A 217,054-nucleotide genomic window follows, 5' to 3' on the forward strand; every position below is an offset into this window, starting at 1 on the left:
GCAAGGGCGGCGCCGACGACAAGATCGAGGCGATGAAATCCGCCGGCATCACCGTCGCCGAGTCCCCCGCAGGATTGGGCGAAGCCGTGCTCGAAGCTATCGGAAAATAAGACATCAAGCGTCGGGCCGGGAGCATTTCCCGGCCCACGCAGTCCGCGGCAGCCCCGCCATACGGACGCGTGTTCATACCAAGGTCTAGCCTTCAAGGGGGCTGGCGCCATAGGAGAACACAACGCATACTCACCTCATTGACACGACTGTTAGTCTTGGCATACCAAATACCAAGAGCCATCGCCGAGGGGAGGCCGCGCATGCTGCTTGCAGAATACCAGTCCAAGGAATTGCTGGCCCAGTACGGCGTGTCCGTGCCGCCGGGCAAGATGGCCCGCACGCCTGACGAAGCCGAGGCCGCCTGCGCCAACATTCCGGCCCGCAAGTTCGTGGTGAAGGCGCAGATCACCTCGGGCGCGCGCGGCCTTGCCGGCGGCATCAAGTTCGCCGCCACCGCCTCTGCGGTAAAGGACGAGGCTGCCAGGCTTCTGGGAAAGCAACTGATCACGAACCAGACCGGCGCCACCGGTGAAACGGTGCATGCCGTCTATGTCGAAGCCGACGTCAAGCATGACGCCCAGTATTACATTGCCTTCGCACTAGACCCCGACACTGGCGCACCGCTACTCGTCGCCTCCCCCGATGGTGGGGTGGAATTCGAGCAGAAGGCGCAGATGAACGCCAGCGAAGTCGCCAAGCACAGCCTGACCGGCAGCATTGATGCGGACCGCGCCGGTCTGACCGAGTTTCTGTCCGGCATCGGGATGGAGGACGAGAAGGCAGTCGAGCAACTTCTGTCGGCCTGCGAGGCGTTCATCGAGAACGACATGGCGCTGCTGGAGATCAACCCGTTCGTCCGCACGCCCGACGGCACCTGGATGGCCATCGACGCCAAGGTCGCGCTGGATGCCAGTGCCGCGTTCCGGCACCCGGAATGGGATTCGATGGTCTCGGGCGAGGGTCTGCCCGCCGTGGAAACCGCAGCGCAGAAAAGCAACATCAACTTCGTCAAGCTGACCGGCAACCTCGGGGTCGTGGTCAACGGCGCGGGGCTGGGCCTGGCCACGAACGACATGATCATCGATGCGGGCGGCAAGCCCGCGAACTTCATGGATATCCGCACGACCGCCACCAGCATGGACATCGCCCGCGGCGTCGAACTGCTGCTGCAGGAGCCTTCGGTCACTGCCATCCTGCTGAATGTGCATGGTGGCGGCATGACGGTCTGCGATACCATCGCCGAGGGCGTGAACTTCGCCTATTCGCGCAACAAGGGCACCAAGCCCGTTATCGCCCGTCTGGCCGGCCAGAACGCCGAATGGGGCCAGCGCATTCTCGTCGACCGAAAGGTGCCGGTCGAGATTTGCGGCACCATGTCCGAGGCCGTCAACCGCGCGGTCGAAATCGCATCCAAGGGGGCACGCTGATGGCAATTCTGGTCAACGAGAACACCCGACTCCTGGTTCAGGGCATGACCGGTCGCGCCGGCACGTTCTATACCGACCAGGCGATGCGTTACGGAACGAACTGCGTTGCGGGCGTACGTCCCGGGCGTGGCGGCACCTCGCATCTCGGCTTGCCGGTCTTTCACACCTGCGCCGAAGCGGTCAAGGAAACGAAGGCCAATGCCAGCCTTGTCACCGTGCCCGCCCCCAAAGCCGCCGACGCCATGATCGAGGCGATCGAAGCCGAGATAGAGGTGGTCGTCTGCATCACCGAACGGGTGCCGCAACACGACATGCGCAGGGTCAAGGAGGCGCTCGAAGGGTCGCAGACAATGCTGATCGGCCCGAACAGCCAGGGAATCCTGACGCCCGGACAATGCAAGATAGGGGTGATGCCGACCGTCGACGCGAAGCCGGGCCAGATCGGCATCGCGTCGCGCTCGGCCTCGCTCACGTCCGAGGTTCTGGCCAGTTGCAGCGCCGCCAATCTGGGCCAGTCCACAACCGTCGGTGTCGGAGGCGACGTGCTGCACGGGATCGGCTTTGTCGGCTGCCTGGAAAAGTTCCGTGACGACCCGGATACGAAGGCCGTGGTGCTGATCGGCGAAATGGGCGGACGCGAAGAGGAACTGGCCGCCGAGTATCTCTCTTCGGTCGATTACGGCAAGCCCGTGGTGGGTCTGGTGGTGGGGCGCCACGCGCCGGTCGGCCGCCGGATGGGCCACGCCGGCACATTGTCGGTCTTCGGCAACCTGTCGGCCGATGACAAGGTTTCGCTTCTGCGCGATGCGGGCGTCGTGATTGCCCGCGACGCAGGAACCGTGGTGGAAACCGTCCAATCCTGCCTGTCCTGATTTCGGGAAATTCTCGAACGACCTGTCGCGTCGTACCCGAAGGCAGGCCAGGACACTCAAGAAAACCGCCCAGGCACCGGATGAACTTACGGATTCGGTTTCCTGGGCCGACGACCGCGCGACGCAGGTCGAAACCCAGATCAAATTGACACGGCAAGACGTCAGCCGGTCCCGCGTTGGGATTTTCTCTTTCCTCACCCGGCGTCATGCACTAACACCCGAGTCGCTTCGGTTCCTGTCGGCTTTCCGGCGGGAGAATAGGGAATGCGGTGCGACGCGCCAGGCGTCAACTCCGCAACTGCCCCCGCAACTGTAGGCGGAGAGCGAGGCCGGACCATGTCACTGTCATGCGGCGCATGATGGGAAGACCCGGCCAAGCGTTGACCCGCAAGTCAGGAGACCTGCCGAGGTGATCACCCTGTCCGAACGCGGGGCGCGTTTCGACAACGGATCTTCCGTAGCGGTGACACTTGCACCGTCTGCGAAGAGTTTCCTTCCAGGCATGAACCAAAAAATCAGCGCATCAAGCGCGCCCCGGAGGGACAATCCATGTCACGCCCGTTCAAGTCCGTCCTTGCGGCAACCACCGCCCTTTTCATCCAGCCCGCCGTCGCGCAGGATGAACCCTACGACCTCGGCACGATCTTCGTCTCCGGCGGTCTGACGCCCATCGAAGGCAGCGCGTATGGCCGGGCCGGTAGCGTCATCACCGAGGAAGAAATCGAGGACCGCAACGCGGTCTACGTCGCGGACCTGCTGCGGTCGCTGCCGGGTGTTTCCGTATCCCGCACCGGCGCCTATGGCAGCGTCACCCAGGTGCGTCTGCGCGGTCACGAAGGCAACCACACGCTCGTTCTGATTGACGGGATCGAGGTCGCCGCCCCCAATACCGGCGAGTACGACTTTTCCGGCCTTCTGGCCGCCGATATCGAGCGCATCGAGGTCATTCGCGGACCGCAATCGGCGCTTTACGGCTCCAACGCCATCGGCGGGGTCATTTCGATCACCACCAAGACGGCGCAAGAGCCGGGTTTCTCTGGCAACGTCGGTTTTGAAGTGGGATCGGACGGCACCACCGAGGGCCGCCTCGGCCTGCGCCTGAATACCGAACGCGGTCAACTCAGCTTTTCCGCTGCGCGGCGCGAAACCGGCGGATTCGACATTTCCGGCACGCCCGGCGGCGAGGATGACGGCGATCTGAACCGCACCTACAACCTCAAGGGCCGCTACCGTGTGAACGAGGTTCTGACGATCGGCGGCAGTATCCGCCATGTCGACCGCACCGGCGACAGCGACAGCGGCGTGTTCGGCGCCCCGACCCGCGCAGGTCTTGTCGTCGATGACCTGTCGGGCACATCGCTTCAGGAAACCTATGGTGGCCTTTACGCAGAACTCGATACGCTTGGCGGGCGGCTCCTGAACCGGGTTGACCTGTCTTTCGGCACGATCGACCGCCAGGGTGTGAGCGGCGCCGGCGTGCGCAATTCAGACAATTCCGGCACCCGCGCAAAAGTCGCCTATCGCGGCACGGTCGCGCTGGACGCGCCCACCCTCAACAGCGCCAACCATACCCTTAGCTTCGCCGCCGAATGGGAGCGTCTGACCTACAAGGAAAACGATCCCACGATCGTCTTCGCGCCGGGACAGCTCGTCAAACGTTCGCGTGAACAGACGGCCATCGCGCTCGAATACCAGGGCGATTTCGGAAATGGCTTTGCGCTACAGGGCAGCGTGCGGCACGATTTCAATGACAAGTTCGAGGATTTCACGACCTACGCGATCGGTGCCTCCTACCAGTTGCCCAACCAGACGACGCGCCTGCATGCCTCTTATGGCACCGGCGTCCAGAACCCGACGCTGATCGAGCAATTCGGCTTCTTCGCCAACTTCGCCGGCAACCCGAACCTTGAACCCGAACAGAGCAAAGGCTGGGATTTCGGTGTCGAGCAGCAATTCCTGAACGGTCGTGGCCTGATCGACGTGACCTATTTCAACGAGGAACTGACGGACGAGATCACGTCGGTCTTCGACCCTGGCACGGGGATCTCGACACCAGTCAACCAGACCGGCACAAGCGACCGGCAAGGCATCGAGGTCGCCGCCAGCGCCGCCCTGACCGACCGGCTGGACATGTCGCTCAGCTATACCTGGCTCGACGCCGAAAACCCTGACGGCAGCGTCGAGGTCCGGCGCCCCGAGCACGAGGCGCTGTTGCGGCTGGGCTACCTGATGCCGAATGACCGCACCCGCCTGAACCTCGAGGTGCAGCATGTCGCCGGTCTCTTCGACAGCGACTTCACCGCGGCGTCGCTCGGTGCGAATGTGGTAGAGCTTCAGGACTATACGCTTGTGAATGTCGGGTTCAGCCACGAAGTTACCGATGACATCCAGGTCTACGGACGGATCCATAACGTGACGGACGAAAGCTACGAAGAACTGGACGGATACTCGACGCAAGGCCGCACCGCGTTCTTCGGCGTGACCGCGAACTTCTGACATGGCGGCGCGGCGCTTTCATATCGTCGCGACCCGGCTCGCCTTCGCAGTGATCCTGTGCTGGGCGGGCCTTGCCTCGGCCGAGGCGCCGCGCCGCGTCGTGTCGATGAATCTCTGCACCGATCAGCTTGCCATGCTGCTTGCCGGGCCGGGACAGTTGCATTCGGTTTCCGACATCTCGCTCGACCCGCGGATGTCGGCGATGACCGAAGAGGCGCGGGACTACGTGATAAACCAGGGCCTGGCCGAAGAAATCTACCTGATGAAGCCCGACCTGGTTCTGGCGGGCAATTTCACGACGCGCGCCAGTGTCGCCATGCTGCGCCGGCTGGGCGTCGAGGTGGTCGAGTTCGAGCAGGCTCGATCCCTGCCAGAGATCCGCAGTAACATTCTTCGCATGGGTGAGATTCTGCACCGGCAGTCCGCCGCACGCGAGATGGTCGCCCATTTCGATGCGCGCCTTGCCGCGCTGCAACAGGACAGCGGCGACCGGCCCGACGCGATGCTGTACTACGCCAGCGGGTATACGTCGCCGGCAGGCACGTTGTCGGATCAGATCCTTCAGGCCGCGGGCTTCGACAACGCGGCGGTCAAGGCCGGGCTCGGCACTCAGATGAAAATCCAGCTGGAAACGCTGGCGATGCTTGATCCCGACATCGTCATCACTTCGCAGCCATATCCCGGCGCCTCGCGCTCCGAGGCGATCATGCAGCATCCGGTGGTCGAGGCGCTGCGCGCCGAATTGCCCTTTGCCACGGTCACGGACAGCGACTGGGTCTGTGGCACGCCCCACGTGCTGCGCGCCATAGAATCGCTGGCCGAGACCCGTCATCGGCTGACGAAAAACACGCCATGACCCGTCTGGCGATCATCCTGTGCGTGCTGGTCGTCGGGCTGTTCTTCGGATCCCTGCTGATTGGCCCCGCCGAGATCGGCATCACCGACAGCCTTTCAGCGCTCTTCGTCGACGACGGCGGCGCGATGACGCTTGTCATGCGCGAGATCCGCCTGCCCCGAGCCTTGCTGGCCCTGATGATCGGCGCCAGCCTCGGTCTTGCCGGTGCCGCGATGCAGGGCTACCTGCGCAATCCGCTGGCGGAACCGGGGCTGATCGGCGTGTCCGGCTCCGCGGCGTTCGGCGCGGTGCTGGCCATCCACACCGGCGTGGCCGCGTCCTTCGCGCTGGCCCTGCCCTTCTCGGCCCTGGCCGGTGCGCTTTGCGGCGTGTTCCTGATCATGGCGCTGGCCGGGTCGCGCGGCACGTCGCTGACCCTGATACTGGCCGGGATCGCCGTTTCGGCGCTGGCGGCCGCGCTGACGTCGCTCGTGCTGAACCTGTCGCCCAACCCCTTCGCCGCAAGCGAGATCGTCTTCTGGATGATGGGCTCGCTCGCCGACCGATCCATGACCCACGTCTGGCTTGCCGCGCCGTTCATGGCGGTGGGCTTTGCCCTGCTGGGCGGCCTTGGCCGCGGGCTCGACGCGCTGACCCTGGGCGAGGATTCGGCGCAGGCCATGGGCATCGGCCTGACCCGTCTGCGCCTGATGCTGGTGCTGGGGACCGCCTGTGTCGTCGGCGCGGGCACGGCGGTGGCCGGCGCAATCGGATTTGTCGGTCTCGTGGTGCCGCACCTGTTGCGGCCCCTGGTCGGCGCGCATCCGTCGCGCTTGCTCTGGGCCTCGGCCCTGGGCGGTGCGGCGATGGTGCTCGCCGCCGACATCGCCGTGCGGGTGGTCCTTCCGTCGCGAGACCTCAAGCTGGGCGTGCTCACGGCCCTCGTCGGCGCACCGCTCTTCCTGCACCTGATCCTGAAACTGCGGCGGGAACGGATATGACGCTTCTCTCGGTCAAGGACCTGTCGGTGTCGCTCAAGGGGCGGGACGTTCTGCGCGACGTCACCTTCGATATCGGACCGGGCGAGTTCGTGGGGCTTATCGGCCCCAACGGCGCCGGCAAGACCACGCTGATGCGCGCGGCACTGGGTCTTCTGCCGTTCACCGGAACATGCAGTCTTGCGGCGCTGTCCGAGAACGCGCGGGCCCGGCAAGCGGCATGGATGCCGCAAGCGCGCGAGATCGCCTGGCCCGTCACCGTGGAAACCGTGGTCACGCTGGGCCGGACACCGCACCTGAAGTCGATCCAGAACCCCGCCGACCACGATCGCAAGGCTGTCGACACTGCGCTGGACCGGATGGAACTCGGCGGCATGCGCCACCGCGATGCCACCCAGCTTTCGGGCGGCGAACAGGCCCGGGTCCTGATCGCGCGCGCACTTGCGCAGGAGACGCCGCTGCTGCTGGCCGATGAGCCCATCGCGGGCCTTGACCCCGCACACCAGATCTCGACCATGCAGACCTTTGCGGCGCTGGCACGAAGTGGCAAATCCTCACTGGTTTCGCTGCATGACCTGGGGCTTGCAGCACGCCACTGCACCCGGCTCATCCTGCTCGGCGGGAAGGGCCTGGTTGCCGATGGTCCACCGCAGGATGTTCTGACCTCCCGGCGCCTGGCCGATGTGTTCGGCGTCACCGCCTGGTTCCAGGAGACGCCCAGCGGCATGGTGTTCCAGCCTTTGGACACGCTCAGCTGACGCGCCAGCTCTCGGGTTCCGGCCCCCCTCTGCCGGAACATCGCGCAAAATGCTATGATGCAGGTCTCATCCGAATGCGCTGCCGGTCTTGCCGACCGCGCGCCAACGGAACTTTTGCTCAAGCCCGCACGTTTTGTGCCGAAAGGAGTTCCCGCATGTCCAGCTTCCGCGCACGCGCGATCACCAAGCCCGTCTTCAAATGGGCCAAGGGCGTTTTGCCCGGGATGTCCAAGACCGAAAGCGAAGCCCTGAACGCCGGCGAAGTCTGGTGGGAGGCCGAGCTTTTCTCGGGCAACCCGGACTGGTCCAAGCTGCGCGCGGTCAAGACGCCGAAACTGTCGGACGAAGAACAGGCCTTTTTCGACGGTCCCGTGCAACAGCTGTGCGAGATGATCGACGATTGGAAGATCAACCACGAAACCGGCGACCTTGCCCCGGAGGTCTGGCAGTTTCTGCGCGACAACAAGTTCTTCGGGATGATCATTCCCAAGGCGCATGGTGGGCTGGAGTTTTCCGCCTTCGCGCATTCCGAGATCGTTCGCTATATCTCGACGCGCTCTGTCGCCGCCGCCGTGACCGTCATGGTGCCCAACTCGCTTGGCCCCGGCGAGCTGATCCACCAGTTCGGCACCGACGAACAGAAAGACTACTGGCTGCCCCGCCTTGCCGACGGGCGCGAACTGCCCGCCTTCGGCCTGACCAGCGCCGAGGCCGGGTCCGACGCAGGCGCGATGGTCGATGACGGTGTGGTCTGCAAGGGCCAGTGGAAAGGCGAGGAAGTGCTGGGCATCCGCCTGAACTGGGCCAAGCGGTACATCACGCTGTCGCCGGTCTGCACCGTGCTGGGTCTGGCCTTCAAGCTGCGGGACCCCGATGGCCTTTTGGGTGAAACGCCCGATATCGGCATCACTTGTGCGCTCGTTCCGACCGACCTCGAGGGTGTCGAAACCGGTCGCCGCCACATCCCGTCCTCTACGATGTTCATGAACGGCCCGACCACGGGCAAGGATGTGTTCATCCCGCTCGAAAACATCATCGGCGGGCAGGAGTATGCCGGCGAAGGCTGGATGATGCTGATGAGCGCGCTTGCCGCCGGGCGTGGCATCTCGTTGCCCTCCATGGGTTGCGCCGCCATTGCCCTGTCGGCCCACACGACCGGCGCCTACGCCCGTATACGCGAACAGTTCAACCTGCCCATCGGCAAGTTCGGCGGCGTGCAGGCGCGACTTGGACGCCTTGCCGCCGACGCCTATTCGATGGATGCCGCACGCCACCTGACCTGCGCCGGGCTGGACGAAGGGCGCGCGCTGTCGGTGATCTCGGCGATCATGAAGGCCCATGCGACCTTCCGCATGCGCGAGGCGCTGAATGATGCGATGGACGTGCATTCCGGCAAGGCGGTGATCGACGGGCCGTCGAATTACCTGCTGCCACTCTACCGCGCCGTGCCCATCGGCATCACGGTCGAGGGGGCGAACATCGTCACCCGCAGCCTCATCATTTTCGGGCAGGGCTCGATCCGCGCCCATCCCCATATGCTCGACAACATGCTGGCCTTGGAAGAGGACGACCCCGACAAGGCGCTTGAGATGTTCGACAAGTCCCTGTGGGCCCATGTCGGGCACAGCACCCGCACCCTGTTCCGCAGCTGGGGCCGGGCCTTGACCGGCGGCCGCTTCGCACCGGCCCCCGCGGCGGGCGATGCAACCGATATCTACAAGCAGCTGTCGCGCTGGTCCGCGGCCTATGCGCTGACCGCCGACATGCTCTTCCTGTCGCTGGGGGGAGAGCTCAAGCGCAAGGAAATGATCTCGGGCCGCATGGGCGACATCCTGTCCGAGATGTACATTCTCTCCGCCGCGCTCAAACGGTGGGAGGACGAAGGCCGCCAAAAGGCCGACCTGCCGGTTCTACGCTATGTGGCCGCCGACGCGTTCCACAACATCCAGACCGCCCTGGACGAGGTCATCGCCAACCTGCCGGCCCGCTGGGCGGCATGGCTGCTGCGTGTCTTCACCCTGCCGGGCATGGCCCAGCGCAAGCCCGGCGACAAGCTGACCGCACAGTGCAGCGACCTTCTGTACGATCAGTCCGAGGCCCGCGACCGCATCGTCGGCCGTATCGCCGGTGGATGTAACCGCGACGGTGTGCAGGTGCTGAACGAATGCTACGCCAAGGTCACCCAGATGGCGCCGGTCATGAAACGCCTGCGCGATGCGAAAAAGACCCCGCAGGAGGCTCTGGAGGCTGGCATTCTGAGCGATGCCGAGATGGCCGATATCGAGGAGATGTCGCGCCTGGTCGACGAGGTCGTCGCCGTGGAGGACTACGCGCCCGAAGATTTCGCCGCGCTTTTCCCCGCGCCGCAGCAACATGAGCGCACCCAGCGCGAGGCGGCGGAATGACGGCAACGAGTGGCAACCGCGTCTTTCTCGTAGACGGCGCCCGCACGCCTTTCCTGAAGGCGCAAGCCGGCCCCGGGCCGTTCACGCCCGTGGATCTTGCCGTGCAATGCGGCAGGCCGCTGCTGGCACGTCAGCCCTTCGACCGCGCCGCGCTCGACCTCGTGATCCTTGGATGCGTCAACGTCATCGCCGACGAGATGAACCCGGCGCGCGTCGCCGGATTGCGTCTTGGCCTGCCGGAGGCGACCGTGGCGTTCACGGTTCAGATCAACTGCGGCTCGGGGATGCAAAGCATCGACACTGCCTATCGTTACATCCGCGACGGCAGCCACCAGATGATCCTTGCCGGCGGGGCCGAGGCCCTCAGCCACGCGCCCCTGACCCTGCGCCAGTCCGCTGTCGAATGGTTCGGCCGGATGAGCACAGCCAAGGGACCGCTGGAGCAGGCCAAGAACATGGCCGGGATAAGACCTGAGTTCTTCAAGCCCGTTATCGGCCTGGAACGCGGCCTGACCGACCCCATCACCACGCTCAGCATGGGCCAGACCGCCGAGGTGCTTGCGCATCATTTCGGCATCGACCGCGAAACCGCCGATGCCTACGCCATGCAAAGCCACCACCGCCTTGCCGCCGCTCACGAGGAAGGCCGGCTGAAGGGCGAACTGATGCCCGCCTTCGCCAAGGACGGCACGGTTTATGACCACGACAACGGCGTGCGCCCCGACAGCGACATGGACGGCCTGGCAAAGCCCAAGCCGGTGTTCGAGCCGCCATACGGCAAGGTCACGGCGGGCAATTCCAGCCAGATCACCGACGGTGCAAGCTGGTGCATCCTGGCCTCCGAAAAGGCCGTCGACGCGCACGGCCTTGAACCGCTGGCCGAGATCACCGACAGCGAATGGGCCGGGCTCGATCCGTCGATCATGGGCCTCGGTCCGGTCATGTCCGCCACCCCGATTGTAAAGCGCCACGGCTTCGGCATCGGGGATATCGAGCTGTGGGAACTGAACGAGGCCTTCGCGGCCCAGGTGCTGTCCTGTCTCGCCGCCTGGAACGACGAAGACTTCTGCCGCGAGGTGCTGGGGCTCGACGGCGCCTTTGGCCGGATCGACCGCGATCAACTGAATGTCGATGGCGGTGCCATATCGCTGGGCCACCCTGTCGGCACCAGTGGCAACCGCATCGTGCTGCACCTTGCCAACGCCATGAAGACGCGCGGTGCGAAACGCGGCATCGCGACGGAATGCATCGGCGGCGGGCTTGGCGGCGCGATGCTGCTGGAGGCTGTGCAATGACCGGACATGTTCTGAATTTCCTCGGCGAGACAAAGCTGGAACTCGGCCCGGTCGGGGAAGCCGACGGCAACTGGCGCACGGCACGGGACGGCGACAACGTGCTTTGGCTCGTCCTCGACAAGGCCGGCAGCAGCGTCAACACGATCTCCGAAGACGTGATCCGCGAACTGGACGACCACATCGCCGCCGCCGAGGCGGACAAGCCCGCCGCCCTTGTCATTCGCTCGGCCAAGAAGGCCGGTTTTGCCGCCGGGGCCGACATCACCGGGTTCGAGTCCATGACCGATCAGGGCGCCGCGGACATGCTGAGACAGGCGCATGACGTGCTTGACCGAATCGAGGCTCTGCCCTGCCCCACCATCTGCATCGCCCACGGAGCAGCTTTGGGGGCCGGCTTCGAACTGGCGCTCGCCTGCGACTACCGCATCGCCACGCCGGGCGCATCCTTCGGCTTTCCCGAGGTACAGCTTGGCCTGCATCCCGGGCTTGGCGGCACGTTTCGCCTGCCCGCCCTGATCGACCCGACCGACGCCATGACCATGATGCTGACCGGCAAGACCTCTCATACCAAGCGGGCCAAGTCACAAGGCATCGCCGACAAGATCGTCGAGGAACGCCACGTTGCCGCCGCGATCACTGCGGCCAGGAACGGCAAGATCGAGCGTCAGTCGCCAGGCCTCAAGTCCCGCGCTTTTTCTTTCGACCAAGCGCGCGGCCTCGCCGCCCGCCAGATGCGCAGCAAGACGGAAGAGAAAGCCCCGAAAGAGCATTACCCGGCGCCCTACGCCCTGATCGACCTGTGGGAAGAGCATGGCGACGATCGCGATGCGATGCAGCAGGCCGAGATCGACAGCTTCGCGCGGCTTCTCGATACGGACACCTCGAAGAACCTGCGTCGTGTTTTCTTCCTCCAGCAATCGCTGAAGGACGCCGGGCGCGGCGACGACGGCATCGCGCATGTCCATGTGATCGGCGCCGGCGCCATGGGCGCAGAAATTGCCACCATCGCCGCGATCAAGGGCAAGAGCGTGACCTTGGGTGACATTCAAACCGATCCACTGGGCCAGGCGATCAAGACCGCCGCGAAGATCTGCGAAGACAAGCACCTTAGCGGAACCGAAACGCGCGATGCACTCGACCGCCTTATGCCGGACCCGCACGGCTACGGCCTTGCCCATGCAGATCTGGTGATCGAGGCGGCCAGCGAAGAACAGGACGTCAAGCAGAAGATCTTCAAAGGGCTGAAGGGTGCCTTGAAGAAGGACGCGATTCTTGCCACGAACACGTCCAGCTTGTCGGTCGATGACCTCGCCACCGCCGCGCCAGCCAAGTCTCGCTTCGCCGGGCTTCATTACTTCAACCCGGTCTCGAAAATCGACCTCGTCGAGGTCGTCAAGGGCACCGCCACGAATGACAAGACCGCCAGCAGCCTTGCCGCGTTCTGCGGTGCGACCGGCAAGCTGCCCGCATTGGTGACCGACTATCCCGGCTTTGTCGTCAATCGCGCGCTCGTGCCTTACATGCTCGAAGCTATGGTGCTTATGGACGAGGGCGTCTCCAAGGAGGTCATCGACACCGCCGCGATCCGGTTCGGCATGCCCATGGGGCCGGTCACGCTGGCGGATCAGGTGGGGCTGGATATCGGCCTGCACGTGGCCGAAAGCCTGGCTGACAGCCTCGACACCGCCATGCCGCCGATCAGCGACGACTTGCGTCTGCGCGTTGAAAATGGCGAGCTTGGCAAGAAGACCGGAAAAGGCTTCTATGACTGGTCCGAGGGCACGCCGCACCCCGATGCCGACATGGACAACGCCCCCGACGGCCTGACAGACCGCTTGATCCTTCCCATGCTCAACGCCTGCGTCGAAGTCCTGCGCAAGGGTGTGGCGAAAGATGCCGACCAACTGGATGCCGCAATGGTCTTCGCCACGGGATGGGCGCCCTTTCGCGGCGGCCCCATGCACTATGCCAAGACCCGCGGCATCGCCGACATAAAGAAACGACTGACGGACCTCGAGTCCGCCCACGGCCCGCGCTTCGCCCCTGATCCCGGCTGGTCAAACCTTGGCTGAAAGGCCTAAGGTCCATACCGACGCCGACGCGATGGCGCGGGCCACCTATGACGCGACGGGCGGCGAGATCCGCCTGGCGCTTCCGCTTGGGCTTGGCAAACCCGTCACCTTCGTCAACGCGCTGGTGCGTGCTGCCGTCGATGACCCGTCGCTGACGCTCAAGATCTTCACGGCGCTGACCCTGCAGCGCCCAGAGCCGTCCTCGGACATCGAGGCGCGCTTCCTCAATCCCGCGATGGATCGCTTTTTCGGCTCCGCGCCGTCGCTGGCCTATGCCGACCTGATCAAGCAAGGCGCCCTGCCCGACAACATCGAAGTCTCCGAGTTCTTCTTTCAGGCCGGAACATGGCTCGGCAACGATTACGCCCAGCGCAAGTATATCTCCGCCAACTACACCCATGCCCGCGATGTCCTGATCGCACAGAACCCCAACGTCCTGGCCCAGCTCATGCCGCGCGAGGGCGACCGCTTCAGCATGTCATGCAACACGGATATCTCTGCCGATCTCTTTGCGCGCCGCGCGGCGGGCCGGATGGATTTCATCGCGGTGGCCGAATTGAACGAAGCGCTGCCCTTCATGAGTGGTCCCGCGGCGCTTGATGCCGGCGAATTCGCCATGGTGCTGGAGCCGCCGGAACAGATCGACCTCTTTTCCGCCCTGCGCCGCCCCGTGGCCGATGCGCAGCATGCCATTGCCCTGCACGTGTCGCGCCTCGTTCCCGATGGCGGCACGCTTCAGATCGGCATCGGCGCCATCGGGGATGCCGTGGCCAACGCCCTGATAGCCCGCGACCGTGCATCCCTTCACGAGGTCTGGCGTCAATCACCGCTCCCGCTTCAGGGCGCCGAGGAAGGGCCGTTCCGCACAGGCCTCTACGCGGTCACCGAAATGCTGGTCGGTGGCCTGGTCGCCCTGTTCGAAGCCGATATCCTGAAACGCGAAGTGGACGGCGCGGTGATCCACGCGGGCTTTTTTGTCGATGCCCGCGACATGTACGAACGCCTGCGCGCGCTGCCGCCTGATCGTCGTGACAAAATTCAGATGATGCCGGTCAGTTTCACCAACGCGCTCTACGGTGACGAAGCGGCCAAGCGCACCGCGCGGCAAGACGCCCGTTTCGTCAATGGCGCCATGCAAGTCAGCCTCCTGGGCGACGCGATGTCCGACGCCGCCAAACCCGGCCAGGTGGTCAGCGGCGTCGGCGGCCAGTTCAATTTCTTCGAACAGGCGTTTGCCCTCGAAGACGCCCATGCCATTCTCACCTTGCCTGCGACGCGGCAAAGCGGTGGCTCGCTCACCTCGAACATCGTCTGGCAGCTGCCTGTCACGACGGTTCCCCGCCACATGCGCGATATCGTCGTCACCGAGTACGGCGCGGCCTTTCTGCGCGGTCTGCCCGACGAAGAAGTCATCAAGCGCCTTATCTGCATCGCAGACAGCCGGTTCCAGCCCGGCCTCCTGGAAAAGGCCCACAAGGCCGGCAAGCTTGATCCGGACTGGACGCTTCCCGACGCGCACACGCGAAACACACCCGAAACAATTGCCAGATGGCTTGCCCCCTACCGGGACACCCTGTTGCCCGATTATCCCTTGGGCACCGACTTCACCGAGACCGAGAAGATCCTTGTCCGTGCCCTCTCTCACCTGAAAGACGCGTCTGACAGCAAACTGGGTCTGCTGTCTCTGGTATGGTCAGGCCTAGCCCACGCACCACATCCGCACGAAGGCCCGGCGATGGAGCGCATGGGCTACGCCGCCAAACCCAGCTTGACGGAACCGCTTCAGGCGCGCGCCCTGCGCGGGGCGTTGCGCGACATCGCCTGAGTCCCGCGTCGACAACCTTCGGGTTCGCATTACCTCTCTGACCGACTGGCAGAACAGGCGTCCAATGACCGATGATATCTCCACTCCGGACTGGCCCACCCCGACACGCGAGGCCGCCGAGCAGCATCTCGCCGCCGTTCTGCCGCGCCTTGGGGTCCGCTACGCCCACCGGCGCAATGTCGACCATGGACCGGGAGAGCACCACCACGTCTCGCAACTCTCTCCCTTCCTGCGCCGGCGCCTGCTTTTGGAAACCGATGTCATGGCTGCGGCCCTCGCGCAGCACGGCGCTGAAGGTGCCGAGACATTCCTGCAGGAAATCCTGTGGCGCAGTTACTTCAAGGGTTGGCTCGAACGCCGCCCGCAGATCTGGCACAGCTACCGCGACGGGCTTCGCGCCGATCTGGACCGCCTCGACGACGATCCCGACCTGCGCGATGCCGTCGAGCGCGTCCAAGCGGCTGAAACCGATCTCGACTGCATGAACGCCTGGGCGCGGGAATTGACCGAGACCGGCTATCTGCACAATCACGCCCGCATGTGGTTTGCCTCGATCTGGGTGTTCACCTTGCGCCTTCCCTGGCGGCTGGGCGCGGATTTCTTCTATCGCCACCTGCTTGACGGGGACCCGGCCTCGAACACGCTCAGCTGGAGATGGGTCTGCGGGCTTCACACCCGGGGCAAGTTCTACGAGGCGCAGGCGTGGAACATTGCCAAGTTTACCGATCATCGCTTCACACCCGATGCGTCCGACCTCGCCGAGGTGACGGCCGGACTGGAAGATCACGAACCCGACGGCCTGCCGGACCTTCAGCCCTTGCGCAGCCCCAACGCGCCCGATCCCGACACGCCGACCGCCCTGCTTGTGACCGAAGAAGACTGCCGGCCCGACGACTTTGCATTGGACCGTTTCGATATCCGCGCCACGGCAACGCTCGCCGCAAGCGCCCTGCGCGCGCCCGGCCCGGTGGGCGAAAAGGTGGTGGAATTCGAAGCAGCGGCACTGGCCGACACGGCCCAACGCATCGCGCGCAAGGCCGACAACCTGCAGGCGGGCGATCCAGACATGCTGGCCCACTGGGCCACGGAGGCGGGCGCGTCCCAGATCGTCACACCCTACGTGCCAACGGGACCCTTGCGCGACTGGCTCGACGCCGCCGAACCCGCGCTTGAAAAGGCCGGCATCACGCTGTGCGAATGGCGCCGCGATTGGGATGCGCTTGTCTGGCCCCACGCGACGACAGGCTATTTCAAGGTCCGCAAGAAACTGCCGGACCTTTTGCACCAAGCCGGTCTGGCCTAGGCCGTCAGGCGGCCGTGAACAGGTCCTTGAACTCGTCCCGCAGCAGGTTCTTCTGCACTTTCCCCATGGAATTGCGCGGCAACTCGTCCCTGACGATCAGTTTCCGGGGATGTTTGAACCGCGCAAGCGCCTTGGACGTCGCCTCGCCGATCGCATCAAGGTCCGGCTGCGCCCCGGCCTCGGGCACGATGACGCCCACCACCGTCTCGCCGAAATCCGCATGCGGCACACCGATCACCGCGCTTTCCAGCACGCCGGGCTGCTCGTCCAGCACCAGTTCGATCTCTTTTGGATAGATGTTGTATCCGCCCGAGATGATCAGGTCCTTGTTGCGCCCCACGATCTGGACATAGCCGCGATCGTCGATAATGCCGAGGTCGCCGGTGATGAAAAACCCGTTCTCCCGCAGCTCCGCCGCGGTCTTCTCCGGCATCTGCCAATACCCCTGGAACACGTTCGGCCCGCGCACCTCGATCTGGCCGACCTCGCCCTGCGCCACCTCCACGCCCGTCTCGGGGTCGGTGATCTTCAGCTCCACCCCCGGCAGCGGAAAGCCCACGGTGCCGGCGCGCCGGTCCCCGTCATAGGGGTTCGACGTGTTCATGTTGGTTTCGGTCATGCCATAGCGTTCAAGGATGCGATGGCCCGTGCGTTTTTCGAACTGCGTATGCGTCTCGGCCAGAAGCGGGGCACTGCCCGACACGAACAGCCGCATATGCGCCACAAGATCCCTGTCGAACCGCGCATCGTCCAGAAGGCGCGTATAGAATGTCGGCACCCCCATCATCGCGGTGGCATCCGGCAAAAGGTCGATGACCGTGTCCAGATCGAATTTCGGCAGGAATATCATCGCGCCACCCGCCACCAGCGTGATGTTGGTGGCCACGAACAGACCATGCGTGTGAAAGATCGGCAGCGCGTGCAGCAGGACATCGTCGCTGGTGAACCGCCAGTGCTCCGCCAATGTCTCGGCGTTCGATAGCAGGTTCTCCTGGCTCAGCATTGCGCCTTTTGACCGCCCCGTGGTCCCCGAGGTGTAGAGCAGCGCAGCCAGGTCATCTTCCTTGCGGCTTACGGTCTCGAACGTCTCGGACGCGTCCGCCGCCTTCTCCGACAGACTGCCAGAGCCATCTTCGTCCAGTGTCTCCAGCGCCGCGCCGTGCTCCGACGTGATAGGCTGTAGCGCACTGCGCCTGTCTCCCTTGCAGATCATCATCGACGCGCCACTGTCTTCGATGAAATAGCTCAGTTCCTCCACCGTATAGCCGGTGTTCAGCGGCAGGAACACCAGCCCTGCCTGCACGCAGGCGGCATATGCGGCCAGCGCATAGTGCGACTTCTCGACCTGCGCGGCCACCCGGGCACCGGGCTGAAGCCCTGCCGCCGCGAATGCGTTGGCATATTGCGCGGTCAGCCGCAGAAACTGGTCGTGGGTCAGCGTGTCACCGTCCGGCAGATAAAGGAACGGCGTGTCTTTGCCCACGTGATCTCCGAACAGGGCATCGAAAAGGGGATTGGTCATGCGTGTCCCTCCTCCGGCATTGTTTTTGCGGCACTTGCGGCCAGCGATTTGATCTCGCTCGACGTCGCGACCCTCTGTTCGGCCGCGAAGCGTTCATGGTTCTGGGACACCTTGCTCAGGTCATAGAGGTAATTCACCATCACCCCCGCGGATTGCTTAATCCCGTTGGTCGACACGTCCGCCCCGGCATGAACCTTGTGAACCTGCGCCCCGTTGCCAAGGTGGAACCGCGCCACCGGGTCCAGCGGCAGGCCATCGTCGCGCTTGGCCTGCGTCAGGTAATAGGCGGCGTATTCGCAAAGCGCATCGGGTTGCTGCGCCCCGGGGTTGATGTCGAGGCTTTCCATCCAACGGGTCAGGCCGGGGATCGGCGACAAGGTGACGAAATTCCTCAGCGCCGGATTCTCCAGCGCAAGATCCGCCGCCACCTGCTTGATCAGCGAGTTTCCGAAAGAGATCTGCGCCAAGCCGGATTGGCAGTTCGAGATCGAGTAAAACACGGCGGTGTTGGCCCGTTCGACGTCGATCTGGTCGCGTTCTTCGGCCAGAACCTCCTGGATCGAGCCCGGGATGCCATCGGTCAGCGCCACTTCCACGAAAATCAAAGGCTCGTCCGGCATGGCCGGGTGAAAGAACGCGAAACAGCGCCGGTCCGCCGGCTCCAGCCGCCGGCGCAGGTCGTTCCAACTGTCGATCGCGTGCACGGCCTCGTAGGCGATGATCTTTTCCAGGATATGCGCCGGGCTTTCCCAGCTGATCGGGCGCAGAACAAGGAACCCGCGATTGAACCAGCTTGCGAACAAATGCCGGAAATCCAGGTCCAGAGCCTGCAACTCGTCATCGCCCCGGCCCAGCCGCAGCAGGTCCGTGCGCATCCCGACCAGCCGCTTGGTGGCGCCCGGCACCTGGTTCATCCGCCGGATCAACTCCTGCCGCGGCGATTCCGAGGCGTTCAGGAAGGCGCGGTAGGTGGCCTTGGACTGGCCGCGCTCGTACGCGTCCAGCGCGTCACGCACCTGCTCTGGGTTGATAACCATATCCCGCGCGAGGTGCCGGAAAAACTCCAGCTTCGCGGCATCGTCCCAGCCTTCGTACCGGCCCAGGATCTGCCGCGCCACGGCCTGTCCAGAGACCTCGCCGGTGGCCCCGATCAGGTCGGCGGTCAGTTCCTCGATGGGCCGATCGTCGCGCGGCACCCCCCGGGACGCGCCGTAGCGACGCTCGAAAACCGTGGACAATAGGTCGGCCAGCAAGGTCATAGCTCCGCTCCCATCACCATATCGGGCAGCCACGTGGCGATACCCGGAAACAGGCACAGCAGGATGATCGCGATCACCATGCAGGCCACGAAGGGCAGTGACCCGGTCAGGATCGTCTTCAGCGAGATATCCGGCGCAATGCCGTTGATCACGTAAAGGTTCAGGCCCACCGGCGGCGAAATCAGCCCGATTTCCATGTTGATCGTCAGCACGACGGCAAACCAGATCGGGTCGAACCCGGCGGTGGTGATGATCGGCAGCAGGATCGGCGCGGCCATCAGGATCACCGCCACCGGCGGCAGGAAGAAGCCCGCGATCAGCAGGAAGACGTTGATCGCGCCCATCAGCACCCAACGGTTCACGTCCAGCGTACCGATCCATTCGGCGATGGATTGCGTGATGAAGAGCGACGACAGCATGTAGGAGAACACGCCGGCCGCCGCGATGATGAACAGGATCATCACGCTTTCCCGCGTACTGTCGCGCAGCACCGTCCAGATCTGGCGTGGGTCCCACAGGCGATAGATCACCATGGCGATCAACATGCACATCAGCGCGCCGACGGCCGCCGTTTCCGATGGCGTGGCGATGCCGCCATACATGGCGTAAAGCACGCCAAGGATGATGAACAGGAACGGCAGGACACGCGGCAGGATCTCCACCCGTTCCTTCCAGGTGTAGCTGCCCGCCGACAGCACGCTCGCGTTGCCCGACTTCCAAGTGGAATAGAGCGACCACGCCATGAACAGGCCCACCAGCAGCAGCCCCGGAAAGACACCTGCCAGGAACAGCCGGCCAATCGAGGTCTCGGTGGCGATGCCGTAGACGATCATCGTGACCGACGGCGGGATCAGGATCCCCAGCGTCCCGCCCGCGGCGATGGACCCCGCGGCGACGCCATCGGGATAGCCCCGCTTGCGCATTTCGGGGATGCCCATCTTGCCGATGGCCGCACAGGTGGCCGGGCTCGACCCCGACATCGCGGCAAACAGCGCACAGGCCCCGAGGTTCGACACCACCAGCCCGCCCGGCACGCGGGTCAGCCAGCGTTCCAGCGCCTCGTACAGGTCCGCACCCGCGCGGGTCGAGGCGATGGACGCGCCCATGATGATGAACATCGGAATCGACAGCAGCGCGAAATTGTCCAGCTTGCCGAAAAAGATCTCCGGCATCAGCGACAGCGAGCTCATCCCGTCGAAGATGATCAGGAATCCGGCCGAGACGACCAGCAGACCCGCGGCCACGGAGATGCCCGAAAACAGGACAACGATGGTGATGATGGCAACCAGGCCACCCAGTGCAAGCGGATCCATCAGACGTCCTCCAGCCCGAAGGGCTTGTCGATGCCCGTGGTCATTGCAAAAAGGTCAGCCGCCAGTTGCAGCGCATAAAGGCCAAAGCCCAGCGGCAGCGCAAGATACGGCACCCAAAGCTTGGGGTTCCACGGCGTGTTCGACGTCTCGCCCCAGTCCCAGGCCTCGTGCCAGAAATGATACCCGTGCCAGAGCATCATGCCGACCACGGCCAGGGTCAGCGCCATGACGATCCCGGCCAGCACCCGCCGCGCCTTGTTGGGGATCATGATCGGCAGCAGGTCAACGTTCACGTGACCCCGCACGTATTGCACGTAGGGCAGGCCCAGCATGGTCGCGCCGATCATCAGGTACGTCACACCCTCGGTGTGCCAGATCGTGGACTGGTTCAGCACGAACCGGATGAAAATCATCTGACAGACGATCAACACGGACGCGACGATCATCAGCGCGGCGACGACGCCGCAAATCTGGCTGATCCAGCCGATGATCCGCAGAACGGGGTTGCCACCATGGCGGGCGGCCGCTGTGGCGTGGGCGGAACCGGACATCGCTCGGCCTCCGTTGAAAAAGTGGAAATGGTACGCGGCGTCGGGCCCGGCGCGGTGCCGGGCCCGATGATGGGTTCAGCGGATCACTCGACGGCCAGCGCCTTGTCCAGCAGTTCCTGACCTTCGGGCGAGCCTTCCAGGAACGCCTTGTAGGCCGTTTCCTGTGCGATTTCGCGCCAAGCGTCGAACTCTTCCTGGCTCATCTCGGCGATCTCGACACCGTTCTCGGCAAAGACGTCACGCGCATTGCCGTCCTGGCTCTTGGCCTCTTCGAGGTAGAACGCCTCGGCCTTCTCGGCGGCCTCCATCAGCGCGGTCTGCTGTTCCTCGCTCAGGCTTTCGAACTTGGATTTGTTCATCAGAAGCGGCTGGTACATGAACCACAGCGCATAGTCGCCCGCCGGGGTAAAGCACGACACCTGCTCGTAGATGCGGTAGCTGACAAAGGACGAGGACGAGGTGTTCGCCGCGTCCAGAACGCCGGTCTGCATCGCGTTATAGATCTCGGCCGAGCTCATCGACGCGATCGACGCACCGGCCCCCGCCAGCATCTGCTCGAACGCCTTGCCTGCGGCACGGGTCTGCAGGCCTTCCACGTCCTCGGGCGCGGTAATGCACTGCTCCTTGCCGGCAAAGCCACCGGCCAGGTAGCCGTGGACCAGCACCATGATGTCATCCTCGGCCATGATGGCCTCGATATCGCCCATGAACTCGGATTCGTTCAAACGCGCGGCGTGGTCGTGGTTCTTCACCAGCCCGGGCATCAGGGTCAGGTTGTAGGCGTTGCGCAGGCCGCCTGCATAGGACAGCGGAAAGACGATCATGTCGACCTGCCCACGGGCCAGCGGCTTGTATTGCTCGCGCGCCTTGAACAGCGATTGCGACGGGAAAATCTGGATATCCAGATCGACATCCGCCGCCGCGACCTCGTCGGCAACCATCTGCGCCACCTTGTGACGCACATCGCTCGTGGACCATTGGTGCGACAGGCGCAGATCTTCGGCACTTGCCGTCAGGCTGCCTGCGAATAGCGCTGCTGCCGCGACTGCGGCTGTGAAATTCAGTTTCATATGTTCCTCCCAAAACGTCCTGATTCGTACTCGGACTGCCCCGCACCCTAACGAGATTGTGTCACCAGTCAAATTCTTTGTATACAAGAACGGATTTCTTGCGCTCTAGACTGCGGTGTGCTAGCGGATTGAAATGGAACGCAAGCGCGCAGATCTCATCGCGGACGCCATCGAGGAGTTGATCCTCGACGGAACCTTCGACGATGGGGACAGGCTTGACGAGGTCCAGCTGGCCGAACGCTTCAACGTCTCCAGAACCCCGATAAGAGAGGCGCTTCAAAGGCTTATCCTGTCCGGCCTGGTGGAACAGCTGCCACGCCGCGGGGTCTTCGTGCGCCAGCCCGGCCCCGTCGAACTGATCGAGATGTTCGAGGTCATGGCCGAACTTGAAGCGGTTTGCGCCCGGCTGGCCGCGTCACGCATTTCCGACGCGGCCCTTGCCCAGTTGCGCGCCATAAACGAGCGATGCCGCACCGCGACCGAGGCGCAGGACGCCGATGGCAACTACGACCAGAACGATCTTTTCCACGCCACGCTCTACGCCCAGACCGGCAACGCGTTCCTCGAACAGGAGTGTCTGCGGCTGCAGCGCCGCCTGCGCCCGTTCCGCCGCCTGCAACTGCGCTGGCGCGGACGCATGGCGCAATCGGTGGCCGAACATGACGCCATTCTGGCCGCGATCGAGGCCGGAGACGGCGATCAGGCCGGCAACCTGCTGCGCCAGCACGTCGCTGTCCAGGGCGAGAAATTCCACCGCCTGATGTCCAGCCTGAAGCCTGCCGCCGAGTGACCCCGGCGCTCAGCCCAGCGCGGTCTCCACTGCCTGCCCCAGCTTGTCGACCAACTCGTCCATTTGGTCTTCGGTCAGGATGAAGGGCGGCGCCAACAGCACGTGATCGCCGCGCTGCCCGTCCACGGTGCCGCCCATCGGATAACAGATCAGCCCCGCCTCGAACGCCGCTGCCTTGACCCTCGCGTGCAGCTTCCGGCCCGGATCGAACGGCGCTTTGGTCTCGCGATCCTCGACCAGTTCGATCCCCTGGAACAACCCGCGCCCGCGAATGTCGCCCACATGCGGGTGCTGTCCGAACCTGTCGATCAACCGCTCCCGCAGCGCCTTGCCCAGCGGTGCCACCCGCGCCGCCACGCCATCGTCCAGCAAACGGTCCAGCACCGCCCCCGCCGCCGCGCAGGCGGTCGGATGGCCCAGATAGGTATGGCCGTGCTGGAAGAACCCCGAGCCTTCCGCGATCGTGTCGTGGATCAGGGCCGTGCACATCATCGCGCCAATCGGCTGATACCCGGCCCCCAGCCCCTTGGCGATGGCGCAAATATCCGGCGCGATCCCGTCCTGTTCGCAGGCGAACAGCGTGCCGGTGCGTCCCATCCCGCACATCACCTCGTCGAGGATCAGCAGGATGCCATGCCGGTCACAGACCTCCCGTACCGCACGGTAATACCCCTCGACCGGCGGGACCGCGCCCAGCGTCGCCCCCACCACGGGCTCGGCCACGAAGGCCATGATCGTCTCTGCACCGTGCTGCTGGATCTCGGCCTCCAGCTCTGCCACCAGCCGCGCGGCATAGCCCTGCGCGGTCTCGCCCTCCTGCATGCCCCGATAGGCATAGCAGGGCGAGACATGGCTCACCTCCATCAAGAGCGGCGCGAACGGCGCGCGCCGCCACGCGTTGCCGCCCGTCGCCAGCGCCCCCAGCGTATTGCCGTGATAGCTTTGCCGCCGCGCGATCACCCGGCTGCGCTGTGGCTGTCCCGCCTCGATGAAATACTGCCGCGCCAGTTTCAGCGCCGCTTCCATCGCCTCGGACCCGCCGGACACGAAGTAAACCCGCTCCAGACCCTTGGGCGCCACGGCCACCAACCGATCCGCCAGGGCCTCCGCCGGCTCGGACGACAGGAACCCGGTATGCGCAAAGGCAACCTTGTCCAACTGCGCCTTGATCGCCGCCGTCACATGCGGGTCGCCATGCCCCAGGCACGACACCGCCGCGCCGCCGGAACCATCGAGATACGCCTTGCCCGATGTGTCGTAGAGGTAGGCCCCTTCGCCCCGTGACACGGTCGGCGGCGCAGCGCGGCTGTTGCGGTGAAACACGCGGCTCATTCGGCTAACACCTTGAATTCAATAATTTGTCGCCCGATGGCCTTGCAAGCGAGGCAAGTTCTGGCTCTACTGTGCCCATCGACTCATCCCAGGATGATGTTCGCAACAGAGGGAGAACACCATGAAAAACTACCTTCTCGGCGCGTTTGCCGCCGCAGGAATCGCCATTTCCGCCCCCGCATCGGCGCAGGAGTTCATCTCCATTGGCACCGGTGGCGTGACGGGCGTCTATTATCCCACCGGCGGCGCGATCTGCCGTCTTGTCAACAAGTCCCGCAAGGATCACGGCATCCGCTGCGCCGTGGAATCCACCGGCGGCTCGGTCTACAACATCAACACGATCAAGGCCGGCGAGCTGGAATTCGGCGTCGCGCAGTCCGACTGGCAGTACCACGCCTATAACGGCACCTCGACCTTCTCGGACAACCCCTTTCCGGAAATCCGTTCGGTCTTCTCGGTCCACCCCGAACCCTTCACGTTGATCGCCCGGTCCGACGCCGGCATCGAAAGCTTCGAGGACCTCAAGGGCAAGCGCTTCAACGTGGGCAACGCCGGTTCCGGCCTGCGCGCCACGACCGAGGTGCTGATGGCCGAATACGGCATGACCATGGACGATTTCGCGCTGGCGACCGAGTACAAAGGTTCGGAAATGTCGCAACAGCTTTGCGACGGCAACATCGACGCCATGGTCTACGTCGTGGGTCACCCGGCCGCCGCCATCCAGGAAGCGGCGACCACCTGTGACGTCACGCTCGTGAACGTCACAGGCGACGTGATCGACAAGCTGATCGACGAAAACCCCTATTACCGCACCGCCACGGTGCCCGGCGGCATGTACGCCGGCAACGACGAGGACGTCACCACCTTCGGCGTGGGCGCAACCCTCGTGACCTCCGCCGACGTGTCGGAAGACACGGTCTACGTGCTTGCGAAGGGAGTGATGGAGAACATCGACGACTTCCGCCAGCTGCACCCGGCCTTCGCCAACCTCGAGCCTTCCGAGATGGTTCAGGACGCTCTGTCGGCCCCGCTGCACCCCGGCGCGGAAAAGGCCTACAAGGAACTGGACCTGATGGAATAAGCCTCTGACACCCAAAGGGCGCCCCGATGCGGGCGCCCTTTTCACGACGACGAGACTTGCTTGAGGGGGCATGACAGTGAGCGATCAAACCGAGAATACACGCAGTGCCGATGATATGGTGGCCGAGGCCGATACCGGCGCGCGCAACCCGTCCGCCGCATGGCAGACAAGGCTGATCATCGGCACGTGCATCGTCTGGTCCTTGTTTCAGCTCTACATCGCTTCCCGCGTGCCGGGCATCGTGGCGCAGGCCACCGGCATGTCGATCTTCGCCAATATCGTCGCACAGGCCCGCTACGTGCACCTGGCCTTTGCCATCATGCTGGCGACGCTCGCCTTTCCGCTGTTCAAGACCTCGCCGCGCGACCGCATCCCGCTCTATGACTGGGCGCTCATCATCCTTGGCGTGTCCGCCTGCCTCTACCTCGTGGTTTTCCGGTTCGAGATCGCCGACCGTCCGGGGCTGTGGAACACGACCGACGTCACCATGTCCGCCATCGGCATGACCGTGCTGATGATCTCGGTCTACCGCTCGCTCGGGCTTCCACTGGTGATCATCGCGTCCTGCTTCATCCTGTTCGCCTTTTTCGGCGGGTATTCGGAATGGGCCCGCAACATCACCAATTACGGGGGCGCGTCCCTGTCCAAGGCGCTCGGTCACTACTGGATGCAGACCGAGGGTGTCTTTGGCGTGGCCCTTGGCGTGTCGACCACGATGATCTTCCTCTTCGTGCTGTTCGGCGCCCTGCTGGACCGTGCCGGCGGCGGCAACTGGTTCATCAAGGTGGCCATCGCCCTTCTGGGCGCCCTGCGCGGCGGCCCGGCCAAGGCCTCGGTCCTGTCGTCCATGATGACCGGCATGATCTCCGGCTCGTCCATCGCCAATACCGTCACCACCGGGACCTTCACCATCCCTCTGATGAAGCGCATCGGTTTCCCCGCGGAAAAGGCCGGCGCGGTCGAGGTCGCCTCGTCCACCAACGGCCAGCTGACCCCGCCCGTCATGGGCGCTGCGGCCTTCCTGATGGTCGAATACGTCAACATCCCCTATATCGACGTGGTCAAGCACGCCTTTCTTCCAGCGGTCATCTCCTACATCGCGCTGCTCTACATCGTGCATCTTGAAAGCCTGAAGATGGGCCTGAAGGGGCTGGAGAAACCGGGCCGCCGCATCGGCGTGCTGATGATCTTGATCCTGTTCCTCTCCGGCTTCATCTTCCTCGGCATCTGCACCTTCCTGATGATCGGCCTGCGCACCGTTCTCGAGCCGATCATGGGCAATTCCATCTATGCGGCGGTCGCGCTCGTGGCCGTGCTCTACATCGTGCTCGTCGCCATCGCCGCGCGTTATCCCGACCTCAAGATGGACAAGGACGAAGATGGCCCGCCCGAGGCGCCGCGTCTGACACCGACGCTGATCGGCGGGCTTTATTTCGCCATTCCGATCTTCATCCTGGTGTGGAACCTGATGGTGCGCACCGACACGCTCGACCGCCTGTCGCCTGCACTCTCGGCCTTCTGGGCGACGATATTCATGATCATCATCGCGCTGACACACCGCCCTTTGAAGGCGATGTTCCGCGGCGAGGGCTTTGCCGGCGAAACATGGCAGGGCTGGCGCGATTTCATCGACGGGCTGATCCTGGGCGCGCGCAACATGATCGGCATCGGCGTCGCCACCGGCGCCGCCGGCATCATCGTCGGCACGATCTCCCTGACCGGTGCGCACCAGGTCATCGGCCAGGTGATCGAGGTCATCTCCGGCGGGAATATCTGGGCATTGCTGATCCTCGTCGCGATCCTGTCACTGATCCTCGGCATGGGCCTGCCCACCACCGCGAACTACATCGTGGTCTCGTCCCTGATGGCCCCGGTGATCATCTCGGTCGGCGCCACGGCCGGCTATCAGTTCGAGCTCATCGCCGTGCACCTGTTCGTCTTCTACTTCGGCATTCTGGCGGATGATACGCCACCCGTGGGCCTCGCGGCCTACGCGGCGGCGGCAATCTCACGCGGCGACCCGATCAAGACCGGTGTGCAGGGCTTTGGCTACGATATCCGCACGGCGCTCCTGCCGTTCCTGTTCATCTTCAACACCGACTTGCTTCTGATGGACGTGGGGCTGCTCAAGGGCATTATGGTGTTCTTCATATCACTGATCGCCATGCTGCTCTTCGCGGCTGCCACGCAGGGCTATTTCATCGCCAAATCGCGCAAGTGGGAAAGCGCGATGCTCCTCGTCATCGCCTTCATGCTGTTCCGGCCCGGCGTCTTCCTCGACCAGATATCAGAGCCGTACCAGACCGCCACAGGCAGCGAGGTGTTTGCGCTGATGGACACGGTCGACACCGGTCAGGACATTCGCCTGACCATCGAGGGGCCGGACTTCGACACCGCCGAGATCCGGCCAACCACCATCGTGGTCCCCGGTATCGCCGGCGACGGCACCGCGGCGCTCTCCGAACAGGGGCTCAATATCATCGAAGAAGACGGCATGCTCAAGCTCGAAGAACCCTTCCCCGGCACCCCGCATTTCGAAGCCATCGGCATCGAGTACGACTTTTACGGCGACAGCCCTGTTGTCCTGGACAAGGTCGAGGTCGAGAATGACCGCATGCCGAAGGAGCTGTTCTTCATCCCCGCCTTGATCCTGCTGGCAGGGATCGTCCTGATCCAGCGGCCCCGTGCCACCCAACCGGCCTTCTGAGGAGGACACGCCATGTTCCGGAAACTGCTTCTGGCCGTCGACATCAACGCGATGGAAGGCGCCGACCGCCTGGCGCAAGCGGCCAAGCTGCTGGCCGCAGGCGACGGTGCCGAAATCCACGTTATCAACGTGGTCCCGGGCAGCGGCATGAACATGGTCGGTGCCGCCTTCGAGGGCGACTACAACCGCGAAGCCAAAGCCGCCGCCGAGAAAGCGCTGAAAGACTGGTCTGATGGCGCCTTTGACGGCACGGCGCAGGTGCACGTGACCGAGGGGACGATCTATGACAGCGTCCTGCGCATGGCCGACAAGATCGGCGCGGACGTGATCGTCGTAGGGGCGCATCGCCCCGAGTTGCGCGATTACCTCGTCGGCCCGAACGCCGCGCGGATCACCCGCCACGCCAACCAGTCCGTGATCGTCATCCGCTAGGATTTGTTGGCGGCCACCCGCGCCAGCAAGGCTTTTGCGGCGGATTGCTCCGCCTGCCGCTTGGCCCCGGCGGTGGCCTCTTCGGCCTCGCCGTTTTCCAGCCGCGCCTCGATGGTGAATTGCGGCGCGTGATCCGGCCCGCTGCGCGCCGTCTCCGCGTAGACCGGCGGGGCCAGCCCCTGCGCCTGCGCCCATTCCTGCAACGCGGTCTTGGCATCCCGCGCGTCGGCCTTGACGGATGTCACCCGGTCCCCCCACAGCCGCAGGATCACCTCCTGCGCCGCGTCGAACCCGGCATCGCGGTAGACGGCGGCGATCACCGCCTCCATCGCATCGCCCAGAAGTGCCTGCTTGCGCCGCCCGCCCGACATCATCTCGGACCGGCCCAGCTTCAGCACCTGGCCAAGGTCGATCTGCCGCGCCACCTCGGCGCAGGTTTCCTTGCGGACCAGCGCATTGTAGCGCGGCGCAAGCTGCCCTTCGGCGGCCCCCTTGTCGCTTTCCAGCAGCGCCTCGGCAATGACCAGCCCCAGAACCCTGTCGCCCAGGAATTCCAGCCGCTGGTTATCGTCCCGGTTGGCCGTGGTCATCGACCCGTGGGTGACCGCCCTGACCAGCAATTCGGGCCGCCCGAATTCATGCCCCAGGCGGCTCTCGAACGCTTTGAGATCGCCCGACAGCTTCATTCCTGCCTCAGTCCAGCTTCTCGAAAAAGCGGTCGCCGCGCCATGTCCAGAAGAACAGCATCGACCGGCCCGCCGACGAAAAGATCACCCGGTCCGCCCGGCCGATCAGGTTCTCGAACGGAACGTATCCCACCCCGCCCGGCGCCGTCAGCGGCGCGCGGCTGTCGGTGGAATTGTCCCGGTTGTCGCCCATGAAGAAATAATGCCCCTCGGGCACCTCGTAGACGCCAGTGCTGTCGTACCTTTGCGAGCCCACATTCAGAATGCTGTGCGACACGCCGTTGGGCAGGGTTTCGATCTGCCGCTCTTTCTCGCAGATGCCTCCCACGCCCACGGCCCCGTTGGCACAGCGCGGCGTCTTGCCCAGCGGGCCCTGCGCTTCCAGCACTTCCTCGAAGTTTCCGGCATCTTCGAGTTCGACCGGCTCGCCGTTGATGTTCAGCACGCCGTCTTTCATCTGGATACGGTCGCCCGGCAGGCCCACGACCCGCTTGATGTAATCCGTGCCGTTACTGGGGTGACGGAACACGATGATATCGCCCCGCTCGGGTTCCGAGCCGAAAAGACGCGTGTTGTCGTTATCCAGAAAGCCGCAGATGTTCTTGGCGTCGATGTCGATCCCGAGCCGCTCCATCTTGATGTTCGGGCAGGACGCATAGGAATAGCCATAAGCGAACTTGTTGACGAACAGGAAATCCCCGATCAACAGGGTATCTTTCATCGACCCGGACGGAATCCAGAACGGCTGGAACAGGATCGTGCGGAAAATACCGGCGATCAGCAGCGCCCAGAAGACCGTCTTGACGGTTTCCCAGATCGTGCTCGATGTCTTGGATTCTTCGGCCATGCCTGCCTCCGCTTGCTCTTCTGCGCTACATGCGGGGCGGGGTGACGAGTGTCAAGCCACGCTCACGTGCGCAGCCGGCGTTGCAGCCAGCCACAAAGTCGCACCGCATAACAATTTCACGCCGCCTGTCGCGCCTCGATCACCACAAAGGCCTGCGCCCAGGGATGATCGTCGGTCAACGTCACGTGGATAATCGCCTCGTATCCCTCGGGCGTCATCTCCGCCAGACGCTCGGCGGCCCAGCCCGTGACCTTCATCACCGGCTGCCCGGTCTCCAGGTTGCTGACCGCCATGTCCTTCCACGCGATCCCCATGCGCAGGCCCGTGCCCAGCGCCTTGGAACAGGCCTCCTTGGCCGCCCAACGCTTGGCATAGGTGCCCGCCACATCGCGGCGGCGTTCGGCCTTGCGCTGCTCGATTGGCGTGAACACCCGGTTGCGGAACCGGTCACCGAACCGCTCCAGCGTGCCCGCGATCCGGTCTATGTTGGCCAGGTCCGTGCCGATCCCCAGGATCATGAATGCGCCCCTTATCCGGCTGAAAACAGGGGGAAACTTACACCCAAAGCCCAGGCAAGCGCCAGCCCCAGACCGACACCCGGGCCAACCGCGCCAAAGCGCGTCGCCGCCATCCGCCCGATCCAGCCGAAGCTGAGAAAGAACAGCACGATCACCGGCGCGATCAGAAGCAGAAAGAAAAGCCCCTCGAAATCCAGTGCCACGGCGAGGCCCAGCGATACCAGAAAGCCCAGCCTTGCCAGCACCCTGCGCCCCAGACCTGCGCCCTGAACCGCCCACGCGTCGGCCAGCATGAACGGCACGGCCCCCAGCGCCAGCGCCGCGATGATCCCGTACCGCTCGGGCACGGGCCAGAAGTTGGCGCCGTAGCGATCCAGCGCGAAGCCGAAGACGCCCACGGTCCAGACCAGCACCAGCACCCCGCCCAAGATGCTGATCGGCCCCGGCCGCGCCCCAGTGGCCCAAAGCGCGCCAAGCTGCACCAAACCGTATATCAGCAGGTGCAGGGCCAGGTAATCCGCCACCAGAACCGGCAGGACTTGCGTATCCACAGGCGCGGCCAGCGTTGGGGCCGCAAGGATCGGCGCCGCCACGATTGCAGCGAACCGTCGCCACGACAGCTCATCGGGCAATCCCCCGGCCGCCGGGAACAGCCGTGCGACGGGCGCAAACAGCATCGTGATCGCCGCCAGCAAGCCGACCAGCGCCCAACCGGTCGGGCGCACCTGCGCCTTTCCATCCCGTCCGTAATAAGCGTTCAGCCAGTCCAGTGCCGCGGTCCGGCCCGCCCGCGAATGCAGGATCGCCACATGGTCCACCGCCGGTACCACGATCGCCTCCCGCCGCACGCCTTCGGCCGCGTCAGCCACCGCGTCAGCGGCAAAGCCTTGCAAACGCGGCTCCCACGCGCCGGTGATCATCAGCATGTTATCCGGCGCCTGCGCCGTCACCGCGCCCGAAAACGTGGCCAACAGGACCAGCGGCCCAATGCCCTCGGTCTCCAGCGCCGCCCGGACCAGCACATCGGTCGCCATCGAATGCCCGACCAGCGCCACGTCTCCGGCATCGGCCCGCGCCGCCGCGATCACCTCCAGCGTCTGGTTCACCAACAACCGCGTTGTGCCGTCCACGGCCGTGACATCGCCCGACATCGGTACGGGATGCCGCCCGTGCCCTTCGAAATCATAGGCATGGACGCGGTACCCCGCCTGCGCCAACAGCAGGCCATACCCCTGCATCATCTGCCGCGACCCGGCAAAGCCATGCGCCATGACCACCGCCGGCCCGTCCTCGGACCCGGCCCAGACGGTCACAGGCGTCGGCCCCACACTCATCTCTTCGAACGTGACCCCTGAACGCGCGCTTTCCAGCGTCCAAAGCGCCCAACAGCCCAAAAGCAGCGCCGCCACGGCCAGCCACCGATGCCATCGCACCGTCACCGAAGGCTGGCCTCGATCGCACCGCTGGCCTGGTTCACGCTGAATCGCAGCATCCGATCCTCGGCCTCGATCGGCCCCATAACCCGCACCGCAAGCTCGAAGATCAGCCCGATTGAAGGATCATAGTCCGCCTCAAGAGAACCGAAATCGACGTCCGCGAACCCGCGCGTGCCCTCGACGCTCAGGATCCGGCACTGCCGTGCACCCAGCTCGTCATAGGGCGGTGACAGGATCAGGATATGCAAAGGCGACGCGCCCGGCTCGATCCGGTCCAGCAGTGCGATCCGCACCTTCCCGTCCGAGAACGTCCGCGTGTAATCCTCCCAGGGTTCGATCAGCCCTTCGGCACCGCTGCGCCAGTCGCAAGGACCGACGTCTTGCGCGTGCCCCTTGCCGCCCAACGCGACAAGGCCAACCGCCAGTGCAGCCAATGTCTTCCTCATGGCTCCGCCCCCGCATACCGCGTAGGGTGGGTGAAAACCCACCGCCGCCCCCGCACATCGCTCGCGCCCATCACTCGCCTCCCCGTTCCTCGCGGGCCTTGTCGCGGCTCATCGTGTTGCCCGCACCGATCCCGTAGAAGAACCGGTTGGCCAACAGGTAGCCGCCCGCATACATCAGCAGCAACGTCACGAATTGCTGAGATCCCGGCGCGGCAATGGCCAGCTTGGCAAATTCCGGCGCCACCTGCGGTCCGGCATAGGCCAGCGCCACGTTCAACACCGTTGCCACACCCATCCCGATGAAGCCAAAGCGCCAGGCCCGGCTCGACCCGGGCAGGCCGGCGTGACGGCGCACATATTGCTGACCTTCGATCAGCGCGGCGATCATCGCCGGCACCATGATCTGCGCGGCCGAGCCCAGCATCTCGTCCTTCGTGATCCCCAACAATCGCACCACCTGCGACACGCCGATGGCCACGGCCAGAAAAACGGCGCTGTAGCGCAGCCAGATCATCCCGCCGAACGCAGCGTGTCGCCCCGCGCCTCGTCCATCAGCCGCCGCATCTCCTCGATCGCGGGCCCAAGGCCGCGAAAGATCGACTCGCCGATCAGGAAATGCCCGATATTCAGTTCCATCACCTCGGGGAACGCAGCGACCGGCTTCACCGTGTCATAGGTCAGGCCATGCCCTGCATGGACTTCCAGCCCCAGCGACTGGGCGAAAGCCGACATTTCCCGCAGGCTGTCCAGTTCCCGGTCACGTTCTTCGAACCGGCCCTCTGCATGGGCATCGCAATAGGCCCCAGTATGCAGCTCGATCACCTCGGCGCCGATCCTGTGCGCGGCCTCGATCTGACGCTTGTCGGCGGCGATGAAAATCGACACCCGGCACCCCGCCTCGCGCAAGGGCGCGATGAAATGCGCCAGCCGGTTTTCCTCGCGCGCCACTTCCAGACCGCCTTCGGTTGTGCGTTCCTCGCGCTTCTCGGGCACGATGCAGACCGCGTGCGGCTTGTGGCGCAGGGCGATCTTCTGCATCTCGTCGGTCGCGGCCATCTCGAAGTTCAATGGCCCCTTCAGCGCCGCCATCAGCCCGTCGATATCCGCATCCGAGATATGCCGCCGGTCCTCGCGCAGATGCGCCGTGATCCCGTCCGCCCCGGCCGCCTCGGCCTGCTTGGCGGCCCGGACCGGGTCGGGATAGGCCCCGCCGCGCGCATTCCGCACCGTCGCGACGTGGTCGATATTCACGCCAAGGCGCAGTTTTCCGGCATCGCTCATGACATTCTCCAGCTTGTGATCGGCGACTCGGCCTTGACCCTAAAGCGTTTCGCGAAAAACCTGAATCACTGATTCTCGCGGAATGCGGTGCACCGTTCACTCGTTGCGCGCGTTCTGCCTTTCGCTGATGTCTCAGGTTAAAGGCAGAACGCTTTAGTGCTTCTCGGGCTCCGCGTCAGCCTTGTCCTTGTTCCCAGCCCTGGCCTCCTTGGCCGCGGCCTTTTCTGCGGCCTTCTCCGCCGCCTTCTCGCGAATCGCGGCCAGCTTGGCCTTGATCCGGCCCTTGCGACGGTTCTGATAAGCCTGGATCAATGGCAGGCTGATGTAATAGCAGGTCAGGCCCGCAATCGTGCCCGGGATCAACGCGCCGATCATGTAGGGAAAGAACACTTCGTCGTAAAAGACTGTCAGCCGGCTCCAATCCGCGCTCTGCTCGTTGAAGATCGCCCAAAGGTTATCCTTAAGGTCTCGCCCCGCATCGACGAACTTGCTGCCAAGGGTGCCATGCGCCTCCAGCTCGGGATTGTTGCGCAACCCCAGCATGAAATACCCGGTCTGAAGCGAAGACGCCCCGATAAATACGAAAGTGAGGGGATTGCCGAAAAACGTCGACAACAACGCCGCAACAATATTCGCACGCAAGATCCATGCGAGCGTGACCGCCAGCACAAAGTGCAGCCCGAAGAACGGCGTGAAGCTGACGAAGACTCCGGCAAAAATGCCGCGCGCGATCCGGTGCGGCGGATCCGGCAGGCGTCTGACCCGGTGCTTGACGTAGTGGAACGCCCGCGTCCAACCCGATCGTGGCCAAAGGAACCGTAACGTGGCCTTCCACCAAGGCAGTCTGTCACGGCGTTTGAAAACCACGGGGCGCGGCTCCTTCGGGTCAGCTCTGTTCCGTTCCGCTACTGGCCGCCAGCCGGCCGGGATCACGGAACCGTTCCACCGTGGCCACGTCGCTTTCTGCATCCAGAACCGAGATCACGCCGTGCAGATGTTCTGCATCACGCAACTCGACATCTATCAGCAGCCGGTAAAAATCCGGTTTGCGGTCCACGAATGTCAGGTCCGAGATATTGGCCTTCTGCTCTCCGATCAACGTGCAAATACGTCCCAGCACCCCGGCGTCATTGCCGATGGTCACATCCAGCGTCGCCTCGTAGACGGCCGCGTGCGTGCCGCCGTGCCATTGCAGGTCCATCCAGCGCTCTGGCTGTTCCTCGTAACGTTGCAGGTTCTCGCAGTCGATCGTGTGCACCACCACGCCCTTGCCGCGATAGGTGATGCCGACGATTCGCTCCCCCGGCAGCGGCTGACAGCATGGCGCACGGTCGAATCGCTGGTCCGGCTCCAGACCGATAACGGCACGGTCCAGCCCCACCTCGTTGCCGGTATCCGGCGCCAGGTCCGGGTAGACCGCGTTCAGAACCCGGCTGGTGGTCAGTTCGGCACTGCCCAGCCGCGCCAGGACCTCGTCACGGCCTTTCAGGCGCAGGGTCTTGGCCGCGCGTTCCAGCGCCTTGTCCGTGGGTTTCTTGCCCACATGCTCGAACGCCGCCCGCGCCAGCTCCCGGCCCAGCCGGATATAGCGGTCACGATCGACCTCGCGCAGCGCCCGGCGAATTGCCGCTCGCGCCTTGCCCGTGGTGGCGATATCCAGCCAAGTGGCCTGCGGCGTCTGCCCGTCGGCGGTGATCACCTCGACCGACTGGCCATTCTTGATCCGGGTCCACAAAGGCACCCGCATCCCGTCCACCTTGGCGCCCACGCAGCCATTGCCGATCCGCGTGTGAATCGCATAGCCGAAATCAATCGGCGTCGCCCCGCGCGGCAACTTCACCACGTCCCCCTTGGGCGTGAAGCAGAACACCTGGTCGGCATACATCTCCAGCTTCACCGCCTCGAGGAATTCGTCGTGGTCCTCCTCGCTGTCGAACTGCTCGGTCAGGCTGGAAATCCACTTGGCCGGGTCCACGGCAAAGGGGTTCTCGGCCGGCACGCCGTCACGATAGGACCAATGCGCCGCCACGCCGGTTTCGGCCACCTCGTGCATCTGGCGGGTGCGCAGCTGCACCTCGACCAGCTTGCCGTCACGTCCCGACACCGTTGTGTGGATCGACCGATACCCGTTCGATTTGGGCTGGCTGATGTAATCCTTGAAACGCCCCGGCACCGCGCGCCAGCGCCGGTGGATCACGCCCAGCGTGCGGTAACAATCATCCTCGGCGGCCGTGATGATGCGAAACCCGTAGATGTCGCTCAGCCGGGAAAAGCCCATCTCCTTTTCCTGCATCTTGCGCCAGATCGAATAGGGCTTCTTCGCCCGGCCCAGGATCTCGGCCTTGATCCCCGCCTCCTGCAGCTCCAGCCGCATGTCGCCGGTGATCCGCTCGATCACGTCACCCGCCTCGCGCTGCAAGGTGATGAACCGCCGCATGATCGACGCCCGCGCCTCGGGGTTGATGACGCGAAAGGCCAGGTCTTCCAGTTCCTCGCGCATCCACTGCATGCCCATCCGGCCCGCCAGCGGCGCGAAGATATCCATCGTCTCGCGCGCTTTCTTCAGCTGCTTTTCGGGCCGCATCGCGCGGATCGTGCGCATGTTGTGCAGCCGGTCCGCCAGCTTCACCAGGATCACGCGCATGTCCTTCGACATGGCCATGAACAGCTTGCGAAAGTTTTCCGCCTGCTGGGTCTCGGTGCTGGACAGTTGCAGGTTGGTCAGCTTGGTGACGCCATCCACCAGGTCGGCGATCTCGCCGCCAAACCGTTCGGCCACGGCGTTGTACGATGCGCGCGTGTCCTCGATCGTATCATGCAGCAGAGCCGTGATGATCGTCGCATCGTCCAGCCGCTGTTCCGTCAGAATGGCGGCGACCGCCACGGGATGGCTGAAATAGGGCTCCCCGGAATGCCGGGTCTGGCCCTCGTGCATTTCCATTCCGAACGCATAGGCGTCGCGGATCAGGTCGCTATGACTTCTCGGGTTATAGGCGCGAACAAGATCGACAAGCGTATCTGCACCAATCATCTGGTCCGCGTCCCATCACCTGCCCGGAGGCCAGGGTCTCAGCCCTGGCCCTGCGCCTCCATCAGCGCGCGCAGCAGTTTCTCTTCGGACATATCGTCCTCGGCAGGTTTCTCGGCTTCTTCGCCCATCAGCAGCGCCATGGAATCGTCTTCCGGCTCGTCGACCTCGATCTGGCTCTGGTTCGATTCGATCAGACGCTCGCGCAGATCGTCTGCGGCTTGCGTTTCCTCTGCGATCTCGCGCAGCGCCACGACCGGGTTCTTGTCGTTGTCGCGGTCCACGGTGACCGGCGAGCCCGACGAAATCTCGCGCGCACGGTGTGCCGCCAGCATCACCAGGTCAAAGCGGTTCGGGACTTTGTCAACGCAGTCTTCAGTGGTTACGCGCGCCATGGGGCCTCCGGATAGGGCAGATATCTAAAGAAGCCCTTCATTTAAAGCGTCTCCCTAGGCTTTACAAGCAGAGAATCAGTCCAGCGCCACAACCTCCGCAACCGCATCGGCCGGCAGATCCGACAGCATTTCGGCCACGGTCCTCTTCAGAACCGGATGCACCCAGTCTGACGCGACGTCATTCAATGGCACCAGCACGAAGGCCCGCTCGTGCAACCGCGGGTGCGGCAGGATAAGGCAGTCGGGCGCATCCCGCATCTGCCGCTCAAGCGGCAAGCCTTGCCATGCGGTGTATGTCTCTTCGTCCGGCACCACGCGCGCCCCCGCAGCCAAAAGATCAAGGTCCAGCGTCCGCTGCCCCCAGCGTTGGTCCCGCGCGCGCCCGAACGCGCCCTCCAATTCGTGCAAAAGTTGTAGCAATTCGGCAGGACTGGCCTCTACCGCAAGCACAGCAGCCGCATTGACGTAGTCCGGTCCTGCGCCTGCGGGAAAGCAAGGTGTGCGGTACATCCGGCTTGCCTGCACCACGCGCGCACCCATCTGCGGCAACCGGTCCAACGCGGCCCGCAAGGTCGCCTCCGGCGCCCCGGCCTCGGACGGCAAGTTCCCGCCCAAAGCGATCAGGTAGTTTTGCTCAGGCATCGCTCGGCCTTATCCTCGTATATAGGTGTAGCGGTCTTGCGGAGGTCAGACTAAACTTTTAGGTACAGCTTCTGTCCTGCCGAGTTTCAAATCCACTCACAGGTTTATCGTCTAGTACATCGTCGCGGCAGGGCAAACACATTCGGAAGGACATTTTATGTTTTACAAGGACGAACGGCTCGCGCTGTTCATCGACGGCTCAAACTTATACGCAGCGGCCAAGGCACTGGGCTTTGACATCGATTACAAGCTTCTGCGGACTGAGTTCATGCGCCGTGGCAAGCTGCTCCGTGCGTTTTACTACACGGCGCTGCTGGAGAACGAGGAATACTCACCGATCCGCCCGCTGGTCGACTGGCTCAATTACAACGGCTTCACCATGGTCACGAAACCGGCCAAGGAATATACCGACAGTCAGGGCCGTCGTAAGGTCAAAGGCAACATGGACATCGAACTGACCGTGGACGCCATGGAACTCGCGCCCCGGATCGACCATATCGTCCTGTTCTCCGGCGACGGCGATTTCCGCCCGCTCGTGGAAAGCCTTCAGCGCCAGGGCGTGCGTGTGTCGGTCGTCTCGACCATCCGCAGCCAGCCGCCAATGATCTCCGACGACCTGCGTCGCCAGGCCGATAATTTCATCGAGCTTGAAGACCTCAAGGAAGTCATCGGTCGCCCTCCGCGCGAGGACGCGCCCGAACGCCAGCAGGCCTCCGCCTGACGTAGCGCAGAGCTTGAGAACGGTGCGGGACGCGCATCATGCCGACGTCCCGCGCCGCCAAGCCAGTGCGACCGATATTCCCACCCCCTCTGGACGCAGCCTGTCACAGTCTTTACGTCTTAGGGTGAACAGGAGTGTCCATGACCAAGCCGCCCCTCACCCTCTATCTCGCAGCCCCGCGCGGCTTCTGCGCCGGCGTCGACCGCGCCATCAAGATCGTCGAGATGGCGCTCGAGAAATGGGGCGCCCCGGTCTATGTCCGCCACGAGATCGTGCATAACAAGTACGTGGTCGACGACCTGCGTTCCAAGGGCGCGGTGTTCGTCGAGGAACTCGACGAATGCCCGGATGACCGCCCCGTGATCTTTTCCGCCCACGGCGTCCCCAAATCGGTCCCGGCCGAGGCCGCCTCGCGCGAGATGGTCTATGTCGACGCCACCTGCCCGCTCGTGTCCAAGGTCCATATCGAGGCCGAGCGTCACGCCGTGAACGGCCTTCAGATCATCATGATCGGCCATGCCGGCCACCCCGAGACCGTCGGCACCATGGGCCAGCTGCCGGACGGTGACGTCCTGCTGGTCGAAACGCCCGAGGATGTGGCGCATGTCGAGGTCCGCGACCCCGGCAAGCTCGCCTTCGTCACGCAGACCACCCTTTCGGTGGACGACACCGCCGATATCGTCACCGCCCTTCAGGCCCGTTTCCCCGACATCACCGGCCCGCACAAGGAAGACATCTGCTACGCCACCACCAACCGGCAGGAGGCCGTCAAGGCCATGGCTGAAAAGGCCGACGCGATGCTTGTGGTCGGCGCCCCCAATTCGTCCAACTCCAGGCGGCTGGTCGAGGTCGGCGCCCGCGCCGGCTGTTCCTACTCCCAGCTTGTGCAACGCGCCGCCGACATCGACTGGCGCGCGCTCGAAGGCATCACCACCATGGGGATTACCGCCGGCGCCTCGGCCCCCGAGGTGCTGATCAACGAGGTGATGGATGCGTTCCGCGACCGCTATGACGTCACCGTCGAACAGGTGGAAACCGCGCAGGAAAACGTCGAATTCAAGGTGCCCCGGGTTCTGCGCGAACCAGCCTGATGCCATGGCCCGCGACGGTATTTCCTGGCGCACGTATTTTGACCCGTCCCGATGCTGCCAGCGCCACGCCACTCGAAACGAAGCAAAGGCACCACCCGCGCGACCCGTCCCGGGCCTGACCCGGAACCTCTCTCTGCGAGTCAGGTTTTCCTGTCTTTTCAAATTCCACCGTGACTGTAGGCTCTCCCGAAAGACGGGAACTCAACTTGACACGCGACATCCTTGCCCGGCTCACCGGCAGCGCCATCACCACCTTCGCGCGGCTCATCACCGCCGTTCGTGCCATCTGGGACGGCTCAGATCCCGAACCGGTCCAGCGGGTCTATTTCGCCAACCACACCTCCAACGGCGATTTCATCCTGATCTGGACGGTCCTGCCGCCCAACCTGCGGCGCCGGACGCGCCCGGTGGCCGGGGCCGATTACTGGCTCAAATCCCCGCTCAAGACATTCATCGGCCGCGATGTCTTCAACGCGGTCCTGATCGACCGCGACACCGAGCCCCGCACCCAGGACCCGATAAAGCTCATCCTCGACGGGCTTGATGCCGGCGCCTCGCTTATCCTCTTCCCCGAGGGCACCCGGAACACCACGGACAAGCCTCTTCTGCCGTTCAAAAGCGGGCTCTACAACATCTCCGATGCCCGCCCCGAGGTGGATCTGGTGCCGGTCTGGATCGACAATCTCAACGACGTCATGCCCAAGGGCAAGCTGGTGCCGATCCCGCTTCTGTGCACCGTCACCTTTGGCGCACCGATCCGCGTCGAACCCGGCGAGGACCGCAAGGATTTCCTCAATCGGGCCGAAACCGCCCTGCAGGCGCTTGCCCCAGCCGACGACAGTCCGGCAGAGAAGGCCACAGCATGACCGACACGCACGCGGATTTTCTCACCCTGCTGGCCGGTATCATCGGCGTCCTCATCGTCGCCAGCGGCATCGGCTACGTGCTCAAGCAGCGCGTCGCACCGGATGGCTCCAACGCGACGATCGAAAACCTCAATGCCCGCATCATCGCCTGGTGGGGCATGACGGCGTTTCTCGCCGTGGCGTTCCTCGCCGGGCGCGGCGGCGTCATCGCGCTTTTCGCCTTCACCTCCTTCGCGGCCCTGCGCGAATTCGTGACGCTGACAACCCGCCGCGCGTCCGATCACTGGGCCATCGCCTGCGCCTTCTTCGTGATCCTTCCCCTGCAATACTGGCTCATCTGGTACGAATGGTACGGCATGTGGTCGCTCTTGATCCCGGTCTATGCCTTCCTCATCCTGCCCATCATCGCGGTGCTGCAAGGCGACAGCCGCAACTTCCTCGTCCGCATCTCACAGATGCAATGGGCCCTGATGATCTGCGTTTTCTGCGCCAGCCACGTGCCCGCGCTCCTCTTCCTCGAAATCCCCGGCTTCGAGGCCCGCAACGTCCTGCTGATCGCCTTCCTCATCGTCGTGGTCCAGCTGTCGGACGTGCTGCAATACACGTGGGGCAAGCTTTTCGGACGCCACCCGGTCGCGCCCTCGCTCTCGCCGTCGAAGACATGGGAAGGACTGATCGGCGGCGTCGCCTCGGCCACGCTGATCGGCACGGCGCTGTTCTGGATCACGCCCTTCACCCCGCTTCAGGCCGCCGGCATGTCGCTCGTCATCACACTCGCGGGCTTTTTCGGCGGGCTGGTGATGTCCGCGATCAAGCGCGACCGGGGCGTCAAGGACTGGGGCCACATGATCGCAGGCCACGGCGGCTTCATCGACCGGCTCGATTCGGTGGTGTTCTCGGCCCCGCTCTTCTTCCACCTGACGCGGTATTACTGGTCGCTCACATGAGCCTCTTGCGCTCGAACCTCGTGCATATGGCCGGTGGCTTCGTCCTGATGGGCGGCTGGGCGGTCTTTGCCAACGCGGCCCACCCGATGCCGGCGCCTGTGATTGCAGGCCTCGTGCAGGGCGCACTGTCCGCCGGCATCACGCTGGTGCTGAAATCGGTGATCGAACGCCTGCTGCCGCGCATCTCCGGCACCCCCGGCCTGATCCTGCCGCCGCTCGCCTGTGCCGCGGTGTCGATCACGGTGCTGTTCCTCGTGCATCGCACCGTTGGCACGCCGGAAATCGCGGCGACCCTCGCCCTGCCCGTCACCGTCGCCACCTGTTACGCCGCACTCTACAATTACCGCCTGAGGCACACCCCATGACCGACACCCGCCGCCCCCTGAACAGCCGAGACACCGGCTGGGCCCGCCGCATCGCGCGCTGGCTCAGCCGCACGTCGCTCACACCCAACCGCATCAGCCAGGGCTCGATCCTCTTCTCGGCCCTCGCCTGCCTCGCGTTCTGGGCCTCCGCGCACACCGGCACGACCGCCGCCATCGTCCTGCTGCTGATTGCCGCGCTCGGCTGTCAGGTGCGCCTGCTCTGCAATCTTTTCGACGGCATGGTCGCCGTCGAAGGCGGCAAGTCCGAACCCGACGGCCCCTTCTGGAACGAGGCCCCCGACCGCGCCGCCGATCTGCTGATCCTGACCGGCGCGGGGCTGGCCACCGGACAACTCGCGCTCGGCCTGCTGGCCGGAGCATTGGCCATCGCCACCGCCTATATCCGCGAACTGGGCCGGGCCGAGGGGCTGGGCCCGGATTTCTCGGGCCCCTTCGCCAAACCGCAGCGCATGGCCGCGATCACCGCCGGCGCAGTCCTGACCGCGATCGAACTGGCGCTATTCGACACGCGCTACGCCTTGCTTGTCGCGCTGATCGTGACCGCTCTCGGCACGGGCACCACCGCCCTCGCCCGCTCCGCCCGCATGATCCACGCCCTGAAACACCGGGCGAACGACACGTCTGACACTTGATCCCGCCGGGGCGGCCTTCTAAACCAAGTCCGACGCTTGCAGCCAAGGACCGCCCCGCCCCGTGAACGAGATTCCCCGCACACCCCTGATCCTTGCACTGGCCGGCCTGCTGCCGTTCCTGTGGAGCGCCGCGACCGTGCTCTGGCCCGATCTGGCGATCTGGACCCAGCGCGTGGTCGGGCCGCGCTTCGTCGGGCCTTACGTGGGGCTGTTCTACGGCGCGGTGATCCTCAGCTTCATGTCCGGCGTGCTCTGGGGGTTCGCCACGCGCATGACCGGCCCCTCGGCCACCACCGGCTACGTGCTCTCGGTCATTCCCGCGCTCTGGGTGTTCTTCACCCAAGGCGGCGGCGCGTACAAGGCCGGGATCATGCTGATCGTCGGCTTCGCCGGTATCCTCGCGCTCGACTGGCTGTTCTGGCGCGACGGGGTGACGCCGAACTGGTGGATGCGCCTGCGCCTGATCATCACCGCCGTTGTCGTGCTCTGCCTCGTGATCGGCCTCACGCAATGAGCCATGACGACGAGACCATCCGGGTCTACGGGTCCGAGGCCGCGCGCTATGCCGACATGACGAAGAATGCGGGCAAGGACCCGGCGCTGCGTCTCTTTCTCGACCATCTCGCCCCCGGCAGCCGCATCCTCGATCTCGGCTGCGGCCCCGGCATCGCCTCGGGCATCATGGCGTCCGAGGGACACGCGGTCACCGCCACCGACGCCACGCCGGAAATGGTCGCCCTCGCCGAGGCGCGACCGGGCGTCACCGCCCGGCGCGCCACTTTCGACGAGATCGACGAGGTCGCGGCCTATGACGCGGTCTGGGCCAATTTCTCGCTCCTGCACGCGCCCCGCGCCGACCTGCCCCGGTATATTGCGGCACTGGCGACCGCGCTGAAACCCGGCGGGCTGCTGCATATCGGCATGAAAACCGGCACCGGCGAACATCGCGACACGCTCGGACGGCTCTATACCTATGTCACCGAGGCCGAGCTTTCCGACCTTCTGACCGCGGCGGGCCTGCACCCGTTCAAGACGCGCACCGGCGCCGACAAAGGCCTTGATGGCAGTCTGGCCGAGTGGGTGACCCTCCTTGCAAGAAAGCCCGCTGATGACTGAGCTTTTCGCCTATACCGATGGCGCCTGTTCCGGCAATCCCGGCCCCGGCGGCTGGGGGGCGCTGCTCCAGGCCAAGGACGGCGACGACATCGTCAAGGAACGCGAACTCAGCGGCGGCGAGGCCGAGACCACGAACAACCGGATGGAATTGCTGGCGGCCATCACCGCGCTCGAGACGCTGTCAAAGCCCACGCAGATCACCATCGTCACCGACAGCGCCTATGTGAAGAACGGCGTCACCGGCTGGATTCACGGCTGGAAGCGGAACGGCTGGAAAACCTCGAACAAGAAGCCGGTCAAGAATGTCGATCTGTGGCAAAGGCTCGACGCCGCGGCCAACCGCCATGACGTGACTTGGGAATGGGTCAAGGGCCATGCCGGCCACCCGGAAAACGAACGCGCCGACGAACTCGCCCGCGCCGGCATGGCCCCCTTCAAGCCCGGCAAAGCCAAGTCATGACGGCGCTTTTCCTGCTGGACCACACCTCGGTTCTGATCTTCGCGCTGACCGGGGCGCTGGTGGCGTCGCGGGCGCAGCTCGACGTGGTGGGCTTCGCCTTCATCGCCTGCCTGACGGCGGTGGGCGGCGGCACCGTTCGCGATGTGCTTCTTGATCGCAACCCGGTCTTCTGGATCGCCAACCCCAGCTTCATCGCCACCGCCTGCGCCGCCGCGATCCTGATCTTCTTCACTGCGCATCTGTTCGAGAGCCGGTACCGCCTCCTGCTCTGGCTCGACAGCCTTGCGCTGGCCGTGGCGGTTCCGGCCGGGGTCGCCACTGCGCTGGCCATGGCGCAACCGCTGCCCATCGTGGTGATCATGGGCATGGTCACAGGCTGCCTCGGCGGGTTGATGCGCGACGTTGTGTGCAACGAGCTGCCTCTGGTGTTGAAGCAAGGCGAACTCTACGTCACCGCCGCCTTCGCCGGGTCGCTGGCCGCCGTGGCGGTATCGCTGATCACGCGGCAGGAGATCTTTATCCTGATCGCCTGCGCCGGCGTCACCTGGGCCTTGCGCGCGGGGTCATTGGCTTTCGGCTGGCGCCTTCCGGTCTACCGCTCGCGCCCGCCGCGAGCGTAAGCTATTTCCGCGCCTTGTACGCCTGGTAGCCCCAGATCAGCACGAGCGCCCCCAGCACCGCGCCAATAATGCCGCCCAGCAGGCCAAGGAAGGCCAGGATACCTTGCAGGATCAGCCCACCCAGCAGCGCCCCGGCCACACCAATGCCGATCGTCACCAGCGGGTCGGCGTCGATGCGCATGATCCGTGTCGCAAGATAGCCCGCAACGGCCCCGATGACGATGAGATAGATCAGTCCCATGCTGCGCCTCCCTCTCAGCGGCCTCTACGCCAGTGCGTCGGAATTATGATCAGCGCCCCGATGGACGAGATGATCGCATCCACCCCCGGCGCACCGAAACGAAAGCCGAACATGATGCGGATGAAGTAGAACAAAAAGGCCCCACCGACGCAGATGATGATCGATTGCAGGATCCCGTTGCGGGTGAAGCCGGATTTCTCGCTGAGATAGCCGACGATCCCGGCGATCACCACGGTGCCGAACAGTTGCAGATACATGAGACCTCGTTGCTCTGGTTGGCGCGATGCTGGCCTGTTTCCGGACCGGACGCAAGCGCGGGTCACTGGGATATTCTTGGCCAGAGGAAAAGGAGGGTCAAAGGCGGGTTCCCTTGGGGAGCGCCATGCCGCGCAGGAAGTCCTCCGTCCCCTGTGGCCCACGTCCGGCCTTTTGCAAACGCAGGACTTTCACCGCGCCGCTGCCACACGCGATGGTCAGCGCGTCGTCGAGCACCTCGCCGGGCGTCCCGCTGCCCGCGCCAATTTGCGAGGCAAGGAACTTGATCCGCGTGCCCTCGTGGTCGATCCACGCGCCAGGAAAGGGTGAAAGGCCACGGATCTGGCGGTCGACAGCTTCAGCAGGACGGGTCCAGTCGATCCGCGCCTCCGCCTTGTCGATCTTGTCGGCATAGGTGACGCCGTCCTCCGGCTGCGGCTCGGGCGTCAGCGTATCGAGCTGTGCCAGAGCCTCGGTAATCGCCTCCGCACCCAAACGCGACAGGCGATCATGCAGCGCTCCGGTTGTCTCCTCCGCGCCGATCGGTGTCTCGCGACGCAACAGCACCGGCCCGGTGTCCAGACCCGCCTCCATCTGCATGATGCAGACGCCGGTCTTGTCATCCCCCGCCATGATCGCGCGGTGGATCGGCGCCGCCCCGCGCCAGCGCGGCAGCAGGCTGGCGTGGATATTCAGGCAGCCTCGCTTCGGCGCGTCCAGAATGGCTTGCGGCAGGATCAGCCCATAGGCGACCACCACCGCCGCGTCGGCGTTCAGTGCGGCAAAATCCGCCTGCTCGGCCTCGCCTTTCAGACTGACGGGATGGCGCACGGCCAGACCCAGCGTCTCGGCCCGCGCCTGGACCGGAGTGGGGCGGTCCTTCTTGCCGCGCCCTGCCGGGCGGGGCGGCTGGCAATAGACCGCCGCGATCTCGTGTCCGGCATCCACCAGCGCGTCCAGCACCGGCACCGAAAATTCGGGCGTTCCCATGAAGATCAGGCGCATGACACTCTCCTGCTGGCGCCTCAGCGCTGTTTGCGGGCGCGGCGCAGCAGCATGTCGCGCTTCACCTTGCTCAATCGGTCGAAATACATGCGCCCGTTCAGATGATCGACCTGGTGTTGCACACTGGTCGCCCAAAGCCCGACGAAATCCCGCTCCTCGACCTCACCTTCAGCGTTCAGGAACCGCACCGTCACGGCGCGCGGGCGACTGATCCTGGCATGCACGCCGGGCAGGTTCGGGCTGGCCTCGTCATGCTCGCGCATCTGGGCGCTGGCGTGCAGGATCTCGGGGTTCGCCAAGCGCACCGCCTGACCGCGCGCATCGCTGGCATCGACCACGGCCAGCCGCTTCATCACGCCGATCTGCACGGCGGCCAGCCCCACGCCCGGCATCGCGTCCATCGTCTCGATCATGTCGTCCCAGATCGCGCGCTCGGCATCGGTGACCGCAGCGACCGGCGCCGCGGGCGTGCGCAACCGCTTGTCCGGCCAGGGCACGAAGGGGCGCACGGCCACGCGGCTAGCCCCGCGCCTTTTCGCGCTTCAGCTTCTGCATTTTACGCGTGATCAGCTGGCGTTTTATCGGGCCCAGGTAGTCGATGAACAGCTTGCCGTTCAGGTGGTCGATCTCGTGCTGCACGCAAGTAGCCCACAGCCCGTCGAACGTGTCGGACTGTTCGTTCCCGTCCCGGTCGATCCACGTCACGTCCACCACCTTTGGCCGCGTCACCTCGGCGAACTGGTCGGGGATCGACAGGCAGCCTTCCTCGTAGACGTTCGTCTCGTCCGACGACGCCACCACCTCGGGGTTGAACATCACCAGCGGACGCGGCGGCTCGCCGGCCTCCTCGTCCTTGGCGCAATCCAGCACGATCAGCCGGTCCATCACGCCGATCTGCGGCGCGGCGAGGCCAATGCCAGGCGCGTCATACATCGTCTCCAGCATGTCGTCGGCCAGCGCGCGCAATTCGTCGCTCAGGTCGGATACCGGGTCGCACACCTTTTTCAGGCGCGGGTCGGGATGGATCAGGATCGGTCGCAGCATGGGCGTCCATTTAGGCGATAGATCAGCGCGGCGCAACGCCCTTGCACCTGCGGCACTTTCCGCTAGCTTCCCGCCCGAGGCACAACCGGAGGACACCATGACCATCCATCCCGATTTCGACCGTCTTATCGACCGGCGCGGTACCAACTGCGCGAAATGGGATGCGATGCAAAAAGCCTACGGAGTCGATCCCGTGGATGGCATTCCGATGTGGGTGGCCGACATGGATTTCTCCGCCGCCGACGTGCTGCAAGAGGCGGTGCAGCAGCTTCTTGAGAAGGCCAATTACGGCTATTTCACCGGCGAGGCCGAAATGAAGACGGCCGTGGCCTGGTGGATGGAGACGCGCCATGGCTGGTCCCCCGACCCGCGCCACATGTTTTCCACCGCCGGTCTCGGCAATGCGATCGCGCTCTGTTTGCAGACCTACAGCGATCCGGGCGACGAGATCATCATCTTCACGCCGGTTTATCACGAGTTTACCAACAAGATCGTGAACGCGGGCCGCACGGTCAAGGAAAGCCCGCTTCTTCGCGACGCGGACGGCATGTATCGCATGGATCTTGAAACGCTCGAAACGGCGATGACGGGACGCGAAAAGATCGTGCTGTTCTGCTCGCCGCACAACCCGGCGGGCCGTGTCTGGTCCGTCGAGGAGCAACAGGCGCTCGCGGCCTTCTGTATCAAGCACGACCTGATCCTGATGTCGGACGAAATCCACCATGACCTTGTGTTTCCCGGCGCCACGCATGTGCCGATGCCGATCGCCGCGCCAGAGATCATTGAGCGGCTGATCATGCTCACCTCGTCGTCCAAGACCTTCAACACTGCCGGGTCGCGGCTTGGCACCGTCACGATCCCGGGCGCCGATCTGCGCGCGCGCTTCGTCGATGCCCTCAAAGCGCTGAACCTGTCGCCCAATCTGCTGGGCTACGTCCTGACACGCGCCGCCTACACCCAGCGGGGCGCTGACTGGGTCGATGCCCTGGTGGGCTACCTCGACCGGAACCGCGTCACGTTTCTCGAGGCGATACGGCAAATTCCCGGCCTGCGCGCGATGCCGATGCAGGCGACGTACCTGGCATGGGTCGATTTCACCGATACCGGCATGGACATGAGCGAGGTGCTGCGCCGGGTCAAATCAGACGCGCGTATCGCGCCGTCCGTCGGCGCCGAGTTCGGCAGCGGGGGCGAAAGCTTCCTGCGTTTCAACATCGCCACGCCGCGTGCGCGTCTGTCGGAGGCGGCAGCACGGCTGCAGGACGCGTTCTCGGACTTGCAGTAGGGTCGCCCTCGGGGATTTCGCATTGCGCGCAGCTCAATGCGATTGATACGAGGGGCCAGCCCCTCGCGCTCCCCGGGATATTTTCGGCCAGAGGAAAAGGCCGGATCAGCCTTCCGCGATCAGCGCCACCGGCGCGTCATCGGGGCGTTCGAAATCCACCGGCTGCTCGCCCGTAGCCTCGTTGACGACCTTCAGCTCAAACCGGATCTCGCGTCCGTCCTCTTCGGACGCCACGATAAGGCACCGCTTGAGGTGCCGCGCCCCATCGTAAAGGTCCACCAGCCCGCGCAGATGCGGCGCCGCCCCGGCAGGCAGGGCAAAACCGTCATTCCAAGCCCGCAGAACGGCGTGCGATTGCGCCCCGGCCTCGACCCTCAAACGGTTGCTTTTCTGCCAGCCACGCATCCGCGCTTCTTCGAGGCCCGCAAGGATCTCCGGGGAAAGAAAAGTCGTCATGGCCAGCACCTGTGCAAAGAATCGTCCCGATAGAATGTAGGGCTAAACCATGACAGTCACGTGAAAATTTCGCCGCATTGCCGCAATGCAGGCGCGGCGCGTCACTCGCCCAGAAGTCCGGTCAGCTGATCGCCCAGATAATAGCAGACAGCCACCTGCCCGCCTGCGCCATGCGGCCCCATGAAAACCCCGTCTGCATCCGAGATGTAGGCGCAGATCGCCTGGAACTCCGCCAGCCGCGCCGCGTCCACCGGCCCGCCCCGGCTCAGCAGGTCCTCGATCTCCTGCCGCTCCCCGAATTGCTGTACCGCCCAGGCCGCCTGCTGCATCGGCAGGGGCACGTCCGGATGACCCCAGGCCCACATCCAACTGCCATCGTCGGAATAGGTGCCGATCACCTGCGCCTGCGCCGCGGTTTCCTGCCCGCCATCGGGGAAGAAAACGATCCGGCCTTTCTTCAGGTTCAGTCGAAACGCGCTCGATCCGTCCCGCGGCGGTGTGAAACGGCCACCGGCCATGCGGGTCTTCAGGAAAAAGCCCGCGTTGACCGCCAGTTGCCGATAGCTCTCCGGCAATTGCGTCGCTCCGGCATCGGCCTGTCGACCGGCGAATTCCAACAGGATCTCGTTCATTCTCTCGTTCCTTTCGGGATGGCGGGTGGGGCGGCGTTGCGCCGCAGCGCAACCAGCGTCACCTGCCATCGTGGTTAACGCTTCACCATGCTCCATTGCATGACCGTCTCCAGTGCGCGCCATCGGATCTCGCCCTCCACCGGCTCGGCCCGCTCGACCGACAGTCTGACAAGATCTCCGCCATGTGCACCATGGAGATCCGACAGCACAGCTTCGGTTTCCGGCGTGTCCGCATTCGCCACCAACCGCCCCAGCGGACGCAGCCGCGACCATGCCGCGTCGAACACCTCGCGGCTCATCCCTCCGCCGATGTACACGGCGTCCGGCGCGGGCAGTCCCTCGAACGCGGCCGGCGCGCTGCCATCGACAAGGTCGAGCTTCGGAACGCCAAGCGCCAGCGCGTTCGCCGCGGCCATCGCCCGCCGGTCGGCCCGTGGCTCGACCCCGATGGCCCGGGCATAGCGCGCGCCGCGCATCCATTCCACGGCGACCGAGCCGCATCCGGTCCCGATATCCCACAGGACCGCGCCGCGCATGGGCATCAGTCTGGCCAGCGTCACGGCACGTACCTCGCTCGGGGTCACTGTGCCGTCATGCTCGAACAACTCGTCCGACAACCCGGGCACGCGCGGCAATAGTGCTGCGTCCGGCGCGGCCACGCAGTCCACCGCCAAGGTGTTGAACGCGGGCACTACGTGATCCCACGTTTCCGCCATGCCATCAAAGCGCATTTCCTGCGCGCCGCCCATCGCGGCAAGCACCGTCATGCGGGACGCGCCGAACCCCCGCTCGGTCAGAAACCGAGCGATCCGGCCCGGTGTGCCAGCGCCTGTGGCCAGGATGATCAACCGCGCCTCCGGCTGGATAAAGGCAATCATCTGTTCCACCGGACGGCCATGCACGGTCAGCGTTTCCACGTCCGGCAAGCTCCAGCCCATCCGGGCGGCAGCCAGTTGAAATGCGCTCACCTGCGGATGATAGGTGATGTCTGCAGGATCGAGAACGCGCCCGATCCGGGCCCCTATTGAAAACCACAGGGGGTCCCCCGCCGCCAGCACCACCACACGCCGCCCGCGCAGGCTGCGCAACAGCGCGATCAGGTCGTCGAACGCCTCGGGCCACGCCAGGCGCTCGGCCTCGCCCGCGCCCTTCAATGCCGGATGACGGTCGCCGCCGATGATGAATTCGGCGGACTCGACCACGGCCCGAGTCGCGGGCAAGAGGCCTTCCATGCCGTCCTCGCCGATGCCTACGACATGCAACCAGGCTGTTTCCATCGCTCGTCCCTCCCTGGCGCGAGGGCCTCGCCGGGCGCTACTCCACCTGTCGCGAAGACACCTACAGCAGGCGTCACGAACGGGCAAACCAAAGCGGGCACATGGTGCCATTGCGTCGCCCTTGTGTGTGCCTGCACAGCCTCTGCGCGGCGATTGGTCCTGCCCGAAACCATCTGTGCCGCTATGTGTTGACCCAAGGACAAAGGAGGCTCCGATGGGCGAACTGATAGACGGCACCTGGCACACCGGCTGGTACGACACCAAGAAACACAGCGGCGCTTTCAAACGCGAAACGTCGAAATTCCGCAACTGGATCACCTCCGACGGCAGCCCCGGTCCGAGCGGCGAAGGCGGTTTCAAGGCCGAGCCAGGTCGCTATCACCTTTATGTTTCGCTGGCATGCCCCTGGGCGCACCGCGCGCTGATCTTCCGCCGCCTGAAGGCGCTGGCGGACCTGATCGACGTTTCCGTCGTGCATCCCGACATGCTGTCGGATGGCTGGACCTTCGACTCCGAGCACCCCGGCGCGACGGGTGACAAGCTGTTCGGACTCCCCTTTGCGCGCGACCTGTATATCCGCGCGGACCCGAACACGACCGGCCACGTCACTGTCCCGATCCTGTGGGACATGCAGCGCGAAACCATCGTGTCGAACGAAAGCGCCGAGATCATCCGCATGTTCAACACCGCCTTCAACGACATCACCGGCAATACCGACGACTACTATCCCGAGGACCTGCGCGGCGAGATCGACCCGATCAATGAGCGCGTCTACAACACCGTGAACAATGGCGTCTACAAGGCCGGGTTCGCAACCACCCAAGACGCCTATGACGATGCGGTCACACCGCTTTTCGAGTCGCTGGACTGGCTTGAAAACCTGCTGTCAAAGCGGCGCTATCTTGCCGGCGATCGGGTGACCGAAGCCGATTGGCGGCTGTTCACCACGCTCATCCGCTTCGACAAAGTCTATCACGGGCATTTCAAATGCAATCGGGCCCGGATCGTGGACTATCCCAACCTTTGGGGTTTCCTGCGGGAACTCTATCAATGGCCCGAGGTGTCGATGACCGTGAATTTCGACCACATCACCCGGCACTACCATTACAGTCATGACAGCGTGAACCCGCACCGCATCATCCCTATCGGCCCCGATCTCGACCTCACCGCGCCCCACGGGCGCGGCTGACAAGGCCGGTCAGGCGGCGCGCCAGTCACCGGCGTCTGGCTCCGTACCGGCGTTGGCACCTGCTGCGCCTTCGGATTTGCGCCCCTTCAGGCGGAACGCTGTCACCATTCCATGCAGGGTTTCGGCTTCCTTTTTGAGCGAATTCGAGGCTGCTGACGATTCCTCGACCATCGCGGCGTTCTGCTGCGTGACCTGGTCAAGCTGCGCGACGCTGGTGTTCAGTTCCGAAAGGCTGGTCGACTGTTCGTTCGCACCATTGGCAATATCGCCGATCAGGTCCGCGATGTTCCCGACGCGCGTGACGATGTCGGTCAGCGCGTCGCCCGCGCTGTTGACCAATGACACGCCATTCTCCACATGCGCGCCACCCGCCCCAATCAAGCTCTTGATTTCGCGTGCCGATTCCGCACTACGCTGCGCCAGTGCCCGGACCTCGGAGGCGACGACTGCGAAACCGCGTCCCGCATCGCCCGCACGCGCCGCCTCTACCCCGGCGTTCAACGCCAGAAGATTGGTCTGGAAAGCGATGTCGTCGATCACGCCGATGATCTGATTGATTTCGTCCGACGACTTCTTGATCTCGGACATTGCCCCTATCGCGTCACGCACGACGTCTCCACTGGTCTCGGCCTTGCCGCGGGTCTGTTGTACGACCTCCTTGACGCGCGTGGTGCCCTCGGCGGCCGATCGCACGCTGGATGTCATCTCTTCAAGCGCCGCGGCTGTTTCCTCCAGCGTGGCAGCCTGACCTTCCGTCCGTCGGGACAAGTCCAGCGACCCGACGCTCAGCTCTTCGGCGCGCAGATGAATCTCCGTCGCATTCTCGGCGACCGCGCCGATCAGGTCGCGCAGGCTCCTGACCGTGGTGTTGAAGTCCTCTCGCAGGCTTTCATACTCGGGCGGGAACGGATCTTCGATCGTCTCGCTCAGGTCGCCGGCCGCAAGCGTGTTAAGCCGGTCGCGCAGCACACCCACGAGGTCACGCGCCTCCTGGCCCGCCCGCTGCGCCGCCTTCCGCGCGGTGTCCGCCTCTTCCGTCAGCCGCAATGCCTCGCTGCGCTGCTCGATCATCGTCGCGCGACGCCGTTTCGCGTCCAGCATCGACAGGGACAGGATGCCGCCCTCGATAACGACGATCGTACCGTGGATGGCCGTGCGCATCACGTTGCTCAGAAGGTCCGCCGCAGGATAGACCATCGCCGGCAGCGCCAGCGTCAGGCCAAGGTGATGCACCGCCGTCAGCCCGCAGGCCATGATCAGCACCCGGATACTGCCCATGGTGGAAACCACCGCCAGCACAGCAAAGAACATCATATGGGTGTCGATCTGCCACGGGTGCCTTGACAGCGCCGCCGTCAGCAGGGCCGATTGCCCCACGAGTCCTGCTGCCAGTATTCCGCGCGTCAGTCTGCTGCGCCCCCGATGCGCCAGCAGGCCCGCTCCGGCGAAACCAAGCGACAGAAGCATGAGCGGCAGGGCGGCATTGCCGACGATCCATGCAGCCGCCGCAGGTAGCGGCATCATCAGCAGCAGCATAAGTGCCGCGAATTTCATGCGCTTCTCATCGTCGTCGCTACCGTACTCTGTCATGTCAGGCTCCCTAGAAACCACAAATTGACGCCAGCGCCGTCGCGTCGAGAACTGCCCACGCGCCGCCCGCGACCGCGTCCTCCGGCCTGTCCAGCACGGCAAGCCGCGCCACTGGCGCCACCACCAGCCCGATTTCCCGGCCTCCGGCCGCCGCGATGATCCGCTCCGGGTCTTCGCCCCATGGCGGCACCAGGACCAGCGCCGGCCGCCCCGCCTTTCCAGGGCCAGACATCATCAATGTCACGGGCAGCGTCGCAAGAAGCTGCACGGCGAGAAACCCTGCAAGGCAGGAATCGATGGCAAATGACCGTCGCATATCGCGGGTTTTAGAGGTAGAAACCCTAACAGCAGGTTTAGCCGGCCGGAAAAACCGGCCGCGCATCTGCATGGGGTAACGCAGGCCTGCAAAAAGCGCGCCCGAATCCCTTGACGGCCTGTCCCAATGGCCGTAGATACGCGCAACGGAATTCAGGGCGCTGCCTATGGCGGTGCCCCTTTGCATTGAGTGGGTCCGCCCGTGCGGCCCGACAAACACGAGGATGAACCCATGTCGCGCCGCTGCGAACTGACCGGAAAAGGCCCGATGGTTGGCAACAACTCCAGCCACGCCAACAACAAGACCAAGCGTCGCTACCTGCCCAACCTGAACGACGTGACCCTGCAATCCGAAACGCTGGGCCGCGGCATCAAGCTGCGCATCACCGCCGCTGCCCTGCGCAGCGTCGACCACCGCGGCGGGCTGGACCGCTTCCTGGCCAAGGCCAAGGACACCGAACTTTCGGACCGCGTGCTCAAGGTCAAGAAAGAGATCGCCAAGGCGCAGGCCGCTAGCGCCTGATCGCCACTCGGCATCCAACAAGACGAAGGCCCTGCCATTTGGCGGGGCTTTTCTTTTGCGGCCGTCTCTCCGCTTCATGAGCGAAGGCCGGCTTCGAGCCCAAACTCGCACCGAGGGCGGGGCGCATCGAATGGTGGCTTCTAAAAGTGCGCAGGACGACGCAGCGTGGTATACTTGCCGAATGATGATCTCGGATATCGAGGACTATTTTTTAAAAGGATGCGGCCGGTGCGAGCGATTCGGCTCATCCAACTGCTCGACGAAGGTTTGGGAGAAGGGACTGGCGAAGCTGCGGGACATCTGCCTATCTGCCGATCTGAAAGAGACGGTCAAATGGGGCCACCCCTGCTATATGCATGCGGATCGCAACATCGTCATCATCGGCGCGTTTCGGGAGAATTTTCGGCTCAGCTTCTTCAACGCCGCGCTGATGCAAGACAGCGAGGGCGTGCTTGAAAAGCAGGGACCGAACACTCGACACGCAGACATGATCCGCTTCACCTCGAACGACGGCCCTGCAAAGCAAGAGAATGTGATCCTCGCCTATCTGGACGAGGCGAAGGCCTATGCTGATGAAGGAAAGAAGCCTTCCAAGACCGAGCACGAACTCGACCTGCCAGAGGAGCTTGTCGAGGCCCTCGATGCGGACCCTGAACTTTCGGAAGCATTCCACGGGCTGACGCCGGGTCGGCAGCGCAGCTATGTCATCAATCTTAATGGCGCAAAGAAGTCACAAACTCGAGTGAACCGGATCGAGAAGTTCCGAGAGAAGATCATCGACGGGAAAGGGGCCAACGAGCGGTAACGCAGACGTTTGGCAAATGGCAGCTCAGTCCACAAAAAGGACATCGGCCGAAGATGCGATCCACACGGTCCAACCCTATCGGTTGACGGCGTGCGCTTCAGTCCGCCACCGCTGCCCGAATGGCCTGCATGTTCTGCCCGTAAACCTCGGGCTTCTCCACCGAGCCGCCCTTGAACACGGCGGACCCGGCCACCAGCACATCCGCGCCCGCCTCCACCACCAGCGGTGCGGTTTCCGGCGTCACGCCGCCGTCGATCTGGATATGCACCTCGCGGTCCCCGATCATCTGGCGCAGCCGGCGCGTCTTCTCGACCCCGGACGTGATGAACTTCTGCCCGCCAAAGCCGGGGTTCACCGTCATCAGCACCACCATGTCCACCATGTCGAGCACGTATTCGATGCTCTCCAGCGGCGTGCCGGGGTTCACGCAAACCCCCGCCTTGCACCCCGCCCCGCGAATGGCTTGCAAGGTCCGGTGAATATGCGGCCCGGCCTCGACATGGGCGCTGATCATGTCCGCGCCCGCCTCGGCATAGGCGTCGATATACTGATCCACCGGCGCAATCATCAGGTGCACGTCCATGAACGTTTTCACATGCGGACGGAACGCCTTGACCGCCGGGGGGCCGAAGGTGAGGTTCGGCACGAAATGCCCGTCCATCACGTCCACATGCACCCAGTCCGCACCCTGATCCTCGATCGCCCGGATCTCGGCCCCGAAATTGGCGAAATCGGCGGACAGGATGGACGGTGCGATCTTGACGGAACGGTCGAACGGCATGGCAGGCTCTCCTTGGGGTTTGCCCTGCTCTTGCGGGGTTTGGCGCACGCCGTCAAGTCTCGCGCCGCCGGATTGCACCGCACCGCCATTCGTGGCACCAATTGATCCCGCCATTCCGTCAAGGGGGACCCGCACCATGCTCGGCCAGATGCAACATCGCCCGCTCAGGATCATCGACATCCTGACCTACGCCGCCGAAGCCTTCCCCGAACAGGGGCTGGTCTCGGTCCGCGACGAAAGCGACATTCACCGCGCCACCTATCCTGAAACGCTGGCCCGTGTCTGCCAACTGGCCCATGCTCTCGACGCGCTCGGGCTCAAGACCGGCGACCGCATCGCTACGCTCGCCTGGAACGGCTACCGCCATTTCGAGCTTTACTATGCCATCGCCGGGATCGGCGGCGTCTGCCATACGATCAACCCCCGCCTGCCCCCCGACCAGATGCAGTATATCCTCGACCACGCGCAGGACAGCGCGATCTGCGTGGATATCAGCCTCGTGCCGCTGCTGGAAAACGTCACGCTACCAGAGGGTTGCCGCGTCATCATCATGACCGATGCCGCGCACATGCCCGACGCCCCCGACGGCGCCCTCGCCTACGAGACCCTCATGGCGGACCAGCCCACCAGCTATGACTGGCCCAGCTTCCCCGAGGACACCGCCGCCGGCCTCTGCTACACCTCCGGCACCACCGGCAACCCCAAGGGCGCGCTCTATTCGCACCGCTCCACCGTGCTGCACGCGCTTCTGGTCATCGCCGGTCACCCTCAAAGCCTGCGCCACGGGTCGCGCGTGCTGCCCGTGGTCCCGCTCTTTCACGTCAATGCGTGGGGGATGCCCTATACCGCGCCGCTGGCGGGCATGACCATGGTCATGCCGGGGCGCCACCTCGACGGGGCCAGCCTCTATGATCTGATGGACCGCGAAGAGGTCTTCTCCGCCTGGGGCGTGCCCACCGTCTGGGCCGGACTGCAACAGGAGATCGCCAAGCGCGGCACGCCACCAAATGGGTTCAAGGACCTCGTCGTCGGTGGCTCCGCCGCCCCCCGCTCGATGATCACCGCCTTCGAGGAGATGGGCGTCAACGTCAACCAGGCCTGGGGCATGACCGAGATGAGCCCCATCGGCACGCGCGGGATCCTGCCCAGCCACCTTGCCGATGCGCCTTTCGACGAGCGCGTCGATGCCAAGGTCGGCGCGGGCCGCCGCCTCTTCGGTGTCGAGTTCAAGCTCAAGGACGACGCGGGCAACCTCGTGCCGCACGACGGCGAAAGCCCGGGCGAGCTCTTCGTGCGCGGCAGCACCGTGATCTCGGGCTACTACAATAACGAAGACGCCACCGCGGCAGCCATGGACGAAGACGGCTGGTTCGGCACCGGCGACGTCGCCACCGTCGATGACAATGGCCGCCTCATCGTGCGCGACCGCGCCAAGGACCTGGTGAAATCGGGCGGCGAGTGGATCAGCTCCATCGACCTCGAAAACGCCGCCATCTCGCACCCGCTGATCGACACCTGCGCCGTCATCGCCATCCCGCATCCCAAATGGGACGAACGCCCGGTTCTGGTCGTGGTCTCCGCCGGTGCCGAAAAGCCCACGCTGGAAGACATCCACACCCATCTCGAACCGCATTTCGCCACATGGCAGATGCCCGACGACATCCTCTTCACCGATGCCCTGCCGCTCACCGCGACGGCCAAGGTCTCCAAGCTGACCCTGCGCGAACAGTTCTCCGATTACGTCCACCCCGACCTGCGCGAGGACGGCGCGTGAGCCTGTCGCTCGACACCGCTGCGCTCGAGGCCTGGGCCAAGACCCACCTGCCCGCCCTCGGCGGTCCGGTCACGGCCACCAAGTTCTCCGGCGGGCAATCCAACCCCACCTACATGCTCGACACGCCTTCGGGCCGCTTCGTGCTCCGCCGCAAACCCCCCGGCGTGCTGCTCAAATCCGCCCATGCCGTCGACCGCGAATACCGCGTGCAAAAGGCACTGGCGGACACCGACGTGCCGGTGCCGAAGATGCACGCCCTCTGCGAAGACGACAGCGTGATCGGCTCGGCCTTCTACATCATGGACCATGTCGAGGGCCGCAATTTCGATCAGCCGTCCCTGCCAGACGTCGCGCCCGAAGCCCGTGGCCCCCTCATCGACGCCATGAACCGCACCCTGGTGGCCATCCATTCCGTCGACCTCGACGCCAGCGGCCTCGCCGATTACGGCCCCCCCGGCCACTACTGCGAACGCCAGACCGAACGCTGGACCAAGCAATACCGCGCCACCGCGACCGAGGATATCGCCGAGATGGATGCCCTCATCGACTGGCTTTTCGCCAACATGCCTCCCGATGACGGCCAGCGCACGCTGGTCCATGGCGACTACCGCCTCGACAACCTGCTCTTCGCGCCCGACGCCCCCCGCGTCGCCGCCGTTCTGGATTGGGAGCTGTCGACCACCGGCCACCCCTATGCCGATCTGGCAGCGGTCATCATGCAATGGTCCATGCCCGCCACCACCGAAGGGCGCGGGCTGGAGGGGATCGACCGCGCCGCCCACGGCCTCTGGTCCGACAGGCAGTTCATCGATACCTATTGCGAAAGGCGCGGCATCCCCGGCATCGCGGATTTCCACTTCTACCTCGCCTTCACCTATTTCCGCATGGCCGCCATCCTCCAAGGCGTCAAGAAACGCGCCCTCGACGGCAACGCGTCGGACCCCGACCGCGCCCTGAAACTGGGCGCCTATGTTCCCTTCTTTGCCCGCTCGGGCCTGAAAGCAGCCACCCAATGACCGACACGTTCAATCCCAACCTGCGCGAGGCGCCCTCGCCGCTCTCCGCAACCCTCGGCTTCGACATGACCGACTGGTCCGAAGGCTATGCCCGGGTCGAAGCCCCCCTCGCGCCGCACCTGATGAACCGCCAGGGCCTGCCCCACGGGGGCGTCTACGCGGCAATCCTCGATACGGCGATGGGCTTTTGCGGCTGCTTTACCGGCGACCCGAAGGTCAAACAGAATGCCCTGACGCTCAGCATGACGGTCAACTACCTCGCCCGCGCCACCGGCACGCACCTTGTGGCAGAGGCCCGCGTGACGGGCGGCGGTCGCTCCACCTTCTTCGCCAAGGGCGAAGTCCGCGACGACACCGGCGCCCTCATCGCCGAGGCCACCGGCGTCTTCAAACTGCGCTCCCGGACATAACCGGCCGCGCCCGCGGGCGCGATCTCACGCACCTCACACATCCCCTGTGCGTAGGGTGGGTGAAAACCCACGCGGCACCCATGTATTTCCTGAAAACCCCCTTGACCTTCCAGTCACTGGAACCCTTATCTACGCCTCATGACAACGCTTCGCCTAGAGATTGACGGCATGTCCTGCGCCGGCTGCGCGGGCCGCGCCGAACGCGCGCTCACGTCCCTGCCGGGCGTGGACGCCGCAACCGTGAACTTCGCCACCGGCACCGCGCAGGTAGACACCGGCACCGCGTCGCTCGACGCCATCACCGGCGCGCTCTCCTCTGCGGGCTATCCTGCCCGCACGGCGCAAACGACCCTCTCGATTGACGGCATGCATTGCGCCTCCTGCGTGGGCCGGGTCGAAGACAGCCTGACGGCAACCCCAGGCGTGCTGACCGCCACCGTCAACCTCGCGACCCAGACGGCGCAGGTCACCTACCTGGCGGGCACCGCCACGCCCGCCGACCTCGCCCGCGTCGTCACGCAGTCCGGCTACCCGGCCCGCCCGTCCGAGGAAGACACGCCCGATCCCGCTGCTTCGCGCCGCGCCGCAGAGATCACCCATGCCCGCCGCATGACCCTGCTCGCCGGGGCGTTGACCCTGCCGGTCTTCGTCACCGAAATGGGCGGGCACCTCATCCCTGCATTCCACCACTGGCTGCACGGCCTGATCGGCCAGCCAACGCTCTGGACCCTGCAATTCATCCTCACCACGCTGGTCCTCGCCTTTCCCGGCCGGCAATTCTTCACGCTTGGCCTGCCCGCGCTCTTTCGCGGCGCGCCCGACATGAACAGCCTCGTCGCCCTCGGCACCCTTGCCGCCTGGGGCTACTCGACCCTCGCGCTCTTCGCGCCGACCGTCCTGCCCCCCGGCACCGTCGCCGTCTATTTCGAGGCCGCCGCCGTCATCGTCACCCTCATCCTTCTGGGCCGCTGGATGGAGGCCCGCGCCCGCGGCCGGACCGGCGCCGCCATCCGCCGCCTCATCGGGCTGCAACCCGACACCGCCCGCGTGATACGAAACGGTGAAAACACCGAAATCCCCGTCGCGCAGGTCGGCGTCGGCGACAGGATCCAACTGCGCCCCGGCGAACGCATCCCCGTCGACGGCTCCGTCACCGACGGCACGTCCTACGTGGACGAATCCATGATCTCGGGCGAGCCCCTGCCGGTCTCCAAATCCGACGGGGACGCCCTCATCGCCGGCACGATCAACGGCGACGGCGCGTTGACCATGACCGCCACCGGCGTCGGCCGCGACACCATGCTCGCCCGCATCGTCGCCATGGTCCAAGAGGCCCAGGGCGCCAAACTCCCGATTCAGGCGCTGGCCGACCGCGTGGTGCGCATCTTCGTGCCCGTGGTCATCGCCACCGCTGTCCTGACCGTCCTTACATGGCTCACCTTCGGTCCCAATCCCGCCCTCGGTCTCGCCCTCGTGGCAGGCGTCTCGGTCCTGATTATCGCCTGCCCCTGCGCCATGGGCCTCGCCACGCCCACCTCGATCATGGTCGGCACCGGTCGCGCCGCCGAACTCGGCGTGCTCTTCCGCAAGGGCGACGCGCTCCAGACCCTGGCCGAGGCAAAGGTCGTCGCCTTCGACAAGACCGGCACGCTCACGATGGGCCGCCCAACCCTCACCACGCTGCACCTCGCCCCCGGCTTCGACCGCGCCGAAACCCTCGCCGCCATCGCCGCGGCAGAGGCACAGTCCGAGCACCCCATCGCCCGCGCCATCGAGGCCGCCGCCCAAGCCGAAGGCCTCACTCTGCCCGCGGTCAAGGCGTTCAAGGCCAAGTCCGGTCACGGTCTCACCGCGACCGTGGACCACCAAGACATTCTGGTCGGCACCGCGCGCCTGATGCAGATGCACGACATCGACACCGCCCCCTTCAAGGCCGAGCTTGATGAGCTTGCCAACAAAGGCGAAACGCCTGTCTTCGCCGCCATCGACACCCGGATCGCCGCCTTGCTCGCGGTCTCCGATCCAATCAAGGATCAGGCAAGGGATACGATCCAAGCCCTCCATGGCATGGGCCTGCAAACCGCCCTCATCACCGGCGACACGGCAGCCACGGCTCACGCCGTCGCCGCGCGCCTGGGCATCGACCACGTCGAGGCCGAGGTCCTGCCCGGCGACAAGCGCGACACCATCGCCCGCCTGCAAGAGGCGCATGGCGCAACCGCCTTCGTCGGCGACGGCATCAACGACGCGCCCGCGCTGGCACAGGCCGATATCGGCATCGCCATGGGCACCGGCACGGACGTCGCCATCGAAAGCGCCGACGTGGTGCTCGTCTCCGGCAACCCCGCAAACGTGCTGACCGCGCTCCATGTCTCGCGCCGCACCCTGCGCAACATCCGCCAGAACCTGTTCTGGGCCTTCGCCTACAACGCCGCGCTCATCCCCGTCGCCGCCGGCGCGCTCTACCCTGTCACGGGCGCGCTACTGTCGCCCATGCTCGCCGCCGGCGCCATGGCGCTCTCTTCAGTCTTCGTGCTGACCAACGCCCTGCGCCTGCGCCGCCTGACCCCGGAGACCCCGCAATGAACATCTCGCAGATCGCAGACAAGACCGGCCTGCCGCCCAAAACCATCCGTTACTACGAGGAGATCGGCCTCATCACGCCCGACCGTGGCGCCAACGGCTATCGCGTCTTCACCGACAGCCACCTGCACAAGCTGGCCTTCCTGGGCCGCGCCCGGACCTTGGGCTTTTCCATCGAGGATTGCCGCACGCTGCTGGCACTTTACGAGGACGACACCCGCGCCAGCGCCGACGTCAAATCCATCGCCCGCCAGCACCTGGAACAGATCAACGAGAAAATCGCGCAACTGCAATCCATGGCCGACACGCTCGGCCACCTCATCGACTGCTGCGCCGGCGACAACCGCCCCGATTGCCCGATCCTGAATGACCTCGCCCGCCACTGAGCGTCAGAATTTTCGTACGAAAATTCTCGCCCAAGATTATTCGCACGAATAAACTTGGGCTACAGCTCCGCCCCCGCCTTCCATTCCCCCCACTTCATCGTGACATTTGCCCCGACATAGGTGAACGGCAACGGCGGCAGGCGCGACGGCTCCCCCTGCGCCATGACATGCTCCACGATATCGCTCTCGACGCCCGAGGCCAGCTCCGCCATCGCCATCCCATGGAGCGTGCCCCGCGCCGTGCCAAGCCCGTTCTGGCAACAGGCCGAGAACAGCCCCTCCTCCACCTCACCCAGCGCCGGCGCGCCGTTCCAGCTCAGGCACAGCCGCCCACCCCAGCGATACTCCATCTCGACACCCGCAAGCTGGGGAAACCGTGCCGCGAGGGCCCTGTCATGCGACCGGCTCATCCGTGCCACGCGCCCTTGGGAGACCTTCAGTGACGGATCATAAGTCACACGGTTGCGCATAATGATCCGCGTGCCGCCCGTGCCGCTGATCTTGCGCACCGTGCTGCCCATCGGGTCCGCCGGGGTCAGTCCCCAGCGTTCCGCGCCAAGCCGGGCATTCTCGCCGTTGGTCAGCGGCCGCGTCATCGAGGCATACAGGAACAGGTGCAACAGGCGTCCCTTGAACTGCCCGAAACTCTCGGCATGACCATTCACCGCCAGGATCACCTTCGGCGCCGTCACCCGGCCCTTCGGAGTCACGGCCACCCAATCGCCGTCGCGCCGCAATTCGGTCACCGGCGACCCCTCGCAAATGCGCACCCGGTTGCTGACCAGGCCCCGCGCCACGCCGCGCACGAACAGCGCCGGCTGGATCATCGCCGTGCCGGGCGTATAGAGCCCGCTGCGATAATACTCCGATCCGGTCATGTCCTGCATGGCGCCAGCATCCATCAACTCATGCGCCTCGCCCATCGCTTCAAGATGCGCGGCATAATCAAGATTGTGCCGATGCCCTTTCCCGCTCGCCGCCGCGTTGGTCTTTCCCGTCTGCTGCCATGCCTCCGCGCCCAACCCGAAGGCCTCCGCCATCTCTCCGGCGAAACCGATGGCCGTCCGGTTCATCCGCGTCTGCCTGACGTCCTTCTCCAGCGCCCCGCCATAATCCTTCGATGACAGGTCATGCGGCAAATCGATCATGAAGCCCGAGTTCCGCCCCGCAGGCCCCTCCCCGATCCGCTTGGCTTCCAAAAGGACGATCTTCGCCTCGGGGTGCAGCTGGCTCAACCGCCGCACGGCCGCCAGCCCCGCGAACCCGCCGCCGATCACCAGCCAATCCGCCGTCATCGCCCCTTCCAGCGGCTTCGCCGGCTCTGCTTCGGGCAGGATCGCGTTCCACCCGGTCACACCCGGATCACAGGGCAACTGGCGCACCTTCATGGCAGGCTCAACTGGGCCATCCGGCCGCCGTCAATGGTCCAGACCTGTCCCGTCACGAAACTCGCCTCGTCGCTTGCCAGCCAGCAGATCAATTGCGCCACTTCCTCGGGTTTGCCCGTCCGCCGCACCGGGTGTATCCCCGCGATCCCGGCGCGAAACGCCGCCGGGTCCGGCATGCTGTCGATGAAACCCTCGTTCAGCGGCGTGTCGATCCACCCCGGCGCCACCGCGTTGCAGCGCACGCCATCCTTGCCGTGGTCCACCGCCACGGACCGTGTCAGCCCGTGTAAACCCGCCTTCGATGCACAATAGGCCGGGTGCCGCGGGTTCGCTCCAAGCCCCTCGACCGAGCCGAGATTGACGATCGCGCCACCGCCCTCGCGCAGCATCGCCATTCCGTGACGGATCAGCAGAAACGGCACCGTCAGGTTCATATGCAACTGGATATCCCAGTCCGCCTTCGACGTTTCCTCGACCGTGCCCTCGCGCATCATCCCGGCATTGTTCACCAGGATGTCGAGCGTACCTGCCTTCTGGGCAACCGCCGCCATCACCCGCTCGGGCACGGAGTCATCGCTGAAATCCGCCGCGATATCCTCGTGCGCCGACCCGCCGCGCTGCGCACAGAACACCCGCGCGCCGCCCTCGGCCAGGATCGCCGCAGTGGCCGCGCCCATGCCGCTCGACCCGCCGGTTACCAGCGCGACCTTGCCTTCGAACCTGCTCATATCACGGCCTTTCCACCATTCACTTCGACCAGCGCCCCGCACATGTACCGCGCCGCGTCCGACGCCAGGAACAGCATCACGTCCACGATCTCTTCCGGGCTTGCGATATGCCCCACAGGCACGCTCGCGTTCAGGTCTTTGATCGCCTGCTCCGGGTCCAGCCCGCGTGCCGCAAAGCCCGTGCGCAGCATCGGTGTGTCCACCTCGTTGGGGCAGACCGCGTTCACGCGTATTCCCTGATGCGCATGATCCCGGCCCAGGCATTGCGTGAGGCTGGCAATCGCCGCCTTGCTCGTCACGTAGACCGGATGGTTCGGTCCCGGCCGCAAACCCCAACAGGAAGACGTGTTCACGATCGCCCCGCCGCCCCGCGCTGCCAGGATCGGGATCGCCGCCCGGCAAATCCGAAACGGCGCCTCCACGTTCACCCCAATGGTCAGGCGCCAGTCGTCATCGCGCGTCGTGGTGATATCGCCGCGCGTGATGACGCCGGCATTGTTGAACACCAAGTCCAGACCGCCCAAGGCATTCTCGACCCGCCCGGGCAATGCATCGCAGAAGGCACCATCCAAAAGGTCGCCATCCAGATGCGCCTCCGCCTCGACGGCAGAACTGTCGCGGTCACTCACCGCAAGTCGTGCGCCCTCCGCCCGGAGCGCCCGCACCAGCGCAGCCCCGATGCCGCCTGCGGCCCCCGTGACCAGCGCGACCTTGCCGTCGAATCGCATCACGCGACCTCGTAACGAACGGGCAACCTCAACGCTCCGGTATTGCCGCTATCCGGCAGCCATTCCGGCGCGCCGTCATAGTCCACCGTCCGAAAAGTCTGCCGCAACGCATCCAGTGCGCATCCCGTGTCCGTCCGCGCCACGAAATGCCCGATGCAGTGATGCGCCCCGCCGCCGAACCCGAAATGCCGCTTGCGCTTGACCGTGATGTCAAAGCCCGGGTCCTCGCAAATCTCCGGATCCCGCGCCGACGCATGGACCAGCAGGTTCAGCACCGTGCCCTTGGGGATCATCATCCCGTCCATCTCGACGTCCTCGACCGCCTCGCGCGTGGACCAGGTGGTCGTCGGCCGCGCGCGGATGAACTCTTCCACCGCGTTCGGGATCAGGCTCTCGTCCTCGCGCAGCATCTGCCACTGCCCGGGGTTCTCGATGAACAGTGACAGGCCAAGCCCCAGCAACGCCCGCGTCGTATCCACACCGCCGAAGATCGAAATCACGATGGTATTCAGCAATTCCTCATGCGTGCAGTCCCCGTTGCGGTCGAACTCCGCCACCATGCGCGCGACGTAACTCTCGCTATCCTCGCCGCGCCGCACCTTGACCACCAGTTGATCGGCCAGTTGAAACAGCGTCTCGCAGGCCGCGTTGAACCGCTCCTGGTATTTCGGGGCCTCGATCCCCATCGCCAGCCCCAGATCCGCGGCATTATGCGCCACCAGCGGCCACGCCTCGCGCTCCATCCCCAGCAGGGTCGTGATCGCCTGCCCCGCGAAGGGCTCGCAAAACGCCGATTGAAACTCGCAGGCGCTCTTCTCGCGCAGATCCGCGCACAAATCCCGCGCGATCTCGTCAAACGCGGGCACCAATGACAGCACATACTCCTCGCTCAGCGCCGGCACCGCCAGCGCGCGCAGCTTCTGATGCGCCTCCCCCTCGCGCCCGATCACCGAATCCCGCCAGAAATCCGCGAACCGCCCTTCGATCCCGACCGTATCCGGCCAGTTATGGCTGCCCTGTCGAAACCGCCGGTCGCGCAGGATCTTGCCCACCTGCCGATACCGCAGCACCGCCAGGCCAAAGGGCGTCTCGGCGCACCAATGGGCCTTGCGCGCCGCGACGACCTCCGCCCCCCGGGTCGAAAACTTCGGGTCTTTCAGGTCCAGATACGGCAGGTTGCCCATGTGCATCACTCCCCGCGCCGCGGCGCGTTCTCAATACTCCTGGTTCAGCGCATCCGCCGCCGGGATCTCGCCTTCCCGCTTTGCAATATACGCCAGCAGCGCCTCGTTCACTCCCTCGTCCAGCTTCGGCTCTTCGTACTCGTTCAGCATCTTGCGCGCATAGGCCTGCGCCCGTGCATTGGCCTCCACGGCGCCCTCGGCCTGCCACTGCTCGATCGAGTTGTTGTCGAACAGATCCGGCATGAAGAACGCCCGCTGGAAATTCGCCAGCGTATGGGGATGGCCAAGGTAATGCCCCCCCGGCCCGATATCGCCCACGGCTGCCACCGCCTCGTCGAAATCGTCCCAGCGGATGCCCTCGGCCATCCGGTAGGCCATCGCGCATTGCTCGGCGTCGATCACGAACTTCGCCATCGAACAATGCATCCCCGCCTCGTTCCAGCCCGCCGCGTGCCACATGTAATTCGTCCCCGCCATCTGCAACGCCATCAGGGTCGTGGCACTCTCGTACCCCGCCTGCGCGTCCAGCGTCTTGGCCCCACCCAAGTTGGTCGAGGACCGCCACGGCACGCCATAAAACCGCGCCATCTGCCCGATCATCATGTTCATAAGACTGATCTCCGGCGTCCCCGCCATCGGCGCGCCCGACTTCATGCTGACCGTCGACAGGTAATGCCCATAGATCGCCGGCGCCCCCTTGCGAATGACCTGTGTATAGGCCAGCGCGCTCAGCGCCTCGGCATTCAACTGCGCCACCGCCGGTGCCACGGACGCCGGCGTATTGGCCCCGCCCAGCACGAACGGGCTGCACAGCACCGGCTGGTTGCGACGGCAGAACGCCCGCATCGCGCCCAGCATCGTCTCGTCCCACACAAGCGGGCTGTTGCCGTTGCAGTTCCCCGTCGCCACCGGATGATCCTCAAGGAAGTCTTCTCCGAACAGGATCGCACACATCTCCATCACGTCCTCGGCGTTCTTGGGGCTGGTCGTCATCCCCATGAACGTCTTGTCCGAATGCTTCATCGACGAATAGGTGATCCGCAAATGCCGCTGGCTGATCGGGTGGTCATAAGGCTCCACGATATGATGCGCGCTGGAATGCAGCGCGGGCGACATCTGCGCCAGCTTGTGGAAGTTCGCCAGGTCGTCCAGCGTCGGGTTCCGCCGCACGTCGTCCAGATCCCGGAGGAACGGCGCGCCCGTCATCGGCACGAAAATCGCATGATCCTTGCCGAAGGGCAGGTTATGCGCCGGGTTCCGCGCGTGATAGGTGAACGTCTCGGGGATCGACTTGATCAACTCCCGCACCAGCCCCCGGTCCAGATGCACCCGGTCGCCGTCGCGCACCTCCGCGCCGACCCGCTTCCAGTCGGCAATCGCGATCTCATCGCGGAACACCACGCCCACGTTTTCGAGGATATCCATGCTCGCAGCGTCAATCCGCTCGATCTCTTCCGCACTCATCGGCTCGGTCAGCGGCAGCCCCCGCTTCAGGCTGGGCAACATCTTCACGTCCCGCATCGCGCGCTGCGCCGTGCGTGCCCCGCGCCCCCGCCTTGCGGACTTCTTTTCCATAACCTCATCCATCGCGTTATTCCTCGTAGGGTGGGTGCCAACCCACCGTTGCTGCGCTGGTGGGTTCACACCCACCCTACCCGACGTTGTCCCCATCCTTGGGATCGCTCAGGTCGACCCAGATCGTTTTCACCTCGGTGAACTGGTCATGCGCATGCACGCCATTGTCCCGCCCGCCAAAGCCTGACTGCTTGTACCCACCAAAGGGCGTGGCGATGTCCCCCTCGCCGTAGCAGTTCACCGTCACCGTCCCCGCCCGGATCTCCCGCGCCGCCCGGATCGCGCGGCGCACGTTCCCGGTAAAGACGGACGCCGCCAGCCCATACGCCGTGTCATTGGCCAATTCGATCGCCTCGGCCTCGCTCGCCACCTCGATCACCGACAGGACCGGGCCAAAGATCTCCTCCTTTGCCCGCTTGTCGTCCTTCTTCACCTCGTACACCGTCGGCTCGATGAAATTGCCCTTTGGCTTGCCGCCCCCGGCCACCGCCTTGCCTTTGAGATAGCCGGCCACCTTCTTGCAATGCTCGGCATCCACCAGCGCGCCCAGATGGTTCGCCGGGTCCAACGGATCGCCGGTCTTCCAGTCGCGCATCCGCGCCACGATCCGCTCCATCAGCGGTGCCTTGACGGCCTTGTGCACGATCACCCGGCTGGCCGCCGAACAGTTCTCACCCATGTTCCAGAACGCCGCGTTCACCACGTGCTCGGCCACGTGATCGAGGTTCTCGGCATCCTCCAGGACAACAGCGGGGTTCTTGCCCCCGCATTCCAGCGTGACCTTCTTCATGTTGCTGTCCGCCGCATAGCGCAGGAACCGCTTGCCGGTCTCGGTCGAGCCGGTAAAGCTCACCATGTCCACGCCCATATGCAGCCCCAAGGGCTCGCCCACGCTCGGCCCATCCCCCGGCAGCACCTGCAACACGCCGCGCGGCACGCCCGCCATATGCGCCACCTCCGCCAGCCGCAACGCGGTCAGCGAGGTCTGCTCGGCGGGCTTCACGATCACCGAGTTTCCGGCGGCCAGCGCCGGCCCGATCTTCCACGCCATCATCAGCAGAGGAAAGTTCCACGGCAACACGCAGGCCACCACGCCCAGCGGCTCCCGCACGATCAGGCTCAGCGCATCGTCGCCCGACGGCCCCACCTGGTCATAGATCTTGTCGATCAGCTCGGCATGCCACTTGATCGTGTGAATGACCTCGGGAATGTCCACGGCCTCACAATCGCGGATGGGCTTGCCGCTATCCAGGCTCTCCATCACCGCGAATTCATGCCGCCGCCGCGTGATCAGTTTGCACAACCGGATCAACACGTCCTTCCGCGCGCCCGGATGCGCCTTTGACCACTCGCCGCGCTCAAACGCCTCCCGCGCCTTTTCCACGGCGAAATCCACGTCCTTCGCATTGGCGGTCGAGATCTTCGCCAGGACCTTCCCCGTCGCGGGGTTCACCGTCTCCATCACCGGCCCCGATCCCTTGCGGAACTTGCCATCGACAAAGGGCGCCTTGGGCAGATCGATCTCGGCGGCAATCGCGCCATACTCGTCCCGTGTCAGAAGCTCGCTCATTTCTTGCCCCCTTCGATCGCGGCAATGGCCGTGTTCATCGTGCGGATCACCTCTTCGAGGCTACGCTTGTCATCCTTGTTCAGCGGCAACAGCGGCTTGCGCGGCGGCCCCGCCGGAATGCCCCGCATCGTCACGCCATGCTTGATGCACTGGATGAACTTGCCGCCCTGCTCCAGCACCCGCATCAGCGGCATCATCGCCGACATGATCGCCCGCCCCTTGGTGAAATCCCCCTCCACCACGCAGGCCCGGTACAGCGCCACATGCGCCTCGGGCGCGAAATTCGACCCGGCGCAAACCCAGCCCTTCGCGCCCCAGGCAAAGAACTCCAGCGCCTGGTCATCCATCCCGCAGAGAAGGCCCAGATGCGGATAGTCCCGCGCGATCAGGTGCAGCCGGTTGATGTCGCCGCTGCTCTCCTTGATGCCGCAGAAATTGGCCGAGCGGCCCAGGCGATCCAAGGTCTCCTCGTCCATGTTCACGCCCATCCGGCCCGGGTAATTGTACAGCATCACCGGCATATCCACCGCCCGGTCGATCGCCAGCGCGTGCAGCGCAATCTCGCGCCCCGTCGGCACCGAATAAGGCGGCGTCGCCACGAGGATCGCATCCGCGCCCACGTCCTTCGCCATTTTCGCGAATTCGATGCTGTCCTCGGTGCGCAACGCGCCCGTGCCCACGACCAGCGGCACACGGCCACGGATCAGCTCATGCGTCTTGGCCGCCAGCCACGCCCGCTCTTTAAAGCTCTGCGCGTAATATTCGCCCGTGGTCCCCGCACTGATGATCCCGGCCACACCACCCGCGATCAACTGCTCCACCACGTCGCCCAACGCGCCCTCGTCCACCGTGAAATCCTCACGATAGGGCGTCACGATGGGCGTCCAGATCCCCTCAAACTGCATCTTCACGATCCTTCATCGGCAAAACGTCAATCGGCAACGGATCCGGGCTCACGAACCGCTCCAGCCGGTCGCGCGACAGGTTCCAGTGCTCGATCGTCAGATCCACCATCAGGCCCGACTCCTGCCGCTCGATGGCCACGATCATCGCGTCATGGTGGTCGCAGGCCTTCACCACCCGCAGCGACTCGTCCGCCGATGCGGGGCGATAGAATGTCTGGCTCAGCCGCGTATGGTCGATCAGCATGCGCTTCAGGCTGGGCAGCAGGTAGGGATTGTGCGCCATCTCCCCCATCGCCAGGTGAAAGCGGTGGTTCTGCAACGCCGCCTTCGCCGCGTCGCCGCTTTGGGTGGCCCGGCGAAACGAGTCCTGGATCTCCTTCAACCCGTCGATCTCGCCTTCGCGTCGGTTCTCCGCCGCCAGCCGCGCGACATTGGCATAGATCATCGGCGCGGTCTGAAAGAACGTCCGCAATACCGGCAGGTCCATCGACGCCACCTTGGCTCCGCGATTCTGCGTGAGGTCCACATACCCCTCACCGCCCAGCCGCTGCAGGATCTCCCGCATCGGCGTGCGCGACATGGCATACCGCTCGCACAGCGTCGCCTCGTCCAGGTCGCTGCCCGGCGCGATATCCTGCGTCAGTATGCGCATCCGCAGGTCTTCCAGGCACTGGGTCTTCTTGTCGGCGGTCAAAACGAATCTCCTTGCTGAATACATAATGTATACATTTTGTATTCATACGTCGATTCAATTCGACATCGCCCGACCGATTGCCCCAAGCCTATCTTTTTCTTGCCAAAAATACTCGCGCGCAGGCCCCCGCCGGCCATACGCGTACCGTCAGGCACAGCGCGTCACGCCGCCCTCACGCCCCCGAGGCCACAAGGCCGAGACAAGCCTGCGCGCGTGAAACGCGCTCAACCTGACTGGATCAGCGCCGTGCGCCCACCGGCGGATCGGCCCGGCTCGCGTCCCAGTCGGGCTCGAACCCCAGAACCTCGGTCGCCGGCGGCAGGGCCGGGTTGAACAGGACGTTATGCGCCATCGTCGACTGGTGCAGCAGGTTGTGCGGCGCCAACCGCCAGACCTTGCAAGCCAGCTCGAACTCCTGCCCGTAAGCCGCGAAGCGCAGCGTCGCATGCCCCGCCTCATGCAGCGCCTTGGCGCCTTCGCTGCCCGGTGGGAACGTCGCGGTCAGGATATCAGAAAATTCCTTGGCCTTCTGGTAATATGTCGCCGACAGGAATTGCAGCGCGGTCTGCCGCCGCTGCGCCGGGTCGTTGGTCTTGGCCGCCATGTGCTGCAACTCGGGCGTCACCGAATACCCCGGCGCCTTGTTCAACAGCGTGATCACAACGCCCATCGGCTGATCATGCCCCTCTGGCGTGACTTCCGGCATGATCGCATCATCCGGCCGCCCGTCATTGTTGCGCATCGCCAGCTGCCGCACGTGGCACTGCCACTTCAGGAACCCCAGCCGCAGCGGGTTGTCGGAATAGCTTTGCCCCAGTTGGGCCGCCAAAGATGTCATGCCACGCTCCTCTCGGGGTCTGGCGTTTCCATGTCGAACTCCCGGTCGCTGGTCAGGCTCGGCACCCGGCCCGCGGCCTTTTCCACGTCATCCAGGTCGATCTCCGCCTGAACCACGCCCGGCTCCGTGCCGCCCTCGGCCAGCACCTCGCCCCAGGGTCCGACGATCAGCGAATGACCGAAACATTCGCCCCCACCCGGCACCGGACCGATGGCACACGGCGACACCACGAACCGCGTAGTCTCGATCGCCCGCGCCCGGTTTAGCACATGCCAATGCGCCTCGCCCGTCTTCCTGGTAAAGGCCGCGGGGCAAATCAGCATCTCCGCCCCTGCCTGCGCCAGGCCGCGCCACAGCATCGGAAACCGCAGATCGTAACAGATCGTGTGCCCGATCCGCCCGAACGGCGTGTCGTGAATGACCGCGCGACTGCCCGGCGCCACCCGCTCGCTCTCGCGGTACACTTCCGTCTCGCTCAGCTGGATGTCGAACATGTGGATCTTGTCATACCGTCCGCGGATCACGCCGGAATCGTCCAGCATGATCCCGCGATTGATGATCCGCCCATCCGGGCCATCGACGGCGATGGACCCGAGGTTCATCCACACCCCCGCCGCCCGCGCAAAGGCCTGCGCCTCGCGCAGGAACGGTTGCTCGTCCTCCGGGGCAGAGGGCGCCGCCACAGCCGCACCCTCCGTTTTCAACCCACCGCAATATTCCGGCAGGAAAAGAACCTGCGCCCCGTCGGCCACCGCCTGTTCGGCCAAAGGCCGCGCTTCCGCCCAGGCCGATGCGAAATCGGGCATGGGCCGCGTCTGCAGGCAGGCGATGTTGATCGGGCGCGTCATGTCTGGTCCTTTCAAAGTTCCTTCAGAACTTCATATAGGCCTTGCGCAGGTTCACCAAAGGGTGCCGATCCGACATCTGGAACTTGATCAGGAGTTCCCGCGCGATCATGTCCCGGTCCTGCTGGTTGTCGGGCAGCTCGATCGTGTCAGGCACCCGCACCCAGCCGTTGTTGTTGCGGTCGAACACCGCCGGCGAGCCTTCCTCGTAACCCATGTGCACGTCTTCCAGCCAGTTGAGGTCGTCCCAGCCCATGGTCTCGATGTACTTTTCCAGGAACGGCGTGATCCGGTCATAATCCGGCACGAGGTTCACGTCATAGCGATAGCCGATATGCTGGCCGATTTCCTTTTCCCGCTCCGAGCCGAGCCCGTCCTTGTCCTTCAGGAACTGGTCGACATCGGTAATCTCCGAGCCGCGATATTGTGTTCCAGCCATTGTTTTCCCTCCTTATCGGGAGGTGGGGTAAACCCCACCCTACGCCGTACACGTAGGGTGGGTTTCCAACCCACCGTTTAGAAATGGTGATAATCCTCGACGCCAACCGTATGGCCGGTGCCTGCCAGCGGAACCCCCGCCATGGCCGAGGCCTCCATCGTCAACGCGGCCAGGTCCTCCGGCTCCAGCGAGTGCAGGTAGGTCTTGCCGCACGCCCGTGCGAACAACTGCGCCTCGATGGTCAGCGTGTGCAGGAAGTTGTACACGCGCTCCGCCGCCTCGTCCGGGTCCAGCCGCTCGCGCAGCTTGGGATCCTGCGTCGCCACGCCCACCGGGCAGCGCCCCGTGTGACAGTGATAGCAATAGCCCGGCTCGGCCCCGATTTCCTCGGGATAATTGGCCTCGGGGATGTCCTTGTTGCAGTTCAGCGCCATCATGGCCGAGTGACCGATCGCGATGGCATCCGCGCCCAGCGCGATGGCCTTGGCCACGTCCGCGCCGTTCCGGATCCCGCCCGCGTAGACCAGGCTGATCTCGCCGCGCTTGCCAAGGCTGTCGATGGCTTTCCGCGCCTGACGGATCGCCGCCATGCCCGGCACACCGGTATCTTCCGTGGCCAGGTGCGGGCCCGCGCCCGTGCCACCTTCCATCCCGTCGATATAGATCGAATCCGGGTCGCACTTCACCGCCATCCGCACGTCGTCGAACACGCGGGAGGCCCCCAGCTTCAGCTGGATCGGGATCTGCCAGTCGGTCGCCTCGCGGATCTCCTGGATCTTCAGCGCCAGGTCGTCCGGGCCCAGCCAGTCGGGGTGCCGCGCCGGCGAGCGTTGGTCGATCCCCGCGGGCAGCGACCGCATCTCGGCCACCTGGTCGGTCACTTTCTGACCCATCAGGTGCCCGCCCAGACCCACCTTGCAGCCCTGCCCGATGAAGAATTCACAGCCATCGGCCAGAACAAGGTGGTTGGGGTTGAAGCCATAGCGCGACTGGATGCACTGGTAGAACCACTTCGAGCTATAGCGCCGCTCGTCGGGGATCATGCCCCCCTCGCCCGAACAGGTCGCCGTGCCCGCCATCGTGGCGCCCCGCGCCAGCGCGGTCTTCGCCTCGTAGGACAATGCGCCGAACGACATGCCCGTGATATAGACTGGGATATCCAGCTCCAGCGGCACCTTGGCGCGCGGACCGATCACTGTCTTGGTCTCGCATTTCTCGCGATACCCTTCGATCACGAACCGCGTCAGCGTGCCGGGCAAAAAGGTCAGGTCATCCCAGTGCGGGATTTTCTTGAACAGCGAGAACCCCCGCATCCGGTACCGGCCAAGCTCGGACTTGATGTGGATGTCATCCATCACACGCGGCGGGAAGATGAAGCTGTCACCGATGCGGTTTACATCGCGGTCCAGCTGTTTTTTCTGCGGCAGATCACCATCAGCCATGATTGTCTCCTTCGTGCATGGTGAGGTGGGTTGCAAACCCACCCTACACGTCCGGCGTAGGGTGGGGTTTCACCCCACCATTACAAAATCAGTTTCTTCTCGGACGGCTCGAGGTTGTCGTAGTTCCACAGCATCTTGCCGGCGACGACCTTGGTGAAGTGATCCACCCCCTTGTCGGGCATCAGGCCGTATTGCGTCAGCTTCCGTGTCAGCCACTTCTTGTCGAGCTCGGTCAACTCCGCCTCGACAGCATCCACGCCCAGGCTCTTGATGTCGCCGCCCACGTAGATCGTGCCGTCATACATCGAGTCGCCCAGGTTCTTGCCCGCGTTGCCGCAGACCACCATCCGGCCCCGCTGCATCATGAAGCCACTCAGCGCGCCGGTATCGCCACCGACGATGATCGTTCCGCCCTTCTGGTCGATCCCCGTGCGCGAGCCCACCGAGCCCCGGCACACAAGGTCGCCGCCCCGGATGGCCGCGCCAAAGGTCGAGCCTGCGTTCTTCTCGATCATGATCGTCCCGGACATCATGTTCTCGCCACAGGACCAGCCCACACGTCCGCTGATGCGCACGTTCGGCCCGTCGATCAGGCCGACGGAAAAGTACCCGGTCGAGCCTTCGATGATCAGGTTCAGCTTGCTCAGGATCCCCACGCCAAGGCTGTGCATGCCCCGCGGGTTCTGCAGCACGATCGTGCCGTAACCTTCCTTCATCAACTCGCGGATGTTCGAGTTCACTTCCGTCACGGTCTTGCCGTCACAGTCGATCTCGGTCCGCTTGTTGAAGTCCACGTCGGGCGCCCACGGATAGGTGAAACGCTCCTCGGCATCCGGGTCGAACTCGACGTAAAGCGACTTGCCCGTCAGCTGTTCGGTCCGCATGCCCAGCGCGGTCACCCGCTCTTCCTGGGTCATCTTCTTCAGTTCTGCGTCGCTTACGCTTGCCATACCCGGACCTCCTCATCGTAGGGATCTGTCGTGTCGATTTCCTGCGGAAGGATCGCGCGGATCGCCACCTCTTCGCTCGCCATGGCGATCAGGTCGTCGGATTCGTAAAGAACCAGCGGTTTCGCCGCCATCGTGTCCTTCGCCATGCCCAGCTGATCCTTGGTGGCCACAAGATAGGTGAACACCCCGTCGATCTCCTCGATCGACTTGCGCAGGGACTCTTCCAGCGTGATGCCGTTGGCCAGGTTGTGCGCGGTATAGACCGCCAGCAGTTCGCTGTCGCAGTTCGACATGAACCGGTGGCCTTTGCGCTCCATCTCGCGGCGCATGATCCAGTAGTTGGTGATCTGGCCGTTATGCACCACGCTCACGTCGTTATAGGGAAACGCCCAGTAGGGGTGTGCCGACTTGATGTCGACGTCCGATTCCGTGGCCATCCGCGTATGCCCGATGGCATGCGTGCCCTTGAAATCGTTGAGGCCGTACGCCTTCGACACCACCGACGCATCGCCCAGATCCTTGATCAGCTCCAGGCCGTTGCCCATCGACAGGATCTCGATCCCATCGGTTTCCTCGATATGCTCGGCCATCTCGCCGACATTGTCGGCCCCGCTGAACACGTAGCGCAGCGCGTATTCCAAGGGCGCTTCCTTGGACTTGATCTTGGCGCCATGCTCTTCCATCACCTGTTCGACATAGGCGATACGGTCCTCGATCACCTTGTGAACGCCACGGCCCTTTTCCATGTCCTCGGCCTCGGCCACCTTCAGGCGCATGATGTAATCGCCCTCGGTCGGTTCACCGTATACCGCGTAGCCGGTGCTGTCCGGCCCACGGTGCTTGAGCGCCAGCAGCATCGAGGTCATCTCCGACCCCACGTCGCTGCTCTTGCCCTTGTAGATTAGTCCAGCAATTCCACACATCTGGAAACGCCTCCTCTGGGTTGCATAGTCGTTAGATCGGCGGCGGGCTCCTCAACCCGCCGCCAGACGCATGGGATGCCTCAGGGCAGGCATTCCATGTACGTGTCCTTGTCCCAATCCGTCACGGTGGACATGAACCGGGCATATTCGTCGTGCTTGTACTCGTCGAACAGGCGGTACATCTCGCCGGGCATCCCGCGCTGCACCACTTCGTCCTTCTTGAGGAAGTCCAGCGCCTCGCCAAGCGACATCGGCAGCTTCTTCACCTGCTTGCCGGCCTCGATCGCGGCGTAGATGTTGCGCTCCTCCGGCTCGCCCGGATCCAACTTGTTGTCGATGCCGTCGTCCATCGCCGCCAGCAGGGTCGTGCCCATCAGGTACGGGTTCACCATGCTGTCGACCGAGCGGTACTCGAACCGTCCCGGCGCCGAAACGCGTAGGCCCGTCGTGCGGTTCTGGAACCCCCAGTCGGCAAAGACCGGCGCCCAGAAACCCGTGTCCCACAGACGACGGTAGGAGTTCACCGTCGAACAGCCCACGGCGGTCAGCGCCTGCAGGTGATGCACCACGCCGCCGATCGCCTCCAGGCCTTCCTTGCCGGGCATCTGCGGGTCGTCGTCATCGGGCATGAACGTGTTGTCGCCGCCCTTGACGTACATGTAGTTCTCTTTCATGCCCGGCAGATCCTTGGGATCGTTGCCGCACTTGACGAACTCGTCCTCGCCGCCGCGCCACAGGCTCATGTTGTGGTGACAGCCGCTCGCCGACACGCCCATGAACGGCTTCGTCATGAAGCAGGCGAAAATCCCGTTCTCGCGCGCCACCTGCGCACAGATCTGGCGATACGTGGTCAGACGGTCCGCATTGCGCAGCACGTCGTCGAACATCCAGTTCAGCTCCAGCTGGCCGGGTGCGTCCTCGTGGTCGCCCTGGATCATGTCCAAGCCCATCATGCGGGCATACTTGATCACCTGCATCGACACCGGGCGCAGGCTTTCGAACTGGTCGATGTGATAGCAATAGGGCTTGGAATAGCCGTCGCGCGGCTTGCCGTTCTCGTCGAACTTCAGCCACATCATCTCGGGTTCGGTCCCGATCCGCAGGCTCCGGCCATGCTTCTTTTTGAAGTCTTCGTGCATCCGGCGCAGGTTGCCCCGGCAATCGCTGGTCAGGAACCCACCCGGATTTTCCTTTTCCTCGCGGTTGCGGAACAGCGTGCAGTAGAAGCGGCCGATCGTCGGCGCCCAGGGCAACTGCATGAAGGTTTCAGGTTCCGGAATGCCCACCAGCTCGGCCGCTTCCGGGCCATAGCCCAGGTACTCGCCCGCGCGGTTGGTGAACAGGTTCACCGTGGCGCCATAGACCAGCTGAAAGCCCTTCTTCGCGACGGTTTCCCAGTGATCGGCAGGAATGCCCTTGCCCATGATCTTGCCGGTCACCGACACGAATTGCAGATAAAGGTACTCGATGCCTTTCGCATCGATCATCTTGCGGACTTCTTTGATTTTCTCGTCGCGCCCGGGGGCCTCGACAAATTTCTCAAGATCCATTTCAGCCACGGTTTAGCTCCCTGATGTTGCGCCGCCTTGCTTGTGTCTGGACCCAAGAAGCGGCTGGTATTTTAGGTGGCATGAGCAGGCATCGCGATGCCGCCCAGCACCTTCACGATTCCGAGGCTCAATCCAAAAGTCAACCGAATTTGATCCAAACATGCAGATTCTGCTGGAAATAGCCGCTATATGGTATATAATTGGTCCAGTTAACGGAGGAATCACAGTGAGCGACGCACAAAGAATGGGCGCGGCGGATATCGCCGGCCTCATCCGGCGCGAAATATCCAAGGGCACGCTGCAACAGCATGACCGCCTGCCACCCGAACGGGTGCTGTCCGAGACATACGGCGCCGCCCGCGGCACCGTGCGCAAGGCGCTCATGCAATTGGAATCCGAAGGTTTTGTCGAGATCCGGCCAGGCAGCGGCACCTATGTCATGCACAAGACCGAGACAGCCGCGGCCAGCGCCATCGACAACGCTACACCCCTGGAATTGATGGATGCCCGATTCGCGCTCGAGCCGCACAGCTGCCGCCTGTCGGTCCTGCACGGCCGCCACGCCGATTTCGACCGGATGGAAGAGCTCTGCGAGCAGATGGAGGCCAGCGTCGACGACCCCGCCGCGTTTTCCGAGGCCGATACGCAGTTTCACCGCGCCATCGCCGACAGCACCCGCAACGGTCTCCTAGTGTGGATCCTTACCCAGATCGGCAGCGTCCGCGGCCAGGACGACTGGACCCGCATGCGCCGCCTGACGCTGGATGAGCCGACCATCAACACCTACAACCGGCAACACCGCCAGATTCTCGAGGCCCTGCGCGCCCGCGAACCCGAACGCGCCGCGACCATCATGAAGGAACACCTGGAAACCGCCCGCCTGTCCCTCACCCGCGCCTCCGAGACGTGAAGCCGTCCCGGGCCTGACCCAGGACCTCTTGACGCGAAGGGACTGCCCACCGCTACCCGCGTAGGGTGGGTGAAACCCCACGCGCCGCGACGCCCGCTACTTCTTGTAAAGCCGCGCCATCTCGTCCCCGAAGAGCCGGTCGAACTCCTCCGGCGGCAACCACCCCACCGGCGCATCCTCCAGCTCCTGCCCCAGGAACAGCTTGACCGCCGCCACCGCGTGCCAGCTCTGGCTGCCCGCCGCGTGATAGGGCCGCATCGGCACGTAGGTCCCATCCTTCAAGAGCAAATGTGGCCGGTCGATCCCGCTATCCGTGCCCTGGGCGCCCACCGTGCCGATCACGGCGGTTTCGACGTCGCTCAACCGCCACTCCCATTCCTTGGCACCCTTGCGGTCCGTCACCGTCAGATGCACCCGGTCCGCCGCCCGGTCGAAGACCAGCACAGACCGCATCTTGCTGCGCTTCCAGTAGACCACCATCCCGACGATCAGCACCGCTCCCGGCAACAGCAACTCGGGAAACCCCTCCCACGCCATGAAGAGGCTCATGCCGGCCACGAACACGCCAGCCAGCGTCAGGCCCAGCTTCTTGTCCTTCTGGTCATCCACCAGGGTCAGGGTGGTGTCGGTCTTGTCCTCGATCCGCATCCATCGACGATGCCCCGCGTCCCGAGTTCCGTCAATCCTGCACGTAGGGTGGGTGACAACCCACGCTTACCACCGCACGCCGCATTAACGACCCGATCTGCCGACGCCCCCACCGCCGCGATACCACCCGGATACCGACGCGATACCGACGTCCCAAATCAGCCAAACAAGGCCGTTAACCTTTTTACTCGCGCCAGTCGAAAAATCCCGGCCCCGCGCGCTCCAGCAATCCGCGCGCCAGCGCGTCGCCCAGCTTGGCCCCGTCCTCGACCGGCGCCTCGCCCTCGTCGCTGAGGCTCTCGCTGCCATCGGGCCGCAGCACTTCGCCGCGCAGCCGGATCGTGTCGCCCTGCAACTCCGCCAGCCCGGCAATCGGCGTCTCGCACGACCCGTCCAGCGCCGCAAGAAACGCCCGTTCCGCCGCCAGCCGCTTGCCCGTCTCGACGTCATGGATCGCCGCCAGCATCTCGGCCGCGCGGCTGTCATCCGCACGCCGCTCGATCCCGATGGCCCCCTGCGCCACGGCGGGCAGCATGTCCTCGGTATCCACCGCACCGACCGCCACCTCGGGCTGCCCAAGACGGTTCAGCCCGGCCATGGCGAGAAACGTGCATTCCGCCACGCCGTCATCCAGTTTCTTCAATCTTGTCTGAACGTTACCGCGAAACTCCACCACCTCAAGATGCGGAAATTTCACCAGCACCTGCGCCTTGCGCCGCAGGCTCGACGTGCCCACCTTGGCGCCCTCGGGCAGCCCCGCCAGCCCCTCGTAGCGCGGCGACACGAACGCATCGCGCACATCCTCGCGCGGCAGGTAGGTGTCCAGCATCAGCCCCTCGGGCTGCAACACAGGCATGTCCTTCATCGAGTGAACGGCGAGGTCGATCTCGCCCGACAGCATCGCCTCCTCGATCTCGCGGGTGAACAGCCCCTTGCCGCCGATCTCTTTCAGCGGCCGGTCGATCACCCGGTCGCCGGTTGTCTTGATGACGACGATCTGGAACGCCTCGTGCGGCAGGTCAAAGGCGTCGGCCAGACGGTCGCGCGTCTCGTTCGCCTGCGCCAGCGCAAGCGGGGAACCTCGTGTACCGATCTTCAACGGCGCGGCGGGGGTGGGCATGGTCACAGTCATGCAGACGGTCTAGACGTGTAAATCTGGGCTGACAAGTTTTGGTTGACTTTCCAAGGCTCAAAGGGGACCAAACTCGCAAAAGGGAGACCGGACATGGCGTCACAAAAAACCATCCTCAAGGCCCTCGCCGGCGAGACGCAGGCAACGCCGCCGATCTGGATGATGCGCCAGGCCGGGCGGTATCTACCCGAGTATCGCGCGACGCGCGAACAGGCTGGGGATTTCCTGTCGCTCTGCTACAACCCCGACCTCGCAACCGAGGTCACGCTGCAACCGATCCGCCGCTACGGCTTTGACGGGGCGATCCTTTTTGCCGATATCCTCTTGGTCCCACAGGCCCTCGGCGCCGATCTGTGGTTCGTCACCGGCGAGGGCCCACGCCTGTCGACCATCACCCAGCAGGCCGATTTCGACAAGCTCGGCCCAGCGGACGAGGTGCACGAGACGCTCAACCCGATCTACCAGACCGTCCGCAATCTCTCCGGCGCCCTGCCGCCCGAGACCACGCTCATCGGCTTCGCCGGCGCGCCCTGGACCGTCGCCACCTACATGATCGCCGGCCGCGGCACGCCCGACCAGGGCCCCGCCCACGCGCTCAAATCCGAAAACCGCCCCCTGTTCGAGGCGCTGATGCAGCGCATCACAGAGGCCACGACCCATTACCTGTCGGCCCAGATCGACGCCGGCGCCGAGGTGGTCAAGGTCTTCGACAGCTGGGCCGGATCGCTCAAGGGCCAAGACTTCGAAGATTTCGCCGTGGCGCCGACCAAGCGCATCATCTCCGCGCTCAAGGAAAAGCACCCCGGCATCCCGGTCATCGCGTTCCCGCGCGAGGCCGGCGACGGCTATATCGGTTTCCATGAAAAGACCGGCGCCGATTGCGTGGCTATCGACAATTCGGTCAGCCCCGAATGGGCCGCGGAACACGTGCAAAAGGACGGCTGCGTGCAGGGCAACCTCGCCTCGTCGCACATGGTCACCGGCGGCGACGCCCTGGTGCGCGAGACGCGCCAAGTGGTCGAGGCGTTCCGCGGCGGCCCGCACATCTTCAACCTCGGGCACGGCATCACGCCCGACGCCGACCCCGACAACGTGCAACTGATGATCGATACGGTCCGCAGCACCTGACCGCGCCTTTCATCGTTCCAAAATACTCAAAGAAAACCCGCCCGACGCACACGCACCGGGCGGCTCTGGCGTGGCTCAGTCCAGCCCCATGCAATTCGCGTAATAGGTCACCGTCGCGGGCCAGTCGCTGAACACACCGACCACGCCGACCTTGTCATGCAGCGCCTGCAGCATGGTGAAATAATCCGCATCGGTGTCGATCGTGTCCGCCACCGACTGGAAGTACCAACCGCCACCGCCGGTCAGCGGGCCAGAGCGTTCCAGCGTCCAGGTGATGATGTTCAGCCCGGCCTCGCTGGCCGCCGTGGCATAGGGAGACGGCACGATCTCGTCGCCCTCCAGCGTCACCAGCATCCACATCGGCGGCGCGATGTAATTGACGCCCTGATCCGCCAGTTCCTGCATCGACGGCTCGAACGTCGCCGGGTCCATGTAGTCGAACCCCTCCATGTCATACCGGCCGTCCAGGTACACCGCCTGCGCACCGAACTCCGGCTCGTTCTCGATCCAGTAAAGCACATCGTCCAGGTTGAAACTTTGCGGCCAAACGTCCGAGGCCGGCACGCCCGCCGCCTTGTACTCGTCGATCATCTTCTGCGCATAATCCTCCTGGCTGAACCCGTCATGCGGCATCTCCACCGCCGGGCTCTTCAGCTCGGGCGTGAATTTCGCGCCCAGGTCTCGGAACAGCGCGATCGACTCGGCATGGGTCATCAGCGTTCCGCCCGCGACCGCGTAAAGATCGGTGCGCCAACTGGCGGTGCCGTCCATGTACCCCTCGACCGTCGTGGCCGACGTGTCCGCCGCATCCATCTTGCCGGTCAGCGTGCGAAACTCGGCCAGCGTGACTTCCGAGGCCCGGCATTCCGCCGTCGCGTCCGTCTCGCCATCGGCGGGGCTGAACGGGGTCACGCAAGTCCCCGCCAGGTCCGACGCCAGGATATCGGTCGTCGTGTGCAGATCGTTCTGCGCGTGGCGGCAGACCAGTTCATGATCCTTGGTGAAGGTCACGTCGCACTCCAGGATGCCCGCACCCATCCGCGCCGCTGCCTTGTTGGATTCAACCGTATGTTCCGGAAAGAGCAGCGGCGCCCCCCGGTGTCCGATAGAAAAATCCGACCGCGCCGGCGTCTGGCCCATGCACCCGGCCAGCTTCTCCTTCAACGGTCCTTCGGCCATCCGGTCGATCAGGTAGCCCGGGCGCGGCCCGTACCCGACCTCTTCGGCGGCCAGCGGCGTCGCCAACCCGGCAATGGCAATAGGCAACGCGGCGAATGTGAAACGGATCATTCTCGATCTCCCATGACGTGTTTTCATCGCCCGGGAGTATCCCTGCTCTTCCAAAAAGATCGTGACGGTTTCGCAAAACCTTTGTGACGCGCCGGCGCAGTTCCGACATTCCCGATGTCGCATTCCGTCGAGCAAATCGCGGCTCGGGCGCCCAATCTTGAACCAGACTCGAAGAGCCCGACGATGAACATCCATTTCCGCGACACACGCAAGATCGACCCCACCCGAGGGCCCGTTCTGGGCGACAACACCCCCAACGACGCCGACCGGATCGAGATCGGCCCGACCCAACTGGCCTTCCGCGAGTGGGAGGCGGCAGATCTTCAACTCCCCGATCTGCAAGCCATGCGCCGCTACCGCTGGGAACGCCTGACCCGCTTCGTCCAGGACCGCGATTATGCCGGGCTGCTGGTCTTCGATCCGCTGAACATCCGCTACGCCACCGACTCGACGAACATGCAGCTCTGGAACACACACAACCCGTTCCGCGCCCTGCTGGTCTGCGCTGACGGCTACATGGTGATGTGGGACTACAAGAACTCACCTTTCCTCAGCACGTTCAACCCGCTGGTGCGCGAACAACGCTCCGGCGCCGATCTGTTCTACTTCGACCGCGGCGACAAGGTGGACGTGGCCGCCGATACCTTCTCGAACGAAGTGCGCGCGCTCTTGGCCGAGCACGCCCCGGGGAACAAACGCCTCGCGGTGGACAAGATCATGCTCCACGGCCTCCGCGCGCTCGAGGCTCAGGGCTTCGAGATCATGGAAGGCGAGGAACTGACGGAAAAGTGCCGCGCCGTCAAAAGCCCCGACGAGATCCTCGCCATGCGCTGCGCCTCCCACGCCTGCGAGGTCGCGGTGACCGAAATGGAGCGCTTCGCGCGCCTCAACGTGCCCTTGGGCAGCACCAGCGAAGACGATATCTGGTCGGTCCTGCACGCCGAGAACATCCGCCGCGGCGGCGAATGGATCGAAACCCGCCTGCTCGCCTCAGGCCCCCGCTCCAACCCGTGGTTCCAGGAATGCGGCCCGCGCATCACCCAGATGAACGAGATCATCTCGTTCGACACCGATCTCGTCGGCAGCTACGGCATCTGCGTCGACATCTCGCGCAGCTGGTGGATCGGTGACGCCAAACCGCGCCCCGACATGATCTACGCCATGCAGCACGCGCATGAGCACATCATGACCAACATGGAAATGCTCAAACCCGGCGTCACGATCCCCGAACTCACCGCCGGCACCCACGTGCTTGACGACCGATACCAGGCGCAGAAATATGGCTGCCTCATGCACGGCGTCGGCCTTTGCGACGAATGGCCCCTCGTCGCCTATCCCGACCAGGCCGTGCCCGGCGCCTTCGACTACCCGCTGGAACCCGGCATGACCCTCTGCGTCGAGGCGCTGGTGGGCGAGGTTGGCGGCGATTTCTCGATCAAGCTCGAAGACCAGGTGTTGATCACCGAGACGGGCTTTGAAAACCTGACGAAGTACCCCTTCGACCCCGCTCTGATGGGTCTCTCCTGACCGCGCTCAACTGTCCGGCGGCATGTCGTAGAACCCAAGCGACTGCACTGTGTAGCTTTCCTTGTCATCGACATCGGGTGTCACCACGAGTTCCAGCGCCAAGGTGAATTTCGGGTCTTCAACATCCTTTTCACCCCGCATCTGAAAGTTGAGCTGCGCCGCTTTCCCGGGGGGCAGCACGGTCGCATATTTCGGATCGCTCGAATTGCAGTATTGCAGGGCGCTTTCGCTGTAGCACGTCCTCAGGCCAGACCAATTGCTTGAGGGTGTCAGGAAGCCGCCACGGCCATCCGCGACGGATATCGATTTCGGCATATAGGCAAGCGCGATCGTTTTCTCCGTCGTGTTTTTGAAGCGCATCGCGAATGTCGTATCGCCCGAGGATTTCGAATAGACGAGGGTCGATACCTCGGCGTCGTAGACATCCGACGCGTATCTGCGCGAGGGTTCCACAAGGCTCTGACCCTGCCCGCTCGGCTGTCCGCCGCCCTCGACCACGACAACCTGTGTTGTCGGCGCCGCTTCAGCGCCGTCCGCCGTCTCGGAGAACCCGCAGGCCGTGCGGCTGCGCTTCGCCATCATCTCGGCCACACTGCCCACGCTGGGAAACTCCGACCTCGCGGTGGCAAACAGCCGGCCGTCCTGTGTGCCGATCATGCGTGCCTGCACCTTCACCTGTTCGCCGAACTGTATCAGCGAGCCGGTCACCAGCGCGTCAACCCCCTCGATCTCGCCCAACCGCTTCGCGGCATCCGGTGCGATGGTCCCGTCGAACACCAACTCCATCTCCCGGAAAATCGCGCTCAGCTGCGACCGCTCGATGATGTCGATCTTGCCCTCGCCCGCATTGAACAGGCTGTCCACCACGAACTCGCTCACGTAATTCGACAGATCGGAACAGGTGCCGTCACTGTGCGTGAAGGTCGAAATGCCGATGGTCGCCGTTCCGTCCGTGCGCGTCCGCTCCACGATCTGGCCCGCGATCTCGTCCAGGCTTTCGTCCACGGACGAGGCCGCCTCCGCAGTCCCCGCTAGACCCGCCATCCCGGTCAGACCCGACAGAAGGCAGGCAGTCGCCACTTGTTTCAACCCCATTTTCACTTCCCCTTGCAATTCGCCTTGAAAATTCCGGTCTGCGTCACCTGCTCCTCAAAGCCGCGCAGGGCCATGTCGGTGGCGCCGATTGCCCCCGTCGGGCCCTTTCCCGACCCGACCAGACGCATTCGCTCCGGTCCATCGGACCCGGCCAGAACCACCGCAGCTTCCAGCGTATGGCCCTCGAAACCGTGGGTCGTCTCTTCGTCAGGCACCACAAGCGCCGTTGCCGTGACCTGCTCCACTGCGACACCGGCGCAGTCGTATCTCTGTAGCTGCTGTTCGATCCGCGTGGCCAACTCGCGCTCCAGAACGCTGCGCGTGGGCGCGTCGCGGGATTCAACGGATGCCGCTTGCCCCCCGCCGCTCTCGCCCCCCGTGGCGCCCGTCTGACTGTTGTCCAGAGCGCCCGTGATTGACTGGGTGGTGACCTCGCCATCCTCTTCGGTCGCGACCATGAGTCTGTCGCTGAGTTCAAACAAGCCGACGACCCCACCCACAAGGGCACTCACAAGGATGACCGACTTGGCCATGAAGGAATTTGTGGACATGCGACTGTTATTATTTGACGACAATGCGCCCACCATTGCACAGCGCTCCCAGCCCATCAACGATTCCGCGCAGAATGACGGGAAGGCTGTCACGGGACAAATCTGAAACTCGGCCGCCCCGGGATGCTGACCGTCCGCGCAGGCGCCTCACAATCCCGAGACGACCGTGAAACACTCCTTACGCATGCGATCCGAACTGCCATCTTGAAGGCAACCGAAAGGACCACCCATGCCAAGCGAACGCTTCACTTTCAAAGGCCATGACGGGCATGAGCTCGCCGCCCGGCTCGACCTGCCCGAAGGCCCGCACATGGCCACCGCGCTCTTTGCGCATTGCTTCACCTGCTCCAAGGACATTCCCGCCGCACGCCGGATCGCGGCTCGGCTGGTGGGGGCCGGGATCGCCGTGCTGCGCTTCGATTTCACTGGGTTGGGCCATTCCGAAGGCGAGTTCGAGAACACGTCTTTCACCTCGAATGTCGAGGATCTCGTGTTGGCCGCCAACGCGCTGGCGGCCCGCGACATGCCTCCCAGCCTGCTGATCGGCCACTCGCTCGGCGGCGCCGCCGTTCTGGCGGCCGCGTCGAGTATCGACAGCGCCCGCGCCGTGGCCACCATCGCCGCGCCCTTCGATCCCGGCCACGTCACCCACAATTTCGACGGCGCGCTCGAAAAAATCGCGGCCGACGGCGCCGTCGAAGTCGAACTGGGCGGCCGCCCCATCCGCATCGGCCAGAAATTCGTCGAGGATGTCCGCGCCGAAAACCTCGCTCCACGCATTGCCGGCCTCAAGCGCGCGCTTCTCGTGCTGCACGCCCCGCTTGACGAAACCGTCGGCATCGACAACGCCACCGAGATTTTCAAGGCCGCGAAGCATCCCAAGAGCTTCGTCACCCTCGACAGCGCCGACCACCTGATCACCGATCCCGGCGATGCCGAGTACGCCGCCGGGGTCATCGCCGCCTGGGCACAACGCTATCTCGACCTCAAGCGCCCCGCGCCGCCCCCCGGCGCGCCCGAAGGCGTCGTGCGTGTCTGCGAAGTGAACCCAGACGGCTTTCTGCAGGACATACATGCGGGACCACATCACCATGTCCGCGCCGACGAGCCAGAGGCCTATGGCGGCACCGACCGCGGCATGAGCCCCTACGGCTTTCTCGCCTCGGGTCTCGGCGCCTGCACGTCGATGACCATTCGCATGTATGCCCGTCGCAAAGGCTGGCCGCTGGATCATGTCTCGGTCGACGTCACCCATGACAAGGTCCATGCCCAAGATGCCGATGGCAGCAGCCCGGCCAAGATCGACAGCTTCATTCGCACCATCCGCCTCAAGGGGGATCTCAGCGACGACCAGCGCCAGCGCCTGCTCGAGATTGCGGACAAATGCCCCGTGCACCGGACGCTGGAAAACGCGTCGAAGATCGAAACCCGGCTGGCCGACCCGGACACCAGGCCTCAGCCCGAGCGGGCGTAGTGCTCCACCATCGCCGTCAGGTCTTCCGGCGGCGTCGCGGCATTCACGTAAGCCCGGGCATTGGCGCAATATCCAAAAACCGACCCGTCCGAAAAAAACGAGGTATTCGTGACGAACAGGATCGGGATACCGGGATGACGCGCCTCGGCCGCGTCCGCGATGGAAAAAGAACTGCTGCGCGTCAACAGCAGGTTCAGCACGATCAGGTCGAAGGGCCGCAAGTCCAGCGCCTCTATCGCCCCGGCCTGATCATGCTCCAGTCGCACGCGCAAGCCTTGCCGTTCCAGGTGACGCTGCCACAGCTGGCCGAGCGACACGTCGCTCTCCACGATCAGAACGTTCAGTTGGCTCTTTCTCACTCAAACGACTTCCGTACTTTAACCCAGCACGCACAGCACCTCGGTCTGCATGTCTAGATAAACGCTGAATATGATCAGTTAGTTCTGGAAAAAGAAAACGATATAAGGACTTAACACCTTACGTGACGTCAGTCCAGGCTCCGCCGGACACTCAGTGCACAAGAAACGGTACACCAGACTCCATCAAGTCGTCCAGTTCGACGTCGCCTAGCGCGAACCCGGCAGATGAAACCCCGACGCCCCGGGGGCGTTGCCCCTCCGATATTGAATAACACAATGCCCGAATACAGGTTTTCCGGACTGGCCAAGGCCAATCCGCTGCTGCACTCTCACCCGGAAAAGGAAGTACTGAATGATCCGCTGCCTCGCCCTCGCCCTGTCGCTCTGCACCGCCACCACCGCCTATGGTCAAAGTTGCGGCGGCTCGTTTTCCGGTTTCGTCGACGCGCTGCGGCAAGAGGCGATTGCCCGCGGCCACGCGCCCGACAGCGTGAACAGCTTTTTCGCCTCGGTGCGCCAGGACCAAAGCGTCCTGCAGGCCGACCGTCGCCAGGGTGTTTTCCAGAAACCCTTCACCGACTTTGCCCGCCGCCTGATCAGCGCGAACAGGCTCAACACCGGCCGCGCCAAGTCGCAGCAGTTCGATGCCGTCTTCGACCGGATCGAGGCCGAGTACGGTGTGCCGCGCGGCGTGCTACTGGCCTTCTGGGCGTTCGAGACCGACTACGGCGGCTTTCAAGGGGATTACAACACGCTCAACGCGCTGGTCACCCTGTCGCATGATTGCCGCCGGCCCGAGCTTTTCCGGCCTCAGGTCTTTGCCGCCCTGGGACTCTACGAGATGGGCAATTTCGACCCCATCGGAACCACCGGCGCCTGGGCCGGGGAAATCGGCATGGTCCAAATGCTGCCGCAGGATATCATCGACAACGGCGTCGACGCTGACGGCGACGGCGAGGTCAACCTCAAGACCTCCGCCCCCGACGCGCTGATGTCGGGCGGCAAGATGCTGCAACATCTCGGCTGGCGCGCGGGCGAGCCTTGGTTGCAGGAAATCGACGTGCCCGACAACTTCGACTGGTCCAAGACGGGCCTGCGCACGACGCTGCCCGCCTCCGAATGGGCCGCCATGGGGGTTACCCCCCGCCATGGCCAGATCCGCGGCGACCTGCCCGCGAACATTCTCCTGCCCGAGGGGCGCAAAGGTCCGGCCTTTCTCGCCTACCCCAATTTCAACGTCTATTTCGAATGGAACCAAAGCTACACCTACGTCCTGACCGCCGCCTATTTCGCCAACCGTCTGGAAGGCGCGCCGGTCTTCGACGCGGGCAACCCCGATCCGGGCCTTTCGGGCGATCAGATGAAGCGCTTGCAGGAAAAGCTCGCCGCACGCGGCTATGACGTGGGCGGGGTCGACGGCATCCTCGGCTCCGGTACCCGCGCCGCCGTGCAGGACGTGCAGCAGGAACTCGGCATGCCCGCCGACGCCTGGCCCACGCCCGCGCTTCTGAACGCCCTATGATGCCACGCCGCGCGTTCGAGATCTTTCTCACCGCCCCGCCCGGTCTCGAACTCACCCTCAAGGACGAGGCGCAGGCAGCCGGGTTCGCCAAGCCCAAGGCCACCCCCGGCGGTGTCCGCTTTCGCGGCCACTGGCCGGACGTCTGGCGCGCCAACCTCGCCCTGCGCGGTGCGGGCCGGGTCCTGGCCCGCGTCGCCCGCTTTCAGGCGATGCATCTCGACCAGCTCGAAACCCGCTCGCGCGAAGTCGGCTGGGCGGGTCTCCTCCGCCCCGACGTGCCGATCACGGTCGAGGCCACGACCCGCAAATCAAAGATCTACCACCAAGGCGCCGCCGCCGAACGCGTCGCCCGCGCCATCCACGAGGTCACCGGCGCGCCGCTCGAAGGCGACGACCCCGTGCGCGTCCAGCTGCGGATAGAGGATAACCAGTGCCTGCTCAGCCTCGACACCTCGGGCGAGCCACTCCACCGCCGCGGCCAGAAACCCTTCGTCGGCAAGGCCCCCATGCGCGAGACCCTTGCCGCGCTTTTCCTGCGCCAATGCGGCTACACCGGCACCGAGCCGGTGCTGGACCTGATGTGCGGTTCCGGCACCTTCCTGCTGGAGGCCGCGGGAATCGCCCTCGGCCACGCCCCGGGCCGTGACAGGGACTTCGCCTTCGAGCGTTTCGCCAATTTCGATGCAAGCGCATGGCAGGACTTGAAAAGCGGCCAAACTGACACCGAAACCACCCTCCGCTTCCACGGCAGCGACCGTGATGCGGGCGCCGTCACCGGCGCGCGGGCCAACGCCGACACCGCCGGCCTCGGCGACCGGGTCACGATCTCGCACCATGCCTTCAGTGATCTCCAACGCCCCGACGGTCCACCCGGCCTCGTCATGGTGAACCCGCCCTACGGCACCCGCATCGGCGAGCGCAAACAGCTCTTCGGCCTCTATGGCGCCCTCGGCAAGACCCTCGCGGAACGGCTCGCAGGCTGGCGCGTCGGCCTCGTGAGCACCGACGCCAGCCTTGCCAACGCCACCGGCCTGCCCTTCACCGACCCCGGCCCGCCCGTCGCCCATGGCGGCCTGCGCATCACGCTCTGGCAGACCGGACCGCTGCCGTAAGGCGCTAACCAAGGTCGCGCGCTCGGCTTTACTTTTTGGTAAGAAAAGCGCATCATATTACGCATACCTGAATGTCTTCCAGTCTATCACTGAAGACGTGACCCCGCGAAGTGGCTGCTTCGCGGGGTCTTTCTTTGTCAGGACGTCAAAGCCCTATCCAAAGTCGGACGATCGCAACGGTCAACGTTCCCGCCGCCAGAAGGACCATCCATTTTCTGAATGTCTTTTCATCCAGTCTTACCACCTCCTCTCACTGCAAAGGATTGCAGTGGAGTCCAGGGACACTTGGAACATTAAGAAAAGGCTAAAAATCAGTGAAAAAGAGAGCGGCTCACGCCACCATCTGCTCGGCCTTCTTCAGGTCGACCGACACAAGCTGACTGACACCCTGCTCGCCCATCGTCACCCCGAAAAGACGGTCCATCCGGCTCATCGTCACCGCGTGGTGTGTGATGATCAGGAACCGCGTCTCGGTCCGGCGACACATCTCGTCCAGCAGATCACAGAACCGCCCCACATTCGCGTCGTCCAAGGGTGCGTCCACCTCGTCCAGCACGCAGATCGGCGCCGGGTTGGCCAGGAACACGGCAAAGATCAGCGCCAGCGCGGTCAGCGTCTGCTCGCCCCCCGACAGCAGGCTCAGCGTTGCCAGTTTCTTGCCCGGCGGCTGGCACATGATCTCCAGCCCAGCCTCCAGCGGGTCGTCGCTCTCGACCATCACGAGGTTCGCCTCGCCGCCGCCGAACAGGTGCTTGAACAGCATCGAGAAGTTCGAATTCACCTGCTCGAACGCCGTCAGCAACCGCTCGCGCCCCTCGCGGTTCAGCGACGCGATACCATTGCGCAGGGTGCGGATCGCTTCCTCGAGATCGGACTTCTCATTGACCAGCGTGTCATGCTCTTCCTGCACCTCCCGCGCGTCTTCCTCGGCCCGCAGGTTCACCGCCCCCAGCGCATCGCGCTGACGTTTCAGGCGGTTCACGTCGGCCTCGATCGCCTCCGACGCGGGCATTGTCTCGGGATCGGCCTGCAACGTCTCCAGCAGGTCCTCGGGCGAGCACTCCAGCTCCTCCTCGATCCGCGCCGCCGCCTGTGCCTGGGTTTCCCGCGCTGCTTCCGCCCGCGCCTCGGACCGCGCCCGCGCCTCGCGCGCCTCGCCGGCCAGCCGCTCGGCATCACGCTCGTTCGCCACCGCCTCACGTGCCACGCCCTCGGCGTTCGACAGCGTGTCGGCCGCCTCGGCCCGCCGCGCCTCGGCCTTCGAAATGTCCGCGCTCAATTCCTCGCGCTTCGCGGCCAGTTCGCCCGGCTTCGCCCCGGCTTCTGCCAGTTCCGCCTCACTCGCCTCCTTGCGTTCGGCCAGCTCCGCGCTGCGCGTCTTCGCCGTTTCCAGCCGGTGCCGCCAGCCCGACAATTCCTTGGTCACTTCCTGGCTGCGCTTCAGCCGCGCTTCGCCCTCGCGACGCAGCTCATCATGGGCCGAACGCTTGGACATCATCGTCATCCGCGCCGCCTCGACGGTCATCTTGACGTCTTCCACCTCGGCGCGCGCGGTATCCAGATCACCCAGATCGCCCATCGCCTTTTCCGCCTCGGCCAGCGTCTTGCGGGCGGCCAGCGCCTCTTCCTCGTGGCGCTTCACCGCCAGCCCCAGGCTTTCCAGCTTGGAACCGGCCAGGCTCCGCTCCGCCTCGGCCCGGCTCAGCGCCCGGTTCGCCTCGGCGACCTTGCCATCGGCAGCACGCCGCGCCTCGCGCGCGGCCTTGTCCGCCTCGGTCAACTCGACCAGCCGCGCCTTAAGCGTCTCGTGCGCCCGCTGCGCACCCTCGGCCCGCGCGGTGGCATGCGACAATTGCTGCTTCAACTCTTCCAGCCGGTTCAACTGCTCCAGTCGCAGCGCAGCAGCCGACGGCGCATCCTCGGCCCAGGCGCGGTACCCGTCCCAGCGCCACAGGTCACCCTCGACGCTGACCAGCCGCTGCCCCGGTTTCAGAAGCGCCTGCAACCGCGGCCCGTCATCCGGATCCACCAGCCCGATCTGCGCCATCCGCCGCGCCAGCACGCCCGGCACGTTCACATGAGCGCCCAAAGCAACGACACCTTCAGGCAAAGTCTGCGCCTGGGCATACCCGTCCAGCGGAACCCAGCCCGACGGCCCGTCCGCATCGACCTCGGGCGCGCGCAAATCATCGGCCAGCGCCGCGCCCAGCGCCTTTTCATACCCCGGCGCCACCTGCACCGCGTCAAGGATCTGCCCGCCCTCTGCCGTGTCCCGTTCCAGCAGCCGCGCCAGCGCCGACACCTCCGCCGACAGGGCACTCACCTCGCCCCCGGCCTCGGAGCGTTCCGCCCGCGCATCCGCCTCGCGCCCCTGCGCATCGGCCCGCGCGTCGTCGGCCGCGGTCAACGCTGTTTCGGCTGCCTGCGCCGCCTCGGTCGCGTCCTTCTCGGCTGTCTCGGCGGCCTCGAACTCTTCGCTGGCCCGCGTCACGGTGTATTGCGCCGCCTCCACCGCGTCCTTGGCCCGCGCCGCCTCGGCATCCGCCCGGTCGCGGGTCTTGCGGCTGTCCTCGACCAGCCGCTGCGCCGACTGGTGCCGCGCGGCCAGCCGTGCAACATCCTCCGTCAGTTCCGACAGTTCGGTTTCCCGCGCCTGCAAGACCTGGCTGGCATCTGCCGCCTCGGCGCTCGCCGATTCCAGCTTGCCCTCGTGGCCTTCGGCGGCCTTGGCCAGTTCCTGCGCTTCCCATTCCAGCCGTTCGATCGTCTCGCCCGCGTCGCGGTTCAGGCTGTCCTCGCGCTCCATGTCGCGGGCCAGCTGCTCGATCCGGGATTGCAGCGTCTCGATCCGGTCCTTGGCCGCGGCTTCCTGCTCGGCCAGCGTGTCGCGGCTCACTTGCAACCGCTGCAACACCGCCGCCGCGATGGCCTCTTCCTCGCGCAGGGGCGGCAGTGCCTCGTCCGCCCGCGCCCGCAGCTTTGCCGCCTCGCGCGCCGCCGCTTCGGCCCGCGCCGCGTCGCTGGTCCGCTCGGTCAGCTCGCTCTGCGCATTGGCCCGCGCCAGGTCGGCTTCCTTCCAGCGGCGATACAGCAGCAATCCCTCGGCCTGCCGCAACTCCTCGCCGATCTGGCGATACCGCGCCGCCTGCTTGGCCTGCCGCGCCAGCTGCGCCAGCTGCGTCGCCAATTGCTCGATCACGTCATCGACGCGGGCCAGGTTGCTCTCGGCCCCCTTCAGCTTCAGCTCCGCCTCGTGTCGCCGCTGGTAGAGGCCGGAAATCCCCGCCGCCTCTTCCAGGATGCGCCGCCGCGCCGTGGGCTTGGCGTTGATCAGTTCCGAAATCTGCCCCTGCCGCACCAGCGCCGGCGAATGTGCACCGGTCGAGGCATCGGCAAACAGCATCTGAACGTCCCGCGCCCGCACGTCCTTGCCATTCACCTTGTAGGCGCTGCCCACATCCCGCGTGATCCTCCGGATGATCTCAAGGTGGTCGGCATCGTTGAACCCCGCCGGCGCCAGCCGGTCGGAATTGTCCAGATGGATGCTCACCTCGGCAAAGTTGCGGGCGGGCCGCGTGGCCGCCCCGGCAAAGATCACGTCCTCCATCCCCGAGCCACGCATCGAGGTCGGCCGGTTCTCCCCCATCACCCAGCGCAACGCTTCCAGCAGGTTCGACTTGCCACAGCCATTCGGCCCCACCACCCCGGTCAGACCGTCCTGGATGAAAAGGTCGGTCGGGTCGACGAAGCTCTTGAACCCGGTCAATCTCAGCTTGGTGAACTGCACGGCACGTGTCCCCCTGGTCGGGCCGGCTTGATTATCGGATGTGATTCCGGCCTTGGAAGGACATGCAAGCGCACGACCTTGGGCCCTGTCAACGCAAAACCCCTGCATATGGCGCGCACAGCGCACTTATCCACAAGATATTGCGTGCTCTTGCGCGGATTCTGAATTCTCCCGATGCAGTTATTGCGGCGCACGCGCGCCAAACATATGCTTCGGCGCAGATCACGCTCACGCCACGGAACGCTTCGTCATGTCAAACCCGATTGCCCTTCTTGTGGCCGGCCTCGCCGCCGGGGCTGGTCTCGGCGCGCTGGTCACGGCCACGGTGATCGACCGCCCGGCCATGTCCAATACGGCCACATCCGAGGGCATGTCCCATGACCACTCCGCCCATGATCACGGGCAGGACAACGCCATGCACGACCACAAGATGGTCGAGGCCGGCGATCCCGCCCCGACGCTGGCCATCGAGCTTCATCCCGACGGCCCGCAAAGCCGCAACCTGCATATCATGACAACCAACTTCACCTTCGACCCCGAAGGCGTGAACGGCGATCACCGCCCCGGCCACGGCCACGCGCATGTCTATATCAACGGCGTCAAGCAGCCCCGCGCCTACAGCCCGTGGGTGCAACTCGACGCGCTGCCCAAGGGCACGCACGACATCCGCGTCACGCTCAACGCCAACACCCACGGTCACCTCGCCACGAACGGCACGCCGATCGAGGCCATGACGACCCTGACAATCGAATAGCCCGCGCCCCATGCTCATCGTCGAAATCGCCAAACCCTCCAGTCCCGGCCCCCGTGCCCTGCTGGAACAAAGCCACGCCATGATGCGCGACCTGTTTCCGCCCGAGGACAACTATTTCCTGGACCTCGAAGAGCTGCGCGGCCCCGATATCCGCTTCTACGCCGCCCGCGACGGGGCCGAGACGCTGGGCACCGGGGCGCTGGCCCTCAAGCGCGGCTATGCCGAGGTGAAATCCATGTTCACCTCAGAGGCCGCCCGCGGCCGGGGCGTGGCCGCCGCGATCCTGCGCGCGCTGGAAGACGAGGCGCGGGGCGAAGACATCACCGTCCTGCGCCTGGAAACGGCCGAAGCGCTCGACGCCGCCATCCGCCTTTACGAACGCCATGGCTTTACCCGGCGCGGCATTTTCGGCGATTACCGCCCGAACACCACCAGCGTCTTCATGGAAAAGATCCTGTCCCCCGTGGCGGCTCAGAACGGGTAACAGATCAACGCGCCGCCATCCGCGTCCAGATCGAACGCGTCGCATTCAAGATACGGCTCGCGCTGTCGTGGCGCCGGGGCGCCCGCCCCGCAATCCAGCGTGGCCCGCATCATTGCCTGGTCCCCGCGCAGCCGGTCCACCCGGCACCCGCTGACCCTCTCGATGGCCAGCACGGCCGGCACGCCCACGCTGGCCAGCCGCATTGCGGGTCGCGGGTTCAGCCGGATCGCTTCGGCGCGCCGCCCCGCCACGCGGATGTCAAAGACCGACTTGCCCAACTTGACGCGCACCGGCGCGACCCCGGCGAACTCCGGGCCGGGCGTCCCGCAGGCCCCCAGCACCAGCAAAATCAAAAGCATCCTGAGCATGGTCCCAGCTTGCCCGCCACAAGGTTAAGAAATCATGAGCAGCGACGCCCGCGCCAAGCGCCCTAACGCACTCCCCCCGCCAAAGGTTTCACGCGCTAAGCCTCAATTTTTCAATAGTTTTTCGGAACGACACGCACCCCCCGCCGCGTTGATCCATCAGAACAGAAATGAACAGGAGACAGATAATGAAACTCTTTGGAACCACCGCCATCGCAATGGCACTCGTAGCCACCACCGCGTTTGCCCAGAGCGACTCGAACACCGAGATGGACACCGACACCCAGAACACCCAAGTCGAATCCAACTCCGAAATGGACACGGCCAATGACACCGCCACCGACAGCAGCAGTGACGCTCAGGACGATCAGTCGGCCATGAACGAAGACTCGTCCAACATGGAAACCGAGCAATCGGCCATGAGTGACGGTGACAGCGACATGGGCTGGGACAAGTCCAGTGAAGAAATGAGCCAGATGCAAGGCGAGCTGATCCGCAGCCGCGACATCACCGGCGGTGCCGTTTACACCACCAACGAAGCCAACGACGAAGGCGAAAGCTGGGACATGACCGAGTATGACGAAGTCAACTCCGAGTGGAACCAGATCGGCGAGATCGAAGACCTCGTGATGTCGCAAGACGGCAAGCTGACCGGCATCATCGTCGAAGTTGGCGGTTTCCTCGACATCGGCGACAAGCACGTCATGCTGTCAGTGAAAGATGCGAAACTCGTGCCCGTCGATGACATGAGCTACACCTTCGTGACCAAGTTCAACGAAGAAGATATCGAAGCCATGAACAGCGTTGACGAAGCCTTCTGGAACTAAGCCGAAAAGTATCTCGCTTTTGCCGCCGCCCTTGCCGGGCGGCGGTTTGCGTTTGCGCAACAGCCGGGCTTAAAAGCTCTTCCAAAGCTGGTGCGCCACGAAACCCGCCCGCATCGCGCCGGTCTTCATCGCCTTGAACGGCACACGCTTCAGATCGCTCATCGGCACCGGCAGGCCCGCCGGATCTCCGCCCGCGATCAGCTCCGCCATGCACTGACCAAACACCGTCCCGGTCGTGATCCCCCGCCCGTTATACCCGATCGGCGTCAGCACACCGGGCGCCAGCCGGATAATCCGCGGCAAATGATCTGGCGTCATCGCGATCTGCCCATGCCAGGCCTCCTCGAAAGCCACCGCCCCAAGCTCCGGGAACAGCCGCTCCAGCCGTTTCGCCGCCCAGCGCCGCGACAAGCCCCGCCCGGCCTTGCCCACAACCGGCCCCATAGACCCGAGAACGATCCGACCTCGCACGTCGCGCCGCAGGCTGGTCATGATCGCCCCGGTGTCCCAAACCCCTTGCCGCTCCGGCAGGACATGCGCCATCTCCGCCCCCAGCGGCGGCGTCGCCAGTTGAAAGAATTCGATCGTCGTGAAGATATCGCGCAAACCCGGCCACAGCGTGTCGGTATAGGCATTCGTCGCCAGAACCACATGCCGCGCCCGCACCGTGCCCCGGTCCGTTTCGACAAGCCATGCCTCCCCGTCGCGTCGCAGCGCCGTCGCCCTCACGCCGGTATGCACCTCCGCGCCGGCCCCCTGCGCCGCCCGCGCCAACCCACGTACGTATCCCATCGGATTCACCGTGCCGGCACGATGATCCAGCAACCCGCCGTGAAACGCCCGCGTGCCCGTCCGCTCGGCCACCGCGTCGCGCGACAGCAAGTCCACCGGCGCACCCAGCCGTTGCCACGCGTCGTACCGCTCCCGCAAGCCTCGCATCCCGCCGGGCGCATGGGCCGCATGAATGGTCCCCGTCCGCGTCACCTCGCACCGCATCTGGTGCTTCTCGATCAGGTCGAACACCTGCCCCGGCGCGTTCCCGAACCGCTCGATGAACCGCGGCCCGTAGGTGTCGCCCAACAGCTTGCGCACCTTGTCCGGCGGATACCACACACCGGCGTTCACCAGCCCCACATTGCGCCCCGACCCGCCAAAGCCGATCCGTTCGGACTCCAGCACATGCGCCTGCATCCCCTGTTCGGCACAGTAAAGCGCGGTCGCCAGCCCGGTATAGCCGCCCCCCACGATGGCCACGTCCGTCACCACGTCGCCGCGCATCGACGTGCCGCTCTCCGGCTCCTCCGCCGAATGGTCCCAAAGGGATATGCCGGGTATGTCCCCTGTCACGGTTGTCCTCTCATGGCCCGCCATGCCGCGGCACCGTGAAACGCGGATGCCCCGACGTCAATATCACACCGCCTCCGCGCAGCCTCGCCGCGCTCAACGCACGCGAGAAATAAAAATTGGCCGATTGCCGATTCTGTGAGACGATTTTCTTCTGATGCGCGCGAAACCGGAACAGCGTCCGCACCCAAGGGAGGAATTGCAGATGAACCTGAGACCAGACCCAACCTTCTACCCGACTCCGAAAATGGCGATGGAGGCCCCCGCCGAAAAGCTCGCCTTCACTCTCATGCTCAGCCCCGACGGCAGCCAGCCCGACGGCCTCGCCATCGTCGACGTCGACCCAAGCTCCAAGACCTATTCCCAGATCGTCCATCAGGTGATCATGCCCAACACCGGCGACGAGTTTCACCATTTCGGCTGGAACGCCTGTTCCTCGTCCCTCTCGCCGCTCTCCGGTCACACCTTCCTCGAACGGCGCTACCTGATCATCCCCGGCATCCGCTCGTCGCGGATCTACGTGATCGACGTCAAGGAACCGCTCAAGGCCAAGATCCACAAGATCATCGAGCCCGAGGAAGTCTTCGCCAAAACCGGCTATTCCCGGCCCCACACCATCCATTGCGGTCCCGAAGGCATCTATGTCTCCACCCTGGGTGGCGGCGGCACGGACGGCACCGACGGCCCTCCGGGCATCTTCATCATGGATTGCGAAACCTTCGAGATCCTCGGCCGCTACGAGATGGACCGCGGCAAGCAGGACAAGCACTACGATTTCTGGTGGAACCTGCCGCGCGACTACATGGTCAGTTCCGAATGGGGTCTGCCCCCGCAATTCGAGAACGGCATCGTCGCCGAGGATCTGCTGTCGAACAAGTACGGCCATTCGATCCACTTCTGGAACCTGCGCCAGCGCAAGAACGTCCAGACGATCGACCTCCGTGAAAACCACCAGATGGCGCTGGAAATCCGCCCGGCCCACGACCCTGGCAAGGATTACGGCTTCTGCGGCGTCGTGGTGGACACCACAAACCTCCAGGGTTCCATCTTCACGTGGTGGCAAAAGGACGACGGCACGTTCGAGGCCAAGAAGACACTCACCATCGACCCCCGCCCCGAGAAACCGGAAAACCTGCCGCCCCTGCTGCAGGGGTTCGAGGCCGTGCCGCCGCTGGTCACCGATATCGACCTCTCGCTCGACGACCGCTTCCTCTACGTCGCCTGCTGGGGTCTGGGCGAGATGCATCAATACGACGTCTCCGACCCGTTCGCGCCGAAGCTCGCCGGCAAGGTCGAACTCGGCGGCATCGCCCGGGGCACAAAGCACCCCAACGGCCAGCCTTTCGCCTATGGCCCGCAAATGGTCGAGATCAGCCGCGACGGCAAGCGCGTCTACTGGACCAACTCGCTCTATTCCACCTGGGACGATCAGTTCTACCCGGATGACGAAGGCGGCCAGATGGTCATGGCCAATGTCGGCGAAAACGGCGGGCTGGAACTGGACAAGGACTTCTACCTGTCCTTCCCCGAAGGCTATCGCAGCCACCAGATCCGGCTCGAGGGCGGCGACTGCTCCACCGACAGCTTCTGCTACCCCTCGGTCTGATCCATGCAAAACGGCGTCCCGGGCTTGACCCGGGACCTCCCCGGCGCTGACATCGCCCCATGACCGCTGACATTTCCACGACGGCGGCCCTGTGGTGGGCGGTGCTGGCCTCGGGGCTTTATCATGGCATCAATCCCGGCATGGGCTGGCCGCTTGCCGTGTCCTCGGCCCTGATGGAACGCCGCCAGTCCAGCCTCTTCAAGGCACTCGCGGCCCTCGCCCTCGGCCATCTTGCCGCCATGACCGCCATCCTCCTGCCCTTCTCGGCCCTCCTTTGGCTGGCCGAATGGCCGACCGTCCTCCAGACCGGCGCCGCCGTCTTGGTCATCGCCCTCGGGATCTACCTGCTGATCAACCGCCGCCACCCGCGCTTTCTCGCCCGCGTGCCGCCCTCGCGCCTCGCCCTCTGGTCCTGTCTCGTGGCGATGGCCCACGGCGCCGGGCTGATGCTGGTGCCGATCTATCTCGGCATCTGCGAAACAGCCGACGCCGGCCACACCGCCGCCGACACGCTCATGCGCGGCACGCTCTCCACCGCGCTGCTGGTGGCGCTCGCGCACACCGCCGCCATGATCGTCTCCGGCGGCGCACTCGCGCTCGGCACTTACCATTGGCTCGGCCTCAAGTTTCTTCAGAAATCGTGGTTCAACCTCGACATACTCTGGGCGCTCAGCCTCATCCTCGTCGGCGTTCTCGCGCTGCTGCTGACCCACTGACGCCTTGCATTTTCACTGTTCAAAAAATACTCAAATTCCAACGCCACCCATGGGAGCACAGACATGCCCAAAACGCGCCTCCTCACCGAATTCGGCATCGGCTCGTCCCTGCGCCACCGCGATTACACCGCCGCCGCCGGCCGCGCATTGCAGGACGCGCTCTGGCGCAACTCCATCAACCTCGCGGAGCTTTTCGGCCAGCCCAAAGAGGCGATGATGATCGACGTGGAAATCGCCGCGCAGGACCCCGACGCCGTCGACACCACGGCGCTCGTGGACGTCTTCCCCTACGGCCAGGTCACCGTCACCGCCCACAAGGGCGGCCTGGACGTCCCCCGCCCCGACGGTGAGCCCACCGTCATCGTCAACGCCGCCATCAATGTCAGCCTGAACCTGGAGCCCGCCCAATGACCGATCACCGCTTCATCATCGAAATGGGCATGGGCAACGACCAGTACGGGATGGATTACCAAAAGGCCGCCGCCCGCGCGATCGAAAGCGCGATCCGCCGCTCCGCCATCCCGATGTATTCGACCACCGCGCTCGACCCGTCGCAGATGCGCGTGCAGGTCACCATCGGCGTGCAGGACCCGGACAAGCTCGACACGGACGCGCTCGCCGCCTGCCTGCCGCGCGGAAACGCCACCGTGACTGCCACCTTCGGCGGGCACAACGTGGTAAACCCCGACACCGGCGACACAATCGTCATCGCCACCGCGGCGGTCGAGGCGTTCCTGCCCGACCAGTCCGGCAACTACACGGCCGGCTGACCCCGAACGGCTCGGCGCTTGCCCCGTATCGCCTCTGGTCATATGATTTGACCAATTCACTCCCGAGGCGCCCATGCCGTTCCAGAAAGTCACGCCCGAAAAACTCTCGCTCGCGGTCACCCGCCAGATCGAGAAACTGATCCTGCGCGGCATCCTGCGCCCCGGCGAACGCCTGCCCTCGGAACGCGAGCTTGCCGACCGCTTCGGAGTCTCCCGCCCCTCCCTGCGCGAGGCGGTGGCCGAGCTTCAGCAGAAGGGACTGCTGACCTCCCGCGCCGGCGCCGGCATCTTCGTAGCCGATGTCCTGGGCAGCGCCTTCTCCCCCGCCCTGATCGAGCTTTTCGCCAGCGACGACGAGGCCGTGTTCGATGTCATCGCCTTCCGCCGCGACATGGAAGGGCTCGCCGCCGAACGCGCCGCCCGGCTGGCCTCGGACACCGACCTGCAGGTCATCGCGTCCACCTTCGACCGCATGGAGCAGGCCAGGGGCCGCACCAACCCCGAACGCGAGGCCCGGCTCGATGCCGAGTTCCACATGGCCATCCTCGAGGCCAGCCACAACGTCGTGATGCTGCACATGATGCGCTCGATGTTCCAGTTGATGCAGGAAGGCGTGTTCTACAACCGCCAGATCATGTTCAACCAGTCCACCAAGCGGTCCAGCCTGCTGGACCAGCACCGCGCCATCCGCGACGCCATCCTCGCGCGCGACCCCGTCGCGGCCCGCGCGGCCGTCGAAACCCATCTCGATTTCGTCGAACGGGCACTGACCGACCAGCGCAAGGCCGAGGCGCATGAGCATATCGCCCGCCAGCGCCTGGAACACGAAAACCGCCGCTGAATTCATTGCCAACATCGTAGGGTGGGTGGTTCTGCGCGATGCGCAGGTTCACCCACCGTTACACCGCACACCCTGCAAATCACGGGCTTTAGCGCGCCGCGCCGCCGCTTTTCGCGCCGTTCACAAACCGCCTAAATTTTACCAATTGATAAAATTTTGATCTGTGCAATACTTTCTACAAAGCGCACAGCCACTGGAGCCCTCCATGAGCCATTCCGCCCTGACCCCCGGCATCACCTCCGGCCGCCTGTCAGAGGACGACCTCGCCCGGAACTTCTCCGACCTGCACCCACCCCTCGACCCGCACGAGGCGCTGGTGGCCGCCGACCGCTGCTACTTCTGCCACGATGCGCCCTGCATCACGGCCTGCCCCACCGATATCGACATCCCGCTCTTCATCCGCCAGATCGCCACCGGCACGCCCGAGGCCGCCGCCAGGACGATCCTCACCCAGAACATCCTCGGCGGCATGTGCGCCCGCGTCTGCCCGACCGAGACGCTTTGCGAACAGGCCTGTGTGCGCGAGACCGCCGAAGGCAAGCCCGTCCTGATCGGGCAACTACAACGTTACGCAACCGACACCCTCCAGGCCGCGGGCACGCATCCCTTCGCCCGTGCGCCCGAGACGGGCAAGTCGGTCGCCGTGGTGGGCGCGGGACCAGCCGGTCTGGCCTGCGCCCATCGTCTGGCGATGCACGGCCATTCCGTCACGCTCTATGACGCCCGCCCCAAACCAGGCGGCCTCAACGAATACGGCATCGCCGCCTACAAGACCGTCGACGGCTTCGCCGAACGCGAGGTCGACTGGCTGCTGAAGATCGGCGGCATCACCCTGGAAAACGGCAAGGCCCTTGGCCCCGACCTCAGCCTCGACACCCTGCGCGACCAGTTCGACGCAATCTTCCTCGGCATCGGCCTGGGTGGCGTCAACGCGCTCGGCCTCGACGGCGAGGACAAGACCGGCGTGCTCGACGCGGTCGATTTCATCTCCGACCTGCGCCAGGCCAGTGATCTGCGCGCGCTTCAGGTGGGCCGCGACGTCGTGGTGATCGGCGGCGGCATGACCGCCATCGACGCGGCCGTGCAGGCGAAACTGCTGGGCGCGCTCAACGTCACGCTGGTCTACCGCCGCGGCCGCGACCGCATGAACGCCAGTGTCTATGAACAGGACCTCGCCGCGTCCAAGGGCGTGCGCATCATCACGAATGCCACGCCCCGCGCCATCCACGGCAACGGCACCGTCCGCGAGATCGAGTTCGAATATACCGACGACGCCCTCACTCCGACGGGCGAGACCGTGCGCATCCCCGCCGACCAGGTGTTCAAGGCCATCGGCCAGGCACTCGCGGGCGACGCCCTGCCCGATCTCGATGGCCGCAAGATCGCCGTCACCGGCGCGGGCCGCACCTCGGTCACCGGCGTCTGGGCGGGGGGCGACTGCGCCGCGGGCGGCGACGACCTGACGGTGACAGCCGTGGCCGAGGGCCGCGACGCCGCCGAAGACATCCATAAAAGCCTCGTTTCGTGATACACTGCGCACCATCCCGGTTCCGCAGGAGAAGCGCCATGAGCGATGTCGAGTCCCGTGTGTCCACCCATTATTCCACCACCAACCTGATCGACGCGATCCGCGCGGCCCTCGAAAAGGCCGGCGCCAACCCCGACGCGCCCGGTCTTGATGACCTCAAGCCCGTGGACGAATTCCACACCGGCGGCGTCGAGGCCACCGATGCCCTGATCGACCAGCTCAGCATTACGCCCGAGACCCGCGTTCTCGATATCGGCTGCGGCATCGGCGGCGCATCCCGCCACGTCGCTGCCCGCACCGGCGCGCATGTGCGCGGTATCGACCTGACCCCTGATTTCATCGCCGTCGCCAAGGCGCTCAGCGCCGCCACCGACATGGCCGACCGCACCAGTTTCACAACCGGCAGCGCCCTCGACCTGCCCGAGGCGGATGCCAGCGCCGACCTCGCCCTCATGTTCCATGTCGGCATGAATATCGAAGACAAGACCCGCCTTTTCTCCGAGGCCGCCCGCGTCCTCGTCCCCGGCGGCACCTTCGCGCTCTTCGACGTGATGCGCGGCTCGGACCGTCCCCTGACCTTTCCGTTCCCCTGGGCGGAACAGGCCGATTTCTCCTTCGTGGCCCCGCCCGAGACCTACCGTCAGGCCGCCGCCGCAGCCGGCTTCTCGCAAGTGGGCGAGCGCGACCGCTCCGAATTCGCAAAGGCCTTCTTCGATCGCGTTTTCAAACGCATCGAAGAGGCCGGCGGCCCACCGCCCGTCGGCATCCACCTTCTGATGCACGACACCGGGCCCGAAAAGATCAAGAATTACGTGACACACCTGCAGGCGGGCGACATCGCACCGGTGGAAATGATCTTGCGCCGCAACGCGCCCCAGTCCCCGCGACACCAGACAAGGGAAACACGCTCATGGCTGACCTGACGACGAATTTCATCGGCATCACCTCGCCCAACCCGTTCTGGCTGGCCTCCGCCCCGCCCACCGACAAGGAATACAACGTCCGCCGCGCCTTCGAGGCCGGCTGGGGCGGCGTGGTCTGGAAAACCCTGGGCGAAGAGGGCCCACCTGTCGTCAACGTCAACGGGCCCCGCTACGGCGCGATCTGGGGCGCCGACCGCCGCCTGCTGGGGCTGAACAATATCGAGCTGATCACCGACCGCCCGCTGCAAACCAACCTCGACGAGATGACGCGGGTGAAAAAGGACTACCCCGACCGCGCCCTCATCGCCTCACTCATGGTCCCGGTGAACGAGGACAGCTGGAAGTCCATCCTAGACCGTGTGCTGGAAACCGGTTGCGACGGCGTGGAACTGAACTTCGGCTGTCCGCACGGCATGTCCGAACGCGGCATGGGCTCCGCCGTTGGCCAGGTGCCGGAATACGTGGGCCAGGTCACCGAATGGTGCAAGAAACACTCAAACCTGCCCGTCATCGTGAAACTCACGCCCAACATCACCGACGTGCGCAAACCCGCGCAGGCGGCCAAGGACGGCGGCGCCGACGCGGTGTCACTGATCAACACGATCAACTCGATCACGTCCGTCAACCTCGACAGTTTCGCGCCAGAACCCACCATCGACGGCAAAGGCGCGCATGGCGGTTATTGCGGCCCGGCAGTGAAACCCATAGCGCTCAACATGGTGGCCGAGATCGCTCGCACGCCCTCGCTCGCCGGCCTGCCCATCTCAGGGATAGGCGGCATCACCACATGGCGCGACGCCGCCGAGTTCATGTCGCTCGGCGCAGGCAACGTGCAGGTCTGCACGGCGGCCATGACATACGGCTTCAAGATCGTGCAGGAAATGATCTCGGGCCTGTCCCAGTTCATGGACGAAAAAGGTTTCACCTTCACCGACGACCTCGTTGGCCGCGCCGTCCCGAATCTCAGCGACTGGCAGCACCTCAATCTCAACTACGTGACGAAAGCCCGGATCGACCAGGACCTGTGCATCAAGTGCGGTCGCTGCTATGCCGCCTGCGAGGACACCTCGCACCAGGCGATTTCGATGTCTCCGGAGCGCACCTTCGAGGTGATCGACGAAGAATGCGTCGCCTGCAATCTCTGCGTCAATGTCTGCCCCGTCGATAATTGCATCACGATGGAGGAACTCAGCCCCGGCACGACAGATCCCCGCACTGGAAAGACGGTCCAGGACGACTACGCCAACTGGACGACCCACCCCAACAATCCGGGGACCTGCGCCGCGGAATGACCGCCCCAGATTCTTCGTACGAAAAATCTGTCCCCCAGAAAATTCGTACGAATTTTCTGGGGACGATCCGCACCGCATCAAAACACGATCCGAATGGGCCCCGCATGGCAGACCACGATCATCTGGTCGCCGGTTTCGATCAGGTGAAAGCCGCGCCGGCGCACTTCGCGCTCAAATTCCTCACGCCCGACTTCGCGCTCCACCCACCGGCGGGACCGCCGCACGACAGAGCCTTTGCGTGCCGATTGGCTCGAAAACAGTTGCGATACCCAAGGGGCGGCCGGAACAGGGCGAATGACATGGGTCATGCTCCAAAGCTGACGCCACCGTGGTAAAGATCAGGTTAAGGCGTCAGGGGGCCTTCCGGTGCCCTGCGCATCGCCACCCACGGTTTCGCGCGCGGTCCTCAGGACCCGTCTTCAACGGCAGGACTGGCTGACGGGCTTGGCGATTGGTCCCCGCCCACCTCGATCTTCAGAACCTCGATCATCTCGCGAAGGTCGGTGATGTCGCGCGCGGCCTGCGACTGTTCCAGTCGCGTGCTGGCCCGCAGAAGGTCCTGCTGGCGCCCGACCAACTCGTACTGCGCCGCGACCAGTTGATCGCGCGGAGTCTCCTGGCTCTTGATCCGCGCGTCGAGCATGCTTTCGCCTGACGCCTTGGCCGGCAGCCGCGAGACATCGTCGGCAGCCGGATCACGGGCCGGATGCGCCGTCGCATCCATGCGCGGCCCGTCGCCGCCCGTGGCATTGTCGGAATTGTTGCCGCTCGCACTGCTTTCCGCCGACCCCGCGGCGCTCTTGACGGCGAGTTTCTGAAGGTTCTGCCCGGCGCTGGCTGGCACCGAGGGCAGGAAGGTCACAGGGGCTGGTCCTGTGATGTTCATGTATCCACTCCAAACACGGGGGATCGCTAGATCCGGCGCCCGCACCCAACTGCCTTCATACCACGCAGCGGGCAGGTGCCGCGACCGTATTCTAAGCAGTATTTTATGCGTTTTTGTCCCGCGCGCGCCTCAGATTGCCAGCATCCTGCGATAGAGCGCATCAAGAAACACCACAGCCTCGTCATGCGTATCGCGCCCATCCATCAACGCCTGAACCTGCGCGTCGAAATCAGCGTAATGCTGCGTCGTGGCCCAGATCGAAAAGATCAGGTGCCGCCCGTCCACCGGCTTCAGACGCCCCTCCGCCGCCCAGGTCTCGATCAGCGCCGCGGTCTCATCCACCAGCGGCTTCAAATCCGTCACCAGTCCCGCCCCGATCCTTGGCGCGCCTTGCAGGATCTCGTTCGCGAACAGCCGGCTCTCGCGCGGCAACGTCCGGCTCATCTCCAGCTTGCGATGCACGTAGCGCAGGATTTCCTCCAGCGGCTCGCCGTCGGGGTCGATCTCGCGCATCGGGTCCAGCCACGTGTCCATCAAACCGCTCAGCAGCGTGACGTGGATCTCTTCCTTGCCCGCGAAGTAATACAGGATGTTGGGCTTCGACAGCCCCGACGCCTCGGCGATCTGGTCCAGCGTTGCGCCGCGGAACCCGTGCATCGAAAACACGTCCAGCGCGGCGTCCAATATGCGCTTGCGGTTGCGCAACTGTATCCGGCTCGGCTTGGCGCCGCCCGCCGCCTGCGTCCCGTCTTCCATCGCGCCTCTCATGTTTCACTGCCCGAAGATTTAGCATCACCCGGCCCGAATTGGCCAGCAACAGGTGCAATGCTTGACAGACCCGCCCCGCTTCGCAATCGTGGTTTTACCATTTGGTAAAAAAGTGGCAACCGGGATGGCAGCCAATATCGCGCCCTTCCGTGCTATGATACGTCAGACAAGGGGACAGCGATGACCGCACCGGGCCAAAATCTCAAGATCGACGGCGACCGGCTCTGGGACAGCCTGATGGAAATGGCCAAGATCGGCCCGGGCGTCGCGGGCGGCAACAACCGCCAGACCCTGACCGACGAGGATGCCGAGGGCCGCGCGCTCTTTCAATCCTGGTGCGAGGCGGCGGGCATGACCATGGGAGTCGACACGATGGGCAACATGTTCGCCCGGCGCGAGGGCACAGACCCCGACGCGCTCCCCGTTTATGTCGGCTCCCACCTCGACACGCAGCCCACGGGCGGCAAGTATGATGGCGTGCTCGGGGTGTTGGGGGGCCTGGAAATCATCCGCACTCTCAACGACCTCGGCATCAAGACGAAACACCCCATCGTCGTCACCAACTGGACCAACGAGGAAGGCACGCGCTACGCCCCCGCCATGCTCGCCTCGGGCGTCTTCGCCGGCGTACACGACCAGCAATGGGCCTACGACCGCGTCGATGCCGACGGCAAGAAATTCGGCGACGAGCTTGACCGCATCGGCTGGAAGGGCGACGAGCCGGTGGGAAGCCGCAAGATGCACGCCTTCTTCGAGCTGCATATCGAACAAGGCCCTATCCTCGAGGCCGAAGGCAAGGATATCGGCGTCGTCACTCACGGCCAGGGCCTGCGCTGGATCGAATGCACCGTCACGGGCAAGGAAAGCCACACCGGCTCGACCCCGATGCACATGCGCAAGAACGCCGGTCGCGGCCTCGCCCGGATCACAGAACTGGTCCACGAGATCGCCATGAAGAACCAGCCCAATGCCGTGGGCGCCATCGGCCAGGCCAACGTCTATCCCAACAGCCGCAACATCATCCCCGGCAAGGCCGTCTTCACCATCGACTTCCGCTCGCCCGACCTGGACAAACTCGAAGGCATGGTTGCCGAACTTCTGGAAAAGGCCCCGAAGCTCTGCGAGGAGATCGACGTTGGCTTTTCCTCCGAGATCGTCGGCCAGTTCAACCCGCCCGCCTTTGACGAAGGCTGCGTCAAGGCCGTCCGCGACGCCGCCGAACGGCTGGGCTATTCCCACATGGACATCGTCTCGGGCGCGGGCCACGACGCCTGCTGGATCAACGACGTCGCGCCGACGGCGATGGTCATGTGCCCCTGCGTCGACGGCCTCAGCCACAACGAGGCCGAGGAAATCTCCAAGGACTGGGCCACGGCGGGCGCGGACGTCCTGATGCACGCGGTGGTCGAGACGGCGGAGATCGTCGAATGATCGTCACACGATCATTCGACGTCCCGGACTTGATCCGGGACCTCCCAGCCACCCGCGTCCCGCCACAAACATCAAAGCCGCGTTTACATCAAATTAACCATGTTCCCACACCACCGGACCATGGCGTTCTACACCTACATCATGGCCTGCGGTTCAAACACGGCGATCTACGTTGGAACCACAGGCAACCTGCGCGACCGCGCGGCCCAGCACCGGCTGGGGGCCGGGTCCGTGCACACCTCGAAATACAACATAACCAAGCTCGTCTATTTCGAGACCCACGAGACACTGGATGCCGCCGTCGCCCGCGAACGAAAGCTGAAACGCTGGCGGCGCGAGTGGAAAAACAAGCTGATCGAACACGCAAACCCAAGCTGGTCCGACTTGAGCATGGAGGCCTCGTTTCTCTGAGGTCCCGGATCAAGTCCGGGACTGCATAGCACCAGGGAGACACTCCATGACCACCAAAGTCATCAAGAACGGCACCGTCTGCACCGCCGACCGCACGTGGAAGGCCGATGTCCTGATCGAGGACGAGAAGATCAAGCAGATCGGCGAGGACCTGAAGGGCGACGAAACCATCGACGCGGAAGGCGCCTACGTCATCCCAGGCGGTATCGACCCGCACACGCATCTGGAAATGCCCTTCATGGGCACCACCGCCGCCGAAACCTTCGAGACCGGCACCTGGGCCGCAGCCTGTGGCGGCACCACGATGCTGGTCGATTTCTGCCTGCCCGGTGCGGACGGCTCCATCAAGAACGCCATCGAGGAATGGCACCGCAAATCCGCCCCCCAGATCTGCTCCGATATCGGCTATCACATGGCGGTGACGGGCTGGAACGAAACCATCTTCAACGAGATGAAGGACGCCGTCGACATGGGCGTCAACTCCTTCAAGCACTTCATGGCCTACAAGGGCGCGCTGATGATCGAGGATGACGAGATGTTCGCCTCCTTCAAGCGCTGCCGCGAGCTGGGCGCGCTGCCCATGGTCCATGCCGAGAACGGCGATCTGGTCGCCGACATGCAGCAGGAGATGCTGTCCAAGGGCATCACCGGCCCCGAGGGCCACGCCTATTCTCGCCCGCCCGAGTTCGAGGGCGAGGCCGCCAACCGTGCCATCACCATTGCCGATGCCGCCGGCGTGCCGCTCTATATCGTGCACGTCTCCTGCGAACAGGCGCACGAGGCCATCCGCCGCGCCCGCCAGAAAGGGATGCGCGTCTATGGCGAGCCTTTGGCGCAGTTTCTGACCCTCGATGAGGGCGAATACTTCAACAAGGATTGGGACCATGCCGCCCGCCGCGTCATGTCGCCCCCCTTCCGCAACAAGGAACACCAGGACAGTCTCTGGGCAGGCCTCCAGGCCGGCTCGCTTCAGGTCGTCGCCACCGATCACGCGGCCTTCTCGACCGAGCAAAAGCGTATGGGCGTCGACGATTTCACCAAGATCCCCAACGGCTCCAACGGGCTGGAAGAGCGCATGCCGGTGCTCTGGACCCGTGGTGTGGAAACCGGTCGCCTCACGCCAAACGAGTTCGTCGCCGTCACCTCCACCAACGTCGCCAAGATCCTCAACATCTACCCCAAGAAGGGTGCCATCGTCGAAGGCGCGGATGCCGACATCGTGGTCTGGGACCCCAAGATCACCAAGACGATCTTGGCCTCCAACCACCATTCTATCCTCGACTACAACGTGTTCGAGGGCTTCGAGGTCACCGCCAACGCCCGCTACACCATCTCACGCGGCGAGGTCATTTGGGCCTGGGGCCAGAACTCCCAGCCGCAACCCGGCCGCGGCCGTTTCGTCCCCCGCCCGGCGTTCCCGTCGGCGCACGAGGCGCTGTCGAAATGGAAGGCTCTGACGGCCCCCAAGATGATCGAGCGCGATCCGCTGAATATTCCGGCGGGGATTTGATGGTCCGGCCTCTTTGCTGGCAGGAAACCAGAAAACGCAACCGCGTCACTCGTTGGAGGAGGGTCGTATGGTAAGGTTGTTGTTTTCCTTGCATTCGTCGCAGCAGTCGCCCTCGCCGCAGCAAAAGCAGCAGGGAAAACAGCCTGCTGAAACCGCTTGGTTGACATACCCGAAGATCGCCCTTTGGATGTTTTCTTCGACATGCCTGTTGTCAAAGGCAATCGCCCCCGGCGCCGGACAATTCGCCGGAGCCGTCTGTGTAGGCGTCATGGCATCGTTGGTGTTGGCGGTTTGCGCCAGCACGGACGAGACTGGGGAAAGCATCAGGCACACGGCGATCAGAAATTGAAATACATACTTCATGGTAATCTCCTTGTTTGGCATGAAACAAAGCTGGCAACCCAAATGGAAACAGAAATACCATCAAAAAGTATACCTGATTTTATCAACCTATCCGGGATATGTCAATTTGCATCACATCCAATGGGCGTATCCTGTATGGTGCGGCAGGAATCGATGTTTCCGAACCCGCAGGGTCGCTGAAATGCAGCCAGCTCAGCATCCTTTCACCCATGCCAGAAGCCGCGCCCGTACCTGCCCGGCCGATGCCGGCAGCCACCAGATCCTAACAGCCTTGCCCCACGCGCCATCACCATTCCGGCGGGCATCCAACCCCATGCGTCTCGCCCTCGCCCTCCTCCTGCTGGCCAGTCCGGCCAACGCCCAACTGGCCGCACCCCTCGGCAACACCGACGGATGCGCCCGCATACAAGGAGAGGAGGCCACCAAGGAGAATGAGGTCGCCATCGTCGCGGGCCACCTCAACCTGCGCGGCGCGATATGCCAGATCACCGCCGTGCAGACCGGCACGCTCATGGCCACCTGCCCCGGCGACGCCGAGACCCGCAAAAAGGTCCTTGGCATCACCCGCAGCGCCGATGGTACCGGCGTGACCCTGACCCTACCCGACGGCACGGTCGAAGACCTGGCGCCCTGCGAATGAGCCACGCCCACATCCGCCCGCGCCACTGCCCGCAAATTCATCATGTGCCTGCACCACAGGCAGATGACGCCGGGACCCGCCTTGACACCGCGTTGCGGCGTGGGATTGTTCCGTCCACCCGGCCCGGAGACACGACACCGTAATGCAAGACGCCCAAGCCAACTCGACAGCCAGCCCCGTGATCGCCGCCCGCGACCTGTCACTGACCTTCCAGACCAATGACGGCCCGGTCCACGCGCTCAAGGACGTGACGCTGGACGTGCAGAAGGGCGATTTCGTCTCCTTCATCGGCCCCTCTGGCTGTGGCAAGACCACCTTCCTGCGCTGCATGGCCGATCTCGAACACCCCACCGGCGGCAGCATTTTCGTCAACGGCATGACCCCCGCCGAGGCCCGACAGCGCCGCGCCTATGGCTATGTCTTCCAGGCCGCGGGCCTCTATCCGTGGCGTACCATAGGCGGAAACATCCGCCTGCCGCTCGAGATCATGGACTATTCCAAGTCCGATCAGAACGCCCGCATCGCCCGCGTGCTGGAGCTCGTCGACCTCGCGGGGTTCGAAAAGAAGTTTCCCTGGCAGCTTTCGGGCGGTATGCAGCAACGCGCCTCCATCGCCCGGGCGCTGGCCTTCGATGCCGATATCCTCTTGATGGACGAACCCTTCGGCGCGCTGGACGAGATCGTCCGCGACCACCTCAACGAACAACTCCTTCAGCTCTGGGACCGGACGAACAAGACCATATGCTTCGTCACCCACTCGATCCCCGAGGCGGTGTACCTGAGCACGAAAATCGTCGTCATGTCCCCGCGCCCCGGCCGCATCGCCGACGTGATCGAAAGCACCCTGCCGCGCGAACGCCCGCTCGATATCCGAGACACGCCGGAATTCCTCGAAATCGCCCATCGCGTCCGCGACGGGCTCCGCTCGGGGCACAGTAATGACGAGTGAGCTTGCACCGCCCGCCCCGGACCTGATCCGGGGCCTCCTGCTCACCGCGGGCCCAGAGGCCCCGGCTCGGTGGCCGGGGCGGGAGGCGCCCTGATGCGCAACGTCGTTCCCGTCCTGACGGTCGTCGCGACCCTCATCGCGCTCTGGTATACCGGCGCGGTCGCGCTCAACGCGCCCTGGGCCTATGACAAGGCCGCGCGGGCCGAGGTCACGCTGACCTTCCCCGCACTGGTGGCCGACACCTGGTCCCAGGAAAAGCCCAAGCTGCCCGCGCCGCACCAGGTGGCGACCGAGATGTGGAACACCACCGGCGCGATGATCGCCAGCGGGCGGCCCTTTTCCAAGCGGTCGCTCATTTACCACAGCTGGATCACCTTCAGCTCCACCGCGCTCGGTTTCCTCCTCGGCACCGCGCTCGGCACGCTTCTGGCCATCGGCATCGTCTACAACCGCACCATGGACATGAGCGTCATGCCCTGGGTCATCGCGTCCCAGACCATCCCGATCCTCGCCATCGCGCCTATGATCATCGTCGTGCTGAACGCGGTCGGCATCTCCGGCCTGTTGCCCAAGGCCATGATCTCGATGTACCTGTCGTTTTTCCCGGTCGTCGTCGGCATGGTCAAGGGCCTGCGCAGCCCTAGCCAAATGCAACTCGACCAGATGCGCACCTGGAACGCCAGCCGGTCACAGACCTTCTGGAAACTGCGCCTGCCGTCCTCCATGCCCTATTTCTTCACCTCGCTGAAAATCGCCATGGCCGCCAGCCTCGTGGGCGCCATCGTGGGTGAGCTGCCCACCGGCGCCGTCGCGGGCCTTGGCGCGCGGCTCCTGGCCGGCAGCTATTACGGCCAGACCATCCAGATCTGGAGCGCGCTGATCATGGCCGCCACCCTCGCCGCCGTTCTGGTGGGCCTGATCGGCCTCATCCAGCGCATCACGCTCAAACGAATGGGGATGGCAGCATGAGCTGGCTGATCGCAGGGGCGCTCATCTGGGCCGTGGGCTGGTGGATCAATACCCGCCTCGCGCGCCACCCGCAGAACACCGCCGCGCAGCTGGCCGCGCCCATCGTGTTCGGGGCCACGCTCATCGCGGTCTGGGAGTGCCTCGTCTGGGGCCTCGGGATCAAGCTCGCCCTCCTGCCCGCCCCCAGCGTCATCGCCGTGACCTTCGCGAACTCGCTCAACATCCTCTGGGGCGATTTCCTACAGACCGCCATCAAGGGCGCGCTCACCGGCTACATCCTCGGCTGCGGCGCCGCGTTCCTGACGGCCATCGCCGTCGACCGCTCCGATTTCCTGAAACGCGGCCTGCTGCCCGTGGGCAACTTCGCCGCCGCGCTTCCCATCATCGGCCTCGCCCCCATCCTCGTCATGTGGTTCGGCTTCGACTGGCAGTCGAAGGCCGCCGTCGTCGTCGTCATGGTGTTCTTCCCCATGCTGGTGAACACCGTCCAGGGCCTCTCCGAAGCCGACGCCATGCAGCGTGACCTGATGCGCACCTACGCCGCAGGCTACTGGACCACGCTCCTGAAACTCCGCCTGCCCGCCGCCATGCCCTTCGTCTTCAACGGGCTCAAGATCGGCACCACGCTCGCCCTCATCGGCGCCATCGTGGCGGAGTTCTTCGGCTCGCCCATCCAGGGCATGGGCTTTCGCATTTCCACCTCGGTGGGGCGCCTCGCGATGGATCTCGTCTGGGCCGAGATCGTCGTCGCCGCCCTCGCCGGCTCGGGGTTTTACGGCGCGGTCGCCCTCATCGAGCGCGCCGTCACCTTCTGGCACCCGTCCCAACGGGGCCGGACATAACCAAAGCAAACCAGAACAGGGAGAAGACAATGAAACATCTCACCACTACGCTTGGCCTCGCCGCCGCCACCCTCTGGGGTGGCATGGCCCAGGCCGCCGATGACGTCACGCTGCAACTCAAATGGGTGACGCAATCGCAATTCGCCGGCTACTACGTGGCGCAAGACCAGGGCTTCTACGAAGAGGAAGACCTGAACGTCACCATCAAGCCCGGCGGGCCCGACATCGCCCCGGCGCAGGTCATCGCCGGCGGCGGCGCGGACGTCATCATCGACTGGATGCCGTCCGCCCTGGCCAGCCGCGAAAAGGGCCTGCCCCTCGTCAACATCGCCCAGCCCTTCAAAAGCTCCGGCATGATGCTGACCTGCCGCAAGGACACCGGCATCGAAGGCCCCGAGGATTTCCGCGGCAAGACGCTCGGCGTCTGGTTCTTCGGCAACGAATACCCCTTCCTGTCATGGATGAGCCAGCTCGGCATCCCGACCGAGGGCGGCGAGGATGGCGTCACCGTCCTGAAACAGGGCTTCAACGTCGATCCCCTGCTGCAAAACCAGGCCGCCTGCGTCTCGACCATGACCTACAATGAATACTGGCAGGTCATCGACGCCGGACTGACCCCCGACGACCTCGTCGTGTTCAAGTACGAGGACCAGGGCGTCGCCACGCTCGAGGACGGCATGTACGTGCTGGAAGAGAACCTCGAAGATCCCGAGTTCGCCGACAAGATGACCCGCTTCGTGCGCGCCTCGATGAAAGGCTGGAAATGGGCCGAGGAAAACCCCGACGAGGCCGCGATGATCGTGCTCGACAACGACGCCACCGGCGCCCAGACCGAGAAGCACCAGAAGCGCATGATGGGTGAGGTCGCCAAGCTGACGGCCGGCTCCAACGGCGCGCTCGACCCGGAAGACTTCCAACGCACGGTCGACTCGCTGCTCTCGGGCGGCTCCGACCCGGTGATCACCGAGGACCCGGGCGAGGCCGCCTGGACCCACCAGATCACGGACGAAGCCCTGAACTGAGGGCTTTGAAAGCCTGACATCGGAACGCCCTCGCAGGGACCTGCGGGGGCGTTTTGCATTGGGACTCAACCCCGTCCCGGACTTGATCCGGAACCTCCTTCTCCAAGCCGCGCGTGGCTCTGCGGCCTCGTAGGGTGGGTTTCCAACCCACCACGCGCTACCCCAGGAACACCTTGTCGCTCGGATACCGCACCCGGGGCCGGCTCTTCGCTGCCAGGAAGAAGCCCAGCGTCAGCGGTCCCACCCGGCCCAGGAACATCACCGCGATGATCACCGTCCGCCCCAGCCAGTTCAACTCGCCCGTCGCCCCGTGCGACAGCCCCACCGTGCCAAAGGCCGAGGCCACCTCGAACGCGAGGTCCCGGAAGGCGATGTTCTGCGTCGCGGTCAGCACGAACAGGCTTGCGAACATCAACAACCCGCTGATCGTCGCCAGCGCCATCACCTTCAGCACCTGGTCCAGTTCCAAGCTCCGCCCGAAGACATGCAAGGCCGGCCGCCGCTGGAAAAACGCCGCTGTCGCCAGGAGCATCACGATCAGTGACGTCACCTTGATCCCCCCGGCGGTGGAGGTCGACCCGCCCCCGACGATCATCAGCATGATGGTCAGCAGGGTCGTCCCGTCCCCCATCGCCGCGGTGTCGATCGTGTTGAACCCCGCCGTGCGCGGCGTCACCCCCTGGAACCAGCTGGCCCACAGCTTGTCGCCCGTACTCTCCAGCGCGCCCAGGGTGCGCGGGTTGTCCCATTCCAGCAATGCGAAACAGACCACGCCGATCACGATCAGCCACAGCGTCCCCGCGATCATCAGCTTGGAATGCAGCGACAGCTTGCGCCACTTGCGATGCTGATAGACGTCGCCCACGACGATGAAGCCGAGCCCGCCGAGGATGAACATCACCGTGACCGTCAGGTTGACCACCGGGTTCCCGACCCAGTCCGACAGGCTGTCGGGCTGCAGCGCAAAGCCCGCGTTGTTGAAGGCCGAGATGCTGTGAAAAATTGCGTGCCACAGCCCCGTGCCCCAGCCCATCTCGGGCACGAAGACAAAAGCCAGCAGCACCGCGCCCACCGCCTCGCAGCCCAGCGCCACGTACAGGATGATCTTCACCAGCCGGCCCAGGTTGCTGATCGTCGCCTGGTTCAGGTCCTCGCGCAGCATCACCTTGTGCGGCATGCCGATGGGAATGCCGAACGCCGTCAGTATCAGGACCGCGAACACCATCAGGCCCAGGCCCCCGAACTGCATCAGGCCGGCGATGATGATCTGCCCCAACAGGGTGAAATCCGCGCCGGTATCGACCACCACCAAACCCGTCACCGTCACCGCCGAGGTCGCGGTAAAGATCGCCTCGCCCAGGCCCACCTTGCCGTGATGCGACACCGGCAACCATAACAGCAGCGCGCCCAGCGCAACGATAAGCAGATACATCACCGCCAGCACCGCCGGCGGCGACAGGCTCAGCCGGGTCGACCCCAGCTTGATCGACGATCTGCGCGCCACCTCAGAGGCTCGCGGAGAAGTCGCGCAGGTTGTTGCGTTCTCCCAGCATCAGCAGCAGGTCGTCGGTCTTCAGCGTGCAATCGTCCCCGTCGCGGCCGATGAACTTCGTCCCGCGCATCACCCCAAGGCAGCGCAGGTCGAACTTGTCCGCGTGGCCCAGCTCGGACAGTTTCTTGTCCTCCATCTCCTCGGGTACCTTCAGGTTCACCACGAAGAACCCGTTGCCCAGGCCCACGTAGTCGCGCACCAGCGGGTTGTGCATCACCTGCGCGATCCGCTGGCCGATCTCGACCTCGGGGTGAATCACCCGGTCCACGCCGATCCGCGACAGGATGCGGTGATGCGTGCGGCTGGTGGCCTTGGCCCAGACCGCGCCCGCGCCCACCTGCCGCAGGTTCACCGCCGCCAGGATGCTCGACTCCAGGTTGTCGCCGACCGCCACCAGCGCCATGTCGACCTCGCCCAGGCCCGCTTCCTTCAGCGCCTCGTCGTCGCGTGCGTCCAGGATGATCGCCTCGCCCAGCTTGTCGGCGTGGCGGCTGACGCGGGTCTCGTCGATGTCCACGCCGATCACGTGATTCCCGAACCGCTCCAACTCGGTCGCGACCGTGCTGCCGAAATTCCCAAGGCCGATCACGGCGAAACTGCGATGTGACATGAGGTCCCCTTCCTCTTCGCACGCAAACGCGCGGTACCATGCACCAGTTCCGAAGCCGGCATGGAACCCGGTCCCGGTCCCGCTATCAGGGCTGCGATCAGGGCCGCCACAATCCCGCCACAATTGCCGGTTTAGCGGTCACGGTAAATTTAACCACAACATGTGCCGTCAATTCTCGAAGAGTGCCCTCAAAATATTTGAAAATAAACACTTTATTCAAATGACCCCCTGTGCTATCTTTTTCTGCAATAAATAAGGCCAGCCGAACAATCGGCGGTTGAACGAGGCAGAGAAAGAGCAGTTCCATGAGAACGCGGAGCAGGCAGCCCATCCGTTGGGGTCTGGTGGCTATGGCCACTATCTGGATGATGGTTATCGTACCGCTAAGCGCGGTCGCGGCCCCCTACGCAGCTTTGGTGATGGACGCACGATCCGGCGAGGTGCTTCATTCGCGCAACGCCGACACCCGCCTTCACCCGGCATCGCTGACCAAGATGATGACCCTCTACGTGGTCTTCGAGGCGGTCGAGAACGGCGAGATCACCCTCGACACGCCCGTGCGCATCTCCAAGCACGCCGCCAGCGAACCGCCCTCGAAACTCGGCCTGCGCTCGGGCTCGACGATCAAGCTGCGCTACCTCATCCGTGCCGCCGCGGTGAAATCGGCCAACGACGCCGCCACCGCTTTGGGCGAGGCGATCGAAGGCTCCGAGGCCGCCTTCGCCCGGCGCATGAACCGTACCGCCAAGGCGCTCGGCATGACGCGCACGACCTTCAAGAACGCCCACGGCCTGACCGAGAACGGCCACCTGTCGACGGCCCGCGACATGACCCTCCTGGGCCGGCACCTGTTCTACGACTACCCCGAATACTACAACCTCTTCTCCCGCGTGACCGCCGATGCGGGCATCAAGAAGGTCTACCACACCAACCGCCGCCTTTTGGGCGACTACCGCGGCGCCGACGGCATCAAGACCGGCTACACCCGGGCCGCGGGCTTCAACCTCACGGCCAGCGCGGAACGTGGCGGCGAGCGCATCATCGCCACCGTCTTCGGCGGCCGCTCCACCGCGTCGCGCAACGCCAAGGTGGCCGAACTGCTGGACCTCGGCTTCCGCCAGGCCCCCAGCCGCGTTGCGGTGAACCGCCCCTCGAAACCCGCCTACATGGGCAAGATCGGCCCCGCCGACAATCACTCCGTTCCCGGCGGCAAGGGCCGCACCGTGCGCCTCGCCTCCGCCGCCGCGGTCAAGAAATCCCTCCGCCCACAGCGCCGCCCCGGCGAAGCCGTCGTGGCACAGGCCGCGCCCACTGTCGGCAAGGAAGATATCGAAAAGGCCCTGCTGGCCGCCGCCGAGACCATCACCGAGGACGCAACCCCACCCGCAGCGCAGGGCAGCGCCCTGGCCACGGCGACGCCCAAGGCACGGCCCAAGGACCTCGTCCTGGCGAGCGTCGATGCGAAGGCACAGACCACGCCCAAGGCCAAAGAGCCGGCCAGCGACCCTGTGCAAAAGGTCGTCACCCGGATCTCCACCTCCGGCGGCCGCCACTGGGGCATCAATGTCGGCCGCTACCCGTCGGAATACAAGGCGCGCAAGGTCCTGTTGAAAACCGCCCTGAACGAGATGGAGACGCTCGACGGCTCCCTGCGCAAGGTGGTCAAGCGCTCCACCGGGTTCGAGGCGAATTTCATGGGTATGACCCGCGAAAGCGCCGACCTCGCCTGCCGCCGGCTTCAGGCCAAGCAGATCACCTGTTTCATGATCGACCCCGGCGCGTAACGCCGCGCCCGATCCAGAGAACGCCTGCGCCTCCCTCCGCGCAGGCGTTTGCCGTTCCGGGCCCCACCCCCGGCTTTTTCTTGCTGAAAATACTCAAATCCGACAGGCGCGACCGGGTGCTACCGCTTCGGCTTATCGTCGTAAGTGTCGCTCAGGATGCGCTGCGCGTTGCCCTCGGGGTCGTCATACTGGTTGCTGCGCACCGTCCACACGAAAAACCCCAGCCCCAGCCCGCCCAGGATCAGCGAGATCGGGATAAGATAGGCCAGAATGGTCATGCACGCCTCCCCGACAGCCTTAGCGCGTTCAGCGACACGGTAATCGAACTCGCCGACATCGCCAAGGCCGCGATCAGCGGCGTCGCCAGCCCGGCCACGGCCAGCGGCACGGCAATGATGTTGTAAAGCGTCGCCAACCGGAAATTCTCGGTGATCCGACGCCGCGCTTTCCGCGCCACGACCAGCGCGTCGGCCAGCGGGCTCAGGTCCGTGCCCAAGAGCACCACGTCGCTGGCCACCCGCGCGGCATCCAGCGCCGAGGCGGGCGAGATCGACACATGCGCCGCCGCCAGCGCCGCGGTGTCATTCAGCCCGTCGCCCACCATCAGCACATGGGCGCCTTTGTCCGACAACGCTGCCACGATCCGCGCCTTGTCCTCGGGCAGCACGCCCGCGTGCCAGGCTTCGATCCCCAACCGCGCCGCCAGCGCCTTCACCGCCGGTTCGGTATCCCCCGACACCAGCCAGACGGCCTTGCCCGCGCGCAAGAGCGCCGTCACGGCCTCTTCCGCACCAGGCCGCAACGCATCCTCGAAAGTCAGCGCCACAGGCGCCGCCTCCCCGATCTTCAGATAGGTCGCCGTCTCGGCACGCGGCTCCGCCCCGACCCAGGCCGCCCGGCCCAGCCGCACCTCCAGGTCGCCCACGCGCCCCGACACGCCATAGCCCGGCACCTCGGCAATCTGCGTCACCTCCGCCGGTTTCGCCTCCGCCTCACCCAGCGCCTTGGCAATCGCCCGCGCCAGCGGATGGGCCGACCCGCGCGCCAGCGCCAGCGCCACGCCCCGTGCGGCATCGTCCAGACCCGCCGCATTGGTCAGCACCGGCACGCCCGCCGTCAACGTGCCCGTCTTGTCGAACACCACCGTGTCGACCTCCGCCAGCCGCTCCAGCGCGGTCTCGTGCTTGATCAGCATCCCCTTGCGGAAAAGCCGCCCCGACGCCGCCGTGGTCACCGCCGGCACCGCCAGCCCCAGCGCACAAGGGCAGGTGATGATCAGCACCGCCGCCGCGATGTTTAAAGCGGTGCGCAAGTCGAACGTGTAGAGAAACCACCCGGCAAAGGCCAAGGCAGACAGGATATGCACGCCGGGCGCATAGAGCTTCGCCGCCCGGTCCGCCAGCGACGTGTACCGCGACCGTCCCGATTCCGCGATCGCCACCAGATCCGCCATCTGGTGCAGCGACGTCTCCGACCCCACCGCGCTGGCGCGGATACGCAGCGGCCCGGTCAGGTTCACTTCGCCCGCCGACACAGCCTGCCCCGGCCCGGCAAAGACCGGCACGGTCTCGCCGGTCAACAGCGACCGGTCCAACTCTGACGTGCCCTCGACGATCTCGCCATCCACCGGCACGCGCCCCCCGGCCCGCACCAGCAGCACGTCGCCCACCGCCAGTTCCGCGATGGGGCGTTCGACCTCCGTACCGTCCTCGATCCGCCACGCGCGCGGCACTTCCAGCGCCGTCAACTCCTCGGCCGCCGACCGCGCCACGGCCCGTGTCCGGTGATCCAGGTAACGCCCCGCCAACAGGAAAAACACCAGCGCAATGGCGGCGTCGAAATACGCATGATGCCCCGACAGCGCCGTCTCCCAAAGCGACGTCACCACCGCCAACGCCACGGCCAGCGTGATCGGCACGTCCATGTTCAGCCGCCCCTGCCGCAGCGCACTCCACGCGTTGCGATAGAACGGCACGCCGCAGAACGCGACGGCGGGCAAGGCAATCGCGGCGGAAATCCAGTGGAACATGTCCCGCGTCGCGTCATCCGCGCCGGACCAGACCGACACCGACAGCAGCATCACGTTCATCATCGCGAACCCGGCCACCGCCAGCCGCATAAGCAACTCGCGCCCGGCCTTGTCCGTCGCCGTGGCATTCAGCGTGCCGGGATCCAGCTCATGCGCCTCGTATCCCAGCCCTTCGACCAGCCCCACCATCTCGGCGGGCGTCACGTCGGCCTCGGCGTCGATGCTCGCCCGTTTCAGCGTCAGGTTCACCCGCGCCGAGCGCACACCGGGATGCGCGTTCAGCCCGTCCTCGATCCTGGAAATACACGCGGCACAATGGATCGTCGGCAGTGACAGCGCGATCTGCCCTCCCTCCGGCGCGACCTCCACGTCGTCGGCACCGGGGGCCGCCGCACAGGCCGGGCAGCCCATCGCCGCCTGATGCCGCATCGCCACGGTCACGCACCGCTCTCCTTGATCAGCACCACGCGCTGCTGAAACACCGTGCCGTCCTCGGCCCGTGCCTCCATGCGGATGTTCCAGTTGCCCGCGCCCAGCGGCACCGTGGCGAAATAGGCCTCGCCGTCGAACCGGAACGCGGGCGTCACGTCATCCTGCACATGGGTCGCCCGCCCCACCGTTGCGTCCAGCGCCGCCACTTCCACCGGCTGGCCGTCCGCATCGGTGATCTTCAACTCCAGCAGGCCCGCCCTGTGTGTCGCCTCCACGCTCCAGCCCAGGGCCTCCTGCGCGTCGCGCCGGTCGTCAAAGCTTTGGCTGGCGATATAGGAATTCTTCGTCTCCAGCCCCGGAAAGGTCTTCACCGCCGAGAACGCCAACACCAGGTTGACCGCGATGATGATCGAAAACGCCCCGGCAAACCCGGCAAAGACGTGCCATCCCTTGATCGTGAAGTCGCGCTTCATTCGCCCCTCCCGTTGAACACCGTGTCCTTGTGGGCGCGGTCTCCGTTCGAGATATCCTCGATCCACAGGCGCACGTCCGTCGCATCGCTCCGCGCCGCGTCCGATCCCGGCGGCGCTATCAGGTAGACGCGCTGCAAATAGGTCTCGTTGGCCGGCACATCTACCGTTTCATAGGGGGTCCCTTCAAGCTGCACGCGAATGGCCGGGTCGCCCTTGGCCGAAATCCGCATCGGGCGCGCCTCGCCATGCTTGTTGCGCAGCCGCACCTCGTAGGTGTTGCGGATCGACCCGTCCGACAGCGTGACGAAGGTCGGGTTGCGCACCGGCGCCACCGTCAGGTCGATATCCGCCCGGATGAACAGCGCAAACAACAGCCCCGCCCCCACCAGCGACCACAGCGACGTATACATGATCGTGCGCGGCCGCAGGATATGCTTCATCACCGGCTTCGGTGGCTTGCCTTCGCGCTCGCGCTCCTCGTCGGTCAGCGCCATGTAGTCGATCAGGCCGCGCGGCTTGCCGATCTTGGCCATGATGTCGTCGCAGGCGTCGATGCACAGGCCACACGTGATGCACTCCATCTGCTGCCCGTCGCGGATGTCGATCCCCATGGGGCAAACGTTCACGCAGGCCATGCAGTCGATGCAGTCCCCCGGCCCCTTCGCCGCCGCCGCGGCATCCGGCACCATGTCGCTCTCGTTGTTGGGCACCGGCGTCCGGGCATAGCTGGCCCCCGCGGTTTCCCCCGCCGCATGCGACGCCGCCTCGGCCTTGACCGCGTCCTCGGTCTGCCGCCGCCGCACGTTGCCTTTGCCCCGCGGCTCGCCCCGCCAGTACCGATAGCCGATGGTCAGCGTGTCCTCGTCCATCATCGCCGCCTGGATACGCGGCCACGGACAGGCATAAATGCAGATCTGCTCGCGTGCGAACCCGCCGAAAAAGAACGTCGTCCCGGTCAGGATGGCGATGGTCGTATAGGCGATGGGATGCGCGTTCAGGGTGAAAAGATCCACCAGCAGCGTCGGCGCATCGGTGAAATAGAACACCCACGCGCCCCCCGTGGCCACCGCGATCAGCAGCCACAGCGCCCACTTTGTCAGCCGCAGGCGCACCTTCCGCGCGTCCCATTTCTTCTGCCGGTGCAGGCGCAGCCGCGCATTGCGGTCCCCCTCGACCCAGCGTTCCACCAGGATGAACAGGTCCGTCCACACCGTCTGCGGGCAGGCATAGCCGCACCACACCCGCCCCAGCGCCGAGGTGAACAGGAACAATCCCAGCCCCGCCATCACCAGCAAACCGGCCACGAAATAGAACTCGTGCGGCCAGATCTCGATCCAGAAGAAAAAGAACCGCCGGTTCGCCATGTCCACCAGCACCGCCTGGTCGGGCAGCGACGGCCCCCGGTCCCAGCGGATCCAGGGCGTGACGTAGTAGATCCCCAGCGTCACGATCATGATGATCCACTTGAACCGGCGGAACCAGCCACTCACGCGCTTGGGAAAGACAGGCTCCCGCGCGGCATAGAGGCTCGGCGGGGTCTCGGGAGAATCAGATGTAGAGGACACGGATAGCTCTCGCTCCGATAAAGGTCTGTTGCGCCGGCCCGTTCTGACACGGCGGGTTTTCCAAAACCTTGACTCAGATCAACCCTTTTCGTCGCAGGGCGCTTCCTTCTGGCGGCGCAGCCACGTCACGAAGGCCTTGGCCTTTGGGCGCAAAACACCGGGCCGCGTGACGATATGATACCCCGTCTCGCCCGCATCCCGAAACAGCAGCTTCAGCCGCCCCGCATCCACTTCCGCCTGGACCGAGGACATCGCCGTGCTGATGATCCCCTGCCCCGCGCGGGCGCCTTCCAGCATCAGGTTGCCCGGCACCTGCGTCACGCTCTTGGCGCGGCCCTCGGTGACGCCATGCTTGCGCAGCCAGTCGGTGGATTCTGACGTGCCAAGCTCTTCCAGCCACGGATAGTCCAGCAGATGCTCGGGCCGGGTGATCTCGCACGTCCCAACCAGCTTGGGCGCGGCGGTGATCACGATATCCGAGGGCACCAGCATCTCCACCTCCAGCCCCGGCCAGTTGCCGTCGCCAAAGCGCAGCGCAAGGTCATAGCCCCCCGGCGTCAACTCGTGCAACTCCGCCGACGGGTTGATCATCAGATCGATGCCGGGATGCCGCGTCTGGAAGTCCATCAGCCGCGGCATCAGCCAAGTGGTCGCGAAAAGCTGCGTGGTCGAGACCTGCACCGCCCGGTCCGCATCCGCCCCGGTCAGCGCGTCGACACTGCGCGCGATGGTGTCGAACCCGGTCTTCAGCGCATCGGCCAGCTCACGCCCCTCGGTGGTCAGCTGCAACTTGCGCCCGCTGCGATCCACCAGCGGCACGCCCATCCGGGCCTCCAGCGCCTTGACCTGCTGGCTGATCGCCGCGTGGCTGACGTTCAGCGCCGCGCCCGCCGCCTGCGCCGAGCCGGTCTCGGCAAGGGCCGCGAACGCGCGCAAGGCCGTCAGGGGCGGGAGGGTCAGCCAATCCGTCATGTAATCTAATCTTACATATCCGAATTTTTCCTGAGTCGCAATTACACGCTATGGCTGCCAGATTGAGGCCATCACACGAACCTCAAAGGAACACGACATGCTTGGAATTCTTTCAGATAGCTTCCGCACCGCTACCCGCCTGAACGACGCCGATGCCCGGCAGGGCCGCGGCCACTGGGCGCCGAACACGCGCTTCGACAACCGCCGCGACGCCGAGCTTGAGGCGCACCGCATCGGCCGCCTGCCACGCTAGGCCGGGACGATGCTCGAACGCCGCATCTTTCACCCCAAGCCGGCCTTGCGACCACGGCCCTGGCCCTGGCGCACACGCCGCTGGCCCTACCAGACTCCTGATGTCGGCCCGAGCACAGGTTAGGTGCGCGGGGCGTCTCCCCCGACTGGCCCGTGGTCCCGGCCTTCTGGCCGCGCCACGGGTCTTTTTTCACCGACAGGCTTGCCCTCATGACCTGGAACCTGGATCACACCACAGACACCCCCGCCGGCACCGTCGCCTGGGGCAGCGCCGGATCGGGTCCGCCGCTCGTCCTCGCCCACGGCTGGCCTTGGTCGTCAGTGTCGTGGCACCAGATCATCCCCACGCTGGCGAAAACGCACACTGTCTACTGGCACGACATGCCCGGCTATGGCCGCTCCGAAAAACGCGCCGATCAGCCCACCGGACTCGACGTGCAGGGGCAGGTCTTTGCCCAAATTCTGCGCCATTGGGGCCTCGACCGGCCCCGCGTCGTGGCGCACGACTTCGGCGGCGCGACCAGCTTGCGCGCGCATCTGCTGCACGGGGCCGAATTCGACCGGCTTGTGCTGATGAACGTGGTGGCGATGCGGCCCTGGGGGTCGGAGTTCTTCGACCATGTCGGCCGCCATATCGACGCCTTCATCGGCCTGCCCCCGCACATCCACGAAGCCATCGTGCGGGCCTATATCGACGGCGCGCTGGTCACTGACCTTGCAGCCGACGATACCGAGGCGCTCGTCGCCCCCTGGCTGGATGAGGCGGGCCGCGCCAGTTTCTACCGCCAGTTCGCCCAGGCCGACGAACGCTTCACCGCCGAGATCGAGCCGCATTACTGCGAGGTCCGCTGCCCGGTCAAAATCATCTGGGGAGAGGCCGATCCGTGGATCCCACTGGACCATGGCCGCGCCTTACACGCGCTGATGCCAGGGGCGGACTTTGAAACGCTGCCCGGCGTCGGCCATCTGCCCCAGCTCGAAGCACCAAAGGCCGTTCTAAGCGCCCTGGCCGATGTGCTCGAAAACTGACCCCTTCCAACGAAAAACACCGGCCCCTCCTGAAATGCGCGAACAGAGGGAGGGGCCGGTGCCTTCCCGGGGGCATTGCAATAGCACCCCCGGGAATCTCTTGTCGGAACGTCAGCTCATTCGCCGCCACCCAACTGATGGACGTAAGCAGACACCGCCCGGATCTCCGCTTCGCTCAGACGCTCCTGCCAAGACGGCATGACGCCAAAGCGCGAATTCCACACCGTCTCGTACAGCGCGTTGTAATCCCCGCCATAAAGCCAGATCGCGTCGGTCAGGTTCGGCGCACCCTGCTCCTCCATTCCCATGGCGTTCTCGCCATGGCAGGCGGCACAGTTGTATTCGAACACTTCCGCACCTACCTCGGCGGCCTGCGCATCCTGCGGCTCGCCCGACAGGGACATGACGTAGTTCACCACCTGCACGACCTCTTCCTCGGTCAGAAGCTCGTCGCGGCCAAAGGCCGGCATCTGCGAATAGCGCGCGTCGGGGTCCTCGTCGTTGCGGATCCCGTGGGTGACGGTCGTGTGGATCGCCTCCATCGAGCCGCCCCACAGCCAGGCGTCATCCGATAGCGTCGGATAGCCGGTGGCCCCGCCGCCCTCGCGCCCGTGGCACTGCACGCACCAGGTGTTGAACACCGCCTCGCCCGCGGACCGGGCAAAGCCCGCCAACTCGTCGTCGCCCGGAATCGCCGCCAGCTCGACACTGGCCAGCCGCTCGTTGATCTGCGCGTTGGCCGCCTCGGCCGCCTCGATCTCGGTCTGCACGTTGGCCCGGGTCGAATACCCCAGGTAACCTTGCGTCGCGCCCGAGATCATCGGCCAGGCCGGATAGGCGATCGTGTACCAGACGCCCCAGGCGATCGTGGCGTAGAACACCCACAGCCACCAGCGCGGCAACGGGTTGTTGTATTCCTCGATCCCGTCCCATTCGTGGCCGGTCGTTTCGACCTCATGGTTGTCTTGCGGTTTCTTAACCATTTTATTGCTCCTCGTCCGAGGCACGGCGCGCAGCCGGGGCCGGCGCGTCTTCATTGCGGAAGGGAATGTCGGCGACATCCTGGTAGGCGCCCCGTGACCCGGGCCGCATGACCCAGATCACGACGCCGATGAAGAAGGCGAAGAGCGCCAGCAGCATCCAGCTGTCCGCGAACTCCCGCAGCAGGGAATAGGTGTCCATCGTCGTCCCTCCTTACCGGCTGGCCACGGGCGTGAAGGTCGAGAAATCGACCAGCGTGCCCAGCATCTGCAGATAGGCGATCAGGGCGTCGGCTTCGCTGATGCCCGGACGGCCGTCGAAATTGGCTACCTGTGCGCTCTCGCCATACCGCTCGATCAACCCGTCATAGTCGCTGTCGGGATCGGCCTGCGCCCGGAAATCCGCCTGCGCGTTCTCCACATGCGCGTCCTCGTAAGGCACACCCACCAGCTTGTGCGTCGCCAGAAGGTCCCCCACGTACTGCCCGTCGATCAGCCGCTCCTCGAGATAGCCGTACTTGGGCATCACCGATTCCGGCACCACCGATTGCGGGTCGCGCAGATGGTCCACATGCCAGGCGTTGGAGTACCGACCGCCCACGCGCGCCAGGTCCGGCCCGGTCCGCTTGGACCCCCATTGGAACGGGTGGTCGTACTGGCTCTCTGCCGCAAGGCTGTAATGCCCGTACCGCTCCACCTCGTCGCGCATCGGGCGGATCATCTGGCTGTGGCAGACATAGCATCCCTCGCGGATGTAGATGTCACGCCCGGTCAGCTCCAGCGGGGTGTAGGGACGCATCCCCTCCACTTCCTCGATGGTGTTCTCCAGCCAGAACAGCGGTGCGATCTGCACGATGCCGCCGATGGTCACCACCAGGAAGGCAAAGATCGCCAGCAGGGTCACGTTGCGTTCCAGGATCTGGTGCCGGTCCAGGAAAGTCTTCTTCTTGGGCCGGTCCCCCACGCCCGAGGCCGAAGCCGGCATCGGGGGTTTCTGCATTTTATCGTCAGCCATTTTTCCGGCCCTCCTTATTCAGCCGGGACAGCGGAGTTGTCGGTCTGCACCGCCGGGCTCCGTCTGACTGTCATGTAAAGGTTGAAGCACATGACGATCGCACCGGAGAGGAACATGACCCCGCCCAGACCGCGCACCACGTACATCGGCAGCTTCGCACTCACCGTGTCGGCAAAGGAGTTCACCAGGAACCCGTTGGCATCCACTTCGCGCCACATCAGGCCTTCCATGATGCCGGTCACCCACATCGACGCCGCGTAGAGAATGATCCCGATCGTCGCCAGCCAGAAGTGCCAGCTCACCAGGCTCAGGCTATACAGCCGCTCGCGGTTCCACAGCTTGGGCACCAGGAAGTACAGGCACCCGAACGTGATCATCCCGTTCCAGCCCAGCGCGCCGGAATGCACGTGCCCGATGGTCCAGTCGGTGTAATGCGACAGGCTGTTCACCGCGCGGATCGACATCATCGGCCCTTCAAAGGTGGACATCCCGTAAAAGCCAAGGCTGATCACCATCATCCGGATCACCGGATCGGTCCGCAGTTTGTCCCACGCGCCCGAAAGCGTCATCAGACCGTTGATCATCCCGCCCCACGAGGGCATCCAGAGGATGATCGAGAACACCATGCCCAGCGTCGAGGCCCAGTCGGGCAGCGCGGTATAGTGCAGGTGGTGCGGACCCGCCCAGATATAAAGAAAGATCAGCGCCCAGAAGTGGATGATCGAAAGTTTATAGCTGAACACCGGCCGCCCGGCCTGTTTCGGCACGAAGTAGTACATCATCGCCAGGAACCCCGCCGTCAGGAAGAAGCCCACGGCGTTATGGCCGTACCACCATTGCGTCATCGCATCCTGCACGCCCGAAAAGATCTGCACGGATTTCGAGCCGAAGATGCTCACCGGAATGCTCAGGTTGTTCACCACGTGCAGCATCGCGACCGTGATGATGAACGACAGGTAAAACCAGTTCGCCACGTAGATATGCGGCTCTTTCCGCTTCACCAGCGTGCCGACGAACACGGCCAGGTAGGACACCCAGACGATGGTCAGCCACCAGTCCACGTACCATTCCGGTTCCGCGTATTCCTTGGATTGCGTCGCGCCCAGCAGGTAGCCGGTGGCGGCCAGCACGATCACCAGTTGGAACCCCCAGAACACGAACCACGCCAGGTTCCCGCCCCACAGCCGCGCCGCGCAGGTGCGCTGCACCACGTAGAACGACGTCGCGATCAGCGCGTTGCCGCCAAAGGCGAAGATCACCGCGCTGGTGTGCAAGGGCCGCAGCCGGCCAAAATTCATGTAGCCTTGCGCCCATTCGAAATTGAGCGTCGGAAAGGCCAGCTGGAACGCGATGAACGTCCCCACCAGGAAGCCCACGACCCCCCAAAGCGCCGTGGCGATCACCCCGGCGCGCACGACCCCGTCCATGTATTCCCCGGACAGGTCGACCACGGGGCGGTCCTCGTCCGTGTTGCGCAGCACCCAGATGAACATGCCCGCCGCCACAAGGGCGATGGTCAGCGCATTCACAAGGTACGCGATATCCCGTGCCTGGTTGGCGGCGAACAGCGCGAAAAACGCGATCAGCCCCAACAGGATCAGTTTTACGTAGTTACCCATTTTGCGTCCCTTTGCCGTATGTCCGCGCAGGCCCTGCCGGGGCGCACGGAGTCATTTGACTGGGGCCGCTTATTTCCGATGCCGAGTCACCCCGCTTTGATCTGCATCAAAGGATTGGCGGGAATGGGTTGACCGGCATCAAGGCAGCGTCTCGCCCCGGGGGCCAGATTGCGTTCGAAATGGTTAATGAAAGGCGAATCGCAATGTCCTGGAAAACGATCTTCTGCGCCCTGTCCGATGCCTCACGCGTCGAGCATACCTTGACCCACGCCGCCGAACTGGCTCGCCTGCACGGGGCGCATCTCGACGTGCTCAGCCTCGGCGTCGCCCGCGATCCGGCAACGCATTATTTCTCCGGCGCCGGTGTCAGCGCCGTGATGGTGCAGAACATATTCGAAGGTTGCCACGAGGAAGCCGCCGAGATCGACAGCGCCGCGCGCGCGGTCCTGGGCCGGCAGGACGGCTTCTTCTGGTCCTGCGACAAAGGCGTCGCGCAGCTTGCCGACCTCGGACACCATGTCGCCGACCGCGCCCGCTTTGCCGATCTCGCCGTGCTGCCCATGCCCTATGGCGAGGGGCTGGGCCCCGAGCTTGCCCCCCTGACCGAGGCGATCCTGTTCGACGGGCGCATTCCCGCGATGGTTCTGCCCAACACGCCGGACATCACCCTTGACCCCAAGCGGGTCGTGATCGCCTGGAACGACGGTCAGGAGGCGCTGCGCGCCGCCCGCGACGCGCTGCCGATGCTGCAACGGGCCGAGCGCGTACACGTCGTGGTCGTCGACCCGCCGGTACACGGCCCGAACCGCTCCGATCCCGGCGGTCTGCTATCACAATTCCTGGTGCGTCACGGCGTGGCGGTCGAAATCGACGTGGTCTCCAAGACCCTGCCCCGCATCGCCGACGTGCTCTTGCGCCGCGCGCAGGATATCGACGCCGATGCCGTTGTCATGGGCGCCTACGGCCATTCCCGCGTCCGCGAGGCGGTCTTCGGCGGCGCCACCCGCTACATGCTGGAGCACGCGCCCCTGCCGCTCTTCATGGCGCATTAAAGCGTTTCCGGGTCAGTCTGAAACATGCATCGCTTTTTGCGTCTCAAGAGGCAGCGAAAAGCGATTCAGTGTTTCCCGGAAACGCTCTGAGGTCGGGGCTGGGGTCGCGCAACGGACCAGACACATGGGTTCCTGCGCGCGGCCTCAGATCGTCCCGAGGTAATACCCGATGGCCTCTTCTAGCTCCGTTTCCTCGTACCCGAAATGAGAGCGCACGACCTCTTCCAGCTTCCGGTACGTGGCGGCGGCCCGGGCAAAGTTTTCCTCGCTGGGGTCTTCCGCCAACGTGTCTGCCGCGCGCCCAAGACGAACGATCAACTCGTGGACGACCTCGTGCTCTGACACCAGTTTCGCCACGACCTCCCGGAACATTCCCCCGCCCGCTGCCTCGATGCGGGGAAACATGTCGGTGCTCTCGATATCGTGGTGCAGCTTCAACACCTGGCACTCGCGCCCGCACAGGGTCCCGAACACCCGGAAATTCTCGGCCATGTCCAGCGACAGCACGATCTGCCTCAGGTTCTCGGGTGGGGCATCCCGCGCTTCGATCCGCGCCAGCACCGCGCCGATCCGCGCCATCTCCATCAGGTAGTGCCGGTGGATCGCCGCCAACTGTCGGCCCTGGCGCCGATGCCTGTCCGTGGCGTCCGGCACCTTCGGCGCCCGTGGCCGCGCGGCCTCGTCGATGGTGAGGTCATCCAGCGAATAAGTCGAGAGGTCAGCCATGCCCGGTAACAAAGCCCCTCCCGGACCGAAGTCAAGACCATCGGTCACCCCGTAGGGTGGGTAAAAAACCACGCGCCGCGCCTTAACCGCACATTACCCCCGAACGCCCCGTTAACCCCGCCAATTCGGAAAAATCGCACCGTCGCGATACCACTTGAATACCGACGCAATACCGACGTCGAATTTTTCCTGAATTCAAAGGATTAACCTTATTCCCGGGCTCAGGCCAGCATCCCGCCGTCGCTGTCATCCCCCGCCTCTTCCAGCAGGCGGTCGAAATCCGGCACCGTCACATGCCGCTTGCCTTCCAGGTGGATCACCTGGTCACGCTTCAACGCACTGATCTGGCGGCTCACCGTCTCCAGCGTCAGGCCCAGGTAATCGGCCATCGCCTCGCGCGTCAGCGGCAGGTCGAACACCACCTGCCCCGCGGCCTTGGACATGTTCAAGACCGCGTTACGCCGCCCCAGGATCGCCAGGAACGACGCGATCTTCTCCCGCGCCGTCTTGCGCCCCAACAGCAGCATCCATTCGCGCGCCGCATCCAGCTCGTCCAGCGTCATCTCCAACAGGCGCTGGCCGATATGCGGCGTCTTTTCCATCATGTTCTCAAAGGGTTGCTTGCGGAAACAACACATCACCACGTCGCTCACCGCGACCACGTTATAGGCCGCCTTCTCGCGCCCTGGACGGCCCACGAAATCGCTCGGCAACAGCAGGCCCACCATCTGTGTGCGCCCGTCTTCCAGCGTCTGCGTCAGCATCGCGATGCCCGACACGACCGAGCCCACGAAATCCATCCGGTCCCCGGCCCAGATCAGCGTCCGGCCCGCCTCGAAGCTGCGGTAGTACTTGATCTGGTCCAGCTGCTCCAGTTCCTGCGCATCACATCGCGCGCACACGGCCCGGTGCCGAATGGGACACGCATCGCATTCACGGGGGATCAGGTCATGTGCGTCTTTGAGCATCGACAATGCTTTCGGTCGAGTTGATCTGCATCAAGGCTTCGCTCTTCCTTGTGAGTATTTTAACGGCATGATTGACCGAGAACAACTCCGCAGACTGGGCCTGTTCGACGCGAATGTACCGCGTTACACAAGCTATCCCACCGCACCGCATTTCTCCGATTCCGTCGGGTCCTCGACCATGCGGGACTGGATTTCCAACATCGAACCGGGCAGCGCAATCTCGCTCTACCTGCATGTGCCCTTCTGCCGCAGGCTATGCTGGTTCTGCGCCTGCCGCACGCAGGGCACCAAATCCCTTTCGCCCGTCGCCGCCTATGTCGAGACGCTCAAGGCGGAATTGGCCCTGCTGAAAGCCACCCTGCCACAGGGCATCACGCTGTCGCGCCTGCATTGGGGCGGCGGCACGCCGACTCTTCTGTCTGCCGACCTTATCACCGATCTGGCCGAATCAGTGCGCGACGCGGTCCCCTTCGGCGACGACACCGAGTTCTCGGTCGAGATCGACCCGAACGAGATCGACGCCCCCCGGATCGAGGCGCTCTCCGCCGCCGGGATGAACCGCGCTTCCGTGGGCGTGCAGGACTTCGACGACACCATTCAGCAGGCCATCGGCCGCATCCAGACCTTCGACATCACCCGCGACACCATAGACGCGCTGCGCGCCGCCGGCGTGCGCAGTCTGAATGCGGATATCCTTTACGGCCTGCCGCACCAGACCAAGGGGCGCATGGTGGAAAGCGTGCAGAAACTCCTGTCGCTCAACCCCGACCGCGTGGCGCTTTATGGCTATGCCCATGTGCCGTGGATGGCCAAGCGTCAGCAGCTTATCCCGTCCGATGCGCTGCCCACGCCCGAGGAACGGCTGGAGCTCTTTGATGCCGCCCGCCGCCTGTTCGTCTGGGACGGCTACCGGGAAATAGGGATCGACCATTTCGCGACACCCGAAGACGGCTTGAGCCTCGCCAAGAAACTTGGCCGCCTGCGCCGCAACTTCCAAGGCTACACCGACGACACGTCCGAGGTGCTCATCGGGCTGGGGGCCTCGTCGATTTCGCGCTTCCCGCAAGGCTATGCCCAGAACGCCCCCGCGACCGGAGCCCATACCGGGGCAATCCGCGAGGGCCGCTTCTCGACCAGCCGGGGGCATGTCTTCAGGGGACAGGATCTTCTGCGGGCCCGCCTTATCGAGGCCGTCATGTGCGACTTCCGCATCGACGCCGGGGAAATCTGCGAAACTTTCTGCATGTCGCGCAAGGCTGTACGTGAAATGCTTGAACCTGCCACACGCGCCTTTGACGGGCTTCTGGACCTAAGCAACGAGGGTCTCTTCATCCCGCACGAGGCACGCCCGCTAACCCGGATGATCGCCCGCAGCCTCGACGCCTACGACCTCAGCCACGCCGGACACAGTTCGGCGATCTGAGCCGGGATCAGGTCAGGCGCTTCTCCAGTACCAGCGCATCGACCGTCCCGCCATCGGGCCGCTTGTAATACTTCGCGCGCCGCGCAAGCTCGGTGAAGCCGAACGAGCGGTAAAGCCTCAGTGCCGCCGCGTTGTCTGCCGCGACTTCCAGGAACAGGCGCTCGGAGCCGCGCGCACGGGCCTCGGCCTCGAACGCTTGCAACGCCGCCCGCCCGTGTCCTTGCCGCCGCGCGTCGGGATCGGCGGCAAGCGTCAGAAGCTCCGCATCGCCCGCAACCGCCTGTCCGACAGCAAACCCCTTGGTGTCACCGACCACGAAGATATGCGAATGCTCCAGGAGGTCACGGAACTCGCCTGCGTCCCAGGCCCGCCCCTGCCCGTCGAATGCCCGCGCATGCAGCGCGGCCAAGTCGTCAGGCGTCATCAAGGATCACCGGGGGAGCATCGCGCGAGGGCGCCGCGTCGGCGGGCTTGAGGTACAGCGGCGCCGGGGGGGGCGTGTCTTCGCGCCAGCGGGTCGCGGCAATCCGCGCGATGGCAGAGGCCGGCGCAAAGGTCGCCGGAACCGCGGGCGCGCCGATCTGTGCCGCCACCGCCTTGGCCGCCGTGCCGACACAGACAAGCCCCGGCTCCATCAGGCCTGTGTCGATCTCGTCGATCGCCATCAGGTCCGGCCCAAGCGGTGTGTCCATGTCAAAACCTTGCACATAAGCCTGTCCACGGGGTGCGTCCCGCGTCGCCAGCACCGGGCTGTCCTGCCCGTATGCTGCGGCCTCGAGGATGCTGACGCCAATAGCGGGGATTTCCAGCGACAAAGCCAGCCCCCGCGCCGCGGCGACCGAAATCCGGATGCCGGTGAAATTTCCCGGCCCGATGCCGACCCCAATGGCGTCAAGGTCGCTCCAGCCGGCGCCGCCCTTGGCCAGAGCGTCTTCCAGCGCCGGAAACAACGCCTCGGCCTGTCCTTTTGGCATATCGACATGGTGATCGCTCAGAACGTCCTGCCCCGAAAGCAACAACACCCACAGCCACGGGCCGGAGGTGTCGAATCCCAATACGAGCGGCGCGTTGGTCACGAGGTCAAACGCCGACGGGGCGGACCTCGGTCACTTCGGGGATGTAGTGCCGCAGCAAGTTCTCGATCCCCATCTTCAGGGTAATGGTCGAGGACGGACAGCCGGCGCACGCACCTTGCATGTGAAGGTAAACCACGCCGCGCTCGAAACCATGGAAGGTGATGTCACCGCCATCCTGCGCCACGGCAGGGCGGACTCGGGTATCCAGCAATTGCTTGATCTGGTCGATGACCTCGGAATCCTCGCCTTCACTGGCGGCGTGGCCCGACTCCGGACCGTCGCCGGTCATGACCGGCTGACCGGACTGGAAATGCTCCATGATCGCGCCCAGAATCGCGGGTTTCACATGGTCCCACTCCACCGCGTCCTGCTTGGTCACGGTCACGAAATCATTGCCCAGAAACACGCCAGTCACACCCTCGACGCCAAAGACGCGCGCAGCAAGCGGCGACTTGTCGGCCGTCTCGGAAGACGGGAAATCTGCGGTCCCGGCGTCCAATACGGTCTGGCCGGGCAGGAACTTCAGCGTTGCGGGATTCGGTGTCGATTCCGTCTGGATGAACATTGTGCGCGCCCTTTTTGTCAGTTGTGCAAGATATGCGCAGCGAGACTGGCCCTGTCAAGGTTTGGAACGATTCTAAAACTGGGTTCAGGTGATCGCTTCCAGTCGCTCCTTGCTCAGGTCGCCGGGCACGATGGTGATCGGGATGGGCAAGCCACCGGAATTCTTCGACAATTGCGACACGAGCGGCCCGGGCCCCTTTTTGTCGGCGCTGGCGCCCAGCACCAACACGCCGATCTCGGTGTCCTCCTGAACCTGCGCCATGATCTCCGCCACCGGCTCGCCTTCGCGGATCACCAGCTCGGGGTCGATGCCCTGCTTGTCGCGCATCCACTTCGCGAAGACCTCGAAATGCGCGTGAATGCGCTCGCGGGCTTCCTCGCGCATGATGTCGCCCACGCCGATCCAGTGGTTGAATTCGTCGGGCGGAATGACCGCGAGAATCTCAACCCCGGCTTGCGTGTTCTTGGCGCGCATTGCGGCGAACCGCATGGCGTTGAGGCATTCCCGGCTGTCGTCCAGCACCACGAGAAACTTGCGCATGATGTTCCCTTCGTCTTCCGGCGTTCATATTGACGCGTTCCGGGGCGTCCGGCAACAGCCGCTTTCTTGCACGGTTCACACCACGGCAGTATCAGTCAAACGTCCCCGCCACGCGCCCGACCAGCATGAAGGCGCGCGCCGTGCGCGTGTCCGACATCTCGGACATCTCGGCATCCGTCGCCACCTCGGCGAACTGGCTGATCGTGCGGTCGAACAGCCGCAGGAAATGGTGGGCGGCATCGCGAAAGATCATGTCCTGCTTCATGCGAGCGGCCGTCAGCGCCAGCGACGAGCGGTCCCGCACACCGCCCAGCGCGGCTACGGCGCGTCCACGTTCCCCGGCAGCGAACCGGCGCCAAACTTCGGGACGGGCCATGTCTGGGCGCAGGTCGTCCATGTAGATGCCGTCCTGAGACAACAGTGTCAGCACGTCCTGGCTGGCCTGAATCAGTTGCGCGCTATGGCGGACCTTCAGCGCCCGGCGCAGTGCGGCAAAGCCTGCTTTGTCCTCGGCGTTCTCCGGGAAATTCAGCGCCCTTATGAAGTCTTCGGTCGCCAACGGCGGCGCCATCTCTTCGGGCGGGGTGCCCAACGGCAACGCAACCTGGTCCGTGCCCACCTCCTCGTTCTTTGACACTGGCGCGGGCCGCACCTCCACCGGGCTGCGCGACGTCGAGAACGTCGCCAGCGCCGTCTCGGTCTTGCGTTGCGCCGCCGCGATCTCCTCCAGCTTTTTGGCGACCGAGGGCTGTGCGACCTCGTGCGCGGCCTGGCTTTGCGCCACATAGGCCTGCCGGATCGCGTCGATGGCGGTTTGCAGGCGCCGGCTCTCCTCGCGCATCACCTTGCTCGAACGTGCCGCCGTAGCCGCGACCCAGATCATCGCCACCGGCATGAAGATGGCCAGCAGGACCACCACGAATTGCAGCGCCCCGCCGGATTCCGAGAACATGCCCATCGGCTCCAGCACCAGAAAGAACACCGCCGTGCCGACAAGCCACAGAATCGTAAGCGCCAGCGCGATTATCTCGACACCCGTGACCCCGTCCTTTCGGGGCCGGTCATAGACACCAAGCGGTGTCTGCGGTGACTGGTTCGGCTCGGTCATGGGCAAACCTGATTGAAAAGGACCGGGTCAGATATATTCGACCTTCAGCACCTCGTAGGCCTTGTCGCCGCCGGGCGTACGCACTTCTACGCTATCGCCCTCCTCCTTGCCAATCAAAGCCCGCGCAATCGGCGATTTTACGTTCAGCAGGCCCTTCTCGATACTGGCCTCATATTCGCCCACGATCTGATAGGACTTCTCCTCGTCCGTATCCTCGTCCACCAGCGTCACCGTGGCGCCGAACTTGATCGGGCCGGACAGCTTCTTGGGGTCGATCACGTCGGCGAGGCTGATCGCGCCTTCCAGCTCCTTAATGCGGCCCTCGATGAACGACTGTTTTTCCTTGGCGGAATGATACTCGGCATTCTCCGACAGGTCGCCATGCTCGCGCGCCTCGGAAATCGCCTTGATGATGGCCGGGCGCTCGACGGATTTCAGCTGTTTCAGCTCCGCGTTAAGCGCGTCGAAACCGTCCTGCGTCATCGGGATCTTTTCCATGACCTGTCCTTCTTTCTTGTCCCTAGTATCACCAAGGGGCCGCCGTTACGCGACCCCGTTCGTTTTCCAAACCATGCGCGACAGATTGACCCGACCTGCCCCGCCAATGCAAGTAGGTCCAGACCGCCGACCGCACAATCGTGCCGAAACTTGCGCCTTTTTGACGCTTTTGACCGTCTGTTACGTCGTGTTCGAATTGACCTTGCGCAACCCCGCACGATAACCAGTTGCGAAGTTTCTTACGCGGGCCGGCATGCGACCGGACGACCAGGAGAGGACCAAGATGACCCAAGTCGAACGCGAAGCCATGGAATACGACGTCGTGATCGTCGGCGCAGGGCCCGCAGGCCTGAGCGCCGCGATCCGCCTGAAACAGCTCGACCCCGAGCGCGAGGTCGTGGTGCTGGAAAAAGGCTCCGAAGTGGGCGCGCATATCCTGTCGGGCGCGGTGCTCGATCCCTGCGGTCTCGACGCCCTCATACCCAACTGGAAGGAAAAGGGCGCGCCGCTCAACGTCCCGGTGAAAGAGGACAACTTCTTCATGCTGGGCGAGGCGGGCAAGGTCCGCATCCCCAACTTTCCGATGCCGCCGCTGATGAACAACCACGGCAACTATATCGTCAGCATGGGCAATGTCTGTCGCTGGATGGCCGAACAGGCCGAGGCTTTGGGTGTCGAAATCTTCCCCGGCATGGCCTGCTCGGAAATCGTCTATGGTGAAAACGGCGAGGTGAAGGGCGTCGTGGCCGGCGAATTCGGCAAGAACGCCGACGGCACCCCCGGCCCCGGCTACGAGCCCGGCATGGAACTGCACGGCAAATACGTGTTCCTGGGCGAAGGCGTGCGCGGTTCGCTGTCCAAGGAGGTCATCGCGAAATACGACCTTTCCAAGGGCAAGGAGCCGCAGAAATACGGCCTCGGGATGAAGGAAATCTGGGAAATCGACCCGGAAAAGCACCGCGAAGGCACCGTCACCCACACGATGGGCTGGCCCCTGGGCAAAAAAGCGGGCGGTGGCTCGTTCATCTACCACCTCGACAACAACCAGGTTTACGTCGGCTTCGTGGTGCACCTGAATTACCGTAACCCGCACCTCTACCCCTACATGGAATTCCAGCGGTTCAAGCATCACCCGGTGGTGGCCGACCTGCTCAAGGGCGGCAAGCGCGTCGCCTACGGCGCCCGCGCCATTTCCGAGGGCGGATACCAGTCGATGCCCAAGATGGTCGCGCCCGGCGTCGCCCTTCTGGGCTGCTCGGTCGGCATGGTCAACGTGCCCCGCATCAAGGGCAACCACAACGCCATGCTGTCGGGTAAGGCCGCGGCAGAAGCCGCGCACGAAGCCATCGAAGCCGGTCGGGCCAGCGACGAGCTATCCAACTATGAGAGCGAAGTGCGTAACGGCGCCATCGGCGCGGATCTGAAAAAGGTCCGCAACGTCAAGCCGTTGTGGTCCAAGTACGGCCTCACCGCCTCGCTCACGCTGGGGGGCCTCGACATGTGGACCAACACGCTCGGCTTTTCCTTTTTCGGCACGCTGGGCCACGGCAAGACCGACGCCGAGGCGACCGAAGAAGCCAGCAAGCACGCCGAAATCGACTACCCCAAGCCCGACGGCAAGCTGAGCTTTGACCGCCTGACCAATGTCAGCTTTTCGATGACCAACCACGAGGAAAGCCAGCCCGCGCACCTCAAGCTGAAGGACCCGAATGTTCCGGTCGAGGTGAACCTGCCCAAGTATGCCGGCCCCTCGGCCCGCTACTGCCCCGCAGGGGTCTACGAGTTCGTGGAAAAGGACGGCGAGCAGCAGTTCGTCATCAACTTCCAGAACTGCGTCCACTGCAAGACCTGCGATATCAAGGACCCCGCCCAGAACATCAACTGGACCACGCCGCAGGGAGGCGACGGGCCGAACTATCCCAATATGTGAGCGACAGGCGAAATCACGCGGACACCGAGGGCGGCAAATTGGCCGCCCTCATTGCGTTAACGGGCCGCTCATACTACTTTCTCGCAAATCATCGACCATACAGGCAGGGAGCCCAGACCCGTGAAAATCCTGACCGCAGGCGCAATCGCCGCGATTCTGCAGGGCATCGCGTTGCCCGCACTGGCTGATATCAATGTCGGTGCCTACCTTGCAGCACGGCAAGCACGCTACCTCAACGATTTCGACGCCGCCGCGCAGTATTACACTCAGGCGCTGACCCGCGACGCCAGCAACCCCGTCATCCTCGAAAGCACCGCGATTGCTTTCATGGCACTTGGCGAGATCGACCGCGCCGTGCCGGTCGCCCGCCAGATCGAGCAACAGGAGCTGCAAAGCCAGGTCGCCTTCATGGCCCTCATCGCCGAAGATGTGGCAGCCGGCAACCATGACGCCGTGATCGAACGGATCGAGGCCGGCAAGGGCGTGGGCCAACTGGCCGATGGCCTCGTAATGGCCTGGACCGAACTCGCCCGCGGCGATGTCGACGCGGCCCTCGCGCGCTTCGACGAGGTCTCCGAGGAACGCGGCCTTAAGAATTTCGCCCTCTATCACAAGGCGCTGGCTCTCGCCTCCGTTGGCGATTTCGAGGCAGCCGAGGCTATCTTTTCCGGTGGCGACGATGACGCACCCCTGCAACGCACCCGCCGTGGCACCCGCGCCTGGGCCGCCGTGCTAAGCCAGCTGGAACGCAACGACGAGGCCATCGCGCTTCTGGATGACGCCTTCGGCGCCAATGCGGATCCCCAGATCCTCGCCCTCCGGGCCGAGCTTGAAACCGGCCTGCCCGTGGCCTTCGACATGATCTCCGGCCCCAAGGACGGCGTGGCAGAGGTGTTCTTTTCCATCGGTCAAGCCTTGTTGGGCGACATGGGCGATGACTATACCCTGCTTTACGCTCGAGTGGCGCAGTACCTTAACCCAGACCACGTCGATGCTATCCTGATGTCGGCGGAACTGCTGGAATCGCTCGAACGCTACGAGTTGGCCACCGAAACCTACAAGAGCGTCCCGCGCGATCATCCGTCTTTCACCGCCGCCGAGATGGGCCGCGCCGAGGCCCTGCGCCGGGCGGACAAGATGGACGCCGCCATCGAGGTGTTGGAACAGCTGCGCGACTCGCACCCCGAACTGCCCATGGTGCATGTCGCCGCCGCAGACCTTTATCGCCAGAGCGAACAATACGGCAAGGCAGTCACCGCCTATGACAACGCCATCGACCTTCTGGGCGAGGCACAGCCCGGCCATTGGTTCGTCTACTATGCCCGCGCTATCAGCCATGAACGGCAGGATGAATGGCCCGAGGCCGAGGCCGATTTCCGCAAGGCGCTGGAACTGAACCCCGAACATCCGCAGGTGCTGAACTACCTCGGCTATTCGCTGGTCGAGAAACAACAGAAGCTGGACGAGGCGCTCGACATGATCGAACGCGCCGTCGAGGCGCAGCCCGAGTCTGGCTACATCGTCGACAGCCTCGGCTGGGTCCTTTACCGGCTGGGCCGCTACGAGGAATCCATTGGTCACATGGAACGCGCCGCCGAGCTGATGCCGGTGGACCCGGTGGTCAACGACCACCTCGGCGACGTGCTTTGGGCCGTGGGCCGCGAGGTCGAGGCTCGGTTTCAATGGAGTCGTGCGCTGTCCTTCGTCGACAAGGAAAACCCCTCGCCCGATGTGGATCCCGACCGGATGCGCCGCAAGCTCGAGGTCGGCCTCGACGTTGTCTTGCAAGAAGAAGGCTCGCCCCCGCTGGAGGTCGCGGATGACGGCGGCTGAGGGCTTCGCCCCGGCCAAGGTAAACCTGACGCTGCACATCACCGGGCAGCGCGACGATGGCATGCACCTTCTCGACTCGCTGGTGATGTTCGCCGATGTGGGCGATCACCTGACGGTCTCGCTCTCCGACACGCCGCACCTTTCGCTCAGCGGCCCGATGTCCAAGGGCGTGCCGGACGGGCCAGACAACCTCGTTCTGAAAGCCGCCGACCTGATGGGGGTCAGTGCCGATATCACGCTAAACAAGCTTCTGCCCCATGCCGCGGGCCTTGGTGGCGGCTCGTCGGACGCAGCCGCAACCCTGCGCGTGCTGTCGCGCCTGACCGACACGCCCATGCCCGCCGATGTCACGCCGCTGGGTGCCGACGTGCCCGTCTGCCTCGGCAACAGCGCTGCGCGGATGCAGGGGATCGGCGAAAAGATCACGACGGCGCACGACCTGCCCTGCCTGAACGCGGTCCTGATCAACCCCAGCGTGCCCATGCGCACGCCCGACGTCTTTGCCGCCGTCGGTCAGAAGAACAACACGCCCATGCCCCCGGACCTTCCGGCCAATCTCAGCGGGATCGAATTCATCGACTGGCTTCGTGGCATGCGCAATGATCTGGAATATGCGGCCATCGGGCAGACGCCTGTCATCTCGCAAGTGCTGGGTGCGCTCAGCGTGACGGCGGGCTGCCGCATGGCCCGCATGACAGGCTCGGGTAGCAGCTGCTTTGGCCTCTACACCGGCGAGGAAACCGCCCGCGCCGCCGAGGGCCGCCTGAAAGAGGAAAATCCGGGCTGGTGGATCACCGCCACCCGCCTCAACGCGCATCCCTGAGAATGCGTCCTAGCGGATGCGCGCCACCACGTAATCCGACAGCGCCAGCAGCATCTCCCGCACCGGATGTTCAGGCAGTTGCGCCATCGCCGCATTCGCCTTTGCCGTCCATTCCAGCGCGTCGGCCCGCGTGGCCTCCAACGTGCCGTGCTTGTTGAGCAACCTAAGCGCCTCGTCCAGGTCGCCGTCGCGCTGGTCGCCCTTCTCGATGGTCCGCGCCCAGAACGCCCGCTCGCTCTCGTCGGCCAGCGCCACCGCCTTGATCACCGGCAGGGTCAGCTTGCGCTCCCGGAAATCGTCGCCCACGTTCTTGCCCGTGGCCTTGGCATCACCCTGGTAGTCCAGCAGGTCATCGACGATTTGGAACGCAATGCCCAGCGCGTCACCATAATCGAAAAGCGCCTGCCCCTGGTCGTCCGCTACCCCTGCGATCACGCCGCCCACCTCGGTCGCCGCCGAAAACAGCGCCGCGGTCTTGCCGCGAACGATCTGCAGGTAGATATCCTCATCCGTCTTCAGGCTGCGCGACGCGGTCAGCTGCAGCACCTCGCCTTCGGCAATCGTTGCCGCCGCGTTCGACAGGATGTCCAGCACCGTCAGCGACCCGGTCTCCACCATCAGCTGGAACGCGCGTGCGAACAGGTAATCCCCGGTCAGCACGCTGGACTTGTTGTCGAACAGCAGGTTCGCCGTGGGCCGTCCGCGCCGCTGGGCGCTTTCGTCCACCACGTCGTCGTGCAACAGCGTCGCGGTATGGATGAACTCCACCGTTGCTGCCAGCTTCACGTCGTCCTCGCCGACATAACCGCACAGATCCGCCGCCGCCAGCGTCAGCATCGGGCGCAGGCGTTTGCCCCCCGCCTCGACCAAATGCGCTGTCACCTCGGGGATGCGCGGCGCGTGACGCGACGCCATGCGCGCACGGATCAGGCTGTTCACCGCGTCAAGTTTGTCCTCGAAATGCGAGGCCATTGCTTCGTGCGGTTTGGTAGCGGCGTGGTCCAGTCCCATCAAACTCCCGTCACTCAGGCTCGACAATGCGCGTCCGGTGTCCTTAAGTCATCCCCATGAAGCATCTTCTCAGCACCACCGACCCGACCGTGATGGCTTTCGCCAAGGCTTTGCTTCAGGGCGAGGATATAGACTGCTTTGAATTGGACGTAAACATGAGCATCCTCGAAGGCGGCATCGGGATTTTCCCCCGCCGCTTGATGGTCAGCGAGGAAGATTACTTTCCCGCGCGCCAGACCCTTGAGGACAACGGTATAGAGGTCGAGGCACGCTCGTGACGCTTGAGACCACCTGCGACGATTTTCTCGGTGGCGGGCTGAAAATCCTGCAGCCCCAGGCCGGCTATCGCGCCGGCATCGATCCCGTGCTGCTGGCCGCCAGCATCCCTGCCAAGCCGGGCGAGACCGTGCTCGATCTCGGCTGCGGCGTCGGCGTCGCGGGGCTTTGTCTGGCCCGGCGCGTGCCCGGCGTTCACCTGGTGGGCCTGGAGCGCCAGCCTGCCTATGCCGAACTCGCCCGGCAAAACGGTGCAGCGAACGCCCTGCCGTTCGAGGTGGTCGAAGGCGACCTGTCCGCCATGCCCGACACTCTGAAAGAGCGCCAGTTTCACCACGTTCTAGCCAACCCGCCCTATTTCGACCGCGCTGCCAGCACGGCGGCCACCGATCCGGGCCGCGAAGGGGCCATGGGCGAGGATACTCCCCTCGCCGCCTGGGTCGCCGCCGCCGCCAAACGCACCCGGCCCAAGGGCACCACAACCTTCATCCAGCGCGCCGACCGGCTGCCAGAGCTTCTGTCCCACGCCGCGCGCCACCTCGGCAGCCTCCAGCTTCTGCCACTGATTCCCCGACCCGGCCGCCTTGCGCGGCTGGTCCTTTTGCGCGGCCGACGCGGCGGACGCGCCGCATTTCGGCTGCATGACGGCTGGTGCCTTCATAATGGGCAAAGGCACGTTAACGATTGCGAAAACTACACATCGGCAACGGCTTGCATACTGCGCGACGGCAAGGAAATGCCTTTCCCGGACTAATTTAAGCAAGTTGCAGCTAATTCCCGCCGTCGGATTTTGCGTTCGCAGCGTGACAGACCATATCTTTTATGCTGCACTATCCCGTGCACACAAAAAGAGGAGACGCATTCATGGCTTTGAGTTCACATGTCGAGGAACTGAAAAAGAAACACCAAGCTCTCTCGGAACAGGTCGAAGCGGCACAGCGTGCCCCGGGAATGCCCGACCTAGAAATCTCAAGCATGAAAAAGCAGAAACTCCGACTGAAAGAAGAGATTGAACGACTGACCCATTAGCATGTCACGCAATGACTGATCGGGATGCGCCCTCGCGGCGCATCTCGTCATCAATCGGGCACCAGCGGTACCATTTCCAGCTTCGCCGTCGTCTCGAACCCCTTGGCGGTTTCGGCCAACATCCATTCTCGGAATACCTTGATCTGAGGTTTGTCCTCGGCGCCCCTGCGACAGACAAAGCGAAACTGGGCGCCCGCGCTTACCGCTTTACCGTAGGGCGCAACCAGCCTGCCTTCCATCAGGTCCTTGATCACCAGGGCCCGGCGCCCCAGCACCACGCCGACGCCCGCAAGGGCCGCATCCACCGCGTGGTCACCTTGCGAAAACCTCGGACCGTGCGGCGCGACCGGCGTCATGCCCATCGCACGGAACCATGCCGCCCAATCGGTCGCCGGATCCAGAAAATCGATCGACTGGTCGACGATCAGCACCGCGTCGCGCAGGCTTTCGATCGTCGGATACCGTTCGGCCAGCGCGGGTGTCATCATCGGCGTTACCCACTCCTCGGCCAGCGGCAGCGAATACAACCCTTTGTCCGCCCCGTGACCGAACCGGATCGCCACGTCCACCTCGTCGCGGGCAAAATCCATCAGCCGCAACGACGCCGTGAACCGCAGCTCGATCTCGGGATGCGCTTGGGCAAACTCGTATAACCGTGGCGCCAGCCATTTCGCGGTAAAGGCCGGCCCGGCGGTGACTGTCAACGTGCTGTTGTCCAGCCCCCGCCGGGTCGCCATCCAGGCCGCCGACAGCGCCGAGAACCCGTCTCGGCACCCCGGCGCCAGTGCCGCGCCCGCCTCGGTCAGTTCCACTGCCCGGTTCAGCCGCCGGAACAGCGCCGCGCCCAGATGCTCCTCCAGCGACTTGATCTGGAACGACAGCGCGGCCGGCGTCACGTTCAATTCCGCCGCCGCCTTCTGAAAGGACATGTGCCGCGCCGCACATTCGAACGCGCGCAAGGCAGTCAACGGGGGTAGACGATCGCTCATTTCACTAAAGTATTACTTAACTGAAGCCGTAAAAAGTCTCGATTGTGGTCTTTTCTGCAAAGACGCATATTCAATCCAGTCAAGTTTCCCTGAAAGGATCAGCCATGATCGAAACAGCCACCGATGCCAAGACCCGCGATGCCTATCGCGCCGCGCACTACGAACGAAGCCGTGCTTTTGGCGAGCTACTCAACTGGCTGGGCCGCAAGACACCTTCCAGATGATCGTTGCAGGTCTCTGGAAACAGAAAGGGCCGGTTCCCCTGACCGGCCCTTTCGCTTTTCGTGGATGCATAACCCTCAGACGAAGAATTGCGCCCCGTTGGCCGAGATGGTCGAACCGTTGATGAACCCGGCATCGTCCGACGCCAGGAATGCCACGCAGCGAGCGATCTCTTCCGGCTCACCCAGTCGACCCGCCGGGATCTGACCAATGATCGATTCGCGCACGTTTTCGGGCACCGCCATCACCATTTCCGTCGCGATATAGCCCGGACAGACCGCGTTCGCGGTGATCCCGGCGCGCGCGCCTTCCTGCGCCAGCGACTTGATGATGCCAAGATCACCCGCCTTGGTCGCGGCATAGTTCACCTGCGCGAACTGCCCCTTCTGACCGTTGATCGAGCTGATGACGATCACACGGCCGAACTTGCGCTCGCGCATGCCGGGCCAGACCGGGTGCACGGTGTTGAACACGCCCGTCAGGTTGGTGTCGATCACGTCCTTCCACTGGTCCGGCGTCATCTTGTGGAACGGCGCATCGCGCGTGATGCCCGCATTGGCCACCACCACGTCGATCGGCCCCAACTCAGCCTCGACGGTTTCGATCCCGGCCTTCGAGGCGTCGTAATCGGCCACATTCCACTTGTAGGTCTTGATGCCGGTCTCTTCGGTGAACTTCGCCGCGGCTTCGTCGTTGCCCGCATAGGTGGCAGCAACCTCGTAGCCCTCTTCCTTCAGTTTTTTCGAAATGGCCTCGCCGATACCGCGGCTACCGCCGGTCACAAGGGCAACTCTCGCCATGGGAATCCTCCAGTCTTTCTGTCCAGTGTTGGTTTTCTTGGAAACTTTGCTACTCATCATGCGCGCAAAGCGCAACATTGTTGCGCGATTCTTTTTGCCGCGCGGCACTCATCCGCCGTTCAGGTACGCTTCCGCGTCTTGCTCCCCCAGAGCCCACGTATCGCGCAGCTTTTGCGGGTCGGTAAAGTCGATCTTGTCCGCGGGCGTTTCCTCGGACGGCCAGACATAAACGCGGCCCGGCACATCCGGCAGTTTCTTGTAGGGCCGGGTCAACAGCACCAGCGTCTCGCCTTCGTCGGGGTCGGGCAGCGGGGCCTGGTCTGCCATGCCGCCATCGACCACGCGCTGGTCGCCCCAAAGTGGCGGCTCGAACACCGGCGGGATCACCGCAGCGGCATTGATCAGTTCCACCAGCCGCCCGTCGCGAGCCGCCTGGTTGGCATCGACCAGTTGCGAGGTCAGGCCCATTTTCTCGGCCCAGTCGAAATGCGGGCTGCCCACGATATGCAGTTCCGCCTCATAGGCCGCGGCCAGCGCAGTGCCCGTCATTGTCGGATGGTCGGTCGAGGGCGGATGCGCAATCTGGATCTGGAAGGCCGGACCATTCGCGACCCGCTCCTTGGCCGCCTCGTCAAGAACTGTCTCGACCACATCGCAATAAATGCGCTGGTGTGGCGTGATGCCTTCCTCGTCTGCGGCAAACAGATCGAGGTTGTGGTCGCGCTTCTCGAACGCGTCGCACATCACCTCCAGCAGCCGATCTTCGATCCCGGCAATCCACGCCGCGCCGGCCATCGCGCCGCCGCTCACCCCAGTCACCCGCTCGGGCGTAAACTTGCGCACCTGCTCCAGCCGCGTCAGGAAACCGCCCTGCCAGAAACACCGCAACCCACCGCCGGAAAACACGATCTGCGGGGGATTGTCGGGCAGCTTCATGCAAATGGCCTTTCGGGAAATCACATGGAAAAACAGGCCCCGCAGGGCCTGTTTTCTATTTCGGTATCAGGTACTTACGGACGCTCGATGCACATCGCGACACCCATGCCACCACCGATGCACAGCGTGGCGAGGCCCTTCTTGGCGTCGCGGCGCTTCATCTCGAACAGCAGGGTGTTCAGAACGCGGCAGCCCGAGGCCCCGATGGGGTGGCCGATGGCGATGGCGCCGCCGTTCACGTTCACGATCGACGGGTCCCACCCCATGTCCTTGTTCACGGCACAGGCCTGCGCGGCGAACGCCTCGTTGGCTTCTACCAGCTCCAGGTCGTCGACGCTCCAACCCGCCTTTTCCAACGCCTTGCGGCTGGCATGGATCGGGCCCACGCCCATGATCGACGGGTCCAGTCCGGCCGTTGCGTAGGAGGCGATCCGCGCCAGCGGCTCGATCCCGCGCTTCTCGGCATTCTCGGCACTCATCAGCAACACGGCCGCCGCACCGTCATTGAGGCCCGACGCGTTGGCCGCGGTGACCGACCCATCCTGCGTGAAGGCCGGGCGCAGCTTCTGCATGCCCTCTATCGTGGCGCCGTGGCGGATGTATTCGTCCTTGTCGACGACCGTCTCGCCCTTCCGGGTCTTGACGGTGAACGGGATCACCTCGTCATCGAACTTGCCCGCCTTCTGTGCCGCCTCTGCTTTGTTCTGGCTGGCGACGGCGAACTCGTCCTGCTGGTCGCGCGTGATCTGCCACTTGTCGGCGACGTTCTCGGCGGTCTGGCCCATGTGATAGCCGTTGAACGCGTCCCACAGCCCGTCGCGGATCATCGTGTCAATGTATTTCATGTCGCCCATCTTGTGCCCGGCCCGCAGATGCGCGGCGTGGGGGCTGAGGGTCATGTTTTCCTGTCCGCCGGCGGCCACGACATCGGCATCGCCCAACTGGATGTGCTGCGCGCCCAGCGCCACGGCCCGCAGGCCCGAACCGCACACCTGGTTGATGCCCCAGGCCGCGCTTTCGATCGGCAGGCCGGCGTTCACATGCGCCTGGCGTGCGGGGTTCTGGCCCTGCGCCGCGGTCAGGACCTGGCCAAGGATCGTTTCCGAAACCTCGGCCTTGTCGATGCCCGCGCGCTCGACGATGGCTTCCAGAACGGCTGCGCCAAGGTCATGGGCCGGGGTGTTGGCGAACGCCCCGGAGAAAGAGCCGACAGCGGTGCGTGCTGCCGAAGCGATAACTACATTGGTCATAGTGTCCTCCACCAATTCTTTCTGGCCGAGGAAAAAAGGGCAGCATGCCTGATGCGGCCCCCGGATTCCCCGCATTACGCAGGGTGTACCGCAGTCGCCGCAACGCGGCAACTGTAGCCGTTGTCACAGGTCAGGCCGTCGCCGCCGCCTGAGCCGTTGCCAGCCATGGCGGCTGTACCGTGGGCGCACCGAAGTAATAGCCCTGAAGGCAATGCACCCCGATATTCTGCAGGAATACGGCGTCGTTGGGCCGCTCCACGCTTTCGGCCACGGTGACCATGTCGAACTGTTCGGCGATGGCGATCAAGGCCCGCGTCAGAACCTGGTTGTCCGGGTTGTCCGCGATTCCGCGTATAAAATGCCCGTCGATCTTGAGTATGTCGAAATAGAAATCCTTGAGGTACCGGAACGAGGTGAACCCGGCCCCGAAATCGTCCAGCGCGAAACTGATGCCCTTCTTCTGCAGATCCGCCATGAAATTCACCACCAGCTCGGGCACCAGCATCGCCGAGCTTTCGGTGATCTCGAGGATCAGTCGCTCACCCAGCGTCGGGTCTTGCCCCAACCCGCGTTTCAGCGTCCGCATCCAGCGCGGGTAGCCGATGGACCGCGCCGACATGTTGATCGACAGGCGGATATCAGGATACTCGCGCAAGGTGCGGATTCCCTTTTCAAGCGACAGGCAGTCGACGATGCGGCCCGTCTCGGTCGCTTCGATCGCGTCGATGAATTCGCGCGCCGGGATGATCCGGCCCGTTTCGTCCAGCACCCGTGCCAATCCTTCGTAAAACGCCGGCCTGTCCTGCCGCCCGGACGGCACCACGGCCTGATAGGCCAGCATCATTTGGCCGTGTCGCACCGCCTCCTCGACCATCTGGATCACCGACTGGTCCCGCGCCGACACGGCGTAGGACAAGGGGTTGTGATGCCCCGTTGGCACGGTCGCCCACTTCAATCTCTTTTCACCCATGAATCTCTCCGTACTCCACCGCTGCCCAATAAGCGCCACGCAGCCTAAGGAATTGTTAAACCGGGCATTTGAGTCATACTGTCCGCAACAGGCGAAACCGGGGGGCTTGAAGGATGGAAAGATGCGGCTGGGTCGGCACCGATCCGATTTACGAGGCCTACCACGACACCGAGTGGGGCGTACCCGAATGGGACAGCCGCGCGCTGTGGGAAAAACTCATTCTCGACGGCTTCCAGGCCGGTCTCAGCTGGATCACCATCCTGAAGAAGCGCGACAACTTTCGCGCGGCTTTTCAAGGCTTTGATCCGAACCTCATCGCGACCTGGGGCGAGGATGACGTGCAGCGCCTTTTGGACGATGCCGGCATCATCCGCCACCGCGGCAAAATCGAGGCCACGATCACCAACGCCCGCGCCTGGCAGGCAATCGAGGCCGAACAGGGTTTTGATTCCTACCTGTGGTCCTACATGGGCGGGGCCCCGCTTCAGAACCGCTGGGCCAGCCTGGCCGAGGTGCCCACCGAAACCGAAATATCCCGCGCAATTTCGAAAGATTTGAAGAAACGCGGCTTCAAATTCTGCGGCCCCACCATCGTCTATGCCTTCATGCAGGCCGTGGGCATGGTCAACGACCACGTCCTCACCTGCCATCGCCACGTCCCTGTTGCAAAAATGGCCACGTCGCCGCGCTGAACTTTGACCGCGCGAAAGCTTGCCCCCGCCGCCCCTGTGGCCTAGACCGGATCCGAAGATTTCAGGGGAGGCCCAAATGACCAAGTTCGACAAAAGCAAACTGCCCAGCCGCCACGTGACCGAAGGGCCCGCCCGCGCGCCACACCGCTCGTATTACTACGCGATGGGCATGACCGAGGAGGAGATCCACCAGCCCCTCGTCGGCGTCGCCACCTGCTGGAACGAGGCCGCGCCCTGCAACATCGCGCTGAACCGCCAGGCCCAGGCCGTCAAGGGCGGCGTGAAAGAGGCGAAGGGCTCCCCCCGCGAATTCACCACGATCACCGTCACCGACGGCATCGCCATGGGCCACGAGGGGATGCGCTCGTCGCTCGCCTCCCGCGAGGCCATCGCGGATACCGTCGAGCTGACCATGCGTGGCCACTGCTATGACGCCATCGTCGGCCTTGCGGGCTGTGACAAGTCGCTGCCCGGCATGATGATGGCGATGGTCCGCCTCAACGTGCCATCGGTCTTCATCTACGGCGGCTCGATCCTGCCGGGCAAAGCCCCCCAGATCGACGAGATCCCCGAGGAATTCCGCACCCGCGACCTGACCGTGCAGGACATGTTCGAGGCCGTGGGCTGGAACCAGAACGGCACCATGTCCGACAAGGCGCTCGACGCGCTGGAACGCGTCGCCTGCCCCTCCGCCGGCGCCTGCGGCGGTCAGTTCACCGCCAACACCATGGCCTGCGTGTCCGAGGCGATCGGCCTTGCCCTGATGAACTCTTCCGGCATGCCCGCGCCGTACGAGTCGCGCGACCAGTATGCCGAAGCCTCCGGTCGCGCCGTCATGGACTTGCTGGAGAAAAACATCCGCGCCCGCGACGTGGTCACCCGCAAGTCGATGGAAAACGCCGCGCGCGTCGTCGCCTGCACCGGCGGCTCCACCAATGCCGGTCTTCACCTGCCCGCCATCGCGCATGAGGCCGGGCTCGAGTTCTACCTCGACGACGTCTGCGAGATCTTCCGCGACACGCCCTATTTCGTCGACCTGAAACCGGGCGGCCAATACGTGGCCAAGGACCTTTACGATGCCGGCGGTATCCCCGTGGTGATGAAGGAGCTGCGCAAGGCGGGCCTCATCCACGAGGACTGCATGACCGCCACCGGGCGCAGCATCGGCGAAGAACTCGACCGCATCGAGCGCGAGGCCGACGGCAAAGTGATTTATTCCATCGATGCGCCCCTCACCAAGACCGGCGGCGTCGTCGGTCTCAAGGGCAACATCGCCCCGCAAGGCGCCATCGTGAAGGTCGCGGGCATCGCCCCCGAGCACCAGGTCTTCACCGGCCCGGCCCGCGTTTTCGAGTGCGAGGAAGACGCGTTTGCCGCCGTGCAAAAGCGCGAATACGAGGAAGGCGAGGTTATCGTCATCCGCAACGAAGGCCCCGCCGGCGGCCCCGGCATGCGCGAGATGCTGGCCACCACCGCCGCGCTCTCGGGGCAAGGCATGGGCAAGAAGGTCGCGCTCATCACCGATGGCCGCTTCTCCGGCGCGACGCGCGGTTTCTGCGTGGGGCACGTGGGCCCCGAAGCGGCCCACGGCGGCCCAATCGCGATGCTGAAAAATGGTGACATGATCACCATCGACGCCATCAAGGGCGAGCTTTCTGTCGATCTCGGCGATGACGAACTTGAGGCACGCAAGAAAGACTGGCCCGGCCCGCGCGAGACGATCTACGCCTCCGGCGCGCTCTGGAAATACGCCCAACTCGTGGGCGAGACCTACAAGGGCGCAGTAACGCACCCCGGCGCCGAAGCCGAGCGTCACGTCTACGCGGACCTCTGACCCTGTCCGTGCGCGCACTTCGACCGATCTGGCTGGCGGCCCTGCTCTGGCCGCTAGCCGCCTGTGACGACGTGGGGCTCGGCACTGCCGACGAGCCCAACGTGGTCGAGGCGCTGGCACTCTATTACGGCGCGGTCGTGGTGCGCGGCCCCCGCGGCTATTGCGTCGACGCAGGCAACGTCCGCCGCCAGCCTTCCAGCCGTCTCGTCTTCCTCGGCAGTTGTGAATCGCTCAGCGGCGAGCCGGGCGTTACCGTGCCGCTGGCTCTGATCGCGGTCAACGTGGCGGGCAAGCAGCCGGGCCGCGCCCAGCCCACCGCCGCCACCATCGCCGCCAGCGCCGCCCCGAAAAAGCCGTTGGCCGCGGTAGATATCGACGGACTTGCGCTGGTGCACCTCGATGCGGGCGGCGAACTGGCCCTTCCCGGCGGTGACCCGCGCTACTGGCGCGGCGGCATGGTCATCAACGACCATTTCGTCAGCCTCGCGGTCTACTCCCCCGCCGGCAGCAGCCTTGCCGGCGCGTCGGGCCGCCGCTTCATCACCGATCTCGCCCGCACCCTGCGGAGCGCCAGCGCGCAGTAACCCAAGGCAATCAATGGATTGTTTCCAAACGCGGGTTAATGATATGACAATGTCTCAGGGGCAAACTGTGGCAGAACCAACCGGAATCGATCCACGCATATGGGGCTGAAACGTTCAGGACTGGATTGGCTGGCCCATCGGCGCGACCTGCGGCGGTGGCGGCAAACCGTGCGGGACGCCACGTCGATGACGCTGGGACAGCTTCGCGCCGAACGCTCCGAGGCGCGGAAACTGCGCTATCATCTCAACGAGTTGATCAGCCTTGCCGACAACCGCCTTGCGTTGCCGATGATCGGCTCCCACGCGTTTCCCAAGCCGCATGGCACCGACTGGTCCTGGCGCCCCGCGATCTGGCGCGAACCCTTGGCAGTGCCCGGGCGCTCCTCGGTTCTCAGCAAGACGCAATTGGGGCGCGAGCTGACACTGTTTCACGACTGCCAACAGTCCGAACTGTCCCTGCGCCAACTGCGCAACACCCGCGAGGCCGACCTCGCACCCTTCGGCCTGCGCATGGACGTCTTCAGCTTTGACGGCTCCTTCCTGTCGCTCGTGCTGGATCTGCCTGAGGCTGCGGTATCGGGGCTGCAATCGCGCCATCTCATCCGCATGGACACCATCGTCGAGATGGAAAAGCCCCTGGAGATCTTCGCCCGGCTGAACATCAAGCACGGCCCGAACACCGAACAGATCGTGCGTGAATTGCCGCTGCACGAAGAGGAAATCATGGTCGAATTCGACCTCGCCTATTCCAAGCTGAACGAAAAGCGCATCGAACGGGCCTGGGTCGACCTGATTTTCGAGAACCCGCAGATGAGCCAGGTCATCCTGCGCGACCTTACCTTCAGCCGCCGGCCACGCGCGGAATTCTAGGGGGATACGGATGCAAGAGCTGACATTGACCAAGACGCGCCTCTTCGAAGGGGTCTGGGAAGGAGTCATCACCGGCGCCGGCGATCGCCGCCCGGACGTGTCGGTCACGCATCTGCAAGAGACCATCGCCGGGGTCGAGGTCGTCGAGAAACCCGGGGAACAGGCCTGGGTCCTACGGGTGCCCATCCCGGCCGACCGTATCGCCGACGGGGTGCAGACCTTCCTGATCTCCGACACCGAAACCGGCGCCGCCCTGGGCAGCTTCTCAATCGTCTCGGGCGATGCGCTGGCATACGACATCCGCGCCGAGGTGACGCTCCTGCGCGAAGAGCTCGACATGCTCAAACGCGCCTTCCGCCGGCACTGTCTGGAAACGATGTAGGTCCGCTTTGCGGACCTAAAAGACGTTTGATCTAAGGCCCCAGCGCGGAATCAGGCCGCAGGCCCCGCGCCATTGACGGGCCGCCCCCACGGCCCGGCGATTGGGTGAAGTTCGGTCCATCGCTCAATTCTTTTTCGGATTTGGCCTGGATAAAACGCTGCCGAACGACCGTCGGATCGCCGCGCCGCGGCCCGTCAATGGCGCTCGAGGCTATAGATCACACTTGTCTCGCAATGGGCTCGTTTCGAACTTTCGCAGCCATCCCAGACCGCCGGCTAGCCGTCCTTGCCCAGCTTCACTACGTTCACCGGATCCTCCGGCGCCAGTTCCTCGAAGTCGAAATTGTCCAGCTTCGCCGCCCGCTTGCCCGCGCGCTCGGCGGCGGTGGAAATCCCTTCCACGTCCCGCCGCGCCTGGTCGAAATGCGTCTCCAGCTTGCTCGCGCGTTCCAGCACCAGTTCCACGTCGCGGTGCAGCTGCCCCAGCATCTTGCGGATGGCCCCGGCCTGTTCGCGCATCCGGGCATCCTTCAGGATTGCGCGCATCGTGTTCAGCGTGGCCATGCAGGTGGTGGGCGAAACGATCCAGACCTTCTGGGAGAACCCCTCGCGCACCAGTTCCGGGAAATTGGCGTGCAGCTCGGCATAGACCGCCTCGGACGGCAGGAACATCAGCGCGCCGTCCGCCGTCTCGCCATCGATGATATACTTCTCGGAAATGTCCTTGATGTGCTTCTTCACCGAGGTCCGCAGGAACTTCGCGGCCTCGTTCAGCTCGTAATCGCTCTTGGCGTTGCGCAGCGCCTCGTAGGCTTCCAGCGGGAACTTGCTGTCGATCGCGATCGGCCCCGGTGGGTTCGGCAGGTGGATCAGGCAATCCGCCCGCCGCCCGTTCGACAGCGTCGCCTGCAACGAATAGCTGTCCGACGGCATCGCCTTGCTGACGATATCGGTCAACTGGATCTCGCCAAACGCCCCGCGCGTCTGCTTGTTCGACAGGATATCCTGAAGCGACAGCACATCCCCCGACAGCTTGGTGATATTGTCCTGCGCCTTGTCGATGGCGCTCAGCCGTTCCTGTAGCGCGGTCAGGCTGTTGGTGGTCTGCTTGGACGAGCCATGCAGCGTCTCGCGCATCCGCTCCTGCATCTCGGTCAGCGCGCGCTGGCTGCGCATCGCATTGTCCGCCAGCCGGTCCTGCATCTGCTGTTGCACGCCCGCCAGCCGCTGTTCCACCATCTGCGCCAGTTGTGTCTGCCCGCTGGTCGCCGTGTCGCTCACCACCTGGATCGAACTGCGCAAGCCCTCCTGCCCATTGGCAAGGCTCTGCACGTTCTGCCCCAGATGCCCCAACTGCTGCGCCAAAGGTTCCGTCGCGCGCGCCGTCCGCGCCGCGGCCCGCAGCGCAAGGATGACCAACAGGAGGATCAGCAGCACCACGGCACCGGCCGCCATCGCGGCCATCACCAGCGGGTCGTCCAACGTGTAAGTTGTCTCGCCAATGGTAATCATGTCCGCCCGAACAGCCGCTCGATATCGCTCAGTTTCAGTTCCACGTAAGTAGGCCGTCCGTGGTTGCACTGCCCCGAATGCGGCGTTGCCTCCATCTCGCGCAACAGCGCGTTCATCTCTTCACCGCTTATGCGCCGCCCCGACCGGATCGAGCCATGACAGGCCACCCGGCTCAGGATCGCCTCAATCTTCGCCTGAACATTCAGGCTCTCACCCATGTCGGCTAGCTCGTCCAGCACGTCGCGCAGCATCTTGTCCGCGTCGCACGGCCCCAGGATCGCCGGCGTCTCGCGCACCGCGATGCTGCCCGGCCCGAACGCCTCGATCACCAGCCCCAGCCGCGCCAGGTCCTCGGCCATGTCCAGCAGAATGCCCGCCTCGCCGCTGCTCAACTCCACGATCTCGGGGATCAATAGCGCCTGGCTGGCCACGCCGTTCTCGGCCATCTGCCGCTTCAACTTCTCGTAAACCAGCCGCTCATGCGCCGCGTGCTGATCGACGATCACCATCCCGGTCTCGGTCTGCGCCACGATGTAATTCTCGTGCACCTGCGCCCGCGCCGCCCCCAGCGGCAGCGATTGCGGCGCCACGGCGTCTTCGTGCGTCTCCACCACCTCGGGCTCGACCCGGCCGGAATACGCGCTCTGCATCTCGGCAAAGCCCGCCTCAGGTGCCTGCATCTGGTAACTCGCCGCCCGCGCCGATGCCCCGGGCCGATCCATCTGGTACACCCGTGCGCCGCCCGCCTGCGGCACCGGCTCGGGCCGCATCGCGCCCAGAGTCGCACCCGCCACCGTGGTCGACGCCCGATGTCCCGCCTCCGCCAGCGCGTGACGCAGCCCCGAGACCAGCAGCCCCCGCGCCACGCCCGGATCGCGGAACCGCACCTCGGACTTTGCCGGGTGCACGTTCACATCCACCAGTTTCGGGGCGCATTCCAGAAACAGCGCCGCCGCCGGATGCCGGTCCCGGCTAAGGAAATCGTGATAGGCCGCCCGCAGCGCGCCATACAGCATCTTGTCGCGCACCGGCCGCCCGTTAACGAACAAGTACTGCGCCACCGAGGACCCCCGCGAATAGGTCGGCAACGCGGCATAACCCGTCATCGCGATCCCCTCGCGCTCGGCCTCGATCCGTAGGGAGTTCTCGGCGAACTCCCGCCCCAGCACCTGGCTCAGCCGCCCATGCAGCGCATCGAACAGGTCGCCACTCTCGGCATCGGCGCGAAAGACCGTGCGCGGCTCGCGCCCTTCGCTCACGTCCCGCAGGGTAAAGCTGACGAACGGCTCGGCCATCGCCAGCCGCTTGATCACGTCGCCCACCGCCTGCGCCTCGGCCCGGTCGGTGCGCATGAATTTCAGCCGCGCGGGCGTGGCATAAAAGAGGTCCCTCAGCTCCACCACCGTGCCCCGGTTCAGCGCCGCGGGCTTCACCGCGCCGATGCCACCGCCCGACACCGTGATCTCGACCCCGTCAAACCCCTGCGCCCGGCTGGTGATCGTCAGCCGTCCCACCGACCCCAGGCTGGGCAACGCCTCGCCCCGAAACCCGAAGGAATGAATGTTAAGCAGGTCCGAGCCGTCGATCTTCGACGTCGCGTGCCGGCTCAGTGCCAGCGGCAGCTCGTCGGCGGTCATTCCGCAGCCGTCGTCCCGCACCCGGATCAGGGTCTTGCCGCCATCGGCGATATCCACATCGATCCGCCGTGCGCCGGCATCCAGCGCGTTCTCCACCAGTTCCTTGACCGCCGAGGCCGGGCGTTCCACCACCTCACCGGCGGCGATCCGGTTGATCGCCGTCTCCTCCAGCTGGCGGATGACAGGCCGTTCCTGGCCTATATTGGGGCTGATTTCATTCATACCCCAATACCTAGCATGGCCGCGTCCGATTCTGCTAGGTCCGACTGCGCCATTAAATGCGTCCGGCACCGCTTCTCTCGCGATCCCGATCGCCACGGAACCCAAGGCACTGGACCGCTTCGGGAACTCGCAGCGCAACGCCCTAGTTTTCCACCAAACGCCAAGCGCAGGAAAGGCCATCCCATGAAATCCGAAACCATCGGTGCCGCCACTTTCGAGACCTGGACCATCGACGAGGTCGCAGACGCCTTCGCCGCGGATGAGATCGTCCTGATCGACGTCCGCACCATCCCCGAATACGCCTTCCAGCATATCGAGGGCGCCATGCTCTTTCCGATGCCCTTCTTCGACGCGCACAAACTCCCCGGCCAGACCGACAAGCGCATCGTCCTGCATTGCGGGTCCGGCGTCCGGTCCGAAAAGATGGCCCGTGCCGCAATCGAGGCTGGCGTAGACCGCATCGCCCATATGGAAGGCGGCTTCGGCGCCTGGAAAGAGGCCGACAAACCCTACATCGGCACCTCCATGAGCACCGGCGGCCCCGAGCGCGTCAACGCCTGATCCGGGCGGGTCTCCGCCGCGCAGGCGGGCTTTGCGCTTGATGCGGCGCCGCGCCTCGCCTATTCCCGCGCCAAATCCATCGCGAGAGGCACGCGTCCCATGACCCTTTCCACGATCCGGACCATCGACAGGATCCTTCTCGGCATTGTCGTCGCCGTACTGGTCCTCACGGTCGGCATATACTTCTACAGCACGGATTTCTTCTCGCTGACCTACGCCCGCGAGGACGGGTACGTCGAATACGGCACCGCGATCTTCCTTTTCGTGGCCAGCCTCGTCCTGTTGATGAACGCGCGGTCGCTCAAGGCCCGCGGGGCCGGTCTCGCCCTCGCCTGCACCATGTTCTATGCCCTGCTCTTCTTCTTCGCCGCGGGCGAAGAGGTGTCCTGGGGCCAGCGCATCTTCGGCTGGGAAACCGGCGAAACCTTCCAGCAGATCAACAAGCAGCAGGAAACCAACCTGCACAACCTGATCGTGCCTACGCCGTGGGGCGATTTCCATCTGGCCAAGACCCTCTTCGGCCCGATCCTGACGCTAATCCTGTTGCTCTACCTCGCGGTGCTGCCCTTGCTCTACCCGCGCGTGGGCTGGCTCAAGCGCACGCTCGACCGTATCGCCGCGCCAGTCCCCGGCACCCGCCACGCGGTGCTGGCCGTCTCCGCCAGTCTGGTGATCGCCGCTATCGACGTCTCGCGCAAATGGGAAGTCTACGAACTGGTCTTCAGCCTGCTGGCCACGTCCATCTTCCTGCTGCCCCAGAACCGCGACCACACGACCTGAGACCCCGGCTCAGATGATCTCGTCCTCATCGTAAAGCGGGGCCGCTTCCATGTGCGCGGCCACCCCCTCGGCAGCATGTTCCGCCCGCGGCGTCTCGGCGATGTGAAACAGCGCCTCGCCCTCGTAGACCGCCGGCATGTTCGATCGCCCGATCACGATCCCCGCCTCTTCGCACACCACCTCGCAATCGGTCTGGCCCATCGGGTCGCTGACCGCACCCAGCACCGTGCCCGGCGCCACCGCGTCGCCGACCGCCTTGTAGCCGCGAAAGACACCGCCCACCGGGGCCCGGTACCAACTCGAAGAATTCGCCACCACCGGCACGCTGCGCCGCTTCGGCACGCCCTTGGCCCCGATCATGCCCAACCGCCGCATCACCCGCAGACAGCCGCTCACCCCGGCCCGCACCGCCAGCTCGTCGAACCGCAGCGCCTCGCCGCCTTCATATAAAAGGACATCCACGCCCTCCTCCTCGGCGGCCAGCCGCAAGCTGCCCTCGCGCAGCTTCGAGGCCATCATCACCGGCGCGCCGAACGCCTCGCCCAGTGCTCTCAGTTGTTCGTTGTCCGGCGTCAGCCGGATCTGCGGCAGGTTCGTACGATGAATCGCCGCCGAATGCAGGTCGACCCCCACATCCGACCGCCGCACCACTTCTTCCATGAAGATATGCGCCAGCCGTGACGCCATGCTGCCTTCCGCGCCTCCGGGGAAACACCGGTTCAGGTCGCGCCGGTCCGGCAGATAGCGGGAATGATTGTGAAACCCGAACCCGTTGACGATCGGCACCGCCAGCAGCGTACCCGCCATGCCCTTCAGGGGCGCAGCCCGCAACAGCCGCCGCACGATCTCGACCCCGATCACCTCGTCGCCATGAATCGCGGCCGACACGAACAGCACCGGCCCGGGCCGCCGCCCGTGGATCACGTGCACCGCAAGGTTCACCGGCGTGTGGTCCGACAGCGTGCTCACCGGCACATCCACCGTCTCACGCGAGCCGGCCTTCACCACCTGCCCCCCAATCTCGAATGCGTCCCGTTTGGCCATGCCCGGCTATGTCGCGCAAAAAAAGGGCCCTGTCCACATCCGAACAGGGCCCTCTTCCTCTGGCTATAAATATCCCGGGGAGTTTGAGGGGCAACGCCCCTCATCCCACAGATAGAGCGCGGCGCAGCCGCCCCGCTGGATCAACCCGGCAGCTTCGCCATCCGCAGATAGGGCAGCACCGTGTTGAACTCGCCGAACTTCGCCTTGGCGTCCTCGTCGCTGACCGAGGTGGGGATCACCACGTCCTGCCCCACGGTCCAGTCGGCGGGCGTCGCCACGCCCTGCCCGGCGCTGGTCTGCAACGCATCCAGCGCGCGCAGCACCTCGCCAAAGTTGCGGCCCACCGTCATCGGATAGGTCATGGTCAGCTTCAGCTGCTTGTCCGGCCCGATGATGAAGACCGACCGCACCGTGGCGCTGTCGGCGGGCGTGCGACCGTCAGGCAGATAGGCCTCAGCGGGCAGCATGTCGAAGGCCTTGGACACTTCCAGGCCGTCATCCGCGATGATCGGAAAGCCCGGCTTCGCGCCGCCGGCGGTCTCGATGTCGCCCTTCCATTTCTTGTGATCCTCCACGCCGTCGACGCTCACGCCGATCACCTTGGTGCCGCGTTTCTCCCACTCGTCGGCCAGCCGCGCGACGGCGCCGAACTCGGTGGTGCAGACGGGCGTGAAGTCCTTGGGATGCGAGAACAGGATCGCCCAGCTGTCGCCGATCCAGTCATGCAGGCTGAATTCGCCCTGGTCGGTGGTCACGGTCAGGTCGGGAATGGTATCGTTGATCCGCAGTGCCATGGGGCATCTCCTTCTTTTGCAAATCGGGTTCTTTCGCTCAACATAAGAAGGCTGCGCGAAATTAACAGCCGCCCACTTGCGGCAATCCGCCCCCTATGGTCAGGTGCGCGCGAAATGCCCACATATGCGGCTCAGACGGAAGGAATGCGACATGATCGAGAAGAAACAATTCTACATCGATGGCGCCTGGGTCGACCCGGTCGCGGGCACCGATCATCACGTCATCGACCCCTCGACCGAAGACCCCTGCGCCGTGATCTCGCTGGCCGGCGAGGCTGACTGCGATGCCGCCGTCGCCGCCGCCAAATCCGCTTTTCCCGGCTGGATGACCACCCCGGTGTCCGAGCGTATGGCCCTGGTCGAGAAACTGCGCGAAATCTACAAAGCCCGCGCCGAGGACATGGCCCGGGCCATCAGCCTGGAAATGGGCGCCCCCATCGACCTTGCCCGCGCACAGCAGGTCGGCGCCGGGTCGTCGCACATGAAGGCTATCCTCAAGGCCGCATCGGAATTCGACTGGATCGAACCCCTGGGCGATCACGCCCCCAATGACCGCATCATTCACGAGGCCGTGGGCGTCGTGACCATGATCACGCCCTGGAACTGGCCGATGAACCAGATCTCGCTCAAGGTCATCGCCGGGTTGCTGGCGGGCTGCACCATGATCCTCAAACCGTCCGAGGAATCGCCTCTCTCGGCCCTGCTCTTCGCCGAGATGATCGACGAGGCGGGCTTTCCCAAGGGCGTCTTCAACCTCGTGAACGGCGACGGCGCGGGCGCAGGCACGGCGCTCACCGGGCATCCGGATGTCGACATGGTCTCCTTCACCGGTTCCTCGCGTGCCGGCAAACTGATCTCCAAGAACGCCGCGGACACGCTCAAGCGCGTTTCGCTGGAGCTGGGCGGCAAGGGCGCCAACCTCATCTTCGCCGACGCCGACGAAAAGGCCGTCAAGCGCGGCGTCCTGCATTGCATGAACAACACCGGCCAGTCCTGCAACGCGCCCACGCGGATGCTGGTCCAGCGCGACATCTACGACCAGGCCGTCGAGACCGCTGCCGAGACGGCAAACAAGGTCGCCGTCGGCCCCGCGTCCGAGGAAGGCCGCCACATGGGACCGGTTGTGAACGAGACCCAGTTCAACAAGATCCAGGACCTGATCCAGAAAGGCATCGACGAAGGTGCCCGCCTCGTCACCGGCGGCACCGGCCGCCCCGACGGGCTCAACCGCGGTTTCTTCGTCAAGCCGACGATCTTTGCCGACGTGACCAACGACATGACCATCGCGCGCGAGGAAATCTTCGGCCCGGTCCTGTCGATCATCCCCTTCGAGACCGAAGAGGACGGCATCCGGATCGCCAACGACACGCCCTACGGCCTGACAAACTATGTCCAGACGCAGGACCCGGCCCGCGCCAACCGCTGCGCCCGCGCCCTGCGCTCGGGCATGGTGGAAATGAACGGCCAAAGCCGCGGCCTCGGCGCGCCCTTCGGCGGCATGAAACAGTCCGGCAACGGGCGCGAAGGCGGCAAATGGGGGCTTGAGGACTTTCTCGAGGTCAAGGCCGTCTCCGGCTGGACCGAAGGCGCCTGACACGGATGGAAGTCCACGCCTTCGTGTTGCATCTCATCCGGGCTTCGGCCCGGCGAGAGAACGCGCAGGCGCTGCTGGCCGACGCCCGCGAAATCGGCGGCATGAAAGGCGAGATATGGCCCGCCGTCGACGGCGGCGCGATGTCCTCCACCGACTTGTCGGCCAGTGTCGGCGCCGCGCTGTTCGATCCGGCATACCGGCCTGCGCCCGGCGATGATCTACCCATCGGGCCTTGTTGATATCGGGGAAGAGCTTGACGGGCCTGACACCCGACCCGACGACCAAGCCTGGACCGAGAAGATCACGCGCGAATATCACCGCGCGAGGTACGCAGCGAGCGTGTCACGAATCTCACGCCTCAGCACGGCCCCCACTAGCGGCGGTTTCGCAAGGGACGCACAGCACGACTGATCCAACCGGATCGACCGCCAACGCCCCACAACCGCGCGTATCATTCACCGTTCAGGGGGCGGCGCAGATACCTTTTCCCCTCCGTCAAAACCCACTACACAGCTCGAATGAACAGCACCCCCGATATCACGCAGGCCGCCTTCGTGCCCGAGACCGTGCACAAGCGCGATATCTTTTCCGAGACCATCTCCGGCCACCTCGAAGGCCACCCCGACATCGCCGTCGTCCTGCGCAAGCTCGACACGGTGCCGCTCTACGCCCGCCCCCTATCGCGTTGGCTCGCCGGCCGCGAAACCCGCGGGTTGCGTGCAGTGCAGGGAATCGAAGGCTGCCCTACCCTGATCCGCGCTGACCGCGTGGGCCTTTTGCGCAGCTGGACGCAAGGCACGCCCCTGCAACTGGCCAAACCCACCGATCCGGAATGGTACCGCGACGCCAAGCGCCTGCTGCGAGAGATGCGGCGCGCCGGCGTGACCCATAACGACATCGCCAAGCCGCAGAACTGGCTGATGACGCCCGAGGGCCGCGCCGCCGTAATCGACTTCCAGCTTGCCTCGGTCCACCCGCGCCGCGGCAAACTCTTCCGCCTCAAGGCCCGTGAGGACCTGCGCCACCTGCTGAAACAGAAACGCGCCTACGCGCCAGACCTGCTCACGCCTTCAGAGCATCGGATGCTGACGCAGAAATCCCTGCCCTCTCGTTTGTGGATGGCCACCGGCAAGCGGCTCTACAATTTCATCACGCGCCGCCTGATGAACTGGTCCGACGGCGAAGGGACCGAGGACCGGCTGGACCGCGACGGTCCCGCCCTGCGCAAGGCTCTCCTTGCCGATCCGCAGATCACCGACGTCGCCCTTTGCACCTTCGCCCTGCCCGCCAAGGGCGTCGGCCTCTACGCCTTCGTCGAAACGCCGCTTTCGGCGGCCGAGGTCACGAAACTGGCCCCCGCACCAAAGCCCGAGCACATCCAGACCGTGCCGGCCCTGCCCCGCCACGCCGACGGCACCCCCCGTCTCGATGCCCTCACGCTGGTGGCCACCAACCGGCTCGACGAACTGGAACAGCTTCAGACGGGCGACCCGGATCTCGCCACCACGCTCCACCCCATCGTCGCGCAGCGCCTCAACCTGACCGACCGCGTCCTGCGCGCCTGACAATGTGCCGCCCGCCCGATGAGCCGTTATTCTGGCTGACACGTGTGGCGACGTTCCTGTTCGCGATGTGGCTGGCCCGGCGTTGACCGCGTTGCCCTTAGCCCGGTTTCACTGTTCCAAAAATACTCAGGACCAACGGCCCGGTCCGGGCGCACCGCCCGCCTCAGAACGCTGCTTTCTGGCGAAACACCATCCCAGCCCCTCCATCCGGGTGCCGTAGCCGCAGTTCCTCGGAATGCAGCATCAGCCGCTCATGGTCCAGCGCCGCACCCTCGGCATAAAACGGATCCCCCAGGATCGGATTCCCCAAGCTCAGCATATGCACGCGCAGCTGGTGGCTCCGCCCGGTCTTCGGCATCAGCCGCATCCGGGTCTCGCCCTCGCCATATCGCTGCACCCGCCAGTCCGTCACCGCCGCCTTGCCGGTCTCATGGCACACTTTTTGCCGGGGCCGGTTCGGCCAATCCACGATCAACGGCAGGTCAACCGTCCCGGTCCGCTCCTCGACCCGGCCCCAGACCCGCGCGGTGTAGATCTTCTTCACCTGACGTTTTTCGAATTGCAGGCCAAGATGCCGCTGCGCATGGGGCGTCAGGGCAAACACCATCACGCCCGATGTGTCCCGGTCCAGCCGATGCACCAGCAGCGCCATCGGAAACACATCCTGCACCCGGGCCAACAGGCAATCGGCCAGGTGTTCGCCCTTGCCGGGTACGCTCAAAAGGCCGGGCGGCTTCGCCACGACAAGGATCTCGTGATCCTCGTGCAGCACGTCCAGCGGCGTCATCGGCGGGTTGTAATCGGACATGGCCCGCCGCATACACCAGCTCCGCCAGCCATGCCAGCCCAGCCCGCTCTTCGAACCTTCCGACCGCTTTCGCGGTTCTCGAAATACTTCCGCCGGAAGAGATTGCCGAAGCTTGCATCGGTCACGTCAGAACGGGCGATGAAGCTGTCGATGCCTACAAATGTTCAACTTACTTGCCCAAGCGCACACCCTTGATGAAAGAGTGGGCAAACATTCTTACCGGCAATTCCTGAACAAAACGTAAACGTGGCTTAAATCATTCGCTGTTAAGGTGATTGCATCCAACGAAATAGAGGACATGCATGACCGATAAAATATTAAGGCAGAAAGATATTCAGGAACTGACCGGGCTCAGCCGCTCGACGATGTACAGACATATCAACGCTGGCACATTTCCAGCACCCGTAAAGTTGACCGAGCGCCTTATCGGATGGCGCCACAGCGCGATTTCTGAGTGGGTCGCGGATCGCCAGGCGTTTGCCTTCGTATGTCCCACGAACGTCCGGCATTAAGTGCCGGGCGGCTCTTTACGGCCCATTGCGGCGGTTGGTCAGCCAGTCTGGTGCCGCGGCGCAGCTTCACCGAAGCAGCCATTCGCTGCACGTGCATCATCCCGCTTCAGGTTGACGCTCATATTGCGGCCGAACCCCGCAGTGCGATGCCTTGCTTGCCGTTGCGCGAAACGTCGGGATCCCAGGAACAACTCGTGCGTTGCTCCGGTGATGGCAATCACGAGGAACGGAATGACAAACGACATCGGAAGCCTGACCGCCACGCAACTCGCGCAGGCCTTTCGGGAAGATCGCGCCACTCCGAGCGACGCCGTTCGGGCCGCTCTGGATCTGATAACGCGCTACAACCCGGCGGTGAACGCCTATGTCCACGTCGATTATGCCGGCGCCGAGGAGGCCGCCCATGCCTCGGACCAACGCTGGGCGGACGGCGCTCCGCTGAGCGCAATCGACGGGCTGCCGGTCTCGATGAAGGATCTCACCGAGGTCGCCGGCATGCCCGCCCGGGACGGCTCGCTCCTGACGGGTGACGGGCCCTGCGACACCGACGCCCCGCCGGCACGCATGCTGCGCGAGGCCGGAGCGGTGATCCTCGGCAAGACCAACACGCCGGAATTCGGCTGGAAAGGCGTGACCGACAACCGGGTCTTCGGCGCGACCCGAAACCCGTGGGACACCAAACTGACGCCCGGAGGATCGTCCGGCGGAGCCGCCGCCGCGGCAGCGCTCAACATGGGTGTCCTGCACCAGGGCGGGGACAGCGGCGGGTCGATCCGCATCCCGGCCTCCTTCACCGGCACGTTCGGGTTCAAGCCGACCTTCGGTTGGGCGGCGCAATGGCCGCCGTCCCGGGCACCGACCCTGTCCCAGATCGGCCCCATCACGCGGACTGTCGAGGACGCGGTCTTGATGCTGAACGTGATCGGCCGATACAATCAGGCTGACCCCTATGCGCACCGCGGCCAGCCGACCGACTGGGGCGAAGACTTGGGCCGGGGCCTCGACGGGCTGCGGATCGCCTGGTCGCTCGACCTCGGCTATGCGTCGGTCGATCCCGCGGTGGCGGGCCGCGTTCGCGAGGCCGCCGAGCGCATGGCCGCGCTCGGTGCGGACATGGTCGAGATCGATCCCGGATTCGAGAGCCCGATCGAGATCTTTCAAATGATCTGGTTCACCGCCTCGCTCGATCTCTACCGCCAATGCAACGAGGAAGAGCGTGACATGCTCGACCCTGGCCTCGTGGACAACGCCCTTCGGGCGGAGGCTTGGGACGCGGTCGACTATTTTCGCGCACAGACCAGAGGTGCCGAGTTCACCCGCCATCTCGAGCGGTTCAACCAGGACTATCACCTGTTGATGACGCCGACCGTGGCGATCCCGACCTTCGAGGCCGGCCACGATGTTCCTCCCGGCAGCGCCATGACCGACTGGACCGAATGGTCGCCTTTCACATATCCGTTCAACCTCAGCCAGCAGCCGGCGGCCTCGGTGCCCTGCGGGTTCACGCAAGCGGGCCTCCCGGTGGGTTTCCAGCTGGCGGGCGGCAAGCACGACGACACCCGCGTGCTGCGCGCCGCGCATGCCTACATGGACGCCCACCCGCCGATCCTTCCGGATGCCGCTGACAGCCGCGGCGGGCCGAAAACAGCGAGCTGAAGCCGGCGCTGATCAGGTCAGGGTGACGGATAAGAGACCTCACATTCTGGTTGCTCGGCAAATAGGTGAATGACGGCCCAAATGTATGTACCGGCTGCTGTTCGCAAATGATTTCTGGCATGTTCTCGGAAGTCGCTCATATGTATCCGGCCTGTTGGTCGACACGCGGGTCGTGGCCTTGTTGGGGTTACGCACGCGCCGTGATCTCATTAGCGGACAGGTCGTAGATGACCATTTGGGCCGTCAGATTCTGGGGGCGTAGTATTTCCGTTCCATGCTTTTGATCTATCGCGAACTCCTCTGGGGCGTCCCGGCTTAGACGCCGATAGCGACCTCGTCTCGTGGCGCATCTAACGCCGTTTTGTGTCTCAGAATGCTCCATGCCATACGCGCCAACTTGTTGGCGAGCGCGACGGCGGCCTTATTACGATGCATGCGTTCTGATGCGCGCGCCAACCATTCGCCAAAACTGAAGTCTGGCCAACGGTGCGGCCGCATCATGATGATCTTTGCTGCCTGCACAAACAGCATTCTCAGATACCTGCTGCCGCGTTTGGACATTCGTCCAAGAACCGTTCGGCCCCCGGTGCTGTATTGCCTGGATACGAGGCCCACCCAGGCCGCAAAATCGCGCCCGCGATCAAACGCCTCACCTTCACCGATTGCTGCTACCATCGCTGTTGAGATCATTGGACCTATGCCCGGCACCGTCATGACATTCACGCAGTTCTCTTCGGTTCGACTGATCTCTTCGATCTCCTGCGTCACCTTCTCGATCCGGTCGTCTATCCACATCCAGTCACCGTAGAGACCGATCAGAATAGCCCGCATACGCGGCGATATCTCGTCTTTGCGTTCTTCCAGGATCGTCTCGAACGAGTTCTTCAAGGCGCGCAGCCCCTTTCGAACAGTAATGCCTTGCTCAATCAGGAACGCGCGGATCTGATTGGTCGTCGCTGTTCGACGAGACACCAGCCGTGATCTGACGCGGTGCAGTGCTTGCAGGTCGAGCTGGTCCTGGCTCTTCTCGGAAACCGTCTGCAGGTTGGGCCGAAGCGCGGCTTCGGCGATTGCGTCAGCGTCGTTGTCGTCGTTCTTCTGCCCTTTGTTGAAAGGCTTCACATAGATCGCAGGGATGATCCTTGGCTCAAAGCCCATCTCGCGCAATGTCCGGCTCACAAAGTGTGCGCTCAGGCAATGCCTCCATGCCCACAATACAGTGCGGTAGCCTCTCGAATGTCGCGACCAAAGCCAGTCGCTTTATCTGCTTTCGCAGAAGCCGCTGCCCCGAATGATCGAAACCCACCAAATGGAATGTGTCCTTGCCGATATCGACACCAATCAACATCAGTCCATCAAAGCCTGTCTTCGCCATGCTACTTCTCCTATCTGCAGAAATAGGCAGAGCCTAACCTGCTGGGTGAAGCAGCCGGTACATCCCATTAGCGGTCCTTCATGGTATATGTTGCGAAGGTCCGGTCCGGTCAGCTCCAATCCAGTGCAGGCATCACGACCGGACCGCCAATTCCACGGCGTTCGGTTGTACCGCTCCGGGCAACAAGTCGCGTCAGGGAATTATTTCCAACTCAGCTATTTTGTCTCCTTCCAGACGGAACAGATACCGCAGATCGACCGGACTCCCCGGAAAATTGCCAACGAGATGGCTGGTTACGATAATGCGATCTCCTTCCTCGGTCAGCGAGAATGGTTCCACGGTGTAGGTATATTGCGTCGAGGCGTTGGCCATCCACTGCCGTATCGCCTCCCGACCCTTGTACGTATTGCCTTCATCGACAACGATCGCGTTATCGGTAAAGCATTCCGCTAGCGCGTGCGCGTTGCCCTTTTTGTCGGCCGAGAAATATTGGGCGATCACTGCCGGTAGTTCGAGCTTCATCATCATTCTCCTGTTGCGGTCCAAGGCGCGACAACCCTCTGACCGCCGCGCCAACAGGTAATCTAAGTGAAGATGAAAATTCGATAATAGGGATAAAACTACACGCCGAATTCCAGAATTCAGGATAATCAGTCTGCCGTAACCTCCCGGACATTATCCCGGTTTTCAAGACAGCGCATGCCATTTAATCCATATTTTCCAAACACACGACGTCCCTTAAATTTTCCAGAAAGAAACATTCAGCAATAAATCTGGAGCTCAGATCATGACAGATTTTTTCAACCTTACTGGTAAGCGCGCACTCGTGACCGGGGGCACCCAAGGTGCCGGAGCCGCGACTGTTGAACTGCTGCAAACGCTCGGCGCAAAAGTCCTGACGACCGCGCGCTCGCGCCCTGAGCTGATGAATGCAGACGCATTCGTCGCCGCAGACCTGACGACACCGAAAGGCTGCAAGACGGTTGCCGATGCGGTCCGGGAAGAACTGGGCGGCATCGACATCGTCGTCCACATGGTCGGCGGGTCATCCGCGCCGGGCGGCGGCCACGCGGCGCTCGATGACGATCAGTGGCAAACAGAGCTCGACCTGAACCTCTTTCCTTCGGTTCGGCTTGACCGAGTGTTGGTGCCCGAGATGGTGGCCCAAGGCCATGGTGTCGTCATCCACGTCACCTCGATCCAACGCGTCCTGCCTCTGCCGGAGGCGACGACAGCCTATGCCGCGGCCAAAGCCGCTCTTTCCGCCTACAGCAAAAGTCTGTCCAAGGAGGTCTCTCCGAAAGGCGTCCGGGTCCTGCGCGTTTCTCCCGGCTGGATCGAAACCGAGGCATCGGTGCGTCTCGCCCAGCGCCTCGCCGAAGAGCAAGGAACCGACTTCGAAGGCGGCAAGCAGATCATCATGCAGTCGCTCGGTGGCATTCCCATCGGCCGCCCGACCAAACCGCAAGAGGTCGCCAGCCTGATCGCCTTCCTGGCGTCGGACCGCGCGGCCACGATCACGGGCGCCGAGTACACCATCGACGGCGGGACCGTTCCGACCGTTTGAGCGCCTGCCCGTTGGCGCGTCGGACACCATAACTCTGGCGCCGGGCCGCATGGCCAACTTGCGGCGTTGCATCGTCCATTCCGGTGAACGGTGAAACCACCGATGGTGGTCTGTTCGCTGTGTGCCGCAACAACCACGTCATCTCGACCAAGACCGTTTTCGACATCAACACAGCCATCCCACGGAGAACCCTGCATGGACACCAATCCGACCCTGACGCGGCACGACCTCGCCGTCTTGGACAACCAGAAAGCCCTGCGCCGAGCGCTTCGCCCCGAATATGACTTCATCGTCTGTGGCGCCGGGTCCAGCGGCTCGGTCGTCGCGGCCCGGCTGGCCGAACAGCCGGAAGTCAGCGTTCTCCTGCTCGAGGCCGGCGGCGACGACACGGCAGACACGGTCACCAACCCGGCCCTTTGGCCTCTGAACCTCGGCAGCGAGCGCGACTGGGGGTTCTCGGGCGAACCCAGCCCGACCCTCGGCGGTCGCAGGCTTCCGCTCAGCATGGGCAAAGGCCTGGGTGGTGGATCGAGCATCAACGTCATGGTCTGGGCCCGGGGCCACAAAGAAGACTGGAATCACTTCGCTGCAGAATCCGGCGATTCCGCTTGGGGGTACCAGTCCATCCTCGGCTATTACCGCCGCATTGAGGATTGGCAAGGCACACCCGACGCCGAACGGCGCGGCAGGGGCGGCCCTGTCCACGTCGAACAACCCGCCTCGCCCCAGCCCGTCGCCCGCGCGATGCTCGAGGCTGCCAGGCACATGGGCATCCCGGTTTTCGACAGTCCGAACGGGGCGATGATGGAAGGCCACAGCGGGGCCGCTATCGCGGATCTCCGCATCCGCGACGGCCGGCGCCAGTCAGTGTTCCGCTCATACACCCACCGCGTCATGCACCAGCCCAACCTAACCGTTCTGACCGGCGCCCTCGTCTCCCGCGTCCTGCTGGATGGCACGTCGGCCATAGGCGTCGAAGTCCTGCTCGACGGCAAGCCCCGGCAGATCCGCGCACGCTGCGAGACCATCCTGTCGCTCGGCGCCATCCAGACGCCGAAGGTGCTGATGCAGTCCGGCATCGGCCCCAAGGAAGAGCTTGCCGCACATGGCATCCCGATCGTGCGCGACCTTCCCGGCATCGGCCGCAACCATCAGGACCACCTCGCCTTCGGCTGCACCTGGGCCTATCACAAGCCAGAGGGCGTCGGCGGCGGCGGGTGCGAGGCCACGCTCTACTGGCAAAGCTATGCGCGCCTCAAACAGCCCGATATCCTGCAATGCCAGCTCGAATTCCCGGTGCCCGCCCCAGAGGAAGCGGGCATCGACACGCCGCCCCATGGCTGGACCATGTTCGCGGGTCTGGCCCAGCCGAAAAGTCGGGGCCGCCTGCGGCTGTCGGGGCCAGATGCCGACGATCCGCTCCTGATCGAGCCGAATGCGCTCAGCGAACCCGAGGACCTCGAAACCGCATTTGCCGCCGTCGAGATGTGCCGCGAGATTGGCAACCACGCTGCCTTTAGTCCGCTCGTTCGGCAGGAGGTCGCGCCCGGCGGCCGAAATCGAAAGGCGATGGCCGATTTCATCCGCAAATCGGCAGTCACATACTGGCACCAGTCCTGCACCGCCAAGATGGGACGGGACGAGATGTCGGTCGTCGACCATCAGCTCAAGGTCTATGGCATCGACAACCTGCGCATCGCTGATGCCTCGATCATGCCCCGCATCACCACCGGCAACACGATGGCCCCCTGCGTGGTGATCGGAGAGCGTGCCGCCGACATGATCCGCCAGCAACACGGTCTGGCGCGCGCCGAACTACCCCTGGCAGCCGGGGCATGAACAATCCCCGCCGCGGATCGGGGGCACGACATCCTCCGGTCCGCATGATCCGGCGCATCCAAATCAAACGTACAATGACACCGCCTGAGTCCGGACTGCGCCAGCCGACATCGCCCTCCATGCCGCAAGGCCACGCACCGACAACCCGCTTTCTTCGAATCCGGAATTGTGCCTTAGATGATGTAGCAAGGCGCATCAGAACGCCCGAGACCTGCGGAAACCCGAACAATGCCGGAAGATCCTTTCAGCCCGGACCTCGATCGGATCGATCGTAATATTCTGCGTGCGCTTCAGAAAGATGCCCGGATGGCCAATTCAGATCTGGCTCAGCTGGTGAACGTCAGCGCCGCGACATGCCACCGCCGCACCCAGCGTCTGATCGAACAGAAATACATCACGTCCGTCCGAGCTCAGATTGCGCCGGCCAGCGTGGGGCTGGGGACGCTCGTGATGGTCGGCGTTGTGCTGGACCGGTCCACACCCGAAAGCTTTTCCGAGTTCGAAGAGACCGTCGCAGGTATGAAAGAGGTCCTCGACTGCAACCTCGTCGCCGGGGATTTCGACTATCTGCTGAAGATCAGGACACGGGACATGGAAGGTTTCAACCTGTTGCACGGCCGCAAACTCATCACCCTGCCGGGCGTTCGCCAGATCCGCACTTTTTTCGTGCTGAAAGAAGTCAAGGACAACGCGCCCTTGGCATTCTGAAAGAGCCCCCCGTGGCCGGCGTCCCGCAACGCTGGCGGCCCGCCAGCCACCGGATCGCACGCGAACCGTCACGCCGCCCTGACCCGTCGCACCGCCTGCGCCCATGTGGCCATCCGGGCACCCTGGTGCCGAGCCGCACGCAACGTCGCCTCGGAAAGGGGCGCACCTTGTCCGTCCGTAAAGCTGGTGCCGTACGGGTTACCCCCGGCGGCATGAATCGCAGGATTCGTATACCCCGGAGGCACCATGATTGCGCCCCAGTGATAGAACACGTTGTGCAGCGCCAACAGGGTGGATTCCTGCCCACCATGCACGTTCCCGGCCCCTGTGAAGGCACTGACGACCTTGTCGGTCAGCTTCCCGTTCATCCACAGACCGCCGCAGGTGTCCAGGAACTGCTTCAACTGCGCCGCCGGCAGGCCGAAACGCGTCGGCGTGCCGAAAACGAAGCCATCCGCCCATTCCAGATCCGAGTGGGTGGCAACGGGAACTTCACGCGTTGCCTCAAGGTGTTTCCGCCATGCCGGGGTGGCATCTATTGCCGCGTCGGGTGCCAGTTCCGCCACCCGCCGTATCCTAACCGCGGCGCCGAGCTTTTCGGCGCCGGCGGCGATTTCCTGTGCTATCGTGAATGTGTTGCTGGTACTGCTGTAATAGACGATTGCCAGCCGGACGGGATCTTGATCTGTCATGTCGCTTTCCTTTGTTTGACGCGTGGAAAGCTATGTGCGCGCACCAGTCTGCGCTACGGCGTCAAATTTCATTTCACTGTCTGCCCGGATGGACAATCACATGTCTAAGACGCCCAGCCTCGATGACCTCGCCCGCTTCAGGAAAGTCGTCGACAAAGGCTCGTTTGCTGCCGCCGCCCGGGATCTCGGCATTCCCAAAAGCACCCTCAGCAAGGCCATCGCACGGCTGGAGCAGGATCTGGGCGTACGCCTGCTTGAGCGGACGACGCGCAACATGCGCCCAACCGAAACCGGACGGATCGTGGCGGAACACGGCAAGACGATGATCGACGCCTTCGACGCCGCCCAACGCGCGGCAAGCGACAGCGACGGGCCGTCTGGCCGCATCCGTGTCGGGTGTCCGCCGGGCCTGTTGGATGATCTGCTGGATGATGTCATCGCCGATTTCCTCACCGACTTTCCCAAGGTCCGGATCGAACTGGTCGCGATGGCGGGCCCGCTCGACCTCGTCAGGGACGATGTGGATATCACGATCCGCGCGCGGTCGCAGGTCGAGGCCGGCGCCTCGCACGTCGTGCGGCGGCTCGGGGTATCGCGTGGCATCCTTGTCGCGGCGCCGTCCCTTGCCGGTACAAGCCAGCTGCTGACGCCTCGGGACTTGCAGGCTGTCCCGACCCTGTGCCTGCCTGGCGACAACCGCGTGTGGGAGCTTTTCGACCGGGATGACACAGCCCATACCATCGACGTCTCTCCGCGGCTGGTCACGAGCGACATCGCCACCCTGCGGCACGCTGCAATCAGGGGGCTGGGCGTCGCCCTGCTGCCCGAACATGCCTGTATGGCGGATATTGCAAGCGGCGAGCTGATGCGAGTGTTGCCCGACATCTCGACCGTCGAGGGCACGATCTACGCCGTGTTCTCGCGCGACACCGCAAGGGCCTCGGCGCTTCGCGCCTTCATAGACCACCTTGCCCGCGCCTTCGCCATCGCCCCATTCCGGCGATAGCCGGGCCGACCTTCACACCGCCCGCGCCGAGCGCGCCAACTCGCGCGCAAGATCGACGAAGACCTTGAACGCGGCCGGCGGGTTGCGCCGGCTGGGGTAATACAGGCACAGCGGCGCAACCGGCGGGGTCCAATCGTCGAGAATCCGCACCAGCCGGCCCGCCGCGATATCCGCGCGCACGTTCGATTCCATGAAATAGCCGATGCCCACTCCATCGAGGACCGCGGTGCGCGCCAGGCTGGCCTCGTCCAGAGTCAGTGGCCCGTCCACGTCCACATGCACCGGCTGGCCCTCGGATTCGAACTGCCAGCGATACAGCGCGCCGTTCGGCAGGCGGACGCGAATACAGGTATGCGCCTTCAGGTCGGCCGGAACGCGCGGCACATCCCGGTTCGCAAAATAGGACGGTGCGGCGACGACGGCATGCCGCCGTGCTGGCCCCAGTGGAATCGCGATCATGTCCGACGGTACGAGGGTTTTGCTGCGCACCCCGAAATCGAACCCGTCCGCCACGATGTCCACAAGACTCCCTTCGGTCACGAGATCGACCTGAACTTGGGGAAACCGCTTCAGGAACTCCAGGATCAGTGGTTCAAGAATCTCCTGCGCAGCGGTGACGAAGGTGTTGATACGCACGGTGCCGGAAGGTGTTTCCTGTTGCGATCGGACCGTGTCCAGAGCCTGGTGGATATCCCGCACCGCCGGGCTGACCTGATCGACAAACCTGTGCCCCGCCTCGGTCAGTGAGACACTGCGCGTCGTGCGATTGAACAGGCGCACGCCCAGTTGTCCTTCCAGCTTGGAAATCGCATTGCTGAGCGCGCTCGTTGACATTCCCATGTCGAGTGCCGCAGCCCGGAACGATCCTCTGCGGCTGATCGCGAGCACGGCATCGAAGTCGGTCAGCTTGTAGTTTTTCATTGTCCTGAATTCCGTAATTCAACATCTCACTTTATCCTAATTATCAAAACGCCGTCAAAAGCATAATTTACGGTCACGCATCAACTGACCGAAAGGAGCAGACAGCACAAAAGCTTACCCGAACCGGCGCTGATTCGAGCGAGCCGGACATGAAATATTCTTTCAAATATTGGGTAAGCCTTGGCCGAAAAAACGCCAATCTTCAATCATGTTGCAGCGTATCCAGCAAACTATACGCCAAAGTTGCAAGCACCCGTCAGCGTCAAAACGCTACGATGCCGACGCCTGCGACAGGGATGCCATCCAGTAAAACAGACCGGAGAGCCGCCCTCCCACGGCCTTTATGGACCTCTGCCAATATCAACCAAAGGAACATTCAAATGTCCAAGAAACTCAGAACTGCCGTCGCCGCCGCTGCCGCCGCCGCGACCATCACGACCAGCGCAAACGCGCAAGAGACGATCCTGTCTGAACAGCCGGTCAAATCCGTCGTCCTCGTTCACGGCGCCTTTGCAGACGGGTCGGGCTGGCGCGGCGTGTACGACATCCTCACCGCGCGCGGCTACCGTGTCAGCATCGTTCAGAACCCGCTGACCTCTCTCGCAGATGACGTGGCTGCCACCGACCGCATCCTTGACCGTCAGGACGGTCCGGCGATACTCGTCGGGCATTCCTACGGCGGAACGGTCATCACCGAGGCGGGCATCAACCCCAAGGTTGCAGGCCTCGTCTATGTCTCCGCGCTGGCCCCAGACGTGGGCGAGACCACGGGCGACCAATTCTCTGACATCCCCGCCCCGCCAGAATTCATCATCGAGACCGGCGATGACGGGTTCGGCTTCGTCAACCTCGAAGAGTTCAAGATTGGCTTTGCCGGCGACACCGCCGATGCGGACGCTGCCTTCCTGCGGGACAGCCAGGTGCCCATCAACATGGAAATCTTCGGAACGCCGGTGAAACACGCTGCGTGGAAGGAAAAGCCGAGCTGGGCCGTAATCGCAACCGAGGACAAGGCCATCGACCCGAAACTGCTGCGCCACACGGCCGACCGGATTGGCGCTGTATCAGTCGACGTACCCGGCAGCCACGTTGTGTTTTTGACCAAGCCCGACGAAGTCGCCGACGTGATCGATGAGGCTGCCCGCGCCTCCGGCGGAAGCTGAATTAGCAATCTCCTGCGGCAGAACCCGCCTCGCCGCAGGAACCCGAAACCTGTTCACAGAAAATCTCACCTGGGGAAATCACCCCGGCAATGGAGCCACACCATGTCCCATATGAAAGTGAAATCCATACTTTCTTGGAGCGCGATCCTGTTCCTCATCTCGGTCGCGGCCGTCGCCGTCGCCTCCTGGATCGTCAACGTAGACAGTTTCACCGGCAGTCACGTCCAGGCCAACCGTACCTGCAAGATGCCCAAATCCGACCCGTGTCAGTTGATCATATCGGGAAAACGCCATGTCCGGACCTGAACCATTCCGCCTCACCCGTCGCTGCGCGATTGCCGGCGGCACGGGCCTGTTGATTGCAGCGTCCACACCGCTGCTGACGGCTTCCGGCCTGCGGGCCGAAACATCACCTTCCAACCGAGGACCTCAGACCATGACCTACATTTCCGCCGACGACGGCACGCAGATCTTCTACCGCGACTGGGGCTCGCGCGACGCGCAACCCATCGTGTTCCACCACGGCTGGCCTCTGACGGCCGACGAATGGGACGCCCAGATGCTCTATTTCCTCGGCAAGGGCTTTCGCGTGATCGCCTTCGACCGGCGCGGACACGGGCGCTCGGACCAGACGGAAACCGGCAACGAGATGGACACCTATGCCGCCGATGTCATCGCCCTGACCGACGCGCTGGACCTCAAGGCGGCCGTGCATGTGGGCCATTCCACCGGCGGTGGAGAGGTCGTGCACTACGCCGCCCGTGCCAAGCCCGGACGCGTCTCGAAGCTGGTGCTGATCGGTGCCGTGCCGCCGGTCATGGTGAAGAAGGACAGCAACCCCGACGGCACGCCGCTGGACGTGTTCGACGGCTTCCGCGAGGCGCTTGCCGCGAACCGGCCGCAATTCTACCTCGACGTGGCATCGGGCCCGTTCTATGGCTTCAACCGCCCGGACGCGGAGGTCAGCGAAGGCTTGATCCGCAACTGGTGGCGGCAGGGGATGCAGGGCAGCGCCAAGGCGCACTTCGACTGCATCAAGGCCTTCTCCGAAACCGACTTCACCGAGGACCTCAAGGCGATCCAACTGCCGACGCTGGTGATGCATGGCAGCGACGATCAGGTCGTGCCCATAAAGTCCTCTGCCGCGAGGACGGTCGAGATCATGCCGAACGCGACGCTCAAGGTCTATGACGGCGCCTCTCATGGCATGGCGGCGACGATCGCTGAAGCGATCAACGCGGACATCTTGGGCTATTTGCAGTCCAGTTAACGAACCGCACCGATCTGGCGCAAAACGCGCCAGTTCGAGCCTCGCTTGTCAAGCTTTCCCCGACTCTCCCCGGGGGAAGCTATTGCAAGTTCAACCCGTATTGAGCCCATTTCATTGAAACGCTGTGCCTCTGAGCCACAGATCGGTACTGGAAGAGCAGTAGAAACTCCCACTCCAACTGACCGATGGCATCCAGACAGGCTGTACCTACCGTTCTACATTTGATCGACAGCACTTTTACATGCATGTCGGACGTTGGAGCTAAGTGCAGACAACGACGGCTTCCCGCCCTTTTCGACCAAGTCGGTTCCAGGCCCTTGCCGGCCATTCAAGAGTCTGGCGACCAACGGCGGCTGAGGGCCGATGCTACCCTGAGCATGCAATCATGACACTCACGCCTTCCGGGGCGGCGTCGCACGGTATACATGATTGCGGCACTTAGGGGCAGACGAACGCATGACCTGTAATTGAGCGAAGCCTATTCAGCTTTTTCAGTTTCATCGGAATCTCCAGCCGGTCGCAATGTCGCATGCGTTCGTTCCGCTTGGCGTTCCAAATTATGCCCGCGTCTCACTTCAGGACCACGCCTCAGGGTCGAGTCGCATCTTTCAGAACATCTCTGAGCCCCTCTTCGGCCAAAAGACCCTCCGCTATAGCGATCTGAGCCAGTGATTTTTTCTCTTTCAGAGAGCGTTTGGCAAGTTGCGCGACCTTTTCGTACCCAAGACGGTGCAGGAATACGGTAGAAACACCGAATGACGAGGCGAGGTTTTCGTAGGATCGGTCCTGGTCAATACTAAGCCCGGACACACACGTGCGCGCAAAAACAGTGCTGGCGCGGGTCAGCAGCCCGAACTGGTCGAACAGCGATTGCGCAATGACCGTTTCGAAATGGTTGATTTCCATCTGTCCCGCCTGGCAGGCCATCGTGATGGTGCCGTTCAACCCGTGAACCTGGAACGAGACCTGCTGAACCTGCATCGGGATGACCGGGTTGACCTTTCCGGCCATGATGGACGACCCCGGCTGGACCGGCGGAAGGTGAATCTCGCCGATCCCGGACGCCGCATCGCTGCTGAGGATGACCAGGTCGGCGGCGATGCGGCCGAGATTGGTGGCAAGCCCTGCCAGTTCACCTGACAGGCGCTGGAACCCGTCTGTGCCCTGCATTGCAGCGAACATATCGCTTGGTCCTCGAACATCGAAGCCGAAGCTTTCCTTTAGCGCGGGTAAGATTTCCGCTTCATAGCCATCAACACGGCCAAGCCCCGTGCCGATGGCAGTGCCGCCCATCGGCACCGTCTGGAGATCGTCGACCGCACGCTCCAGCGTCCTCAGGGCGCCTTCCAAAAGCGCCGCATAGCCGTCGAACAACTGGCCATATGTCATCGGTTGCGCGGCCTGCATACAGGTCCGGCCCGTTCTCAGCACGTCCCGTGACACCTCCGCCTGTGCGCGAAACACCGAGACGAGTTCCTCCACCGAGGATTTCAGCCCCGGCAACAGAAGGACGCAGGCCAGTTTGATCGCGGTAGGGATCACGTCATTGGTCGACTGGCTGCGGTTGACGTGATCGTTGGACCGGATCGGTCCAGTCCGCTCGTCGCCCAGTATCTGGTTCGCGCGGCTCGCTATCACCTCGTTGAAGTTCATGTTCAGCGACGTGCCGCCAGAGCCTTCCGCCATCGGAACAACGCATTGCGACCAGTGTTCTCCGGCCGCAATTTCATCGCATGCCGCTATAATGGCGTCTGCCTCGCGCACGGGCAAACCGGACGCCCGGCGATTGGCCAGTGCGGCGGCCCGCTTGACCTTGGCCATGGCGCATATGAATTCCGGGTAGGCCGACAGGGCCGGACCGAACCCGCGGAAATTCTCCGCTCCACGCGCAGCGTTCGCTCCGTAGAGCGCATCTGCGGGCACTTCGAGCCGACCGAGACTGTCGGCGACCTCTTTCATGATCACATCACGTTCCAGCATTTGATCGTCCGTCAGAGAATTTGGCTGAGGAACTCGCGGGTGCGCGGGTCTTTTGCCTGGTCAAAGAAAGTGGCCGGCGGACCGGACTCGACGATCACGCCCTTGTCCGTGAAATAGACACAGTCCGCGATCTCGCGGGCGAAGCCCATTTCGTGCGTGACGAGGATGCAGGTCATACCTTCCGATGCGAGTGTCTTGATGGTCTGGAGGACTTCCTTGACCGTCTCGGGATCCAATGCCGCGGTGACCTCGTCGAACAGCATCACGTCCGGGTTCATGGCAAGTGAGCGTGCGATCGCCACCCGCTGCTGCTGCCCCCCTGAAAGCTCTCCTGGAAAACTGTCTTCCTTGCCTTCAAGACGCACCTTCTTGAGCAGGGCTCGCGCACGTTCCTCGAATGCCTTGCGATCCTGTTTGAGCACCTTGATCGGCGCCATCATGACATTCTGAAGCGCCGTCTTGTGTGGAAACAGGTTGTATTGCTGGAACACCATGCCGACCTTCTTGCGAAGCTCGAGCTTGTCCAGCTTCGGGTCACTGACCTCCTGGCCCTCGACGGAGATGGATCCCGACTGAATGTCGTTGAGCGCGTTGATGCACCGGATGAGGGTCGACTTGCCCGAGCCGGATGGCCCGATGATGCAGACGACTTCGCCCTTTCGAACGTCCATCGTGATTCCACGAAGGACTTCGGTGTTCCCGAAAGATTTGTGAACGTCCTTCAGGGAAATGATCGGTTGATCACTTGTCCAGGCCATGAGTTCCTCGCTTCAGAGTTGCACGGAAAATTTGCGTTCCAGCCGCCGGGTGAACGCGCTGATTGGATAGCAATAGATAAAGAACCAGCAGAGGATGTAGAGGTACATCGGTATCAGCAGGTCCACGCGGCCTTCGGCACTGAGCGCAGCGCGCGTCAGCGCCATCACGTCATTCACGCCGACGATCGAAACCAGCGGTGTCGCCATGGTCAGAACGGCATAAAGGTTCATCCAGGAGGGCAAGATTCGCTTGACGGTTTGCGGAAGGATGATCTCCCGCATCGTCTGTGCCCGGTTGAACCCCAGAGATTCCGCCGACTCCCACTGACCCTCCGGGATCGACATGATGGCACCCCGGACATATTCCGACATGTAGGCCATGACCGGAAGGGAAAGCCCCAGCACAGCCTTGATCCAGCCCGGAAACGGCACTTCGGTACCGAATATCTCTATCTGGAACGGGATCAACAGAATGCAGTAGAACAACAGGACCAGCCAGGGCGAATTCCGAAAGAACTGCGTGATGGCCCAGGAGACCTGGCGCACGAACCGCAACGGAGAGACCTGCAGGATACCCAGCCCGACGCCAAGCACCGTTCCGACGGCCATCGAGCAGATCGAGATCAGCACGTTGAAGGCGAAGCCGGATCCAATCGTCGGCGTCCATTCCAGAAGAATTTCAATAATGCTGCGTTGGCTTTCACCGTCCTGCTGCGCGAGCGCCGGAGTCACAAGCGCGGCTGCACATGCCACGAACAGAAGAGCGGCCGTCCAGCGATTGAATACCCTGTCGGTCAGCGGCAGCGGCTCTCCGGTACTGCGCATCGGGAGAAGTACGGGCAGATGCCCTTTGACGGGTACGGTGGGTCTTGTCGGATACAGCATGATTACCTCCCGTAGCCCGGAATGCGCAGCTTCTTCTCCCAATGGTGCAGCACCCAGACGAGTACGGCGACAATTCCCACGTAGGAGAGCAGCAGAACGTTCATCATTTCCTGGACGTTCAGGTCTTCCGACCAGATCTGGGCAGCCACGTAAAGGAGTTCGGGGACCGCGATGGCATAGGCAAGCGTGGTCGTCTTGACCAGGTTCACGAGGTTCGTCCCAAGCGCGGGCAGCGAGATGCGCACCGCCAGAGGCAGCACGATGTCCTTGTAGATCTGCAGCCTCTTGTATCCCAGTGCCTCTGCGGCCTCGATTGTGGACTTCGGAACAGCCTCGATGCCGGCCCGGAAAATCTCGACGTTCAAAGCGCCGGCAAAGAGCGACAGAGAAATGATCGCCCAACCGAAATTGCTGACCAGTGGTTCAGGCCGCCCATCGTCGCCCGTGATCTGAAGGACCGTGCCGATGGCGAAATAGAAAAAGTAGAGCTGGACCAGCGGCGGCGTGTTCCGAAAGAAGGCCACGAAGAAACCTACAAGCACCCGCACGGTACGGGACTGCGCGCCTTGCGCTGCCGCCCCCACAGCGCCGACGACCAGCGACAGGACAATTGAGATGACCGAAAGTTGAACGGTCATCCACAAACCTGCCAGGTACCGCCCGCGGTTGTATTCATCGCTGACAACCGTGAGGTTGAAAAACCAGTCCGGTCGCAACCACTCTATGACACTTGTAGAATCCATTGCTCGTCGTCGTCCTGAAATGGAACCGGCGGCGAAGCGCTCGCCGCCGGAAAGTCAAATGGCGAAAAGGGTTATTTGAACTTTTCGTGCATTTCCTGAAGGAACGGGCTCGGTGCGATACCATTCGCCTCGTTCCGCTCGATGAGGAAACCGGTCTTGTGCCAGTCCGTGACGATCTCGCTCATTTTCTCGCCATAGGCTCCGTCCAGTTCTTCAAGCGGAACGGCGATGGACCAGGCCTGCGGATCCTCGGTCTCGAATGGCATCTCGTAATCTGCCCATTGTTCGTCCGACGCCAGCTGCGACTCGATCCACGTGTTGTCGTAAAGGAACGCCACGCAGTTGCCGTTCTGCAAGGCCGAGGTAACCTCGGGAATACCGGCGAACGCCACGAGGTTCGGGCCGTAAAGCTGCGTCACGCGCTTGTTGTAATAGGAGCCCTGAAGCGCGCAGACGTCACGCCCCTCCAGGTCCGACCACTCTTCGAGCCCGACGGACTTCGGTGCCAGAACATTGGTGCCCCCGGCGTAGTAGTTCGGCTGGATCATACCGACGACCTCGCGGCGATCCTCGTTGTCACCCATCGTTGCAATGATCAGGTCGATGCGGCCCTGGCTGAGAAACTGCATCCTGTTCGATGCAACCACGGGGACGAGTTCCAGTTCGACCCCGAGACGCTCGGCCACGTCGCGGGCCAGGTCAATCTCCAGCCCGGCCAGTTCACCGTCGGACGTCAGGTAGCCCCAGGGCTTGTAGTCCTGCTTTACGCCGACAACGATTTCGCCGTCTTCCTTGATGTCTTCCAGCTGATCGGCCTGCACCTGACCACAGACCAGCGCCAGCGCCGCACTGGCCAACGTCGTTGTGATGTAACGAATCATTGTACGTCCTCCTGTTGTGTTTGAGCACGGTCGATGCCGTGATATTTGAAGCACTGAAGGTGATTTCGAATGTTTTGTCTACCCATCTCGTGAAACAAATGTAATAATTTTGGTGGAAAAAATTACTTTGTATTTTTTCGCATCAAGAGAGGCCGAAGTTGGACAACCCGAAGGATACCATTCGCGACCGTCTACCCGATTTGTCGAAGAAGCTGACGCATGTCGCCCGCTTCGCGCTCGACAACCCTGACAGAATTGCATTCGATTCGATGCGCGCAATTGCGTCAGATTGCGATGTTTCTCCGGCAACGCTGCAAAGACTGGCCAAGGCACTGGATTACGAGAGCTACGCCGCATTGAGAGCCGCGTTTCAGGCCAGCGTTTCCAACGGCAGGGGGTTTGGTGCCCGGGTGGGCAGGCTCCGGAACTCTTTCGGCGACACCTCAAGCAGCGAACTGATCCGAGACCTGACAGAGTCGGTGCACGGCAACCTCGCGACAACGGCCGACCTTCTCGATGCGGAAGCGATCGACGCTTTCGCCAAATCGGTACACCAAAGCAGGTGCACCTATCTTCTTGCGTCCGGATCGCTGTATTGGCTTTCGGGACTGATGGAAGTCACCGGCAGCATGGCGCTTCCGAATTTCGTGGCATTGCACGGGGGCCTTGTCGATTTGACCGAGCGCTTGGCCGTCATTGACGAGGCGGACAGCATGTTGGTGTTTTCAGTTTCCCCCTACGCCGTTCAGACGACGCGCGCCGTTCAATATGCACACTCGAAAGGTGCAAAGATATTTGCCGTGACCGATCGGCCCAGTTCACCGCTCGTGCCATATGCCGATACGACATTCTACGCACCGACAACGAGCCCGCACTATTACCCGTCTCTGGTTTCCGTTCTGTTCATGATCGAAACTTTGCTTGCGGCAGCAGCGTCCGTTGCCGACGTAAGTTCAGATGCTCGGCTAAGAGAGATTGAAAAAATACGCGATGAAAGCGGTCTCTACCTCGATTGAAGAACGAAAGCACTTCCTGCCGATTGCAGGCAATCAACCATGCCACAGTGTCTGCAAGGACGTGGAGCTCTTGCCGTGACAGGAACCACAAGGCGGAACCTTGTAAGTGGTTTTCTTAAATACGTGCTCGAGAACCGCGTCCGTCCTGAATGCGTGGCGGTCGCAGTCTCCTCTTGCGCAAACCTGATGCAGCCGGCATGCCCGATCCGCTTGCCTGGCCTGCGCGGAGACCGGGATCGTTCAGACCCCGGCCCCCTTGCTCGAATGCCTCCTGCCCGCATTGGCTACCTTGTCCCGTCTGACCTTCCGCCATAGCAGAGCGCATCGTGACCAGCGAAGCGCGGACATATTCGTGACTGGGTTGCCTATTCTTGCTCTCGACTTTTTTAGTGGAGCTTCGTTGGATCGGGGTGGTCGATCGGTGTCGGCAACGTGGCCGGATGGTAACCTGACATGCCCATCATGCGCCGCAGTGTCAGGCCGAACTCCTGCGCAAGCGCCACAATGACAGCGGCCATATCGGGCCGGACAAGGTTCGCAGCCATCAAAAACGCATCCTCGCGCTCGCCATCCGCAGCGTGGGCCACGATGTTGGCGAACGTCGCCTCGTCGCCGCCCAGGCACCTGCACTGCGCGTGGTGCCGCACCAATGGGCGGCGGCCATGCTTGGCACACATGCCGCAAAGCTGTTCAAAATTCTGCAATTCCCTGCGTCCCGCCCTGGGGCCGAGAGCCGTTGCGAAATCATTCCAGACAAGGCTTTGCGCTTCCGGCCCGTCGCACCACATGCGCAAATAGATTACGGCGCTCGCCTCGACCGGATCGAGATCTTGAAGGATACCGACGGGTGCGCCGCCACGGCGTTCAGATGGATTCATCATTTCGTAAGGATCAATTTGCCGGCGCGCGTGATGCGCAGCGTGTAAACCTGATCATAGAGCTGGATATGCGCCAGCCCGCCGCCATTGGTCAGCTTGCTCGCATAGTGCAGCGGGATCGTATCGACCTCGGTCGCGCCGATGAGCAATTTGTTGTCTAAGGCACCCATTCCGCCCTCCTGTTTTCCGTGGTTTCCGCGCCCTGTAAATGCTGCCGGGCACGACGTCGGAGGATCGGGATGCTTCGACCTGGTTGCCAAAGCGGTTCCGGTGCCCCTCCTGAAACTCGAATGTATCGGGCGGTCCCTCGGAAAAGCCCTCGGGATTGGCTGGATTTGTCTAATCTGACTTTTTTAGTCGGAATTGTCAATCGGCTGGAATCGTAGCCCTCACAAGTACTTAAATATTTCCCCGATGTTCTCCGGGATTCTCGCCGTACTTACCCTGGAGGTGCTGGTTCCGATGATTCGACATGCAGGTCTCGAAAGGTCCGGTCTATTCCGGCGACCCGGATACGGCAGGCACCCGGCGATGCAAGTGCGGAGCGGACCCGTTACAGGACCGCCGGTCAAGGACAGTTGATAATCTTTCCGGATGAGAATAGTTTACGGGTAGCGAGGCAGTGCCCAGCCAATACGTATCAATGGCGGAGCGATGTCCTTTCATCCCAGAATGTATGCTGCTGTCCGCGGGTTCGACCCGCTGGACGAAATGCGCTGCCTACGGTTCGACGACATGGTCGTCGACTATTGGCATGTGCAAGGACAGTCCCGCGCCACCGGACGGTATGTCTCGATGTACCCACGCCTTGTTCTTGTCCTCGATGACCGTGCACTGTCCCTCTCACGCGGGAAAGACGCCGCATCCAGCGCCGCCGCCGCATGCTACATTCCGGCAGGCGTGCAGGTCTGGGCCAGCCTCGACGAACCTGGCGATCTCAGACACATCGACATTCATCTTTCGATGCCGCGCCTCAAGTCGCTTGCAGGGGCCGGCGCGCCCCTCGACAGGATGCTCGTTTTCCCATCGCTCGGGCCGCTGGCCCCGCTCGTGCGCGTCCTGCAGGACGAATGCGTGTCGATCCGCCCGTCCATGCACCGCGTCGACAGGCTGGTCAGCGCCATCGTACAAGAGGTATGCCTGATCGACCGGGCCGGCCTTGGCGATGGCGACAAGGGGGACGCCTGGCTCCACGCCATGCGCGCGCATGTCTTCGAACGAATGGAAAATCGGATCGCTGTGGATGATCTGGCCGCGTTGTCCGGCCTGTCCCGGACGCATTTCAACCGGGTCTTCCGCAAACGCACAGCCATGTCGCCACATGCTTGGGTCACAGGGATCAAGATCGATTACGCCAAGCGCCTCCTGTGCCGCGGACTGCCGCTTGCCGAGGTGACAAACGTAACCGGGTTCGCCGACCAGGCCCACTTTTCCCGCAGTTTCAAGCTGGGAACCGGCCAATCACCGGGAGCATGGGCAAAGGCGAATCCGCCCGGGCAGGATGGTCCGATTATTCAAGACAATTCTTCCTGATAATTTTAATCGGGTATCCTGAAGCACTTTGCGCGCTCCCTCTTCCCCGCCCGGGAGGATGGATGACCCGACGTGACATCTGAAAGAGAAGGATGCCGATATGGCCAAAACTATAAACCGCCGCCTTGGCATGGCCAGGCTCAGCAGCGCAGCGCTGATGCTGCTGGGAACCGCTGCGGTTTCAAACGCCCAGCCCGCTGATGAAACGCTGGATCTCGGGACGATCACCCTGCGCAACCAGGAAGACGCCACCGGTCCCGTGAGCGAGGACAAGAACCCGCCAACCGTCACGGGCAGCAAGGTACCGCTCACCGTGAACGAGATACCGCAGTCGGTCTCTGTTCTCGGGCGCGAGAAGATCGAGCGTTTCGGCGCCAACCGCGTCAGCGAGGCCCTGCGCTATTCCGCGGGTGTGACAGCGGACGTGTTCGGCGACGACAATGACTATGACTGGCTGCGCATTCGAGGCTTCCAGGCCGACCAGACCGGGATCTATCTCGACAACGCGCAGAACCTCTCATTCGCCTTCGGCTCCTTCTTCATCGACCCCTACACGCTGGAACGCGTCGAGGTCCTGCGTGGCGCATCCTCGGCTCTCTACGGTGGCTCGAACCCGGGCGGCATCGTCAATTACGTGTCCAAGCGCCCGGGCGGCCGGATCCGGAAACTGACATTCGGCGTCAACGACGCGACCGCCGGCTGGGTCGAGTTCGACTACGGCGACGACATCGGCGACTCGAGCTCTTATCGCCTGACCGGGCGCCTCGAAGGCGGCGACAAGTACGATGCGTTCAATGATGGCGTGCGCGGCACCTTCGCGCCGGCCTATCGGTTCAGGACCGATGGCGGCACCGAGGTCACCCTGCTGGCCAACATCCACATCGCCGACGAACACCACAACGGAAGCACGTTCCTGCCCTATCAGGGCACGGTCGTGCCCACCCCGCAATTCGGCTATATCGATCCCGATGCGAACTTCTCGGACCCGGACTGGGACAAGTACGAGCGGCGGCAAGCCTCGTTTTCTGCCATCGTGGAACGCGAACTCGACAACGGCTTTACCTTCACCGGCATCGGGCGCCTGGGCTATGCCGATGTCCACGAGCGCTACTACTATCCCTTCGGGTACAATGGGTTTGCCACCGCGCCCAGTGACCCGCAGGGCACGCTCAGCCTCATAGCTTTCGAGCACGACACGCAGGTCTACACCGCCCAGACCGATCTGCGCTACTACGGAACGGTCTCGACCGGGTCGGTCGATCATGACCTCCTCTTCGGCCTTGACGCTCGTTACTACGAGATCGACGAAATCCAGGCCTCGGGCCTTGGCAGCAATACCGTGGTCAATCCGACGCCCCCCGGTACGCCGGTCATCGGCGCGCCCTACCAGGACGCCACGACCACCCAGCGTCAGATCGGTTTCTACGTGCAGGATCAGATGCGCTGGGGCAGTGGATGGATCGGCACACTCAACCTGCGGCATGACTTCGTTGAAACCAAGCAGCGTGGCTCGACCAACTTCAGCCGCAGCGACAGCGAAACGTCCGGGCGCGTGGCCATCGCCTATGAAGCCGCGTCGGGCTTCACGCCTTATCTCTCCTACTCGACGTTCTTCAATCCGCTGATCGCATCGCCCGCCGCCGGCGTGACCCGCCCGGAAACCGGCGACCAGGTCGAGCTCGGGTTCAAATGGGCGCCTCTGGGCGGAAATTTCTCGTTCACCGGCGCGGCGTTCCAGATCGATCGCGAAGGGGTCGTCGTCGGTGTCGCGCCCAACCAGACACAGCTGGGCGAGGTGCGCTCGCGCGGCCTCGAGTTCGAGGCGGAATACGATTTCGGCAACGGGCTTTACCTCCAGGCCGCCGCAAGCTTCATCGACGCGGAAATCCGCGAGGACGCGAACCCGGCCCTTGTCGGCACGACACCGACGCTCATTCCCGAGACCGAGCTGTCGCTCTTTGCCAGCTACGATTTCGCGGGCCCGCTTGACGGCCTGAAAATCGGGGCCGGCGTGCGTCACCAGGGCGAAAGCTTTGCCGACCCGACCAACACGTTCAAGGTGTCCAGCGCAACCCTCTACGACGCTTTCGCAACCTACCAGGTACGCGACGGACTCGAAGCCAATCTTGCCGTCACCAATATCGGCGACAAGCGCTACGTCACCGGCTGCCAGGATCTCTATACCTGCTCCTACGGCTCCGGGCGCGAGATCAGCCTGTCGGTCACCTCCAGCTTCTGAAAACCGGAACCGAACCCGAAGGATGAAGATGCGGCAGCGATGCCGCATCTTTTTTCATTCCGCGCTCGCGCGGAGGTCACACTCCAGCGGAGAGGACAGGCTCTGCCGGCTCCAGCGGCACAACCATCGGCGTCCCCGTCACCGGATCCGGAATGACCCGTGCCTCCAGATCGAAAGCCGACAACAGGTTATCCGGCGTCAAGACCTGCTCGGGCGCGCCCGAAGCGACCACCTGACCGTTCGCCAACAGCACAAGGTTGTCCGAATAGCGGGCTGCAAGGTTCAGATCGTGAAGCACGCTGACGATCGTTTGCCCGGACTGCCGGTTCTGCCGCCGCAGCAGGGCCAGAACGTCCATCTGGTGCGTCAGGTCCAGATAGGTCGTCGGCTCGTCCAACAGCAGGCAAGGCGTCTGCTGCGCGAGCACAAGGCTCAGCCACGCCCGCTGCCGCTGCCCGCCCGACAGCTCCGACAGTTCCCGGTCGGCAAACCCGGTCATTCCGACCGCCTCCAGCGCGGCCTCGCAGGCCGTCTTGTCGGCCTCGTTCCACGGGCTCAGGAACGTGCGCCACGGGATTCGACCCCGCATGACAAGATCCGACACCCTGATCCCGTCCGGCGCCCGCAATGTTTGCGGCAGGATGGCCATCTGGCGGGCCAGTTGCTTGGGCGGAATGCGGTTGATGTCCTCGCCGTTCAGCGTCACCCGGCCGGAAGCCGGCGGCATCAGCCGGGCCAGCGCACGCAGCAACGTGGATTTCCCGCAGCCGTTCGGACCGATGATCGCGGTGACACGCCCGCAGGGCAGCTCCAGGTCCAGGTCGCTGATGACGGGCACATCGTCATAAGACAGGCTCAGCGCCTCCGTTCTCAGCATCACAAGTCTCCTCGTTCCATTTCCCGCGACAGCCGCCACAGCAGGTAGGGCGCGCCCAGAAGGCCGGTCGCGACCCCGGCGGGCAATTGCAGGCCGGGCACGGCCACGCGCGCCAGAAGGTCCGACAACACCAACAACAGTGCGCCGGCCCCTGCACCCGAGACCATGCGCCCCGCCGACGTACGGGCACCGGTCAAACGCATCCCCAGGGGCCCGGACATCAGCGCCACGAAGGGCACCGGCCCCGCCACGGCCACGCCCGTGGCGGCCAGCAACACGCCCGTTGCCGAAAGCCACCACCGGGCCGCCTCGGGCCTTTGCCCCAGCCCGGCCGCCAGCCCATCGCCCAGTTCCAGCGCCGACAGGATCCGTGCCTGCCCGAGGGCCAGGCTTGCCAGCATCGCCCCGATGCCCAGAACTTGCGCGGCATGGCTCCAATCGCGCGCCGCGAGCGAGCCCGTCAACCAGCGCTGCGCCTCGGACGCGGTCGTTCCCGGCAAGATCGTCATCAGGAAGGTCGACACCGACGTCGCCGTGAAACCCGCGCCAATTCCGATCAGGATGATCGTCAACACCGGCGTCCCACCGCCTCCGCGAAAGGCCAGCCCACCGATCACCAGCGCCATCGCCACGCCGCCAAGCGCCGCCATCACCGCTGTCGGCACCGCGATACCGAAAGCAATGCCGGCGATGATCGCCAATCCCGCACCGGCGTTGAATCCAAGGATATCCGGTGACGCCAGCGGGTTCCGAAAGAGCATCTGGAAAAGCGCCCCCGACATCCCCAGCACCGCGCCCGCCCCCAGCGCGGTCGCCACCCGTGGCCCCCGGATCGTGTCCAGCATCAGCGCCCCGGGCCCTTCACCTGTCACCAGGCCGGACCACAACACACCGGGGCTCGCATCCACCTGGCCGGTCAAGAGCGCCGCGCTCGTGGCGAGAAAGATCAGAAGAGACAACGGCACGTACCCCTTCATGCCATCGCACCCGGTCTCAGCCTGCGCGCGACCCAGATGAAGACCGGCCCCCCGATCATCGCCACGACGATCCCGGCGCGCACTTCTCCACTGCTCAGAACCAGCCGTCCCACCGTATCCGCCAACGTCAGTGTCAGGGCGCCATAGGCCGCCGACACCGCCAGCCGCGGCCGCAGCGCATATCCTGTCGACATCCGAGCCAGGTGCGGCGCCATCAGCCCCAGGAAAGCGATCGGTCCGGCAATGGCCACCGCCGCCCCGGTCGCCAAGGTGACCACCGTCAGCGCGCCGGCCTGCGCTCTCAACGGCCGGGTTCCAAGCCCCCGCGCAAGGTCGGAACCAAGCGACAGCGCCTCGATCAGCGGAGCGATGGCAAACGCGAGCACAGCGGCCAACCCGATGACCAGCGTCATTTCCACAACCGGCCTGAAGGCCGCGTCGGTCAGCGAGCCGGCCACCCAGAACCGCAGGACATCCAGCGACTCCTGCCGGACCAGGACAACCGCCGTGACCAGGGATAACAGCAGCGCGTTCAGGGCGGCCCCCGCCAGCGTCAGGCGCACCGGTCCGGAATCGCCCCGGAACCCGCCACCCAAGGCAAACACCGCCAGCGCCGCCAGCGCGGCCCCGGGAAAGGCGAACAAAGCCACCGCCGCCTGGTCGGATCGTCCGAACAGCGTAACCCCGAGGATAAGCGCAAAGGCAGCACCCGCGTTGATCCCCAGAATGCCCGGATCGGCCAGCGGGTTGCGGGTCAGCGACTGCATCACCGTCCCCGCGATGCCCAGCGCCGCACCCGCCGCCAGGCCCGCCACAGTGCGCGGCAACCGGATCGCCGCGATCGTCACATGGGCCGGGTCGCGCGGATCGTATCCCAGCAACGCCTCCAGGAACACGCCGGGCGCAACCGGTCTGACGCCAACGCCCAGCGACATGGCCACGGCTCCGATCAGAAGGCAGGCGAGGAACAGCCCCCGCATCAGCGCACCAGCCCCGCCTTCAGCGCCGAGGGCACGACCGTCTCCGGTCTCCCGTCGAGCGCCAGCTCGAACTCCCCGACCAGGCGTTCAAGCGCATAGGGCAGCGACAGCGCGCTGCCGAAGGACAACGCTCCGGAGATCAGGGTGTCGGCATAGACCTCCCGCCCTTCCTGCTCGGCACGCAAGGTCCGCCGCATCGGTAGCCGGGCGATTTCCCGCGCCCCGCCGATAGACGAGATCCACAGCAGGAGATCCGCATCTATCGGCGAAATATCCTCGGGTGAAAACGTGGTGTAGAATCTGTCTGCAGCCGCCGTGTCGCGCAGCTTTTCCGGCATCTGGAACCCGAGGTTATGCAGAAACCGCGCCCGGTTGTCCTGGGCCATGAAGGCGCCGGTCTCGCTGCCGTTCTGCCAGGCCGCCGCCGCCGTCTTGCCCTGCCAATCCGGATGCGCGGCCCTTACGCTCTCGAATTGCCCTTCGACGTCCCCGATCAACGCCTCGGCCCGCTGCGGCGTGCCCAATGCGCGCGCGATGCGCCTGGTATCGGTCTGCCAAGGCGTGCCAAAGACGGGGTCGTCGGCCCCCTGCATCAGCACCGGCGCGATCTCACTCAGCAACGCGTATTCGGCCCGTGAGATACCCGACCCGATGGCAACGATCAGATCGGGCGACAACCCCGCGACGAGTTCCATCGACACTTCGCCGGTCAGAACGGTCGGCTCCGCGTGGCCCAGTCGCTCCCGCGCCCATGGCCAGACTGCATGCGGCTGGTCTCCGAACCAGTAACGGACTGCCAGCGGCACCACCCCGAGTGCCAGCAACGGGTCCTGAGTGGTGTATCCCAAGGACACGACCCGCTCGGCCGGACGCTCTAGAACCGTTTCGCCCCAGACATGGGGAATCCTGATTGCCTGACGTGCTCTGGCGACGCGCGGCGCCACCAGCGTCGCAAAGCTTCCGAGAATAAAGCTGCGACGCGTGGCGCCGAAAGAACTCTTGGTGAACGGAATCATGACAGGAGATCGCAGCCCCATAGGATTAGTCTTTCAAGCGCGAGAAACGGCTTAGGGTTCGGTGCTGCGGGTTTCAGGGGCCAGCCTGATGCCTAGTATTCCACCAGTGCGCCGAGCTTATCCAACGATCTGTCGTCCTACAAGCGTCGTCGCCCGAAAGGCGTTGTCTCAATGCAGAGCGCCTGTGCAAGGTCATCGTGGTCGAGGCTGTCAGGCCTGGTGATCTCCCGCATCAAAACGGTTCAGTCCATCATTGAGAAGTAATTCGCCTGTCGATCCACCAGTTCTTCATGCGTGCCCGCCTCCACAATCCGGCCTTCGTCCAGAACGACGATGCGGTCGGCGTGACGGATGGTCTGTAGGCGGTGCGCGATGACGAGTGTCGTGCGCCCCTTCGATAACGTATCCAGCGCCGCCTGCACCTTGCGCTCGGTGCCCCGGTCCAACGCCGAGGTCGCCTCGTCCAGAAGCAGAATCGGTGGGTCGCGCAGGAAGACACGCGCGATGGCCACGCGCTGTTTCTGTCCTCCCGAGAGCATGACGCCACGTTCGCCCACCATCGTGTCGAGACCATCGGGCAGCTCCGACACCATCTCGGACAACTGTGCCTGCTGAACGGCGTGCAGTATCTCCTCGTCTGATGCGTCAAGCCGCCCGTAGGCGATGTTGTCGCGCAGGGTGCCGCCGAACAGGAAGACATCCTGCGATACCAATCCCACCTGCCGCCGCAGGCTGTCCAGGGTCATGTCCGCGACGGCCTGGCCGTCGATCCGGACTTCGCCCGACGTCGGTGCATAAAAGCGTGGAAGCAAGGCCATCAGCGTACTTTTGCCCGCGCCGGACGGCCCCACAAGCGCGACCGTCTGGCCCGGCTCGACGGAGAGGGACACGCCATGCAGTACGCCGCGCGCGCCGTCGTAGGTAAAGGTCACGTCGTCGAACTCGATCCGTCCGGTCAGGTCCGGCGCTGGCCTGGCGTCCGGCGCGTCGGCAATCTCGGCCCGCTCTGCCAGCAGCGCCTGGAACCTCTGGAACCCGGCGATGCCGCGCGGATAGGTCTCGACCACCGCCGCGATCTTTTCCAGCGGGCGGAAGAACACGCCCACCAGCAGCAGGAAGGCCACGAAGCTGCCCGTCGACAGCGAGCCGGAAAAGACATAGCCCGCGCCCGCCACCATCACGATCACCTGAACCGAGCGCAGGCCCATGTAATGCAGCGTCGTCAGCGCCGCCATGATGCGGTAGGCCTCCAGCTTGGTCTTGCGATACCCGCGGTTGGCATCCGCGAAAAGTTCGCGTTCATGCGCCTCGTTGGTAAAGGCCTGCACCACGCGAATACCGCCCAGCGTTTCTTCCAGCCGCACGTTGAACTGGCCCACCCGGCCATAGATCGCCTGCCATGCCCGGGTCATACGCCCACCATAGACGGCCAGTAGCACGACCATCACCGGCACGATCACGGCTGTCATCAACGCCAGCGGCACATGCAGCCACAGCATCAGGGCGAAGGCCCCGATGAAGGTCATGATCGCGATGAACAGATCCTCGGGGCCGTGATGCGCCACCTCGCCGATCTCTTCGAGGTCGCGGGTGACGCGCGCCACCAGCTTGCCGGTCTCTGCCTTGTCAAACCAGCCCCAGTTCAGGCGTGTCAGGTGGTCGAAGGCCTTCGCCCGCATCTCGGTCTCGATGTTAATGCCCAACTTGTGACCCCAGTAGATCACCACGGCCATGAGGCCCGCGTTAATCAGGTACACCACCACCAGCCCTACTGCGGCCCACATGGTCAGCGCCCACTCACCGCGCGGCAGCAGATGGTCGATGAATCCCGCCACGGCCAGCGGAAAGGCCAGTTCCAGCAAGCCCGAGATCACCGCGCAGCCGAAGTCCAGCCAAAAGAGGCCCATATGCGGGCGGTAATACTCGAAAAACTGACGCAGCATGGGAATTTCCTTCAGAGCGTTTTTGCCGGTGAGCCGCCCGGCAGATTGCCTCGGCAAATACCGTTTAGGAGAGGTGCTCGCCGCCGTCCAGCAAGGCGGAGCATAAGGACCTTGTGGAGCCGTGGCTTGTGATCGCGCAGTTTGCACCTCATAATGCGATCTCAAGCCATTCTGGCATGCGTGACGGCCCGGCCCTTTCGCACCGGATAGCCACATCCTGACATCTCGCACGCGGAGCCTGATACGCATGGGCTATAGTCACGACTTTTCCGGGCACACAGAAAAGCTGCATTGCATCCGCCCGGTCCAGTGGCGCCAGTTCGACAACGCCCTGGTCGCGCATTGGGAAGCCAGCGGCGACCAGGGCGCCACTGGGCGCTATGTCTCGGCCAATCCACGACTGAGCATCTTCTTTGATGATATGAGCTCGATCTCGACCACGACGGGGAAAGGCACTGGCAGCTTGGCCCGCGCCATCTTCGTGCCGGCGGGAATGGAACTTCGCACCCGTTTCTCCAAACCTCTCAGGTTTACCCATGTCGATATTCACATGGATTACGCCTGGGCGATCCAGTTCCTGTCCAGTGCGATCCCCCGGTCCACCGCGATCGAGGTGTTGGAAAATCCGGTCGAGCGCGACGATGTCACGGATATCGAGCCGCTGGCGCGACTGCTGGTCACGGAAATATCCAGTCCCACCCGGCATGCACTGTTTGTCGAAAGCGTGGTCAATTGTCTGATTACAGCTCTGCTGGACATGGACCGGTGCAGCACGCAAACCGGGAACGCCCGACTGACCGCCGCGCAGATGCGCCGGGTCGCGCTGCGCCTCGAGGAAGCGCGCGGTCACAGGCTCAGCATTGCGCAGATGGCCGAGTCGGTGAACCTGTCGGAAAGCTGGTTCTCGCTGGTGTTCAAGAATACGACCGGCATGTCGCCGCACCAGTGGCAGCTGAACAAGCGGCTTGAACAGGCGCGGACCCTTCTGGCCGACACCGATCTCAGCGTGGCGGACATCGCGGATCGGCTGGGCTTTTCCGACCAGGCTCATCTGACCCGCGCGTTCCGCCAGCTTGTCGGCAGAACACCCGGAAGCTGGCGGCGGGATCAGAAGAGGCGCTGACGGCCGAAGCCAACTGCGGCAGGGAGCCGGGCCCTGCCGCCGATGTGCTTGACCGATTACCAACTGCGGCGCAGCGCAGCCGTGATTGTCCGGCCCTGGTTGTAGAAATCCGCCGTCCCTCGTCCCACGACATACTGCTCGTCAAAGATGTTGCTGAGATTGACCTGCAGTTCCGTGTTCTCCGCCAACTCGTATGAGTAGGACGCATCGAACAGGAACTGGTCGGGGCTTTTGCCATTGTTGTTGTAGGCATTGTAATAGTAGCTGCCCACGTAGCGCGCCCCTAGGCCAACAGACATGTCCCCCAGCGATCCGCCGGTCGGAATGTCATAGGTCAGCCACAGCGAGGCCATGTGCTCGGGCACAGAAGCGAACTGGTTCCCGTCCACCGTCACGCCACGGACATTGCCGCGCACGAACTCGGAATCCTGATAGCTGTATCCGCCGGAAAGGGTCAGGCCCTGCGTCAGCTCGGCGCGCGCTTCCAGTTCCAGACCGCGAACGCGGGATTCGCCGATGGTCTGTCGCTCGATCACGCCGCTGGGCAGGACAACCGGCACCACGACGTTCTTCTTGGTCAAATCATAAAGCGATGCGGTGAACAGCGCGTTGATGCTCTGCGGCTGGTACTTGACCCCGATCTCGTATTGCTCGCCACGTTCGGGCTCGGTGCCGATGGCGGGCGGTGCGACCGACTGGACATAGCTCGCATAGGTCGAAATCTGGTCCGTAATCTTGTAGGTCAGCGCCCCCCGCCATGAGGTTTCCGAGAAATCGGCACTGGTGGTCGTCGCTGTCAGGCGGTCGGTGTTGGTGATGTCCAGCCAGTCATGACGCACGCCCGCGGTCACGATGAACCGGTCCGCGAACGACAGGTTCTGCTGCAGAAACACCGATTGGGTGGCAAAATCGTTGGCCTCGGCGCTGTAGGGTACAAACCCGGTCGGCGCACCGGAATAGACCGGGTTGCTGACGTCGATCGGCGTGTAGGCCCCGAAGATCGACGCGCTGGTGGTCGACGCGTCACGAAACTCCAGCCCTGCCAGCGTGCTGCTGTCGACACTGCCGAAGCTGGTGTCGTATTGCAGGATCACGTTGCCGATCACCTCTTCCGCGGTGCTGTCAGTGCCGAAATAGAAGCGATCGACCATGGTACCGACGCGCGCCGCGTTGTCGGAGATGTAGACATAACCGAAGTCGTCGGTGAGGTCGCTGTAGCGCAGGTTTGCGTTCAGCCGCAGACCGTTGCGGAAATCGTGCTGGAACCCCGCCGACACCGTCAGTCGCTCTACATCGTGATAATTGAAACCCGGCTCACCGAAGAACTGGCTGCGGTCGTATTCCCGGTCTATCGGGTAACCGCCGCTGTTCGGTGTGGAGTCGCGGTCGAGATAATCCACCGTGAAGGTCAGCTTGGTATCCTCGCTTGGCGACCACGCGAAAGATCCGAGCAAGAACGTCTCGTCGTCCCGAGAGAAATCATAATCCAGCTCTGAGTCTTGCACCTTCCCGACGAAACGGTAGGCCAGCGTCCGGTCCTCGTTCAGGACATCGCCGAAGTCGAAGCCCAACTCGGTGTGATTGTTGGTGCCGTAAGAGCCGTAGACCTCGCCGAACCGTTCGAATTTCGGTGTCTTGGTCACGAAATTGATTGTGCCGCCGGGATCGGACGTGCCGAACAAGGTGGAGTTGCCGCCCTTCATCACCTCGGCCCGCTCGAACGCGTATGGTTCCTCGCGGACGCCGCGCATCGATCCGAGGGTCAGGCCGTCGCGATAGGTGGAGGCTTGGAAACCGCGCACGAGGTAGTAGTCATTGCGATCGTCGGTCCCGAAATAATCGGTGACGATGCCGGGGGTATATTCCAGCAGGTCTTCCACCTTGTCGACGTTGCGTTCTTCGAATTCCTTCTGCGTGATGACCGACACCGACGCGGGCGTGTCAAGAACGCTGGTCGCGACCTTGCCGCCAGTCCAAAGCTCCTTGGCGATGGTTGAATTGGCGTCGTCATCCGCCTCGGCGCCGGCATCGACGAAGATCGTTCCAAGCCGGTAGGGTTCGCCGCCAGTGCCGTCCTGCGCCGTGGCTGCCAACGGGAACGCCACCAGCGCCGTGCAGCCAAGGAGTGCCGCGGTCACACGTGCCGGGCGTGGAAAAGATGATCGATGTGTTCTCAAAAGTGCCCCCATAACGTGCTTCCATTCTTCTGACGTTTCTTGCGTGCTGGCGTGCTGTGCACCGCGACGTTGCGATGGTGCTGCAGGCACCCAAGGACGTGCCCGGAGTCCCGCTGGCTGTTCTTTGCCAAACCCCAGCCCGGATGCATCCGGCCGGGTCAGGCGTCGATGGCACATAGAGCAGGATAGTGCGGAGGTGTATTGTATTTTCCGATTGTTTTTGTCAGATTCTCTGCAAAATTGACAGAATTTGTCGGATTTGCGGCTTCAGACCACGTGCTCTGCTTGACGGCACGAAGCGGAAACGACTAGCCGAAGGCAGTTCTCGTCCCCTGACTGCAGCGACCGGAGGCTTAGCAATCCAATGCTCAGACGTATGAAAATCGGTGTCGCCGTGCTTGCCCTATGGCTTGCCGCAGCCCTGGTGCCGCCCGCGGCCGCGCAGGAGTTTCCTGTCACGATCGACCATGCCTTCGGCACGACTACCGTGCCGTCGCGGCCCGAGCGTGTTGCAACTGTCGCCTGGGCCAATCACGAAGTGCCCCTGGCATTGGGCATCGTTCCGGTCGGGTTCGCCCGGGCGAATTTCGGGGATGACGACGGAGACGGGATCCTGCCTTGGGTCGCCAAGCGGTTGGAGGCGTTGGGCGCCGATACGCCAAAGTTGTTCGACGAAGGCGACGGCATCGACTTCGAGGCGGTGGCGGCCACTCGCCCCGACATCATCCTGGCAGCCTATTCCGGCCTGTCGCAATCCGAGTATGACATCCTGAGCAGGATCGCCCCGACCGTCGCCTATACGGACGGACCCTGGTCGACCGGCTGGCGCGAAATGATCCGCCTGAATGCCGCCGGACTTGGCATGGCGACCGAAGGGGACGCGCTCGTCGCCGATCTCGAGGCGCGCATCGCCGAGGTGTCCGCACGCCACCCCGAAATCGCAGGGAAGAGCGCGATGTTCGTCACGCATCTAGATGTCCGGGACCTGAGCGTGATCCGCTTCTATTCCGCGAACGATCCGCGTGTCCGCTTCCTCGAAGACCTCGGCCTGACCTCGCCGCAGGCGGTCGCGGATGCCACCGAACCCGGGCGCTATGCGGGAGAGGTGAGCGCCGAGAAGATCGACATGTTTGATGACGTCGATATCCTTGTCACCTACGGCGGCGAGACCCTGATGGCGCGCGTCGCGGAAAACACGCTGACCTCGCGCATGAAGACCATCAAGACCGGAGCGGCCGTGCTTCTGGGGAACGATCCGGTGGGGACGGCCGCCAACCCCACGCCCCTGTCGATTCCCTTCGTGCTGGAGGACTACGTTGCACGGCTGGCAGACGCAGCGCGCAAGGCGGAATGACCGACGCAGTCCCCAAAGAGACGACCCTTGACGCCTTGCGGCGCCCCCGGAGCACCCGGCTTGCCTGGCTGATCGTCGTTCTGGCGGTGCTTGGAATGGCCTGCCTCGTATCGATCAGCCTCGGCACGCGCGCGGTTGGATGGGCCGACATCCTGGCGGGCGTGACCGGCTCGACCGAAACGATTGCGCAGGCGGTAGTCGCCGTGCGCGTGCCCCGCACGGTGCTTGCGGTCCTCGCCGGGGCGGCGCTTGGGCTGGCCGGTGCCGTCATGCAGGGCGTCACTCGCAATCCGCTGGCCGATCCCGGCATACTGGGCGTCAACGCGGGTGCCGCAATGGCCGTGGTGATCGGCATCGCGTGGTTCGGGATGCAGACGCTCGACGCGTTTCTCTGGACCGCGATCCTCGGGGCCGGACTGGCGGCCTGTTTCGTCTACACCATCGGGTCGCTCGGGCGGGGCGGCGCGACACCGCTGAAACTGGCGTTGGCCGGGGCGGCGACGGCCATCGCAACATCCTCGTTCACGATCGCGATCATCCTGCCACGCAACGATATTGCCGGAGGCGTGCGGTCCTGGCAGGTCGGCGGCATCGGCGGGGCCAGCTTCGACGCCATCCTGCCGTGCCTGCCCGTTCTGCTGGCCGGCCTGATCCTGTGCCTCTTGTCGGCTCGCAGCCTGAACCTGCTGGCCCTGGGCGACGACGCGGCGGCCGGCCTGGGCGCGAATGTTGTTGTAGCGCGGGCCAGCGCGGCACTTGGGGCTGTGCTGCTTTGCGGGGCGACCACAGCGATCTGCGGGCCGATCGGTTTCGTCGGGCTGGTCGTGCCGCACGTCTGCCGGTTGCTTGTGGGCGTGGACCACCGCTGGCTCCTGCCCTTCGCGGCCCTGACCGGTGCGATTCTTCTGATCGGTGCGGACGTCATCGGACGCATCGTGGCGCGTCCGTCCGAGATGGATGTGGGCATTGTCACCGCCTTTATCGGCGCGCCGGTCTTCATCTGGATCGTGCGCAATCGGCGGATTCGGGACTTATGAGCAACCTCGCGCATACCGACGCCGCCGCGTGGGTCGGGGCGTTGCGCGCGTCGCGGCGCAAAGCCCGTCTGCGGCTTGTTGCGATCATGCTGGGGATCGTCGTTGCGGGCGTCGGGCTGACACTGGTCACCGGGCCGACCATCACCCCGCCCTCGGACCTTTTGCGCGTGCTGACCGGGCACGATGTGCCGGGCGCAAGCTTCAGCATCCTCGAACTACGCCTGCCCCGGGCGGTGCTGTCGATCCTTGCCGGAATGAGCTTCGGACTTGGCGGTGTGATTTTCCAGACGTTGCTGCGCAACCCACTGGCGAGCCCCGACATCATCGGAATCAGCGCCGGCGCCAGCGCGGCGGCCGTGTTTACCATCGTCGTTCTCGGTTGGAGCGGGCTGGCCGTCTCGGTCGCCGCAGTCGTTGCCGGGATGATCGTAGCGCTGCTGATTTATCTGCTGGCCTGGCGTGACGGGGTGTCGGGCGCACGATTGATACTGATCGGCATCGGGATCTCTGCCATGGTCGACAGCATGATCGCCTATGTCCTGTCGCGCGCGCCGGCGTGGTCGCTGCAGGATGCCTTGCGTTGGCTGACCGGGAGCGTCAACGGCGCGACCTTGTCCGAAGCGATGCCTGTTCTGCTGTCGCTGGTCCTGCTGGGCGGACCGCTTTTGGTCCGGCGCGACAATCTCGAGGCGATGCGACTTGGAGATGACACCGCCGCGGCGCTTGGCGTGCCTCTGCGTTTCGAAAAGCTCGTGTTCGTCATGGCCGCTGTCGGGCTGATCGCGGTGGCGACGGCCGTGTCCGGTCCGATCGCCTTCGTCGCGTTCCTGTCGGGCCCGATTGCCGCGAGAATTGCAGGCACCGGCCGGACACCCTTACTGGCTTCCGCCATTGTGGGCTCTTTGCTAGTCCTGCTGGGCGATTACGCAGGCCAGCACCTTCTGTCGGGGCGCTATCCCGTGGGCGTAGTCACCGGGGCCCTGGGCGCGCCATACCTCGTATATCTGATCATCCGATCCCATCGCAGCGGAGGCGGTTCATGAGCACTTTAAACGTGGCAGGACTGGAGGCCGGATACGGCACGCGAAAGATTCTGACCGGTCTCGATGTCGCGGTGCCCCCGGGGGGCATTTCTGCGATTGTCGGGGCCAATGCGTGCGGTAAATCCACGCTGCTGCGATGCCTTTCGCGGCTGCTGCGACCGAGCGCCGGGCGGGTCATGCTTGATGGCCGCTCGGTGCGCGACATCCCGACACGCGAATTGGCCCGCCGCATGGGCCTTTTGCCGCAATCGCCCATCGCCCCGGACGGGATCACCGTGGCGGATCTCGTCAGTCATGGCCGCCATCCCCATCAGGGCCTCCTGTCGCGCTGGACACATGCCGATGACAGGGCAATCGCCGCCGCGTTGGATGCGACCCGGACCACCGATATTGCCGAGCGGGAGGTCGACCAACTGTCCGGCGGACAGCGCCAGCGGGTCTGGATCGCCATGGCGCTGGCACAGGAAACGGATATCCTGCTGCTCGACGAACCAACGACGTTTCTGGATGTCGCGCACCAGATCGAAGTCCTCGATCTGCTGGTCGATCTGAACCAGGCCCGCGGCACGACCATTATCATGGTCCTGCATGACCTCAATCTCGCCGCCCGCTATGCCGACCACCTGATCGCAATGCGCGGCGGCAATGTATACGCCGCGGGCGCACCGGACACCGTTCTGACGGAACGCATGGTACAGGAGGTTTTCGGCGTGGCCTGCCGGGTCATGCCCGACCCCACCTCGGGCAAGCCGATGATGCTGCCAGTGGGCCGCCACCGGGCCAGCCCCGCACCGGAACGTCAAGAGGTCGCATCATGAGTAAAATCCTGCACGCCAACGCGCTGTTCCGGGGCACCTTGCCGGACGATGCCATTCCGCACATCTCGGCCCATGCCCGCGAGGTCGAACTTCCCGTGGAAGAGACCGAGGCCGGCCTGCTGGTGAGACCACCTCTCGCATCCGTATCGCTCGAGGTTAACCGCGCGGGCCTGCAGGTACATGTCGAGGCCGCGGACGCGGCGGCATTGCAAAACATTCGCGATTACCTGCATCACATTCTGGATCACGTCGCGCCCGGCCTGACCCAATCCGCAAAGTGGGAAGGCGATATCCAGCGCAACCGCGCACCGCTCAACTTCTGCACGGCCACGGTTCAAGATGTCCGGCGCGTCGGACCGCATTTCCTGCGGGTCACGCTCGACTGCGCCGACACCTTGCGCCTGTCGGAGGAAAGAGGAATGCATTTCTCCCTTCTTCTGCCTCCGGAGGGCCGCACGCCCATCTGGCCGCACCTCGACGCCAATGGACGTACAAGGATGCCCGTCGGCGACGATCAGTTGCATCGCGCGGCCTATACCTTCGTCGATCTCGATCCGGGCAAGGGGCAGTTCACGTTCGACGTGTTCGAGCACGACGGCGGACGTGCGACACGTTGGGCCCGAACGGCGCGGCCCGGCCACATTGTAGGCATCAGTGGCCCCGGCAGCGGCGGGTTTCCGAACGGGCGGAACATCTTGATCGCCGGGGACGAGACGGCTCTTCCGGCGATCCGCCGTATCCTGAAGACATCGGCACCCGACCGGCGGGGTCACGCCATCCTCGAAGTCGGCACGGACGACGACATCTGCGACCTGGCCCGGCCCGACGGGATCGACCTGACCTGGTGCGTCCGACAGCGAAGCGAGAGGCTGTGGGATCATCTGTCGCAAGCGCCCTTGCCCCCGGGACCCGACCGGTATGTCTGGGTCGCCGCCGAAAAATCCCTTGTCCGAGATGCGAAAGCAAGGTTTCGACACAAGCTCGGGCTTGATGCGGACCAGGGATATTTCGCGTACTACTGGGAGGTCTGATTCAGTGTTGCAAAGATGGAGTGGCAAGTACCCGTTACTTTACAAAGATCCTCCAACAACTTTGACTCGCCAGTGAATTAGTGTCGTTGACCCTGTGACTGACGGCCTGCGCAAATGGCTAAATCAATGACATTCGAAACGTGCGTACGGGCAAACGGCGCTACATGAGATGAGCCCGGCAACGTGCGCATCGGATCGCTCTCCCACGCGCGACTGCGTATCTTTTTTTGGGATTGCTGCCTGATCACCGGAATTTCCCCCACTGCGATTTTTGGCCGAACCTATTCATTTTTACAGTCGTCCGCAGCCTTCGGAAGACGAGAGCATGCCGACTGGAAAGAGACGATGCAGACTTGGAGCGACAAGCGAGTCTCATCCTTTGACCACTCACTTACCGTCCCACTGATTCAAGCCTGCTGATCTCTCTGTTTCTGGAGCATTCGGAGTCCACTCGGGAATAGGTGGCGCGAAGGCCGGCCACCTTTGGAAACTTTCCTGGCTTTCTGCATCCGGACGCCCTCGCTGGGCCAAGGAGCCAAGCGCCAGAGAACGAAAGCAGCAAAGACGGCTTACATCGAGCCAGGCAGCCTCTGGGAGAACGGATATTGCGAACGCTTCAATGCCCGGGTCCGCGATGAGTTCTTGAACGGTGAGGTCTTCTACAGCCTGCGAGAAGCCCAAATCCTGATCGAAGAGGGAGGAAACATTACAAAAAAACGCCCTCACAATGCTCCGGGCTGCCGACCACCGGCCCCTGAAACCATCGTCCAGATGGATCCAAGTCCAGTCATGCACTAACAATCAAATCAGCCCACTCAGGTGGGCTGATCAGGTGCATGCTCTTTCTCAAGACTTCGTATGGCTTGAAGAATTTGCCGGGAGCTACAGCCGCGTTTTTCGAGTCACCTGTAAACGAACCCTTGCATTCCATCGGATGTCCGCTGATCCAAGATCTGGGCATATGTCACCGAACCACCGGCGTAGGGCATGAATACCTGCGCTTTCCCGTCAACATTGGCCCCCATGTACCAAGACGCGGCCTCGCGCATCAGGGACTTGCGCGAGACGGCGTCGACCTCCGCCATCCAATCCTGTTGCGCAGCGCGCACCGGTTCAAGTTCGCTCTCGTTCCGGTCGTGAAGGTCTCCTATGGTATCAGTAATCCACTCGACATGTTCTTCGATCGACGGAACCATGTTGGACAGAACCGAGGGGCTGCCCGGCCCCGTCACCAGGAACATGTTGGGGAACCCGGCCACCATGAGACCCAGATAGGTCTGCGGCCCGGCATCCCACTCCTGCGACAACGTCCGCCCCTCGCGGCCACTGATGTCAATACGATTGAGCGCTCCGGTCATCGCGTCGTACCCGGTTGCCAGGATCATCGTATCAAGCTCGATCTCCTGTCCGCTTTTCAGTTTCAGACCATTCGCTGTGGCGGTCTCGACCGGATCGGCGCGAATATCGACCAGGTCGACATTGTCCCGGTTGAATATCTCGTAATAGCCGGTGTCCACGCAGATGCGCTTGGCTCCGATCGGGTAGTCTCCGGGGGACAGCACCTTGGCCGTTTGCGGATCCTCGACGGTCTCCCGGATCTTGCGCCGTACAAAGTCGGCCACCGCCGTGTTGACCTCACGGTCCTTCGTCGTGTCATTGAACGTATAGATGAAACCGATGCCCCCGATCTGCCATTCGGCCTCCAGAAGCGCTTTCTGCTGACGCTCTGTCAGCTCCTGCCCGGACCGCATGCCGGGGTTGTTGTACAGCGTGTAATTCCGACTCTGGCGCAGCGCGGCACGGCGTTCGGGATAGTTGGATTTCCATGACTCCACGTAATGCGCGCTCATTGGGCGGTTGTTGGCCGGGACGGAGTAATTCGGCGTACGCTGAAAAACCGTCAGGTTGCCGCAACCGGGCGCGATCGTGGTCGATGTCTGAATGCCCGATGACCCGGTACCGATTAACCCTACACGCTCATCCAGAAAATCGGGCTCTTCCGCAGGCCAGTCGGAGGTCTTCAGAAGACGCCCCTTGTAGTCCTCCAAACCGGAAATGTCGGGCTCTTTCGCCACGGACAGGCAACCGGTCGCCATGATGCAATAGCGTGCGCGCACTTTGCGCCCGTCACTGAACGTCGCGGTCCACAGCGACGCATCGTCATCCCAGTTCAGCGCATCAACCCTTGTATTGAAGGTAATGTGCTGACGTAATTCCAGGCGGTCGGCGACAAACTTTATGTAGGAAAGTATCTCGGGCTGCGCCGCGTAGAGTTCCGTCCATTCCCATTCCTGCTGAATCTCTTCAGAGAACGAATAGGAATATTGCATGCTCTCGGTGTCACACCGCGCACCCGGATATCGGTTCCAGTACCATGTGCCGCCAACATCGGCCCCCGCTTCAACCGTACACACCTCCAGGCCCATTTTGCGAAGCCTGTGCAGCGCGTAGATACCGGCAAATCCGGCGCCCACGATCAGGGCGTCAAATTGGGCTACATCGTCAGTCATTAAGTTACTCCCGTTTGATTATTGATGAATCGCAGAACCCCGGTCAGCGCATCGGCTGCGGCAGGGCTGTCCGGCGTCACGGTCATGAACCCATGCAACTCGCCGGGATAATGTAGATGGACGCAGTTGGCGGTCTCCATGCCCCGCTCGCGGCGCAGGCGGACATATGATGCCCCCTCATCCCGCAGGGGATCGTAGCCCGCGGTGATCACCAATGCCGGCGGCCCTTCCAGCCCTCCTCGAAGAGGCGAGACCGCCGGATCGGCCCGATCTGTGTCGGCATGGAAATAGTGGTCCCGGAACCATTCCATCGTGCGCCCGGTGAGCGCCATGCCGGGCTCTTCTATCCGGTGCGACGGATAGGCGCCCGCCTGATCAAGGGCGGGATAGATCAGGATCTGGCCAAGCGGCGCGGGACACCCTGCCCCCGCGCCCGACTTCTCCGCGGCCATCGCGGCTGCCAACCCCGCTCCGGCACTGTCACCGGCCAGGAACATGCGCGACGGGTCCAGCCCCATCGCAGGGCCGTTCTTCACGACCCAGGAAATGGCGCGCTGGCAATCCTCCAGTTGCGCGGGACATCGGTTCTCCGGCGCAAGCCGGTAATCGACCGACAGCACCGCGCAATTGGCCCCCGCCGCCATGCGGGCACATAGCAGCCTGTGCGACGCAAGCTCGCCGAACACCCAGCCGCCACCGTGGACATAGACAACCACGGGCAAGACCCCACCGTCGGCGTCTCCGGCGTACGGACGAAAAAGAAATCCGGCAACGTCCCCGTCCGGTCCGAGGCGCTGGACCATGCCATCGGCCCAGCACTCCGCCGGATCGGTCAGGCCGGGCATCTTGCGCTCGACCATCGCCCTTGCCTCGGCCACGGAATACGCCTCGAACGGGCCAAGCCCTTCGGCAATGCGATAGTCGAGTACGGCGCTACTTGCTTCACTCAGCATCGCGATCCCCTCAGACCGTAAGCCCGCCATCAACCGTCAGTTCGGCGCCCGTCATGTACCGGCTGCCGTCGGACAGCAGAAAGATCACCACATCGACGACGTCTTCCGGCTGGCCACGGCGCCCCATGGGAATCGTGGCAGTACGCTCTTCCAGGCGATCGGCCGGAATTGCCTCCATCATGTTCGTGTCGATCAGACCTGGATGAACAGAGTTCACGCGCACGCCTTTCGGTCCGAGCTCCTTGGCGGCCATCTTGGTCATTCCGCGCACGGCCCACTTGGCCCCGACATAGGCGATGCCGCCATTGCCCCGAAGCCCCGATACCGAGGACATGTTCACCACCGAAAGCTGCCTTGCACCGGCGCGCTCCGCCGCAAATCGAATACCAAGGAACGTCCCGAGCTGGTTCACGGCGACTGTCTTGTTGAAAAATTCGACATCCGTTTCGTCTATGATGCGCGGATCAAATATCCCGGCGTTGTTCACGATCCCGTCGAAACGCCCAAGCGCATCCACAGCCTCGCCAATCCCGTTCCACCCTTCCGGATCGGTCACGTCATGCGTCACGTAAGTGCAGGCGCTTCCGATCTCCTCGGCAAGGCGGGCGCCTTCATCCGCGCGCAGGTCGCCTACGACGACACGGGCACCGCGCGCAACCAGCCGTCTTGCCATCTCGGCACCCATGCCGCGCGCCCCGCCGGTGATGACAAACACGCGTCCGTCGATAGAATTTTGATCAGACACTGGCTTTCTCCCGGTTCCAATGAGCAGCAAGGACATCGACATCATCGCAGCGTCCATCGCTGCGCGTCGCAGCGGCCAGTTCGTATTCGATGGTCCTGTTGCGGTTGGCCACGACACCGGCATACTCACCATGCGTCAAAAGATAGAAATGGTCGGCTTCCACCCCGTCGAGCGCGATCCGCGCTATATCTTCGGGGGCCATACCGTTTTCCAGCGACGCATGGTTGGTCGACGAGGCGTCGCCCGCGCTGCCCGCCAACCCGGTACGAACGAAGCCTGGGCAAAGCACCGATACGCCGACGTCGCTGTCTTCCAGGTCGAACCTCAGCGCTTCGCTGAGGCCCAGCACCGCGAATTTCGACGCAATATAGGCGCCACTACCAGCGCAGGTCACCAGCCCACAGATCGATGCCGTGTTGACGATATTCCCCCGGCCTCCGCCGTACAGGCGCGACATGAAGTAGTGAATCCCGTTGTAAACACCGTCGAGGTTTACCGCCCTCAGCCGGTCCCATTGCTCGGGCGGCAGTTCGCTCAGCGCCGTCTTGGGGACAGTCACACCGGCATTGTTGAAAATGATGTCGACATGCCCGACTTTGCCCAGGATCTCGTCGCAGGCACCCGCCCAGCTTTTCCGGTCTGCGACATCGAGGGATATCGCCAGCGCGCGGCCGCCGTCGGCGCGGATCGACGTGACGGTTTCTTCCGCGCTCTCCTGGTTCATGTCGGCGCAAATCGCTGTTGCTCCGCGTGCGGCGACCTCCCGGGCAAGGGAGCGGCCGATGCCGCTCCCCCCACCTGTGACCAGGGCCACCGTGTTGTCTTCTATTCGCATGGAAGCTCTCCTTGTTGCGCGATCATCACGCGAAGACCGCCGGCAGGGTCAGCAAGGCGATCGAGACCACCGCGAAGGACACGAGCATGAGCGCCGCGGTGTACCCGAGGATGTCACGCGCCTTCAGCGCCGTGACCCCGAGCAGAGGCAGCATCCACATGGGCTGAATTCCATTCGTCAGCTGATCGCCATAGGAAAACGCCATGACCACGGTCGAGATGTCGGCCTCGAGCATCTGTGCCGCCTCGACCAGCATCGGCCCCTGCACGGCCCATTGGCCACCGTTCGAGGGTACCATCAGGTTCACGAATGCCGAGCTGAGCATGCTGGTGAAAGGCAGGGTGTACGCGTTGGATATACTCGCCAGTCCGCTGGCAAACAGGGCAAGCAGGCCCGAGGCGCTCATCATCCCCATGATCCCGGCATAGAACGGGAACTGCAAAATGATCTGGCTACAGGTGCGGATGCCGCGGTCGATGGCACGGACATAGGCGATAGGCGTCCCGTAGGCCAGAAGCCCCAACAGCAGGAAGGTCAGGTTCAGGACGTTGAGGTTCAGGTCCAGCCCGTTCTGCAGAATGAAGTTCCCGACATAGGTAAAGCCGATGGCCAGGATCACCCCGGTCAGAATGCGGGAGTTCTCGATCCGCTCGGCAACGGTCGGTGCGGTTTCCGGTACTGCGGCGGCACTTAGCGAGGCTTTGCCGGGCGCGGTGGCAACAACGGGTTCGTCCTCCGGCGCATCGTCGGCGTCCAGCCCTGCTTCCCTGTCGCTGATCTCGCGCACCTTTTCGGCCGGATGCATGCGCGCCGCCGCCACTGGCAGCAGGATCATGAACGTCGCGCCGACGATCAGGTTCAGCGGCGAAAATATCGTTTCGACGAGCGGGATCAAGCCAATCTGATCTGCCAGGAAATGGCCTTCCGTATTAACCAGCAACGACGCGCTGGACGTAAGCCCGCCCTGCGACGTCGTACCCCCGGCAAAGCCGGCGGCGACGGTCAGCGGATAGTGCACCTGGATGCCTCGGTCTCGCGCCTGGCGGCAGAATTCCCGCGCCGCGACGGCGCCGACGATCAGGCCAAGCCCCCAGTTCAGGAAAGACAGGCTGATGGACAGTGCGCAGACCATGGCGACGACGCCCGTTGCACTTTTGGGCACGCTGCCAAGCGCCAGGATGGCCCGTTTCATCGGCGGCGCTTCTGCGAAGACATAGCCGAAAAGCAGGATGGCAACCATCTGCGTGGTGAAGCGTAACAATCCCCAGAAGCCATCGTACCAGTAGTCGACCATCTGCATCGGGCTTGAGGGCGTCAACGCGACACCGAGCCCGAACACCAACCCGGTCAGGATGATAGCGAAGGCGAATGGCGTTGGCATGAATTGCCGGGCAAAGCCCGCGAATATCTCTGCAAGTCTTTGCAGCATTTTTTTCCTCCCTGATTATCGGCGTCCTCCTCAAAACGCCGGATCTTGGTCCTGACTTTGTTCACACATAGTGAACACAGGTCCAATAGATAGAACGCTCCCACAATGCACATTTTCCGTCAAGGTCTCGAGGCCGCAGATTGAGAAGAAAATTTCTATCCTATGAATTTTGTTCACCTAAATTGAACGCGCGGATCCGAATTTTCGCGTCAGACAAGCCGAGAGGTGCGGCGTCCGCACAACTCGCAGCTCACTTCCATATTTCATCCGAACTGAATTTCGGGCTGCGACCTGCAGAACAGCCGACCGGTTTCCGCTTCCTCACGGACAAGGCCTGCAGGCCTCGCAAGACGCATCAGGCCGAACGAGTGCGGCCCGGCGGGGTCATCCCCCACCGGGCGCCTTGCCCGCTTCGGGCAAAACAAGCTGAAAAAGACGGCGAAGCGTCCCCGCTTAGGCGGCCTCAGTCACGAATTTCGTGTTGAGATAGCTTTCGAAGGTTTCCGCCCCGCCTTCGCGGCCCATGCCGCTGTCCTTGACGCCACCGAACGGCGTTTCCGAAAGCGACATGCCGAAATGGTTGATATTCATCATCCCCACCTCGATCTCGTCCGCCAGCCGCCGCACGATCGCGTTGTCCCGCGCAAAGGCATAGGCCGCCAGCCCATATGGCGAGCGATTGGCTCTCTCGATGACCTCATCCAGCGTACGATAACTGACCAAGGGAAGAATGGGTCCGAAGGTTTCCTCACTCATAACCCGCGAGTCGTCGTCGAGATCGGTGACGATGGCGGGGCTGAAAAAGTTTCCGGGCGACTGGATCGCTTCCCCGCCAACGGCCACCTTGCCGCCGCGCTGTACAGAATCCGCGATAAAATCGGTCATGGCAGACAGCCGGCGCCCATGTGCAAGAGGTCCCATGCCTGACTCGGAGTCCAGACCGTCACCGACACGCACCTTCTCGAACTTGGCGACCATCCGGTCGACCAGCTCACCATGAAGGCTTTCATGCGTGAACACCCGCGTGGGGGCGACGCACACCTGCCCCGCATTCCGCAGCTTCAACGCGCTCAGAAGGTCCGCTGCCTTGTCCAGGTCCGCGTCCTCAGAAATAATAAAGGGCGCTTGCCCGCCCAGTTCCATTGTCGCGCGCTTCATGTGCTTGCCTGCCAGCGATGCCAGCGACTTGCCGACCGCGCTGGACCCGGTGAAGGAAACCTTGCGCACGCGGGGCGATTCAATCAGTCGGGTCGACACCTCTGCCGGCACGCCCCAGACAATGTTCAAAACCCCGTCGGGAAGTCCGGCATCCTTGAAAAGCTGCGCCAGCGCCGTAACCGCACTTGGAGAGTCCTCGGGACCTTTCAACACGATCGTACAACCGGCGCCGATCGCGGCGACCATCTTGCGGATCGCCTGGTTGAACGGAAAGTTCCACGGCGTGAAGGCGGCGCAAACGCCGACCGGCTCGTGCATCACGTACTGGCGCACATTGGAAAATCGCGGAGGAATCACACGCCCATAGATGCGGCGGCACTCCTCGGCGTGCCATTCTGCATGTTCCGCGCAAGCCATGACCTCGGCCCGCGCCTCAGCCAGCAGCTTGCCCTGGTCCAGTGTCATGTTGCGCGCAATGTCCTCGACACGCTCTCGGGCCAGCTGCCCCACGCGACGCAGTATCTCGCTGCGCAACATCGGCGACGTGGTGCGCCATTCGTTGAAGGCGCGTTCGGCCGCGTCTACGGCGCGATCCAGCTCGGCTTCCGTCACATGGGGAAGCTGACCCAGCACCTCGCCGGTAGCGGGGTTGAGGATATCTTCCCCCTTGCGCGAGCTGCTCGGACCGATGAACTCACCATCGATGAATAGGCTTTGAGTAGGATACATGTTCTCTCCTCAGGCTGATTTGCGAAGATTTACGTCGGCGAGGATCATGTCGCTGGCCTTTTCGGCGATCATCATCGTCGGCGCGTTGGTGTTGCCGGAGATCAACGTCGGCATGATTGAGCAATCGACGACGCGAAGTCCCTCCAGCCCGTGAACCCGGAGCTGGGAATCGACGACGGCATCGGCGTCCTGCCCCATCTTGCAGGTCCCCGAAGGGTGAAAGATCGTCCCCGCCGTCTCGCGGATGAAATCCAGAAGCGCGGCATCGTCCTGCACGGACTCGCCGGGCTGGTATTCCTCGACGATATGCGAAGCCAACGGCTCTGTCCGCGCCAGGCGGCGGGACAGCTTGAGGCCTTCCAGCATGCAGATACGGTCGGTTTCCGTCGACAGGTAGTTCGGGCGGATATCCGGCTGGGCCTTGGGGTCGGGAGAAGACAGCCGTACCGTGCCGCGCGACTCGGGCCGAAGCTGGCAGGTATAAAGCGTGATGCCTGAGAAATCGTGCGGCTTGTAGCGCACCTGCTCGGCCGAAAGCATACCGCAGTGAAACTGGATGTCCGGTGTTTCCGAATTGGGAAGAACCTTGGCAAATATCCCCGCCGGGGTGGCCGAACAGGCCAGCGGCCCCTTGCGGAACAGGGCATAGTCCAAGCCCAGCTTCATCCGGCCATACAAGCTCTTCATGCTGTCATTGATGGTGATCGGCTTGTTCACCTTGTAGACGTTGCGTGCGTTCAGATGGTCTTGCAGGTTCCCTCCGACGCCGCGCAGCTCATGCGTGACCTCGACCCCTTTCGAACGCAATTCCTCGCCCGGGCCGATCCCCGAAAGCTGAAGGATGTGCGGCGACTGGATCGCGCCCGCCGACAGGATCACCTCGCCATTGGCATGCGCTATCCGGGCCTGGCCATTCTTGCGATAGGCGACACCGCTCACGCGGCCGTTCTTCACGATGACCCGCTCGGCATAGGCGCTACTGATGACCGTCAGGTTGGCACGGCTGCGCGCCGGCCTCAGATAGGCCACGGCTGCGCTGCACCGGCGCGCATTGCGGATGAAGAACTGATAGTATCCGCATCCTTCCTGGTCCCCATCGTTGAAATCCGGGTTCCGCGGGATCCCGAGCGCCTCGGACGCGGAAAACACATCCTCGAAAAACGGGATCTGCCCGGCCGGGTCGGAGATCGTGACCGGCCCCTCGCCGCCATGAAAGTCGTCGGCGCCCCGCGTATTGGTTTCCATGCGCTTGAAATAGGGCAGCACGTCATCCCAGCCCCAGCCGGTGTTGCCCGCCTGCGCCCAGCGGTCATAGTCCTGCGACTGGCCGCGGATACAAATCAGCCCGTTGATCGAACTCGAACCGCCGATGCAGACGCCGCGCGGCCAAACCATTTCGCGCCCGGCCATCGAAACCTCTGGCGCCGTCGTGAACTGGCGCGCGATCCGCTCGTCGTAGACGGCCTTTCCATATCCTAGGGGAACATGGATCCAGGGCGACTTGTCCTCCGGTCCGGCCTCCAGAAGCAACACGGAATGACGCCCATTTTCGCTCAGACGATTGGCCAGCACGCATCCGGCAGAGCCCGCACCTACAATTATGAAGTCGTATTCCTGGGTCATCTCCCCCCCTTTGCTTGCGCAGCGACAATTTCCGACACCGTGAGGCCGGGATCACCACTGCATATGACACGTTGCTGTTTTCACCCGGAGGCGCAGGCGCCATCCCGACCAGGGAAAGGCCGGTCAAATACCAAAAGAAAATCTGCCACGTTTGCTCCTCTCTGTAGCGCGTCCCGCCGAGGCATATCCGCAGCCGAAGTATGCGCCAGAAACTCCCTTTACTCCCGTTCTCACATACAGATCGCTATTCATGTATGGGATATTTACAATTGGATATGCCGTCAAGGTGATTGTGACCGCATCAAACTTTCCAGCGGCGCCACCCCGTGCGGAGCTTTAAAAAACAGACGTTCGCGCGCTTGACATGGGACAAATAGGGTGACTAGTATCCGTAATGCCTGAATGGCGTTTCCATATAGTGAACGCCAATCGATCAAAGTGGTTTGAGGAGACCGCTTTCATAACTTGCATATTGGGAGGACGCGGGAAATGACGGACAGCTATACGGACAAGACACAACCCAAGCCATTCAGGGAACGCCTTCAGTTGCGGGCCCAGTCCTTGGGCGAGAAATCCGCCGAAATCAGCATTCGCTGGATGCCAGAAACATTCACCTTCGCGGTACTGGTAACGGTGATCGTGTTTCTCTGCGCCTGGCTTGGCACCGAGACCCGACCCGTTCAGATCGTCGAGTATTGGTACGGCGGGTTCTGGTCGCTTCTGACATTCGGGATGCAAATGGTCCTGATCGTCGTAACTGGTTATGCCCTGGCCGTCGCGCCCCCCGTCAAGCGCGTTCTGGCGCGCATCGCGGCACAGCTCGGCTCGGCAAGCGCGGCGATCGCGGTCACCGCCCTTCTTTCGGGAGTTATTTCCTACGTCCACTGGGGCCTCGGGACGATCCTGTCCTGCCTGTTCGCCGTCGAAATCGCGAAGTCTTTCAAGACCCGCGGCATCCGCTGCCACTTTCCTTTGCTGGTCGCCTCGGCCTACAGCGGGACGGCTGTCGCAATGGTCGGCCTGTCCAGTTCGGCAGCCCTGCTGATGAACACGCCCGGACATTTTCTCGAAGACTCGATCGGCCTCGTTCCACTTACCGACACCATTTTCCGGCCACAGTACATCATGATCGTCGTGACCGCGACGCTCACGGCGGCCATCGTGCTCACCTATCTCCATCCCAGTCAGAAGAACACGCAGGAAATGGACGAGAACGCATCGTCGCCCTTCGGCGGTGACGAAACGCGCGAAACGGCCCGGACGCCCGGCCAACGGCTCGACAATATGCCAATGCTCGCTTGGCTCATAGGTCTCGTGGGTATCGTGTTCATCCTGCAGGAAATGATGGAACAGGGCATCATCGGGATTCAGCTGAACGTATTGAACTTCTTCTTCCTGATGCTGGGGATACTGCTGCACGGCTCCCTGAAAAGCTATTCCAACGCCCTGACCAAAGGCGCCCTCGCGGCGGCAGGCATTGTCCTGCTCTTCCCGTTCTACGGCGGCGTCCTCGGGGTGATGCGCGACAGCGGGCTGGTCGACATCGTCGCAAGCGGGTTTGTGGCGATCTCGACCGAAAACACATTCGCTCTCTGGCAGATGATCAGCGCCGGCGTCCTGAATTTCGCGATCCCGTCCGCCGGCGGCCAGTGGGCTGTCCAGGGGCCGATTGCGGTCACGGCATCACAGGAACTCGGACTGCCCATCGACGTCCCGGCAATGAGCGTCATGCTGGGCGAGTCTCTGACAAACCTCGCGCAACCGCTCTGGCTGATCCCGCTTCTCGGAATTTCAGGTCTGCGCGCAGGGCAGGTCCTTGGCTACACGATCGTACTGATGGCCTTCCTGTTCGTGGTGTTTGGCGGCGGTCTGCTGCTCCTGTAGGATAACAGTCATGCCCCGCGGCGGCTCTTTCCAAGGCCGCCGCGGGGACAATTTGCCAAACACCCAGTATCGCCTTGGATGCACCCTTGACGCCATTCAAGCCGCTATGCGGACTCATCCCTTGAGAGTATCCGTAGAGCCCGCCCCGATCCGCAAGCCGTCATAGCAGGGATACGCCCCTTGAGGACCCCTCTCCCCTGTTCCGTGGGCTTCGGACGCCATCGTCAGCGACCTGCGCCCTGGGACCCGAACACGGACGGTGGTCAGCCCTGCCCACCTCGGCCAGTGACGTCCCAGACCGCCAGACCGCACTCGACCAACGCGATGAAGATCCAGGCCGCCGCTCCCAGCAACAGCGCTATACCTAGCAGACTGAGCGCCGCGATCCCGCCGCCTGCTGCAGGGTAGTCGCAATCAGCGTGATCAGCGCCACCAGCCCCAAGCCGGTAAGATGTCTGCCAAAGCGGTTCCTGAAGATTGCCTCGCGACCTGCAAATATCGCGTAGGACTGCATTGTGTTGTTTCGCTTTCAGGGATTTCCGCCTTTTTCGCGCCTGCACAGCGACAACAAAATCCACTGACTTTGATTAAACCAATTGAATGAATTTATTGATGACCCTGGACCAACTGCAGGTTTTCCTGGCCGTGGCGGAACGAAACCGCATGACCCGGGCGGCCGAGGCGCTGCGGCCGACGTGGGCATTCAAGGTTCTTCCGCATCCCGAACGGCACCGCACCCGCGCCGTGGAAGCCCTGCTTGCAGTGATTGACGGCATATGACGCCCGCACCGGTCGCTAGCCGGTCCGCAATTCCTGCGCATTCACCCGACGCGCCATCTCTGCGGTCAGGGATTTGCGATCGATCTTGCCGACATGGTTTTCCGGAAGCCGCTCCAGTACCTCGATACCCGAGATGCAGTGCGAACGTCCCAGCACTTCGGTGATACGGGCGTTAAGATCACTGAGCTCAGCAATCTGGCCCGATTTCTCGACAAAGGCAAAAGGTACCTCGCCCAGGTCGGCATGCGGCGCCGGTACGACACAGGCCGCCTCGATGCCACCACAGGCCAGCAGGACATCCTCAATCTGCACGGGCGCCAGGTTTTCACCGCCCCGGATGATGATCTCCTTTAGACGTCCGGTCAGAAACAGGTACCCCCTCTCGTCGAGATACCCGATATCGCCCGACCGCACCCATCCGTCCCGGTCGAACGGCGGATGGCCGACATATCCAAGGGCGGTCGAAGGACCGCGAAAGGCAACCTCACCGCGTTGACCCGTGGGCAGTATATCCTCGCCGCCAGGCGACAGAACCGCGACCTCGCCCCCCGGAAGCGCACGCCCGACCGAACCGCGCACCGCTGCGTCCGGCGGATTTGCCGTCGACGTGCAGGTGAATTCGGTCTGACCATAGCTCACAAGGACAGGGCACCCCCAGTGGGCCTCGATCCGGTCCTGAATCTCCACCGGCAGCGCCGCCGAGCCACAGCGCAGCATCCGCAATCTATCGGTCGCTCCCGCGGGCACCGGATGATCCAGCAACCGCTGGAACATCGTGGGCACACCGGTAACGACCGTTGGCCGCAGCAACGCGATTGCCTCCATTGCGATCTCTGGCGTGAACCTCGGCAACAAGGTCACCTGCGCCCCCTGCGACAGCGGGTAAAGCAGTTGGTTCAGAATGCCATTGGTATGACTTAACGGCATCATGTGCAGGTAGTGGTCATCGGCCCCCACCGGCGTAAGAGCGGCCAGCCCGTCGGTATTTGCCGCGATGTTGCGGTGACACAGGCGAACTGCCTTGGGGCGTCCGCTCGATCCGGAGGTGAAGATCAGCAGCGCCTCGTCGTCAGGCGACGGCGCCGAGCCGGAAAATTTCCGCGAGGTAAGCGCGCTCCGGCGCAGAACCGCTTGTGCACCCGACTGCGCAAGCGCATCCGCGGCCGATGCGTTGGCATCATCCGCGAGAATGTAAGAAAAACCAGTATCTTTCAGCTTGTCCATGACCGATCTGGGCGCCTCGCTGCGGCTCAGCACGGTAACCGGTAGACCAGCCACAAGGCAGGCCAGAAGGTCGGTACAGAGACCGACGTGGCGATCCTGCAGCAGCGCGACCCTTTGTCCCGATCGCGCCCCGGCATCCAGCAGGCCCCCAGCTTGATTCAGGACGGCCGTGAACAGTTCGGAAAAGGTCAGTGATTGCCCTTCGGCACTCAAGGCGCATGCATTCGGGCGGAGTCGTGCCTGTTCGGCGAGGTCGGTAACGAAATCACTCATGCGGCCAACTCCGGCAGTCGGACCGCGGCATCCGCTTCGAATGTGCCATCGGGATCCAGTGCCCTCAGCGCCGCCAGTTCCGCC

211 protein-coding genes, 3 pseudogenes and 1 riboswitch are annotated in these 217,054 nt (G+C 64.0%); of the genes and pseudogenes, 102 read left to right on the top strand and 112 right to left on the bottom strand.

Going from position 1 to position 217,054, the window contains the following annotated elements:
- From PVV74_RS15940 to PVV74_RS15995, 12 genes and pseudogenes are all read left to right on the top strand, one after another.
- A pseudogene (locus tag PVV74_RS15940) lies at positions 1-110 on the top strand (succinate--CoA ligase subunit alpha); the annotation flags it as partial.
- Positions 111-311: 201 nt separating this feature from the next.
- Positions 312-1,478 (top strand): succinate--CoA ligase subunit beta, encoded by a 1,167-nt coding sequence (locus PVV74_RS15945; protein WP_103764791.1) that lies wholly within the window; start codon positions 312-314, stop codon positions 1,476-1,478.
- Positions 1,478-2,350, top strand: coding sequence for a succinate--CoA ligase subunit alpha (gene sucD / locus PVV74_RS15950; RefSeq protein ID WP_103764790.1), 873 nt, complete (start codon positions 1,478-1,480; stop codon positions 2,348-2,350). Before PVV74_RS15945 ends, sucD begins: the two co-directional genes overlap by 1 nt.
- 212 nt (positions 2,351-2,562) lie before the next feature.
- A riboswitch (cobalamin riboswitch) is annotated at positions 2,563-2,773 on the top strand.
- Between the two features lie 126 nt (positions 2,774-2,899).
- Positions 2,900-4,846, top strand: a complete 1,947-nt coding sequence (locus tag PVV74_RS15955) for a TonB-dependent receptor plug domain-containing protein (RefSeq protein ID WP_274593908.1) — start codon at positions 2,900-2,902, stop codon at positions 4,844-4,846.
- A gap of 1 nt (position 4,847) precedes the next feature.
- Positions 4,848-5,702 (top strand): ABC transporter substrate-binding protein, encoded by an 855-nt coding sequence (locus PVV74_RS15960; RefSeq protein WP_274593909.1) that lies wholly within the window; start codon positions 4,848-4,850, stop codon positions 5,700-5,702.
- Positions 5,699-6,682, top strand: coding sequence for a FecCD family ABC transporter permease (locus PVV74_RS15965; protein WP_274593910.1), 984 nt, complete (start codon positions 5,699-5,701; stop codon positions 6,680-6,682). The genes PVV74_RS15960 and PVV74_RS15965 overlap by 4 nt, the downstream gene beginning before the upstream one ends.
- Positions 6,679-7,437, top strand: a complete 759-nt coding sequence (locus PVV74_RS15970; RefSeq protein ID WP_274593911.1) for an ABC transporter ATP-binding protein — start codon at positions 6,679-6,681, stop codon at positions 7,435-7,437. Before PVV74_RS15965 ends, PVV74_RS15970 begins: the two co-directional genes overlap by 4 nt.
- 155 nt (positions 7,438-7,592) lie before the next feature.
- Complete coding sequence (locus tag PVV74_RS15975; RefSeq protein ID WP_103764785.1) at positions 7,593-9,842, top strand: acyl-CoA dehydrogenase; 2,250 nt, start codon at positions 7,593-7,595, stop codon at positions 9,840-9,842.
- Positions 9,839-11,137, top strand: coding sequence for an acetyl-CoA C-acetyltransferase (locus PVV74_RS15980; RefSeq protein ID WP_103764784.1), 1,299 nt, complete (start codon positions 9,839-9,841; stop codon positions 11,135-11,137). Before PVV74_RS15975 ends, PVV74_RS15980 begins: the two co-directional genes overlap by 4 nt.
- The gene (locus PVV74_RS15985; RefSeq protein WP_274593912.1) at positions 11,134-13,209 is read left to right on the top strand and encodes a 3-hydroxyacyl-CoA dehydrogenase NAD-binding domain-containing protein; all 2,076 of its coding nucleotides are present in this window, start codon (positions 11,134-11,136) and stop codon (positions 13,207-13,209) included. Before PVV74_RS15980 ends, PVV74_RS15985 begins: the two co-directional genes overlap by 4 nt.
- Entirely contained in the window at positions 13,202-15,034 is a 1,833-nt protein-coding gene (locus PVV74_RS15990; RefSeq protein ID WP_274593913.1) for an acetyl-CoA hydrolase/transferase C-terminal domain-containing protein, read from the top strand. The genes PVV74_RS15985 and PVV74_RS15990 overlap by 8 nt, the downstream gene beginning before the upstream one ends.
- A gap of 64 nt (positions 15,035-15,098) precedes the next feature.
- Positions 15,099-16,337: an FAD-binding domain-containing protein gene (locus tag PVV74_RS15995; RefSeq protein WP_274593914.1), complete on the top strand. Its 1,239-nt coding sequence runs from the start codon at positions 15,099-15,101 to the stop codon at positions 16,335-16,337.
- 4 nt (positions 16,338-16,341) lie between these two features.
- Here the strand turns inward: PVV74_RS15995 and PVV74_RS16000 are convergent, their stop codons facing one another.
- The 5 genes from PVV74_RS16000 to dctP form a co-directional block, all read right to left on the bottom strand.
- A complete protein-coding gene (locus tag PVV74_RS16000) occupies positions 16,342-17,859 on the bottom strand; it encodes a malonate--CoA ligase (RefSeq protein WP_103764781.1) in 1,518 nt (505 codons plus the stop codon).
- Positions 17,856-19,118, bottom strand: coding sequence for a malonyl-CoA decarboxylase (locus PVV74_RS16005; RefSeq protein WP_103764780.1), 1,263 nt, complete (start codon positions 19,116-19,118; stop codon positions 17,856-17,858). The genes PVV74_RS16000 and PVV74_RS16005 overlap by 4 nt, the downstream gene beginning before the upstream one ends.
- Complete coding sequence (locus PVV74_RS16010; protein ID WP_103764779.1) at positions 19,115-20,431, bottom strand: TRAP transporter large permease; 1,317 nt, start codon at positions 20,429-20,431, stop codon at positions 19,115-19,117. Before PVV74_RS16010 ends, PVV74_RS16005 begins: the two co-directional genes overlap by 4 nt.
- A complete protein-coding gene (locus tag PVV74_RS16015) occupies positions 20,431-20,982 on the bottom strand; it encodes a TRAP transporter small permease subunit (protein WP_103764778.1) in 552 nt (183 codons plus the stop codon). Before PVV74_RS16015 ends, PVV74_RS16010 begins: the two co-directional genes overlap by 1 nt.
- 83 nt (positions 20,983-21,065) lie before the next feature.
- Positions 21,066-22,052: a TRAP transporter substrate-binding protein DctP gene (dctP, locus tag PVV74_RS16020; protein WP_103764777.1), complete on the bottom strand. Its 987-nt coding sequence runs from the start codon at positions 22,050-22,052 to the stop codon at positions 21,066-21,068.
- Between the two features lie 133 nt (positions 22,053-22,185).
- Between dctP and PVV74_RS16025 the strand changes: the two genes are divergently transcribed.
- Positions 22,186-22,842: a GntR family transcriptional regulator gene (locus PVV74_RS16025; protein ID WP_103764776.1), complete on the top strand. Its 657-nt coding sequence runs from the start codon at positions 22,186-22,188 to the stop codon at positions 22,840-22,842.
- Between the two features lie 9 nt (positions 22,843-22,851).
- Here PVV74_RS16025 and PVV74_RS16030 read toward each other — a convergent pair whose 3' ends face one another.
- Positions 22,852-24,174 carry an aspartate aminotransferase family protein gene (locus PVV74_RS16030; RefSeq protein ID WP_274593915.1) on the bottom strand — a complete coding sequence of 441 codons (1,323 nt, stop codon included), beginning with the start codon at positions 24,172-24,174 and terminating at the stop codon, positions 22,852-22,854.
- 121 nt (positions 24,175-24,295) lie between these two features.
- On the opposite strand from PVV74_RS16030, the gene PVV74_RS16035 reads away from it, so the two are divergent.
- The 3 genes from PVV74_RS16035 (at position 24,296) to PVV74_RS16045 (ending at position 28,394) form a co-directional block, all read left to right on the top strand.
- Entirely contained in the window at positions 24,296-25,255 is a 960-nt protein-coding gene (locus PVV74_RS16035) for a TAXI family TRAP transporter solute-binding subunit (protein WP_274593916.1), read from the top strand.
- 70 nt (positions 25,256-25,325) lie between these two features.
- Positions 25,326-27,962, top strand: coding sequence for a TRAP transporter permease (locus PVV74_RS16040; RefSeq protein WP_274593917.1), 2,637 nt, complete (start codon positions 25,326-25,328; stop codon positions 27,960-27,962).
- Between the two features lie 12 nt (positions 27,963-27,974).
- Positions 27,975-28,394, top strand: a complete 420-nt coding sequence (locus PVV74_RS16045) for a universal stress protein (RefSeq protein WP_274593918.1) — start codon at positions 27,975-27,977, stop codon at positions 28,392-28,394.
- On the opposite strand, the gene rnc is transcribed toward PVV74_RS16045, so the two are convergent.
- The 11 genes from rnc to folK all read right to left on the bottom strand — a co-directional run bounded on the left by rnc (position 28,391) and on the right by folK (position 37,673).
- Positions 28,391-29,080 carry a ribonuclease III gene (gene rnc, locus PVV74_RS16050; RefSeq protein WP_274593919.1) on the bottom strand — a complete coding sequence of 230 codons (690 nt, stop codon included), beginning with the start codon at positions 29,078-29,080 and terminating at the stop codon, positions 28,391-28,393. The two genes, PVV74_RS16045 and rnc, sit on opposite strands and share 4 nt — an antisense overlap.
- Positions 29,081-29,087: 7 nt before the next feature.
- Positions 29,088-29,927, bottom strand: coding sequence for a signal peptidase I (gene lepB / locus PVV74_RS16055; RefSeq protein WP_274593920.1), 840 nt, complete (start codon positions 29,925-29,927; stop codon positions 29,088-29,090).
- A 116-nt stretch (positions 29,928-30,043) separates the two neighbouring features.
- Complete coding sequence (gene acpS, locus PVV74_RS16060; RefSeq protein ID WP_103764769.1) at positions 30,044-30,445, bottom strand: holo-ACP synthase; 402 nt, start codon at positions 30,443-30,445, stop codon at positions 30,044-30,046.
- A gap of 11 nt (positions 30,446-30,456) precedes the next feature.
- Entirely contained in the window at positions 30,457-31,884 is a 1,428-nt protein-coding gene (locus tag PVV74_RS16065; protein ID WP_274593921.1) for an alpha/beta fold hydrolase, read from the bottom strand.
- Positions 31,881-32,327 (bottom strand): hypothetical protein, encoded by a 447-nt coding sequence (locus PVV74_RS16070; protein ID WP_274593922.1) that lies wholly within the window; start codon positions 32,325-32,327, stop codon positions 31,881-31,883. Before PVV74_RS16070 ends, PVV74_RS16065 begins: the two co-directional genes overlap by 4 nt.
- A 70-nt stretch (positions 32,328-32,397) precedes the next feature.
- Positions 32,398-32,841 carry an ABZJ_00895 family protein gene (locus PVV74_RS16075; RefSeq protein WP_274593923.1) on the bottom strand — a complete coding sequence of 148 codons (444 nt, stop codon included), beginning with the start codon at positions 32,839-32,841 and terminating at the stop codon, positions 32,398-32,400.
- Entirely contained in the window at positions 32,838-33,608 is a 771-nt protein-coding gene (locus tag PVV74_RS16080) for a pyridoxine 5'-phosphate synthase (RefSeq protein ID WP_274593924.1), read from the bottom strand. Before PVV74_RS16080 ends, PVV74_RS16075 begins: the two co-directional genes overlap by 4 nt.
- A gap of 153 nt (positions 33,609-33,761) precedes the next feature.
- Positions 33,762-34,475 carry a DUF2062 domain-containing protein gene (locus tag PVV74_RS16085; RefSeq protein WP_274593925.1) on the bottom strand — a complete coding sequence of 238 codons (714 nt, stop codon included), beginning with the start codon at positions 34,473-34,475 and terminating at the stop codon, positions 33,762-33,764.
- Between the two features lie 19 nt (positions 34,476-34,494).
- Complete coding sequence (locus PVV74_RS16090; RefSeq protein WP_103764764.1) at positions 34,495-36,639, bottom strand: RelA/SpoT family protein; 2,145 nt, start codon at positions 36,637-36,639, stop codon at positions 34,495-34,497.
- A gap of 38 nt (positions 36,640-36,677) precedes the next feature.
- Complete coding sequence (rpoZ, locus tag PVV74_RS16095) at positions 36,678-37,031, bottom strand: DNA-directed RNA polymerase subunit omega (RefSeq protein WP_103764763.1); 354 nt, start codon at positions 37,029-37,031, stop codon at positions 36,678-36,680.
- A gap of 75 nt (positions 37,032-37,106) precedes the next feature.
- Complete coding sequence (gene folK, locus PVV74_RS16100; protein WP_274593926.1) at positions 37,107-37,673, bottom strand: 2-amino-4-hydroxy-6-hydroxymethyldihydropteridine diphosphokinase; 567 nt, start codon at positions 37,671-37,673, stop codon at positions 37,107-37,109.
- A 157-nt stretch (positions 37,674-37,830) separates the two neighbouring features.
- On the opposite strand from folK, the gene PVV74_RS16105 reads away from it, so the two are divergent.
- The 10 genes from PVV74_RS16105 (at position 37,831) to PVV74_RS16150 (ending at position 44,512) form a co-directional block, all read left to right on the top strand.
- Positions 37,831-38,394, top strand: a complete 564-nt coding sequence (locus PVV74_RS16105) for a LabA-like NYN domain-containing protein (protein WP_274593927.1) — start codon at positions 37,831-37,833, stop codon at positions 38,392-38,394.
- A gap of 140 nt (positions 38,395-38,534) precedes the next feature.
- Entirely contained in the window at positions 38,535-39,485 is a 951-nt protein-coding gene (gene ispH, locus PVV74_RS16110; protein ID WP_274593928.1) for a 4-hydroxy-3-methylbut-2-enyl diphosphate reductase, read from the top strand.
- A 206-nt stretch (positions 39,486-39,691) separates the two neighbouring features.
- Positions 39,692-40,351, top strand: a complete 660-nt coding sequence (locus tag PVV74_RS16115) for a lysophospholipid acyltransferase family protein (protein WP_274593929.1) — start codon at positions 39,692-39,694, stop codon at positions 40,349-40,351.
- Positions 40,348-41,298, top strand: coding sequence for a phosphatidate cytidylyltransferase (locus PVV74_RS16120; protein ID WP_103764758.1), 951 nt, complete (start codon positions 40,348-40,350; stop codon positions 41,296-41,298). Before PVV74_RS16115 ends, PVV74_RS16120 begins: the two co-directional genes overlap by 4 nt.
- The gene (locus PVV74_RS16125) at positions 41,295-41,663 is read left to right on the top strand and encodes a hypothetical protein (protein WP_274593930.1); all 369 of its coding nucleotides are present in this window, start codon (positions 41,295-41,297) and stop codon (positions 41,661-41,663) included. Before PVV74_RS16120 ends, PVV74_RS16125 begins: the two co-directional genes overlap by 4 nt.
- Entirely contained in the window at positions 41,660-42,316 is a 657-nt protein-coding gene (locus PVV74_RS16130) for a CDP-alcohol phosphatidyltransferase family protein (protein ID WP_274593931.1), read from the top strand. The genes PVV74_RS16125 and PVV74_RS16130 overlap by 4 nt, the downstream gene beginning before the upstream one ends.
- Positions 42,317-42,377: 61 nt before the next feature.
- Positions 42,378-42,830 (top strand): DUF3429 domain-containing protein, encoded by a 453-nt coding sequence (locus PVV74_RS16135; protein WP_274593932.1) that lies wholly within the window; start codon positions 42,378-42,380, stop codon positions 42,828-42,830.
- Complete coding sequence (locus PVV74_RS16140; protein WP_103764754.1) at positions 42,827-43,432, top strand: class I SAM-dependent methyltransferase; 606 nt, start codon at positions 42,827-42,829, stop codon at positions 43,430-43,432. Before PVV74_RS16135 ends, PVV74_RS16140 begins: the two co-directional genes overlap by 4 nt.
- Complete coding sequence (rnhA, locus tag PVV74_RS16145) at positions 43,425-43,892, top strand: ribonuclease HI (protein WP_103764753.1); 468 nt, start codon at positions 43,425-43,427, stop codon at positions 43,890-43,892. The genes PVV74_RS16140 and rnhA overlap by 8 nt, the downstream gene beginning before the upstream one ends.
- Positions 43,889-44,512: a trimeric intracellular cation channel family protein gene (locus PVV74_RS16150; RefSeq protein ID WP_274593933.1), complete on the top strand. Its 624-nt coding sequence runs from the start codon at positions 43,889-43,891 to the stop codon at positions 44,510-44,512. Before rnhA ends, PVV74_RS16150 begins: the two co-directional genes overlap by 4 nt.
- A 1-nt stretch (position 44,513) precedes the next feature.
- On the opposite strand, the gene PVV74_RS16155 is transcribed toward PVV74_RS16150, so the two are convergent.
- The 5 genes from PVV74_RS16155 to def (PVV74_RS16175) all read right to left on the bottom strand — a co-directional run bounded on the left by PVV74_RS16155 (position 44,514) and on the right by def (PVV74_RS16175) (position 47,057).
- Positions 44,514-44,753, bottom strand: coding sequence for a GlsB/YeaQ/YmgE family stress response membrane protein (locus PVV74_RS16155; RefSeq protein ID WP_103764751.1), 240 nt, complete (start codon positions 44,751-44,753; stop codon positions 44,514-44,516).
- Between the two features lie 14 nt (positions 44,754-44,767).
- Positions 44,768-45,010, bottom strand: coding sequence for a hypothetical protein (locus PVV74_RS16160; protein ID WP_103764750.1), 243 nt, complete (start codon positions 45,008-45,010; stop codon positions 44,768-44,770).
- Positions 45,011-45,107: 97 nt separating this feature from the next.
- Positions 45,108-46,013: a methionyl-tRNA formyltransferase gene (gene fmt / locus PVV74_RS16165; RefSeq protein WP_274593934.1), complete on the bottom strand. Its 906-nt coding sequence runs from the start codon at positions 46,011-46,013 to the stop codon at positions 45,108-45,110.
- Positions 46,014-46,033: 20 nt separating this feature from the next.
- Positions 46,034-46,528, bottom strand: coding sequence for a peptide deformylase (def, locus tag PVV74_RS16170; RefSeq protein WP_103764748.1), 495 nt, complete (start codon positions 46,526-46,528; stop codon positions 46,034-46,036).
- Between the two features lie 4 nt (positions 46,529-46,532).
- The gene (gene def, locus PVV74_RS16175; protein WP_274593935.1) at positions 46,533-47,057 is read right to left on the bottom strand and encodes a peptide deformylase; all 525 of its coding nucleotides are present in this window, start codon (positions 47,055-47,057) and stop codon (positions 46,533-46,535) included.
- A 97-nt stretch (positions 47,058-47,154) separates the two neighbouring features.
- On the opposite strand from def (PVV74_RS16175), the gene PVV74_RS16180 reads away from it, so the two are divergent.
- On the top strand, positions 47,155-48,342 hold the full coding sequence (locus PVV74_RS16180) for a MalY/PatB family protein (RefSeq protein WP_103764746.1): 1,188 nt from the start codon (positions 47,155-47,157) through the stop codon (positions 48,340-48,342).
- Positions 48,343-48,447: 105 nt separating this feature from the next.
- Here PVV74_RS16180 and PVV74_RS16185 read toward each other — a convergent pair whose 3' ends face one another.
- The 3 genes from PVV74_RS16185 to cbiE form a co-directional block, all read right to left on the bottom strand.
- Positions 48,448-48,798, bottom strand: a complete 351-nt coding sequence (locus tag PVV74_RS16185; RefSeq protein WP_103764745.1) for a hypothetical protein — start codon at positions 48,796-48,798, stop codon at positions 48,448-48,450.
- Positions 48,799-48,899: 101 nt separating this feature from the next.
- Entirely contained in the window at positions 48,900-49,430 is a 531-nt protein-coding gene (locus PVV74_RS16190; RefSeq protein WP_103764744.1) for a DUF6882 domain-containing protein, read from the bottom strand.
- A gap of 74 nt (positions 49,431-49,504) precedes the next feature.
- Positions 49,505-50,707 (bottom strand): precorrin-6y C5,15-methyltransferase (decarboxylating) subunit CbiE, encoded by a 1,203-nt coding sequence (gene cbiE / locus PVV74_RS16195; protein ID WP_274593936.1) that lies wholly within the window; start codon positions 50,705-50,707, stop codon positions 49,505-49,507.
- Between the two features lie 214 nt (positions 50,708-50,921).
- Between cbiE and PVV74_RS16200 the strand changes: the two genes are divergently transcribed.
- Entirely contained in the window at positions 50,922-51,896 is a 975-nt protein-coding gene (locus PVV74_RS16200; RefSeq protein WP_274593937.1) for a glutathione S-transferase family protein, read from the top strand.
- Between the two features lie 9 nt (positions 51,897-51,905).
- On the opposite strand, the gene PVV74_RS16205 is transcribed toward PVV74_RS16200, so the two are convergent.
- Together PVV74_RS16205 and PVV74_RS16210 are read right to left on the bottom strand one after the other, a co-directional pair.
- A complete protein-coding gene (locus PVV74_RS16205; RefSeq protein WP_274593938.1) occupies positions 51,906-53,486 on the bottom strand; it encodes a methyl-accepting chemotaxis protein in 1,581 nt (526 codons plus the stop codon).
- 10 nt (positions 53,487-53,496) lie between these two features.
- Complete coding sequence (locus tag PVV74_RS16210; protein WP_274593939.1) at positions 53,497-53,754, bottom strand: hypothetical protein; 258 nt, start codon at positions 53,752-53,754, stop codon at positions 53,497-53,499.
- Positions 53,755-54,033: 279 nt separating this feature from the next.
- Between PVV74_RS16210 and rpmB the strand changes: the two genes are divergently transcribed.
- Positions 54,034-54,324 carry a 50S ribosomal protein L28 gene (rpmB, locus tag PVV74_RS16215; protein ID WP_103764807.1) on the top strand — a complete coding sequence of 97 codons (291 nt, stop codon included), beginning with the start codon at positions 54,034-54,036 and terminating at the stop codon, positions 54,322-54,324.
- A gap of 181 nt (positions 54,325-54,505) precedes the next feature.
- On the top strand, positions 54,506-55,129 hold the full coding sequence (locus tag PVV74_RS16220) for a YdeI/OmpD-associated family protein (protein ID WP_274593940.1): 624 nt from the start codon (positions 54,506-54,508) through the stop codon (positions 55,127-55,129).
- A 97-nt stretch (positions 55,130-55,226) separates the two neighbouring features.
- Here PVV74_RS16220 and rpe read toward each other — a convergent pair whose 3' ends face one another.
- Positions 55,227-55,910 carry a ribulose-phosphate 3-epimerase gene (gene rpe, locus PVV74_RS16225; RefSeq protein WP_103764805.1) on the bottom strand — a complete coding sequence of 228 codons (684 nt, stop codon included), beginning with the start codon at positions 55,908-55,910 and terminating at the stop codon, positions 55,227-55,229.
- Between the two features lie 136 nt (positions 55,911-56,046).
- Between rpe and PVV74_RS16230 the strand changes: the two genes are divergently transcribed.
- The 5 genes from PVV74_RS16230 (at position 56,047) to cueR (ending at position 62,079) form a co-directional block, all read left to right on the top strand.
- A complete protein-coding gene (locus tag PVV74_RS16230) occupies positions 56,047-57,684 on the top strand; it encodes a long-chain fatty acid--CoA ligase (RefSeq protein WP_274593941.1) in 1,638 nt (545 codons plus the stop codon).
- Positions 57,681-58,700 carry a phosphotransferase family protein gene (locus PVV74_RS16235; protein WP_103764738.1) on the top strand — a complete coding sequence of 340 codons (1,020 nt, stop codon included), beginning with the start codon at positions 57,681-57,683 and terminating at the stop codon, positions 58,698-58,700. The genes PVV74_RS16230 and PVV74_RS16235 overlap by 4 nt, the downstream gene beginning before the upstream one ends.
- Complete coding sequence (locus tag PVV74_RS16240) at positions 58,697-59,110, top strand: PaaI family thioesterase (protein ID WP_274593942.1); 414 nt, start codon at positions 58,697-58,699, stop codon at positions 59,108-59,110. The genes PVV74_RS16235 and PVV74_RS16240 overlap by 4 nt, the downstream gene beginning before the upstream one ends.
- A 138-nt stretch (positions 59,111-59,248) precedes the next feature.
- The gene (locus PVV74_RS16245; protein WP_274593943.1) at positions 59,249-61,696 is read left to right on the top strand and encodes a heavy metal translocating P-type ATPase; all 2,448 of its coding nucleotides are present in this window, start codon (positions 59,249-59,251) and stop codon (positions 61,694-61,696) included.
- Positions 61,693-62,079, top strand: coding sequence for a Cu(I)-responsive transcriptional regulator (gene cueR / locus PVV74_RS16250; protein WP_103764735.1), 387 nt, complete (start codon positions 61,693-61,695; stop codon positions 62,077-62,079). The genes PVV74_RS16245 and cueR overlap by 4 nt, the downstream gene beginning before the upstream one ends.
- A 59-nt stretch (positions 62,080-62,138) precedes the next feature.
- Here cueR and PVV74_RS16255 read toward each other — a convergent pair whose 3' ends face one another.
- From PVV74_RS16255 to PVV74_RS16325, 15 genes are all read right to left on the bottom strand, one after another.
- Positions 62,139-63,467, bottom strand: a complete 1,329-nt coding sequence (locus PVV74_RS16255) for an NAD(P)/FAD-dependent oxidoreductase (protein WP_274593944.1) — start codon at positions 63,465-63,467, stop codon at positions 62,139-62,141.
- The gene (locus PVV74_RS16260) at positions 63,464-64,195 is read right to left on the bottom strand and encodes an SDR family NAD(P)-dependent oxidoreductase (protein WP_274593945.1); all 732 of its coding nucleotides are present in this window, start codon (positions 64,193-64,195) and stop codon (positions 63,464-63,466) included. The genes PVV74_RS16255 and PVV74_RS16260 overlap by 4 nt, the downstream gene beginning before the upstream one ends.
- A complete protein-coding gene (locus PVV74_RS16265) occupies positions 64,192-64,923 on the bottom strand; it encodes an SDR family NAD(P)-dependent oxidoreductase (protein WP_103764732.1) in 732 nt (243 codons plus the stop codon). Before PVV74_RS16265 ends, PVV74_RS16260 begins: the two co-directional genes overlap by 4 nt.
- Positions 64,923-66,107 (bottom strand): cytochrome P450, encoded by a 1,185-nt coding sequence (locus tag PVV74_RS16270; protein WP_274593946.1) that lies wholly within the window; start codon positions 66,105-66,107, stop codon positions 64,923-64,925. The genes PVV74_RS16265 and PVV74_RS16270 overlap by 1 nt, the downstream gene beginning before the upstream one ends.
- Before the next feature lie 30 nt (positions 66,108-66,137).
- A complete protein-coding gene (locus tag PVV74_RS16275) occupies positions 66,138-67,694 on the bottom strand; it encodes a trimethylamine methyltransferase family protein (RefSeq protein ID WP_274593947.1) in 1,557 nt (518 codons plus the stop codon).
- A 64-nt stretch (positions 67,695-67,758) separates the two neighbouring features.
- Entirely contained in the window at positions 67,759-69,252 is a 1,494-nt protein-coding gene (locus PVV74_RS16280; RefSeq protein WP_274593948.1) for an aldehyde dehydrogenase, read from the bottom strand.
- Positions 69,249-70,157, bottom strand: coding sequence for a dihydrodipicolinate synthase family protein (locus PVV74_RS16285; protein WP_274593949.1), 909 nt, complete (start codon positions 70,155-70,157; stop codon positions 69,249-69,251). The genes PVV74_RS16280 and PVV74_RS16285 overlap by 4 nt, the downstream gene beginning before the upstream one ends.
- The gene (locus tag PVV74_RS16290; RefSeq protein ID WP_245890565.1) at positions 70,147-70,851 is read right to left on the bottom strand and encodes a GntR family transcriptional regulator; all 705 of its coding nucleotides are present in this window, start codon (positions 70,849-70,851) and stop codon (positions 70,147-70,149) included. Before PVV74_RS16290 ends, PVV74_RS16285 begins: the two co-directional genes overlap by 11 nt.
- Positions 70,852-71,089: 238 nt before the next feature.
- On the bottom strand, positions 71,090-71,689 hold the full coding sequence (locus tag PVV74_RS16295; RefSeq protein WP_274593950.1) for a hypothetical protein: 600 nt from the start codon (positions 71,687-71,689) through the stop codon (positions 71,090-71,092).
- Positions 71,686-72,537: a carbon-nitrogen hydrolase family protein gene (locus PVV74_RS16300; RefSeq protein ID WP_274593951.1), complete on the bottom strand. Its 852-nt coding sequence runs from the start codon at positions 72,535-72,537 to the stop codon at positions 71,686-71,688. Before PVV74_RS16300 ends, PVV74_RS16295 begins: the two co-directional genes overlap by 4 nt.
- 22 nt (positions 72,538-72,559) lie before the next feature.
- On the bottom strand, positions 72,560-72,973 hold the full coding sequence (locus PVV74_RS16305) for a hypothetical protein (RefSeq protein ID WP_103764724.1): 414 nt from the start codon (positions 72,971-72,973) through the stop codon (positions 72,560-72,562).
- Between the two features lie 77 nt (positions 72,974-73,050).
- Positions 73,051-74,415, bottom strand: a complete 1,365-nt coding sequence (locus PVV74_RS16310) for an FMN-binding glutamate synthase family protein (protein WP_103764723.1) — start codon at positions 74,413-74,415, stop codon at positions 73,051-73,053.
- Between the two features lie 80 nt (positions 74,416-74,495).
- Positions 74,496-75,365 carry a GXGXG motif-containing protein gene (locus PVV74_RS16315; RefSeq protein ID WP_103764722.1) on the bottom strand — a complete coding sequence of 290 codons (870 nt, stop codon included), beginning with the start codon at positions 75,363-75,365 and terminating at the stop codon, positions 74,496-74,498.
- Positions 75,353-76,288 (bottom strand): glutamine amidotransferase, encoded by a 936-nt coding sequence (locus PVV74_RS16320; RefSeq protein WP_103764721.1) that lies wholly within the window; start codon positions 76,286-76,288, stop codon positions 75,353-75,355. The genes PVV74_RS16315 and PVV74_RS16320 overlap by 13 nt, the downstream gene beginning before the upstream one ends.
- A gap of 80 nt (positions 76,289-76,368) precedes the next feature.
- On the bottom strand, positions 76,369-77,838 hold the full coding sequence (locus tag PVV74_RS16325) for a glutamine synthetase family protein (protein ID WP_170067267.1): 1,470 nt from the start codon (positions 77,836-77,838) through the stop codon (positions 76,369-76,371).
- 226 nt (positions 77,839-78,064) lie between these two features.
- On the opposite strand from PVV74_RS16325, the gene PVV74_RS16330 reads away from it, so the two are divergent.
- Positions 78,065-78,748: a FadR/GntR family transcriptional regulator gene (locus PVV74_RS16330; protein WP_245890564.1), complete on the top strand. Its 684-nt coding sequence runs from the start codon at positions 78,065-78,067 to the stop codon at positions 78,746-78,748.
- A gap of 96 nt (positions 78,749-78,844) precedes the next feature.
- Here the strand turns inward: PVV74_RS16330 and PVV74_RS16335 are convergent, their stop codons facing one another.
- Both PVV74_RS16335 and hemC read right to left on the bottom strand, forming a co-directional pair.
- On the bottom strand, positions 78,845-79,396 hold the full coding sequence (locus tag PVV74_RS16335) for a hypothetical protein (RefSeq protein WP_103764718.1): 552 nt from the start codon (positions 79,394-79,396) through the stop codon (positions 78,845-78,847).
- Between the two features lie 184 nt (positions 79,397-79,580).
- Entirely contained in the window at positions 79,581-80,528 is a 948-nt protein-coding gene (gene hemC / locus PVV74_RS16340) for a hydroxymethylbilane synthase (protein WP_274593952.1), read from the bottom strand.
- A gap of 93 nt (positions 80,529-80,621) precedes the next feature.
- On the opposite strand from hemC, the gene hemE reads away from it, so the two are divergent.
- Positions 80,622-81,656 carry a uroporphyrinogen decarboxylase gene (gene hemE / locus PVV74_RS16345; protein WP_274593953.1) on the top strand — a complete coding sequence of 345 codons (1,035 nt, stop codon included), beginning with the start codon at positions 80,622-80,624 and terminating at the stop codon, positions 81,654-81,656.
- Positions 81,657-81,731: 75 nt separating this feature from the next.
- Here hemE and PVV74_RS16350 read toward each other — a convergent pair whose 3' ends face one another.
- Positions 81,732-82,946 (bottom strand): glycerophosphodiester phosphodiesterase family protein, encoded by a 1,215-nt coding sequence (locus tag PVV74_RS16350; RefSeq protein WP_274593954.1) that lies wholly within the window; start codon positions 82,944-82,946, stop codon positions 81,732-81,734.
- Positions 82,947-83,129: 183 nt separating this feature from the next.
- Between PVV74_RS16350 and dddP the strand changes: the two genes are divergently transcribed.
- Positions 83,130-84,473, top strand: coding sequence for a dimethylsulfonioproprionate lyase DddP (gene dddP / locus PVV74_RS16355; RefSeq protein ID WP_274593955.1), 1,344 nt, complete (start codon positions 83,130-83,132; stop codon positions 84,471-84,473).
- A 6-nt stretch (positions 84,474-84,479) separates the two neighbouring features.
- On the opposite strand, the gene PVV74_RS16360 is transcribed toward dddP, so the two are convergent.
- Both PVV74_RS16360 and PVV74_RS16365 read right to left on the bottom strand, forming a co-directional pair.
- The gene (locus PVV74_RS16360) at positions 84,480-85,568 is read right to left on the bottom strand and encodes a FlgO family outer membrane protein (RefSeq protein WP_274593956.1); all 1,089 of its coding nucleotides are present in this window, start codon (positions 85,566-85,568) and stop codon (positions 84,480-84,482) included.
- A 2-nt stretch (positions 85,569-85,570) separates the two neighbouring features.
- On the bottom strand, positions 85,571-86,119 hold the full coding sequence (locus PVV74_RS16365) for a hypothetical protein (RefSeq protein WP_274593957.1): 549 nt from the start codon (positions 86,117-86,119) through the stop codon (positions 85,571-85,573).
- 229 nt (positions 86,120-86,348) lie between these two features.
- Between PVV74_RS16365 and PVV74_RS16370 the strand changes: the two genes are divergently transcribed.
- On the top strand, positions 86,349-87,593 hold the full coding sequence (locus PVV74_RS16370) for a bifunctional alpha/beta hydrolase/OsmC family protein (RefSeq protein ID WP_274593958.1): 1,245 nt from the start codon (positions 86,349-86,351) through the stop codon (positions 87,591-87,593).
- On the opposite strand, the gene PVV74_RS16375 is transcribed toward PVV74_RS16370, so the two are convergent.
- Entirely contained in the window at positions 87,575-87,952 is a 378-nt protein-coding gene (locus tag PVV74_RS16375) for a response regulator (RefSeq protein ID WP_274593959.1), read from the bottom strand. The two genes, PVV74_RS16370 and PVV74_RS16375, sit on opposite strands and share 19 nt — an antisense overlap.
- Positions 87,953-88,304: 352 nt before the next feature.
- On the opposite strand from PVV74_RS16375, the gene PVV74_RS16380 reads away from it, so the two are divergent.
- Positions 88,305-89,474: a lytic murein transglycosylase gene (locus PVV74_RS16380; RefSeq protein WP_274593960.1), complete on the top strand. Its 1,170-nt coding sequence runs from the start codon at positions 88,305-88,307 to the stop codon at positions 89,472-89,474.
- Positions 89,471-90,586 (top strand): THUMP domain-containing class I SAM-dependent RNA methyltransferase, encoded by a 1,116-nt coding sequence (locus tag PVV74_RS16385; protein WP_274593961.1) that lies wholly within the window; start codon positions 89,471-89,473, stop codon positions 90,584-90,586. The genes PVV74_RS16380 and PVV74_RS16385 overlap by 4 nt, the downstream gene beginning before the upstream one ends.
- Positions 90,587-90,917: 331 nt before the next feature.
- On the opposite strand, the gene smc is transcribed toward PVV74_RS16385, so the two are convergent.
- On the bottom strand, positions 90,918-94,373 hold the full coding sequence (gene smc / locus PVV74_RS16390; protein WP_274593962.1) for a chromosome segregation protein SMC: 3,456 nt from the start codon (positions 94,371-94,373) through the stop codon (positions 90,918-90,920).
- Between the two features lie 250 nt (positions 94,374-94,623).
- On the opposite strand from smc, the gene PVV74_RS16395 reads away from it, so the two are divergent.
- Positions 94,624-95,127: a hypothetical protein gene (locus PVV74_RS16395; RefSeq protein ID WP_274593963.1), complete on the top strand. Its 504-nt coding sequence runs from the start codon at positions 94,624-94,626 to the stop codon at positions 95,125-95,127.
- 10 nt (positions 95,128-95,137) lie between these two features.
- Complete coding sequence (locus PVV74_RS16400) at positions 95,138-95,611, top strand: GNAT family N-acetyltransferase (RefSeq protein ID WP_103764707.1); 474 nt, start codon at positions 95,138-95,140, stop codon at positions 95,609-95,611.
- Here the strand turns inward: PVV74_RS16400 and PVV74_RS16405 are convergent.
- Positions 95,599-95,970, bottom strand: a complete 372-nt coding sequence (locus PVV74_RS16405; protein ID WP_146050092.1) for a hypothetical protein — start codon at positions 95,968-95,970, stop codon at positions 95,599-95,601. The two genes, PVV74_RS16400 and PVV74_RS16405, sit on opposite strands and share 13 nt — an antisense overlap.
- 194 nt (positions 95,971-96,164) lie before the next feature.
- Between PVV74_RS16405 and PVV74_RS16410 the strand changes: the two genes are divergently transcribed.
- Positions 96,165-96,803: a PRC-barrel domain-containing protein gene (locus PVV74_RS16410; protein WP_274593964.1), complete on the top strand. Its 639-nt coding sequence runs from the start codon at positions 96,165-96,167 to the stop codon at positions 96,801-96,803.
- A gap of 69 nt (positions 96,804-96,872) precedes the next feature.
- Here the strand turns inward: PVV74_RS16410 and PVV74_RS16415 are convergent, their stop codons facing one another.
- The gene (locus PVV74_RS16415) at positions 96,873-98,150 is read right to left on the bottom strand and encodes an NAD(P)/FAD-dependent oxidoreductase (protein WP_274593965.1); all 1,278 of its coding nucleotides are present in this window, start codon (positions 98,148-98,150) and stop codon (positions 96,873-96,875) included.
- Between the two features lie 202 nt (positions 98,151-98,352).
- Here PVV74_RS16415 and PVV74_RS16420 point away from each other — a divergent pair, with 202 nt between their 5' ends.
- The 8 genes from PVV74_RS16420 (at position 98,353) to preA (ending at position 105,823) form a co-directional block, all read left to right on the top strand.
- On the top strand, positions 98,353-99,753 hold the full coding sequence (locus tag PVV74_RS16420; RefSeq protein ID WP_274593966.1) for a selenium-binding protein SBP56-related protein: 1,401 nt from the start codon (positions 98,353-98,355) through the stop codon (positions 99,751-99,753).
- A gap of 59 nt (positions 99,754-99,812) precedes the next feature.
- Positions 99,813-100,469: a hypothetical protein gene (locus PVV74_RS16425; protein ID WP_274593967.1), complete on the top strand. Its 657-nt coding sequence runs from the start codon at positions 99,813-99,815 to the stop codon at positions 100,467-100,469.
- A gap of 63 nt (positions 100,470-100,532) precedes the next feature.
- Positions 100,533-100,880: a Lin0512 family protein gene (locus PVV74_RS16430; RefSeq protein WP_274593968.1), complete on the top strand. Its 348-nt coding sequence runs from the start codon at positions 100,533-100,535 to the stop codon at positions 100,878-100,880.
- Positions 100,877-101,239, top strand: coding sequence for a Lin0512 family protein (locus tag PVV74_RS16435; protein ID WP_274593969.1), 363 nt, complete (start codon positions 100,877-100,879; stop codon positions 101,237-101,239). The genes PVV74_RS16430 and PVV74_RS16435 overlap by 4 nt, the downstream gene beginning before the upstream one ends.
- Before the next feature lie 73 nt (positions 101,240-101,312).
- Positions 101,313-102,080, top strand: a complete 768-nt coding sequence (locus tag PVV74_RS16440; RefSeq protein WP_274593970.1) for an FCD domain-containing protein — start codon at positions 101,313-101,315, stop codon at positions 102,078-102,080.
- Positions 102,081-102,285: 205 nt separating this feature from the next.
- Positions 102,286-103,608 (top strand): NAD(P)-dependent oxidoreductase, encoded by a 1,323-nt coding sequence (locus PVV74_RS16445; RefSeq protein WP_274593971.1) that lies wholly within the window; start codon positions 102,286-102,288, stop codon positions 103,606-103,608.
- Between the two features lie 38 nt (positions 103,609-103,646).
- The gene (locus PVV74_RS16450; RefSeq protein ID WP_274593972.1) at positions 103,647-104,531 is read left to right on the top strand and encodes a class I SAM-dependent methyltransferase; all 885 of its coding nucleotides are present in this window, start codon (positions 103,647-103,649) and stop codon (positions 104,529-104,531) included.
- Positions 104,519-105,823 (top strand): NAD-dependent dihydropyrimidine dehydrogenase subunit PreA, encoded by a 1,305-nt coding sequence (preA, locus tag PVV74_RS16455; protein ID WP_274593973.1) that lies wholly within the window; start codon positions 104,519-104,521, stop codon positions 105,821-105,823. The genes PVV74_RS16450 and preA overlap by 13 nt, the downstream gene beginning before the upstream one ends.
- Positions 105,824-105,900: 77 nt before the next feature.
- Here the strand turns inward: preA and PVV74_RS16460 are convergent, their stop codons facing one another.
- From PVV74_RS16460 to PVV74_RS16470, 3 genes are all read right to left on the bottom strand, one after another.
- Positions 105,901-106,131, bottom strand: coding sequence for an N-(5'-phosphoribosyl)anthranilate isomerase (locus PVV74_RS16460; RefSeq protein ID WP_103764696.1), 231 nt, complete (start codon positions 106,129-106,131; stop codon positions 105,901-105,903).
- 98 nt (positions 106,132-106,229) lie between these two features.
- Entirely contained in the window at positions 106,230-106,709 is a 480-nt protein-coding gene (locus PVV74_RS16465; protein ID WP_274593974.1) for a hypothetical protein, read from the bottom strand.
- Positions 106,710-106,838: 129 nt separating this feature from the next.
- Positions 106,839-107,465: a TetR family transcriptional regulator C-terminal domain-containing protein gene (locus tag PVV74_RS16470; RefSeq protein WP_274593975.1), complete on the bottom strand. Its 627-nt coding sequence runs from the start codon at positions 107,463-107,465 to the stop codon at positions 106,839-106,841.
- Positions 107,466-107,657: 192 nt separating this feature from the next.
- Between PVV74_RS16470 and PVV74_RS16475 the strand changes: the two genes are divergently transcribed.
- The 3 genes from PVV74_RS16475 (at position 107,658) to hydA (ending at position 110,829) form a co-directional block, all read left to right on the top strand.
- Complete coding sequence (locus tag PVV74_RS16475) at positions 107,658-108,908, top strand: Zn-dependent hydrolase (protein ID WP_274593976.1); 1,251 nt, start codon at positions 107,658-107,660, stop codon at positions 108,906-108,908.
- Positions 108,909-109,007: 99 nt separating this feature from the next.
- On the top strand, positions 109,008-109,319 hold the full coding sequence (locus PVV74_RS16480) for a GIY-YIG nuclease family protein (RefSeq protein WP_274593977.1): 312 nt from the start codon (positions 109,008-109,010) through the stop codon (positions 109,317-109,319).
- Positions 109,320-109,365: 46 nt separating this feature from the next.
- Positions 109,366-110,829, top strand: a complete 1,464-nt coding sequence (gene hydA, locus PVV74_RS16485; protein WP_274593978.1) for a dihydropyrimidinase — start codon at positions 109,366-109,368, stop codon at positions 110,827-110,829.
- A gap of 45 nt (positions 110,830-110,874) precedes the next feature.
- On the opposite strand, the gene PVV74_RS16490 is transcribed toward hydA, so the two are convergent.
- On the bottom strand, positions 110,875-111,192 hold the full coding sequence (locus PVV74_RS16490) for a hypothetical protein (protein ID WP_274593979.1): 318 nt from the start codon (positions 111,190-111,192) through the stop codon (positions 110,875-110,877).
- A 313-nt stretch (positions 111,193-111,505) separates the two neighbouring features.
- On the opposite strand from PVV74_RS16490, the gene PVV74_RS16495 reads away from it, so the two are divergent.
- The 5 genes from PVV74_RS16495 (at position 111,506) to PVV74_RS16515 (ending at position 115,614) form a co-directional block, all read left to right on the top strand.
- A complete protein-coding gene (locus PVV74_RS16495) occupies positions 111,506-111,832 on the top strand; it encodes a hypothetical protein (protein ID WP_274593980.1) in 327 nt (108 codons plus the stop codon).
- A 142-nt stretch (positions 111,833-111,974) separates the two neighbouring features.
- On the top strand, positions 111,975-112,781 hold the full coding sequence (locus PVV74_RS16500; protein ID WP_274593981.1) for an ABC transporter ATP-binding protein: 807 nt from the start codon (positions 111,975-111,977) through the stop codon (positions 112,779-112,781).
- Positions 112,782-112,874: 93 nt separating this feature from the next.
- Positions 112,875-113,750 (top strand): ABC transporter permease, encoded by an 876-nt coding sequence (locus PVV74_RS16505; RefSeq protein WP_425061801.1) that lies wholly within the window; start codon positions 112,875-112,877, stop codon positions 113,748-113,750.
- Entirely contained in the window at positions 113,747-114,592 is an 846-nt protein-coding gene (locus PVV74_RS16510; RefSeq protein WP_103764688.1) for an ABC transporter permease, read from the top strand. The genes PVV74_RS16505 and PVV74_RS16510 overlap by 4 nt, the downstream gene beginning before the upstream one ends.
- 29 nt (positions 114,593-114,621) lie before the next feature.
- Positions 114,622-115,614 (top strand): ABC transporter substrate-binding protein, encoded by a 993-nt coding sequence (locus tag PVV74_RS16515; RefSeq protein WP_211286195.1) that lies wholly within the window; start codon positions 114,622-114,624, stop codon positions 115,612-115,614.
- A gap of 157 nt (positions 115,615-115,771) precedes the next feature.
- Here PVV74_RS16515 and PVV74_RS16520 read toward each other — a convergent pair whose 3' ends face one another.
- From PVV74_RS16520 to PVV74_RS16530, 3 genes are all read right to left on the bottom strand, one after another.
- Positions 115,772-117,118: a TrkH family potassium uptake protein gene (locus PVV74_RS16520; RefSeq protein WP_425061800.1), complete on the bottom strand. Its 1,347-nt coding sequence runs from the start codon at positions 117,116-117,118 to the stop codon at positions 115,772-115,774.
- A gap of 1 nt (position 117,119) precedes the next feature.
- Complete coding sequence (locus PVV74_RS16525; protein WP_274593982.1) at positions 117,120-117,776, bottom strand: potassium channel family protein; 657 nt, start codon at positions 117,774-117,776, stop codon at positions 117,120-117,122.
- 97 nt (positions 117,777-117,873) lie between these two features.
- Positions 117,874-118,083 carry a hypothetical protein gene (locus PVV74_RS16530; protein ID WP_274593983.1) on the bottom strand — a complete coding sequence of 70 codons (210 nt, stop codon included), beginning with the start codon at positions 118,081-118,083 and terminating at the stop codon, positions 117,874-117,876.
- Here PVV74_RS16530 and PVV74_RS16535 point away from each other — a divergent pair.
- Entirely contained in the window at positions 118,082-119,560 is a 1,479-nt protein-coding gene (locus PVV74_RS16535) for a D-alanyl-D-alanine carboxypeptidase family protein (protein ID WP_103764686.1), read from the top strand. The two genes, PVV74_RS16530 and PVV74_RS16535, sit on opposite strands and share 2 nt — an antisense overlap.
- A gap of 119 nt (positions 119,561-119,679) precedes the next feature.
- Here PVV74_RS16535 and ccoS read toward each other — a convergent pair whose 3' ends face one another.
- The 5 genes from ccoS to PVV74_RS16560 form a co-directional block, all read right to left on the bottom strand.
- Positions 119,680-119,838 carry a cbb3-type cytochrome oxidase assembly protein CcoS gene (ccoS, locus tag PVV74_RS16540; protein ID WP_103764685.1) on the bottom strand — a complete coding sequence of 53 codons (159 nt, stop codon included), beginning with the start codon at positions 119,836-119,838 and terminating at the stop codon, positions 119,680-119,682.
- A complete protein-coding gene (locus tag PVV74_RS16545) occupies positions 119,835-122,030 on the bottom strand; it encodes a heavy metal translocating P-type ATPase (protein WP_274593984.1) in 2,196 nt (731 codons plus the stop codon). Before PVV74_RS16545 ends, ccoS begins: the two co-directional genes overlap by 4 nt.
- Entirely contained in the window at positions 122,027-122,494 is a 468-nt protein-coding gene (locus PVV74_RS16550; RefSeq protein WP_274593985.1) for a FixH family protein, read from the bottom strand. The genes PVV74_RS16545 and PVV74_RS16550 overlap by 4 nt, the downstream gene beginning before the upstream one ends.
- Positions 122,491-124,059, bottom strand: a complete 1,569-nt coding sequence (locus PVV74_RS16555) for an RdxA/RdxB/FixG family protein (RefSeq protein WP_274593986.1) — start codon at positions 124,057-124,059, stop codon at positions 122,491-122,493. Before PVV74_RS16555 ends, PVV74_RS16550 begins: the two co-directional genes overlap by 4 nt.
- A 78-nt stretch (positions 124,060-124,137) precedes the next feature.
- Positions 124,138-125,031, bottom strand: coding sequence for a LysR family transcriptional regulator (locus PVV74_RS16560; RefSeq protein WP_103764682.1), 894 nt, complete (start codon positions 125,029-125,031; stop codon positions 124,138-124,140).
- A 97-nt stretch (positions 125,032-125,128) separates the two neighbouring features.
- Between PVV74_RS16560 and PVV74_RS16565 the strand changes: the two genes are divergently transcribed.
- Both PVV74_RS16565 and PVV74_RS16570 read left to right on the top strand, forming a co-directional pair.
- Positions 125,129-125,284, top strand: coding sequence for a hypothetical protein (locus PVV74_RS16565; RefSeq protein ID WP_170067265.1), 156 nt, complete (start codon positions 125,129-125,131; stop codon positions 125,282-125,284).
- A gap of 209 nt (positions 125,285-125,493) precedes the next feature.
- Complete coding sequence (locus PVV74_RS16570; RefSeq protein ID WP_274593987.1) at positions 125,494-126,312, top strand: alpha/beta fold hydrolase; 819 nt, start codon at positions 125,494-125,496, stop codon at positions 126,310-126,312.
- Between the two features lie 116 nt (positions 126,313-126,428).
- Here the strand turns inward: PVV74_RS16570 and ccoP are convergent, their stop codons facing one another.
- From ccoP to ccoN, 4 genes are read right to left on the bottom strand one after another with little or no spacing between them, the layout of a single operon-like run.
- Complete coding sequence (gene ccoP / locus PVV74_RS16575; protein ID WP_103764680.1) at positions 126,429-127,295, bottom strand: cytochrome-c oxidase, cbb3-type subunit III; 867 nt, start codon at positions 127,293-127,295, stop codon at positions 126,429-126,431.
- Position 127,296: 1 nt separating this feature from the next.
- Positions 127,297-127,494, bottom strand: a complete 198-nt coding sequence (locus tag PVV74_RS16580) for a cbb3-type cytochrome c oxidase subunit 3 (RefSeq protein WP_103764679.1) — start codon at positions 127,492-127,494, stop codon at positions 127,297-127,299.
- Positions 127,495-127,506: 12 nt separating this feature from the next.
- Positions 127,507-128,277, bottom strand: coding sequence for a cytochrome-c oxidase, cbb3-type subunit II (ccoO, locus tag PVV74_RS16585; protein ID WP_103764678.1), 771 nt, complete (start codon positions 128,275-128,277; stop codon positions 127,507-127,509).
- A 44-nt stretch (positions 128,278-128,321) separates the two neighbouring features.
- A complete protein-coding gene (gene ccoN, locus PVV74_RS16590) occupies positions 128,322-129,926 on the bottom strand; it encodes a cytochrome-c oxidase, cbb3-type subunit I (protein ID WP_274593988.1) in 1,605 nt (534 codons plus the stop codon).
- A 203-nt stretch (positions 129,927-130,129) separates the two neighbouring features.
- On the opposite strand from ccoN, the gene PVV74_RS16595 reads away from it, so the two are divergent.
- Complete coding sequence (locus PVV74_RS16595) at positions 130,130-130,978, top strand: universal stress protein (RefSeq protein WP_274593989.1); 849 nt, start codon at positions 130,130-130,132, stop codon at positions 130,976-130,978.
- A gap of 144 nt (positions 130,979-131,122) precedes the next feature.
- On the opposite strand, the gene PVV74_RS16600 is transcribed toward PVV74_RS16595, so the two are convergent.
- Both PVV74_RS16600 and fnrL read right to left on the bottom strand, forming a co-directional pair.
- Entirely contained in the window at positions 131,123-131,704 is a 582-nt protein-coding gene (locus tag PVV74_RS16600; RefSeq protein ID WP_103764675.1) for a hemerythrin domain-containing protein, read from the bottom strand.
- Positions 131,705-131,925: 221 nt separating this feature from the next.
- The gene (fnrL, locus tag PVV74_RS16605) at positions 131,926-132,672 is read right to left on the bottom strand and encodes a transcriptional regulator FnrL (RefSeq protein ID WP_103764674.1); all 747 of its coding nucleotides are present in this window, start codon (positions 132,670-132,672) and stop codon (positions 131,926-131,928) included.
- 67 nt (positions 132,673-132,739) lie between these two features.
- Here fnrL and hemN point away from each other — a divergent pair, with 67 nt between their 5' ends.
- On the top strand, positions 132,740-134,095 hold the full coding sequence (hemN, locus tag PVV74_RS16610; protein ID WP_274593990.1) for an oxygen-independent coproporphyrinogen III oxidase: 1,356 nt from the start codon (positions 132,740-132,742) through the stop codon (positions 134,093-134,095).
- A gap of 7 nt (positions 134,096-134,102) precedes the next feature.
- Here hemN and PVV74_RS16615 read toward each other — a convergent pair whose 3' ends face one another.
- The 6 genes from PVV74_RS16615 to greA form a co-directional block, all read right to left on the bottom strand.
- On the bottom strand, positions 134,103-134,519 hold the full coding sequence (locus PVV74_RS16615) for a GNAT family N-acetyltransferase (protein WP_274593991.1): 417 nt from the start codon (positions 134,517-134,519) through the stop codon (positions 134,103-134,105).
- On the bottom strand, positions 134,509-135,171 hold the full coding sequence (tsaB, locus tag PVV74_RS16620; RefSeq protein ID WP_274593992.1) for a tRNA (adenosine(37)-N6)-threonylcarbamoyltransferase complex dimerization subunit type 1 TsaB: 663 nt from the start codon (positions 135,169-135,171) through the stop codon (positions 134,509-134,511). The genes PVV74_RS16615 and tsaB overlap by 11 nt, the downstream gene beginning before the upstream one ends.
- Positions 135,172-135,175: 4 nt before the next feature.
- Positions 135,176-135,736 (bottom strand): NifU family protein, encoded by a 561-nt coding sequence (locus tag PVV74_RS16625; protein ID WP_103764670.1) that lies wholly within the window; start codon positions 135,734-135,736, stop codon positions 135,176-135,178.
- An 84-nt stretch (positions 135,737-135,820) separates the two neighbouring features.
- Positions 135,821-136,276, bottom strand: a complete 456-nt coding sequence (locus PVV74_RS16630) for a universal stress protein (protein ID WP_103764669.1) — start codon at positions 136,274-136,276, stop codon at positions 135,821-135,823.
- Between the two features lie 91 nt (positions 136,277-136,367).
- Positions 136,368-137,384, bottom strand: coding sequence for a hypothetical protein (locus PVV74_RS16635; RefSeq protein ID WP_274593993.1), 1,017 nt, complete (start codon positions 137,382-137,384; stop codon positions 136,368-136,370).
- A gap of 27 nt (positions 137,385-137,411) precedes the next feature.
- A complete protein-coding gene (gene greA, locus PVV74_RS16640; RefSeq protein ID WP_103764667.1) occupies positions 137,412-137,882 on the bottom strand; it encodes a transcription elongation factor GreA in 471 nt (156 codons plus the stop codon).
- Positions 137,883-138,165: 283 nt separating this feature from the next.
- On the opposite strand from greA, the gene PVV74_RS16645 reads away from it, so the two are divergent.
- From PVV74_RS16645 to PVV74_RS16655, 3 genes are all read left to right on the top strand, one after another.
- Positions 138,166-139,812 (top strand): electron transfer flavoprotein-ubiquinone oxidoreductase, encoded by a 1,647-nt coding sequence (locus PVV74_RS16645; protein WP_274593994.1) that lies wholly within the window; start codon positions 138,166-138,168, stop codon positions 139,810-139,812.
- Positions 139,813-139,932: 120 nt separating this feature from the next.
- Positions 139,933-141,645, top strand: coding sequence for a tetratricopeptide repeat protein (locus PVV74_RS16650; protein WP_274593995.1), 1,713 nt, complete (start codon positions 139,933-139,935; stop codon positions 141,643-141,645).
- Entirely contained in the window at positions 141,632-142,468 is an 837-nt protein-coding gene (locus PVV74_RS16655) for a 4-(cytidine 5'-diphospho)-2-C-methyl-D-erythritol kinase (RefSeq protein WP_274593996.1), read from the top strand. The genes PVV74_RS16650 and PVV74_RS16655 overlap by 14 nt, the downstream gene beginning before the upstream one ends.
- 9 nt (positions 142,469-142,477) lie before the next feature.
- On the opposite strand, the gene PVV74_RS16660 is transcribed toward PVV74_RS16655, so the two are convergent.
- Complete coding sequence (locus PVV74_RS16660; protein WP_103764665.1) at positions 142,478-143,479, bottom strand: polyprenyl synthetase family protein; 1,002 nt, start codon at positions 143,477-143,479, stop codon at positions 142,478-142,480.
- Positions 143,480-143,535: 56 nt separating this feature from the next.
- Between PVV74_RS16660 and PVV74_RS16665 the strand changes: the two genes are divergently transcribed.
- The 3 genes from PVV74_RS16665 (at position 143,536) to PVV74_RS16675 (ending at position 144,784) form a co-directional block, all read left to right on the top strand.
- Positions 143,536-143,757: a putative signal transducing protein gene (locus PVV74_RS16665; protein WP_103764664.1), complete on the top strand. Its 222-nt coding sequence runs from the start codon at positions 143,536-143,538 to the stop codon at positions 143,755-143,757.
- On the top strand, positions 143,754-144,509 hold the full coding sequence (locus PVV74_RS16670; protein ID WP_274593997.1) for a tRNA1(Val) (adenine(37)-N6)-methyltransferase: 756 nt from the start codon (positions 143,754-143,756) through the stop codon (positions 144,507-144,509). The genes PVV74_RS16665 and PVV74_RS16670 overlap by 4 nt, the downstream gene beginning before the upstream one ends.
- A 110-nt stretch (positions 144,510-144,619) precedes the next feature.
- The gene (locus tag PVV74_RS16675) at positions 144,620-144,784 is read left to right on the top strand and encodes a YdcH family protein (RefSeq protein ID WP_103764794.1); all 165 of its coding nucleotides are present in this window, start codon (positions 144,620-144,622) and stop codon (positions 144,782-144,784) included.
- Positions 144,785-144,834: 50 nt separating this feature from the next.
- Here PVV74_RS16675 and PVV74_RS16680 read toward each other — a convergent pair whose 3' ends face one another.
- The 5 genes from PVV74_RS16680 to PVV74_RS16700 form a co-directional block, all read right to left on the bottom strand.
- A complete protein-coding gene (locus PVV74_RS16680) occupies positions 144,835-145,773 on the bottom strand; it encodes a transcriptional regulator GcvA (protein WP_103764663.1) in 939 nt (312 codons plus the stop codon).
- Between the two features lie 299 nt (positions 145,774-146,072).
- Positions 146,073-146,795, bottom strand: a complete 723-nt coding sequence (phbB, locus tag PVV74_RS16685; protein ID WP_274593998.1) for an acetoacetyl-CoA reductase — start codon at positions 146,793-146,795, stop codon at positions 146,073-146,075.
- A gap of 108 nt (positions 146,796-146,903) precedes the next feature.
- Complete coding sequence (locus tag PVV74_RS16690) at positions 146,904-147,731, bottom strand: patatin-like phospholipase family protein (RefSeq protein WP_274593999.1); 828 nt, start codon at positions 147,729-147,731, stop codon at positions 146,904-146,906.
- Positions 147,732-147,805: 74 nt separating this feature from the next.
- The gene (locus tag PVV74_RS16695) at positions 147,806-148,981 is read right to left on the bottom strand and encodes an acetyl-CoA C-acetyltransferase (RefSeq protein ID WP_103764660.1); all 1,176 of its coding nucleotides are present in this window, start codon (positions 148,979-148,981) and stop codon (positions 147,806-147,808) included.
- A 130-nt stretch (positions 148,982-149,111) separates the two neighbouring features.
- Positions 149,112-149,951, bottom strand: coding sequence for an EAL domain-containing protein (locus PVV74_RS16700; RefSeq protein WP_103764659.1), 840 nt, complete (start codon positions 149,949-149,951; stop codon positions 149,112-149,114).
- Between the two features lie 113 nt (positions 149,952-150,064).
- On the opposite strand from PVV74_RS16700, the gene PVV74_RS16705 reads away from it, so the two are divergent.
- From PVV74_RS16705 to PVV74_RS16725, 5 genes are all read left to right on the top strand, one after another.
- Positions 150,065-150,643 carry a DNA-3-methyladenine glycosylase I gene (locus tag PVV74_RS16705; RefSeq protein ID WP_103764658.1) on the top strand — a complete coding sequence of 193 codons (579 nt, stop codon included), beginning with the start codon at positions 150,065-150,067 and terminating at the stop codon, positions 150,641-150,643.
- A gap of 76 nt (positions 150,644-150,719) precedes the next feature.
- Positions 150,720-152,477: a dihydroxy-acid dehydratase gene (gene ilvD, locus PVV74_RS16710; protein WP_103764657.1), complete on the top strand. Its 1,758-nt coding sequence runs from the start codon at positions 150,720-150,722 to the stop codon at positions 152,475-152,477.
- Between the two features lie 8 nt (positions 152,478-152,485).
- Positions 152,486-153,061: a hypothetical protein gene (locus PVV74_RS16715; RefSeq protein WP_274594000.1), complete on the top strand. Its 576-nt coding sequence runs from the start codon at positions 152,486-152,488 to the stop codon at positions 153,059-153,061.
- A gap of 99 nt (positions 153,062-153,160) precedes the next feature.
- Positions 153,161-153,931, top strand: coding sequence for a DUF6478 family protein (locus PVV74_RS16720; RefSeq protein WP_103764655.1), 771 nt, complete (start codon positions 153,161-153,163; stop codon positions 153,929-153,931).
- Between the two features lie 10 nt (positions 153,932-153,941).
- Positions 153,942-154,313 carry a hypothetical protein gene (locus tag PVV74_RS16725; RefSeq protein ID WP_103764654.1) on the top strand — a complete coding sequence of 124 codons (372 nt, stop codon included), beginning with the start codon at positions 153,942-153,944 and terminating at the stop codon, positions 154,311-154,313.
- Positions 154,314-154,588: 275 nt separating this feature from the next.
- Here the strand turns inward: PVV74_RS16725 and PVV74_RS16730 are convergent, their stop codons facing one another.
- A complete protein-coding gene (locus PVV74_RS16730; protein ID WP_274594001.1) occupies positions 154,589-155,824 on the bottom strand; it encodes a DNA recombination protein RmuC in 1,236 nt (411 codons plus the stop codon).
- The gene (mutL, locus tag PVV74_RS16735; protein ID WP_274594002.1) at positions 155,821-157,683 is read right to left on the bottom strand and encodes a DNA mismatch repair endonuclease MutL; all 1,863 of its coding nucleotides are present in this window, start codon (positions 157,681-157,683) and stop codon (positions 155,821-155,823) included. Before mutL ends, PVV74_RS16730 begins: the two co-directional genes overlap by 4 nt.
- A 183-nt stretch (positions 157,684-157,866) precedes the next feature.
- Here mutL and PVV74_RS16740 point away from each other — a divergent pair, with 183 nt between their 5' ends.
- Both PVV74_RS16740 and PVV74_RS16745 read left to right on the top strand, forming a co-directional pair.
- A complete protein-coding gene (locus PVV74_RS16740) occupies positions 157,867-158,244 on the top strand; it encodes a rhodanese-like domain-containing protein (protein WP_103764651.1) in 378 nt (125 codons plus the stop codon).
- Positions 158,245-158,343: 99 nt separating this feature from the next.
- Complete coding sequence (locus tag PVV74_RS16745) at positions 158,344-159,024, top strand: hypothetical protein (RefSeq protein ID WP_274594003.1); 681 nt, start codon at positions 158,344-158,346, stop codon at positions 159,022-159,024.
- Between the two features lie 9 nt (positions 159,025-159,033).
- On the opposite strand, the gene PVV74_RS16750 is transcribed toward PVV74_RS16745, so the two are convergent.
- Together PVV74_RS16750 and PVV74_RS16755 are read right to left on the bottom strand one after the other, a co-directional pair.
- Entirely contained in the window at positions 159,034-160,068 is a 1,035-nt protein-coding gene (locus PVV74_RS16750) for a succinylglutamate desuccinylase/aspartoacylase family protein (RefSeq protein ID WP_103764649.1), read from the bottom strand.
- Positions 160,069-160,208: 140 nt separating this feature from the next.
- Positions 160,209-160,862, bottom strand: a complete 654-nt coding sequence (locus tag PVV74_RS16755) for a peroxiredoxin (RefSeq protein WP_103764648.1) — start codon at positions 160,860-160,862, stop codon at positions 160,209-160,211.
- A 151-nt stretch (positions 160,863-161,013) separates the two neighbouring features.
- On the opposite strand from PVV74_RS16755, the gene PVV74_RS16760 reads away from it, so the two are divergent.
- The 3 genes from PVV74_RS16760 (at position 161,014) to PVV74_RS16770 (ending at position 164,021) form a co-directional block, all read left to right on the top strand.
- Complete coding sequence (locus PVV74_RS16760) at positions 161,014-162,456, top strand: aldehyde dehydrogenase family protein (protein ID WP_274594004.1); 1,443 nt, start codon at positions 161,014-161,016, stop codon at positions 162,454-162,456.
- Between the two features lie 5 nt (positions 162,457-162,461).
- On the top strand, positions 162,462-162,695 hold the full coding sequence (locus tag PVV74_RS16765) for a hypothetical protein (RefSeq protein WP_274594005.1): 234 nt from the start codon (positions 162,462-162,464) through the stop codon (positions 162,693-162,695).
- A gap of 279 nt (positions 162,696-162,974) precedes the next feature.
- Positions 162,975-164,021, top strand: a complete 1,047-nt coding sequence (locus tag PVV74_RS16770) for a phosphotransferase (RefSeq protein ID WP_274594006.1) — start codon at positions 162,975-162,977, stop codon at positions 164,019-164,021.
- A 163-nt stretch (positions 164,022-164,184) separates the two neighbouring features.
- Here the strand turns inward: PVV74_RS16770 and PVV74_RS16775 are convergent, their stop codons facing one another.
- A complete protein-coding gene (locus tag PVV74_RS16775) occupies positions 164,185-164,829 on the bottom strand; it encodes a pseudouridine synthase (RefSeq protein WP_103764793.1) in 645 nt (214 codons plus the stop codon).
- A 302-nt stretch (positions 164,830-165,131) separates the two neighbouring features.
- On the opposite strand from PVV74_RS16775, the gene PVV74_RS16780 reads away from it, so the two are divergent.
- Entirely contained in the window at positions 165,132-165,341 is a 210-nt protein-coding gene (locus tag PVV74_RS16780) for a helix-turn-helix transcriptional regulator (RefSeq protein WP_274594007.1), read from the top strand.
- Between the two features lie 231 nt (positions 165,342-165,572).
- A complete protein-coding gene (locus PVV74_RS16785; RefSeq protein WP_274594008.1) occupies positions 165,573-166,997 on the top strand; it encodes an amidase in 1,425 nt (474 codons plus the stop codon).
- Between the two features lie 315 nt (positions 166,998-167,312).
- Here PVV74_RS16785 and PVV74_RS16790 read toward each other — a convergent pair.
- Both PVV74_RS16790 and PVV74_RS16795 read right to left on the bottom strand, forming a co-directional pair.
- A pseudogene (locus tag PVV74_RS16790) lies at positions 167,313-168,372 on the bottom strand (IS110 family transposase).
- Positions 168,373-168,564: 192 nt separating this feature from the next.
- Positions 168,565-168,894, bottom strand: coding sequence for a nuclear transport factor 2 family protein (locus tag PVV74_RS16795; protein ID WP_103765118.1), 330 nt, complete (start codon positions 168,892-168,894; stop codon positions 168,565-168,567).
- 265 nt (positions 168,895-169,159) lie between these two features.
- On the opposite strand from PVV74_RS16795, the gene PVV74_RS16800 reads away from it, so the two are divergent.
- The 3 genes from PVV74_RS16800 (at position 169,160) to PVV74_RS16810 (ending at position 172,486) form a co-directional block, all read left to right on the top strand.
- Positions 169,160-169,939 carry an SDR family oxidoreductase gene (locus tag PVV74_RS16800; protein ID WP_274594009.1) on the top strand — a complete coding sequence of 260 codons (780 nt, stop codon included), beginning with the start codon at positions 169,160-169,162 and terminating at the stop codon, positions 169,937-169,939.
- A 195-nt stretch (positions 169,940-170,134) separates the two neighbouring features.
- On the top strand, positions 170,135-171,778 hold the full coding sequence (locus tag PVV74_RS16805) for a GMC family oxidoreductase (protein ID WP_274594010.1): 1,644 nt from the start codon (positions 170,135-170,137) through the stop codon (positions 171,776-171,778).
- A 228-nt stretch (positions 171,779-172,006) separates the two neighbouring features.
- Positions 172,007-172,486 (top strand): Lrp/AsnC family transcriptional regulator, encoded by a 480-nt coding sequence (locus PVV74_RS16810; protein WP_274594011.1) that lies wholly within the window; start codon positions 172,007-172,009, stop codon positions 172,484-172,486.
- Between the two features lie 68 nt (positions 172,487-172,554).
- Here PVV74_RS16810 and wrbA read toward each other — a convergent pair whose 3' ends face one another.
- Positions 172,555-173,178, bottom strand: a complete 624-nt coding sequence (wrbA, locus tag PVV74_RS16815; protein WP_274594012.1) for an NAD(P)H:quinone oxidoreductase — start codon at positions 173,176-173,178, stop codon at positions 172,555-172,557.
- A 100-nt stretch (positions 173,179-173,278) separates the two neighbouring features.
- Between wrbA and PVV74_RS16820 the strand changes: the two genes are divergently transcribed.
- Entirely contained in the window at positions 173,279-174,184 is a 906-nt protein-coding gene (locus PVV74_RS16820) for a LysR family transcriptional regulator (RefSeq protein ID WP_274594013.1), read from the top strand.
- A gap of 12 nt (positions 174,185-174,196) precedes the next feature.
- On the opposite strand, the gene PVV74_RS16825 is transcribed toward PVV74_RS16820, so the two are convergent.
- Positions 174,197-175,105 (bottom strand): LysR family transcriptional regulator, encoded by a 909-nt coding sequence (locus PVV74_RS16825; protein ID WP_103765108.1) that lies wholly within the window; start codon positions 175,103-175,105, stop codon positions 174,197-174,199.
- Positions 175,106-175,485: 380 nt separating this feature from the next.
- Here PVV74_RS16825 and PVV74_RS16830 point away from each other — a divergent pair, with 380 nt between their 5' ends.
- The 3 genes from PVV74_RS16830 to PVV74_RS16840 all read left to right on the top strand — a co-directional run bounded on the left by PVV74_RS16830 (position 175,486) and on the right by PVV74_RS16840 (position 177,538).
- Positions 175,486-176,268: an alpha/beta fold hydrolase gene (locus PVV74_RS16830; RefSeq protein ID WP_274594014.1), complete on the top strand. Its 783-nt coding sequence runs from the start codon at positions 175,486-175,488 to the stop codon at positions 176,266-176,268.
- A 102-nt stretch (positions 176,269-176,370) separates the two neighbouring features.
- A complete protein-coding gene (locus PVV74_RS16835; RefSeq protein ID WP_222449433.1) occupies positions 176,371-176,574 on the top strand; it encodes a hypothetical protein in 204 nt (67 codons plus the stop codon).
- 130 nt (positions 176,575-176,704) lie between these two features.
- Positions 176,705-177,538 (top strand): alpha/beta fold hydrolase, encoded by an 834-nt coding sequence (locus PVV74_RS16840; protein WP_274594015.1) that lies wholly within the window; start codon positions 176,705-176,707, stop codon positions 177,536-177,538.
- Between the two features lie 588 nt (positions 177,539-178,126).
- Here PVV74_RS16840 and PVV74_RS16845 read toward each other — a convergent pair.
- From PVV74_RS16845 to PVV74_RS16865, 5 genes are all read right to left on the bottom strand, one after another.
- Positions 178,127-179,518 (bottom strand): lyase family protein, encoded by a 1,392-nt coding sequence (locus tag PVV74_RS16845; protein ID WP_274594016.1) that lies wholly within the window; start codon positions 179,516-179,518, stop codon positions 178,127-178,129.
- Positions 179,519-179,529: 11 nt separating this feature from the next.
- Positions 179,530-180,276 (bottom strand): amino acid ABC transporter ATP-binding protein, encoded by a 747-nt coding sequence (locus PVV74_RS16850; protein WP_274594017.1) that lies wholly within the window; start codon positions 180,274-180,276, stop codon positions 179,530-179,532.
- 12 nt (positions 180,277-180,288) lie between these two features.
- Positions 180,289-181,161 carry an amino acid ABC transporter permease gene (locus PVV74_RS16855; protein WP_274594018.1) on the bottom strand — a complete coding sequence of 291 codons (873 nt, stop codon included), beginning with the start codon at positions 181,159-181,161 and terminating at the stop codon, positions 180,289-180,291.
- Between the two features lie 2 nt (positions 181,162-181,163).
- A complete protein-coding gene (locus tag PVV74_RS16860; protein WP_103765103.1) occupies positions 181,164-181,904 on the bottom strand; it encodes an amino acid ABC transporter permease in 741 nt (246 codons plus the stop codon).
- A gap of 71 nt (positions 181,905-181,975) precedes the next feature.
- Entirely contained in the window at positions 181,976-182,785 is an 810-nt protein-coding gene (locus PVV74_RS16865) for a transporter substrate-binding domain-containing protein (protein ID WP_274594019.1), read from the bottom strand.
- A 158-nt stretch (positions 182,786-182,943) separates the two neighbouring features.
- Between PVV74_RS16865 and PVV74_RS16870 the strand changes: the two genes are divergently transcribed.
- Positions 182,944-183,801 carry a MurR/RpiR family transcriptional regulator gene (locus PVV74_RS16870; protein ID WP_274594020.1) on the top strand — a complete coding sequence of 286 codons (858 nt, stop codon included), beginning with the start codon at positions 182,944-182,946 and terminating at the stop codon, positions 183,799-183,801.
- Between the two features lie 386 nt (positions 183,802-184,187).
- On the opposite strand, the gene PVV74_RS16875 is transcribed toward PVV74_RS16870, so the two are convergent.
- Positions 184,188-184,682, bottom strand: coding sequence for a hypothetical protein (locus PVV74_RS16875; RefSeq protein WP_274594021.1), 495 nt, complete (start codon positions 184,680-184,682; stop codon positions 184,188-184,190).
- Positions 184,679-184,849 (bottom strand): hemin uptake protein HemP, encoded by a 171-nt coding sequence (gene hemP, locus PVV74_RS16880; protein ID WP_274594022.1) that lies wholly within the window; start codon positions 184,847-184,849, stop codon positions 184,679-184,681. The genes PVV74_RS16875 and hemP overlap by 4 nt, the downstream gene beginning before the upstream one ends.
- A 484-nt stretch (positions 184,850-185,333) precedes the next feature.
- Here hemP and PVV74_RS16885 point away from each other — a divergent pair, with 484 nt between their 5' ends.
- Together PVV74_RS16885 and PVV74_RS16890 are read left to right on the top strand one after the other, a co-directional pair.
- Entirely contained in the window at positions 185,334-186,212 is an 879-nt protein-coding gene (locus tag PVV74_RS16885; RefSeq protein WP_103765099.1) for a helix-turn-helix domain-containing protein, read from the top strand.
- A gap of 100 nt (positions 186,213-186,312) precedes the next feature.
- Positions 186,313-188,451 (top strand): TonB-dependent siderophore receptor, encoded by a 2,139-nt coding sequence (locus PVV74_RS16890; RefSeq protein WP_274594023.1) that lies wholly within the window; start codon positions 186,313-186,315, stop codon positions 188,449-188,451.
- Positions 188,452-188,527: 76 nt separating this feature from the next.
- On the opposite strand, the gene PVV74_RS16895 is transcribed toward PVV74_RS16890, so the two are convergent.
- From PVV74_RS16895 to PVV74_RS16915, 5 genes are all read right to left on the bottom strand, one after another.
- Positions 188,528-189,328, bottom strand: coding sequence for an ABC transporter ATP-binding protein (locus tag PVV74_RS16895; protein ID WP_274594024.1), 801 nt, complete (start codon positions 189,326-189,328; stop codon positions 188,528-188,530).
- Positions 189,328-190,305: a FecCD family ABC transporter permease gene (locus PVV74_RS16900; protein WP_274594025.1), complete on the bottom strand. Its 978-nt coding sequence runs from the start codon at positions 190,303-190,305 to the stop codon at positions 189,328-189,330. The genes PVV74_RS16895 and PVV74_RS16900 overlap by 1 nt, the downstream gene beginning before the upstream one ends.
- Positions 190,302-191,285 (bottom strand): FecCD family ABC transporter permease, encoded by a 984-nt coding sequence (locus PVV74_RS16905; protein WP_103765096.1) that lies wholly within the window; start codon positions 191,283-191,285, stop codon positions 190,302-190,304. The genes PVV74_RS16900 and PVV74_RS16905 overlap by 4 nt, the downstream gene beginning before the upstream one ends.
- Positions 191,285-192,322, bottom strand: coding sequence for an ABC transporter substrate-binding protein (locus PVV74_RS16910; RefSeq protein ID WP_274594026.1), 1,038 nt, complete (start codon positions 192,320-192,322; stop codon positions 191,285-191,287). The genes PVV74_RS16905 and PVV74_RS16910 overlap by 1 nt, the downstream gene beginning before the upstream one ends.
- A 221-nt stretch (positions 192,323-192,543) precedes the next feature.
- Positions 192,544-194,244: an ABC transporter ATP-binding protein gene (locus tag PVV74_RS16915; protein ID WP_274594027.1), complete on the bottom strand. Its 1,701-nt coding sequence runs from the start codon at positions 194,242-194,244 to the stop codon at positions 192,544-192,546.
- Positions 194,245-194,491: 247 nt separating this feature from the next.
- Between PVV74_RS16915 and PVV74_RS16920 the strand changes: the two genes are divergently transcribed.
- The gene (locus tag PVV74_RS16920) at positions 194,492-195,367 is read left to right on the top strand and encodes a helix-turn-helix domain-containing protein (protein ID WP_274594028.1); all 876 of its coding nucleotides are present in this window, start codon (positions 194,492-194,494) and stop codon (positions 195,365-195,367) included.
- A 56-nt stretch (positions 195,368-195,423) separates the two neighbouring features.
- On the opposite strand, the gene PVV74_RS16925 is transcribed toward PVV74_RS16920, so the two are convergent.
- Positions 195,424-197,556: a TonB-dependent siderophore receptor gene (locus tag PVV74_RS16925; RefSeq protein ID WP_274594029.1), complete on the bottom strand. Its 2,133-nt coding sequence runs from the start codon at positions 197,554-197,556 to the stop codon at positions 195,424-195,426.
- Positions 197,557-197,920: 364 nt separating this feature from the next.
- Between PVV74_RS16925 and PVV74_RS16930 the strand changes: the two genes are divergently transcribed.
- From PVV74_RS16930 to PVV74_RS16955, 6 genes and pseudogenes are all read left to right on the top strand, one after another.
- Positions 197,921-198,898 carry an iron-siderophore ABC transporter substrate-binding protein gene (locus tag PVV74_RS16930; protein WP_245890591.1) on the top strand — a complete coding sequence of 326 codons (978 nt, stop codon included), beginning with the start codon at positions 197,921-197,923 and terminating at the stop codon, positions 198,896-198,898.
- A complete protein-coding gene (locus tag PVV74_RS16935) occupies positions 198,895-199,935 on the top strand; it encodes a FecCD family ABC transporter permease (RefSeq protein ID WP_274594030.1) in 1,041 nt (346 codons plus the stop codon). The genes PVV74_RS16930 and PVV74_RS16935 overlap by 4 nt, the downstream gene beginning before the upstream one ends.
- Entirely contained in the window at positions 199,932-200,978 is a 1,047-nt protein-coding gene (locus tag PVV74_RS16940) for a FecCD family ABC transporter permease (RefSeq protein ID WP_274594031.1), read from the top strand. Before PVV74_RS16935 ends, PVV74_RS16940 begins: the two co-directional genes overlap by 4 nt.
- Complete coding sequence (locus tag PVV74_RS16945) at positions 200,975-201,796, top strand: ABC transporter ATP-binding protein (protein WP_103765088.1); 822 nt, start codon at positions 200,975-200,977, stop codon at positions 201,794-201,796. Before PVV74_RS16940 ends, PVV74_RS16945 begins: the two co-directional genes overlap by 4 nt.
- Entirely contained in the window at positions 201,793-202,827 is a 1,035-nt protein-coding gene (locus PVV74_RS16950; RefSeq protein ID WP_274594032.1) for a siderophore-interacting protein, read from the top strand. The genes PVV74_RS16945 and PVV74_RS16950 overlap by 4 nt, the downstream gene beginning before the upstream one ends.
- 558 nt (positions 202,828-203,385) lie before the next feature.
- A pseudogene (locus PVV74_RS16955) lies at positions 203,386-203,625 on the top strand (integrase core domain-containing protein); the annotation flags it as partial.
- Between the two features lie 104 nt (positions 203,626-203,729).
- Here the strand turns inward: PVV74_RS16955 and PVV74_RS16960 are convergent.
- The 7 genes from PVV74_RS16960 to PVV74_RS16990 all read right to left on the bottom strand — a co-directional run bounded on the left by PVV74_RS16960 (position 203,730) and on the right by PVV74_RS16990 (position 212,809).
- On the bottom strand, positions 203,730-205,337 hold the full coding sequence (locus PVV74_RS16960) for a flavin-containing monooxygenase (protein WP_274594033.1): 1,608 nt from the start codon (positions 205,335-205,337) through the stop codon (positions 203,730-203,732).
- Positions 205,337-206,290, bottom strand: a complete 954-nt coding sequence (locus PVV74_RS16965; RefSeq protein ID WP_274594034.1) for an alpha/beta hydrolase — start codon at positions 206,288-206,290, stop codon at positions 205,337-205,339. The genes PVV74_RS16960 and PVV74_RS16965 overlap by 1 nt, the downstream gene beginning before the upstream one ends.
- Positions 206,291-206,300: 10 nt before the next feature.
- Positions 206,301-207,035, bottom strand: a complete 735-nt coding sequence (locus PVV74_RS16970) for an SDR family NAD(P)-dependent oxidoreductase (protein WP_274594035.1) — start codon at positions 207,033-207,035, stop codon at positions 206,301-206,303.
- Positions 207,028-207,870 (bottom strand): SDR family NAD(P)-dependent oxidoreductase, encoded by an 843-nt coding sequence (locus PVV74_RS16975; RefSeq protein ID WP_274594036.1) that lies wholly within the window; start codon positions 207,868-207,870, stop codon positions 207,028-207,030. The genes PVV74_RS16970 and PVV74_RS16975 overlap by 8 nt, the downstream gene beginning before the upstream one ends.
- A 25-nt stretch (positions 207,871-207,895) precedes the next feature.
- Positions 207,896-209,299 carry a short-chain fatty acid transporter gene (locus PVV74_RS16980; RefSeq protein ID WP_274594037.1) on the bottom strand — a complete coding sequence of 468 codons (1,404 nt, stop codon included), beginning with the start codon at positions 209,297-209,299 and terminating at the stop codon, positions 207,896-207,898.
- Between the two features lie 453 nt (positions 209,300-209,752).
- Entirely contained in the window at positions 209,753-211,186 is a 1,434-nt protein-coding gene (locus PVV74_RS16985) for an NAD-dependent succinate-semialdehyde dehydrogenase (protein ID WP_103765082.1), read from the bottom strand.
- Between the two features lie 9 nt (positions 211,187-211,195).
- On the bottom strand, positions 211,196-212,809 hold the full coding sequence (locus PVV74_RS16990; RefSeq protein ID WP_103765081.1) for a GMC family oxidoreductase: 1,614 nt from the start codon (positions 212,807-212,809) through the stop codon (positions 211,196-211,198).
- 489 nt (positions 212,810-213,298) lie between these two features.
- On the opposite strand from PVV74_RS16990, the gene PVV74_RS16995 reads away from it, so the two are divergent.
- Both PVV74_RS16995 and PVV74_RS17000 read left to right on the top strand, forming a co-directional pair.
- A complete protein-coding gene (locus PVV74_RS16995) occupies positions 213,299-214,693 on the top strand; it encodes a short-chain fatty acid transporter (protein ID WP_274594038.1) in 1,395 nt (464 codons plus the stop codon).
- 612 nt (positions 214,694-215,305) lie between these two features.
- Positions 215,306-215,473 carry a LysR family transcriptional regulator gene (locus tag PVV74_RS17000; protein WP_274594039.1) on the top strand — a complete coding sequence of 56 codons (168 nt, stop codon included), beginning with the start codon at positions 215,306-215,308 and terminating at the stop codon, positions 215,471-215,473.
- 15 nt (positions 215,474-215,488) lie between these two features.
- Here the strand turns inward: PVV74_RS17000 and PVV74_RS17005 are convergent, their stop codons facing one another.
- On the bottom strand, positions 215,489-216,970 hold the full coding sequence (locus PVV74_RS17005) for a class I adenylate-forming enzyme family protein (protein ID WP_274594040.1): 1,482 nt from the start codon (positions 216,968-216,970) through the stop codon (positions 215,489-215,491).
- Positions 216,971-217,054: the final 84 nt, after the last annotated feature.

The sequence above is a fragment of the Roseovarius sp. SK2 genome, assembly GCF_028807495.1.
In the GTDB taxonomy this organism is placed as follows: Bacteria; Pseudomonadota; Alphaproteobacteria; order Rhodobacterales; family Rhodobacteraceae; genus Roseovarius; species Roseovarius confluentis.

Bases quoted from the DNA above. Each gene is read 5' to 3' on its own strand.
- PVV74_RS15960 (WP_274593909.1), top strand. From the start codon at position 4,848: ATGGCGGCGCGGCGCTTTCATATCGTCGCGACCCGGCTCGCCTTCGCA.
- PVV74_RS16840 (WP_274594015.1), top strand. From the start codon at position 176,705: ATGACCTACATTTCCGCCGACGACGGCACGCAGATCTTCTACCGCGAC.
- rpe (WP_103764805.1), bottom strand. From the start codon at position 55,910: ATGCCGTTCGACCGTTCCGTCAAGATCGCACCGTCCATCCTGTCCGCC.
- PVV74_RS16105 (WP_274593927.1), top strand. From the start codon at position 37,831: ATGTTTTACAAGGACGAACGGCTCGCGCTGTTCATCGACGGCTCAAAC.
- cueR (WP_103764735.1), top strand. From the start codon at position 61,693: ATGAACATCTCGCAGATCGCAGACAAGACCGGCCTGCCGCCCAAAACC.
- PVV74_RS16025 (WP_103764776.1), top strand. From the start codon at position 22,186: ATGGAACGCAAGCGCGCAGATCTCATCGCGGACGCCATCGAGGAGTTG.
- PVV74_RS16725 (WP_103764654.1), top strand. From the start codon at position 153,942: ATGCAAGAGCTGACATTGACCAAGACGCGCCTCTTCGAAGGGGTCTGG.
- PVV74_RS16190 (WP_103764744.1), bottom strand. From the start codon at position 49,430: ATGAACGAGATCCTGTTGGAATTCGCCGGTCGACAGGCCGATGCCGGA.
- PVV74_RS16680 (WP_103764663.1), bottom strand. From the start codon at position 145,773: ATGAGCGATCGTCTACCCCCGTTGACTGCCTTGCGCGCGTTCGAATGT.
- PVV74_RS16810 (WP_274594011.1), top strand. From the start codon at position 172,007: ATGCCGGAAGATCCTTTCAGCCCGGACCTCGATCGGATCGATCGTAAT.
- PVV74_RS16325 (WP_170067267.1), bottom strand. From the start codon at position 77,838: ATGGATCTTGAGAAATTTGTCGAGGCCCCCGGGCGCGACGAGAAAATC.
- PVV74_RS16720 (WP_103764655.1), top strand. From the start codon at position 153,161: ATGGGGCTGAAACGTTCAGGACTGGATTGGCTGGCCCATCGGCGCGAC.
- PVV74_RS16875 (WP_274594021.1), bottom strand. From the start codon at position 184,682: ATGATGAATCCATCTGAACGCCGTGGCGGCGCACCCGTCGGTATCCTT.
- PVV74_RS16430 (WP_274593968.1), top strand. From the start codon at position 100,533: ATGCCCAAAACGCGCCTCCTCACCGAATTCGGCATCGGCTCGTCCCTG.
- PVV74_RS16160 (WP_103764750.1), bottom strand. From the start codon at position 45,010: ATGTATCTGCAACTGTTCGGCACCGTGGTGATCGCCGGGATCGTCGGC.
- PVV74_RS16360 (WP_274593956.1), bottom strand. From the start codon at position 85,568: ATGGGGTTGAAACAAGTGGCGACTGCCTGCCTTCTGTCGGGTCTGACC.
- PVV74_RS16580 (WP_103764679.1), bottom strand. From the start codon at position 127,494: ATGGACACCTATTCCCTGCTGCGGGAGTTCGCGGACAGCTGGATGCTG.
- PVV74_RS16595 (WP_274593989.1), top strand. From the start codon at position 130,130: ATGTCCTGGAAAACGATCTTCTGCGCCCTGTCCGATGCCTCACGCGTC.
- PVV74_RS16040 (WP_274593917.1), top strand. From the start codon at position 25,326: ATGACAGTGAGCGATCAAACCGAGAATACACGCAGTGCCGATGATATG.
- PVV74_RS16245 (WP_274593943.1), top strand. From the start codon at position 59,249: ATGACAACGCTTCGCCTAGAGATTGACGGCATGTCCTGCGCCGGCTGC.
- PVV74_RS16865 (WP_274594019.1), bottom strand. From the start codon at position 182,785: ATGATTCGTTACATCACAACGACGTTGGCCAGTGCGGCGCTGGCGCTG.
- folK (WP_274593926.1), bottom strand. From the start codon at position 37,673: ATGCCTGAGCAAAACTACCTGATCGCTTTGGGCGGGAACTTGCCGTCC.
- PVV74_RS16775 (WP_103764793.1), bottom strand. From the start codon at position 164,829: ATGTCCGATTACAACCCGCCGATGACGCCGCTGGACGTGCTGCACGAG.
- ccoN (WP_274593988.1), bottom strand. From the start codon at position 129,926: ATGGGTAACTACGTAAAACTGATCCTGTTGGGGCTGATCGCGTTTTTC.
- PVV74_RS16045 (WP_274593918.1), top strand. From the start codon at position 27,975: ATGTTCCGGAAACTGCTTCTGGCCGTCGACATCAACGCGATGGAAGGC.
- PVV74_RS16335 (WP_103764718.1), bottom strand. From the start codon at position 79,396: ATGCGGATCGAGGACAAGACCGACACCACCCTGACCCTGGTGGATGAC.
- PVV74_RS16930 (WP_245890591.1), top strand. From the start codon at position 197,921: ATGAAAATCGGTGTCGCCGTGCTTGCCCTATGGCTTGCCGCAGCCCTG.
- PVV74_RS16180 (WP_103764746.1), top strand. From the start codon at position 47,155: ATGACCATCCATCCCGATTTCGACCGTCTTATCGACCGGCGCGGTACC.
- PVV74_RS15965 (WP_274593910.1), top strand. From the start codon at position 5,699: ATGACCCGTCTGGCGATCATCCTGTGCGTGCTGGTCGTCGGGCTGTTC.
- PVV74_RS16265 (WP_103764732.1), bottom strand. From the start codon at position 64,923: ATGCGATTCGACGGCAAGGTCGCGCTGGTCACGGGGGCCGCAGGCGGC.
- PVV74_RS16785 (WP_274594008.1), top strand. From the start codon at position 165,573: ATGACAAACGACATCGGAAGCCTGACCGCCACGCAACTCGCGCAGGCC.
- PVV74_RS16675 (WP_103764794.1), top strand. From the start codon at position 144,620: ATGGCTTTGAGTTCACATGTCGAGGAACTGAAAAAGAAACACCAAGCT.
- PVV74_RS16885 (WP_103765099.1), top strand. From the start codon at position 185,334: ATGTCCTTTCATCCCAGAATGTATGCTGCTGTCCGCGGGTTCGACCCG.
- PVV74_RS16975 (WP_274594036.1), bottom strand. From the start codon at position 207,870: ATGCGAATAGAAGACAACACGGTGGCCCTGGTCACAGGTGGGGGGAGC.
- PVV74_RS16990 (WP_103765081.1), bottom strand. From the start codon at position 212,809: ATGACCCAGGAATACGACTTCATAATTGTAGGTGCGGGCTCTGCCGGA.
- PVV74_RS16690 (WP_274593999.1), bottom strand. From the start codon at position 147,731: ATGAAGCTGCCCGACAATCCCCCGCAGATCGTGTTTTCCGGCGGTGGG.
- PVV74_RS16900 (WP_274594025.1), bottom strand. From the start codon at position 190,305: ATGAAGGGGTACGTGCCGTTGTCTCTTCTGATCTTTCTCGCCACGAGC.
- PVV74_RS16490 (WP_274593979.1), bottom strand. From the start codon at position 111,192: ATGAAGTATGTATTTCAATTTCTGATCGCCGTGTGCCTGATGCTTTCC.
- PVV74_RS16315 (WP_103764722.1), bottom strand. From the start codon at position 75,365: ATGGCAAGCGTAAGCGACGCAGAACTGAAGAAGATGACCCAGGAAGAG.
- PVV74_RS16570 (WP_274593987.1), top strand. From the start codon at position 125,494: ATGACCTGGAACCTGGATCACACCACAGACACCCCCGCCGGCACCGTC.
- PVV74_RS16915 (WP_274594027.1), bottom strand. From the start codon at position 194,244: ATGCTGCGTCAGTTTTTCGAGTATTACCGCCCGCATATGGGCCTCTTT.
- PVV74_RS16940 (WP_274594031.1), top strand. From the start codon at position 199,932: ATGAGCAACCTCGCGCATACCGACGCCGCCGCGTGGGTCGGGGCGTTG.
- PVV74_RS16380 (WP_274593960.1), top strand. From the start codon at position 88,305: ATGATCCGCTGCCTCGCCCTCGCCCTGTCGCTCTGCACCGCCACCACC.
- PVV74_RS16275 (WP_274593947.1), bottom strand. From the start codon at position 67,694: ATGGATGAGGTTATGGAAAAGAAGTCCGCAAGGCGGGGGCGCGGGGCA.
- PVV74_RS16425 (WP_274593967.1), top strand. From the start codon at position 99,813: ATGACCGCTGACATTTCCACGACGGCGGCCCTGTGGTGGGCGGTGCTG.
- PVV74_RS16130 (WP_274593931.1), top strand. From the start codon at position 41,660: ATGACCGACACCCGCCGCCCCCTGAACAGCCGAGACACCGGCTGGGCC.
- mutL (WP_274594002.1), bottom strand. From the start codon at position 157,683: ATGAATGAAATCAGCCCCAATATAGGCCAGGAACGGCCTGTCATCCGC.
- PVV74_RS15995 (WP_274593914.1), top strand. From the start codon at position 15,099: ATGACCGATGATATCTCCACTCCGGACTGGCCCACCCCGACACGCGAG.
- PVV74_RS16820 (WP_274594013.1), top strand. From the start codon at position 173,279: ATGTCTAAGACGCCCAGCCTCGATGACCTCGCCCGCTTCAGGAAAGTC.
- PVV74_RS16535 (WP_103764686.1), top strand. From the start codon at position 118,082: ATGAGAACGCGGAGCAGGCAGCCCATCCGTTGGGGTCTGGTGGCTATG.
- PVV74_RS16230 (WP_274593941.1), top strand. From the start codon at position 56,047: ATGCTCGGCCAGATGCAACATCGCCCGCTCAGGATCATCGACATCCTG.
- PVV74_RS16700 (WP_103764659.1), bottom strand. From the start codon at position 149,951: ATGGGTGAAAAGAGATTGAAGTGGGCGACCGTGCCAACGGGGCATCAC.
- PVV74_RS16730 (WP_274594001.1), bottom strand. From the start codon at position 155,824: ATGATTACCATTGGCGAGACAACTTACACGTTGGACGACCCGCTGGTG.
- dddP (WP_274593955.1), top strand. From the start codon at position 83,130: ATGAACATCCATTTCCGCGACACACGCAAGATCGACCCCACCCGAGGG.
- PVV74_RS16615 (WP_274593991.1), bottom strand. From the start codon at position 134,519: ATGACGCCTGACGACTTGGCCGCGCTGCATGCGCGGGCATTCGACGGG.
- PVV74_RS16905 (WP_103765096.1), bottom strand. From the start codon at position 191,285: ATGCGGGGGCTGTTCCTCGCCTGCCTTCTGATCGGAGCCGTGGCCATG.
- PVV74_RS16860 (WP_103765103.1), bottom strand. From the start codon at position 181,904: ATGGATTCTACAAGTGTCATAGAGTGGTTGCGACCGGACTGGTTTTTC.
- PVV74_RS15955 (WP_274593908.1), top strand. From the start codon at position 2,900: ATGTCACGCCCGTTCAAGTCCGTCCTTGCGGCAACCACCGCCCTTTTC.
- PVV74_RS15975 (WP_103764785.1), top strand. From the start codon at position 7,593: ATGTCCAGCTTCCGCGCACGCGCGATCACCAAGCCCGTCTTCAAATGG.
- lepB (WP_274593920.1), bottom strand. From the start codon at position 29,927: ATGGCCGAAGAATCCAAGACATCGAGCACGATCTGGGAAACCGTCAAG.
- PVV74_RS16070 (WP_274593922.1), bottom strand. From the start codon at position 32,327: ATGAGGAAGACATTGGCTGCACTGGCGGTTGGCCTTGTCGCGTTGGGC.
- PVV74_RS16965 (WP_274594034.1), bottom strand. From the start codon at position 206,290: ATGCTGAGTGAAGCAAGTAGCGCCGTACTCGACTATCGCATTGCCGAA.
- PVV74_RS16005 (WP_103764780.1), bottom strand. From the start codon at position 19,118: ATGACCTTGCTGGCCGACCTATTGTCCACGGTTTTCGAGCGTCGCTAC.
- PVV74_RS16270 (WP_274593946.1), bottom strand. From the start codon at position 66,107: ATGGGCAACCTGCCGTATCTGGACCTGAAAGACCCGAAGTTTTCGACC.
- phbB (WP_274593998.1), bottom strand. From the start codon at position 146,795: ATGGCGAGAGTTGCCCTTGTGACCGGCGGTAGCCGCGGTATCGGCGAG.
- PVV74_RS16565 (WP_170067265.1), top strand. From the start codon at position 125,129: ATGCTTGGAATTCTTTCAGATAGCTTCCGCACCGCTACCCGCCTGAAC.
- rnhA (WP_103764753.1), top strand. From the start codon at position 43,425: ATGACTGAGCTTTTCGCCTATACCGATGGCGCCTGTTCCGGCAATCCC.
- PVV74_RS16140 (WP_103764754.1), top strand. From the start codon at position 42,827: ATGAGCCATGACGACGAGACCATCCGGGTCTACGGGTCCGAGGCCGCG.
- PVV74_RS16385 (WP_274593961.1), top strand. From the start codon at position 89,471: ATGATGCCACGCCGCGCGTTCGAGATCTTTCTCACCGCCCCGCCCGGT.
- PVV74_RS16550 (WP_274593985.1), bottom strand. From the start codon at position 122,494: ATGAAGCGCGACTTCACGATCAAGGGATGGCACGTCTTTGCCGGGTTT.
- PVV74_RS16560 (WP_103764682.1), bottom strand. From the start codon at position 125,031: ATGACGGATTGGCTGACCCTCCCGCCCCTGACGGCCTTGCGCGCGTTC.
- PVV74_RS16960 (WP_274594033.1), bottom strand. From the start codon at position 205,337: ATGACTGACGATGTAGCCCAATTTGACGCCCTGATCGTGGGCGCCGGA.
- PVV74_RS16935 (WP_274594030.1), top strand. From the start codon at position 198,895: ATGACCGACGCAGTCCCCAAAGAGACGACCCTTGACGCCTTGCGGCGC.
- PVV74_RS16150 (WP_274593933.1), top strand. From the start codon at position 43,889: ATGACGGCGCTTTTCCTGCTGGACCACACCTCGGTTCTGATCTTCGCG.
- PVV74_RS16925 (WP_274594029.1), bottom strand. From the start codon at position 197,556: ATGGGGGCACTTTTGAGAACACATCGATCATCTTTTCCACGCCCGGCA.
- PVV74_RS16655 (WP_274593996.1), top strand. From the start codon at position 141,632: ATGACGGCGGCTGAGGGCTTCGCCCCGGCCAAGGTAAACCTGACGCTG.
- PVV74_RS16630 (WP_103764669.1), bottom strand. From the start codon at position 136,276: ATGCGCAAGTTTCTCGTGGTGCTGGACGACAGCCGGGAATGCCTCAAC.
- ispH (WP_274593928.1), top strand. From the start codon at position 38,535: ATGACCAAGCCGCCCCTCACCCTCTATCTCGCAGCCCCGCGCGGCTTC.
- PVV74_RS16645 (WP_274593994.1), top strand. From the start codon at position 138,166: ATGACCCAAGTCGAACGCGAAGCCATGGAATACGACGTCGTGATCGTC.
- PVV74_RS16155 (WP_103764751.1), bottom strand. From the start codon at position 44,753: ATGGGACTGATCTATCTCATCGTCATCGGGGCCGTTGCGGGCTATCTT.
- PVV74_RS16910 (WP_274594026.1), bottom strand. From the start codon at position 192,322: ATGGGGCTGCGATCTCCTGTCATGATTCCGTTCACCAAGAGTTCTTTC.
- PVV74_RS16465 (WP_274593974.1), bottom strand. From the start codon at position 106,709: ATGAACATCACAGGACCAGCCCCTGTGACCTTCCTGCCCTCGGTGCCA.
- PVV74_RS16695 (WP_103764660.1), bottom strand. From the start codon at position 148,981: ATGACCAATGTAGTTATCGCTTCGGCAGCACGCACCGCTGTCGGCTCT.
- PVV74_RS16530 (WP_274593983.1), bottom strand. From the start codon at position 118,083: ATGGAACTGCTCTTTCTCTGCCTCGTTCAACCGCCGATTGTTCGGCTG.
- rpmB (WP_103764807.1), top strand. From the start codon at position 54,034: ATGTCGCGCCGCTGCGAACTGACCGGAAAAGGCCCGATGGTTGGCAAC.
- PVV74_RS16945 (WP_103765088.1), top strand. From the start codon at position 200,975: ATGAGCACTTTAAACGTGGCAGGACTGGAGGCCGGATACGGCACGCGA.
- rpoZ (WP_103764763.1), bottom strand. From the start codon at position 37,031: ATGGCGCGCGTAACCACTGAAGACTGCGTTGACAAAGTCCCGAACCGC.
- PVV74_RS16995 (WP_274594038.1), top strand. From the start codon at position 213,299: ATGACGGACAGCTATACGGACAAGACACAACCCAAGCCATTCAGGGAA.
- wrbA (WP_274594012.1), bottom strand. From the start codon at position 173,178: ATGACAGATCAAGATCCCGTCCGGCTGGCAATCGTCTATTACAGCAGT.
- PVV74_RS16950 (WP_274594032.1), top strand. From the start codon at position 201,793: ATGAGTAAAATCCTGCACGCCAACGCGCTGTTCCGGGGCACCTTGCCG.
- PVV74_RS16260 (WP_274593945.1), bottom strand. From the start codon at position 64,195: ATGAGCAGGTTCGAAGGCAAGGTCGCGCTGGTAACCGGCGGGTCGAGC.
- PVV74_RS16220 (WP_274593940.1), top strand. From the start codon at position 54,506: ATGATGATCTCGGATATCGAGGACTATTTTTTAAAAGGATGCGGCCGG.
- PVV74_RS16830 (WP_274594014.1), top strand. From the start codon at position 175,486: ATGTCCAAGAAACTCAGAACTGCCGTCGCCGCCGCTGCCGCCGCCGCG.
- PVV74_RS16300 (WP_274593951.1), bottom strand. From the start codon at position 72,537: ATGACGCGCCCGATCAACATCGCCTGCCTGCAGACGCGGCCCATGCCC.
- PVV74_RS16205 (WP_274593938.1), bottom strand. From the start codon at position 53,486: ATGACAGAGTACGGTAGCGACGACGATGAGAAGCGCATGAAATTCGCG.
- PVV74_RS16855 (WP_274594018.1), bottom strand. From the start codon at position 181,161: ATGCTGTATCCGACAAGACCCACCGTACCCGTCAAAGGGCATCTGCCC.
- PVV74_RS16240 (WP_274593942.1), top strand. From the start codon at position 58,697: ATGACCGACACGTTCAATCCCAACCTGCGCGAGGCGCCCTCGCCGCTC.
- PVV74_RS16015 (WP_103764778.1), bottom strand. From the start codon at position 20,982: ATGTCCGGTTCCGCCCACGCCACAGCGGCCGCCCGCCATGGTGGCAAC.
- PVV74_RS16125 (WP_274593930.1), top strand. From the start codon at position 41,295: ATGAGCCTCTTGCGCTCGAACCTCGTGCATATGGCCGGTGGCTTCGTC.
- PVV74_RS15945 (WP_103764791.1), top strand. From the start codon at position 312: ATGCTGCTTGCAGAATACCAGTCCAAGGAATTGCTGGCCCAGTACGGC.
- PVV74_RS16480 (WP_274593977.1), top strand. From the start codon at position 109,008: ATGTTCCCACACCACCGGACCATGGCGTTCTACACCTACATCATGGCC.
- PVV74_RS16460 (WP_103764696.1), bottom strand. From the start codon at position 106,131: ATGACCCATGTCATTCGCCCTGTTCCGGCCGCCCCTTGGGTATCGCAA.
- PVV74_RS16440 (WP_274593970.1), top strand. From the start codon at position 101,313: ATGCCGTTCCAGAAAGTCACGCCCGAAAAACTCTCGCTCGCGGTCACC.
- PVV74_RS15980 (WP_103764784.1), top strand. From the start codon at position 9,839: ATGACGGCAACGAGTGGCAACCGCGTCTTTCTCGTAGACGGCGCCCGC.
- PVV74_RS16765 (WP_274594005.1), top strand. From the start codon at position 162,462: ATGGAAGTCCACGCCTTCGTGTTGCATCTCATCCGGGCTTCGGCCCGG.
- PVV74_RS16370 (WP_274593958.1), top strand. From the start codon at position 86,349: ATGCCAAGCGAACGCTTCACTTTCAAAGGCCATGACGGGCATGAGCTC.
- PVV74_RS16075 (WP_274593923.1), bottom strand. From the start codon at position 32,841: ATGATCTGGCTGCGCTACAGCGCCGTTTTTCTGGCCGTGGCCATCGGC.
- PVV74_RS15970 (WP_274593911.1), top strand. From the start codon at position 6,679: ATGACGCTTCTCTCGGTCAAGGACCTGTCGGTGTCGCTCAAGGGGCGG.
- hemE (WP_274593953.1), top strand. From the start codon at position 80,622: ATGGCGTCACAAAAAACCATCCTCAAGGCCCTCGCCGGCGAGACGCAG.
- def (WP_274593935.1), bottom strand. From the start codon at position 47,057: ATGCTGCGACCGATCCTGATCCATCCCGACCCGCGCCTGAAAAAGGTG.
- PVV74_RS16770 (WP_274594006.1), top strand. From the start codon at position 162,975: ATGAACAGCACCCCCGATATCACGCAGGCCGCCTTCGTGCCCGAGACC.
- PVV74_RS16475 (WP_274593976.1), top strand. From the start codon at position 107,658: ATGACCGCACCGGGCCAAAATCTCAAGATCGACGGCGACCGGCTCTGG.
- PVV74_RS16635 (WP_274593993.1), bottom strand. From the start codon at position 137,384: ATGACCGAGCCGAACCAGTCACCGCAGACACCGCTTGGTGTCTATGAC.
- acpS (WP_103764769.1), bottom strand. From the start codon at position 30,445: ATGATCCTGGGGATCGGCACGGACCTGGCCAACATAGACCGGATCGCG.
- PVV74_RS15985 (WP_274593912.1), top strand. From the start codon at position 11,134: ATGACCGGACATGTTCTGAATTTCCTCGGCGAGACAAAGCTGGAACTC.
- PVV74_RS16525 (WP_274593982.1), bottom strand. From the start codon at position 117,776: ATGTCACATCGCAGTTTCGCCGTGATCGGCCTTGGGAATTTCGGCAGC.
- PVV74_RS16745 (WP_274594003.1), top strand. From the start codon at position 158,344: ATGACCCTTTCCACGATCCGGACCATCGACAGGATCCTTCTCGGCATT.
- PVV74_RS16705 (WP_103764658.1), top strand. From the start codon at position 150,065: ATGGAAAGATGCGGCTGGGTCGGCACCGATCCGATTTACGAGGCCTAC.
- PVV74_RS16980 (WP_274594037.1), bottom strand. From the start codon at position 209,299: ATGCTGCAAAGACTTGCAGAGATATTCGCGGGCTTTGCCCGGCAATTC.
- PVV74_RS16420 (WP_274593966.1), top strand. From the start codon at position 98,353: ATGAACCTGAGACCAGACCCAACCTTCTACCCGACTCCGAAAATGGCG.
- PVV74_RS16755 (WP_103764648.1), bottom strand. From the start codon at position 160,862: ATGGCACTGCGGATCAACGATACCATTCCCGACCTGACCGTGACCACC.
- PVV74_RS16510 (WP_103764688.1), top strand. From the start codon at position 113,747: ATGAGCTGGCTGATCGCAGGGGCGCTCATCTGGGCCGTGGGCTGGTGG.
- PVV74_RS16470 (WP_274593975.1), bottom strand. From the start codon at position 107,465: ATGGAAGACGGGACGCAGGCGGCGGGCGGCGCCAAGCCGAGCCGGATA.
- preA (WP_274593973.1), top strand. From the start codon at position 104,519: ATGGCTGACCTGACGACGAATTTCATCGGCATCACCTCGCCCAACCCG.
- PVV74_RS16350 (WP_274593954.1), bottom strand. From the start codon at position 82,946: ATGATCCGTTTCACATTCGCCGCGTTGCCTATTGCCATTGCCGGGTTG.
- PVV74_RS16405 (WP_146050092.1), bottom strand. From the start codon at position 95,970: ATGCTTTTGATTTTGCTGGTGCTGGGGGCCTGCGGGACGCCCGGCCCG.
- PVV74_RS16255 (WP_274593944.1), bottom strand. From the start codon at position 63,467: ATGAAGGTGCGCCAGTTGCCCTGTGATCCGGGTGTGACCGGGTGGAAC.
- PVV74_RS16410 (WP_274593964.1), top strand. From the start codon at position 96,165: ATGAAACTCTTTGGAACCACCGCCATCGCAATGGCACTCGTAGCCACC.
- sucD (WP_103764790.1), top strand. From the start codon at position 1,478: ATGGCAATTCTGGTCAACGAGAACACCCGACTCCTGGTTCAGGGCATG.
- PVV74_RS16435 (WP_274593969.1), top strand. From the start codon at position 100,877: ATGACCGATCACCGCTTCATCATCGAAATGGGCATGGGCAACGACCAG.
- PVV74_RS16295 (WP_274593950.1), bottom strand. From the start codon at position 71,689: ATGACATCTTTGGCGGCCCAACTGGGGCAAAGCTATTCCGACAACCCG.
- ccoP (WP_103764680.1), bottom strand. From the start codon at position 127,295: ATGGTTAAGAAACCGCAAGACAACCATGAGGTCGAAACGACCGGCCAC.
- ccoS (WP_103764685.1), bottom strand. From the start codon at position 119,838: ATGACCATTCTGGCCTATCTTATCCCGATCTCGCTGATCCTGGGCGGG.
- hemP (WP_274594022.1), bottom strand. From the start codon at position 184,849: ATGGGTGCCTTAGACAACAAATTGCTCATCGGCGCGACCGAGGTCGAT.
- ccoO (WP_103764678.1), bottom strand. From the start codon at position 128,277: ATGCCGGCTTCGGCCTCGGGCGTGGGGGACCGGCCCAAGAAGAAGACT.
- PVV74_RS16495 (WP_274593980.1), top strand. From the start codon at position 111,506: ATGCGTCTCGCCCTCGCCCTCCTCCTGCTGGCCAGTCCGGCCAACGCC.
- PVV74_RS16890 (WP_274594023.1), top strand. From the start codon at position 186,313: ATGGCCAAAACTATAAACCGCCGCCTTGGCATGGCCAGGCTCAGCAGC.
- PVV74_RS16120 (WP_103764758.1), top strand. From the start codon at position 40,348: ATGACCGACACGCACGCGGATTTTCTCACCCTGCTGGCCGGTATCATC.
- rnc (WP_274593919.1), bottom strand. From the start codon at position 29,080: ATGAAGCTGTCGGGCGATCTCAAAGCGTTCGAGAGCCGCCTGGGGCAT.
- hemN (WP_274593990.1), top strand. From the start codon at position 132,740: ATGATTGACCGAGAACAACTCCGCAGACTGGGCCTGTTCGACGCGAAT.
- PVV74_RS16450 (WP_274593972.1), top strand. From the start codon at position 103,647: ATGAGCGATGTCGAGTCCCGTGTGTCCACCCATTATTCCACCACCAAC.
- greA (WP_103764667.1), bottom strand. From the start codon at position 137,882: ATGGAAAAGATCCCGATGACGCAGGACGGTTTCGACGCGCTTAACGCG.
- PVV74_RS16000 (WP_103764781.1), bottom strand. From the start codon at position 17,859: ATGACCAATCCCCTTTTCGATGCCCTGTTCGGAGATCACGTGGGCAAA.
- PVV74_RS16310 (WP_103764723.1), bottom strand. From the start codon at position 74,415: ATGGCTGATGGTGATCTGCCGCAGAAAAAACAGCTGGACCGCGATGTA.
- PVV74_RS16895 (WP_274594024.1), bottom strand. From the start codon at position 189,328: ATGCTGAGAACGGAGGCGCTGAGCCTGTCTTATGACGATGTGCCCGTC.
- PVV74_RS16660 (WP_103764665.1), bottom strand. From the start codon at position 143,479: ATGGGACTGGACCACGCCGCTACCAAACCGCACGAAGCAATGGCCTCG.
- PVV74_RS16825 (WP_103765108.1), bottom strand. From the start codon at position 175,105: ATGAAAAACTACAAGCTGACCGACTTCGATGCCGTGCTCGCGATCAGC.
- PVV74_RS16665 (WP_103764664.1), top strand. From the start codon at position 143,536: ATGAAGCATCTTCTCAGCACCACCGACCCGACCGTGATGGCTTTCGCC.
- PVV74_RS16760 (WP_274594004.1), top strand. From the start codon at position 161,014: ATGATCGAGAAGAAACAATTCTACATCGATGGCGCCTGGGTCGACCCG.
- PVV74_RS16185 (WP_103764745.1), bottom strand. From the start codon at position 48,798: ATGACGACTTTTCTTTCCCCGGAGATCCTTGCGGGCCTCGAAGAAGCG.
- PVV74_RS16625 (WP_103764670.1), bottom strand. From the start codon at position 135,736: ATGTTCATCCAGACGGAATCGACACCGAATCCCGCAACGCTGAAGTTC.
- PVV74_RS16400 (WP_103764707.1), top strand. From the start codon at position 95,138: ATGCTCATCGTCGAAATCGCCAAACCCTCCAGTCCCGGCCCCCGTGCC.
- PVV74_RS16740 (WP_103764651.1), top strand. From the start codon at position 157,867: ATGAAATCCGAAACCATCGGTGCCGCCACTTTCGAGACCTGGACCATC.
- PVV74_RS16285 (WP_274593949.1), bottom strand. From the start codon at position 70,157: ATGCAGTTTGAGGGGATCTGGACGCCCATCGTGACGCCCTATCGTGAG.
- PVV74_RS16795 (WP_103765118.1), bottom strand. From the start codon at position 168,894: ATGAAGCTCGAACTACCGGCAGTGATCGCCCAATATTTCTCGGCCGAC.
- PVV74_RS16035 (WP_274593916.1), top strand. From the start codon at position 24,296: ATGAAAAACTACCTTCTCGGCGCGTTTGCCGCCGCAGGAATCGCCATT.
- PVV74_RS16920 (WP_274594028.1), top strand. From the start codon at position 194,492: ATGGGCTATAGTCACGACTTTTCCGGGCACACAGAAAAGCTGCATTGC.
- PVV74_RS16080 (WP_274593924.1), bottom strand. From the start codon at position 33,608: ATGAGCGATGCCGGAAAACTGCGCCTTGGCGTGAATATCGACCACGTC.
- PVV74_RS16805 (WP_274594010.1), top strand. From the start codon at position 170,135: ATGGACACCAATCCGACCCTGACGCGGCACGACCTCGCCGTCTTGGAC.
- PVV74_RS16365 (WP_274593957.1), bottom strand. From the start codon at position 86,119: ATGTCCACAAATTCCTTCATGGCCAAGTCGGTCATCCTTGTGAGTGCC.
- PVV74_RS16780 (WP_274594007.1), top strand. From the start codon at position 165,132: ATGACCGATAAAATATTAAGGCAGAAAGATATTCAGGAACTGACCGGG.
- PVV74_RS16800 (WP_274594009.1), top strand. From the start codon at position 169,160: ATGACAGATTTTTTCAACCTTACTGGTAAGCGCGCACTCGTGACCGGG.
- PVV74_RS17000 (WP_274594039.1), top strand. From the start codon at position 215,306: ATGACCCTGGACCAACTGCAGGTTTTCCTGGCCGTGGCGGAACGAAAC.
- hydA (WP_274593978.1), top strand. From the start codon at position 109,366: ATGACCACCAAAGTCATCAAGAACGGCACCGTCTGCACCGCCGACCGC.
- hemC (WP_274593952.1), bottom strand. From the start codon at position 80,528: ATGACTGTGACCATGCCCACCCCCGCCGCGCCGTTGAAGATCGGTACA.
- PVV74_RS16305 (WP_103764724.1), bottom strand. From the start codon at position 72,973: ATGGCTGGAACACAATATCGCGGCTCGGAGATTACCGATGTCGACCAG.
- dctP (WP_103764777.1), bottom strand. From the start codon at position 22,052: ATGAAACTGAATTTCACAGCCGCAGTCGCGGCAGCAGCGCTATTCGCA.
- PVV74_RS16200 (WP_274593937.1), top strand. From the start codon at position 50,922: ATGGGCGAACTGATAGACGGCACCTGGCACACCGGCTGGTACGACACC.
- PVV74_RS16090 (WP_103764764.1), bottom strand. From the start codon at position 36,639: ATGATTGGTGCAGATACGCTTGTCGATCTTGTTCGCGCCTATAACCCG.
- fnrL (WP_103764674.1), bottom strand. From the start codon at position 132,672: ATGCTCAAAGACGCACATGACCTGATCCCCCGTGAATGCGATGCGTGT.
- PVV74_RS16445 (WP_274593971.1), top strand. From the start codon at position 102,286: ATGAGCCATTCCGCCCTGACCCCCGGCATCACCTCCGGCCGCCTGTCA.
- fmt (WP_274593934.1), bottom strand. From the start codon at position 46,013: ATGCGCCTGATCTTCATGGGAACGCCCGAATTTTCGGTGCCGGTGCTG.
- PVV74_RS16750 (WP_103764649.1), bottom strand. From the start codon at position 160,068: ATGGCCAAACGGGACGCATTCGAGATTGGGGGGCAGGTGGTGAAGGCC.
- PVV74_RS16845 (WP_274594016.1), bottom strand. From the start codon at position 179,518: ATGCTGGAACGTGATGTGATCATGAAAGAGGTCGCCGACAGTCTCGGT.
- PVV74_RS16505 (WP_425061801.1), top strand. From the start codon at position 112,875: ATGCGCAACGTCGTTCCCGTCCTGACGGTCGTCGCGACCCTCATCGCG.
- PVV74_RS16030 (WP_274593915.1), bottom strand. From the start codon at position 24,174: ATGAGCCGCGTGTTTCACCGCAACAGCCGCGCTGCGCCGCCGACCGTG.
- PVV74_RS16985 (WP_103765082.1), bottom strand. From the start codon at position 211,186: ATGTATCCTACTCAAAGCCTATTCATCGATGGTGAGTTCATCGGTCCG.
- PVV74_RS16835 (WP_222449433.1), top strand. From the start codon at position 176,371: ATGTCCCATATGAAAGTGAAATCCATACTTTCTTGGAGCGCGATCCTG.
- PVV74_RS16320 (WP_103764721.1), bottom strand. From the start codon at position 76,288: ATGTGTGGAATTGCTGGACTAATCTACAAGGGCAAGAGCAGCGACGTG.
- PVV74_RS16395 (WP_274593963.1), top strand. From the start codon at position 94,624: ATGTCAAACCCGATTGCCCTTCTTGTGGCCGGCCTCGCCGCCGGGGCT.
- cbiE (WP_274593936.1), bottom strand. From the start codon at position 50,707: ATGGAAACAGCCTGGTTGCATGTCGTAGGCATCGGCGAGGACGGCATG.
- PVV74_RS16280 (WP_274593948.1), bottom strand. From the start codon at position 69,252: ATGAGCGAGCTTCTGACACGGGACGAGTATGGCGCGATTGCCGCCGAG.
- PVV74_RS16010 (WP_103764779.1), bottom strand. From the start codon at position 20,431: ATGGATCCGCTTGCACTGGGTGGCCTGGTTGCCATCATCACCATCGTT.
- PVV74_RS16500 (WP_274593981.1), top strand. From the start codon at position 111,975: ATGCAAGACGCCCAAGCCAACTCGACAGCCAGCCCCGTGATCGCCGCC.
- PVV74_RS16515 (WP_211286195.1), top strand. From the start codon at position 114,622: ATGAAACATCTCACCACTACGCTTGGCCTCGCCGCCGCCACCCTCTGG.
- ilvD (WP_103764657.1), top strand. From the start codon at position 150,720: ATGACCAAGTTCGACAAAAGCAAACTGCCCAGCCGCCACGTGACCGAA.
- PVV74_RS16600 (WP_103764675.1), bottom strand. From the start codon at position 131,704: ATGGCTGACCTCTCGACTTATTCGCTGGATGACCTCACCATCGACGAG.
- PVV74_RS17005 (WP_274594040.1), bottom strand. From the start codon at position 216,970: ATGAGTGATTTCGTTACCGACCTCGCCGAACAGGCACGACTCCGCCCG.
- PVV74_RS16850 (WP_274594017.1), bottom strand. From the start codon at position 180,276: ATGGCCTGGACAAGTGATCAACCGATCATTTCCCTGAAGGACGTTCAC.